This is a genomic window from Xanthomonas sacchari, from assembly GCF_040529065.1.
GTDB classification, from domain to species: Bacteria; Pseudomonadota; Gammaproteobacteria; order Xanthomonadales; family Xanthomonadaceae; genus Xanthomonas_A; species Xanthomonas_A sacchari.
Genome location: NZ_CP132343.1, coordinates 1078703 through 1309388, shown reverse-complemented (window position 1 = coordinate 1309388; position 230686 = coordinate 1078703). Strand labels below are relative to the sequence as shown.

The 230686-nt window shown below is 70.1% G+C and carries 185 protein-coding genes, 1 other RNA gene, 1 pseudogene and 1 riboswitch (2 of these 188 cut by a window edge); of the genes and pseudogenes, 79 read left to right on the top strand and 108 right to left on the bottom strand.

The window, feature by feature from the left end; all coding sequences use genetic code 11:
- Positions 1-817: the 3' portion of an HDOD domain-containing protein gene (locus tag RAB71_RS05585; RefSeq protein WP_010343377.1), read on the top strand. The gene continues 299 nt to the left of window position 1, outside the view; the window shows 817 of its 1116 coding nt (coding positions 300-1116); the start codon falls outside the window, past its left edge; its stop codon occupies positions 815-817.
- 607 nt (positions 818-1424) lie between these two features.
- On the opposite strand, the gene RAB71_RS05580 is transcribed toward RAB71_RS05585, so the two are convergent.
- The 7 genes from RAB71_RS05580 to ggt form a co-directional block, all read right to left on the bottom strand.
- Positions 1425-4280, bottom strand: a complete 2856-nt coding sequence (locus tag RAB71_RS05580) for a TonB-dependent receptor (protein ID WP_010343378.1) — start codon at positions 4278-4280, stop codon at positions 1425-1427.
- Positions 4281-4329: 49 nt separating this feature from the next.
- Positions 4330-5226: a helix-turn-helix transcriptional regulator gene (locus RAB71_RS05575; RefSeq protein ID WP_010343379.1), complete on the bottom strand. Its 897-nt coding sequence runs from the start codon at positions 5224-5226 to the stop codon at positions 4330-4332.
- A 120-nt stretch (positions 5227-5346) separates the two neighbouring features.
- A complete protein-coding gene (locus RAB71_RS05570) occupies positions 5347-7668 on the bottom strand; it encodes a winged helix-turn-helix domain-containing protein (protein ID WP_052470985.1) in 2322 nt (773 codons plus the stop codon).
- A 264-nt stretch (positions 7669-7932) separates the two neighbouring features.
- Complete coding sequence (locus tag RAB71_RS05565) at positions 7933-8598, bottom strand: ion channel (RefSeq protein ID WP_010343382.1); 666 nt, start codon at positions 8596-8598, stop codon at positions 7933-7935.
- A gap of 152 nt (positions 8599-8750) precedes the next feature.
- A complete protein-coding gene (thiC, locus tag RAB71_RS05560) occupies positions 8751-10628 on the bottom strand; it encodes a phosphomethylpyrimidine synthase ThiC (protein WP_010343383.1) in 1878 nt (625 codons plus the stop codon).
- Positions 10629-10739: 111 nt separating this feature from the next.
- Positions 10740-10839: riboswitch (TPP riboswitch) on the bottom strand.
- A 216-nt stretch (positions 10840-11055) separates the two neighbouring features.
- Positions 11056-12912 carry a methyl-accepting chemotaxis protein gene (locus tag RAB71_RS05555; RefSeq protein WP_010343384.1) on the bottom strand — a complete coding sequence of 619 codons (1857 nt, stop codon included), beginning with the start codon at positions 12910-12912 and terminating at the stop codon, positions 11056-11058.
- 250 nt (positions 12913-13162) lie between these two features.
- Complete coding sequence (gene ggt, locus RAB71_RS05550; RefSeq protein ID WP_010343385.1) at positions 13163-14884, bottom strand: gamma-glutamyltransferase; 1722 nt, start codon at positions 14882-14884, stop codon at positions 13163-13165.
- A gap of 489 nt (positions 14885-15373) precedes the next feature.
- On the opposite strand from ggt, the gene ilvC reads away from it, so the two are divergent.
- The 9 genes from ilvC (at position 15374) to leuB (ending at position 24541) form a co-directional block, all read left to right on the top strand.
- On the top strand, positions 15374-16381 hold the full coding sequence (gene ilvC / locus RAB71_RS05545) for a ketol-acid reductoisomerase (RefSeq protein WP_010343386.1): 1008 nt from the start codon (positions 15374-15376) through the stop codon (positions 16379-16381).
- Between the two features lie 43 nt (positions 16382-16424).
- Complete coding sequence (ilvG, locus tag RAB71_RS05540) at positions 16425-18146, top strand: acetolactate synthase 2 catalytic subunit (protein ID WP_010343387.1); 1722 nt, start codon at positions 16425-16427, stop codon at positions 18144-18146.
- Entirely contained in the window at positions 18130-18378 is a 249-nt protein-coding gene (locus RAB71_RS05535) for an ACT domain-containing protein (RefSeq protein ID WP_010343388.1), read from the top strand. Before ilvG ends, RAB71_RS05535 begins: the two co-directional genes overlap by 17 nt.
- A gap of 195 nt (positions 18379-18573) precedes the next feature.
- Complete coding sequence (locus tag RAB71_RS05530; RefSeq protein ID WP_041499993.1) at positions 18574-19677, top strand: threonine dehydratase; 1104 nt, start codon at positions 18574-18576, stop codon at positions 19675-19677.
- Positions 19674-21230, top strand: a complete 1557-nt coding sequence (locus tag RAB71_RS05525) for a 2-isopropylmalate synthase (protein ID WP_010344477.1) — start codon at positions 19674-19676, stop codon at positions 21228-21230. Before RAB71_RS05530 ends, RAB71_RS05525 begins: the two co-directional genes overlap by 4 nt.
- A gap of 84 nt (positions 21231-21314) precedes the next feature.
- Complete coding sequence (leuC, locus tag RAB71_RS05520) at positions 21315-22730, top strand: 3-isopropylmalate dehydratase large subunit (RefSeq protein ID WP_010344478.1); 1416 nt, start codon at positions 21315-21317, stop codon at positions 22728-22730.
- A complete protein-coding gene (locus tag RAB71_RS05515; protein WP_010344479.1) occupies positions 22730-22912 on the top strand; it encodes a hypothetical protein in 183 nt (60 codons plus the stop codon). The genes leuC and RAB71_RS05515 overlap by 1 nt, the downstream gene beginning before the upstream one ends.
- Positions 22912-23490, top strand: a complete 579-nt coding sequence (gene leuD / locus RAB71_RS05510; protein ID WP_010344480.1) for a 3-isopropylmalate dehydratase small subunit — start codon at positions 22912-22914, stop codon at positions 23488-23490. The genes RAB71_RS05515 and leuD overlap by 1 nt, the downstream gene beginning before the upstream one ends.
- Positions 23480-24541 (top strand): 3-isopropylmalate dehydrogenase, encoded by a 1062-nt coding sequence (gene leuB, locus RAB71_RS05505; RefSeq protein ID WP_010344481.1) that lies wholly within the window; start codon positions 23480-23482, stop codon positions 24539-24541. The genes leuD and leuB overlap by 11 nt, the downstream gene beginning before the upstream one ends.
- A gap of 177 nt (positions 24542-24718) precedes the next feature.
- Here the strand turns inward: leuB and RAB71_RS05500 are convergent, their stop codons facing one another.
- The 8 genes from RAB71_RS05500 to RAB71_RS05465 all read right to left on the bottom strand — a co-directional run bounded on the left by RAB71_RS05500 (position 24719) and on the right by RAB71_RS05465 (position 34220).
- Positions 24719-27658, bottom strand: coding sequence for a ligand-binding sensor domain-containing diguanylate cyclase (locus tag RAB71_RS05500; RefSeq protein ID WP_234006539.1), 2940 nt, complete (start codon positions 27656-27658; stop codon positions 24719-24721).
- Between the two features lie 180 nt (positions 27659-27838).
- Positions 27839-29236: an ATP-binding protein gene (locus RAB71_RS05495; protein ID WP_010344483.1), complete on the bottom strand. Its 1398-nt coding sequence runs from the start codon at positions 29234-29236 to the stop codon at positions 27839-27841.
- Entirely contained in the window at positions 29233-29910 is a 678-nt protein-coding gene (locus RAB71_RS05490) for a response regulator transcription factor (RefSeq protein ID WP_010344484.1), read from the bottom strand. Before RAB71_RS05490 ends, RAB71_RS05495 begins: the two co-directional genes overlap by 4 nt.
- 21 nt (positions 29911-29931) lie before the next feature.
- Positions 29932-30585, bottom strand: coding sequence for a tetratricopeptide repeat protein (locus tag RAB71_RS05485; RefSeq protein ID WP_010344485.1), 654 nt, complete (start codon positions 30583-30585; stop codon positions 29932-29934).
- Positions 30582-31400: an SDR family oxidoreductase gene (locus RAB71_RS05480; protein ID WP_010344486.1), complete on the bottom strand. Its 819-nt coding sequence runs from the start codon at positions 31398-31400 to the stop codon at positions 30582-30584. Before RAB71_RS05480 ends, RAB71_RS05485 begins: the two co-directional genes overlap by 4 nt.
- Entirely contained in the window at positions 31400-32077 is a 678-nt protein-coding gene (locus tag RAB71_RS05475; RefSeq protein ID WP_010344488.1) for a TenA family transcriptional regulator, read from the bottom strand. The genes RAB71_RS05480 and RAB71_RS05475 overlap by 1 nt, the downstream gene beginning before the upstream one ends.
- Positions 32074-33567, bottom strand: a complete 1494-nt coding sequence (locus RAB71_RS05470; protein WP_010344490.1) for an AMP-binding protein — start codon at positions 33565-33567, stop codon at positions 32074-32076. The genes RAB71_RS05475 and RAB71_RS05470 overlap by 4 nt, the downstream gene beginning before the upstream one ends.
- Positions 33564-34220, bottom strand: coding sequence for a thermostable hemolysin (locus tag RAB71_RS05465; protein WP_010344491.1), 657 nt, complete (start codon positions 34218-34220; stop codon positions 33564-33566). The genes RAB71_RS05470 and RAB71_RS05465 overlap by 4 nt, the downstream gene beginning before the upstream one ends.
- A 220-nt stretch (positions 34221-34440) precedes the next feature.
- Here RAB71_RS05465 and RAB71_RS05460 point away from each other — a divergent pair, with 220 nt between their 5' ends.
- The 3 genes from RAB71_RS05460 (at position 34441) to RAB71_RS05450 (ending at position 37274) form a co-directional block, all read left to right on the top strand.
- Positions 34441-35100: a TetR/AcrR family transcriptional regulator gene (locus tag RAB71_RS05460; RefSeq protein WP_029562330.1), complete on the top strand. Its 660-nt coding sequence runs from the start codon at positions 34441-34443 to the stop codon at positions 35098-35100.
- 134 nt (positions 35101-35234) lie between these two features.
- Entirely contained in the window at positions 35235-35894 is a 660-nt protein-coding gene (locus tag RAB71_RS05455) for a protein-L-isoaspartate O-methyltransferase (RefSeq protein WP_010344493.1), read from the top strand.
- 18 nt (positions 35895-35912) lie between these two features.
- Positions 35913-37274 (top strand): TolC family outer membrane protein, encoded by a 1362-nt coding sequence (locus tag RAB71_RS05450; RefSeq protein ID WP_010344494.1) that lies wholly within the window; start codon positions 35913-35915, stop codon positions 37272-37274.
- A gap of 447 nt (positions 37275-37721) precedes the next feature.
- Here the strand turns inward: RAB71_RS05450 and waaA are convergent, their stop codons facing one another.
- Complete coding sequence (waaA, locus tag RAB71_RS05445) at positions 37722-39041, bottom strand: lipid IV(A) 3-deoxy-D-manno-octulosonic acid transferase (RefSeq protein WP_010344495.1); 1320 nt, start codon at positions 39039-39041, stop codon at positions 37722-37724.
- Between the two features lie 103 nt (positions 39042-39144).
- Between waaA and RAB71_RS05440 the strand changes: the two genes are divergently transcribed.
- Complete coding sequence (locus tag RAB71_RS05440) at positions 39145-40092, top strand: LpxL/LpxP family Kdo(2)-lipid IV(A) lauroyl/palmitoleoyl acyltransferase (protein WP_010344496.1); 948 nt, start codon at positions 39145-39147, stop codon at positions 40090-40092.
- A 4-nt stretch (positions 40093-40096) separates the two neighbouring features.
- Here RAB71_RS05440 and RAB71_RS05435 read toward each other — a convergent pair whose 3' ends face one another.
- The 3 genes from RAB71_RS05435 to RAB71_RS05425 are packed head-to-tail and all read right to left on the bottom strand — an operon-like array spanning position 40097 to position 42753.
- Positions 40097-41452, bottom strand: a complete 1356-nt coding sequence (locus tag RAB71_RS05435) for an O-antigen ligase (protein ID WP_010344497.1) — start codon at positions 41450-41452, stop codon at positions 40097-40099.
- Positions 41433-42545: a glycosyltransferase gene (locus RAB71_RS05430; protein WP_104609506.1), complete on the bottom strand. Its 1113-nt coding sequence runs from the start codon at positions 42543-42545 to the stop codon at positions 41433-41435. Before RAB71_RS05430 ends, RAB71_RS05435 begins: the two co-directional genes overlap by 20 nt.
- A 10-nt stretch (positions 42546-42555) precedes the next feature.
- Entirely contained in the window at positions 42556-42753 is a 198-nt protein-coding gene (locus RAB71_RS05425) for a zinc-finger domain-containing protein (RefSeq protein ID WP_010344507.1), read from the bottom strand.
- A gap of 78 nt (positions 42754-42831) precedes the next feature.
- Between RAB71_RS05425 and RAB71_RS05420 the strand changes: the two genes are divergently transcribed.
- Positions 42832-43206, top strand: coding sequence for a helix-turn-helix domain-containing protein (locus tag RAB71_RS05420; RefSeq protein ID WP_234006538.1), 375 nt, complete (start codon positions 42832-42834; stop codon positions 43204-43206).
- Positions 43207-43618: 412 nt separating this feature from the next.
- Here RAB71_RS05420 and RAB71_RS05415 read toward each other — a convergent pair whose 3' ends face one another.
- The gene (locus tag RAB71_RS05415; RefSeq protein WP_010344510.1) at positions 43619-45904 is read right to left on the bottom strand and encodes an NADP-dependent malic enzyme; all 2286 of its coding nucleotides are present in this window, start codon (positions 45902-45904) and stop codon (positions 43619-43621) included.
- Between the two features lie 149 nt (positions 45905-46053).
- Complete coding sequence (locus tag RAB71_RS05410; protein WP_010344511.1) at positions 46054-47418, bottom strand: dicarboxylate/amino acid:cation symporter; 1365 nt, start codon at positions 47416-47418, stop codon at positions 46054-46056.
- A 444-nt stretch (positions 47419-47862) separates the two neighbouring features.
- Here RAB71_RS05410 and RAB71_RS05405 point away from each other — a divergent pair, with 444 nt between their 5' ends.
- Positions 47863-49035, top strand: coding sequence for an OprO/OprP family phosphate-selective porin (locus tag RAB71_RS05405; RefSeq protein ID WP_010344512.1), 1173 nt, complete (start codon positions 47863-47865; stop codon positions 49033-49035).
- A gap of 320 nt (positions 49036-49355) precedes the next feature.
- Complete coding sequence (locus RAB71_RS05400) at positions 49356-52001, top strand: PAS-domain containing protein (protein ID WP_010344513.1); 2646 nt, start codon at positions 49356-49358, stop codon at positions 51999-52001.
- 508 nt (positions 52002-52509) lie between these two features.
- Here the strand turns inward: RAB71_RS05400 and RAB71_RS05395 are convergent.
- Together RAB71_RS05395 and RAB71_RS05390 are read right to left on the bottom strand one after the other, a co-directional pair.
- On the bottom strand, positions 52510-52860 hold the full coding sequence (locus RAB71_RS05395; protein WP_010344517.1) for a DUF5713 family protein: 351 nt from the start codon (positions 52858-52860) through the stop codon (positions 52510-52512).
- 94 nt (positions 52861-52954) lie between these two features.
- The gene (locus tag RAB71_RS05390) at positions 52955-53593 is read right to left on the bottom strand and encodes a response regulator transcription factor (protein ID WP_010344518.1); all 639 of its coding nucleotides are present in this window, start codon (positions 53591-53593) and stop codon (positions 52955-52957) included.
- Between the two features lie 287 nt (positions 53594-53880).
- On the opposite strand from RAB71_RS05390, the gene RAB71_RS05385 reads away from it, so the two are divergent.
- Positions 53881-57015: a ligand-binding sensor domain-containing diguanylate cyclase gene (locus tag RAB71_RS05385; protein WP_010344519.1), complete on the top strand. Its 3135-nt coding sequence runs from the start codon at positions 53881-53883 to the stop codon at positions 57013-57015.
- A 16-nt stretch (positions 57016-57031) separates the two neighbouring features.
- Here RAB71_RS05385 and RAB71_RS05380 read toward each other — a convergent pair whose 3' ends face one another.
- From RAB71_RS05380 to RAB71_RS05370, 3 genes are read right to left on the bottom strand one after another with little or no spacing between them, the layout of a single operon-like run.
- The gene (locus RAB71_RS05380) at positions 57032-58114 is read right to left on the bottom strand and encodes an ABC transporter substrate-binding protein (protein ID WP_041499985.1); all 1083 of its coding nucleotides are present in this window, start codon (positions 58112-58114) and stop codon (positions 57032-57034) included.
- Positions 58111-59499 (bottom strand): sensor histidine kinase, encoded by a 1389-nt coding sequence (locus tag RAB71_RS05375; protein ID WP_010344521.1) that lies wholly within the window; start codon positions 59497-59499, stop codon positions 58111-58113. Before RAB71_RS05375 ends, RAB71_RS05380 begins: the two co-directional genes overlap by 4 nt.
- Positions 59492-60193 carry a response regulator transcription factor gene (locus RAB71_RS05370; RefSeq protein WP_010344522.1) on the bottom strand — a complete coding sequence of 234 codons (702 nt, stop codon included), beginning with the start codon at positions 60191-60193 and terminating at the stop codon, positions 59492-59494. Before RAB71_RS05370 ends, RAB71_RS05375 begins: the two co-directional genes overlap by 8 nt.
- Positions 60194-60415: 222 nt before the next feature.
- On the opposite strand from RAB71_RS05370, the gene RAB71_RS05365 reads away from it, so the two are divergent.
- The 4 genes from RAB71_RS05365 to RAB71_RS05350 all read left to right on the top strand — a co-directional run bounded on the left by RAB71_RS05365 (position 60416) and on the right by RAB71_RS05350 (position 65023).
- Entirely contained in the window at positions 60416-61606 is a 1191-nt protein-coding gene (locus RAB71_RS05365) for an OprO/OprP family phosphate-selective porin (protein WP_040902404.1), read from the top strand.
- A 131-nt stretch (positions 61607-61737) separates the two neighbouring features.
- On the top strand, positions 61738-63063 hold the full coding sequence (locus RAB71_RS05360; protein ID WP_010344525.1) for a CitMHS family transporter: 1326 nt from the start codon (positions 61738-61740) through the stop codon (positions 63061-63063).
- A gap of 111 nt (positions 63064-63174) precedes the next feature.
- The gene (gene phbB / locus RAB71_RS05355) at positions 63175-63915 is read left to right on the top strand and encodes an acetoacetyl-CoA reductase (protein ID WP_010344527.1); all 741 of its coding nucleotides are present in this window, start codon (positions 63175-63177) and stop codon (positions 63913-63915) included.
- 76 nt (positions 63916-63991) lie between these two features.
- Positions 63992-65023: a LacI family DNA-binding transcriptional regulator gene (locus RAB71_RS05350; protein ID WP_010344528.1), complete on the top strand. Its 1032-nt coding sequence runs from the start codon at positions 63992-63994 to the stop codon at positions 65021-65023.
- 128 nt (positions 65024-65151) lie between these two features.
- Here RAB71_RS05350 and RAB71_RS05345 read toward each other — a convergent pair whose 3' ends face one another.
- Positions 65152-66498, bottom strand: a complete 1347-nt coding sequence (locus RAB71_RS05345) for an MFS transporter (protein ID WP_029562333.1) — start codon at positions 66496-66498, stop codon at positions 65152-65154.
- A gap of 299 nt (positions 66499-66797) precedes the next feature.
- Here RAB71_RS05345 and RAB71_RS05340 point away from each other — a divergent pair, with 299 nt between their 5' ends.
- Both RAB71_RS05340 and RAB71_RS05335 read left to right on the top strand, forming a co-directional pair.
- A complete protein-coding gene (locus RAB71_RS05340) occupies positions 66798-69257 on the top strand; it encodes a TonB-dependent receptor domain-containing protein (RefSeq protein ID WP_010344531.1) in 2460 nt (819 codons plus the stop codon).
- 47 nt (positions 69258-69304) lie between these two features.
- Positions 69305-71224, top strand: a complete 1920-nt coding sequence (locus RAB71_RS05335; RefSeq protein ID WP_010344532.1) for an alpha-amylase family glycosyl hydrolase — start codon at positions 69305-69307, stop codon at positions 71222-71224.
- Between the two features lie 332 nt (positions 71225-71556).
- Here RAB71_RS05335 and RAB71_RS05330 read toward each other — a convergent pair whose 3' ends face one another.
- From RAB71_RS05330 to rsgA, 3 genes are all read right to left on the bottom strand, one after another.
- The gene (locus RAB71_RS05330) at positions 71557-72240 is read right to left on the bottom strand and encodes a type 1 glutamine amidotransferase domain-containing protein (protein ID WP_010344533.1); all 684 of its coding nucleotides are present in this window, start codon (positions 72238-72240) and stop codon (positions 71557-71559) included.
- Positions 72241-72340: 100 nt separating this feature from the next.
- Complete coding sequence (locus RAB71_RS05325) at positions 72341-73585, bottom strand: flavohemoglobin expression-modulating QEGLA motif protein (RefSeq protein WP_010344534.1); 1245 nt, start codon at positions 73583-73585, stop codon at positions 72341-72343.
- A gap of 8 nt (positions 73586-73593) precedes the next feature.
- Complete coding sequence (rsgA, locus tag RAB71_RS05320) at positions 73594-74706, bottom strand: ribosome small subunit-dependent GTPase A (protein WP_010344536.1); 1113 nt, start codon at positions 74704-74706, stop codon at positions 73594-73596.
- A 215-nt stretch (positions 74707-74921) separates the two neighbouring features.
- Between rsgA and RAB71_RS05315 the strand changes: the two genes are divergently transcribed.
- The 4 genes from RAB71_RS05315 to RAB71_RS05300 all read left to right on the top strand — a co-directional run bounded on the left by RAB71_RS05315 (position 74922) and on the right by RAB71_RS05300 (position 78074).
- Entirely contained in the window at positions 74922-76199 is a 1278-nt protein-coding gene (locus tag RAB71_RS05315; RefSeq protein ID WP_010344537.1) for a pyridoxal phosphate-dependent aminotransferase, read from the top strand.
- A 95-nt stretch (positions 76200-76294) separates the two neighbouring features.
- Positions 76295-76936 carry an SGNH/GDSL hydrolase family protein gene (locus tag RAB71_RS05310; RefSeq protein ID WP_010344538.1) on the top strand — a complete coding sequence of 214 codons (642 nt, stop codon included), beginning with the start codon at positions 76295-76297 and terminating at the stop codon, positions 76934-76936.
- Between the two features lie 57 nt (positions 76937-76993).
- The gene (locus RAB71_RS05305; RefSeq protein ID WP_010344539.1) at positions 76994-77665 is read left to right on the top strand and encodes a methyltransferase; all 672 of its coding nucleotides are present in this window, start codon (positions 76994-76996) and stop codon (positions 77663-77665) included.
- A 70-nt stretch (positions 77666-77735) separates the two neighbouring features.
- Complete coding sequence (locus RAB71_RS05300) at positions 77736-78074, top strand: hypothetical protein (protein WP_010344540.1); 339 nt, start codon at positions 77736-77738, stop codon at positions 78072-78074.
- A 79-nt stretch (positions 78075-78153) separates the two neighbouring features.
- On the opposite strand, the gene RAB71_RS05295 is transcribed toward RAB71_RS05300, so the two are convergent.
- The gene (locus tag RAB71_RS05295) at positions 78154-78945 is read right to left on the bottom strand and encodes a polysaccharide deacetylase family protein (protein WP_175300621.1); all 792 of its coding nucleotides are present in this window, start codon (positions 78943-78945) and stop codon (positions 78154-78156) included.
- 42 nt (positions 78946-78987) lie between these two features.
- Between RAB71_RS05295 and grxD the strand changes: the two genes are divergently transcribed.
- A complete protein-coding gene (gene grxD / locus RAB71_RS05290; protein WP_010344543.1) occupies positions 78988-79914 on the top strand; it encodes a Grx4 family monothiol glutaredoxin in 927 nt (308 codons plus the stop codon).
- Positions 79915-80401: 487 nt separating this feature from the next.
- On the opposite strand, the gene RAB71_RS05285 is transcribed toward grxD, so the two are convergent.
- Positions 80402-80947, bottom strand: coding sequence for a DUF924 family protein (locus tag RAB71_RS05285; protein WP_010344544.1), 546 nt, complete (start codon positions 80945-80947; stop codon positions 80402-80404).
- 164 nt (positions 80948-81111) lie between these two features.
- Between RAB71_RS05285 and RAB71_RS05280 the strand changes: the two genes are divergently transcribed.
- Together RAB71_RS05280 and RAB71_RS05275 are read left to right on the top strand one after the other, a co-directional pair.
- Positions 81112-82512, top strand: coding sequence for an amidohydrolase (locus RAB71_RS05280; protein WP_010344545.1), 1401 nt, complete (start codon positions 81112-81114; stop codon positions 82510-82512).
- Entirely contained in the window at positions 82509-83798 is a 1290-nt protein-coding gene (locus RAB71_RS05275) for an amidohydrolase family protein (RefSeq protein ID WP_010344546.1), read from the top strand. The genes RAB71_RS05280 and RAB71_RS05275 overlap by 4 nt, the downstream gene beginning before the upstream one ends.
- A 140-nt stretch (positions 83799-83938) precedes the next feature.
- On the opposite strand, the gene RAB71_RS05270 is transcribed toward RAB71_RS05275, so the two are convergent.
- Positions 83939-84772, bottom strand: a complete 834-nt coding sequence (locus RAB71_RS05270; RefSeq protein ID WP_010344547.1) for a cellulase — start codon at positions 84770-84772, stop codon at positions 83939-83941.
- Between the two features lie 315 nt (positions 84773-85087).
- On the opposite strand from RAB71_RS05270, the gene RAB71_RS05265 reads away from it, so the two are divergent.
- From RAB71_RS05265 to RAB71_RS05255, 3 genes are all read left to right on the top strand, one after another.
- Positions 85088-85717: a 2-hydroxychromene-2-carboxylate isomerase gene (locus RAB71_RS05265; RefSeq protein ID WP_010344548.1), complete on the top strand. Its 630-nt coding sequence runs from the start codon at positions 85088-85090 to the stop codon at positions 85715-85717.
- A gap of 47 nt (positions 85718-85764) precedes the next feature.
- On the top strand, positions 85765-86706 hold the full coding sequence (locus RAB71_RS05260) for a DegV family protein (protein WP_010344549.1): 942 nt from the start codon (positions 85765-85767) through the stop codon (positions 86704-86706).
- Positions 86707-86788: 82 nt separating this feature from the next.
- Positions 86789-87127 carry a hypothetical protein gene (locus tag RAB71_RS05255; RefSeq protein WP_029562334.1) on the top strand — a complete coding sequence of 113 codons (339 nt, stop codon included), beginning with the start codon at positions 86789-86791 and terminating at the stop codon, positions 87125-87127.
- Positions 87128-87187: 60 nt separating this feature from the next.
- Here RAB71_RS05255 and RAB71_RS05250 read toward each other — a convergent pair whose 3' ends face one another.
- The gene (locus RAB71_RS05250; protein WP_010344551.1) at positions 87188-88099 is read right to left on the bottom strand and encodes a DMT family transporter; all 912 of its coding nucleotides are present in this window, start codon (positions 88097-88099) and stop codon (positions 87188-87190) included.
- A complete protein-coding gene (locus tag RAB71_RS05245; RefSeq protein ID WP_010344552.1) occupies positions 88096-88887 on the bottom strand; it encodes a PhzF family phenazine biosynthesis protein in 792 nt (263 codons plus the stop codon). The genes RAB71_RS05250 and RAB71_RS05245 overlap by 4 nt, the downstream gene beginning before the upstream one ends.
- Before the next feature lie 106 nt (positions 88888-88993).
- On the opposite strand from RAB71_RS05245, the gene RAB71_RS05240 reads away from it, so the two are divergent.
- On the top strand, positions 88994-90406 hold the full coding sequence (locus RAB71_RS05240) for a PLP-dependent aminotransferase family protein (RefSeq protein ID WP_104609507.1): 1413 nt from the start codon (positions 88994-88996) through the stop codon (positions 90404-90406).
- 226 nt (positions 90407-90632) lie between these two features.
- Here RAB71_RS05240 and RAB71_RS05235 read toward each other — a convergent pair whose 3' ends face one another.
- The 5 genes from RAB71_RS05235 to RAB71_RS05215 all read right to left on the bottom strand — a co-directional run bounded on the left by RAB71_RS05235 (position 90633) and on the right by RAB71_RS05215 (position 94084).
- Entirely contained in the window at positions 90633-90761 is a 129-nt protein-coding gene (locus RAB71_RS05235; protein ID WP_267883967.1) for a hypothetical protein, read from the bottom strand.
- Positions 90762-91093: 332 nt separating this feature from the next.
- The gene (gene fghA / locus RAB71_RS05230; protein ID WP_010344555.1) at positions 91094-91924 is read right to left on the bottom strand and encodes an S-formylglutathione hydrolase; all 831 of its coding nucleotides are present in this window, start codon (positions 91922-91924) and stop codon (positions 91094-91096) included.
- 91 nt (positions 91925-92015) lie between these two features.
- The gene (gfa, locus tag RAB71_RS05225; protein WP_010344556.1) at positions 92016-92588 is read right to left on the bottom strand and encodes an S-(hydroxymethyl)glutathione synthase; all 573 of its coding nucleotides are present in this window, start codon (positions 92586-92588) and stop codon (positions 92016-92018) included.
- 70 nt (positions 92589-92658) lie between these two features.
- Positions 92659-93768 (bottom strand): S-(hydroxymethyl)glutathione dehydrogenase/class III alcohol dehydrogenase, encoded by a 1110-nt coding sequence (locus tag RAB71_RS05220; RefSeq protein ID WP_010344557.1) that lies wholly within the window; start codon positions 93766-93768, stop codon positions 92659-92661.
- Positions 93769-93808: 40 nt separating this feature from the next.
- Positions 93809-94084 (bottom strand): metal/formaldehyde-sensitive transcriptional repressor, encoded by a 276-nt coding sequence (locus RAB71_RS05215; RefSeq protein WP_010344558.1) that lies wholly within the window; start codon positions 94082-94084, stop codon positions 93809-93811.
- 308 nt (positions 94085-94392) lie between these two features.
- Here RAB71_RS05215 and RAB71_RS05210 point away from each other — a divergent pair, with 308 nt between their 5' ends.
- Both RAB71_RS05210 and RAB71_RS05205 read left to right on the top strand, forming a co-directional pair.
- The gene (locus RAB71_RS05210) at positions 94393-95109 is read left to right on the top strand and encodes a response regulator (RefSeq protein WP_029562335.1); all 717 of its coding nucleotides are present in this window, start codon (positions 94393-94395) and stop codon (positions 95107-95109) included.
- A complete protein-coding gene (locus tag RAB71_RS05205) occupies positions 95106-96614 on the top strand; it encodes an ATP-binding protein (RefSeq protein ID WP_010344560.1) in 1509 nt (502 codons plus the stop codon). Before RAB71_RS05210 ends, RAB71_RS05205 begins: the two co-directional genes overlap by 4 nt.
- Positions 96615-96650: 36 nt before the next feature.
- On the opposite strand, the gene RAB71_RS05200 is transcribed toward RAB71_RS05205, so the two are convergent.
- The 4 genes from RAB71_RS05200 to RAB71_RS05185 form a co-directional block, all read right to left on the bottom strand.
- Positions 96651-97037: a YbjQ family protein gene (locus RAB71_RS05200; RefSeq protein WP_010344561.1), complete on the bottom strand. Its 387-nt coding sequence runs from the start codon at positions 97035-97037 to the stop codon at positions 96651-96653.
- A gap of 496 nt (positions 97038-97533) precedes the next feature.
- Entirely contained in the window at positions 97534-98115 is a 582-nt protein-coding gene (locus tag RAB71_RS05195) for a hypothetical protein (RefSeq protein ID WP_010344562.1), read from the bottom strand.
- A gap of 220 nt (positions 98116-98335) precedes the next feature.
- Entirely contained in the window at positions 98336-98668 is a 333-nt protein-coding gene (locus RAB71_RS05190) for a hypothetical protein (protein WP_010344563.1), read from the bottom strand.
- A 34-nt stretch (positions 98669-98702) separates the two neighbouring features.
- A complete protein-coding gene (locus RAB71_RS05185) occupies positions 98703-100067 on the bottom strand; it encodes a glutamate--cysteine ligase (RefSeq protein ID WP_010344564.1) in 1365 nt (454 codons plus the stop codon).
- 219 nt (positions 100068-100286) lie between these two features.
- On the opposite strand from RAB71_RS05185, the gene RAB71_RS05180 reads away from it, so the two are divergent.
- The 5 genes from RAB71_RS05180 to RAB71_RS05160 all read left to right on the top strand — a co-directional run bounded on the left by RAB71_RS05180 (position 100287) and on the right by RAB71_RS05160 (position 103885).
- Positions 100287-100982 (top strand): VIT family protein, encoded by a 696-nt coding sequence (locus tag RAB71_RS05180; protein WP_010344565.1) that lies wholly within the window; start codon positions 100287-100289, stop codon positions 100980-100982.
- A gap of 146 nt (positions 100983-101128) precedes the next feature.
- Positions 101129-101551 carry a VOC family protein gene (locus tag RAB71_RS05175; protein WP_010344566.1) on the top strand — a complete coding sequence of 141 codons (423 nt, stop codon included), beginning with the start codon at positions 101129-101131 and terminating at the stop codon, positions 101549-101551.
- Between the two features lie 60 nt (positions 101552-101611).
- Positions 101612-101687: non-coding RNA, sX9 sRNA (locus RAB71_RS05170), on the top strand.
- A gap of 268 nt (positions 101688-101955) precedes the next feature.
- A complete protein-coding gene (locus RAB71_RS05165; protein ID WP_010344567.1) occupies positions 101956-102786 on the top strand; it encodes a helix-turn-helix domain-containing protein in 831 nt (276 codons plus the stop codon).
- Between the two features lie 106 nt (positions 102787-102892).
- Positions 102893-103885: an MBL fold metallo-hydrolase gene (locus RAB71_RS05160; RefSeq protein WP_010344569.1), complete on the top strand. Its 993-nt coding sequence runs from the start codon at positions 102893-102895 to the stop codon at positions 103883-103885.
- Between the two features lie 211 nt (positions 103886-104096).
- Here the strand turns inward: RAB71_RS05160 and yihA are convergent, their stop codons facing one another.
- Positions 104097-104720 (bottom strand): ribosome biogenesis GTP-binding protein YihA/YsxC, encoded by a 624-nt coding sequence (gene yihA / locus RAB71_RS05155; protein ID WP_010344572.1) that lies wholly within the window; start codon positions 104718-104720, stop codon positions 104097-104099.
- 129 nt (positions 104721-104849) lie between these two features.
- On the opposite strand from yihA, the gene RAB71_RS05150 reads away from it, so the two are divergent.
- From RAB71_RS05150 to RAB71_RS05135, 4 genes are all read left to right on the top strand, one after another.
- The gene (locus RAB71_RS05150; RefSeq protein WP_029562337.1) at positions 104850-105671 is read left to right on the top strand and encodes a c-type cytochrome; all 822 of its coding nucleotides are present in this window, start codon (positions 104850-104852) and stop codon (positions 105669-105671) included.
- Positions 105672-105757: 86 nt separating this feature from the next.
- Positions 105758-106399 (top strand): thiol:disulfide interchange protein DsbA/DsbL, encoded by a 642-nt coding sequence (locus RAB71_RS05145; RefSeq protein WP_010344574.1) that lies wholly within the window; start codon positions 105758-105760, stop codon positions 106397-106399.
- Between the two features lie 105 nt (positions 106400-106504).
- Complete coding sequence (locus RAB71_RS05140) at positions 106505-107353, top strand: thiol:disulfide interchange protein DsbA/DsbL (RefSeq protein WP_104609508.1); 849 nt, start codon at positions 106505-106507, stop codon at positions 107351-107353.
- A 25-nt stretch (positions 107354-107378) separates the two neighbouring features.
- Positions 107379-108146 carry an endonuclease/exonuclease/phosphatase family protein gene (locus RAB71_RS05135; protein WP_040902002.1) on the top strand — a complete coding sequence of 256 codons (768 nt, stop codon included), beginning with the start codon at positions 107379-107381 and terminating at the stop codon, positions 108144-108146.
- Positions 108147-108306: 160 nt separating this feature from the next.
- Here RAB71_RS05135 and RAB71_RS05130 read toward each other — a convergent pair whose 3' ends face one another.
- On the bottom strand, positions 108307-111195 hold the full coding sequence (locus tag RAB71_RS05130) for a TonB-dependent receptor (RefSeq protein WP_010343159.1): 2889 nt from the start codon (positions 111193-111195) through the stop codon (positions 108307-108309).
- A gap of 722 nt (positions 111196-111917) precedes the next feature.
- Between RAB71_RS05130 and RAB71_RS05125 the strand changes: the two genes are divergently transcribed.
- Positions 111918-113885 carry a transglycosylase SLT domain-containing protein gene (locus tag RAB71_RS05125; protein ID WP_010343158.1) on the top strand — a complete coding sequence of 656 codons (1968 nt, stop codon included), beginning with the start codon at positions 111918-111920 and terminating at the stop codon, positions 113883-113885.
- 131 nt (positions 113886-114016) lie between these two features.
- Entirely contained in the window at positions 114017-115261 is a 1245-nt protein-coding gene (locus RAB71_RS05120) for a multifunctional CCA addition/repair protein (protein WP_010343157.1), read from the top strand.
- A gap of 315 nt (positions 115262-115576) precedes the next feature.
- Here the strand turns inward: RAB71_RS05120 and RAB71_RS05115 are convergent, their stop codons facing one another.
- The 11 genes from RAB71_RS05115 to RAB71_RS05065 form a co-directional block, all read right to left on the bottom strand.
- Positions 115577-117532: a hypothetical protein gene (locus tag RAB71_RS05115; protein ID WP_146095606.1), complete on the bottom strand. Its 1956-nt coding sequence runs from the start codon at positions 117530-117532 to the stop codon at positions 115577-115579.
- A 520-nt stretch (positions 117533-118052) separates the two neighbouring features.
- Positions 118053-119198, bottom strand: a complete 1146-nt coding sequence (nagA, locus tag RAB71_RS05110) for an N-acetylglucosamine-6-phosphate deacetylase (protein ID WP_010343155.1) — start codon at positions 119196-119198, stop codon at positions 118053-118055.
- A complete protein-coding gene (locus RAB71_RS05105; protein WP_010343154.1) occupies positions 119198-120226 on the bottom strand; it encodes an SIS domain-containing protein in 1029 nt (342 codons plus the stop codon). The genes nagA and RAB71_RS05105 overlap by 1 nt, the downstream gene beginning before the upstream one ends.
- A gap of 8 nt (positions 120227-120234) precedes the next feature.
- Complete coding sequence (locus RAB71_RS05100; RefSeq protein ID WP_010343153.1) at positions 120235-121302, bottom strand: LacI family DNA-binding transcriptional regulator; 1068 nt, start codon at positions 121300-121302, stop codon at positions 120235-120237.
- A 38-nt stretch (positions 121303-121340) separates the two neighbouring features.
- Positions 121341-122606: a sugar MFS transporter gene (locus RAB71_RS05095; RefSeq protein WP_010343152.1), complete on the bottom strand. Its 1266-nt coding sequence runs from the start codon at positions 122604-122606 to the stop codon at positions 121341-121343.
- Positions 122607-122642: 36 nt separating this feature from the next.
- Positions 122643-123398, bottom strand: coding sequence for a GntR family transcriptional regulator (locus RAB71_RS05090; protein WP_010343151.1), 756 nt, complete (start codon positions 123396-123398; stop codon positions 122643-122645).
- Between the two features lie 71 nt (positions 123399-123469).
- Positions 123470-124624: an acyltransferase family protein gene (locus RAB71_RS05085; protein ID WP_010343150.1), complete on the bottom strand. Its 1155-nt coding sequence runs from the start codon at positions 124622-124624 to the stop codon at positions 123470-123472.
- On the bottom strand, positions 124621-126978 hold the full coding sequence (locus RAB71_RS05080; RefSeq protein WP_010343149.1) for an alpha-N-acetylglucosaminidase: 2358 nt from the start codon (positions 126976-126978) through the stop codon (positions 124621-124623). The genes RAB71_RS05085 and RAB71_RS05080 overlap by 4 nt, the downstream gene beginning before the upstream one ends.
- Positions 126979-126982: 4 nt before the next feature.
- The gene (gene galA / locus RAB71_RS05075; RefSeq protein ID WP_041500011.1) at positions 126983-129865 is read right to left on the bottom strand and encodes a beta-galactosidase GalA; all 2883 of its coding nucleotides are present in this window, start codon (positions 129863-129865) and stop codon (positions 126983-126985) included.
- A gap of 84 nt (positions 129866-129949) precedes the next feature.
- A complete protein-coding gene (locus RAB71_RS05070) occupies positions 129950-132649 on the bottom strand; it encodes a TonB-dependent receptor (protein ID WP_010343146.1) in 2700 nt (899 codons plus the stop codon).
- A gap of 425 nt (positions 132650-133074) precedes the next feature.
- Positions 133075-133344 (bottom strand): hypothetical protein, encoded by a 270-nt coding sequence (locus tag RAB71_RS05065; RefSeq protein WP_138985750.1) that lies wholly within the window; start codon positions 133342-133344, stop codon positions 133075-133077.
- A gap of 443 nt (positions 133345-133787) precedes the next feature.
- On the opposite strand from RAB71_RS05065, the gene RAB71_RS05060 reads away from it, so the two are divergent.
- A complete protein-coding gene (locus RAB71_RS05060; RefSeq protein ID WP_010343145.1) occupies positions 133788-136421 on the top strand; it encodes a TonB-dependent receptor in 2634 nt (877 codons plus the stop codon).
- 92 nt (positions 136422-136513) lie between these two features.
- On the opposite strand, the pseudogene RAB71_RS05055 reads toward RAB71_RS05060, so the two are convergent.
- The 3 genes and pseudogenes from RAB71_RS05055 to RAB71_RS05045 all read right to left on the bottom strand — a co-directional run.
- A pseudogene (locus tag RAB71_RS05055) lies at positions 136514-137119 on the bottom strand (expansin EXLX1 family cellulose-binding protein); the annotation flags it as partial.
- 264 nt (positions 137120-137383) lie between these two features.
- Positions 137384-137797, bottom strand: coding sequence for a membrane protein (locus RAB71_RS05050; protein WP_029562113.1), 414 nt, complete (start codon positions 137795-137797; stop codon positions 137384-137386).
- Positions 137785-138969: a class I SAM-dependent methyltransferase gene (locus tag RAB71_RS05045; RefSeq protein ID WP_010343142.1), complete on the bottom strand. Its 1185-nt coding sequence runs from the start codon at positions 138967-138969 to the stop codon at positions 137785-137787. Before RAB71_RS05045 ends, RAB71_RS05050 begins: the two co-directional genes overlap by 13 nt.
- A 54-nt stretch (positions 138970-139023) precedes the next feature.
- On the opposite strand from RAB71_RS05045, the gene RAB71_RS05040 reads away from it, so the two are divergent.
- Entirely contained in the window at positions 139024-139758 is a 735-nt protein-coding gene (locus tag RAB71_RS05040; RefSeq protein WP_010343141.1) for a pteridine reductase, read from the top strand.
- A 161-nt stretch (positions 139759-139919) separates the two neighbouring features.
- Here the strand turns inward: RAB71_RS05040 and folK are convergent, their stop codons facing one another.
- Positions 139920-140408: a 2-amino-4-hydroxy-6-hydroxymethyldihydropteridine diphosphokinase gene (gene folK, locus RAB71_RS05035; protein WP_010343140.1), complete on the bottom strand. Its 489-nt coding sequence runs from the start codon at positions 140406-140408 to the stop codon at positions 139920-139922.
- A 95-nt stretch (positions 140409-140503) separates the two neighbouring features.
- On the opposite strand from folK, the gene RAB71_RS05030 reads away from it, so the two are divergent.
- Positions 140504-141343 carry a proteasome-type protease gene (locus RAB71_RS05030; protein ID WP_010343139.1) on the top strand — a complete coding sequence of 280 codons (840 nt, stop codon included), beginning with the start codon at positions 140504-140506 and terminating at the stop codon, positions 141341-141343.
- 273 nt (positions 141344-141616) lie between these two features.
- Here the strand turns inward: RAB71_RS05030 and RAB71_RS05025 are convergent, their stop codons facing one another.
- From RAB71_RS05025 to RAB71_RS05005, 5 genes are all read right to left on the bottom strand, one after another.
- Positions 141617-143131 (bottom strand): hybrid sensor histidine kinase/response regulator, encoded by a 1515-nt coding sequence (locus tag RAB71_RS05025; protein WP_010343138.1) that lies wholly within the window; start codon positions 143129-143131, stop codon positions 141617-141619.
- Positions 143132-143137: 6 nt separating this feature from the next.
- Positions 143138-143578, bottom strand: a complete 441-nt coding sequence (locus RAB71_RS05020) for a response regulator (protein WP_010343137.1) — start codon at positions 143576-143578, stop codon at positions 143138-143140.
- On the bottom strand, positions 143575-145386 hold the full coding sequence (locus tag RAB71_RS05015) for an ATP-binding protein (protein ID WP_010343136.1): 1812 nt from the start codon (positions 145384-145386) through the stop codon (positions 143575-143577). Before RAB71_RS05015 ends, RAB71_RS05020 begins: the two co-directional genes overlap by 4 nt.
- A 199-nt stretch (positions 145387-145585) precedes the next feature.
- A complete protein-coding gene (locus RAB71_RS05010) occupies positions 145586-145930 on the bottom strand; it encodes a hypothetical protein (protein WP_010343135.1) in 345 nt (114 codons plus the stop codon).
- A gap of 187 nt (positions 145931-146117) precedes the next feature.
- Positions 146118-146534: a BON domain-containing protein gene (locus RAB71_RS05005; protein WP_010343134.1), complete on the bottom strand. Its 417-nt coding sequence runs from the start codon at positions 146532-146534 to the stop codon at positions 146118-146120.
- 143 nt (positions 146535-146677) lie between these two features.
- On the opposite strand from RAB71_RS05005, the gene RAB71_RS05000 reads away from it, so the two are divergent.
- Positions 146678-147718: an oxidoreductase gene (locus tag RAB71_RS05000; protein WP_010343133.1), complete on the top strand. Its 1041-nt coding sequence runs from the start codon at positions 146678-146680 to the stop codon at positions 147716-147718.
- A gap of 10 nt (positions 147719-147728) precedes the next feature.
- On the opposite strand, the gene gnd is transcribed toward RAB71_RS05000, so the two are convergent.
- A complete protein-coding gene (gene gnd / locus RAB71_RS04995) occupies positions 147729-148673 on the bottom strand; it encodes a phosphogluconate dehydrogenase (NAD(+)-dependent, decarboxylating) (RefSeq protein ID WP_029562112.1) in 945 nt (314 codons plus the stop codon).
- A 69-nt stretch (positions 148674-148742) separates the two neighbouring features.
- Complete coding sequence (locus RAB71_RS04990; protein ID WP_010343131.1) at positions 148743-150026, bottom strand: hypothetical protein; 1284 nt, start codon at positions 150024-150026, stop codon at positions 148743-148745.
- A 208-nt stretch (positions 150027-150234) separates the two neighbouring features.
- Between RAB71_RS04990 and RAB71_RS04985 the strand changes: the two genes are divergently transcribed.
- Entirely contained in the window at positions 150235-151125 is an 891-nt protein-coding gene (locus tag RAB71_RS04985; protein WP_010343130.1) for a TIGR01777 family oxidoreductase, read from the top strand.
- Positions 151126-151264: 139 nt separating this feature from the next.
- Here RAB71_RS04985 and RAB71_RS04980 read toward each other — a convergent pair whose 3' ends face one another.
- From RAB71_RS04980 to RAB71_RS04955, 6 genes are all read right to left on the bottom strand, one after another.
- The gene (locus tag RAB71_RS04980; RefSeq protein WP_010343129.1) at positions 151265-151633 is read right to left on the bottom strand and encodes a glycine zipper 2TM domain-containing protein; all 369 of its coding nucleotides are present in this window, start codon (positions 151631-151633) and stop codon (positions 151265-151267) included.
- Positions 151634-151764: 131 nt separating this feature from the next.
- On the bottom strand, positions 151765-152505 hold the full coding sequence (locus tag RAB71_RS04975; RefSeq protein WP_010343128.1) for a DUF2242 domain-containing protein: 741 nt from the start codon (positions 152503-152505) through the stop codon (positions 151765-151767).
- Between the two features lie 124 nt (positions 152506-152629).
- Complete coding sequence (locus RAB71_RS04970) at positions 152630-153679, bottom strand: DNA methyltransferase (RefSeq protein ID WP_010343127.1); 1050 nt, start codon at positions 153677-153679, stop codon at positions 152630-152632.
- Positions 153672-154778 (bottom strand): hypothetical protein, encoded by a 1107-nt coding sequence (locus tag RAB71_RS04965; RefSeq protein ID WP_041500007.1) that lies wholly within the window; start codon positions 154776-154778, stop codon positions 153672-153674. The genes RAB71_RS04970 and RAB71_RS04965 overlap by 8 nt, the downstream gene beginning before the upstream one ends.
- Positions 154779-154786: 8 nt before the next feature.
- On the bottom strand, positions 154787-156211 hold the full coding sequence (locus RAB71_RS04960; RefSeq protein WP_010343125.1) for a nicotinate phosphoribosyltransferase: 1425 nt from the start codon (positions 156209-156211) through the stop codon (positions 154787-154789).
- Positions 156212-156272: 61 nt separating this feature from the next.
- On the bottom strand, positions 156273-157328 hold the full coding sequence (locus RAB71_RS04955) for a bifunctional nicotinamide-nucleotide adenylyltransferase/Nudix hydroxylase (protein ID WP_010343124.1): 1056 nt from the start codon (positions 157326-157328) through the stop codon (positions 156273-156275).
- A 284-nt stretch (positions 157329-157612) separates the two neighbouring features.
- Between RAB71_RS04955 and RAB71_RS04950 the strand changes: the two genes are divergently transcribed.
- Positions 157613-158611, top strand: a complete 999-nt coding sequence (locus RAB71_RS04950) for an arabinogalactan endo-1,4-beta-galactosidase (protein ID WP_010343123.1) — start codon at positions 157613-157615, stop codon at positions 158609-158611.
- An 86-nt stretch (positions 158612-158697) separates the two neighbouring features.
- Positions 158698-159579, top strand: coding sequence for an endonuclease/exonuclease/phosphatase family protein (locus tag RAB71_RS04945; RefSeq protein WP_010343122.1), 882 nt, complete (start codon positions 158698-158700; stop codon positions 159577-159579).
- Positions 159580-159978: 399 nt separating this feature from the next.
- Here RAB71_RS04945 and RAB71_RS04940 read toward each other — a convergent pair whose 3' ends face one another.
- A complete protein-coding gene (locus RAB71_RS04940) occupies positions 159979-160887 on the bottom strand; it encodes a LysR substrate-binding domain-containing protein (protein WP_010343121.1) in 909 nt (302 codons plus the stop codon).
- Positions 160888-160973: 86 nt separating this feature from the next.
- On the opposite strand from RAB71_RS04940, the gene RAB71_RS04935 reads away from it, so the two are divergent.
- Positions 160974-161717 carry a sulfite exporter TauE/SafE family protein gene (locus RAB71_RS04935; protein ID WP_029562111.1) on the top strand — a complete coding sequence of 248 codons (744 nt, stop codon included), beginning with the start codon at positions 160974-160976 and terminating at the stop codon, positions 161715-161717.
- A 338-nt stretch (positions 161718-162055) separates the two neighbouring features.
- Here RAB71_RS04935 and RAB71_RS04930 read toward each other — a convergent pair whose 3' ends face one another.
- The 4 genes from RAB71_RS04930 to RAB71_RS04915 form a co-directional block, all read right to left on the bottom strand.
- Positions 162056-164233 carry a carboxy terminal-processing peptidase gene (locus RAB71_RS04930; RefSeq protein ID WP_010343119.1) on the bottom strand — a complete coding sequence of 726 codons (2178 nt, stop codon included), beginning with the start codon at positions 164231-164233 and terminating at the stop codon, positions 162056-162058.
- Positions 164234-164465: 232 nt separating this feature from the next.
- Positions 164466-165476, bottom strand: a complete 1011-nt coding sequence (gene lipA / locus RAB71_RS04925; RefSeq protein WP_010343118.1) for a lipoyl synthase — start codon at positions 165474-165476, stop codon at positions 164466-164468.
- A gap of 22 nt (positions 165477-165498) precedes the next feature.
- Positions 165499-166206 (bottom strand): lipoyl(octanoyl) transferase LipB, encoded by a 708-nt coding sequence (lipB, locus tag RAB71_RS04920; protein WP_029562110.1) that lies wholly within the window; start codon positions 166204-166206, stop codon positions 165499-165501.
- A complete protein-coding gene (locus RAB71_RS04915) occupies positions 166194-166472 on the bottom strand; it encodes a YbeD family protein (RefSeq protein ID WP_010343116.1) in 279 nt (92 codons plus the stop codon). The genes lipB and RAB71_RS04915 overlap by 13 nt, the downstream gene beginning before the upstream one ends.
- 332 nt (positions 166473-166804) lie before the next feature.
- On the opposite strand from RAB71_RS04915, the gene RAB71_RS04910 reads away from it, so the two are divergent.
- Positions 166805-167860, top strand: a complete 1056-nt coding sequence (locus tag RAB71_RS04910) for a lipid A deacylase LpxR family protein (protein WP_010343115.1) — start codon at positions 166805-166807, stop codon at positions 167858-167860.
- 220 nt (positions 167861-168080) lie between these two features.
- On the opposite strand, the gene RAB71_RS04905 is transcribed toward RAB71_RS04910, so the two are convergent.
- The 10 genes from RAB71_RS04905 to RAB71_RS04860 form a co-directional block, all read right to left on the bottom strand.
- The gene (locus RAB71_RS04905) at positions 168081-169292 is read right to left on the bottom strand and encodes a D-alanyl-D-alanine carboxypeptidase family protein (protein ID WP_010343114.1); all 1212 of its coding nucleotides are present in this window, start codon (positions 169290-169292) and stop codon (positions 168081-168083) included.
- 149 nt (positions 169293-169441) lie between these two features.
- Positions 169442-170923 (bottom strand): septal ring lytic transglycosylase RlpA family protein, encoded by a 1482-nt coding sequence (locus RAB71_RS04900; RefSeq protein ID WP_104609509.1) that lies wholly within the window; start codon positions 170921-170923, stop codon positions 169442-169444.
- Positions 170920-172056 carry a lytic murein transglycosylase B gene (gene mltB, locus RAB71_RS04895; protein ID WP_010343701.1) on the bottom strand — a complete coding sequence of 379 codons (1137 nt, stop codon included), beginning with the start codon at positions 172054-172056 and terminating at the stop codon, positions 170920-170922. Before mltB ends, RAB71_RS04900 begins: the two co-directional genes overlap by 4 nt.
- Positions 172057-172405: 349 nt before the next feature.
- Positions 172406-173830 (bottom strand): glycosyl hydrolase family 28 protein, encoded by a 1425-nt coding sequence (locus RAB71_RS04890; RefSeq protein WP_167397482.1) that lies wholly within the window; start codon positions 173828-173830, stop codon positions 172406-172408.
- 2 nt (positions 173831-173832) lie between these two features.
- The gene (locus RAB71_RS04885; RefSeq protein ID WP_082042402.1) at positions 173833-175173 is read right to left on the bottom strand and encodes a virulence factor family protein; all 1341 of its coding nucleotides are present in this window, start codon (positions 175171-175173) and stop codon (positions 173833-173835) included.
- 333 nt (positions 175174-175506) lie between these two features.
- Positions 175507-176613, bottom strand: a complete 1107-nt coding sequence (rodA, locus tag RAB71_RS04880) for a rod shape-determining protein RodA (protein ID WP_010343696.1) — start codon at positions 176611-176613, stop codon at positions 175507-175509.
- Positions 176610-178670 carry a penicillin-binding protein 2 gene (mrdA, locus tag RAB71_RS04875; RefSeq protein WP_010343695.1) on the bottom strand — a complete coding sequence of 687 codons (2061 nt, stop codon included), beginning with the start codon at positions 178668-178670 and terminating at the stop codon, positions 176610-176612. The genes rodA and mrdA overlap by 4 nt, the downstream gene beginning before the upstream one ends.
- Position 178671: 1 nt before the next feature.
- Positions 178672-179157 carry a rod shape-determining protein MreD gene (gene mreD / locus RAB71_RS04870; RefSeq protein ID WP_010343694.1) on the bottom strand — a complete coding sequence of 162 codons (486 nt, stop codon included), beginning with the start codon at positions 179155-179157 and terminating at the stop codon, positions 178672-178674.
- Complete coding sequence (mreC, locus tag RAB71_RS04865) at positions 179154-180260, bottom strand: rod shape-determining protein MreC (RefSeq protein WP_029562198.1); 1107 nt, start codon at positions 180258-180260, stop codon at positions 179154-179156. The genes mreD and mreC overlap by 4 nt, the downstream gene beginning before the upstream one ends.
- A gap of 170 nt (positions 180261-180430) precedes the next feature.
- Entirely contained in the window at positions 180431-181477 is a 1047-nt protein-coding gene (locus RAB71_RS04860) for a rod shape-determining protein (RefSeq protein ID WP_010343692.1), read from the bottom strand.
- A gap of 260 nt (positions 181478-181737) precedes the next feature.
- On the opposite strand from RAB71_RS04860, the gene RAB71_RS04855 reads away from it, so the two are divergent.
- Together RAB71_RS04855 and RAB71_RS04850 are read left to right on the top strand one after the other, a co-directional pair.
- Positions 181738-182670 carry a carbohydrate kinase family protein gene (locus tag RAB71_RS04855; RefSeq protein ID WP_010343691.1) on the top strand — a complete coding sequence of 311 codons (933 nt, stop codon included), beginning with the start codon at positions 181738-181740 and terminating at the stop codon, positions 182668-182670.
- Between the two features lie 252 nt (positions 182671-182922).
- Positions 182923-184905, top strand: coding sequence for a sigma-54-dependent Fis family transcriptional regulator (locus tag RAB71_RS04850; protein ID WP_010343690.1), 1983 nt, complete (start codon positions 182923-182925; stop codon positions 184903-184905).
- Between the two features lie 306 nt (positions 184906-185211).
- On the opposite strand, the gene RAB71_RS04845 is transcribed toward RAB71_RS04850, so the two are convergent.
- From RAB71_RS04845 to ubiE, 12 genes are all read right to left on the bottom strand, one after another.
- A complete protein-coding gene (locus tag RAB71_RS04845) occupies positions 185212-187608 on the bottom strand; it encodes a TonB-dependent receptor (protein WP_010343689.1) in 2397 nt (798 codons plus the stop codon).
- Positions 187609-187624: 16 nt separating this feature from the next.
- Positions 187625-188734: an S-(hydroxymethyl)glutathione dehydrogenase/class III alcohol dehydrogenase gene (locus RAB71_RS04840; RefSeq protein ID WP_010343688.1), complete on the bottom strand. Its 1110-nt coding sequence runs from the start codon at positions 188732-188734 to the stop codon at positions 187625-187627.
- Positions 188735-188787: 53 nt separating this feature from the next.
- A complete protein-coding gene (locus RAB71_RS04835) occupies positions 188788-189807 on the bottom strand; it encodes a beta-propeller fold lactonase family protein (protein WP_010343687.1) in 1020 nt (339 codons plus the stop codon).
- Complete coding sequence (locus RAB71_RS04830) at positions 189804-190340, bottom strand: c-type cytochrome (protein ID WP_316685603.1); 537 nt, start codon at positions 190338-190340, stop codon at positions 189804-189806. The genes RAB71_RS04835 and RAB71_RS04830 overlap by 4 nt, the downstream gene beginning before the upstream one ends.
- A gap of 125 nt (positions 190341-190465) precedes the next feature.
- Positions 190466-192172, bottom strand: a complete 1707-nt coding sequence (locus RAB71_RS04825; RefSeq protein ID WP_236614888.1) for a quinoprotein dehydrogenase-associated putative ABC transporter substrate-binding protein — start codon at positions 192170-192172, stop codon at positions 190466-190468.
- Between the two features lie 38 nt (positions 192173-192210).
- Positions 192211-194226 carry a methanol/ethanol family PQQ-dependent dehydrogenase gene (locus RAB71_RS04820; protein WP_104609512.1) on the bottom strand — a complete coding sequence of 672 codons (2016 nt, stop codon included), beginning with the start codon at positions 194224-194226 and terminating at the stop codon, positions 192211-192213.
- A gap of 344 nt (positions 194227-194570) precedes the next feature.
- On the bottom strand, positions 194571-195209 hold the full coding sequence (locus RAB71_RS04815; protein WP_010341919.1) for an HAD family hydrolase: 639 nt from the start codon (positions 195207-195209) through the stop codon (positions 194571-194573).
- A 5-nt stretch (positions 195210-195214) separates the two neighbouring features.
- Positions 195215-195934: a hypothetical protein gene (locus RAB71_RS04810; RefSeq protein ID WP_010341921.1), complete on the bottom strand. Its 720-nt coding sequence runs from the start codon at positions 195932-195934 to the stop codon at positions 195215-195217.
- Positions 195931-196914: an alpha/beta fold hydrolase gene (locus RAB71_RS04805; protein ID WP_010341923.1), complete on the bottom strand. Its 984-nt coding sequence runs from the start codon at positions 196912-196914 to the stop codon at positions 195931-195933. Before RAB71_RS04805 ends, RAB71_RS04810 begins: the two co-directional genes overlap by 4 nt.
- Before the next feature lie 33 nt (positions 196915-196947).
- On the bottom strand, positions 196948-197298 hold the full coding sequence (locus RAB71_RS04800; protein ID WP_010341924.1) for a cupin domain-containing protein: 351 nt from the start codon (positions 197296-197298) through the stop codon (positions 196948-196950).
- Positions 197299-197715: 417 nt separating this feature from the next.
- Positions 197716-199656 carry a M1 family metallopeptidase gene (locus RAB71_RS04795; protein WP_029561946.1) on the bottom strand — a complete coding sequence of 647 codons (1941 nt, stop codon included), beginning with the start codon at positions 199654-199656 and terminating at the stop codon, positions 197716-197718.
- A gap of 360 nt (positions 199657-200016) precedes the next feature.
- Positions 200017-200778 carry a bifunctional demethylmenaquinone methyltransferase/2-methoxy-6-polyprenyl-1,4-benzoquinol methylase UbiE gene (gene ubiE, locus RAB71_RS04790; RefSeq protein ID WP_010341926.1) on the bottom strand — a complete coding sequence of 254 codons (762 nt, stop codon included), beginning with the start codon at positions 200776-200778 and terminating at the stop codon, positions 200017-200019.
- 111 nt (positions 200779-200889) lie between these two features.
- Here ubiE and RAB71_RS04785 point away from each other — a divergent pair, with 111 nt between their 5' ends.
- The 3 genes from RAB71_RS04785 to RAB71_RS04775 all read left to right on the top strand — a co-directional run bounded on the left by RAB71_RS04785 (position 200890) and on the right by RAB71_RS04775 (position 204208).
- A complete protein-coding gene (locus RAB71_RS04785; RefSeq protein WP_010341927.1) occupies positions 200890-201345 on the top strand; it encodes a nucleoside deaminase in 456 nt (151 codons plus the stop codon).
- Positions 201346-201566: 221 nt separating this feature from the next.
- Positions 201567-202766 carry a DUF1624 domain-containing protein gene (locus RAB71_RS04780; RefSeq protein ID WP_010341929.1) on the top strand — a complete coding sequence of 400 codons (1200 nt, stop codon included), beginning with the start codon at positions 201567-201569 and terminating at the stop codon, positions 202764-202766.
- A gap of 77 nt (positions 202767-202843) precedes the next feature.
- Positions 202844-204208, top strand: a complete 1365-nt coding sequence (locus RAB71_RS04775) for a DUF2252 domain-containing protein (RefSeq protein WP_010341930.1) — start codon at positions 202844-202846, stop codon at positions 204206-204208.
- Positions 204209-204355: 147 nt separating this feature from the next.
- Here the strand turns inward: RAB71_RS04775 and RAB71_RS04770 are convergent, their stop codons facing one another.
- Together RAB71_RS04770 and RAB71_RS04765 are read right to left on the bottom strand one after the other, a co-directional pair.
- Complete coding sequence (locus RAB71_RS04770; RefSeq protein ID WP_010341931.1) at positions 204356-206671, bottom strand: DUF1631 domain-containing protein; 2316 nt, start codon at positions 206669-206671, stop codon at positions 204356-204358.
- Positions 206672-206885: 214 nt separating this feature from the next.
- Positions 206886-209117: a DUF1631 family protein gene (locus RAB71_RS04765; protein WP_029561947.1), complete on the bottom strand. Its 2232-nt coding sequence runs from the start codon at positions 209115-209117 to the stop codon at positions 206886-206888.
- A gap of 155 nt (positions 209118-209272) precedes the next feature.
- Between RAB71_RS04765 and RAB71_RS04760 the strand changes: the two genes are divergently transcribed.
- From RAB71_RS04760 to RAB71_RS04740, 5 genes are all read left to right on the top strand, one after another.
- The gene (locus tag RAB71_RS04760; RefSeq protein ID WP_010341933.1) at positions 209273-209848 is read left to right on the top strand and encodes a nitroreductase; all 576 of its coding nucleotides are present in this window, start codon (positions 209273-209275) and stop codon (positions 209846-209848) included.
- Entirely contained in the window at positions 209845-210768 is a 924-nt protein-coding gene (locus tag RAB71_RS04755; RefSeq protein WP_010341934.1) for a 5'-3' exonuclease H3TH domain-containing protein, read from the top strand. Before RAB71_RS04760 ends, RAB71_RS04755 begins: the two co-directional genes overlap by 4 nt.
- Positions 210769-210912: 144 nt before the next feature.
- Positions 210913-211464 (top strand): NUDIX hydrolase, encoded by a 552-nt coding sequence (locus tag RAB71_RS04750; protein WP_010341935.1) that lies wholly within the window; start codon positions 210913-210915, stop codon positions 211462-211464.
- Complete coding sequence (locus RAB71_RS04745) at positions 211457-212254, top strand: N-formylglutamate amidohydrolase (protein ID WP_010341936.1); 798 nt, start codon at positions 211457-211459, stop codon at positions 212252-212254. The genes RAB71_RS04750 and RAB71_RS04745 overlap by 8 nt, the downstream gene beginning before the upstream one ends.
- 303 nt (positions 212255-212557) lie before the next feature.
- On the top strand, positions 212558-213445 hold the full coding sequence (locus RAB71_RS04740; RefSeq protein ID WP_010341937.1) for a transglutaminase family protein: 888 nt from the start codon (positions 212558-212560) through the stop codon (positions 213443-213445).
- Between the two features lie 39 nt (positions 213446-213484).
- On the opposite strand, the gene pip is transcribed toward RAB71_RS04740, so the two are convergent.
- Both pip and prmC read right to left on the bottom strand, forming a co-directional pair.
- Complete coding sequence (pip, locus tag RAB71_RS04735) at positions 213485-214426, bottom strand: prolyl aminopeptidase (protein WP_010341938.1); 942 nt, start codon at positions 214424-214426, stop codon at positions 213485-213487.
- A gap of 193 nt (positions 214427-214619) precedes the next feature.
- Complete coding sequence (prmC, locus tag RAB71_RS04730) at positions 214620-215453, bottom strand: peptide chain release factor N(5)-glutamine methyltransferase (protein WP_010341940.1); 834 nt, start codon at positions 215451-215453, stop codon at positions 214620-214622.
- Positions 215454-215690: 237 nt separating this feature from the next.
- On the opposite strand from prmC, the gene ahpC reads away from it, so the two are divergent.
- The 7 genes from ahpC to RAB71_RS04695 all read left to right on the top strand — a co-directional run bounded on the left by ahpC (position 215691) and on the right by RAB71_RS04695 (position 222950).
- Entirely contained in the window at positions 215691-216257 is a 567-nt protein-coding gene (gene ahpC, locus RAB71_RS04725; RefSeq protein ID WP_010341941.1) for an alkyl hydroperoxide reductase subunit C, read from the top strand.
- Positions 216258-216417: 160 nt separating this feature from the next.
- On the top strand, positions 216418-218010 hold the full coding sequence (gene ahpF / locus RAB71_RS04720) for an alkyl hydroperoxide reductase subunit F (RefSeq protein ID WP_010341942.1): 1593 nt from the start codon (positions 216418-216420) through the stop codon (positions 218008-218010).
- Between the two features lie 151 nt (positions 218011-218161).
- On the top strand, positions 218162-219115 hold the full coding sequence (locus RAB71_RS04715) for a LysR substrate-binding domain-containing protein (RefSeq protein WP_010341943.1): 954 nt from the start codon (positions 218162-218164) through the stop codon (positions 219113-219115).
- Positions 219116-219228: 113 nt separating this feature from the next.
- On the top strand, positions 219229-219660 hold the full coding sequence (gene rnk / locus RAB71_RS04710; protein WP_010341944.1) for a nucleoside diphosphate kinase regulator: 432 nt from the start codon (positions 219229-219231) through the stop codon (positions 219658-219660).
- A gap of 46 nt (positions 219661-219706) precedes the next feature.
- Complete coding sequence (tal, locus tag RAB71_RS04705) at positions 219707-220675, top strand: transaldolase (protein WP_010341945.1); 969 nt, start codon at positions 219707-219709, stop codon at positions 220673-220675.
- A 286-nt stretch (positions 220676-220961) separates the two neighbouring features.
- Complete coding sequence (locus RAB71_RS04700) at positions 220962-221531, top strand: type 1 glutamine amidotransferase family protein (protein WP_010341946.1); 570 nt, start codon at positions 220962-220964, stop codon at positions 221529-221531.
- A gap of 189 nt (positions 221532-221720) precedes the next feature.
- Positions 221721-222950 carry a hypothetical protein gene (locus RAB71_RS04695; protein ID WP_010341947.1) on the top strand — a complete coding sequence of 410 codons (1230 nt, stop codon included), beginning with the start codon at positions 221721-221723 and terminating at the stop codon, positions 222948-222950.
- 89 nt (positions 222951-223039) lie between these two features.
- Here RAB71_RS04695 and msrA read toward each other — a convergent pair whose 3' ends face one another.
- Positions 223040-223690 (bottom strand): peptide-methionine (S)-S-oxide reductase MsrA, encoded by a 651-nt coding sequence (msrA, locus tag RAB71_RS04690; protein WP_010341948.1) that lies wholly within the window; start codon positions 223688-223690, stop codon positions 223040-223042.
- 100 nt (positions 223691-223790) lie between these two features.
- Positions 223791-224315, bottom strand: a complete 525-nt coding sequence (locus RAB71_RS04685) for an SgcJ/EcaC family oxidoreductase (protein WP_010341949.1) — start codon at positions 224313-224315, stop codon at positions 223791-223793.
- A gap of 127 nt (positions 224316-224442) precedes the next feature.
- Between RAB71_RS04685 and RAB71_RS04680 the strand changes: the two genes are divergently transcribed.
- From RAB71_RS04680 to RAB71_RS04670, 3 genes are read left to right on the top strand one after another with little or no spacing between them, the layout of a single operon-like run.
- Positions 224443-225144 carry a helix-turn-helix transcriptional regulator gene (locus RAB71_RS04680; RefSeq protein ID WP_104609513.1) on the top strand — a complete coding sequence of 234 codons (702 nt, stop codon included), beginning with the start codon at positions 224443-224445 and terminating at the stop codon, positions 225142-225144.
- Complete coding sequence (locus RAB71_RS04675) at positions 225141-227051, top strand: ATP-binding protein (RefSeq protein ID WP_010340672.1); 1911 nt, start codon at positions 225141-225143, stop codon at positions 227049-227051. Before RAB71_RS04680 ends, RAB71_RS04675 begins: the two co-directional genes overlap by 4 nt.
- Positions 227048-227521 carry a response regulator gene (locus RAB71_RS04670; RefSeq protein ID WP_010340671.1) on the top strand — a complete coding sequence of 158 codons (474 nt, stop codon included), beginning with the start codon at positions 227048-227050 and terminating at the stop codon, positions 227519-227521. Before RAB71_RS04675 ends, RAB71_RS04670 begins: the two co-directional genes overlap by 4 nt.
- A gap of 75 nt (positions 227522-227596) precedes the next feature.
- Here RAB71_RS04670 and RAB71_RS04665 read toward each other — a convergent pair whose 3' ends face one another.
- A complete protein-coding gene (locus RAB71_RS04665) occupies positions 227597-227824 on the bottom strand; it encodes a DUF2007 domain-containing protein (RefSeq protein WP_010340670.1) in 228 nt (75 codons plus the stop codon).
- Between the two features lie 256 nt (positions 227825-228080).
- Here RAB71_RS04665 and RAB71_RS04660 point away from each other — a divergent pair, with 256 nt between their 5' ends.
- Both RAB71_RS04660 and RAB71_RS04655 read left to right on the top strand, forming a co-directional pair.
- A complete protein-coding gene (locus tag RAB71_RS04660) occupies positions 228081-229835 on the top strand; it encodes a glutamine--tRNA ligase/YqeY domain fusion protein (protein ID WP_010340669.1) in 1755 nt (584 codons plus the stop codon).
- A gap of 431 nt (positions 229836-230266) precedes the next feature.
- Positions 230267-230686, top strand: the start of a protein-coding gene (locus RAB71_RS04655) for an IS110 family transposase (protein WP_043094910.1). It continues 552 nt past the right edge of the window; only the first 420 of its 972 coding nucleotides appear in the window; it begins with the start codon at positions 230267-230269; the stop codon falls past the right edge of the window.

Below are 230686 nucleotides of genomic sequence, written 5' to 3'. Positions count from 1 at the left end.
GTTCCTGCCGCTGCCGCTGTCGCCGGAGATGCTGCTGGAGGCGGTCACCAGTCTGGAAGAACTGCAGGAACTGCTGGGTAACCCGCGCCTGCGCTCCAGCATCGGCCGCATCGAGAAGCTGCCCTCGCCCCCGCATCTGTACCTGAGCCTGATGCACGCGCTGGAGCAGGACGAAGGCAGCAACGCCGCCGACCTGGCCAAGCTGGTCTCGGCCGACCCGGCGATCGCGGCCAAGGTGCTGCAGCTGTGCAACTCGGCGTTCTTCTCCAACGGCCGCACCATTTCCGACCTGCGCACCGCCGTGACCCGGCTGGGCACCGCCACCCTGCGCGACCTGGTCCTGGCCAGCGAAGTGTTCTCGGTGCAGGCGCTGTCCAACGCCGAGCGCAACGCGCTGCAGCAGCGCTCGCTGCTGGCGTCCAAGCTGGCCGCGAAGATGCTGCCGGCGTCCAGCGTCGAACTGGGCTCGACCGCGGCGCTGCTGGCCGACATCGGCCTGTTGCTGCCGGGCGTGCGCGACGAGCGCGAGCCGCCCGTCGATGCCGACGACGCCCGCCCGGGCCACGCCGAGGCCGGTGCCTACCTGCTCGGCCTGTGGGGCCTGCCGATGCCGATCATCGAGGCGGTGGCCTTCCATCGCCAGCCGCAGCGCTCCAGCACCCGCAGCTTCTGGGTCACCGGCGCGGTACACGTGGCGATGGCCCTGGCCAGCGGCTCGGAGGTGGACGAGGAGTACCTGTCCAAGACCGGCATGCTGAGCAAGCTGCCGACCTGGCGCGAACACGCCGAAAACCTGATGGGGCTGACCTCGGCCTGAGCCCGACCGTGGCGCGCGCGGCTTGCTGCCGCGTGCGCCGAATGGCGCTTGCACTTCGCTGGCGTCTTAGCTGCCGTTGGCACACCTCTTTCGGCGCCTCTCGCGCCGACATCGCGGCCAGCCAGTCGCTCGATCCACACGACGGTCCGCGCGCGCCCCTGCAGCGATGCGACGACTGCGCCATCCCGCATCGCGGCGAGAGCCGTTCCCTGCGAGCGCATAGTGGCCACAAGAGTAACCGCGTCAGGGCATTCCCCACGACGACGCGAAGCGCGCTGTCGTAGGAGCGGCTTCAGCCGCGACAGACATCCCGGCGCAGCCGGTCGCGGCTGAAGCCGCTCCTACGGCAAGGCAATTGCATTCGGCCACAGCGCGTTCCTGGACTGGCCCTGACGCTCGATCGCCGGCGCACGGCGCCAGTCACCTTGCGTCGCATCGCCACCGGTCGCCGGAGCAATAGCGACGGATGCAAGGAAGCGCCGGCCATGTCCCACGCCCCAGCTCGCCAACCGCCTGCCCGCCGCCCGGCACGCCACGTCACACGCGCCGCGCAGGCACAAAAAAGACGGGCCTTGCGGCCCGTCTTCGTGTTACGCGAACAGCTCGATCAGAAGCGCTGGGTGTACTTCATGTACACGTAGCGCCCGATGTCAAAGCCGCCGTAGTAGGCGAAGCTGCTGTCCGGGGCCGAGTACATCAGCGGACCGCGGTGGTCGAACACGTTGTTCGCACCGATGGCGATCGTCGCATCCCACGGCGCCTTCCAGTTGACCTGCAGGTCGTGGAAGGTGTTGGCACCGGTGTGACGCAGCGGATCGGATTCGCCGTTGGCGAAGTGGTCCGGCGCATCGCAGTAGTCCGTGGCCAGCGAGATGCAGCTTTCCTTCATGCCGGAGTAGTAGCGCAGGGTGTAGTTCACACCGAAGTCGCCCATCGTCCAGTTCACGCCCAGGTTGGAGCGCACGCGGAAGATGCCCGGCTCGCCCACGCGGCCGATGGTGATGTTGTCGCCCGCGGCGTTCTGGCCGGCTTCGTCGTACTTGCTGACGTAGCTGGTCTGCCAGTCGATCATGATCTTGCCGAACGCCATTTCCGGCAGACGGTAGCGGATGCCCAGATCGTAGCCTTCGGTCTCCATCTGGCCGAGGTTGGCCACGCCGTAGGTCATCGCCGAGATGTGGCCGTCGGCGGCGCGGGTCACGCCGGCGCAGCGCTCGGCATTGCCCAGCACGTAGCAGTCGCGCAGGATGCGGTCCACGCTATCGGCGATGATCATGTCCTTGATCTCGTAGCGGTACCAATCCAGCGAGATGTCCAGGCCCTGCACCCAGCGCGGGCTCCACACCAGACCGGCGGTCTTGCTGGTGGAGGTTTCCGGCTTCAGGTTCGGGTTGGAGCCGCTGATGAACTCGTCCGGGGTCTGGCACGGATAGGTGGTGCACGGCACGTAGCCCTGGCCCAGCTGGGTGTAGCCGACCGGCACGCCGGCCGCGGAACACGCCGCGTTGCCGTTGACGCTGTTCGGCGCGCCCACGCCGCACGGATCGACGTACGACTCGAAGCTGCTGCTCAGGCCGCCGTACAGATCGCTGATCGTCGGCGCGCGGAAGCCCTCGGCGTAGGTGCCGCGGACCAGCAGCTCGTCGATTGGCTTCCAGGTGAAGCCGAACTTGGAGTTCACCGTGTCGCCGAAGTTGCTGTAGTCCGAGTAGCGGCTGGCCAGGTTCAGGGTCAGCTGCTTGGCGAACGCCATGTCGGCCAGGATCGGCACGTTCAACTCGAGGTAGAACTCGTCCAGATCGTAGTTGCCGGAGGTGGTCTTGGCGCCCAGGCCGGTGCTCTCACCCGACTGCGCGAAGGCGTCCGGCGAGAAGCGGCCTTCTTCCTTGCGGTGCTCGTAGCCGACCGCAACGCCGAGGTCGCCCGCCGGCAGCGTCGCCAGGGTGCCGCTCAGGTTGGCGGTGTAGCTGGTGGTCTTGGTCAGGCCGGTGTCGGTGAAGTACGGGAACAGGAAGGCCTGGGTGTCCGGATCGGCCAGCGAGCCCGGGCCGGCCACGCCGTACGGCAGCAGCGGGTTCCACGGACGGCAGGCGCTCAGCGACACCGGCGCGGCGGCGGTGCCGCACTGGGCGACGCCGTTGGCGTTGATGAAGGACGAACCCAGCGCCTGGCGCGCGGCGATCAGGCTCATGTCGCCGTGACCGGTCTTGGTGCTCTCGTTGCGGTTCCACAGCGCACCGACGTCCCAGTCCCAGGTCTTGTCGGCGAACTCGAAGGAGCCGCTGATGGTCGGCGCGAAGCGCGTGGTCTTCAGCTTGCTCTCGGTGGTGCGCGGCACTTCCCACAGGCGGCGGCGGAAGTCGATGTCCTGGCCGATCGGGTTGAACGCACTGTCGGCGGCCAGCGGGGTGCCGAACGCGGCGGACTGGTACGGATAGCCGGCGATCTGCTGATCGGTGGTGCGCTCGTTGTAGAGCACGTCGGCGTTGAAGACGATGGAGTCGGTCAGGTCGTAGTTGGCGTTGGCGAACACCGACTTACGCTCGACGCCGGTCTGCACCATCATCTGCTGGTTGGAGTTGGCGCGCTCGGCGGCCGTCAGCGGATGGTAGTCGGCCGGGTTGTTCGGGTTGCCGCCCTGGTTCAGGGTCTGCCACACCGCCACGTCCGGATCCGAGCAATCCACGGTCAGCGGGTTGCACCAGCTGCCGTTCTGGCTGATCGGGCTCCAGCTGCTCGGGGTGGAGTTCGGGCCACGGCTGCCGTCGCGGCTGAACCAACGGTTCTTGGCGAACACCGGATCCTGCTTGGAGTACTCGGCGGTCAGCGCCACGCCACCGCGCTCGCCCTGGGTGCCGATGGTGAAGGAGTACTGCGAGGTCTTGCCGTCGCCTTCGCCGAACTGGCCGAACTCGGCGGAAACCTCGGCGCCGTCGAAGCGCTTGCGGGTGATGATGTTGACCACGCCGGCGATGGCGTCGGAACCGTAGATCGACGAGGCGCCGTCCTTCAGCACTTCGATGCGCTCGATGGCCGCCATCGGCACCTGGCTCAGGTCCTGCAGGCCGGAGGTGGTGGCGCCCAGGCGCTTGCCGTTCAGCAGCACCAGGGTGCGCTCGGCACCGAGGTTGCGCAGGTCGACGTAGTAGCCGCCGACGTTTTCGCCGGACGCCAGCGCGTCGGCGCGCGAGATGGCCGGGGAGCCGGCCGAGGTCAGGTTCTGCAGCACGTCGGCGACCGAGGTGTAGCCCTGGCGCTCCAGCGCCTGGCGGTCCAGGGTCAGGATCGGCTGCTGGGTTTCGACGTCGGCGCTGCGGATGCGCGAACCGGTGATTTCGATCCGGTCCAGCGTGGTGGTGGACGAGGCGGCGGCTTCTTGCGCGCCGGCAATCGCCGGCGTCAACGCGATCGCGATGCTGGCGGGCAGCAAGCCCAGCCGCACTGCGGGAGTGCGAAGGTTCATCAATCTCTCCAGGGTAACGTTAGGGGCGTGTTAAGACGCCCTCGGCACGTTACGTTCCGGTGAGCGCGGCTGCTTTGCCGCTGCCGCTCGCAGACTTTGCCGATTCTGGCGGCACGGGATTGCCGTGGCGATATTGCGAGGCCGAGACCCCGAAACGCGCACGGAACGCCCGCGCGAAGCTGCAGCAGTTGTCGAATCCGCTGGCGGCGGCCACCTCGCCGATCATCATCGTGGTGTCGCGCAGCAGGTCCGCCGCACGCTCCAGGCGCAGGCGCGCCGACAGCGCCTGCGGGCTTTCCTCGTACAGGGTCTGGAACGTCTTGGACAGGTACCAGCCGGAGAAGTTGGTCAGTTCCGCCAGCTCGCTGATCCGCACCACGCGGTCGCGATGGCCGTCCAGGTACAGCCGCGCGCGCTGCATGCGCCCGAACACCTGGCGCTTGCGCATCCGCGAGCGTCCCGGGCAGCGCTGCACGCGGCGCGACAACTCGCCCTGCATGGAAGCCAGGTGCAGCAGCACCGGCCGCATCGCCAAGGCATCGCCGGGCCGCGCCGCCGCCTGCCGCCACAGCCGCAAAGCGGTGCGCGTCTCGCGCAGCGACAATTCGCCGCGCCCTGCATACAAGGTCTCGTCGGCCATCCGCCCAAGGGCCTTGAGCGCCTCGCCGTCCAGGCTCAGGCCGATGCTCAGGCCGTCGCGGTCGGTCTGCAGCAGCGGCCGCGAGTCGCGCTCGAAGGCCAGCCACTGACCACGGCGCAGGGCGAAGCGCCCCTCCTTGGCCTCGATCCAGGCGCTGCCGCGCAGTTGCAGCCAGACCGTGAAGGCATTCGCCGACGCCTGCACGCTGGCCAGGCGCGCCGCGCCCAGGCAGGCCGGCCCGGCCGGCGCGTCGTCGGCGTCCAGCACCAGTTGTTGTCCATGATCGACCAGGAAAGATTGCCGCATCCGAGCACCCGTTTGACGTAAACCGGCGCGCAGTCTTTGCCGAATGTGGCGGCAGGTCAGGACGTCTTGGCGATAGTTGTCCGAAATCGCCACGATGCCCTTACGAACAACTTACGAAACCTATTTTTCCTTTCGGATCAGCCAGTTGTGCGAGATCGTCGAGAACCACTCGGGCTGCTCGCGCATGCGGATGAAGCCGATCTCGCTGCCATCCTCGACCGCCAGGGCCACATAGGCGTCGCCGCTGCGCGGGTCGATGCTGAAACCGTTGATCGCACTGAAGTGATCGCGGTCCAGACACACGCTGGCATCGCGGCCACCATCGATGCGCGCCATGCGGCTGGCGCATTCGCTGGTCTGGAACAGGTAATGCACGGCCCCGTCGGCGCCCACCGCCCAGCTGCGGTAGCGCCACAGCGAGGGCAGGCCGTCGTCCACGGCCCGCACGCTGGCCAGGTCCAGGCTGGCATCGGCGCGCCACAGGCCGCTGCGCGCGAGCCGGGTGAACAGGATCTGCCCGTTGGCCGGATCGATGCGGATCTGCGACACGTCCGGCAGGGTGGCCAGGGGCCGCCAGGGCACCGCACGCCGGTCGTACAGCTGCAGGCGGGTGCGGCCGTTCTCGCCCAGCAGCACCAGCAATTGCCCGGGCTCGGCGGTGTACAACGCCTGCAGCGGCTCGCCGGCCGGCACCGGCAGGGCCGCCACGCTGCCGGACTGCGGCCGGACCTCGTAGATCGCCGAGTGCCCCTGCGCGTCGCGGCCGCTGACCAGCAGCGCCTGGCTGTCGGCCGACCACGCCAACGGCTGCCGGGTCTCTGGCCGCACGCCCTCGATCAGCCGCAACGAGGCCGGCTGGGTCACGTCGCCCCACCACAGCGCGTAGCTGCCGTCGCGATCGGAGGTGAAGGCGAGTTGGCGCCCGTCGGGCGCGATGCTCGGCTGCCCGTCGCGGCCGGTGGAGGCGAACAGCCGCTGGCGTTCGCGCGGCACGTCCGTCGCCCGCGCCGGGATGCGGTACACGGCGAATTGCGGACGCCGGTGCACGAACGCCAGGCTGCCGCCATCGCGGGCCAATCGCGGCGCCTGCGCATCGCTCAGGCCCAGGTCGCGCAGGCGCTGGGTCTGGGTGTCCAGCCGATAAAGCCGGGTCTCGCCATCGACCCGGCGCCCGAACACGATGCCCTCCCCGTCGCGCGCCCAGTCCCAGCCGCGGATCTCGGCGAACTCATGGGTCAGCGGCTCGGCGATACCGCCGGCGGCCGGCACCCGCCACAGCCCGCCCATCTGCGGATTGCGCACGAAGGCGATCCATTTGCCGTCCGGCGAGTAGCGCGGCGCGTAATCGAAATCGCCGGCGCCCACCGGGTAGTCCAGCGCCGTCCAGCGCCCGCTGCCCAGGTCCAGCACGCGGATGCCGCGCGCGGCCTGGCGGCCGCCCAGGCTGCCGAAGATCAGGCCGCGGCCGTCCGGCGTCCAGTCGAAGCTGAGCAATTCGCTGTCGTCGCAGCGCGCGACCTCGCGGGCGGGCGCACGGCCGTCGGCCTGGACCAGCATGACCCGGCACTGCCGGTCCGCACCCAACCGGGCGAAGGCGATCTGCGTGCCATCGGGCGACCAGGTGGGCAGGCGGTCGGACGCGCCGCGGGCCGGCACCCCGAGCGAGCGCGGGGGGGTGCTGCCGGTGGCGCCGCTGGTCGGCTGGATGAGCAACTGCGTGCCGTCGCTGCCGTTGCTGCGTGCGGCATACGCCACTTGCGCACCATCCGGTGACAGCGCCGGCTCCAGCTTGAATCCGGACAGGGCCGTGATCAGCCGATATGGCCGGCTGGGGCTGCCCAGCACGCGCTCCTGCTCGGCGCTGTCGGCAGGCTCGGCCGCGGGGCGCGCAAACCACCACCAGAAGGCCAGGGCCAGGACCAGCATCGACGCCGCGCCCGCGGCGGCGGCCAGCCATGACGGCGGACGCCGCCGCGCCGCAGGGGCGATGGCGATGTCCGGGGCGACGGGGGCCGCCGTGTCCTCGGCGTGGTCCGTGTCCGGCGACGCAGCCGAAACCGCGCCGGCCTCGGCCTCGACATCGGGCAAGGCCTGCACCGGCGCCACCAGGCGGTAGCCGCTCTTGGCCAGGGTCTCGATGTACACCGGCGACTCGCCACGCACGCCGGCGGCGAAGGCCTTGCGCAGCTGGGTGATGGCCTGGGTCACCACGTCGTTGGTCGGCTGCGTGTCCGGCCAGACCTGCGCCAACAGCGCTTCGCGTTCCACCACCTGTCCCGGTTGCGCCAGCAGCACCCGCAACACGCCCATCGCCTTCGGCGTGAGCCGCTGCGGCCGGCGCGCGCGCGGTGCGTGCACTTCGCGCAACGACAGCAGCACCAGGCAATCGCCGACCTGCATCCGTTGCGGAAGCGTCGGTATGGCGGACGATGGAAACGACATGTTGGACAACAAGGAAAACGCCGTGACGGAAATGCCGCAGATGCGGCGGCAACGCGGCCACGCGTGGCCCCGCGGCGGGAGCCAACGAGCAAACTCGGCAAAACGAGGCAGCGGATGTCGCCAAGCGCGACATGTCACCGGATTCTACTCTAGTCATCGCCGCCGCCAACCGCGACGACGCATTCAGGCTCTCTCTCCGCCGACGAAATTCACATAATCGCTCCATGACTGCGCGCCCCTGGGCGCGCTTTTTTTACGCCACGTTCACGCTTTCATGTGGCGTGTGACGCTGAGCCCAATCAGCCGCGATACCACCAGGGCGATGTACATCACCCCTGCGAACTGTTCGAGCATCACCAGCGCCCGCGCGAACGGCTGCACCGGCACCACGTCGCTCAGGCCCACGCCGGAAAGCACGCTGAAGCTCAAGTACAGCAGTTCCATCCAGGTGCGTGGCGAGGACGCGTCCACGGCCGCGGTGAAGCTGCCCGGCCACCATTGCTGGCACACCGCGAAGACGAACGCGAAGGCCCAGGCCAGCAGCGTGAAGGTGGCACCGGCGGCATACAGTTCGTCGCGGGTGACCACATGGTCCTGCAGCATGTAGGCGATCAGGCTGCCGGCGGTATAGAAGTACAGCAGGCTTTCCAGCAGCTGCGCCCAGGCGGTCATCGCCGGATTGCCGAGCAGGGCCGCGGCGATCGACAGCGCCACCGACGGCAGCGCCAGGCAACAGGCGATCCACAGTGCCGTGGGTCCGCGGTTGACCACCCAGAGCGCCAGCGACAGCACCACGATGCCGAACGCACCGAACAGCGCGCGCCCGGCGGCCGTGTCCTCCATCCAGGGATACAGCAGCACGCCCAGCAACTGCACGCCGAGCAGCAGCGCGGACGGATGGCGACGCAGCGCGAACGCATAGCGCAGCATGGGACATTCCCTGTGGCGACCAGCGCGCATGATAGACGGGCGTGTGCATGGCGCCGTCGTCACGACCGAAGATGCCGGCCGCACCTGCCGTGCGAGCGCACGGCAGGCGTGGCGTTGGACCGACGCGTGTGCGCACGCGCCGACGCCACAAATCACTCGGCGCGGTACACCTGCGCGCCGGCCGCCAGGAACTGCGCCGATTTTTCCGCCATGCCGGCGTGCAGCGCGGCCTCCGCGTCGACCCCGTGTTCGGCGGCGTAGTCGCGCACGTCCTGGGTGATCTTCATCGAGCAGAAGTGCGGCCCGCACATCGAACAGAAGTGCGCCAGCTTGTGCGCGTCCTTGGGCAGGGTCTCGTCATGGAACTCGCGCGCCTTCTCCGGATCCAGGCCGAGATGGAACTGATCGTCCCAGCGGAACTCGAAGCGCGCCTTGGACAGGGCGTTGTCGCGCACCTGCGCACCCGGGTGGCCCTTGGCCAGGTCCGCGGCGTGCGCGGCGATCTTGTAGGCCATGATGCCGTCGCGCACGTCGGCGCGGTTGGGCAGGCCCAGATGCTCCTTCGGCGTGACGTAGCACAGCATCGCGGTGCCGAACCAGCCGATCATCGCCGCGCCGATCGCCGAGGTGATGTGGTCGTAGCCCGGGGCGATGTCGGTGGTCAGCGGCCCGAGCGTGTAGAACGGCGCCTCGCCGCACTCGCGCAGTTGCTTGTCCATGTTCTGCTTGATCAACTGCATCGGCACGTGGCCGGGGCCTTCGATCATGGTCTGCACGTCGTGCTTCCAGGCGACCTTGGTCAACTCGCCCAGCGTCTCCAGTTCGCCGAACTGGGCGGCGTCGTTGGCGTCGGCGATGCAGCCCGGGCGCAACCCGTCGCCCAGCGAGAAGGCCACGTCGTAGGCCTTCATGATCTCGCAGATTTCCTCGAAGTGGGTGTAGAGGAAGTTCTCGCGATGATGCGCCAGGCACCACTTGGCCAGGATCGAGCCGCCGCGCGAGACGATGCCGGTGACGCGTTTTGCGGTCAGCGGCACGTAGCGCAGCAGCACGCCGGCATGGATGGTGAAGTAGTCCACGCCTTGTTCGGCCTGCTCGATCAGGGTGTCGCGGAAGATCTCCCAGGTCAGTTCCTCGGCGCGGCCGTCCACTTTCTCCAGCGCCTGGTAGATCGGCACGGTGCCGATCGGCACCGGCGAATTGCGCACGATCCACTCGCGGGTCTCGTGGATGTGCTTGCCGGTGGACAGGTCCATCACCGTGTCCCCGCCCCAGCGGATCGCCCACACCAGTTTCTCCACTTCCTCGGCGATGCCGGAACTGACCGCGCTGTTGCCGATGTTGGCGTTGATCTTGGTCAGGAAGTTGCGGCCGATGATCATCGGCTCGCTTTCCGGATGGTTGATGTTGCACGGCAGGATGGCGCGGCCGCGGGCGATCTCGTCGCGCACGAACTCGGGCGTGATCTGCTGCGGGATCGCGGCGCCGAACGCCTCGCCGGGATGCTGCACGCGCAGTTGCGCATCGTGCAGGTCCTGCAGGCGCTGGTTCTCGCGGATCGCCACGAATTCCATTTCCGGGGTGACGATGCCGCGCCGCGCGTAATGCATCTGGGTGACGTTGGCGCCATCGCGGGCGCGCCGCGGCAGGCGCCGTGCGGGGAAGCGCACCGCCTGCAGGCGTGCATCGTCCTCGCGCGCCCGGCCGAACTGCGAACTGAGCCCGGCCAGCGCCACGCTGTCGCCGCGCTCGGCGATCCAGGCCGCGCGCAGCGGCGCCAGGCCGGCACCGAGATCGATCCGCGCCTGCGGGTCGGTGTAGGGCCCGGAGGTGTCGTAGACGGTGATGGGGGCGTTCTCCTCGCCGCCGAACACGGTGGGCGTGCGGGTCAGCGCGATCTCGCGCATCGGCACCTGCAGGTCGGCGCGCGAGCCCTGCACGAAGATCTTGCGCGAACCGGGGATCGGGCGGGTCACCGCCGCGGACAAGGTGTCGGTCTGCTGCTGCAGCGGGTTGGGTACGGCGTTCATCGGCGTTCGTCCTGGTTGGGTGACCCGCGGGGGAACGCGGGACGGGTGCGAGCGGACTCGCATCTCGGACGAAGCGGCGGCGCGGGCCCGCCACGGACGCGCACGCGCCACCAGCGGACTTGCGAAGCTTCCCTACGCCGGTATCAGCCGGATCAGGTTCGAAGGGACTGTCTCAACCGCGGCCTGCGCCGCGGTACCCCCGCTTCTGCGGCTATTAGACCCGTTTCCGCCGCCGGCCGCCAACCGGCGCGGGCTGAACGCCAGCACAGCCGCCGCGCCCATGTGTCAGCGCCGCGACACAGATTGCCGCCGGCGACAAACCGCGACCACGCGGCCGGCCTAGGCTGAACGCACAAGAATCCACGCTCTCTCTCTCATTGCCGCCGGCACCCCGGCGGCATTTTTTTGCCGGCGCGCGGGCGACGGCTCATTCCAGCATGTAGGCCACGCGCAGGCCGCCCCAGTGGCGTCCGCGCACATGCACCGGCACCGACAGGTCGAACAGGATCTGCCCGGTATCGCGCCGGTACACCTGCAGCAGATAGGGCGCGGTGTGGCGGCCGACGTTGCGGCCGACCCGGTCGGCGAAGATGCGCTTGGTGCGATTGCCGACCAGATCGCGCGCGCGGTCGCCGCTGAGCGGCTGGCTGAAGCGCAGATTGTGGGTCGGCACATAGCCGTCGACGTTGGCGCAGATCGCGAACACGATCCATGGATGCGCGGCCAGCAACGGCTCCTGCAGCGGCGGCAACAGTTCGTCGCACAACGCGTCGAACGCGGTGCGGTACTTGGGCGGGTCGATGCCGGGGATCGGCACGTACTCGGTGGAGAACAGCGCATCCTCGCCGATCCGTCCGCGCGCCAGTGCGGCCTCCAGGGCCAGGCCGATGCTGACCGCGGCCGCCTGCGCCAGATCGCGCACGCGCGCATGCCGTGGCTGCCGCATCGGATCGGCGGGCAGCCGGAACAGGTTCACGCAGTCGTGCAGGGTCTCGCTGCCGGCGGCCAGATCGGCGCTGCGCTGGAGCACCTGCGCGGCGTGCTGCAGATTGCTGCGGCTGAGCCCGACCACGTGCTCCACGGCGCGGCCGATGCCGCCGATCTCCCCGCTCTGCGTGGCGATGCGGCCGGCCACCGCCTCCATCGCCGTACTGGCGCGGCCGAGCAACTCGCCGATGCCGCCCAGCACCTGTTCGGTGCGCTGCGCCGAGGCGGCGCTATCCTGCAGCGCCGCACCGGTCTCGCCGATGATGCTGCGCACGTCGCGCGCCGCGGTGGCGGCGCGGTCGGCCAGTTGCCGGATCTCGGTGGCGACCACCGCGAACCCGCGCCCGGCCGGGCCGGCATGCACCGCTTCGATGCTGGCGTTGATCGAGAGGATATTGGTCTGGAACGCGACCGCATCGATCACCTCGATGACCTGGTTGGCGCGCGCCGAACGCCGCGCCAGCTCCTGCATCGCCTGGCCGAGGCTGTGCGCCGCTTCCACGCCCTGGCGGGCGCTGTCGTCGGCGCTGACCGCCACCGCGATCACCGCGCGCAGGTCGCGGTCCATCTCCTGCAGGCTCTGCAGCAACTGCCGGGTGGTGCCCAGCACGGTCTGCAGCGCATCCAGCTGGGTCTGGGACTGCCGCGCCAGTTCGTCGTTCTCGGCGACCACGTGCGGCACGTCGGCGGCGATCTGCAGCGACAACGCCACCGCCTGGCGGATCGCCTCGGCCAGGTTGCCGAAGCCGGCCGACAGGCGCCGCCCCGGCATCGCCTCGGTCTCCTGCGCCGACAGCGGCGTCTGCAGCCCCAGATCCAGATCGCAGCCGGTCAGCCGCTCGCCGACCCGATCCAGCAGCGCCTGCGCCACCGCCCCTTCCTGGATCCGCTGCGCCAGCGCCTGCAGCGCCGGGCTGGTCGCCCCCTGCGGCTGGCCCTCGCCGAGCAGCGCGACGTCGCGCAACAGTGCCGCGGTTTCCGGATGCGGCAGCGACAGCAGCCAGCCCTGGCCGCCACGATCGCGGTCGCGCTGGTAGCGCACGCGACGCGCGGGATCGCCCCCCGGCGCCTGCCAACTGCCTTCGCTGTCGACCAGGGCGGACAGCGGCAAGCCCCAGACCGCCTCGCTGGCGGCGCCAAGCAGCGTTTCGGCCGGGACGCCCAGCAGGTCCAGGGCGGCACGGTTGGCGGCACTCACGCGACCGTCGGGCTCCAGCCGCAACAGCGCGATCGGGGCATCCGGCAAACCGGCAACGGGCGCGGCGTCGGCATCGGGACTGCGTGAGAACAAGGCCATCGGCGTCTTCCTCGGTGCTGCGGCCATGGTATCGGGTCGCCCACCTGCCGTTGCAGCCGCCGCACGCGCAAACGGGATCGCCATCATGGGTCGGCGGCCAGGACGCCCGCCGCGGCATCACGCCGAGGTGGTCGCGCGGCGCACGATCGCCGCCTGGCGCGCGCGAACCGGACGTAGCGGCCGGATCGCGTTGTGTATGACGCCCTCGCTTTTGCGGGCCCCGAGCCCCGGGCCCAGTTGCGGCGTTTCCTCAATACCCGGCGGCCTGTCCGTCCTTGCGGCTCTCCGAGGCGCCGTAGTACACGCCGCTGTCCGGATCGCGCGCGATCGCCTGGTAGCCGCCATACGGGCCGTCGGCGAAGATCACCCGGTGACCCTTGCGCATCAGCGCGCGGATCGTGTCGTAGGAAAAGCCGGTCTCCAGGTTCAGCTCGCCGCCGTCGCGCATCGCGGTGGCCTGCCCGGTCGGCTCGGTGGAGCCATCGTGCTGGATCCGCGGCGCGTCGCCGGCCTCCTGCAGGTTCATGTGGAAATCGATCAGGTTCATCAGGATCTGCACGTGGCCCTGCGGCTGCATCGCCCCGCCCATCACGCCGAAGCTCAGCCACGGCTTGCCGTCCTTGGTCACGAACGCGGGGATGATGGTCTGGAACGGACGCTTGCCCGGCGCGTAGCCGTTGGGATGATCCTTCTGCAGCACGAACATCTCGCCGCGGTCCTGCAGGATGAAGCCCAGCCTCGGCGGCGCCATGCCGCTGCCCATGCCGCGGTAGTTGGACTGGATCAGCGACACCATCATGCCGTCGGCATCGGCCACGGTCAGGTAGATGGTGTCGCCCTCTTCCAGCTGCTTCGGCGTGCCCGGCTGCACCTGCTTCAGCGCGCGGTCCATCGAGATCAGCGCGCGCCGCTGCGCGGCGTAGTCCTTGGAGATCAGCCGCGCCAGCGGCGCCGGCTGGAACGCCGGGTCGGCATAGAACCGCGCGCGGTCGGCGAAGGCCAGCTTCTTGGCCTCGGTGAACAGGTGCACGTGTTCGGCCGAGCCGAACGGGATCCTGGAGAAGTCGTAGCCCTCCAGGATGTTGAGCATCTGCAGCGCGGCGATGCCCTGGCTGTTGGGCGGCAGTTCCCACACGTCGTAGCCGCGGTAGTTGGTGGACACCGGCTCGACCCATTCGCCGTGGTGGCTGGCCAGGTCCTCGTAGCGCAGGAAGCCGCCATTGGCCTTGAAGTAGGCATCGATGGTGCGCGCGATCGGCCCCTTGTAGAACGCGTCGCGGCCGCCGTCGGCGATCTGCTGCAGGGTGTTGGCCAGGTTCGGGTTCTTCCACAGCTCGCCCTTGCGCGGGGCGCGGCCGTCGATGGTGAACTGCTCCTTGAAGCCGGGGTACTGCGACAGCCGCGGCACCGAAAGGCCCCAGTAGTAGGCGATGGTCTCGGCCACCGGATGGCCGTCGCGGGCGTAGCGGATCGCAGGCGCCAGGTTCTGCGCCATCGTCCTGCGCCCGAAACGCTCATGCAGCGCGAACCAGCCGTCGACCGCGCCGGGCACCGACACCGGCAGCGGGCCGGTGGCCGGGATCTCCTTCAGCCCGCGGCGCTGGAACTCGGCCAGGGTCAGTGCCTTGGGCGAGCGGCCGGAGCCGTTGTAGCCGTACAGCTTCTGCGTCTTCGGATCCCAGACGATGGCGAACAGGTCGCCGCCGACGCCATTGCCGGTCGGCTCCATCAGCCCCAGCGCGGCGTTGGCGGCGATCGCCGCGTCCACCGCCGAACCGCCATCGCGCATCGTGTCCAGCGCGACCTGCGTGGCCAGCGGCTGCGAGGTGGCGGCCATCGCGTGCGGAGCGATCACTTCCGAGCGGGTGGCGAACGGCTGGCCGGTGATGCGGTCGGCGGCCTGCGCCGGCAGCGACGTGGCCAGCGCCAAGGCCAGCGCCAGGCGCGCCAGGGAAGGAAGCGAGACGGACATGCGCGGCTCTCCGGAAACAGGGACGCCCACCGTACCCGAGTGCGGCGGGCGGCGCCGCGCACGCGCGCACATCGCGCCATCGGCAATCGCCGGATTTCCGCGCAATTGGCGCCATTCGCCGCCCGCGCCGCCTCCGTTTCATGCGTAACCATGCAGTGCTGGCGCGGCTTTCGGCACATTCGTGCAGAAGGGCCCGCGACACAGTTGACAGTCGCGCAAAGCCCATGTTTATCTCGCTGCATGTTGCAACGCCACACCCGCCCGAAGCCGACCCACCAGCCCGCCGCATTGCGCGCGGACGCTGCCGCGCCGCTCCTCGTACTCGTGCTTATTACCTCGCCCACAAGTGCGGGACGAACCGGCGTGTAAGCGACAAGCAGCCAGGATTCGATCAGACCCCGCACCGGCAACGGCGCGGGGTTTTTCGTTTCAGTGACCACGAATGCAAGACCCCTCTCCACTCCAACACCGTTCAAGGACATCCGCCCCATGACCAGTTCCGCCCAGCCCACCACCAAGATCGCCATCGTCGGTTACGGCAGCCAGGGCCGCGCGCACGCGCTGAACCTGCGCGAGTCCGGCTTCGACGTCACCATCGGCCTGCGTGCCGGCGGCCCGACCGAAGCCAAGGCGCAGGCCGACGGCTTCGTGGTGAAGAGCCCCGCCGAGGCGGTCAAGGACGCCGACCTGGTCGCGGTGCTGACCCCGGACATGGTGCAGAAGAAGCTGTACGAGGAGGTGCTGGCGCCGAACATGAAGCAGGGCGCCTGCCTGCTGTTCGCGCATGGCCTGAACGTGCACTTCGACATGATCAAGCCGCGCGCCGACCTGGACGTGGTGCTGGTCGCGCCGAAGGGCCCGGGCGCGCTGGTGCGCCGCGAGTACGAGATCGGCCGCGGCGTGCCGTGCATCTGGGCGGTGTACCAGGACAAGAGCGGCAAGGCCGAGCAGTTCGCGCTGGAATACGCCGCCGGCCTGGGCGGCGCGCGCGCCAACCTGATCAAGACCACCTTCAAGGAAGAGACCGAGACCGATCTGTTCGGCGAGCAGGCGGTTCTGTGCGGCGGCGCCTCGTCGCTGGTGCAGGCCGGCTTCGAAGTGCTGGTGGAAGCCGGCTACCAGCCGGAAATCGCCTACTACGAAGTGCTGCACGAACTGAAGCTGATCGTCGACCTGTTCTACGAAGGCGGCATCACCCGCATGCTCGAGTTCGTCTCCGAGACCGCGCAGTACGGCGACTACGTCAGCGGCCCGCGGGTGATCGACGCGGCCACCAAGGAGCGCATGCGCGACGTGCTGACCGACATCCAGAACGGCACCTTCACCAAGAACTGGGTGGCCGAGTACGACGCCGGCCTGCCGAACTACAAGAAGTTCAAGCAGGCCGATCTGGACCACCCGATCGAAACGGTCGGCAAGCAGCTGCGCGCCAAGATGGTGTGGCTCAACGGCGACGCCGCTGCCGCACCGGCCGCCGGCGGCACCAAGGCCGCGTAACCCGCGGCTCCCCCACCCGCTTCCACCGAAAGGTCGCCACCGTATGAACTCCTCCGCTCACGGCACGCCCCGCAACGGCGCGCGCTGGCTGACGCAGGCCCTGGAAGCCGAAGGCGTGGACACGCTGTTCGGCTATCCGGGCGGCACCATCATGCCGTTCTACGACGCGCTGGTAGACAGCCAGCTCAAGCACATCCTGGTCCGCCACGAACAGGGCGCGGCGCTGGCCGCCAACGGCTACGCCCGCGCCAGCGGACGGGTCGGCGTGTGCGTCGCCACGTCCGGCCCGGGCGCGTCCAACCTGGTCACCGGCATTGCCGATGCGATGCTCGACTCGGTGCCGATGATCTGCCTGACCGGGCAGGTCGCCACGCCGCTGCTTGGCACCGACGCGTTCCAGGAACTGGACGTGTTCGGGCTGACCCTGCCGATCGTCAAGCACAGCTTCCTGGTGCGGCACGTGGACGACCTGCCGCAGGTGCTGCGCGACGCGTTCCGCATCGCCCGCGAGGGGCGGCCGGGGCCGGTGCTGATCGACCTGCCCAAGGACGTGCAACTGGCCGATGCCGCGCATCTGCCGGCGCACGTGCCGGCGGCGGTGCCGACCCCGCCGGCGCCGCAGGACGCGGTGCTGGCCGAGGCGCTGGCGGCGATCGCCGGCGCCGAGAAGCCGGTGATCTACGGCGGCGGCGGCATCGCCCTGGGCGATGCGGTGGACGCGTTCCGCCAGTTCGTCGAGGCCACCCGCATCCCCACCGTGCTGACCCTGCGCGGCCTGGGCGCATTGCCGCACGCGCACCCGCATTACCTGGGCATGCTCGGCATGCACGGCACCCGCGCCGCCAACATGGCGGTGCAGGAGTCGGACCTGCTGATCGTGGTCGGCGCGCGCTTCGACGACCGCGCCACCGGCAAGCTGGCCGAATTCGCGCCGTTCGCCCGGGTCATCCACCTGGACGCCGACGCCTGCGAGATCTCCAAGCTGCGCCAGGCCGATATCGCCGTGCCCGGCGACGTGGCGCAGTCGCTGCGCGCGCTGGCCGCGGCCACCAGCACCTGCGAACCGTGGCACGCACGCTGCGTCGCCCACCGCGAGAAGTTCGGCGCGCGCTACGACGCGCCCGGGCAGGACATCTACGCGCCCGGCCTGCTGAAGCGGCTGAGCGAACTGGCCCCGGCCGACACCGTGATCGCCTGCGACGTCGGCCAGCACCAGATGTGGGTCGCCCAGCACTGCCGCTTCAACCACCCGCGCAATCACCTGACCAGCGGCGCGCTGGGCACCATGGGCTTCGGCCTGCCGGCGGCGATGGGCGCGCAGTTCGCCTGCCCCGACCGCACCGTGGTGCTGGTCAGCGGCGACGGCAGCTTCATGATGAACGTGCAGGAGCTGGTCACCATCGCCCGCTGCAAGCTGCCGGTGAAGATCGTGCTGCTGGACAACAGTTCGCTGGGCATGGTGCGGCAGTGGCAGGAACTGTTCTTCGCCGAGCGCTACAGCGAGATCGACCTGTCCGACAACCCGGATTTCGCCGCGCTGGCGCAGGTGTTCGGCATCCCGGCCAAGCGCATCACCGCGCGCGGCCAGGTCGACGACGCGCTGGCCGAGCTGCTGGCGCAGCCGGGCCCGGCGCTGCTGCACGTGGCCATCGACGCACGCGCCAACGTGTGGCCGCTGGTGCCGCCGAACACCGCCAACAGCACCATGCTGGAAAGCAATCCCGCGACCCAGCGCCAGGAGACGACACATGCGTTACCAGCTTGACCTGGTGCTGAAACCGATCGACGGCGCCCTGCTGCGCGCGATCGGCATGGCCGAACGCCGCGGCTTCGCGCCGATCTCGATCAGCGGTGCGCCGGTGGCCGAGGACGCCGGCCGCTGGCACCTGCAACTGGTGGTGGACGGCAACCGTCCCGGCGAGACCCTGCGCCTGCAGATGGAGAAGGTCTACGACTGCGAATCGGTGCGCGTGACCGCGCTGGACGGCGTAGCGTGATGGCGCCGGGATTCGGGAGTGGGGAGTCGGGATTGGGCGCGCATCCCAACGTCCCGGCGTGCCTGGCGGTCCTGCCGCGCCAGCGCCGTGCTGCCATGCGGAGGCATCTTCTTCAACGGAGGTCGCTTCTTCTCTCCTGCGCCCAGGATTCCCGCTGCGCATCCCCACTCCCCACTCCCCGCTCCCGGCCCCACCATGTCTGACGCCGGCCGCCCTGCGCAGGAGCCGGATGTAGGCCACGTCGCCGTCAGCGTGGCCGACGTGCTGGCCGCGCAGGCGCGGCTGCGCCGTTATCTGTCGCCGACGCCGGTGCATTACGCCGAGCGCTTCGGCGTCTGGCTGAAACTGGAGAACCTGCAGCGCACTGGCTCCTACAAAGTGCGCGGCGCGCTCAACGCGCTGCTGGCCGGGCTGGAACGCGGCGACGAGCGCGCGGTGATCTGCGCCTCCGCCGGCAACCACGCGCAGGGCGTGGCCTGGGCCGCGCACCGCCTGGGCGTGCAGGCGATCACGGTGATGCCGCACGGCGCACCGCAGACCAAGATCGCAGGCGTCGCGCACTGGGGCGCCACCGTGCGCCAGCACGGCAACAGCTACGACGAGGCCTTCGCCTTCGCCCGCGAGCTGGCCGAGCAGAACGGCTACCGCTTCCTGTCCGCCTTCGACGACCCGGACGTGATCGCCGGCCAGGGCACCGTCGGCATCGAACTGGCCGCGCACGCCCCGGACGTGGTGATCGTGCCGATCGGCGGCGGCGGCCTGGCCTCCGGCGTGGCCCTGGCGCTGCGCTCGCAGGGCGTGCGCGTGGTCGGTGCCCAGGTCGAAGGCGTGGACTCGATGGCGCGGGCGATCCGCGGCGACGTCCGCGCCGTGGATCCGGTGCCCACCCTGGCCGACGGCGTCAAGGTTAAAATCCCCGGGTTCATCACCCGCCGGCTGTGCGCCAGCCTGCTCGACGATGTGGTGATCGTGCGCGAGGCGGAACTGCGCGAAACGCTGGTCCGCCTGGCGCTGGAGGAGCACGTCATCGCCGAGGGCGCCGGCGCGCTGGCCCTGGCGGCCGGGCGCCGCGTCGCCGGCAAGCGCAAGTGCGCGGTGGTGTCCGGTGGCAACATCGACGCCGGCGTGCTGGCGACGCTGCTGTCGGAGGTGCGCCCGCGCCCGCCGCGCAAGCCGCGCCGCCGCAGCGCCGAGCGACTTCGCAGCCAACGTCCCGCCCCGCCCGCCCCTGCCCGCATCGCGCCGTCCCCGCATCCCCATCCGCAAGCCACCGCCGCCGTAGAGGAACCCATCTGGTGAACACTTCCGTTTCTTCCCAGACCCCCCGCATCCGCATTTTCGACACCACCCTGCGCGACGGCGAGCAATCCCCCGGCTGCAGCATGACCCCGCCGCAGAAGCTGGTGATGGCGCGCGCCCTGGCCGAGCTGGGCGTGGACATCATCGAGACCGGCTTCCCGGCCAGCTCGCAGTCCGACCGCGAGGCGATGGCGCTGATCGGCCGCGAGCTGCGCACGCCGACCCTGGCGGTGCTGTCACGCTGCCTGGCCGCCGACATCGAGACCTCGGCGCGGGCGCTGGAAGCGGCGGCCAATCCGCGCCTGCACGTGTTCCTGTCGACCAGCCCGCTGCACCGCGAGCACAAGCTGCGCATGACCCGCGAGCAGGTCCTGGAGTCGGTGCGCAAGCACGTGGCGCTGGCGCGCCAGTACGTGGACGACGTGGAGTTCTCGGCCGAGGACGCCACCCGCACCGAGGAGGATTTCCTGGCCGAGGTCGCCAGCGTGGCGATCGCCGCCGGCGCCACCACCATCAACCTGCCCGACACCGTCGGCTTCACCACCCCGGAAGAGATCCGCGGCATGTTCGCGCGGATCATCGCCAACGTGCCCGGCGCCGACCGCGTGGTGTTCAGCACCCACTGCCACAACGACCTGGGCCTGGCCGTGGCCAACTCGCTGGCCGCGGTGGAAGGCGGCGCGCGGCAGGTGGAATGCACCATCAACGGCATCGGCGAGCGCGCCGGCAACTGCGCGCTGGAAGAGATCGCGATGGCGCTGAAGGTGCGCAACGCGTTCTACGAACTGGACACCGCGATCAACACGCCGCGCATCGTCGCCACCTCGCAGCTGCTGCAGCGCCTGGTCGGCATGCCGGTCCAGCGCAACAAGGCGATCGTCGGCGGCAACGCCTTCGCCCACGAGTCGGGCATCCACCAGCATGGCATGCTGCGTCACCGCGGCACCTACGAGATCATGCGCCCGGAAGACGTGGGCTGGGAGTCCTCGCAGATGGTGCTGGGCCGCCACAGCGGCCGCGCCGCGGTCGAGCAGCGCCTGCGTGCGCTGGGCTACGTGCTGGACGAGGCCGAACTGAACATCGCCTTCGACGCGTTCAAGGCGCTGTGCGAACAGCAGCGCGTGGTCAACGACGCCGACCTGCAGGCGATGATGCAGGACGCGCCGGAGAGCCAGGGCTACCGGCTGTCGTCGATGACCGTCAGCGACCGCGGCCAGCGCGCCAGCGCGCAGGTCGAGCTGTCCGACCCGGACGGCCAGCGGGTCAGCGAACGCGCCGAGGGCGACGGCCCGGTGGACGCGCTGTTCGCCGCGCTGTCGGCCGCCACCGGCGTGCAGCTGGTGCTGGACAGCTACCAGGTGCACAGCGTCGGCATCGGCGCCGATGCGCGCGGCGAGGCCAACCTCAGCGTGCGCCACGGCGAGGTCGAGTACGACGGCACCGGCACCAGCCGCGACATCATCGAGGCCAGCGCGCTGGCCTGGCTGGACGTGGCCAACCGCGTGCTGCGCCAGCGCCAGGCGGCGCCGGCCGCCGCCGACGCGATGGCCTGAGCGGCCACGCCGCGGTCATCGTCCTCGTGCACGCTCGCCTTCGCTCGCCCTCCCCGCCCAGCTTTCCTGCCAGGTAGTTCCGCAATGTCCGCCACTCCCCGCACCCTGTACGACAAGCTGTGGGACGCGCACGTCGTCGTCCCCGAAAGCGCCGCCGCCCCGGCGGTGCTGTACATCGATCTGCACCTGATCCACGAAGTGACCTCGCCGCAGGCGTTCACCGAACTCAAGACGCGCGGCCTGGCGCCGCGCCGGCCCGACCGCACCAAGGCGACGATGGACCATTCCACGCCGACCCTGCCGCGCGGCGCCGACGGCAAGCTGCCGTACTACACCCCGGCCTCCGAGGCGCAGGTGGACATGCTCGCGCGCAACTGCGCCGACTACGGCATCGAACTGTTCGACATGGGCTCGGACAACCGCGGCATCGTCCACGTGATCGCGCCGGAACAGGGCTTCACCCAGCCCGGCATGACCATCGTCTGCGGCGACAGCCACACCTCCACGCACGGCGCGTTCGGCGCGCTGGCGTTCGGCATCGGCACCAGCGAGGTCGGCCACGTGCTGGCCACGCAATGCCTGCTGCAGCGCAAGGCCAGGACCATGGCGATCACCGTCGACGGGCCGCTGGCGCCGGGCGTTGGCGCCAAGGACGTGATCCTGCACATCATCGGCGTCATCGGCGTCAACGGCGGCACCGGCCACGTGCTGGAATACCGCGGCTCCACCATCGAAGCGATGGACATGGAGCAGCGCATGACCCTGTGCAACATGTCGATCGAGGCCGGCGCGCGCGCCGGCATGGTCGCGCCGGACCAGGTCACCTTCGACTGGGTCGCCAACACCCCGCGCGGCCCCAAGGGCGCCGATTTCGACGCCGCCGTGCAGCGCTGGTCGCAGTTGCGCAGCGATCCCGGCGCGCGCTTCGACGTCGAGGTGCGCATCGATGCGCGCGACATCCGCCCGACCCTGACCTGGGGCACCCACCCCGGCACCGCGATCGCGGTGGACGTGCCGATCCCGGCCGCACAGGATCCGGCGGCGCAGAAGGGCCTGCACTACATGCACCTGGAAGCCGGGCACGCGCTGATCGGCACGCCGGTGGACGTGGTGTTCGTCGGTTCCTGCACCAACGGCCGGCTCAGCGACATGCGCGCCGTGGCGCAGGTGCTGCGCGGACGCAAGGTGGCGCCGCACGTGCGCATGCTGGTGGTGCCGGGTTCGGAGATCGTCAAGCGCCAGGCCGAGGCCGAGGGCATCCACGAGGTGGTGCGCGCGGCCGGCGCGGAATGGCGCGAGTCCGGCTGCTCGATGTGCATCGCCATGAACGGCGACCTGGTGGCGCCGGGACAGCTGGCGGTGAGTACCAGCAACCGCAATTTCGAGGGCCGCCAGGGCCCGGGCTCGCGCACCCTGCTGGCCTCGCCGCTGACCGCGGCCTGGGCGGCGGTGAACGGCAAGGTCAGCGATCCGCGCGCGCTGTTCGCGGAGGTCGCGTGATGGCGTCGCACATCGCCGCGTTCGCGGCCACGCTGACCTTCGTCGCCACCACCACCCGCGCTTTCGCGCATCGCCACCAGCCGCTGCTGCCGCCGCACGTGCCGCCCGTGGCGCTGCCGCCGCCCGTGGCCGACGCCGCGGCACCCGCCCTCGACTCCGTCGCTTCCCAGGAGACCCCGTGATGGCCGGCTTCGCCACCCTCACCTCGCGCAGCGTGGTGCTGCGCCAGACCAACATCGACACCGACCAGATCATCCCGGCGCGGTTCCTGTCCACCACCGAGCGCGCCGGCCTCGGCCGCCACGCCTTCAACGACTGGCGCTGGCAGGCCGACGGCACGCCGAACCCGGAGTTCGCCTTCAACCAGGCGCACAACGCCGGCCGCCAGATCCTGCTGGCCGGGCGCAACTTCGGCTGCGGCTCCTCGCGCGAGCATGCGCCGTGGGCGCTGACCGACCTGGGCCTGCGCGCCATCGTCAGCAGCGAGATCGCCGACATCTTCCGCAACAACAGCCTCAAGAACGGCCTGCTGCCGATCGTGCTGGCCGAGGACGACGTGCAGACGCTGATGCAGCGCCCGGACGACGAACTGACCGTGGACGTGGCCGCGCGCGAACTGCGCACGCCCGACGGCCGCGTCTACAGCTTCCCGCTCGACGCGTTCTCGCAAACCTGCCTGCTCGAAGGCGTGGACGAGATGGGCTATCTGCTGCTGCGCCAACCCGATATCGAACGCTACGAGGTCACCCATGCACGCTGACATCGTCGTCCTGCCCGGCGACGGCATCGGTCCGGAAGTCGCCACCGCCGCGATCGCGGTGCTGCGCGCCGTCGCCGCGCGCCACGGCCACGACTTCCAGTTCCACGAACACGACATCGGCGGCATCGCCATCGACCGTCACGGCGAGCCGCTGCCGGCGGCCACGCTGACCGCCTGCCAGGGCGCCGACGCGGTGCTGCTGGGTGCGGTCGGCGGACCGAAGTGGTCCGATCCCAACGCCAAGGTGCGCCCGGAGCAGGGCCTGCTGGCGATCCGCCGCGGCCTGGGCCTGTTCGCCAACCTGCGCCCGGTCAAACCGCACAAGGCGGCGCTGGACGCCTCGCCGATCAAGCCGCACCTGTTGCAGGGCGTGGACATCGTGGTGGTGCGCGAACTGACCGGCGGCATCTACTTCGGCGACAAGACCCGCAGCGCCAGCGACGCCAGCGACCTGTGCCGCTATACCGTCGCGGAGATCGAACGGGTGCTGCGCAGCGCGTTCCGCCTGGCCCGGCAGCGCCGCAACCACGTGGTCTCGGTGGACAAGGCCAATGTGCTGGAAACCTCGCGGCTGTGGCGCGACGTCGCCGCGCGCATCGGCCGCGAGGAATTCCCGGACGTGCGCCTGGAACACCAACTGGTCGATTCGATGGCCATGCACCTGCTGGCCAAGCCGCGCGAGTACGACGTGATCGTCACCGAGAACATGTTCGGCGACATCCTCACCGACGAAGCCTCGATGCTGGCCGGCTCGCTGGGGCTGCTGCCGTCGGCCTCGCTGGGCGACGGCCGCATCGGCCTGTACGAGCCGATCCACGGCTCGGCGCCGGACATCGCCGGCAAGGGCATCGCCAATCCCTACGCGACCATCCTCAGCGCGGCGCTGCTGCTGCGCCATTCGCTGGGCCTGGACGCCGAAGCGGTGGCGATCGAGCAGGCGGTGGATGCCGCGCTCGAGGCGCAGGCGTTCACCGCCGATCTCGCCGCGCCCGGCCAGGGCATCTCCACCGAGGCGGCCACGCAGGCAGTGTTGCAGCGCCTGCAGGGCTGATCCGCGCCGGCCACCGGCGCCGGCCGCCTCCCGCCCGCCGCGACGATGCGGCGGGTGCGGAACGCCCACTGGAATACCACTCTCTTCGCGGCGCCTACCTGGCGCCTGCGCGCGCTAACCCCACGCAACCTGCGTCGCCGCGCACCCGGCGCGCTGCGTCCATGTGGCGACAGCGCCCTAGCCGACCACCCGATCGCGGCCTTCGCGCTTGGCCTGGTACAGGAGCTTGTCGGCCTTCACCAGCAGGTCGCGGCGCGTGCGCAGGGCCGGCGACACGCAGGCGAAGCCGATGCTGGCGGTGAAGCGCACTGCGCGCCCGTCGTCGTCGTACAGCACCAGGTCGGCGATGCGCACGCGCAACGCATCCAGGCGCGCACGCGCCGGTTCCTGGTCCAGGCCGGGCAGCACCAGCAGGAACTCCTCGCCGCCATGGCGCGCGGCGAACGCCTGCTCGCCGAGGCTGGCGCGCAGCGCCTCGCCGACCCGGCGCAGCACCTCGTCGCCGATCTCGTGGCCGTGCGCGTCGTTGATCTTCTTGAAATGGTCGATGTCCAGCAGCGCCACGCACAGGGGCGTGCGCGTGCTCAGCGCCCGCTCCAGCGCCGCGTTGAGGTAGGGATCGCCGGTGCGCCGGTTGGGCAGGCCGGTCAGGGCATCGTGGCCGGCCTGGTAGGCGAGCTTGCGCACCAGATCCTCGCGTTCGAGGTTGGCCAGCTTCAAGGCCAGGTTCTTGGCCTTCAGCTCGTGGGTGCGCTCGGCGATGATGGTGTTGAGGCGACGCTGGCGGCGCCGGTAGCGATGGCTGCGGCCGCGATACCACCACAGGATCAGGCCGGTCGCGCACAGCGCCACCAGCACCACGAACGGCCAGCGCTCCCAGAACGGCGGCACCAACTGCAACTGCAGCGAGGCGCTGCCGATGCGCTCGCTGCGCGACCAGTCCAGCGGGCTGGTCATCGCCTGCACGTCCAGGCGATAGCTGCCCGACGGCAGGTTGGTGTAGACGGCCTCCTCGTTGCTGCCGGCATCGACCCACTGGCGGTCGAATCCCTGCAGGCGGTAGCGGTAGCGCACCTTGTCCGGCGAGCGGAAGCTGAGCCCGGCATAGCCGACCGCGAGCCGGGCGACGCCGCCGTGCAGGCGGTACTCGCCCCGCAGCGGCTGCGCCACGCCATCCACCTGCACGTGCGAGATCACCAGCGGCGGCGCACGCACGTCGCGCCGGCTCGGCAGCGCCGGATCGATCAGCCCCAGGCCGGCCGAGGTCGGGATCAGCAATATCCCGTCGCGGCTGCGCCAACCGGCCGGCGCGGTGCTGCCGTTACCCTGCACGCTGGGCATGCCGTCGCTGCGATCGACCACGTCCACCGCCAGGGTGCTGCGCTGGCCGGCGTCCAGTTCCGCCAGACGCGCACGCGCGATGCGCAGCACCCCGCGATTGCTGTTGGCCCACAGGTTGCCGTTGCCGTCGTCGAGCAACCGGAACAGCTTGTCGCGCGGCAGGCCGACGCTGTGGTCGTAGATGCGCCACTGCCCGCCGCGCAGCCGCAGCAGGCCGCGGTCGCTGGCGACCCACATCGTGCCGTCGGCATCTTCGAGGAAGTCGAAGGCGTTCTGCGCCGGGAAGCCGTGGCCGCTCGGCCGCGCCCGCAGCGTGCCGTCCGCGGCGAGCGTGGCGATGCCCTGGCTGGTGCCGATCCACAGCACGCCGGCGCGGTCGCGGTACAGCGCCTGCACCTGCCGCCCCGGCAAACCGTCGGCGCTGCCGTAGGCCCGCGTGCGATCGCCCTTGCGGTACAGCAGCCCCTCGTTGCCGCCGATCCACAGGCCGCCGTCGGCGTCGGCCAGCAGCGCGCGCACCATGCTCCGCGGCACGCCCGCGGCCACGCCCAGGCGCTGCCGGATGCTGCCGTCGGCCGACAGCAGCAGCACGCCCTGGTCGTAGGTGCCGACCCACATGCCGCCGTCGCGCGCGGCGGCCAGCGCCAGCACCGACGGATCGCGGCCCGCGCGCTCGCTCAATCGCACCGCATGGATGCGGCCGCCCTGCCAGCGGTCGAGACCGGCGGCATGGCCGATCCAGATCGCGCCATCGGCGTTCTGCTGGACCACGCGCACGTAGTCGCTGCCCAGCCCGTCCTGGCGGGTCAGGCCGCCGGCGTCGCCCTTGGCGACGCGGAACAGGCCTTCGGTACTGCCGGCCCAGACCAGGCCTTCGTGATCCTCGATCAGCGCCGGGCTGACCACGCCGGAAATCGACAGCACTTCGTCGCTGGCGCCGTTGCCGGCGCGCCGCAGCAGTTGTCCGCTGGACAGGCTCATCCACAGGTGGCCGTCGCGGTCCTGCAGCGCGGCATCGACGCGCTGGCCGCGCCGCAGCCATTGCAGGCTGTCATCGGCGCCGAGCCAGAACACGCCCTCGTCGCTGGCTGCCAGCAGGCCGCCGTGGCAGTCGGGGGCCAGGCGCCGGATCGACGCCGTGCGCATCGCCGCCGCCCCCCAGCGCTGCGCGCGCGTGCCATGCGCGGTCAGCCGGAACAGCCCTTGCGGCGTGCCCACCAGCACCGCGTCGCGGTAGCGCAGCAGCGCGGCAATGCGGGTCCTGCCCAACCCCGCGGCGGCGCCGGCATCGACCAGGTGGCCGTCGGCCTCGATCCGGAACAGGCCGTCCTCGCTGCCCACCCACAGCCCGCCATCGGCATCGCGCAGCATGGCGGTGACCCGCAGCCGTTGCGCGCGCGCATCGCCCAGATGCTCCCAACGCCCGGCGGCATAGCGGAACACGCCGTCGTAGGCGGTGCCGACCAGCATGCCGCCGTCGGCGTCGGCGAGCAGCGCGAACACCCCGGACAACTCCATGCCCGGCGTGTTCTGCCGATCGAAGACGGTGAAGGCGCGGCCGTCGAAACGCGCTACGCCCTCCCAGGTGCCGACCCAGATCATGCCGTCGCGGTCCTGCGCCAGCGCGTGCACCAGGTTGTGCGGCAACCCTTCTTGCATGGTCCAGCGCGCGATCACCGGGCGCTCGAGCACCGCGCGCTCGGTCAGCGGCGCGGCCGGTTCGGCGCGCGCGACGACACTGGCGCAGCACAACGCCAGCAACAGGCAAAGACCCACGCCCAGGCGGCGACACAGCGCGTACGCGCCGTCGCGAATATCGTGACGCCGATCCCCCTGTTCCATCCTTTCCGAATCACACCGGTAACGGCGCGCGGGTACCCCCCTGTGGGCAGATGGCTAATCTATCACCACCTGTTCGGCGCCGATGTCAGGGTGTTCCTGACGCCCAGGCTGGATTCACGGCGGCAGCGGCAGGGTCACGCAGACGCGCAGGCCGCCCAGGGCCGGGGAGGTGTCCAGGGTCACCTCGCCGCCGTGCGCGCTCACCACCTCGCGCACGATCGCCAGGCCCAGGCCGCTGCCCTCCACGCCGCTGCCCAGTTCGCGGTGGAAGCGCGCGAACACCCGCTCGCGCGCCTCGGCCGGGATGCCGGGGCCGGAATCCTCCACGCTGAAGCAGACCGCGTCGCGCCCGGCGCACAGCGCCACCTCGACCTGGCCCTGCGGCGGCGCGTAGCGCAACGCGTTGTCGATCAGGTTGCGCACCAGCGCCGACAGCGCCGCCTCGTTGGCCGGCAGCCGTGCCGGGTCGTTGCGGCGCAGGTGCAGGTGCTGGCCGCGGCGCGCTGCCAGGTCGTGCGCCTCCTCCACCTGCAGCGCCACCAGCGCGTCCAGCGCCAACGGCACCAGCGGCGCGGCGGCAGCCCCCGGCTCGACCCGGCTCAGGGTCAGCAACTGCGCGACCAGCCGCTCCACCCGGCGCACGCTGGCGTCCAGGTGCCGCTGCGAGTCGGCGCGCTCGTCGGCATCGCGGGCCTGCCGCAGGTTGTCGGCGTGCACCTTCAGCGCGGCGATCGGGGTGCGCAGCTCGTGCGCGGCGTCGGCGATGAAGCGGCGTTCGCGCTCCAGCGCGGTCTGCAGGCGCCGCATCAGCCCGTTGACCGCGGCGACCAGGCCGAGGATCTCGCGCGGCACGCCCCGCAGCGGCAGCGGCTCCAGCCGCTGCGGGTCGCGCTCGCCGATCTCTTGCGACACCCGGCTCAACGCGCCGCTGGCCCAGTTCACCAGCAGCCACACCAGCACCACCAGCACCGGCAGCGCCAGCAGCAGCGGCAAGGCCGTGCCCAGCGCGATGTCCTCTGCCAGCTCCTCGCGGATATCGGCCTGCTCGCCGGTCTGGAACCAGCGCCCGCCCGGCGAGCGCAGGCTGAAGGTGCGCCAGCGGTCGCCTTCCAGGGTCACGTCGGCGAAGCCGGCGCGCAGCGGCGCCAGTTGCCGGGTCGGCCCGCTGTCCGAGCGCAGCAGCAGATGGCCGTTGCCGTCGCGTACCTGGAACGCCAGCTTGCTTTCGTAGGCGTGCCCGGTGCGGAACGCCAGCGCCTCGCCCACGCCCTGCGCCTGGCCATGCCAGCCGCGGATCACGATGGCATCGCCGGCCGGCCCCAGCCGCGACAGATCGTCCAGCGGCTCGTCGACCAGGCTCATCAGTACCCGCGAGGACTGCACCAGCTTGGCGTCGAACATCTCGCCGGCCTCCTGCAGGCCGGCGCGGTAGCTCAGCAGCGCGGTCAGCGCGAACACCGGCACCACCACACCGAGCAGGCCGCCCAGCAAGCGTCGCCGCATCGAGCTCATGGCGCGGCCGTCGCGGCCTGGGTGTCGAGCGCGTAGCCGACCCCGCGCACGGTGCGGATCAGCGCCGGATCGAGCTTGCGCCGCAACTGGTGCACGTGCACGTCCACCGCGTTACTGGCCACGTCCTCGTCCCAGCCGTACAGCCGCTGCTGGATCGAATCGCGGGCGATGGCACGGCCGTGGCGCTCGGCCAACAGCCACAGCAGGGCGAACTCGCGTCGGGTCAGGTCCAGCGCACGGCCGCGCCAGCGCACCGCCAGGCGCTCCGGGTCCAGGTGCAGCGCACCGATCTCCAGCTGCGGCGTGGCGCGGCCGGCGCTGCGCCGCAGCAGCGCACGCGTGCGCGCCAGCAGTTCGGTGGTGTCGAAGGGCTTGCCGAGGTAATCGTCGGCGCCCACGTCCAGGCCCAGCGCGCGATCGGCCGGCCGTTCGCGCGCGCTGAGCACCAGGATCGGCACGTCGGCGCCGAGCTGGCGGGTGCGCCGGATCACCTCCAGCCCGTCCATCCGCGGCAGCCCCAGGTCCAGCAGCACCAGGTCGATCTCGCCATCGCCGATCGCGGCCAGCGCAGCGGCACCGTCCTGCACCCAGTCCACCGAATAGGCGGCGCGGCGCAACGCGGTGCGGATGCCTTCTCCCAGCGACAGATCGTCTTCCACCAGCAGGATGCGCATGGCCGCAGTGTGGGCGGCGGCTCAGCGGCTGGCAAGATGCGGCTCGACCTCGCGCAACGCCGCCTGGATCTGCTGGCGGCGGCCGTGGTCGGCCACCTCGCGCCCGGGCCGCGGCGGTGCCGCCAGGGCCTTGCGCAAGGCCGCGGCAGCGCCGCTCCAGTCCTTCTGTGCGCGCAGGAAATCGCCGTAGAAGTAGTTGGCGTCGATGCCGTCCGGATCGTACTGCAGGCCCTGCTGCAACAAGGTCCGCGCCTTGGCGTCGTCGCCGAAGCCGACCGGCCAGCCGGGCACCTGGTAGTACAGCGCGCCCAGGCTGGTGCAGCCGGCGCCGTTCAAGGCGGCCGGGTCCAGCGCCAGCGCCTGCTCGAAATCGCTGCGGGCGCGCTTGACCAGGGCGAGCGCGCCGAGTCCGCCGCGCTCGTTGGCCTCGCTGGACAGCACGATGCCCTCCCAGATCAGCGCCGCCGGATCCCGGGGCGACGCCTGCCGGGCCACGCCCGCCTGCGTGGCGAGGCGGGCGTAGGCCTGCAGGCGCTGCGGCTTCGGCGTCTGGTAGGCGACCTGCGCCCACTGGTCGCGCACCGCGGCCACCGCCGGGTTCAGTGGCGCGGCAGCGGCCGCCCCCAGCGGCAACAGCGCAAGCAACAATGACAGCGCACGCAGACGGACCTTCATCGGGCATCTCCAAATCGGGAAGGAGCGCGCGCGGCATGCCGGCGCACTACGGGCAACTGCGCTTTCAAACTGCGGTCCACCAGCCCCGGCAAGGCGCCGTTGAGGCGGGCGAAGAGCTTTTCCGGCCAGCCGATCTGCAGGCGCCGGTCGCCACGTTCGATCGCCTGACGCAGCGCGCGCGCCACCCGCTCGGGCGTATCGGCGCCGACCTTCAGCTCCTGGTTCATCGCATCCACCTGCGCGGTATTGAACGCGGTGCGGGTGGCGCGCGGCGCCAGGTACTGGAAACGCACATGGCTGTCGGCGTACTCCCGCGCCAGCGCCTCGAACAGGCCGCGCAGGCCGAACTTGCTGGCGCTGTAGCCGGCGAAACCGGGGAACCCCAGGCTGCCGAAGGTCGAGCCGACCGCCACCACCGTGGCCTGCGGCTGCGCCTGCAGCAACGGCAGCAGCGCGCGCACCAGCAACATCGGCGCCATCAGGTTGGTGTCCAGCAGTTGCCGCAGATCCTGCTCGGACTGCTCGGCGAACAGGCCGAAACCGCTCTGCGCATGCGCGATCAGCAGCAGCGACGGACGGATCGGCAAGGCCGCGGCGGCGCCGAGCAACTGCGCGCGCCCGGCCGGCGTGGACAGGTCCAGCGGCAGCGGCAGCACCCGCCCCTGCGGATGCCGGCCGGCGACCTGCGCCAGCCGCACCGGGTCGCGGCCGACCGCCAGCACGCAGGCGCCGGCGGCCACCAGTTCGTCGCACAGGGCGGCGCCGATGCCGCCGCTGGCGCCAGTGAGAATCACGCTGCGTCCGTTGAGATCCATCATGCGGCCTCCGCCATGGGCAGCGCCGGCTGTACGCGCAGGCTGCGGAAGATGTCGCCGTACAGGCCGTAGAAGCGCTTGGCCGCGTGCACCACGGCGCGCTGGTCGTCGGCGTCGTCGAGGCGGTCCATCAGGCCTTCGAAGAAGCCGGCATGCTCGATATCCAGGTCGCCGTGCGAGCGCAGGTAGCTGAAGGCGTTGCGCGGCAGGCCCAGCGAGGTCTCGATGCTCTCGGCCGCGCGCGTGGCCAGCGCCACGCTGGTGCCTTCCAGCACCAGCACCATGCCGAAGAAGCCCACCGGATTGCCGCGGGCGATGGTGTCGTAGGCGTAGGCCACCATCAGCTCGGTCGCCGCCGAGGGCATCGACGCCGCGGCCGCGGCACGGTCGGCGCCGCAGGCGGCCAGGTCGTCGAGGATCCACTCCTGGTGGCCCAGCTCTTCCTCGATGTACTCGGCCACCGCGCTGCGCAGCCACTCCAGCCGCGCCGGCAGGCGCGCGCCGCAGGCCATCAGCAACGGCACGGTGTGGCGCACGTGGTGATAGGCCTGGCCCAGGAAGGCGACGTAGTCGGCGCGGGCGATCTGCCCGGCCAGGGCGGTCTGGATGATCGGAATGGCGATCAGGTCGGCGCGTTCGGCCTGGGTCTCGGCGAGCAGCCGGGCATGGAAACTCATTGGAAGGCTCCTGGGGCGGGATCGGGTTCGAGTTCGGCGTAGCGCTGCGCCACGGCGTCGGCGTAGCGCTGCAGAATGGCGTCGCGGCGCGGGCGGCCGTTGCCGGTGAGCAGGCCGTCGGCGGCGCTGAACGGCGCGGCGGCGCGCACGAAGCCGGCGACGCGGGCGTAATCGGGCAGGCCGGCATTGACCTCGGCCAGCGCCCCTTGCAGCGCGGCGTCGTCTTCGCCGGCGCGGCGCGGCCACAGCACCGCCAGGTTGTGCGCGCGCGCCTCGCCGCACACCACCGCCTGCGCGATCAGCGGATGCTGCAGCAACTCGCTTTCCACCCACTCCGGCGAGACGTTGCGGCCGAACGCGGTGATGAACACATGCTTGCGGCGGCCGGTGATGTGCACGAAGCCATCGGCGTCGACATGGCCCAGGTCGCCGGTGGCGATCGGCCCCGGCGCCGGGCCGGGGGCGCCCAGGTAGCCCAGGCAACGCACGCCTTCGACCTGCAGTTCGCCATCGACCACCTGCACCCGCGCATGCGGCAGCGGCCGCCCGACGCTGCCCAGGCGCTGCGCCTCGGGCCGGTTCAAGGCCACCACCGAGGCGCACTCGGTCAGGCCGTAGCCTTCGAACACCGGCAACTGCAGCGCCGCCGCACGGCGCAACAGGCCCGGGCCGACGCGGCCACCGCCGACCGCCAGGTAGCGCAACGAGGCGGGCAGCGGCACGCCGCGCTCGGCGGCCATGACCAGCCCCAGCAGCAACTGCGGCACCAGGATCACGCTGTGCGGCTGGTAGCGGTGCAGGCAGGCGATCAGGGTCGGAATGTCCAGGCCGGCAGCGCCGCTGTAGCCGATCTCGGCCAGCGACGGCAGCGCGATCTGCGCGCCGGACAGCAGCGGCGCGTACAGGCCGCCGACGTTTTCCAGCAGCGTCGACAGCGGCATCAGGCACAGGTGCCGGCGCGGCGCCAGCGCCGAGGCCGCGTCGGCCAGCGAGCCGGCCACCTGCAGCAGCGCCTCGGCACTCAGGCACACCCCCTTGGGCTGGCCGGTGGTGCCGGAGGTGTAGGTGATGCAGCCGGTGCCCGCAGGCAGGGCCACCGGCGCTTGCGCCAGGCGCCGGCACGCCAGGCCCAGCTCCGGCAGGCGCAGCGCCTCGCCATCGAGACCGGCCAGCGCCGGACCCGGCGCCGCGATCAGCCCCTGCGCACCGCTGCTGGCCAGTGCGTACTGCACCTGCGCCGGACTGAAGAAGGTCGGCAGCGGCACGTGCACGCCGCCACCCAGGCGGATCGCCAGGTCCAGCAGCAGCCACTCGGGGCCGTTGTCCAGGCGGCTGGCGACGCAATGCAACCCATGCCCCTGCAGCGCATCGGCCAGGCGCCGGGCGCGCTCGAGCAGATCGCGCTCGGGCAGCGCCCCATCGGCGTAAAGCACGCGCGCGTCGCCGCCGCGCAAGCCGGCCAGCAGGTCGGCGACGCCGGGCGCGCTCACGGCGCCCCCGCCAGGCAGGCGCGGAAGGTCGGCAGCACGCCATGGCGTGGTTCCGCCTCACGCTGCAGGAAGGTATGCCCGGCGGCGATGTCGCCGAACATCAGCCGCGGCTGCGCCGCGTAGTAGTCGCCCCAGTCGCTGGGATCGTCGCGCAGGTCCTGGCCGCGCGCCTCGCCCAGCTCCACGGTCGCCAGATGCAGGCGGTCGAAAGCGTTGCGCAGTTGCCGGGTCGCCACGAACAGCACCCAGCGCAGGCCCGCGCCATGCAGGGTGCAGGTCAGTGCGCGGATCATCGCCCGCGCATCGCCGGCGTGCTCGGCGGCGAAATTGCCCACCTCCACCAGTTCGCTGCGCACCACCCGCCGCGGCATCCGCTCGGCGATCGCCAGCTCGGCCGGCTGCGCCAGGTACTGCTCGACGAACAGCGGCCCCTCGCTGGCGCAGCGCAGGCCCAGCGCGGCCTGCAGGCGCCCGTCGGCGCCGTGGTAGGCGAGCAGGTGCGGGAGGAAACCGCGCAGGACCGCGCCGTAGCGCTCGCGGTAGACACCGGCGATGAAGGCTTCGACCTGCGCGCGGTCGGGATGCAGGGCATCCACCAGCACGGGGTCGGCGAAGCGGAAACCGGAAGCGGCGGAGAGCGGGACAATGGCCATGGCGGCATCGTCGGGGCCGCCGATTAGGCGACCATGAGCCCGATGTTAGGCAAATGTAAGCCGCGCATAAGCAAAGCATTGGACGGCGGTGCCGCCGCGCCGCGACAGGCCGACCGGCGCCTGCCCTGCCCGGTCCACGACGCCGGCCGAACGCAGCGTCACAATAATGAACCAGCGGGTCTAGTATAAATATCGAACCGACTGGTCTAGTATTGCCACCATGGTCAGCAAATCGCCCGCCGCCGCCAAGCCCTCCTCCCGCCCCGCCGGACCCGGCCGCCCCAAGGACATGGGCAAACGCGCCGCGATCCTGGAAGCGGCCCGGGAGATGTTCACCGAACTGGGCTTCGGCGGGGTCAGCATGGACGGCATCGCCGCCCGCGCCGGCGTCTCCAAGCTCACCGTCTACAGCCACTACGGCGACAAGGAGACCCTGTTCGCCGAGGCGGTGCGCGCGCAATGCCAGGCGCTGCTGCCGGACGACCTGTTCGGGCACGCGCTCAAGGGCCCCCTGCGCACCCAGTTGCTGGACATCGGCCAGGCGTTCTTCGCCATGATCAGCAGCGAGGCGGCGATGGCCACCCACCGCATGATGCTGACCCCCGGCACCGGCGACGACCACGTCCGCGAGATGTTCTGGAATGCCGGCCCCAAGCGCACCCAGCAGGACCTGGCCAGGTTGCTGCAGGCCCACGTCGCCGCCGGCGAACTGGACATCGCCGACCTGGACCTGGCCGCCTCGCAGTTCTTCTGCCTGGTCAAGGGCGAGCTGCACTCGCTGATGATGTGCGGCCTGTGCCGCGACGCCAGCCAGGAGCGGGTCCGCGCCCATGTCGAGGCCAGCATCGACTTCTTCCTGCGTGCCTATGCGGTGCGCTAGCCCGGCCGCCCGGCCGTTCCCCGGCGCCGATGACTTCCGGCACTGCGCGCCGGGCCGTCCGGCGGCGATGCTGCGGCATACGCCCGGCCTCCGTGCCGGCTAAAATGCCCGGCCCTCCGCGTTGGATGCCCGAAATGACGATCGACTACTCCCAAGCCCGCGAAAAGATGGTGGAACAGCAGGTCCGTCCCTGGGACGTGCTGGACCTGCGCGTGCTCGACGTGCTGTCGCGGCTGCCGCGCGAGACCTTCGTGCCGCCGGCCCACCGCGCCGTGGCCTACGCCGACCTGGAAATTCCGCTGGGCCACGGCCAGTTCATGATGAAGCCGGTCATCGAAGGCCGCATGCTGCAGGCCCTGGACCTGCAGCCGGGCGAGGACGTGCTCGAGATCGGTACCGGCAGCGGCTTCGTCAGCGCCTGCCTGGGCGAGCTCGGCCGCGAAGTGGTCAGCCTTGAGATCGAGCCGGCCCTGGCCGCCGCCGCGCGCGCCAACCTGGACGCCGCCGGCCTGGGCAGCAACGTCCGCATCGAGACCGCCGACGCCTTCGCCTGGAACAGCGAGCGCCGCTTCGACGTGGTCTGCGTCACCGCCGCGGTCACCGAGATCCCGGCGCAGTTCCTGGCCTGGCTGCGTCCCGGCGGGCGCCTGTTCGCGATCCGCGGCCGCGCGCCGGTCATGGAAGCGGTACTGGTGCATGCCGAGGCCGGCGCGCCGCGCACGGAATCGCTGTTCGAAACCGACCTGGCGTACTACCTGCGAGGCGCAGCGCCAGTCCCCCAGTTCACATTCTGATCCATCAAGGAAGCCGCAATGATCCGCCGATCCCTCGTCCTGGCGCTGGCCGCCGCGCTGTTTCCGCTGGCCGCCAACGCCACGGACCTGCTGCAAGTCTACGAAATGGCCCGCAACAGCGACCCGCAGTTGGCCTCCGCGGAATCGACCCGGCTGTACGACAAGGAGGGCGAGGTGCAGGCGCGCGCCGCACTGCTGCCGCAGATCAACGGCAGCGCATCGCTGCAGCGCAGCCATAGCGAGATCGAGCGCGGCACCGGCGAACTGGCCGGCACCAGCAAGAGCCGCAGCTACGCCGTGCAGGGCCAGCAGACCCTGGTCAACTTCGCGCAGTTCTCCAACCTGCGCGCGCAGAAGGCGCGCAGCCTGGCCGCCGACTACACCCTGGATTCGGCCAACGACGACCTGATCGTGCGCACCTCGGCGGCCTACTTCAACGTGCTGGTGGCGATCGAGTCGCTGGTCGCCGCCGAGACCAACGAAGCCGCCGCCAAGAAGCAGTTCGACTACGCCGACAAGCGCCTGGAAGTGGGCCTGGCGCCGATCACCGACGTGCACGAAGCCCGCGCCGAGTACGACCAGGCCCGCGCCGACACGATCACCGCGCGCAACTCGCTGCAGGACCTGTACCAGGCGCTGACCGAGATCACCGGCCAGCCCGTGCGCGACCTGCGCGGCCTGCCGGAGGATTTCCGTCCGCAGCTGCCGGCCACCGGCGGCGACATCGACAGCCTGATCGCCTCGGCGCTGGACAAGAATCCGTCGCTGCGTTCCTACCAGTACCAGGTGCAGGCCGCCGAGGCCAGCGTCTCGGCCGCGCGCGCCGGGCACCTGCCGACGCTGAACCTGTCGGCCAGCGCCGGCCGCGATGCGACCTGGGGCGACGGCGTCTCCGGCAGCAATTCGCCGCGCGCCGACAGCAACACCATCGGCGTCACCCTGAGCATCCCGATCTTCGCCGGCGGCGCCACCCAGTCGGCGGTGCGCCAGGCGCTGGCGCAGCGCGACATCGCCCAGGACACCTACGAACTGCAGAAGCGTGCGCTCGACCGCAACACCCGCAACGCCTACCAGACGGTAGTGGCCGGGATCAGCGAGATCGAGGCGCGGCGCCTGGCGGTGGTCTCGGCGCAGGCCGCGTTCGACGCCTCGCAGGTCGGCCTGGAAGTAGGCACCCGCACCGTGCTGGACGTGGTGCAGAACCAGCGCACCCTGTACCAGGCGCAGCTGGCCTACGCGCAGGCGCGCTACAACTTCCTGCAGAACCGCCTGCTGCTGAGCCAGGCGCTCGGCTCGCTGGACGTGGCCGAGGTGCAGTCGATCAACGCGCTGCTGACCCAAAGCGCCGAATCCAAGCTCAACTCCACCAGCACACAGTAAGCGCGTTCGCGCGCGCATCCATCGAAACGGCGGGCCTTCGGGTCCGCCGTTTTGTTTTGGGGAGCCGCGGGCGGCGATGTTCCCCCCTGACGGTCGCGGCTGAAGCCGTTCCTACGAGTGCGCAGTCGCAATGCGACACGCGCCGTGCAGCGTCGCCCGCCATCTGGCAAAGCGAACGCCGTTCTGACCGCGACACGACAATCCGCCAGCCCCACTGTAGGAGGGACTTCAGTCCCGACGCGCTGCGCGATGGAAGGGGCGGAATAGGCGAACGGAGAGTGTCATGCGTCGCGACTGAAGTCGCTCCACACGGGTCTTTCTGAGATACGGGAAAGGAGGCTGGCGCAGAAACCGCAGGAGCGGCTTCAGCCGCGACACGCTTTACCAGGAACGCCCGTCGCGGCTGAAGCCGCTCCTACAGATGCGCATATCCCTGCGCGACGCGCATCAGTCCTCCGCACTCGCCTCGCCGGCCAACGGCGGCAGATGCGGCGCGATCAGTTGCAGGGTCCGTTGCAGCGCGCCGCGGCCGTTGGCGACCAGCGCGCAGCCGGCCTCGGCCATCTGCTTGCGCGCCTCCGCGTCGCCCAGCAGGGACTGCAGCGCCGCGCACACGGCGCCGGCATCCTCGCAGATGGCCACCGCACCGGCCTCGCGCATGCGCCGCGAGATTTCGGAGAAGTTGTGCAGGTGCGGGCCGGTGACCGACGGCGTGCCGACCGCCGCCGGCTCCAGCAGGTTGTGGCCGCCGATCGGCTGCAGGCTGCCGCCGACGAAGGCGACCTGCGCGCAGGCGTAGAAGCCCATCAACTCGCCCAGCGTGTCGATCACGAACACCGCATCGTCGGCACCCGGCCATTGCTGCTGGCGGCGCGTGGCCACGCGCCAGCCCTGGTCGCGCGCCAGCGCCTCGACCTTTGCGAAGCGTTCCGGATGCCGCGGCGCCCACAGCAGCAGCAGGTCCGGCCACTGCCGGCGCAGTTGCCGGTGCATCTCGATCACCGCCGCTTCCTCGCCGTCGTGGGTGCTGGCGGCGATCCACACCGGGCGCGCCGCCGGCACGCGCTCGCGGAACGCGGCGACGACCTCCGGCAGGTGCGCGGGCGCGGCGATGTCGAACTTCAGGTTGCCCAGCGCGCGCACCTGCTCGGCACGTGCGCCGAGCGCGACGAAGCGCTCGGCGTCCTCCTGCGACTGCGCCGCCACGCAGGTGACGGTGCGCAGCGCGCGCCCGATCAGCGGTCGCAGCACGCGGTAGCCGCGCAGCGAACGCGCCGACAGCCGCGCGTTGAGCACGTACACCGGAATGCCGCGGTCGCGGCAGCCGAACAGCATGTTCGGCCACAGTTCGGTTTCCAGGATCAGCGCCAGGCTCGGGCGGAAATGCTGCAGGAAGCGGCCGACGCTGCCGGGCACGTCGTAGGGCAGGTACACATGGTCCAGCGCGTCGCCCCACAGCGCGCGCACCCGCTCCGAGCCGGTCGGGGTAATGGTGGTGATCACCCAGCGGATGTCCGGGCGCTGCGCGCGCAGCGCATTGACCACCGGCGCGGCGACGTTGACCTCGCCCACCGAGACCGCGTGCAGCCACACCCGCGGGCGTCCGCGCGCCTGCGAGTACGAGGCGTAACGCTCGTCCCAGCGCTGGAAGTACTGGCGCACGCGGAAGCCGCGCCAGACCAGGTGATAGACGGTGACCGGCAGCAGCAGATAGAGCACGGCCGAGTACAGGCCGCGCAGCAGCCGCTCGATGAAATCGTTGCGCATCCGGACAGCATAGCCGGTTGCGCGCAGGCGGCGGCAGACGATCGCCATGCCCCCAGCAGTGCACGCCGACGCGGCCATGCGCGTGCCCGGCTAAACTTGGCGCATGTCTGCCGCCCCCACTCCGCCCGCGTCCGCGACCCAGGCCGCACCGCCGCCACGCTCGCCCCGCCACTGGCCCACCTGGCTGCTGCTCGGCCTGGCGGTGATTGCCGCACGCCTGCCGTGGCTGTTGCAGCGCGCACTGGGCCGCGGCATCGGCTGGCTGGCGCTGCGCCTGGCCGGCACCCGCCGCCATGCCGCCGAGGTGAACCTGAAATTATGCTTCCCGGAGCAGAGCGAGGCCTGGCGCGCGCGCCTGCTGCGCGACAGCTTCGACGCGCTGGGCGTGGGCGTGTTCGAATTCGCCCGCGCCTGGTGGGGCGGCATCGGCGCGATTCGCCGGCGCACCCGCATCGAGGGCCTGGAACACCTGCAGGCGCTGCAGGCGCAAGGCCGCGGCGTGCTGCTGGTGTCGGGTCACTTCATGACCCTGGAGATCTGCGGCCGCCTGCTGTGCGATCACGTGCCGCTGGCCGGCATGTACCGGCGCCACCGCAATCCGGTGTTCGAATGGGCGGTCAAGCGCGGCCGCCTGCGCTACGCCACCGCCATGTTCGCCAACGAGGACCTGCGCGGCAGCGTGCGCCACCTCAAGCGCGGCGGCTTCCTGTGGTACGCGCCGGACCAGGACATGCGCGGCAAGGACACGGTGTTCGTACCGTTCTTCGGCATGCCCGCGGCCACCATCACCGCCACCCACCAGCTGGCGCGGCTGACCGGTTGCGCGGTGGTGCCGTACTTCCACCGCCGCGAAGGCGCCGACTACATCCTGCGCATCGCGCCGCCGCTGGAAGACTTTCCGTCGGAAGACATGGTCGCCGACACCGCGCGGGTCAACGCCGCCATCGAGGCGATGGTGCGCGAGGCGCCGGCGCAGTATCTGTGGATCCACCGCCGCTTCAAGCGCCAGCCCGGCGGCCGCAGCGACTTCTACGAGCGCCAGCGCGGCTGAGCGCTCACCCCGGCGTCGCGGCGTCGGTGCGTTCGCCCGGTTCGGGGTCGTTCGCCAGCAGGGCACCGGCGTACAGGCCGATCAGCAGCATGGTCAGCGCGCCCCAGAACGACGAATAGAAGGCCAGGTGGGTGTTGAACGGGAACACCGTGATCAGCAGCGCCTGCATGGCCGGCCGCGCGCGTTCGCGCGCCTGCGCCGACGCGTAGCGCCACGCGCGCCACGCCTGCGCGGCACCGGCCAGCCACAGCAGCAGGCCGATCACACCGGTCTCGGCGAGCACCTCGAGCACGATCTGGTGGGCATGGAACGCCGGTTCGCGCCCCCATTCCCCGGCATGGCTCGGGTCCGGATCGCACCCGACGTAGGCCTCGCGGAAGCCGCGCACGCCGACGCCATTGATCGGGTGCTGGCGGATCATGCACCAGGCCGCCGTCCAGATCTGCGCACGCCCGGTCAGGGCGGCGTTGAGGTCGGCCGGATGCCCGCTGAGCGCGCGCGCGGTGCGCTCGAAGCGGTCATGCACCTGCGGCGACACCACGCCCAGCACCCCGGCGCCCAGCAGCGCGGCCACGCCCAGCGCCAGCAGCTTGCGCGCGCCGAGCAGGCGCCAGCCCGACAGCACCAGCAGCAGCGCATAGGTGACCCACGACGCGCGCGATCCGGCCAGCACCAGCACCACGCCCACCGCGCCCGCCGCAAGCAGCCAGCCCCAGGCGCCGCCGCGGCGCGCGGCCACCCACAGCAGGAACGGCGAGACGCTGGCCAGCACCTGGCCGAACTTCAGGTTGCACGGGCCGAACACGCCGCTGAGGCGATCGGCCAGGGCGATCTCCTGCGGCGTGCACAGGCCGTGGTGGCTGATCGCCCACTTCAGCTGGTCCATCGACCAGAACAGCGGGCTGGTGCCGCACAGTGCCTGCGCCAGCGCGTCCACGGTCCAGATCGCCGCGATCACCGCCAGGCCGTTGAAGGTGATGCGGCGCCCGCGCGGCGTCGCCACCGCCATCGCCACCAGCCACAGGAACGGCAGGAAGCGCAGGTCCACCGCCGATTCGCGCAGGGCCAGCGCCACGTCCACCGCGCCGAACGCCGACAGCGGCTGCGGCAGCCAGTAGGTGAGGAACAGCAGCGTGGTCAGGGCCCAGGCCGGACCGCTGAGCAGGCGCGCGCCGCCGCGGAAGCGGCTGTGCAGCAGCCGCGCCAGGGTGACCAGGGCGCCCAGCGCCAGCACGCCGGCGGCCAGGCCGGGCGCCGGCCACAGCGCGACGAACACCAGCACCCACACCGGCGCCCAGCGTTCGCGGACCTCGGGCAGGGCAGAAGCGGACAGGGAACCATCAGGGCCGGAGTTCGTCATAGATCGCCAGGGTGCTGCGCTGCATCGCCTGCAGCGTATAGGGAAGCGTGGCCGGCGGCGCCGGTGGTTGCGCCAGCAGCGCGCGCGCGGCGCCCTGCAGGGCCGTGGCGTCGAACGTCGCCACGGCGCCGGCGGGCTGCAGTTGCGCCAGCAGTTCGCCGACCCCGCCATGCGCCCAGCCCAGGACCGGCCGCCCGACCGCCAGCGCTTCGACCACGGTGCGGCCGAACGCCTCGGGCTTGCGCGAGAGTTGCAGCACCAGGTCGCTGGCGGCATAGGCCTCGGCGATGCGGGCGGTCGGCGGCGTGAACGCCACCGCGCCGGCGACGCCGAGCGATGCCGCCTCGGCCTCCAGCTCGCGCACATACGCGTCGCGCCCGGGCTCGCGCGCGCCGGGCAGCCACAGCCGCGCGTCGCTGCCCTCGCCGCGCAGCGCCGCCAGCAGGCGCAGGGCGTCGGCGTGGCCCTTCAGGCGGGTGCCGCGCCCCGGCAGCAACAGCAGCGGCCCATTGCCGGCCAGCGCCGGCGCCTGGCCAGCGGCCCAGGCCCGCGCCTGCGCGTCCGGCCAGGGACGGCGCGGGAACTGCACCGGATCGATGCCGCGCGGCACCACCCGCAGGCGCGCCGGATCGGTCTGTGGATAGTGCTGCAGCACGTAGGCGCGTACGGTCTCGGACACGCAGATGACCCGCTCGCCGCGGGTCATCACCGCGCTGTAGCGGCTGGGCGAGTTGAGCCCATGCACGGTGGTGACCAGGCGCGGGCGCTGCGCCGCCGGCATGCCCTGCAGCGCGCGCCAGCCCAGCCAGGCCGGCAGCCGCGAGCGCGCGTGCACGATGTCCGCTCGCTCGCGCGCGAACAGGCGCCGCAGCGCCGGCACATGGCGCAGGGTCAGCAGGGACTTGCGGCCGATGTCCAGGGCGATGTGCTCGGCGCCGGTGGCGGCCAGCGCCGGCAGCAGGCGGCCACCGGCCGACACGACCACGGCGCGATGCCCGGCGTCGACCAGGGCCTGGGCGATTTCCAGCGTGGACCGCTCGACGCCGCCGGACTCCAGCGCCGGCAGCAACTGCACCACGGTCAGGCGGTGCATCGAATCCGGGTCAGTCGACCAGCACAAAGACCGCGCCGCAGTACGGGCACTTGGCTTCCAGGCCCGGCTCGTCCTCGATCGGCAGGTAAACCCGCGGATGCGAGTTCCACAGCGCCATCTCCGGCGTCGGGCAGCTCAGCGGCAGGTCGGCGCGGCGCACCTCGTAGCGCGTCTGGGCATTGGCGGGCGCGGTGGCGGTATGGCTCATGGCGGTGGGGACACGGCGAAAAGGGACAGGCGATTCTAGCAGCCCGTCCCGGGCCAGGCGCGGGTCCCGGAGGCCGCGGTGGCAGCGATCGCCGGCCGTCCTTTCACGCGCCTTTCCGCTTCGCTTGATACGGAACCAACGCACCACTATGCTGGCATCACGCGGCGCCGACATGCCGCTTTGAGGTGTCTCGTGGATATAGGTGTGCGTTTGATGCAGGCGCGGCGAAATGCCGGTTTCACACTGCGCGAGCTTGCCGCCTTGTTGGGCGTGGCGCATAGCACGCTGGGTCATTGGGAGAACAACCGTTCGGTTCCCAATGCCCGGCATTTGCTGAAGATCGCCGAACTTACCGGCGTCGACGCATATGTGCTGCTGACCGGCAAGCCCTCCAAGCTGAACCAGACCGACGGCGACAGCTTGCCGCTGCCGGTGGGCAAGCGCATGGCCTGAACGAGGCGCGGCGCCACCGGCGCCGCCTTCGTGCCTGGCCTTCCTTCGCGCGGCCTTTGTGCCGGCCGCGCGCGCAGCGATGCGAATGGCACTGCGACATTTCGTGTCGCCCACGAATGAAAGCGTTTTCAGCCTCGACCTTTCGGTCCCTCCCCTAGCGCCCCCCTCGTCCGCACGGCCCGCAGCCGCGGCGATCGCGGCGTCGTGGCTGTTCTCCTCTCGCCCCATACTATTGCGCGCAACCAGCGCAGGCGGCTGCATGCGCGGAACGCCCGCGCGGCAGGTGCGATTCGCCTCCAATGCGAATGCGCACGCCAATGCGCCGCCGCATCAGCGGCAGCGCATCGGCACAGCGAAAGTGGGCGCAACCGGCAAACGCACGGCGCCGCCGTGTGCGGCGCCGGCGCGGCGCTTATTTCTCCGCGTCGCGTTGCTTGCGAATCTGCGCATCGACCGCAGCGATCGCGGTCATGTTCATCACCCGGCGCGAGGTGGCGCTGGTGGTGAGGATGTGCACCGGCTTGGAGATGCCCATCAGGATCGGGCCGATCGCCACGCCGTCGGTGAACACGCGCACCAGGTTGTAGGCGATGTTGGCCGCTTCCAGGTTGGGCAGCACGAACAGGTTGGCGCGGCCCTTCAGCGTGCTGTTGGGCATGATCTGCTTGCGCAGCGCCTCGTCCCACGCGGTATCGCCCTGCATCTCGCCGTCGATGTTGAGTTCCGGCTTGCGCTTGAGCAGCGCCTCGCGCACCTGGCGCATCTTCAGCGCGTCGCGCGAATCGTGGCTGCCGAAGTTGGAATGCGACAGCAGCGCAATATTCGGCTCGATGCCGAACAGCTTCAGGCGATAGGCGGCCTGCAGCGTGGCCTCGACGATCTGCTCCACGCTCGGGTCTTCCTGCACGTGGGTGTCGACGAAGAAGAACGCGCCCTGCTGGTTGATCACGCCGGTCATCGCCGATGTCGAGCTGACCCGCGGCTCGAGCGGAATCACGCTGCGCGCGTAGCCGAGCTTCTTGTGGAAGCGGCCGACCACGCCGGTGAGCAGCGCATCGGCTTCGCCGCGCGCGACCATCACCGCGGCAATCAGCGTCGGCCGCGAGCGCATCAACTCCTTGGCCGCGGTGACGGTGACGCCACGGCGCTCGGTCAGCGCGTGGTAGTACTGCCAGTAGTCGTTGAAGCGCGGATCGTCGTGGATGTTGGTGATCTCGAAATCCACGCCGGCAGTGATGCGCAGGCCCAGGCGCTGGATGCGCGCCTCGATCACGTCCGGGCGGCCGATCAGGATCGGGAACGCCAGGCCCTCGTCGATCACGCTCTGCACCGCGCGCAGCACCACTTCCTCTTCGCCCTCGGCGTACACCACGCGCTGCTTGTCGGCGCGGGCGCGGTCGTACACCGGCTTCATCATCAGGCTGGTGCGGTAGACGAACTGGCTGAGCTTGTCGCGGTAGGCGTCCATGTCGGCGATCGGCCGCGTGGCCACGCCCGAATCCATCGCCGCCTGCGCCACCGCCGAGGACAGTTCGACCAGCAGGCGCGGATCCAGCGGCCGCGGGATCAGGTAGTCGGGGCCGAAGCTCGGCGTCTCGCCGCCGTAGGCCGCGCCCAGGTCCGAGGCCTCGCGCCGCGCCATCGCGGCGATCGCCTTGACGCAGGCGACCTTCATCTCCTCGTTGATGCCGGTGGCGCCGACGTCGATGGCGCCACGGAACAGATAGGGGAAGCACAGCACGTTGTTGATCTGGTTCGGGTAGTCCGAACGGCCGGTGCCGATGATCGCGTCCGGGCGCACTGCCTTGGCCGCTTCGGGGGTGATCTCCGGATTGGGATTGGCCAGGGCGAAGATCACCGGCTGCGGCGCCATGGTCGCCACCATCTCCGGCTTGAGGATGCCCGCGGCCGACAGGCCGAGGAAGATGTCCGCGCCCTCGACGATCTCGGCCAGCGTGCGCTTGTCGGTGTCGCGCGCGTAGCGCGCCTTGTCCGGATCCAGGTCGGTGCGACCGGTGTGGATCACCCCGTCGCGGTCCAGGGCCAGGATGTTCTCCGGCTTCAGGCCCAGCGAGACCAGCATGTTGACGCAGGAGATGCCGGCCGCGCCCATGCCGGTGGTGGCCAGCTTGACCTCTTCGATCTTCTTGCCGGTGACCACCAGCGCGTTGAGCACGGCCGCGCCGACGATGATCGCGGTGCCGTGCTGGTCGTCGTGGAACACCGGGATGTTCATGCGCTCGCGCAGCTTGCGCTCGACGATGAAGCACTCCGGCGCCTTGATGTCTTCGAGGTTGATGCCGCCGAAGGTCGGCTCGAGGCTGGCGATGATGTCGACCAGCTTGTCCGGGTCGTTCTCGTTGATCTCGATGTCGAACACGTCGATGCCGGCGAACTTCTGGAACAGCACGCCCTTGCCTTCCATCACCGGCTTGGACGCCAGCGGGCCGATGTTGCCCAGGCCCAGCACCGCGGTGCCGTTGCTGATCACCGCCACCAGGTTGCCGCGCGCGGTCAGTTCGCTGGCCTGCTGCGGATCGGCGACGATGGCCTCGCAGGCGAAGGCCACGCCCGGCGAATAGGCCAGGGACAGGTCGCGCTGGGTCAGCATGGGCTTGGTCGCGGAGACCTTGATCTTGCCCGCCGGCTGTTGGCGGTGATAGTCGAGGGCGGCCTGTTTGAAATCGTCGTTTGACATCGAGGGCTTCTTTTGTCGAAAGGCGCGGAGGCCCGGAATTCTACCCCCAGCAGCAGGAGTGGTCCTGTCTGGCGGCTGTCGCCAGGGCCTTGAGTGCCGGGAAAAACGCAACGCGCCGGCAATGCCGGCGCGTCGTGCGGTGCAGCGGATCAGCGCGTGGCGAGCGGTTCGGCCGCCACCGCCGGCAACGGCACGGCCTCGCCGTCCAGGGCCAGGCGCAGGCGATCGCGATCCAGTGCGTTCTCCCAGCGCGAGACCACCACGGTAGCCACCGCATTGCCCATGAAGTTGGTCAGCGAGCGGCACTCGCTCATGAAGCGGTCCACGCCCAGGATCAGCGCCATGCCGGCCACCGGCACTTCCGGCACCACCGCCAGCGTCGCCGCCAGGGTGATGAAGCCGGCGCCGGTGACGCCGGCTGCGCCCTTGGAGCTGAGCATCGCCACCAGCAGCAGCGTGATCTGATGGCCGAGGGTGAGTTCGGTATTGGTGGCCTGGGCGATGAACAGCGCCGCCAGGGTCATGTAGATGTTGGTGCCGTCGAGGTTGAACGAGTAGCCGGTGGGCACCACCAGGCCGACCACCGACTTCTCGCAACCGGCGCGTTCCATCTTCTCCATCAGCGACGGCAGCGCGGATTCGGACGAGGAGGTGCCCAGCACCAGCAACAGTTCCGTCTTGAGGTAGCGGATCAGCTTGAAGATCGAGAAGCCGCACAGATACGCCACGGCGCCGAGGATCACCACCACGAACAGCAATGAGGTGACGTAAAACGAACCGACCAGCCAAGCCAGCTGCACCAGCGAGTGCAGGCCGTGCTCGCCGATGGTGTAGGCGATCGCGCCCAGCGCGCCGATCGGCGCGGCCTTCATCAGGATGTGCACCAGCTTGAACACCGGCGCGATCAGCGCCTCCAGCAGGTTCAGCACCGGCTTGCCGCGCTCGCCGACCAGGGCCAGCGACACGCCGAACAGCACGGCGACGAACAGCACCTGCAGGACGTTGGTACCGACCAGCTTGCCGTTGACCACCTGGTCGCCGGTGAACGCGCCGACCAGCGAGTTGGGGATGATGTCCATCAGGAAGCCGACCAGGGTCAGGTCGTGCGACTTCTGCACGTAGCTGGCGACCTTGCTCTGGTCCAGCGTGGCCAGATTCACGTTCATGCCCGCGCCGGGCTGCACCACGTGCGCGACGATCATGCCCACCACCAGCGCGAGGGTGGAGAAGAACAGGAAGTACACCATCGCCTTGCCGAACACCCGGCCGACCGTCTTCAGGTGGGTCATGCCGGCGATGCCGGTGACGATGGTCAGGAAGATCACCGGCGCGATGATCATCTTCACCAGCTTGATGAAGGCATCGGCCAGCGGCTTGAGCTGGGTGGCGAACTGCGGTTCCAGATGGCCGAGGACGGCACCGATGACGATGGCCACCAGCACCTGGACATAGGTGTGCCGGTAGAACGGCGCAGGCCGCGGCGCAGGCGTGGCCGGGGAAGTTGAGATGTGCATCGAAAGCGCTCCGGGACGGTCCGCCCACCCGACGCGGGTCGCGGAATGCTGCCTTTGTACGCGTCGCCAGCGTCTAAGCAGATAACCTATTGGTACTAGGCCCGGCGCCGCACCGTGTCGACGCGGTTACAGTGGCGCGGTAGGCTCATGGAAGGGCCAACGCAACGCCGCACGCAGACGCCGCCCCTCGCGGCCGATAGCGCGCCGTCGCCATCGCAGCGCGCGTCTTCAGGGGTAGACGCCGCCGCAGGACTGCAACATCGCCGTAAAGAACGGCCGGGCGCGTCCGCTATTGCATGCAGGGGGCATCACGTCCGGCACCGTGTCCGCATCGCGGCGGCATCGCCGTTCGCGTGCGGCCTGCCGCCGCACTGCCCGCGTCATCGCACCACCTGCCCGGCCGGGGACTGCCGTGCCTTCATTCCTTACCGAGACGACTCCATCATGCGCCACACTCTTCTTTTCGCCGCGCTGGGCCTGACCGCCGCCGCTCCCGCCTTCGCTGCCAACGGCTTCGACGACTGGCCGACCAAGGTCGCCTTCAACGACGGCACCGAACTGGCCGTGACCGGCAACTACGCCTACGACTGGAACAACTTCTCCAACGACGACGGCCGCCTGGAGGACGACAATACGTTCCGGCGCAAGGAATTCGGCGCCACGCTGAAGAAGAAGGGCGTGTACGACGCGATGGTGTACTTCGACTTCCAGTCCAAGCTGTGGCTGGACGTGTTCTTCCGCTTCGAGACCAAGGCCCTGTTCGGCGCCGACTACGGCAAGGTGCGCCTGGGCTACATCAAAGTGCCGGTGGGCCTGGAAGGCGTGACCAGCTCGCGTGCGGACAGCTTCATGGAAGTGGCGCTGCCGATGCAGGCGATCTACCAGGGCCGCCGGACCGGCGTGGAGTGGACCTTCGAGCGTCCGCAGTACCTGCTGCAGGCCGGCGCCTACGGCGGCAAGGATCTGCAGGGCGACAATCCCGGCACCACCCAGGCGGTGCGCGGCGTGTGGACCCCGTTCAAGGCCGACGGCGACGTGCTGCACCTGGGCCTGGCGTATTCGCAGGAGAATCCGCGCGGCTACCACAACGGCCTCGACGTGAGCTTCAGCCCGCGCGCGCGCTTCCGTGCGCGTCCGGAAGCCGGCTTGACCGACGTGCGCCTGATCGATTCGGGCACGCTGGTCGACGTCGACCAGGTGCGCCGCACCGGCCTTGAGGCGATCTGGATCAAGGGCCCGTTCTCGATGCAGGGCGAGGCGCTGCGCGCCGACGTGACCCGCGACAACGGCCGTCCCGACTACACCGCCGACGGCCAGTACGTGTTCGCCAGCTACGTGCTGACCGGCGAATCGCGGCCCTACAGCGCCGGCAACGTCGGCAACATCAAGCCGGCCAACGCCTACGGCGCGGTCGAACTGCTCGCGCGCTACAGCCGCCTGGACTTGGACGACGGCACGGTGCTCGGCGGCCGCCAGCACGACTGGACCCTGGGCGCCAACTGGTACCTGACCAGCCACTTCAAGTTCCAGGTCAACTACGTGCGCGCCGATGCCGAGCGCGCCGGCGTGCGCGTCAAGCCGAACTCGCTGGACCTGCGCGCCCAGGTCCAGTTCTGAGCCAACGCAGTCCGGTCGATCCGACGCGATCGGCCGGACTGCGGCCCGCTGCGCCGCGCGAAGGCGCTGCGTAGCGGGCTGCCGGCATGGCGCTCGGCGATGCCGACGACGCTTGGGTGATGTGCCCTGTCCACCCACGACGTGCCCGTTGCAGATCCGCGAGACGGCGTCGCCGACATCCACTGACGCGATCGGCGGCCAATCTGCCCGGGTCCTTCGCTTTCGCTTGGCGATCCACGGCACCAGCCATCGCCGCCGCGCACCGCAAACGCCAGCGCACCCTCTAAGCTGATGCGGTCCCGGCCGTCGCGTTCTTCCGCATGCCTTCGCTCCTGCGCCATCGTCGCCTGATCCTGCTGCTGGTCGTCATCGTCGGCGGCATGGTGCTGGCGATGCTGTCGGCGCAACACGTCGCCGAACAGCGCGCGCTGCGCGCCGAGAGCGTGCAGTTGCGCCAACAGCTGGAGCTGTATGCGCAGACCCTGCAGCAGCGCATCGACCGCTACCGCACCCTGCCGCAGGTGCTGGCGCTGGACCCGGAACTGCGCGACGCCCTCACCCACCCGCTGGACGCGGCCACGCAGCAGCAGTTGAACCTGAAGCTGGAACGCGCCAACGACGTCACCCGCTCCTCGACCCTGACCCTGATCGACGCCAACGGCGTGGCCCTGGCCGCCAGCAACTGGCGCCTGGCCAGCAGCAACGTCGGCGCCGACTACAGCTTTCGCCCCTACGTGAAGCAGGCCCTGGCGCAGGGCAAGGGCCGTTTCTACGGGATCGGCATGACCACCGGCGTGCCCGGCTACTTCCTCTCGCAGGCGATCCTCGACGCGCATGGACGCCCGCTCGGGGTGATCGTGATCAAGATCGAACTGGCCGCGCTGGAGCACGAATGGCTGCGCGTGCCCGATGTGGTACTGGTCAGCGATGGGCATGGCGTGGTGTTCCTGTCCAGCCGCGACGTGTGGCGCTACCGCCAGTTGCAGCCGCTCAGCGCGCGCGAGCGCGACGAACTGCTGGCGACCCGCCAGTACGCCCAGCAGACCCTGCTGCCGGCGAAGCGGCGGGTGCTGGAGACGCTGGACGACGGCGGCCAGGTAATGCGCATCGACATGCCGGCGCAGCCGGCGCCGCTGCTGTGGCAGAGCATGGCGCTGCCGGAGAGCGGCTGGCGCCTGCACCTGCTGCACGACGTCGGCGGCAGCCGCGCCGCCGGCCGTGCCGCCGCGCTGGCTGCGGCCGGCATCTGGCTGGCGCTGTCGTTCCTGGGCCTGCTGTTCCAGCAGCGCCAGCGCCTGGCGCGGCTGCGCCAGCGCAGCCGGCGCGAACTGGAAGCGCTGTTGCAGCAGCACGCGCAGGAACTGCGCACCGCCCAGGATGGCATCGTGCAGGCCGCGCAGCAGGCCGACACCGGCCTCAGCCGCAGCCTGGAGCACCTGCCGCAGGGCGTGGTGATCATCGACGCGCAGCTGCGCCTGGTGGCGTGGAATTCGCGCTATCTGGAGATCTTCCGCTTTCCGCCGGAGCTGATCCGGGTCGGCCGCCCGATCGAGGACGTGTTCCGCTACAACGCGCGTCGCGGCCTGCTCGGCCCCGGCCCGGTGGAAGCGGCGATCCAGCGCCGCCTGGACCACCTGCGCAGCGGCCGCCCGCACATGCGCGAAAGCGAGAAGGACGACGGCACGGTACTGGAGATCCGCGGCAATCCGCTGCCCGACGGCGGCTTCGTGACCAGCTACGCCGACATCACCAGCTACAAGAACGCCGCACGCGAACTGCGCTCGCTGGCCGACGCGCTGGAGCATCGCGTCGCCGAACGCACCCACGACCTGGCCGAGGCCAAGCGCGAGGCCGAGAACGCCAACCGCTACAAGACCCGCTTCGTGGCTTCGGCGGTGCACGACCTGCTGCAGCCGCTCAACGCCGCGCGCATGTTCGTCTCGGCACTGCGCGGCAAGCTGCACGACGCCGATGCGCGGCAGATCGCCGACCACGTCGACAACGCGCTGGCGGCGCAGGATGCGATCCTCAACAGCCTGCTGGACATCTCGCGACTGGAAGCGGGCACGCTGAAGACGCAGGTGCAGGACCTGGCGCTGGACCCGCTGCTGCAGACCCTGGCGCGCGAGTTCGGCATCGTCGCCGAAGGCCGCGGCCTGCGCCTGGACTACGTGCCGACCCGCGCCACCGTGCGCAGCGACGCGACCCTGCTGCGGCGCATCCTGCAGAACTTCCTGTCCAACGCGGTGCGCTACACCCCGCGCGGGCGCGTGCTGCTGGGCTGCCGGCGCGTCGGCACGCAGTTGCGCATCGAGGTCCACGACCAGGGGCCGGGCATTCCCGATGCGCTGCAACAGGAGATCTTCGAGGAGTTCCGCCGGCTCGGCGACGGCGTCGCCAACGACCGCGGCGCCGGCCTCGGCCTGGCGATCGTGGAGCGCATCGGCCGCCTGCTCGGCCACCGCATCGGCCTGCGCTCGCAGTTGGGCCGCGGCAGCGTGTTCTCGGTGACCGTGCCGCTGGGCGATGCCGCGGCCGCGCAACGCCAGGCGCCGGCGGCGATGGCCAGCGACAACGGCGACGATCCGATCCTGCACGGCTGCCGGGTCTGGTGCATCGACGACGACCCGCGGGTCTGCGAGGCCAGCCGCACCTTGCTGACACGCTGGGCCTGCCAGGTGGAACTGGCCGCCGGCCCGGACCAGGCGCTGGCCGCGGCGCAGCCGGCGCAGGCGCCGGAACTGGTGCTGCTGGACGTGCGCATGGGCGAGTGCGACGGCCCGACCCTGTTCGCGCAGTTGTGCACGCGCTGGCAGGCCGAGCCGCGCGCGATCCTGGTCACCGCCGAAGCCGATCCGGCGCTGCGCACCCTGGCGCAGGAGCGCGGCTGGGGCTTCCTGGCCAAGCCGGTCCGCGCGCCGGCCCTGCGCGCACTGATGACGCAGATGTTGCTGCGGCGTGGGTGAGGCGTGTTGTTGCAGGTTGGATTTCTGGCCGCCGTACCCTCATCCGCCCCTGCGGGGCACCTTCTCCCGGAGGGAGAAGGAAAGCGCTAGCCCCTCTCCCCCCGGGAGAGGGGTTGGGGTGAGGGTCCGGAGCGCGCAGCGCCACCCAAGATCTCATGCGCCTTTAGCGAACGGCCCTCGCCGCTGCCTGGTGACGGAGAAAACTCTAGCCGCCGTACCCTCATCCGCCCCTGTGGGGCACCTTCTCCCGAAGGGAGAAGGAAAGCGCTTAGCCCCTCTCCCCTCGGGAGAGGGGTTGGGGTGAGGGTACGGGGCGAGCAGCGCGGCCCAAGATCTCATGCGCCGTTAGCGAATGGCCCTCACCGCTGCCTGGTGACGGAGAAAACTCTAGCCGCCGTACCCTCATCCGCCCCTTCGGGGCACCTTCTCCCGAAGGGAGAAGGGAACGGCTAGCCCCTCTCCCCCAGGAGAGGGCTTGGGGTGAGGGTCCGGGCGCGCAGCGAGGCCTCTACCACTCGCGCGGCGCGATCAGCTCCTCGACGTCGGCGTCTTCGAAACCGTAGGCCTTGGCGATGTGCAGAAAATCCACGCCGATGTTCTCGCTTGCGGCGGTCTCGATCTCGCTGTCGTGGGCCTCGAACTCCAGCGCCAGCTTGTTGAATTCCTCGGTGGCAGCATGGGTCAGCCGGTACAGCGCCGGCAGGTCCGCCGGTGCCTGCGCCTCGATCGCCTCGCACAACCGCAGCAGGATCTTCTGCCCCTTGCCGACCAGCGACGGGGGGAAGTAGTCGTCGTCCAGCATCTCCTGCAGGAACGGATAGTGGGCGGTCTGCTCGTTGCGGAGGGTCGTGGTGGGCATGGTCCGGTGGTCTCCGCCCGCGGGGGGCGCGGGCATCGGCGCATAGCATCGCGTATCCGGGCGCCGCGGAAAACGCCCCCCGCGGCGATTCGGTTCAGGCCTCGCCTTCCGGCTCCAGCGCCTTCACCAGCACCGCGGCCTGGGTGCGGCTGTGGCATTCGAGCTTCTTCAGGATCGCGGTCACGTGGACCTTGACGGTGTTCTCGGCCAGGCCCAGCTCATAGGCGATCTGCTTGTTGAGCAGGCCATCGGCCAGGCACAGCAGCACCCGGAACTGCTGCGGGGTCAGTTGCGCCAGACGCGCGGCCAGTTGCGCGTCGGCCTCCGACCGTGCCGCGGTCAGCGGTGGAAACCAGGTGCCGCCGTCGAGCACCGCCGCCACCGCGATGCCGATGGTCTCGGCCGGCGAGGACTTGGGGATGAAGCCGGCCGCGCCGAACTGCTGCGCGCGGCGGATCACCCGCGGGTGATCGTTGGAGGAGATCACCACCACCGGCACGTCCGGGCGCTCGCCGCGCACGTGCAGCAGGGCCGAGAAGCCGCGCGCGCCGGGCATGGCCAGGTCCAGCAGGATCAGGTCGGCATCGGCCTGCGCGGCCAGCGCAGCGTCCAGGGTGGCGGCGCTGGCCGCTTCCACCACCTGGGCGCGCGGCAAGGCCTGGCGCAGCGCGTGCAGCACGGCGGCGCGGAACAGCGGGTGGTCGTCGGCGACCAGGATCGTCGGGGCATCCATGGGCGTGAGGCGGCTGGCATGACGCCGCGAGGCGTCGGGTGGGCGCGGACGGCGCGCAGGACACGCAGTGTACGTGTGGCGCGGAGGGATGCCGAGCGTGCGTCCGCGCCACCGGAGCGTTGCGCGCCATGACCGGCCTGCCGGATCTTGTCGGCAGCGCGCACCACGCGGCACAGCCCCGCACGCGCCGCGCCGGACAATCGCCCGGCATGCTGACCGCCAGTGGCAGCGGCAGGCCCCGACTGCCGCACATTCAAGACCGACACCACATTGGCCGATAACACGGCGTGATCGCCTCCCTCTCCAACCTGCTGGGTCGCCTGCCGCTGGCCGCGTCCTGCCTCACCCTGTGCCTGGCGCTCGCGCCTGCTGCCTCCGCGGCCGTCGCGGCCGACGACGACGCCCTGCCCAGCAGCCTGGAGCACTTCGGCCTGGACGAGGGTCTGTCGCAACTGTCGATCAACGCCTTGCAGAGCGACGACCAGGGCTTCCTGTGGGTCGGCACGCAGGAAGGCCTGAACCGCTTCGACGGGCATCTGTTCCGCGCCTACCGGCGCGAACTGGGCAGCGACAGCCGGCAGAGCCTGCTCAGCAGCAGCATCGACAGCATCGGCTTCGAGCCGCGCGGCACCCGCCTGTGGCTGGGCACCAACGACGCCGGCCTGGAAGTGATCGAACTGGCGACCTGGCAGCACCACCGCCTCGACACGAAGCAGGGCCTGTCGCACAACCGCATCACCCAGATCCTCATCGATCCGCAGGGCGGCGCGTGGCTGGGCACCGAACGCGGCCTGAACCGGGTCGAGGCCGACCTGCAGCGGGCACGGCCGCTGGGCGGCGATGCGCCGGTGGTGGGACTGGCCTGGATGCCGGACGGCACGCAGCCGGTGGCGCTGGACCGGCAATGCCGGCTGTGGCGGCTGAGCCGCGACGCACGCGAGGAGCTGCCGGCGCCGCGCGGGATCGACGAATGCGTGGGACTGCAGTCCGGGCCGGAAGGCCTGTGGCTGGCCTCGGCGCGCGGCGGGCTGTTCCAACTCGATCCGCGCGGTGCGGTGCTGGCGCACTGGACGCCGGCGCAGTTGTTCACCCACGGCAGCGACCTCAGCGCGCTGATCCGGCTGCACGACGGCCGCGTGCTGGTCGGCACCACCAACGCCACGGTGACGCAACTGGACAGCGTGCGCCATGTGCCGCAGCGGCTCAGCTTCGACCTGCCGCCGAACAGCGCCATCATCCGCTTCTACCAGGCGCCCGACGGCACCTGGTGGATCGGCACCTACACCGCCGGGCTGTACCGGGTACGGCCGTTGTCGGCGGTGATTCGCAACGACGAGGAGCGCGTCAGCGACACCCACGACTGGCCCAGCAGCAGCGTGCGCAGTATCTGGCGCGACGGCGAGCGCATGCTGATCGGCACCGACCAGGGCCTGCTGACCCGCGACAACAGCCGCGCCGCCTGGCATGTGGTGCCGGGGCTGGCCAGCCAGGCGATCCGCAGCATCGCCGCCGACCGCGACGGCTGGTGGCTGGGCACCCGCCAGGGCCTGTGGCGCCTGGACCGCAGCGGCGCGCTGCGACGCCTGGGCGGCCTGGCCGACGAGCACATCAACGATCTGCTGCTGGAAGGCGACACGCTGTGGGTGGCCACCCGCCGCGGCCTGAGCCGCGTGGTCGGCGGCCAGGTGCGCAACGATCCGCGCTGGGCGCCGCTGAACGGACACACCCTGACCCGGATCTACCGCGACAGCGAGGACACGCTGTGGATCGGCTGCAACGACTGCGGCGTGTGGCGCATGCGCAGCGGCCGTCCCGCCGAGCCCTACCGCCCGCGCGGCAGCACCCTGTACCCCTCGGTGTGGTCGCTGTACGAACACGACGGCGTGCTGTGGGTGGGCACCTTCTCCGGCGGGCTGTACCGCATCGACCTCAAGCGCGACGTGGCGCTGCGCTACAGCGACCGCGAGGGGCTCAGCAGCAACGTCATCTACACCATCCTGCCGGATCCGCAGGGGCGGCTGTGGCTGAGCACCAACAACGGCCTGAGCGTGCTCGACCCGCGCACCCGCATCGTGCAGAGCCTGGGCCGCCGCGACGGCCTGCAGAACCAGGAGTACAACAGCGGCCGCGGCTACCGCGACGCGCACGGGCTGCTGTACTTCGGCGGCACCCAGGGCGTGGACGTGGTCGATCCCACACGCCTGCCGCTGCGCAGCCCGCAGGCGCGCGCGGTGCTCACCGACCTGCGCATCCTCAATGCCGGCGAGGACCGCGAGGGCGGCGAGAACCAGACCGAGAGCGACGTGGTCTACGCGCAGCGCATCGCCCTGGACCACCGCGACAACGTGTTCACCATCGGCATGACCGCGATCGACTTCGCCGCGCCCGGCACCGCGCGCCTGCGCTACCGCGTCGACGGACTGCAGAAGGGCTGGGTGTACCCGCAGACCGCGCACAGCGACTTCTCGGTCAGCCACCTGCCGCCGGACCGCTATACGCTGGTGGTGGAAGCGGCCGGGCGCGACGGCCAGTTCGGCGCCGCGCGGCGACTGCAGATCGAGGTACTGCCGCCGCCGTGGCGGCATCCACTGGCCTACGCCGGCTACGTGCTGCTGGGGCTGGCGCTGCTCGGGCTGGTCTTGCATCGCGTGCGACGCACGGTCAACCGCGAGCGCGACATGGTGGAACTGTTGAACCTCACCGTGGCCGAGCGCACCCGCCAGCTCGAACGCGCCAACCAGCAACTGCTGCAGAGCAACGCGCGCCTGCAGGCGGCCACGCGCCTGGATCCGCTGACCCAGGTCGCCAACCGCCGCGAGCTGCAGGATTGGCTGGCGCGCGAATGCCCGGTCCTGCTGGCGGCGCTGGACGACGGCAGCAGCGCCGATGCGCTGTACTTCTTCATGATCGACGTGGACAACTTCAAGCGCATCAACGACGACTACGGCCACCAGGCCGGCGACGCGGCGCTGGTGCACTGCGCCGACCGCCTGCGCGGGCTGTGCGGCGAGCGCGACCTGCTGGTGCGCTGGGGCGGCGAGGAATTCCTGCTGGTCACGCGCCTGCCGCGCGAGGACGCTGCCAGCGCCCTGGCCGAACGCCTGCGCGCGGCGGTGGCGACGCAGGGCTTCGCCCTGGCCGAGCGCGAACTGACCCTGACCTGTTCGATCGGTTTCGCACCGTGGCCGTTCGTCGCCGCGTGGCCGGCGCTGGGCGACTGGGAACAGAGCGTGGGCCTGGCCGACCGCTGCCTCTACGCCGCCAAAGGCGCCGGCAAGGACGCCTGGGTGGGGCTGGCGCCGGGCGCGGCCCCGGACCGGCCGCGCCTGCACGCACTGCTGGCCGGCGGCGCGCCGGAAGAGCTGGGCGACAGCGTGCGCGTGCTGTGCTCGCCCGGGCGCCAGCCGCGCTTCGCGCGCTGAGCACCGGCGCCGCGGCTCAGCGCGGCGGCGCCTGCTGCATGCTGCTGCGCCAGGCGTCCAGGAACTGCCGCCGCTTCAGCGCATCCAGGTACACCAGCAGGCCCGGGCCCAGCGCGATCGGACGGAACGCCGCGGCGGCCGCCGGCCCACCCTGCGCGGCCGTGCCCGGCTGCGGCAGGATCGGCTGCAGCCGCGCCTCGCGCGACAGCACCTGCTGTCCGCGCGGCGACAGCAGGTAATCGAGGAAACGCCGCGCTTCGGCCGCATGCGGACTGTCGCGCGGGATCACCGCGGTGCGCAGCGCGACCAGGGTGTAGTCCTCCGGCTGCACGATCGCCAGCGGCGCGCCGGCGTCGATGCGCGCCTGCGCGTACGAACCCAGCACGTTGTAGGCCAGCAGCAGTTCGCCGCGCGCGACCTTGTCCAGCAGCACGCCGGTGCGCTCTTCCAGCACCACGTGGTTGTCGCCCATCGCCGCCAGCAGCGCCCCGGCCATGCTGCCGAGCTGGCTGTCCTGGGTCGCGAACAGATAGCCCACGCCGCTGCGTTCGACGTCGTAGGTGCCGATGCGCCCGCGCAGCGGCGATGCGGGCGCGCGCAGCAGTTCCAGCAGCCGGCGGCGGGTCCGCGGCACCTGCGCGGCCGGCAGCCGCGCGGTGTTGTAGACGATCGCCACCGGCTCGTAGCTGATGCCGAACACTTCGTGCCGCCATTGCGCCCAGGCCGGCAGCGCCTCGGTCTGCGGCGAGCGGTGCGCCAGCGCGTGGCCGTCGTTCACCAGCTTGGTCTGCAGGTCCATGCTGGCGCTGATCAGCAGATCGGCGCAGCGCGGACCCGGGCCCGGATGCAGGTAGCGCCTGTAGATATCGCCGGCGATCACGTCCTGGTACACCACCTCGGTGTGCGGATGCAGGCGTTGGTAGTCGCCGATCAATGCGGCGAACACCTCGATGTCGGTCGAGCCCTGAATGCACAGGTGCGCGGTGGCCGCGCCCTGCGCCGGGAAGCGGCGCACCTCGCCGGGCGCGGCCAGCGCGGTATTGGCGAGCAGCATGGTCAGCAGCAGCGGCAGACGGCGCAGCAGCACGGACAGGCTCATGGATGCAACCTCGGCAGATGCAGGCTGGCGATCAGGCCGCCGCCCACGCGGTTGGACAGGTCGATGCGCCCGCCATGCGCTTCGACCACGCGCTTGACGATCGCCAGGCCGAGCCCTGCACCGCCGGCGGCCGCGCCCTCGCCGCGCACGAAGCGCTCGAACACGCGCTCGGCCTCGGCCGCGGCGATGCCCGGGCCGTGGTCGGCCACGGTCACTACGCAGTCGCGCGCGCTGCAGGTCAGCGCCACCTGCAGCGCGCCGTCGCCGCCGTACTTGCAGGCGTTATCGATCAGGTTCTTGATCGCCTCGCGCAACAGCAGCGCATCGCCGCGCACCAATGCCGGCTCGCTGGCGACGGCCAGTTGCACGCGCGGCCGCGGCGCGGCCTGCGGCACGGCCTCGTGCAGCGCCTGGTGCAGCACCTCGGCCAGGTCGACGCTGGCGTAGCGCTGCAGGTTGGAGCGGTGGATCACGCTGGCGTCGCTGAGCAACTGGTTGAGCAGGCGGCTCATGTGGGTGGCGTTGCGCTCGATCGCCTCCAGGCTGCGGCGCATCTCGCGCGGGTCGTCCTCGTCCAGCGCCAGTTGCGCCTGCGCGCGCAGCGCCGCCAGCGGCGTGCGCATCTGGTGCGCGGCCTCGGCCATGAAGGCGCGCAAGGTTTCGTTGCTGCCGGCCAGGCGCGCCATGAAGCGGTTCAGCGCCGCCACCATCTGCTGCATCTCCTGCGGCGCGGTCGCGGCCACCGGCTTGAGCTCGGACGGCTCGCGCCGCGACAGCTCGCGCTCCAGCGTGCGCAGCGGCCGCAGCGCGCGCGACACACCCAGCCAGACCAGCGCCAACGCCAGCAGCGACAGCAATGCGATCGCCACCAGCGCGTGCAGCACCACGTCCTGCGCCAGCGCCTCGCGGGCGCGCCGGGTCTGCCCCACCTGTACCCACACCTGGTCCTGCGCCGCCGCCGAGGACACCCGCCGCGACACCACCGCAAAGCGCACCGGCTCGCCGCTGTAGACCGCATCGAACAAGCGCGGCGGCGCACTGGCGCGCGGCAGCGACGGCGCCGCCGGCAGGTCGTCGTAGCCGGTGATGGTGCGCCCGCGCGCATCGAACACGCGGTAGAACACCCGGTCCTCCGGCGCCATCGCCAGCAGGTCCAGCGCCGCGTACGGCAGGTCCACCTGCCACTGGCCGCCGGCCAGCGCCACCGAATCGACGATGGACAGCGCCGAGGACACCAGCAGGTGGTCGTAGGAGCGGTTGGCGGCGCGCTGGCCGTAATCGCGCGCCACGAAGAACAGCGCTACCGCGCCGAGCAGCGACAGCGCGCCCAGGTAGCGCAGCAGCGTGCGCCGAATCGACGGCGCCGGCAACGCGGCCTCAGCCATCGGCGTCCGCTGCCGCCGGATCCGGCGTCGCCGCCGCCTCCAGCTTGTAGCCGACGCCGCGCACGGTGACGATGCGCAACGGCGCGGCGGCCAGCTTCTTGCGCAGGCGCCCGACGTACAACTCGATCGCGTTCGGCCCGGCCTCGTCGTCGAAGCCGAACAGGCCGTTGCCGATCTCGTCCTTGCCCACGACCTGGCCGAGCCGGCCGATCAGGATCTCCAGCAGGCGGTACTCGCGGTTGGGCAGCTCGATCGGCGTGCCGTCCAGGCTGACGCTGTGCGCGGCGTTGTCGAAGGCGAAACCGCCGAGTTGCACCACCTCGCTGGCCTGGCCGCGGTTGCGCCGCAGCAGCACCCGGCAGCGCGCCTCGAACTCGCGGAAATCGAACGGCTTGCCCAGGTAATCATCTGCACCCACGTCCAGCGCCTGCACCCGGTCCTCGATGCCGTCGCGCGCGGTCAGCATCAGCACCGGCGTGGTATCGCCGCGCTCGCGCAGCCCGGCCAGCACGCGCAGCCCGTCCAGCCCCGGCAGGCCGATATCCAGCACCACCAGATCGAAGCGCTGGTAGCGCAGCACCCCGGCCGCACTCAAGCCATCGCGCTGCCAATCCACCGCATGCCCACTGCGGCGCATGCGCCGCACGATCGCATCGGCGAGATCGGCGTTGTCTTCTACCAGGAGCAGGCGCATTGGAGGCCGGGAATAGTGAATCGGGAATGGGGAATGGAAACAGCAACGGCAGAAGCCTAGCGCATCCGGGAACGCGCTTTTTCGATTCCCCATTCTCGATTCCCGATTCCCCACTGCCGACAGGTCGTTGACAGCTACGCCCGACTAGGCTGCGTCCATGCCGGTCCGCGGCCGTTGCTGGAGGGCCGATCCAATCGCTGCGACACGCACCTGGGAGGGGACGTGGAACTGAAGACTCTGACATTGGGCAGCGCCTGCGCGTTGCTGTGCCTGGCCGGATCGGCGCGCGCCGCCAGCGACGACGACGGCCCGGTGACCGCCGAGCTCGGTGGCCGCCTGCATTGGGATTTCGCCCACTTCGACAACGACAATCGCGGCACGCCCAATCCCGACGACACCGAGATCCGCCGGCTGTGGCTGGACGTGTCCGGCAAGTTCTTCGGCTTCGGCTACAAGGTCGAAGGCGATTTCGCCGGGCTGCAGGACGACTTCAACGGCAAGGGCATCGAGGCCAAGGACGTCTACATCACCCGTAAATTCGATGCCGGCACCCTCACCGTGGGCCAGTTCAAGCAGTACTTCACCCTCGACGACCGCACCGGCTCCAACTTCGGCCAGTTCCTGGAGCGCAGCGGCGCGGCCAGTACGCTGGCGCCGCTGTACCGCAAGGCGGTGTCATGGCAGGCCGCGGGCACCGACTACACCTGGGCCGCCAGCGTCTACAGCCTGCAGAGCATCGACGTCTCCAACGTCCGCGGCCACGCGTTCGGCGGCCGCGGCACGTGGGCGCCAGGCGCGCGCGACGGCGACGTGCTGCACCTGGGCCTGTCGCTGGCGCACGAGCACTACGACCATCCCGGCGCCGGCGGTGCGCCGGCGCTGAGTATCCGCCCGCGCCCGGCCGGACATCTGTCCGACGACAGCCGCATCACCCTCGCGCGCTTCGCCGACGGTCGCGATACCGACGTGGACAAGTGGTCGCTGGAATACGCGCAGGTGCGCGGGCCGTTGTCGTGGCAGGGCGAGTTCAGCGGCGGACTGTTCGACGACGGCGCGCAGCGTGCCGACGTGATGGCGGCCTACGGCTTCGTCAGCTGGTTCGCCACCGGCGAATCGCGCCGCTACGACAGCAAGACCGGGCGTTTCACCCGCATCAAGCAGGTCAACCACAAGTACGGCGCCTTCGAACTGGCGCTGCGCTACGACCGCATGTGGGGCGAGCAGCACCGTGACGGCCAGCCGGATCTGCTCGACGCCTCCACCGCGTCGTGGACGCTGGCCGGCAACTGGTACATCAAGCCGAACCTGCGGCTGATGCTCAACCTGATCGACAGCCGCAACCGCGATCACCTGGCCGGGACCACGCTCGACCATACCCGCGCGATTACCGGTCGTTTCCAGTACGACTTCTGAGTGCCGGGATTGGGGAATGGGGATTCGGGATTCGCAACGGCGGGATCGTGCGACGTGACGTCTGGTCGGCCTCTTCTCGGATCCCCGATGCGGGTTCCATCTTCTTTCATGCACTGCCCTGAGGAACTTCCATGCTGACCGCGCTCGGTTTCGGAATGGTCATTACCTTCATGTACCTGATCATGAGCAAGCGGCTGTCGCCGCTGGTCGCGCTGATCATCGTCCCGATCGTGTTCGCGCTGGCCGGCGGCTTCGGCACCGGCATCAACGAGATGATGCTGGAGGGGATCAAGAAGATCGCGCCCACCGGCGTCATGCTGATGTTCGCGATCCTGTACTTCGGGGTGATGATCGACGCCGGCCTGTTCGATCCGCTGGTCCGGCGCATCCTGCGCCTGGTCAAGGGCGACCCGATGAAGATCGTGGTCGGCACCGCGGTGCTGGCGCTGCTGATCTCGCTCGACGGCGACGGCTCCACCACCTACATGATCACCATTTCGGCGATGCTGCCGCTGTACCGGCGGCTGGGCATGAACGCGCTGAACATGACCTGCGTGACCATTCTCGCCGGCGGCGTGATGAACCTGACGCCGTGGGGCGGCCCCACCGCGCGCGCCGCCACCGCCCTGCACGTGGATCCGGCCGACGTGTTCGTGCCGCTGGTGCCGGCGATGGCGCTGGCGATCGCCGGCATCCTGGTGCTGGCCTGGTACCTGGGCATGAAGGAACGCCGCCGCCTCGGCGTGGTGACGCTGCCGGGCGATGCCTGGATGGACAGCAGCGTGGCCGATGACGGCGAGGCCCTGCCCACCGTGGAGGATGCCGAGGACATCAAGCGGCCGCGGCTGCTGTGGGTGAACCTGGCACTGACCCTGGCGCTGATGGCGGCGCTGGTGATCGGTGTGCTGCCGATGCCGGTGCTGTTCATGATCGGCTTCGCGCTGGCGCTGCTGATCAACTACCCGAACCTGGCCGAGCAGCGCCGCCGCCTGGTCAACCATGCCGGCAACGTGCTGTCGGTGGTGTCGCTGATCTTCGCCGCCGGCGTGTTCACCGGCATCCTCTCCAACACCGGCATGGTCGAGGCGATGTCGCGCAGCTTCCTGGCGGTGATCCCCGACGCCTGGGGCCCGTACCTGGCGGTGATCACCGCACTGGCGAGCATGCCCTTCACCTTCTTCATGTCCAACGACGCCTTCTACTTCGGCGTGCTGCCGATCCTGTCCGACGCCGCCAGCCACTACGGCATCACCCCGGTGGAAATGGCCCGCGCCTCGCTGGCCGGACAACCAGTGCACCTGCTCAGCCCACTGGTGCCGTCCACCTACCTGCTGGTCGGCCTGGCCAAGGTCGACTTCGCTGACCACCAACGCTTCACCCTGAAATGGGCGGTGCTGGTGTCGTTGGTGTTGATGGGCGGCGGGCTGTTGTTCGGTCTGTTTCCGCTGGCCAAGTGAGCGCCGCCCGGGATTGGGGATTGGGCATTGGGGATTCGTAGAAGCCACCGCCCGCGCGCCCGTCCAATCCCGATTCCCCATTCTCGATTCCCAACTCCGAAGGAGTTCAACGTGACCCTCAGAATCGCCTACGTCACCAGCGGCATGGGCAGCATCGGTACCGCGATCTGCCAGAAGCTGGCGCGCAACGGCCATACCGTGGTTGCCGGCTGCGGGCCGGACTCGCCGCGCAAGTCGGCGTGGCTGCGCGAGCAGCGCGAGCTCGGCTTCGACTTCATCGCCTCCGAGGGCAACGCCACCGACTGGGATTCGACGGTGGCCGCGTTCGCCAAGGTCAAGGCCGAGGTCGGCGAGATCGACGTGCTGGTCAACAACGCCGGCGGCAGCCGCGACATGCTGTTCCGGCAGATGGGCCGCGAGGACTGGCAGGCGGTGATCGCCAGCAATCTGCATGCGCTGTTCAACATCACCAAGCAGGTGGTGGACGGCATGACCGCGCGTGGCTGGGGCCGCATCGTCAACATCGGTGCGGTCAGCGCGCAGAAGGGTCAGATCGGGCAGATCAACTACGCCACCGCCAAGGCGGCGATGCAGGGCTTCAGCCGCGCGCTGGCGCAGGAAGTGGCCTCGCGCGGGGTCACCGTCAATACCGTCTCGCCCGGCTACATCGCCAGCGCGGCGATCAGCGGCTTCCCGCCGGACGTGCTCGACCGCCTGGCCAGCTCGGTGCCGCTGCGCCGGCTCGGCAAACCCGAGGAAGTGGCCGCGCTGTGCGCCTGGCTGGCCTCGGACGAGGCCGCCTACGTCACCGGCGCCGACTACGCGGTCAACGGCGGCCTGCACATGGCCTAGCCATGCGCAGCGCAGCGCCGCGACGCGCGCCTGGCATACACTGCCGGTTCCGCTTCGTCCGTCGCGCCCGCTCCGCATGTCCGACAAACCCGAATCCGGCGCGCCCGCCGCGCGCCTGCAGATGGCCGACATCGCGCGCATGGCCGGCGTCTCCGAATCCACGGTGTCGCGCGCGCTGGCCGACAATCCCGTGGTCGCCGAACGCACCCGCGCCTACATCAAGCAGCTCGCCCGCGACGCCGGCTACCGGGTCGATCCGGTGGCGCGCAGCCTGCGCTCGCGCCGCTCCAACATCGTCTGCGTGGCGGTGCCGCTGATGCACGCGCACGAGCAGCCGCTGTCGGACCCGTTCATGATGACCATGCTGGCGCTGCTGGCCGACGCGCTGACCGCGCGCGGCTACAGCATGCTGCTGTCCAAGCTGGACCAGCACCAGGACCACTGGGTCGAGGACCTGGCGCGCAACAGCCGCGCCGACGGCGTCATCATGCTCGGCCAGAGCCACGAGCACGCCTCGCTCGACGCCGCCGCGCGCGGCGGCCTGCCGATGCTGGTGTGGGGCAGCCGCATCGACGGCCAGGCCTATGCCAGCGTGGGCAGCGACAACCTGCGCGGCGGCGAACTGGCCACCGCGCACCTGATCGAGCATGGCCGCCGGCGCATCGCCTTCCTCGGCGACGAGCAGTTGCCCGAAGTGGCGCCGCGCTTCGCCGGCTACCGGCGCATGCTCGACGCGCATGGCCTGGCGTTCGACCCGCGGCTGCACGCGCGCAGCCACTTCCTCAGCGAGGACGCCTACCGCCTGACCCGCGCGATGCTGAAGAAGACCGACCCGCCGGATGCGGTGTTCGCCGCCTCCGACGTGATCGCCCTGGGCGCGATCCGCGCCCTGATCGAGGCCGGCCACCGCGTGCCGCAGGACATCGCCCTGGTCGGCTTCGACGACATCCCCCTGGCCGCCTACAGCCAGCCGCCGCTGACCACCGTGCGCCAGGACCTGGCCCAGGCCGCCACCCTGCTGGTGGACGGCGTACTGAACCTGATCGCCGGCACGCCGGTGGATTCGGTGGAGATGCCGGTGAGTCTGGTGGTGCGGGAGTCGGCTTGAAGGCTGGGAATGGGGAGTCGGGAATGGGGAATCGGAAAAGCGTTGGTCGCGCGCTGACGCTGCATCAGCTGGCCTAGGGTTCTACATTCGAATTAGGGAGTTGGGGAGATCGGTCAGCACGCAGAGTTTCAGCGCACGATGCCGCGCTTTTCCGATTCCCCATTCCCGGTTCCCCATTCCCGACGCTTCACCAACAACATCGCCACCGCCGCCGCCAGCATCAACACGCCGGCCAGGCGAATGACGTTGCGCGGATCGCCCTGCAGCAGGCTGTCGTAGTACAGCGGCAGGGTCACGATCTGGATCAGCATCGGCAGCACGATGAACAGGTTGAACAGGCCCATGTACACGCCGGTGCGTTCGGGCGGGATGCTGTTGGCCAGCATCAGGTAGGGATTGCCCATCATGCTGGCCCAGGCCAGGCCGATGCCGATCATCGGCAGCAGCAACAGCCAGCGGTCGTGGATCGACGGCAGCACGCACATGCCGACGCCGGCGGCGACCAGGCAGGCGGCGTGGGTGGCCTTGGGGCCGACGCGGCGCGCCACCGGCACCATCGCGAACGCGGCCAGGAACGCCACGAAGTTGTAGAAGCCGCCGATCTGCCCGTTGACCAGGCCGGCCTCGCGGAAGCCATGCGAGTCCGCCGCGGTGGTGCCGAACAGCGTGGTCGACAGCGACAGCACGATGTACTGCCAGTAGCAGAACATCGCATACCACTGGAACAGCATCACCGGGGCCATCTGCCGCATCGTCGGCGGCATCTGCCGCACCGCGTCGACGATCTCGCGCAACGTCGCCAGCGGCCCGACCGCGGCGCTGCGCAGGCGCTGCAATTCCGCCGCCGGCAGCACCGGCTCGCGCACGCTGCGCGCGGTGAGCAGGATCGAGGCGGCGGAGAATCCCGCACCGATCGCGAACGCGGCGATGGTGACGTAGGGAATGTGGTGGGCGTTGGCCGCGTCCTGGTTCATGCCCAGCCACACCAGCAACGGCGGGGTGACATAGGCCAGGGTCTGGCCGAGGCCGGTGAACGCGCTCTGGGTCAGGTAGCCCAGCGGCCGCTGCGGCGGCGCCAGCACGTCGCTGACCAGCGCGCGGTACGGCTCCATCGCCACGTTGTTGGCCGCATCCAGCATCCACAGCAGCGCCACCGCCATCCACAGCGCCACGCTGAAGGGCATGGTCAGCAGGCACAGGCTGCACACCAGCGCGCCCACCACCATGTACGGCATGCGCCGGCCCCAGCGGGTGACGGTGCGGTCGCTGAGTACGCCGACCACCGGTTGCAGCACCAGCCCGGTGATCGGGCCGGCCAGCCACAGGTAGGGAAGGTTGGCGTGGTCGGCGCCCAGGTAGTTGTAGATCGGGCTCATGTTGCTCTGCTGCAGCCCGAAGCTGTACTGCACGCCGAAGAAACCGGCGTTGAGCGCCAGCACGCGCGAGAGCGGAAGCAGGGGACGATCGGAACGCATGAGCATCGGCATCGGCCTGGGCGGGTCGGGCACGCGGGAGGCGGGCCGCAGCGGCGGAGCGGAGTGTCGCCGCGCTTGCAATCGTTTGTAACGCTGCGCTGCACCATGCAGAATGCTTTGATCTCCCAACGCTAAGGTTGGCGTAAGCGCCACTGGTGGATTTGCTGCACTGCAAATTGCAATCGATTGCGGACAGCCGTATCTGTACGCCGCCGCACCCACCGACCGCGCCGCGCCCTGCCCGTTCCGGCAGCGGCGCGCCGCCACCCACTGCACCACTCGCTTCGGGAGAGACAGCGATGCACCACCCTTCGATCCGCCTGCAGACCCTGGCCCTGGCCGTCGCCGCGGCGCTGTCCGCACCGGGCGCGCTCGCGCAACAGGCCACGCCCGCCGCTGCCGACGCCCCGGCGGCGCAGGGCGACGTGGTCAGCCTGGACTCGGTCTTCGTCACCGGCACCGCCACGCCCAAGAGCAAGCTCAAGTCCAGCGTCTCGGTCAGCACCGTCGGCGCCGAGGCGATCGAACAGTCGGCGCCGCGCAGCACCGCCGAGATCTTCCGCAACATCCCCGGCATCCGCTCCGAATCCAGCGGCGGCGAAGGCAACGCCAACATCGCCGTGCGCGGCCTGCCGGTCGCCTCCGGTGGCGCCAAGTTCCTGCAGTTGCAGGAAGACGGCCTGCCGGTGCTGGAATTCGGCGACATCGCCTTCGGCAATGCCGACATCTTCCTGCGCGCCGACTACAGCCTGGAGCGCATCGAGGCGATCCGCGGCGGCTCGGCGTCCACCTTCGCCAGCAACTCGCCCGGCGGCATCATCAACTTCATCAGCAAGACCGGCGACACCGCCGGCGGCAGCGTCGGCCTCACCCGCGGCCTGGGCGGCTACGACAACACCCGCCTGGACTTCGACTACGGCGCACCGTTCGCCGAGCACTGGCAGTTCAACGTCGGCGGTTTCTACCGGCGCGGCGACGGTGTACGCGACGCCGGCTACACCACCGACAAGGGCGGCCAGCTCAAGGCCAACCTGACCCGGCTGTTCGACAACGGCTACGTGCGCGTCTACGCCAAGTACCTCAACGACCGCGCCGCCGGCTACCTGCCGGTGCCCACGCGGGTCAGCGGCAGCGACGGGTCGCCGCACTTCGGCAGCATCGACGGTTTCGATCCCGGCACCGACACGCTGTACAGCCCGTACTTCCGCAGCAGCGCCACCCTCGATGGCGGCAACAAGCCGTCGCGGGTGGAACTGAGCGACGGCATGCATCCGCTGTCGCGCGCGTTCGGCGCCGAGGCGCAGTTCGACATCGGCGGTGGCTGGACCCTGACCGACAAGTTCCGCATCGCCGACACCTCCGGCCGCTTCGTTTCGCCGTTCCCCGCGCAGGTCGCCGATGCCGGCGCGCTGGCGGCGAGCATCGGCGGCGCCGGTGCCAGCCTGCGCTACGTCGACGGCCCGAACGCCGGCCAGGCCTACACCGGGCTGGCGCTGCGCACGCATCTGTTCAACGTGCACCTCAACGGCCTGGGCAACGCGGTCAACGACTTCAGCCTGGCGCGCGACTTCGGCAGCGGCGACGGCGGCAATCTCAACCTCAAGGCCGGCTGGTACACCTCGCGGCAGACCATCGACGTGGACTGGACCTGGAACTCCTACGTGCAGTCGCTGGGGCACCGTGCGCGGCTGCTGGACGTGGTCGCCGCCGACGGCAGCCTGCGCTCGCAGGACGGCCTGTACGCCTACGGCGTGCCGTACTGGGGGCTGGACAACACCCGCCACTACGACGTGCGCTACGACATCAACGCGCCGTACCTGGCGCTGAGCTGGGACCAGGGTCCGTTGAGCGTGGACGGCAGCCTGCGCTACGACATGGGCCGCGCGCGCGGCAACACCGTCGGCGGCGTACTGGCCAGCAATGTCGACGTGAACGGCGACGGCGTGATCGAGGCGCCGGAGCAAAGCGTAGCGACCATCGACTACGCCAACCCAAAGCCGGTGCGCTACGACTGGAACTACCTGTCGTATTCGTTCGGCGGCAATTATATGCTCAACGACGACCTGGCCGCGTTCGCGCGCTACAGCCGCGGCGCGCGCGCCAATGCCGACCGCCTGCTGTTCGGCGTGGTCCGCGACGACGGCTCGGTGTCCTCCAACGAGGCGGTGAACTTCGTCAAGCAGCTCGAAGGCGGCCTGAAGTGGCGCAGCGGCGGGCTGAGCCTGTTTGCCACCGCCTTCGCCGCGCGCACCCAGGAGCAGAACTACGAAGCCACCACCCAGCGCTTCTTCGACCGCACCTACAAGGCGCACGGCCTGGAACTCGAAGCCGCTTACCGCACTGGCGGCTTCAGCCTCAACGGCGGCCTGACCTGGACCGACGCCACCATCGACAAGGACCAGATCACCCCGGCCAACGCCGGCAACACCCCGCGTCGGCAGGCGCGCTTCGTCTGGCAGTTGACGCCGAGCTACCGCGGCGAGCGCTACCAGGTCGGGGTCAATGCGATCGGCACCAGCTCGGCCTACACCCAGGACAGCAACCAGCTGAAGATGCCCGGCTACACCCAGGTCAACCTGTTCGGCGATTACCGCATCACCGATGCGCTGACCGTCTCGCTCAACGTCAACAACCTGTTCAACACCTTCGGCCTGACCGAAGCGGAGGAAGCGTCGATCGCCGACGCGGCTTCCGGCGTGATCCGTGCGCGCTCGATCCCGGGCCGCACTTCCAGCATCAGCCTACGCTACGACTTCTGACGAGGACCGCACATCCGCGCCCCGCCCGGGGCGCGGCCAAGCCCCCCATGACCGCACCCGCTCCTTCCGCACTGTCCGCGCTCGCCCACACCCTGTGGCAGGCGCATCTGCATCCGGACGCCGCCGACGCAGTGCTGCCACGCCTGCAGCGCCACGGCGAACGCCTGCTCGCCCCATTGCATGCGCTGTACGGCGCGCATCCGGCGTTCGCGCAATGGTTGCCGCAGTGGCTGACGCAACTGGCGGCCACCGCCAATGCGCGGCCGCCGGCGCTGCGCCAGCTCGATGCCGAGCGCGCGCCCGACTGGTTCGCCACCCCGGCGATGCTCGGCTATAGCGCCTATGTCGACCGCTTCGCCGGCACCTTGCATGGCGTCGGCGAACGCGTGCCCTACCTGCAGGAACTGGGCGTGCGCTACCTGCACCTGCTGCCGTTCCTGCGCGCCCGCGCCGGCGACAACGATGGCGGCTTCGCGGTGAGCGATTACGGCCAGGTCGAGCCGCGGCTCGGCGACACCGCCGACCTGGCGGCACTGACCGCACGTCTGCGCGCGGCCTGCATCAGCCTGTGCGCCGACTTCGTGCTCAACCACACCGCCGACGATCACCCGTGGGCGCTGGCGGCCAAGCGCGGCGATGAGCGGCATCTGGATTACTACCACCACTTCTCCGACCGCAGCGCGCCGGACGCCTACGAGCGCACGCTGGGCCAGGTGTTCCCGCACACCGCGCCAGGCAACTTCACCTGGGTGGACGAGGCCGATGCCTGGCTGTGGACCACGTTCTATCCCTATCAATGGGACCTGGACTGGAGCAACCCGGCAGTGTTCGGCGAAATGGCGCTGGCGCTGCTGCATCTGGCCAACCTGGGCGTGGAGGTGTTTCGCCTGGATTCCACCGCCTACCTGTGGAAGCGCCCGGGCACCGACTGCATGAACCAGCCGGAGGCGCACACGATCCTGCAGGCGCTGCGCGCACTCACCGACATCCTGGCGCCGGCGGTGCTGCTGAAGGCCGAAGCGATCGTGCCGATGGCGCAGTTGCCGCCGTATTTCGGCGAAGGCGCCGCGCGCGGCCACGAATGCCATCTGGCCTACCACAGCACGCTGATGGCGGCCGGCTGGGTGGCGCTGGCCGAACAGCGTGGCGACATCGTGCAGGCCGCGATCGCGCACACGCCGGCGCTGCCGCCGGCCTGCGGCTGGCTCAGCTACGTGCGCTGCCACGACGACATCGGCTGGAACGTGCTTCAGCGCGAAGCCGCCGGTGGCGATGGCGTCGCGCCGTTCGCACTGGCGCGCATCGCCCAGTTCTACGCCGGCCGCACCGCGGACAGCTACGCGCGTGGCGAGGCCTTCCAGAGCAGTGGCGATGGCGTGCACGGCAGCAACGGCATGAGCGCGGCGCTGGTTGGCATCGCCGCGGCGCTGGCCGCCAGCGACAGCGACGCGCTGGAACTGGGCGTGCGCCGCCTGCTGCTGCTGTACGCGGTGGCGCTGGCGATGCCGGGCATCCCGCTGCTGTACATGGGCGACGAACTGGCGCTGGGCAACGACGAGGACTATCGCCACGACCCGCTACGCCAGCACGAAGGCCGTTGGCTGCACCGCCCGGTCATGGACTGGGCACGCGCGGCGCAACGCCACGACACCGACAGCCTGCCCGGCCAGGTCTACACCCGTCTGCGCGGGTTGATCGCCGCGCGTATCGACACCGCGGCACTGGCCGCCGACCAGCCACTGCGCGCGGTGCCACTGGGCAATCCCGCCCTGCTCGGGCTGGCGCGCGGCGAGGCGTTCGTGGCGGTGTACAACTTCAGTGCGGAGCCGGTTGCGGTGGAGGTCGCCGATGCGCTTGGAGCAGGCGACTGGCACGCCATCGCCGATGGCGGCAACGATCCGGCAACGCTGGTGCACTGGGATGGCATCCTGCCTGCATACGGCCTGCGCTGGTGGCGGCGCAACTGAGCCGAAAACAGCAGCGGCGCCGATCAGCGCCGCTGCGTTGCATCTGCGCTTGCGGGTGCGTGCAGTCGGGACTGAAGTCCCTCCCACAGGCGCACACCCTGGCTGGCCCGCAGCGGCACATCTAGGCCTTGTAGGAGCGGCTTCAGCCGCGACCGGCATCAGTGGGAACGCCCGTCGCGGCTGAAGCCGCTCCTACAGAGGACAAACGGCGGAGGCTACAAAAGTGGCACAAGGTTGCGCTTCAACCGCTACGTCATCACCCAGCGCAAACCAAAGCACCTCGCATACCGAAAATTGCAAGTCGCCTTGCCATCATCGCTACCAGTAAGCGCTCACTTCCCGCGCAGCAACCCCAACAACGCCTCGGCCGCCGCCTCGGACGAAGCCGGGTTCTGCCCGGTGACCAAACGGCCGTCCTCGACCACGTGCACGCCCCAATCAGCAACCTTGCTGTACTGGCCGCCCAGGCGCTGCAGTTCGTCCTCGACCAGGAACGGCACCACGTCGGTCAGGCCCACCGCGGCCTCTTCGCCGTTGGTGAAACCGGTGACGCGGCGGCCCTTCACCAGCGGCGCGCCATCGGCCGCGGTCACCCGGCGCAGCACGCCCGGCGCATGGCAGACGAAGCCGATCGGCTTGCCGGCGCGCGCGAACGCTTCGATCAGCGCGATGGAGTCGCGGTCTTCGGCCAGATCCCACAGCGGGCCGTGCCCGCCCGGGTAGAACAGCGCGTCGTAGTCGTCCACGCGCACCGACGCCAAGGTCTGCGTGCTCGCCAGTTGCTGCTGCGCCGCCGGGTCGTCCTTGAAGCGCCGGGTGGCTTCGGTCTGCGCGTCCGGCGCATCGCTCTTCGGGTCCAGCGGCGGTTGCCCGCCCTTTGGCGAAGCAAGGGTCAGTTCGGCGCCGGCGTCCTTGAACGTGTAGTACGGTGCGGCGAACTCTTCCAGCCAGAAGCCGGTCTTGTGGCCGGTGTCGCCGAGACGGTCGTGCGACGTCAGCACCATCAGGATCTTCATGCGGGTCTCCTCGTGAGGGGAAGCGGCCATGCGGGGCAGGCCGGGCGCCGCAGTATCGGCAGCCGCACATTCGCGGCGGGTGAGCGCGAGGTGGCGCCGTTCAGTCCACCTGATCCATGCGAATCCGGTTGGCGAACAGCGAGAACGCCAGCATCCCGGCCAGGCCGCTGGCGCGCGCCACCCAGGTCGGCAACCAGCGCGGCGGCGCCAGAACGTCGGACTCGAACAGCGGCGCGAACGCGGCCACGTCCTCCAGCGCCATCTTGCCGGCGAACAGCCAGCGACACAGCGGCAGCCGGTCGCGCTGCAGCGCCTGGCGGAAGAAGGTGTGCACCGACACCAGCCCGCGCAGGTACACGGTGTCCTTGGTGAAGGCGGCGCCGCCGGTGGTCGGCACGCCGCGGAACACGCGCTGCGCCGAGGAAAAGCTTTCCGCCGGCGATTGCCCGGCCGCATCGAAGTAGCGGAACACTTCGATGAAGTCGGCGCCGTCGCGGGCCAGCGCGATCGCCTCGATGCGCAGGCTGATCCGCTTCATCCGCTCGATGTCGATGCTGCCGGTGATCTGCTCGGCGAAGGTCGCCAGGCCTTCCTGGGTGGCGGTGGTGCGCGGCGAGGACAGCGCCAGGCTCGGCAGCTGCGCCTGTTGCCGGCCGTTGAGCGCGGTCAGCGAATGCACCAGCGCCTCGTGGTGGAACAGTTGCGCGCGGTCGTAGTCGCTGAAGTGCGCGCCGGAGCGCAGGCGGATGCGCTGCGCACCGGCGGCGGCCTTGGCCAGCAGGTCCGGATCCAGTTCCACCGTGATCACCCGCGTGCCGAAGAACTCGTCCAGGTCGCGCTGCAGCAGCAGGCGCAACGCGGTGGCCGACACCGGTACCTGTTCCTCGGCCGAGAACAACTCGCGGTCCAGTTCCTGGGCGATGCGGATGAAATGGCCGGCGGCCTCGCGGGTGGTGGGACCGTGGCCGGGCATCGGGTCGTCCGGCACGCCGAACAACTGCGCCGAGTACGTGCCCACCGCCGGCGTGCCGAGCGCTTCCAGCAGGGCGGCGGCCAGATCCCAGCTGTGCACCGACGCCTGCAGGTAGGCGCCGAGCGGATGCGTCGGATCGGCGGCCTCGGCGATCGCCGCCAGCTCGCGGCGGGTGTCGGCGAAATCCAGCCTGGGGTAGTCCACCTGCGGCAGTTGCGGCTGCCCGCGCGCCACGCTCTCCAGGAACGGCGCCTGCAGCGCCACCGGCCAGCTGGCCAGGGCCAGCAGGCGGATGCCGCGCACTGCCTTGACCAGCCGCGCGTCGAGCGCGGCGTGGTGGCGGATATCGGCCGGCAGCGCGCGCTTGGCCACGGCCAGCGTCAGCGGCGCAGGGTGCGCGGCGGCGGGCGCTTGCCGCCCGGCTTTCCGCCGCCGGGCTTGCCGCTGCGGCCGGCGGCCGCGTTCTGTGCCTGGCGCTGCGCCAGCTTGCCGGCGGCGCCGGCCACTTCGTCGCGCAGCTTCAGGTAGTTGGCCAGGCGCGCGGCATCGATCTCGCCACGCTCGATCGCCGCCTGCACCGCGCAGCCCGGCTCGGCCAGGTGCGCGCAATCGTTGAAGCGGCACTGCGCCGCCAGCGCCTCGATGTCGGCGAAGGCGCCCTCGGCCAGGTCTTCCTCGCCGGTGGGCTTGAGTTCGCGCATGCCCGGGGTGTCGATCAGGCAGGCGCCGGACGGCAGCGGCAGCAACGCGCGATGGGTGGTGGTGTGGCGGCCGCGCGAGTCGGTGGCGCGTACCGCTGCGGTGCGCATCTTCTGCACGCCGAGCAAGGTGTTGGTGAGGGTGGACTTGCCGGCGCCGGAGGAGCCGACCAGCACCGCGGTCTGCCCCGGCCCCAGCCACGGCCGCAGCGCGGCGACGCTGTCGGCCTCGCGCGCATTGACGGTCAACAGCGGGATCGACTGCGCCGCCAGTTCCTCCAGCACCGCCAGTGCGTCGTCGGCGTACTCGGTGAGGTCGGCCTTGGTCAGCACCACCACCGGCGCCGCACCGCCGCCGCCCACCAGCAGCAGATAGCGCTCGATCCGCCGCGGGTTGAAGTCCGCATCCAGGCCGCAGACGATGAACACCGTGTCGATGTTGGCCGCGATCACCTGCTGGTGGTAGTGCTCGCCGGCGGCGCCGCGCTTGATCGCGGTGCGCCGCGGCAGCAGCGCGACGATGCGCGTGTCCTCCAGCAATACCCAATCGCCGACCGCGGCGCGCTCATGGCTGGGAAAGCGCGGCCGCTGCCAGTCCGGCAGCGATTCGACCTTGAACCCGGTATCCACCGCGTCGGCGACCACGTAGCCGGTGCGGTGCTGCTCCACCACCCGCGCCGGCCGCGCCTGCGGATGCGCCTCGAACAGCGCGCGCCAGGCCGGCTCCTCGGGCATTCCGGGCCAGGGCCAGCCGATGGGGCGCAACGCGTCGAAGTCGATCGGGGAGGAGGTCATGCGCGGATTCTAGAGGGTGTGCCGGGCCCGGAGGTGAGCGCAGTCCGGCCGCGGGGGCGACGGGCGCGGGCATGCCTGGCGCCGCCGCCTCGCCCATCGCAGCGCCGAGCGCGGAGGCCGGCAGCCGTAGACGGCCCGCCACCACGCAGCCCCCGCCCCGCCGCGGTGTCACATTTCCGCTACCATGCAGGTCCCACGCCCCACCGGCCAATGCGATGCCCACCCTGCCGATCAAGCCGCTCGCGATCCGCGAACGCCTGTCCGAAGTCCGCTACGAGATCCGCGGCGAACTGGCACGGCGAGCCCGCGAGCTGGAGGCCCAGGGGCGCAAGCTGATCAAGCTCAACATCGGCAATCCCGGGGCGTTCGGCTTCCGTGCGCCCGAGCACCTGCAGCGCGCGATCGCCGACGACATGGGCCGCACCGATCCCTACACCCACCAGCAGGGCCTGCCGGAGGCACGCGAGGCGATCGCCGCGGCCTACGCCCGGCGCCAGCATCCGGACGCGCACCCGGACCGCATCTTCGTCGGCAACGGCGTCAGCGAGTTGATCGACCTGTCGCTGCGCGCGCTGCTCAACCCCGGCGACGAAGTGCTGGTGCCCTCACCCGACTACCCGCTGTGGTCGGCCGCCACCATCCTCAACGACGGCCGCCCGGTGTACTACCGCTGCGCGCCGGAGAACGGCTTCCAGCCCGACCCGGTGGAGATCGAGACGCTGGTGTCCTCGCGCACCCGCGCCATCGTGCTGATCAACCCGAACAACCCCAGTGGCGCCAGCTACTCGCGCGCGCTGCTGGAGAAGATCGTCGCCATCGCGGTCAAGCACAACCTGCTGCTGATGGTCGACGAGATCTACGACCAGGTGCTGTACGACGCCGCGGAGTTCGTGTCGGTGGCGCCGCTGGCCGGCGCGCATCCGTGCATCAGCTTCGGCGGCCTGAGCAAGGTGCACCGCGCCTGCGGCTGGCGCGTGGGCTGGGCGCTGCTGTCCGGCGATAGCGAGCGCGTCGGCGATTTCCGCAACGCCATGGACCTGCTGGGCGCGTTGCGCCTGTGCGCCAACGTGCCCGGCCAGTTCGCCATCGATGCCGCGGTCAACGGTCCGGACACGATCTCGCCGCTGTGCGCCCCCGGCGGCCGCCTGTACGAGACCCGCCGCGCGGTGATCGAAGCCTGCGCGGCCAGCGAGCACCTGTCGCTGGTGCAGCCGGCCGGCGCGCTGTACGCGTTCCCGGCCGTGGTCGGCGCCGCCGCGCGCGGCTTCGACGATCACGCTTTCGCCCTGGAACTGATGGAGCAGGAAGGCGTGCTGGTGGTGCCCGGCTCCAGCTTCAACGTGCCCTACCGGCACCATTTCCGCGTCACCCTGCTGCCGGAGGCGGCGACGATGCGCGAGGTGTTCGCGCGCATCGACCGCGTGCTGGCGCGCCGCGCCGAGGACGCCACCAAGGTGGTGCCGATGAAGCCGCGGGCGGCTGTGGGGCGGTGAGTGGGGAATGGGGAATGGGGAATGGGGAATGGCAAAGCGTGCGCCGTTGCTGGATCGCGTATCCCGGTGATCTGGCAGCTGCCGGTTCCGCATAGATGAGCAAAGGCAGTTTCGCCACGCCCGAGCACACACCGCTGCGTTACCTAGCGCTGGGCGATTCCTACACGATCGGCGAAGGCGTTGACGCCGACGGACGCTGGCCGATGCAGCTGGCGGCGGCGCTGCGCCGCGACGGCATCGCCCTGGCCGATCCGCAGATCGTCGCCACCACCGGCTGGACCACCGACGAACTGGATGCCGGCATCGACGCGGCCACGCCGCAGGGACCGTTCGACGTGGTGACGCTGCTGATCGGCGTCAACAACCAGTACCGCGGCTATCCGCTCGACGACTACCGCGCGCAGTTCGACGCGCTGCTGCAGCGTGCGATCGGTTTCGCCGACGCGCGGCCGCAGCGGGTGCTGGCGGTGTCGATCCCGGACTGGGGCGTGACCGCCTTCGCGCAGCCGCCCGCACACGATCCGGCGCACATCGCCGCGCAGATCGACGCCTTCAACGCCGCCGCGCAGGCCTGCTGCGCCGCGCGCGCGGTGCGCTTCGTCGACATCACCGCCTGCAGCCGCGACGGCGGCGGCGACGCGGCGATGCTGGCCGCCGACGGGCTGCATCCGTCGGCGGCGATGTACGCGCGCTGGACCGCAACGCTGTTGCCGGCGGCACGCGATGCGTTAGCCTAGCTGGCGTACGCCCGCTGCCAAGGACCGACATTGCGCGACGCCAGCACCACCCAGCCCATGACCCGCCCGCAGGCCCTGGCCATCGCCCGCGCCTTCCTGCCCACGCACCCGCTGGGCAATCGCTACGACTACTACTACACGCGCACCAAGCTGCGCACCGACCCGCTGTATCCCGGCGTGCTCGCCGCGCTGCGCGGCACCGATGCGCCGGTGCTGGACCTGGGCTGCGGGCTGGGCCTGCTCGCGCACGCGCTGCGTGCCGACGGCCAGCGCCAGCGCTACCACGGCGTGGACATCGACGCGGCCAAGATCCGCCGCGCCGGCGCTATCGCCGCGCGCAACGCGCTGCAGGACACGCATTTCGCGGTGGTCGACCTGGGCCAGTCCTGGCCCGAGCACCACGGCAGCGTCGCGATCCTGGACGTGCTGCAGTACCTGGACCGCGACATGCAGTCCAACCTGATCCGCAGCGTGGCGCGCATGCTCACACCGGGCGCCAAGCTGGTGATCCGCAGCGGCCTGGGCGATGCCAGCGGCCGCGGGCGCACCAGCCGCATCACCGACGTGCTGGCGCACCTGGCCGGCTGGATGCAGGAGCTGCCCAAGGCCTACCCCACCCGCGACAGCCTGCAGGCCCAACTCGACGCCGCCGGCCTGCGCGCCAGCTTCGCGCCGCTGTACGGCAACACGCCGTTCAACAACTGGCTGATCGTGGCGGAGCCGCGTTGAAGCGGGTGCAGGAAGGCCGCTTACCCAGCGGCCGCGCCGGCTGCGCCGACCCACACCCGGTTGGCCGCGCATGACCGCACCCGCGCCACGGCCACGCTCCGGCCTGGGCATCGCGTCCCTGGCGACCAGCCTGCTCAGCGCGTTGGTGCTGCTCGCGGCGCTGGTGCTCAGCACCTTCTTCGTGATCCCGACATTCGCCGCTGGCCCGCACGCGCCGATGTCGCTGCTGCTCGGCCTGCTGGCACTGTTCACCGCCATCGCGCAGGTCTGCGCCATCGCGCTGGGCGTCGGCAACTGCCTGCAGCCTGGCCGCAGCAAGCAGTACGGCATCCTCGGCCTGTCGTGCGCCCTGCTCACCCTCGGCGCGATGGCGGCGCTGATGGCCTACGGCATGACGCGGCCGGGCTGATTCAGGCGCCGAGCGAACCGATCGGCACCCGGCGTGCCGCGCGCATCGCACTGCCGCGACACGACGACGCACCTCCGAGTCAATCCGGCAGCACCGCCTGCAGCCCACGTGCCTGCAACGCCTGCAACACCCCCTCCACGATCGCAGGGTTGTGCCCGTGCGCCGCGCCCTCGTGCAGGAGCACGATGGCGCCGGGGCGCAGATCGCGGGCGATGCGCGCAACGGTGATGGCGGGGTCGCAGCGCACGCCATCGAAGCCGCGCGCGCTCCACGCCACCCGGGTCAGGCGATGCCGGCGCAACGGTGCGGCGACGAAAGGGTTGGTCATGCCCACCACCGAGCGGTACCAGCGCGGCGCAGTGCCGGCGATCGCGGCCAGGGTCTGCTGCGCCTGGCCGATTTCCTGCGCCATGCGCCGCGGTCCCAGCGCCCAGAACCACGCCTGCGGGTGATGCTGGCTGTGGTTGCCGATGCCGTGGCCGCGGCGCAGGATCTCGCGCACCAGTTGCGGGCGCGCGGCGGCGCGGGCGCCGACCAGGAAGAAGGTGGCCTTGGCCTGGTGGTGGTCGAGCAGGTCCAGGATCGCCGTGGTGTCGTCGGAGGGGCCGTCGTCGATGGTCAGCCACACCCGCGGCGTATCGCCGGGCAGGCGGTCCAGCACCGGCGCATACAGCCGCGCCCGCGGCAGGAACACCGGCAGCACCAGCGCCGCGTGCGACAGCAGCAGCGCCGGCAGGCCGACCTGCCAGCCGTACATCCACCACAACGCCGCCACCAGCGCCTGCGAGGCCAGCGCCCAGGGCAGCCAGCGGTACGGGTGGCGCGGGATGCGATGCAGCGTTTCCGGAACTGTCATGCCCCATGATGCCATGCGGCGTAGAATGACCGGTCCGACTCTGCGACGACTGCTGCCATGTCCCTCGACCCCGCCCTGCGCTCCCGTATCGAAACGCTGCTCAGCTCCAACCGCATCGTGCTGTTCATGAAAGGCCAGCCGGGCATGCCGCAGTGCGGGTTCTCCGCCAAGGCGGTGGGCGCGCTGAACGAGCTCGGCGTCGACTTCGCCCACGTCAACGTGCTGGCCGACCAGGACATCCGCGAGGGCATCAAGGTCTACGGCGACTGGCCGACCATCCCGCAGCTGTACGTGGACGGCGAACTGATCGGCGGCAGCGACATCATCCTGCAGATGGCCGGCAGCGGCGAGCTGAGCGAACTGCTCGGCGTGGCCGCGCCGGACCGCACCCCGCCGTCGATCACCATCACCGATGCCGCCGCCGAGATGCTGCGCGGCGCGCTGGCCGATGCCCCGGGCGCGAGCCTGGCGCTGGCGATCGACGCGCAGTTCCAGCCGAACTTCCAGCTGGCGCCGACCGATCCCAACGCGATCACCGCCGAATCCAACGGCCTGCGCGTGCAGTTCGACCTGGGCAGCGCGCGCCGCGCCGACGGCATCACCATCGACTGGGTGGACGACATCCGCGGCCGCGGCCTGGCGATCGACAATCCCAATGCGCCCAAGCCGGTGCAGGACCTCAGCCCGCGCGACGCCGACGACCAGGTGCGCGCCGGCAGCCTGCTCCTGGTGGACGTGCGCCCGCCGGAAGAGCGCGCGGTGGCGGCGGTCAACGTGCCGTTCCGCACCCTCGACGGCGAGCAGCGCTCGCAACTGGAAGCGCTGCCCAAGGACACCGCCCTGGCCTTCCTGTGCCACCGCGGCGGCCGCAGCGCGCAGGCCGCCGAGCACTTCCGTTCGCTGGGCTTCAGCAACGTGCACAACGTCGTCGGCGGCATCGACGCCTGGACCGACCAGGTCGACGGCAGCGTGCCAAAGTACTGAGTTACGCACCTTGTTGTTTGCGTCCAGTGCGGACGCGCCGAAAGGGCGATCGAACGATCGCCCTTTTTTTGTATCCGCGCGCTGTGATTGCCAAAACGCGCAAACGCGCAACCGCGTAGGAGCGGCTTCAGCCGCGACCGGGCCTTACCGGGAACGCCCGGTCGCGGCTGAAGCCGCTCCTACCCTGGGCACACCACCGCTTGGCGTCTTGCGCACCTGCTGACGGCAGCACCGAAGTCCGGCAATCCTTGTGGGAGGGACTTCAGTCCCGACTGCGATGAAGTCGAATGCGTCCGATGGTTTCGCTCGTCGCGGCTGAAGCCGCTCCCACAAGAAGCGCACTCCGTGTCGCCGGTGCGAGTTGCTGGCGGCCGCGCCAACTGCCTGGTGGCTCGCTGTGGGAGGGACTTCAGTCCCGACTGCAGTGACATCCGATGCGCCAGCGGCGTCGCTGGCATGACGCCATGATCGCGCAGCCCCCACTCCCTCACCCAGCGAACCCACCCGCATCCAGAAACGCCTGCTCCTCCGCCGTGGTCGTGCGCCCCAGCGCCGCATTGCGTTGCGGGAAGCGGCCGAAGCGCTGGATCACGTCCTCGTGCACCACCGCCCACTGCAGCGACTCCGCGTCGCCGAGCGCGCTGAACAGCTCCACCGCCTGGCGCTGCCGCGCCGCGTCCTCGGCATGCGTGTAGGGCAGGTAGAAGAACATCCGCAGTTCCGCATCGGCCTGCTGGTCGAAGCCGGCCGCCAGCGCCTGGTCGGCGTAGCGGCAGGCCAGGCCGTCGGTGGCGAAGGCGTGTGCGCTGCCGCGGAACACGTTGCGCGGCACCTGGTCGAGCAACAGCAGCAGCGCCAGCGCACCCTCGGCGTCGGCCAGCCAGTCGACGCGTTCGCCACGCGCGGCGGCATGGTGCGCCTCCAGCAGGTGCTGGCGGACATTGGCGTCGAAGGAGTCGTTGGCGGCGAACCAGCGTTCGCGGCCGGCGCTGCGCCAGAAGTCCACGACGGTGCGCGCGGGGGTGTCGGTCATCGCAGTTTCCATGGGCGGGAATCGGCCCTGGATAGCAGGTTCGGCGTCGCGATCCGGTGCAGCCGGGCGCGCCGATGCCGCACCCGCACTTGGCAAGCGCGCCGGCTCGGGCTAGCGTGCGGGCACGGCCGCAAGGGCCGCGTCCATCTTCCGGGGAAAATCCGATGCGTCATCTGTTGCTCGCCTGCCTGGGCGTGGCGTTGTGCGGCCCTGCCGCGGCCGCCTCGCGTTTCGTCGACGATCCCTATCCCAGCACCTACCGCGCGCTGCCGTCGGTGCCGGTGCTGATCGAACACGCCACCGTGCTCACCGGCACCGGCGAGCGCCTGGACGATGCCGACGTGCTGCTGCAGGACGGCCGCGTGCAGGCGGTCGGCCGTGCGCTGGCCGCGCCGGCCAACGCCACCCGCATCGACGGCCACGGCAAGTGGGTCACCCCCGGCATCATCGACGTGCACTCGCACCTGGGCGTCTACCCCAGCCCGGGCGTCAGCGCGCACAGCGACGGCAACGAGGCGACCGCGCCGGTGACCCCGAACGTGTGGGCGGAGCATTCGATCTGGCCGCAGGATCCCGGCTTCGGCACCGCGCTGGCCGGCGGCGTCACCGCGCTGCAGGTGCTGCCCGGCTCGGCCAACCTGGTCGGCGGCCGTGGCGTCACGTTGAAGAACGTGCCGGCCACCACCTACCAGGCGATGAAGTTCCCCGGCGCACCGTGGGGCCTGAAGATGGCCTGCGGCGAGAACCCCAAGCGGGTCTACGGCGAGAAGGGCGGCCCTTCCACGCGCATGGGCAACGTCGCCGGCTACCGCGCCGCCTTCATCGACGCCAGCGAATACCTGCGCAAGAACGCGCCCAAGCAGAAGAGCCCGCCCAAGCGCCACTGGTGGAGCCGCGGCAACGGCGACAACGACAGCAGCGGCGACAGCGGCGGCAAGCGCGACCTCAAGCTGGATACCCTGGCCGGCGCCATCAACGGCGACATCCGCGTGCATATCCACTGCTACCGCGCCGACGAGATGACCACCATGCTCGACCTGGCCAAGGAGTTCGGCTTCAAGATCGCCGCGTTCCACCATGGCGTGGAGGCCTACAAGATCGCCGACCGCCTGGCCCAGGAGAACGTCTGCGGCGCGCTGTGGGCCGACTGGTGGGGCTTCAAGATGGAGGCCTTCGACGGCATCCAGGAGAACATCGCCCTGGTCGACCGCCCCGCCAACGGCTGCGCGATCGTGCACTCGGATTCGGAGGAAGGCATCCAGCGGCTCAACCAGGAAGCGGCCAAGGCGATGGCCGCCGGCCGCCGCGCCGGCATGGAGATCCCGCCCGAACGCGCGATCCGCTGGCTGACCAGCAACCCGGCCAAGGCGCTGGGCATCGACAGGCAGACCGGTTCGCTGGAGCCGGGCAAGATGGCCGACGTGGTGCTGTGGAACGGCAACCCCTTCAGCTCATACGCCCTGGCCGACAAGGTCTACATCGACGGCGCGCAGGTCTACGACCGCGCCGACCGCCGCCTGCAACCGACCTCCGATTTCATGCTCGGCCAGGAGGCTGCCCGATGAGCCGCGCCCGACTCTCGTCCCCTCGCCTGGCGCAGCGCCTGGCGCTGGCCGCCTGCCTGCTGCTGGGCAGCGCGCCCGGGTTCGCCCAGGACGTGCTGATCCGCGGCGCCACCGTGCACACCGCCGGCGCCCGCGGCACCCTCGCCAATGCCGACGTACTGGTCCAGGGCGGCGTGATCCGCGCGGTCGGCCCCGGCCTGAGCGCGCCGGCCGGCGTCGCCGTGGTCGAGGCCAAGGGCCGGCCGCTGACCCCGGCGCTGTTCGGCGGCATCACCGAGATCGGCATCGAGGAGGTCTCCGGCGAGGCCTCCACCGTCGACAGCACGCTGACCCTGCCGCACGACCAGCCGATGCGTCCGGAGTTCGACGTCACCCTGGCCTACAACCCCGAATCGGTGCTGATCCCGGTCGCACGCGTGGAAGGCATCGGCTTCACCGCGCTCGGCGCCAACACCGGCGGCGCCTTCGTCGCCGGCCAGGGCGCGGTGATGCGCCTGGACGGCGGCGCCGACCCGATCGGCCCGCGCGCGCTGTACCTGCACCTGGGCAGCGATGCGCTGGAACTGAGCGGCAAGTCGCGCGCGGCGCAGTGGATGCTGCTCGACCAACTGGTCGCCGAAGCGCGCGGGCGCATGCCCGCCGACTCGCCGCACGCGCTGCTGACCCCGGCCGGACGCGCGGTGCTGGTGCGCTACCTCGCCGGCCAGGGCCGCATCGTGGTGACGGTGAACCGCGCGGCCGACATCCGCCAGCTGCTGCGTTGGGCACAGCGCGAGAAGGTGCGCATCGCCATCGCCGGCGGCGACGAGGGCTGGAAGCTGGCGCCGGAACTGGCGAAGGCGCAGGTGCCGGTGTTCGTCAACGCGCTGGACGACCTGCCGGCCAGCTTCGACCAGATCGGCGCCACCCTGGAGAACGCCGCACGCCTCAACGCCGCCGGCGTGGCGGTGAGCTTCACCCAGGGCGGCGACGGCGCGCACAACGCGCGCAAGCAGCGGCAACTGGCCGGCAACGCGGTCGCGCACGGGTTGCCGTGGGACGCCGCCCTGGCCGGCCTGACCCGGGTCCCGGCCGAGGCCTTCGGCGTGGGCGATCGCCTGGGCAGCATCGCCCCGGGCAAGCTCGCCGACCTGGTGCTGTGGGAAGGCGACCCGCTGGACGTGGCGCATTACGCCGAGCAGGTCTGGCTGGGTGGCCGCGCCATCCCGATGCGCTCGCGGCAGACCGAGCTGCGCGACCGCTACATGCAGCAGAGCGGCGCGCTGCCGAAGGCGTACATGCACTAAACCGCGTCGAGCACGCCGGGGCGGCATCGCACGGACGATGCCGTCCCGCCGGTGGCGACGCCACGCAACGCACAACGCGGCGCTGTGCAAGGCGCCGCCGCGCCGAGCCAGGCAGGAACGGCGGCGCCCGTGCGGCGCCGTCAGTTGGCGCCGATATTGGCCTGGATCCAGGCCCAGCCGTTGCCGCGCACCACCTCGAAACCGGCCTCGACCACGTGCAGGTACATCGCGTTGCTGAAGCGTCCGTCCTGCGCGCGGTGCGTATGCAGCCAGGTCAGGAACGGCTTGATGTCGATGTTGAGATTGCCGTTGCTCGGCAGGGTCGGCTGGCCCGCGGTGTTGTGCGGAATGAAGGTGTAGACGTAGTAGCCGGCGGCGCTGTTCATGCCTTCCCACAGATCGAAGGTGTAGCCGCCGGCGCTGATGACGTTGCTGGCAGTGAGGGTGCCGATCGGATACGAGTTGTGGCCGCCCCAGATCATCACCTCGGCCTGCGGAATCGCGCTGGAGGACACCGTGCTGTCCCAGCGGAAGAACAGGTCGTAGGCGAAGTCGCCGGCCAGGTTGCTGCCGCCGGACGAGTACGCGAAGGTCGCCGGCAACGAACGCAGCGCCGAGACCTGCCGCGGGAAGGTGCGGTCGGCGGTGGGATTGAAGCCGTAGTGCGAGCCGCGCAGGATCGCCGGATAGCCGTACAGGCTGGCGTTGGGGAAATTGAAGGTCACGGTCATGCTCGGCGTGCTGCCGCTGTGGAACGTACCCTGGATGACGTTGTTGGGATCGTTGAAGTTGTTCACCCACGCGTACTGGTTGCCGTACACCTGGTAGGGACCGGCCAGCGCCAGCGGCGCGACGGCGAACAGGGCGGCGGCGAACAGCGCGCGCAGGACGCGCGTCCGGCCGCGCCGCGGCCCGACGACGGTGGCGGGCAGGCGCGGCGAAGCGGCAGCGGAAACGGGAGCGGAAGCGTGCATGGCGGTCTCTCCTGGGCGTGCAGGGGCAGCGACACTGCTGCCGCGGCGGACGCTAGCAAGGCGCGCGCGCCGCGAGCTATGACAAGACCCGCGCGCGCCATGCGCCAACGCAATAGCGCTACCGCGATCCAGGCCGCGGGCGTGGGCCGCTTCACAGGTATCTCGCGCCGGCGAGATTTTCGCCAATGCATCGTCTACGCCGTGCTGTCCGCACCCGCACCAGGCGGCACCGACGTCCCGCACTGCAGCATGCGCTGGCAGGTCGCCGCGCGCGCAGCGCCGCGATAAGCTGATGGGTCATTGCGGAGAAGCACGATGACATTGCGCTGGTACTTCGATTTCATCTCGCCGTTTTCCTATCTGCACTGGCAGCAGGTGAAAACGCTTCCGGAGTTCGACCGGATCCAGCCGGTGCCGATCGTGTTCGGCGCGGTGCTGGCGCAGTTGCAGGCACGCGGGCCGGCCGAGGTGCCGCACAAGCGCGAGTTCACCTACCGCTTCGTGCAGTGGCAGGCGCAGCAGCAGGGCGTGCCGCTGCGTTTCCCGCCGGCGCACCCGTTCAACCCGCTGACCGCGCTGCGCCTGTGCGTCGCCGCCGGCACCACGCCGCAGGCCATCGACGCGATCTTCGACTGGCTGTGGCGCGACGGCCACGCCGGCGACGACGCCGCGGCGCTGGCGCCGCTCGGCCAGGCACTGGGCATCGCCGACGTGGCTGCGGCCACCGCCGATGCGCAGGTCAAGGCGCAGCTGCGCGCCAACACCGAGCAGGCGCTGGCGGCCGGCGTGTTCGGCGTGCCGACCCTGCAGATCGACGACACCCTGCTGTGGGGCAACGACGCGCACCCGCTGATGCGGGCGGTGCTGGCCGATCCGCAACTGCTGCAGCGCGGCGAGATGGCACGCCTGGCGACGCTGCCGGCCGCCGTGCAGCGGGGCGCCTGAGCGGCCGCCATGTGCATCGCCATTTCCCCGTACTGGAGCTTCAGCGGATGCGTATCGGCATCGTCGTAGATTCCGCCTGCGATCTGCCGCAGGACTACATCGCGCAACACGACCTGGTGGTCCTGCCGATCAGCGTGCGCCTCGGCGGCACCGTGCTGGCCGATCAGCGCGACGAAGCGGCGACCCTGGAATTCCTGCACGCGCAGGTCAGCGCGCACGGCGCCGAGGCCGAGACCGTGCCGTACAGCGTGGCGCAGATCCGCGAGCTGTTCCTGGGCAGGCTGGTCATCGACTACGACCACGTGTTCTGCCTGACCATCGCCAAGACCCGCAGCCCGATCCACGACCACGCGCAGCAGGCCGGCTTCGCCATCCTCAGCGACTACAAGCCGATCCGCCAGGCCGCCGGTCACGCCTCGCCGTTCGCGCTGCGGGTGATCGACACCCAGAACCTGTTCGCCGCGCAGGCGGTGGTCGCCGTCGAGGCGGTGCGCTTGCGCGCCGACGGCGCCGGCGTGCAGGCCATCCGCGAGCGGCTGGAGACGCTGGCCGAGCACACCCATGGCTACATGATCGCGCGCGACCTGTACTACCTGCGCAGCCGCGCGCGCAGCAAGGGTGACCGCAGCGTCGGCCTGCTCAGCGCCGCGCTCGGCTCGGCCCTGGACATCAAGCCGGTGCTGCACTGCCACCGCGGCGAGACCGCGCCGGTGGCCAAGCTCAAGGGCTTCGACCACGCCGTGCAGACCCTGTTCGGCCTGGCCGCCAAGCGCGTGGCTGCCGGGCTGATGACGCCCACGCTGTGCCTGAGCTACGGCGGCGAGCTGGCGGAACTGCGCGCCCTGCCCGGCTACGCGGCGCTGCGCCAGGCCTGCGACGGCCACGGCGTAGAGCTGCAGGAAAGCGTGATGAGCCTGACCGGCATGGTCAATGTCGGCAAGGGCGCGCTGGTGCTGGGCTTCGCCGGCGAGGCGTTGCGCTTCGGCTGATCCGTCCGCGGGCCGCGTCGACGGCGGCGCGGCGCCGGCTCTGCTAGGCTCCGCCGCTTCGTACTGCCCACAAGAGATGCCCATGGCCGTGACCTACTCGATCAGCCTGCCCGATCCCGCCCGTGCCCGCGGCAGCCAGCCGTCGCTGAGCTTCACCGCGCACGGCGCCGACGCCTTCGCCGAACAACTGCAGACCGCGCTGAGCGACCCGGCCTGGTTCGAGCGCTGGCGCGCGCTGCAGCCGGAGCCGGACGAGGTCGATCCGGCGCTGGGCGTGACCGATCCGGCAGCGCGGGTGACCGGCCGCCAGGACGATCTGCGCGTCGACCTGTCCGCCACCACCAGCATCCCCGGTGACATCCTCAAGCAGCGCCTGCGCCTGCTGGCCGGCAGCGGCTGGGAGCTGCGCGACGTGCGCTGAAACGCGCGCCCAGGCCACCGCACTGCGGTGGCCGACGCACTCACGCGGAGCCGCGTCGCACTACGACGCGGCCAACGCCCGGCGCGGCCAGGACCAGCGCAGATTGACCGCCAGCGTGCCCAGCACGATCAGCCCCAGGCCCAGCCACTGCACCGGCACCAGCCGGTGGCCGTACAGCAGGTAGTCCAGCAGCAGCGTCACCAGCGGGTAGACGAAGGCCACCACCGCGATCGCCGCCACGTGCAGGTGCCGGTAGGCGCTGTAGAACAGCACGTACACCACGCCGCTGTGGATCACCCCCAGGCCGACCAGCCAGAACCAGTGGCGGCCGGGATGCAGCGCGGCGCTGCTGGAGAAGCCGGCCAGCATCGCCGCCCCGACCCAGCACTGCACCGTCACCACCGCCAGCGGCCGCTCGCGGCTGATCCGCCGAGACATCAGCAACGAGGCGCCACACAGCAGCGCACCCAGCAGCGTCAACGCGATCCCGCCCAGGTAGCCGCGGTCGGCGCTGGACCACAGCCGCAGCGGATCGGCCGAACAGGCCACGCCGACGAAGGCCAGCAGCGTCCAACCCAGGTCGGCACGGCGGCTGCGCTCGCCCTGCAGCACCGCTGCCAGGATCAGCATGACGAACGGGAACACGTGGTAGACCATGGTCGCCACGCCGATCGACGAGCGCGCCATGCCGGCGAACAGCGCCACCCAGTTGAGCACCAGCAACACGCCGCTGAGCGCCGCGTCGCGCAGCAGCGCGCGCTCGCGCCACAGGCCGCGCAACTGCCCGCCGAGCAGGCCGCACACGGTCAGGAACAGCGCGCCGAACAGGCAGCGGTAGAACACCGCGGTCACCGGATCCTGGCCGCTCTCGTGCACGAACACGCCGACCGAGCCGATCAGCACCTCGGCCAGCAGCAACTGCCACAGTGCCCGCCGGGACGCGCCCGCGGATGTCGCGACGGCCGCGCTCATAGCGCGATGCTCCCGTGCAGGTACTGCACCGCCGCGCCGCGCACCTGCACGTGGTCCGGCAGCACCCGGCAGTCCAGTTCGCCGCCGCGCGCCGAGGCCTGCCACGCACGCAGGTCGCGCTTGCCCAGGCGCTGCGCCCACAGCGGCGCCAGCGCGGCGTGGATCGAGCCGGTCACCGGATCCTCGGCACCGCCGTTGGCCGGCCAGAAATAGCGCGAGACGAAATCGTGTTCGCGCCCGGGCGCAGTGACCGCGACATCGCGCGGCGCCAGCGCCAGCATCCGCGCCAGGTCCGGCACCACCGCGCGCACCTGGGCTTCGTCCGCGTACACGGCGATGTAGGCCTGGTCGTTGCGGTACGCCGCCTGCGGCGCGATCGACAACGCCTGCGCGAGCGCCTGCGGCACCGTCGCCAGCGCGGTCGGCGCCTGGTTCGGAAAGCGCAGGACGAAGCGCCCGTCGGCCTCGCGGTCCACCGCCAGTTCGCCGACCGCCGCGGCGCGGAACCGCAACGGCAGCGATGCCAGACCTTGGGTGGCCACGACAAACGCGCTGGCCAGGGTGGCATGGCCGCAGAACCCCACTTCGCGCAGCGGCGAGAACCAACGGATCGCGAACGCGCCGTCGGCCTCGCGCACGAAGAACGCGGTCTCCGACAGATTGTTCTCGCTGGCAATGGCCTGCATCAGCGCGTCCGGCAACCACGCCTGCAGCGGCACCACCGCGGCCGGGTTGCCGCGGAACCGCACCGTGGTGAAGGCATCGACGATGAACAGCGGCAGTTGCACGCGCGGCCTCGGGAATGGGGAAGGACGCGGCCAGTGTGCGCCGGGGTGGGCGACCAGCACAGAGTCAGATACGCTGCAAATCGACCGATACAGATGAGGCCGCCGCATGCGCCTGTACGAAGCCCTCGCCAGCCAGCTGCGCGAACAGATCGCGCAGGGCACGCTGCGTGCCGGCGAGCGCCTGCCGTCGATCCGGCAACTGGCCGCCGGCCACGGCATCAGCGCCGCCACCGCGGTGCAGGCCTGTCTGCAGTTGGAACGCGAAGGCCGGGTGCAGGCACGCCCGCGCTCGGGCTACTTCGTGCGCGCCGCGGTCACGCCGCAACCGGCCGGCGCAGGCGCCGCTACCCGGCGGCGCGCGCCGGGCGCGGTCGCCAATCCGGCGCTGCAGGGCGTGCTGGACATGCTCGCGCGTTCGGACCTGGTGCCGCTGCACACCGCCACACCGGCGGCGGCGCTGCTGCCCGGCGCGCCCCTGGCCAGCGCACTGGCGCGGCAGCTGCGCCGCCAGCGCAGCGCCGCGCTCGACTACGCGCCGCCGCAGGGCCATGCCGCGCTGCGCCGGCAGATCGCGCAGCGCTACGCGCATTGCGCCACCGCCGTCGCTGCCGACGAGGTGGTGGTGACCGCCGGCGCGATGGAAGCGATCAGCCTGGCCCTGCGCACCCTCACCGCGCCGGGCGACGTGGTGCTGGTCGAGACCCCGACCTACCACGGCATCCTGCAGGCGGTGGCGGCGCTGCGCCTGAAGGTGCTGGAAGTCCCGAACCGCCCGGGCCAGGGCATCGACGCCGCGCGTCTGGATGCGCTGCTGCAGCGCACGCCGGCGCGCGCCGCGGTGCTGGTGCCGAACTTCAATAATCCGCTCGGCAGTCTCACCCCCGATGCCGCCAAACGCGCCCTGCTGGACAGTTGCGCGCGCCACGGCACGGTGGTGATCGAGGACGACATCTACGGCGAGCTCGATTGGTCGGGGCAGCGTCCGCGGCCGCTGCGCCATTTCGACACCCACGGCAACGTGATCACCTGTGGCGCCTTCTCCAAGGTGCTGGCGCCCGGCCTGCGCGTGGGCTGGCTGCTCGGTGGCGCCTGGACCGACGCGCTGGTGCGCGCCAAGTACTTCTCCACCATCGGCGGCGCCAGCTTGCCGCAACTGGCCCTGGCCGACTACCTGCAGCGGCACGACCTGGAACGCCACCTGCGCAAGCTGCGCCGCACCCTGGCCGACAACGGCCAGCGCCTGCGCGAAGCGGTGCTGCGGCACTGGCCGGCCGGCACCCGCATCGGCGACCCGGCCGGCGGCCTGTCGCTGTGGCTGCAACTGGCCGACGGCGGCAGCGGCCAGGCCTTGTTCGAGGCCGCCCTCGCCGCCGGCATCGGCACCTCGCCCGGGCATCTGTTCTCCAGCCGCGGCGACTACACCGACCACCTGCGGCTGAGCTGCGGCCAGCCGTGGAGCGAGACCCTGGAACACGCCATGCGGCGGCTGGGCACGCTGGCGGCGCGGCTGCCGCGCTGAACGCGACGCCCGGCGCCATGCCGCTGCCCCGATGCGAAACCGTACTGCCAGCGTTTGCCTGACAGTCCATCGCACCATGCTGTCCTACCGGCACCGCGGGGCGATGCAGCGGATTGCAGGCGAGCGCTTGCCGATCCAGGCGATGCCGCTGCAGTACGGCGCGACCGCGTCAGCGCGTCCCGCGCAACGGCGTCGATGCGATCGCCGGCGGCCGGGACTGGCTGCGCTAGCGCGTGGCCGCGCCGATCGCCAACGCCACGCAGGCACCGAACACGGTGCAGGCCAGCATCGCCATCGCGCTGAGCGGGCTGCGCCAGCGCTGCCAGGGGAGCAGCAAGGTGCGACGGCAGGACATGGCGCGGCTCCGATCCAGTGACGTGGGGATGGCGAACACTGCGGAATCTAGCCAGCGCCCGTCTCAGCAGGCGCGAACGCGGTCGCACAACCGCACGCTGGCTGCCGCCGCCCCCACGTTTGTTTACGAGACCGGCCACACCGCCGACGTGATGGTCACGGCGCTGTCATGTGCAGGCCGGCGAGCCCACATCTGCGCCGCTCGCTTCCAGCCGCCCGCCACCGCACGGCAGCGACGTCAGCCAGGAGGGCACGGGTGCACCGGCACCGCCGCCAAGGCCGCGGTGCCCTGCCCGGCGGCCTGCGTCGCACGCGGCCGCCGGCAAACCGCGCTCAGTCCTGCAGGGCGCGCGCGTGGAAGGCGATGTGCTCGCCGATGAAGCTGCCGATGAAGTAGTAGCTGTGGTCGTAGCCGGGCTGCACGCGCAGGGTCAGCGGATAGCCGGCGGCGTCGGCGGCGGCCTGCAGCAGCTGCGGGCGCAACTGCTTGTCGAGGAACTCGTCGCCGCCGCCCTGGTCGACCAGCAGCGGCAGGCGCTCGCTGGCGCTGCCGATCAGCACGCTGGCGTCATATGCCTGCCAATGCGCGCGGTCCTCGCCCAGGTAGGCGGTGAAGGCCTTCTCGCCCCACGGCACCTGCGTGGGCGCCACGATCGGCGAGAACGCCGACACGCTGCGGTAGCGGCCGGGATTCTTCAGCGCGATCACCAGGGCGCCGTGGCCGCCCATCGAATGCCCGCTGATGGCGCGGCGGCCGTTGTGCGGGAACTGCGCCTCGATCAGCGCCGGCAGTTCCTGCACCACGTAGTCGTACATGCGGTAGTGCGCGGCCCACGGCGCCTGGGTGGCGTTGACGTAGAAGCCGGCGCCCTTGCCCAGGTCGTAGCCCTCGGCATCGGCGACGTTCTCGCCGCGCGGGCTGGTGTCGGGCGCGACCAGGATCACGCCGTGCTCGGCCGCATAGCGCTGCGCGCCGGCCTTGGTGATGAAGTTCTGCTCGGTGCAGGTGAGGCCGCTGAGCCAGTACAGCACCGGCAGCTTGCTGTGCTCGGCCTGCGGCGGCAGGTACACGGCGACCTGCATGCTGCAGCCGAGCACGGCCGAATCGTGGCGATAGACGTCCTGCCAGCCGCCGCAGCAGGCGTGGTGTTCGATGCGTTCCATGGGCAGTTCCGGGAAGAGGGCCTGCGACCGCGCGCGGCCGCAGGCGGAGATGCCGCGACGCGTCGACCGGCGACGCGCGCGGCAGCGGACTTCAGTGCAGCACGCCGTTCTTGCGCGCCACGTGGGTGGAGATCGCGTCCATCAGCGGCGGCGACAGGCAGTCGTACGGCTCCAGCTTCAGTTCGCGCAGGCGATTGCGTATCCCGTCCATCGCCTCCGGGCGCGTGCCGCTCTCGATGATCGAGGACACGAACGCGGCGAAGCCTGGCGCCGACCAGCCCTGCTGCGGCGACAGTTCCGTGTGCACGAAATCCAGGCCGTAGAAGGGATGCTCGGTGTTCTCGATGCGGCCGTACATGTGCACGCCGCAGCCGGTGCAGGCATGACGGCGGATGGTCGCGCTCTCGTCCACCACCTTGAGCTTCTCCTCGTGCGCGGTCACCTTGACCTTGTCGCGCGCCACCACCGCCACCACCGAGAAGGTCGCGCCCTTCGGCTTCCAGCACTTGGTACAGCCGCACGCATGGTTGTGCGCGGTCTGCGCCCCCACTTCCACCACCACCTTGTCGCTGGCGCAGTGGCATTCCAGGGTACCGCCCTGGAAATGCTCCGCGCCGGCACGCACGCCGGCATCCACCGACGGATGAATCGTCACAGTACTCATCTTGCCCCCTCCCGGGTTCGTTGCGTCGCTGCAATGCGCGGAAACGGCCGCGCGCCGGACTGACCTGCGGTCAGAAGTGGATGACGGTGCGGATCGACTTGCCCTCGTGCATCAGGTGGAAGGCTTCGTTGATCTCGTCCAGCGGCAGGGCGTGGGTGATGAACGGATCGAGGTCGATCTCGCCGTGCATCGCCTGCTCCACCATGCCCGGCAACTGGGTGCGGCCCTTGACCCCGCCGAAGGCGCTGCCGCGCCAGACGCGGCCGGTGACTAGCTGGAACGGGCGCGTGCTGATTTCCTGGCCGGCGCCGGCCACGCCGATGATGACGCTCTCGCCCCAGCCCTTGTGGCAGCACTCCAGCGCCGAGCGCATCACGTGCACGTTGCCGATGCATTCGAAACTGAAGTCCACGCCGCCATCGGTCAGCTCGACGATGACTTCCTGGATCGGCTTGCTGTAATCCTTGGGGTTGATGCAGTCGGTGGCGCCCATGCTGCGCGCCAGCTCGAACTTGCCCGGATTGGTGTCGATGGCCAGGATGCGGCCGGCCTTGGCCTGCACAGCGCCCTGGATCACCGCCAGGCCGATGCCGCCCAGGCCGAACACCGCCACGGTGTCGCCTTCCTTCACCTTGGCCGTGTTGTGCACCGCACCGATGCCGGTGGTGACGCCGCAGCCGAGCAGGCACACCTTCTCCAGCGGCGCCTCGGGATTGACCACCGCCAGCGAGATCTCCGGCACCACCGTGTACTCGCTGAAGGTGCTGCAGCCCATGTAGTGGTAGATCGGCTGGCCGTTGTAGGAGAAGCGGGTGGTGCCGTCGGGCATCAGGCCCTTGCCCTGAGTGGCGCGCACCGCCTGGCACAGGTTGGTCTTGCCGGACAGGCAGAACTTGCACTTGCGACACTCGGCCGTGTACAGCGGGATCACGTGGTCGCCAACCTTGACGCTGGTCACGCCCTCGCCCACCGCCTCGACGATGCCGCCGCCCTCGTGACCGAGCACCGCCGGGAAGATGCCTTCCGGGTCGTCGCCGGACAGCGTGAACGCGTCGGTATGGCACACGCCGGTGTGGGTGATGCGCACCAGCACCTCGCCCTGGCGCGGCGGTTCGACATCGATCTCCACGATCTGCAGCGGCTGGCCGGCTTCGAATGCAACGGCGGCTCGGGATTTCATGCGCTTTCTCCTGGCTGAGGAAATGGGTGTGGGGTGCGGATCACTTGAGATAGGAGCGGACCAGCATGCCCATCTCGCGCACGCGCGCGGCGCGCTGCGCGTCGGAGCTGGCGGGCTGGCCGAATTCTTCGCGGACGTGGGCTTCCATCACCTCCGACATCAGGCCGTTGACCGCACCGCGGATGGCGGCGATCTGCTGCAGCACGGCAGCGCACTCCGTCCCCTCTTCCAGCGCGCGTTCCAGCGCCTCGGTCTGGCCGCGCAGGCGGCGGATGCGGGCGAGGACGCGCTTCTTCTCGTGCGGGGTATGCGGCATGCGGCGAGGCCCAAGAACTATACTGGGGGATAGTATGCCGGCCGCCGGCAAAAGAAAACGGCCGCGTACGCCGCAACCCCGGCCCAGCCTGTGACAGACGCCCCGCCAACGCAGGTGCCGACGCATGGCAACGCGTGTCGGCACAGGACACGCGACGGCCATGATCCCGCTGCCGGCGCTGCCTATGATGGCCATGCGTTCAGGCGCGGGCCCCGGGTGCGGTGGCCTCGTCCCTGGGCGCCCCCAGTTCCAGGCAGCCGCGGCCACGTCTAGACTGGGCGACTCCCGTGTGGCGGCCCTTCAAGATCGTGGACATGAAATCCTTCATTCTGGTCGTCGACGACGATCCGGATCTGCGCCGACTCATCAGCGAGTTCCTGAGCGACCACGGCTACCAGGTGGACACCGCCGAGACCGTGGCGGACATGCGCCTGCGGATGGCCGAGCGCCAGCCGGACCTGGTGATCCTGGACGTGATGATGCCCGGCGAGGATGGCCTCAGCGCCGCCCGCCAGCTCGCCAGCGAGCGCGGCGCACCGGCGGTGATCATGCTCAGCGCGCTGGGCAGCGACACCGACCGCATCATCGGCCTGGAGGTCGGCGCCGACGACTACCTGGCCAAGCCATGCAATCCGCGCGAGCTGCTGGCGCGGGTGCGCGCCCTGCTGCGGCGCAGCCAGGCCACGACGCTGCCGCCGGAAGCGCGCGGCAACGTCTACGAGTTCGCCGGCTGGCGGCTGGACGTGATCCGCCGCGACCTGCGCGATCCCACCGGCATCTTCATCAACCTCTCCGACGGCGAGTTCGCGCTGCTGCGCACCTTCGTCGAGCACCCGCAGCGCGTGCTCAGCCGCGACCAGTTGCTCGACTACGCGCGCGGCCGCGACACCGAGGTCTACGACCGCGCCATCGACAGCCAGATCAGCCGCCTGCGCCGCAAGATCAACGAGCGCGTGCAGACCGAACTGATCCGCACCGTGCGCAACGAGGGCTACATGCTGCTGCCGAGCGTCGCCCGCCTGTGAGTGCGTCCACGCGCGCCCGCCGCGGCGTGCCGATCTTCGCCCGCGCCTTCCTGCTGCTGGTGGTGGCGCTGCTCACCGCGCAGCTGATCGGCATCGCCCTGGTGCTGCGCACGCCGGTCTACGAGATGCCGGTGCATCCGCCGGAGGTGATCGCCCTGCTCAGCACGCGCATGCCGGCCGGCACCCAGACCCTGAAGGTGCAGGACACCGCGCATGCGCCGCTGCCGGCGCGCGACCAGGTACGCGACCGCAATGCCGAACGGGTGATGGCGCACTGGCTGGACGTGCCGCCGGACCAAGTGCGTTTCTACCGCAACAGCGACGGCCGCCTGGAGCGCCTGCGCCTGCGCCTGGGCGAACACCCACCGCCGCCGCCGCACGCCGTCGCCGCCGACGACGATGCGTCCTCGCACGGGGCGATGCCGCCGCCGCACGGACAGGAACCGCCGCCGATGGAGCCACCGCCCGGCCCGGGCGAGCCACCGCGCGATGGCGCCTTCGGCGGGGCCATGCATGCATCGGGCTGGCGCGAGCGCGGCTTCGCCCCGGCGGTGCCGCTGCTGGATGGCTTCACCGCCGCACTGCGCCAGCCCGACGGGCGCTGGCGCAGCGTGATGTCGCCGCCGCGGCGGTTTTCCAACGAATTCAAGACCCAGGTGGTCATGCTGTTCCTGGCCGGCATGCTGGCGATGCTGCCGCTGGCCTGGTGGTTCTCGCGGGCGCTGTCGGCGCCGATCCGGCGCTTCGCCGAGGCGGCCGATCAGCTCGGCCGCAACCCCGACGCGCAACCGCTGCGGCGCAGCGGTCCCAGCGAGATCGTGCAGGCGGCCGATTCGTTCAACGCCATGCAGGCGCGCCTGAACCGGCTGATCAACGAGCGCACGCACATGGTCGCGGCGATCGCCCACGACCTGCGCACCCCGCTGGCGCGGCTGGCGTTCCGCCTGGAGACCCTGCATCCGCCGCTGCGCGAGAAGACCATGGCCGACATCGACGAGATGAAGGCGATGATCTCCGCGGCGCTGGACTTCATCCACAACGACAGCCGCCGCGGCAAGCGCTCGCCGCTGGATTTCCGCCTGCTGGTGGAAAGCGTGGTCGACGACGCCAGCGACACCGGCGCCGACGTGGTCCTGCTGCTCGGCGACGCCATCACCCTCGACGGTGACCCGCTGTCGCTGCGGCGCATGGTGATGAACCTGGTGGAGAACGCGCTGAAGTACGGCAAGCGCGCACGCCTGCAACTGCGTCACGAGGCCGGCGAGTGCGTGCTGTGGATCGACGACGATGGCCCCGGCATCGATCCGGCGCAGCGCGAAAAGCTGTTCCTGCCGTTCTTCCGCGGCGAGAACTCGCGCAACCGCGATACCGGCGGCATCGGCCTGGGCCTGTCGGTGGCGCACAGCATCGTGCTGGCGCATGGCGGCCAGATCGCCCTGGACAACCGCCCCGAGGGCGGCCTGCGGGTCAGCGTGCGGCTGCCCTGCCACGCGGTCGGCGGCTGAGCCGCCCCGCAGCAGGACCGCCGCACGCCGACCGGCTCAGTGCGGGTTCGGCTCGACGATCACGGCGGTGCCGTAGCACAGCACCTCGGTCAGGCCGGCCATCAGCTCGGTGGCATCGTAGCGCACCGCGACGATGGCATTGCCGCCCATTTGCCGCGCGTGCTGCAGCATGTCGCGGTAGGTTTCCAGGCGCGCCTGCTCGCACAATTGGGTGTAGATGGTGATATTGCCGCCGAAGATGGTCTGCAGCCCGCCCAGGAAGTTGCCGACGATGGAGCGCGAGCGCACGGTGATACCGCGCACGATGCCCAGATTGCGCACGATGCGGTAGCCGGGAAGCTCCAGCGCGGTGGTCACCATCGCATCGTTGAGCGGCGAGGCCGCCATCGCGCGTGGCGGCGAGGAATTGTACGGATCGGTCATGGATGCCCCCTGTGGCGCCGGCCCGTGGCTCCGCGGACCGCGGACCCGGCACGCGTGCGCCGGAACCGGCAGTGTTAGCACCGCAGGAAGAACGACGCAATCGCCAGGACCAGGCCGCCGATCCACAGCAGCAGCATCGCCACGACGCCGGCCAGGATGACCGCGACGCGTCGCCAGCGGCGCAGGCCGCGCGCGCCGTACTAGGTGCACGCACAACCCAGCGCCCAGCACCACACCGGTGACGATCACGGCCCACCCGAGCAGATCGATGAGCGGATCCTTCGGGCCAACGTCAGCCGGGCATTGGCTGGTCGCATGCGCGGATGCCATGCAGCCGAGCAACACGCTCAGAACGCCGGCCCTGCCGCCGCGGTGGCGCCCCACGCCGCTGCCCGCCTTCATGCAGGTCGCGGACCCGGCACGCACGCGACCAAGCGTGCGCAATGCGAAGGAGCTCGACATGCAACGGGGCTTCGCGGAACGCGCAAGATGCCGTTCAACGGATCGGCGGCATGGGGCTGCCGGCACCTGTCGATGAGGGTCGCCGAAACTCGGCCGTCACGGATCGCGACAGCAAGCGCGCGATGATCCAGCCATGCAAGGCGACGAAGGCCGCCGCGAAGACCACACCAATCGCGGACATGGCCCACAGCATCGGGCGCATGTCCGGCGCGCCCTGCAGCTGCGCAACAGCGAACTGCTTCTGCATGAACGCGATCATCTGCACCTGCACGACCGCGCCGCCCAGGTTCCATGCGATCACCAGCGACATGGCCGCGATGAAGCACCACCGCGCCCAATTCAACCGCCGCAGAAGCCCGATCGAACTCGCCAGGGTCCACGCCGAAAACAGCGCAGTTCCAAGAAACAACCAACGAAAGTTCGAAAAAATGAATGCGATCGTCGGCGGCATCCCTGGCGGAAGCCGGCGCACCGCATCGGCGAACTGCACATGATCGAACATGGCGAACACAACCAAGACCTGCATGATGCCGATCACCGTGCCGAAACCGGAGAGTGCGATGAAGATCGAGGCCAGGATGGTGACAAAATTCGACCGCGGTGGTGCCTGATGCATACGTCCCCCTGAAGACGAGTCGACAATAGTGCCGCCTGGCCGCTCCCCGCGCCATCGCCTGCAGCCACATCCGATCGCCGAACGCTCTAACCGCGTCGCGCCATGCGCATGCCTCGGCCACCGTGCTGGTACAGCCAGCGCGCCGGCACGACGCCGCAACAGGCGAAACGGCACTCAGCGGTACCGTCAGGCGGCGTCGCCCTCGGCGACGCGCATCGCCTCAACGTCGCTGCGCCAGCGCCGCGGCATGACGCCCCAGCAACAGCGGCAGGGCGGTCTTCCGCCAGAACACCAGGCTGACGTGGCCGGAGGACATGCCACCATGGCTGAGGCGCGGCACGAACACCGACACGACAGAGGCGTCGTCCAGCGCCGTGCCGACCAGGCGCGCGAAGGTATCGGCGAGCAGCGCCTCGCACTGCGCGGACGTCGCCGGCAGCGGCACGCCGGCCAGGGTCGACACCATCTCCTCCCACAGATACGGATCGCCACGGCAGCCCCATGTGGGCGGCTCGTCCTGGAACAGGCCTGCCATGTCCTCGATCGCGGTCATCGTCGTGCTGGCCCAGCGGCGCGCGGCGCGACGCTCAGTACGCGAACTCGCGGAACACGTGGTCGATGTCGCCCTGCCAGGCGCCGTGGTACAGCGCCAGCTTGCGCTCGGCCGCGGTCTCGCCGGCATGCAGGATTTCCACCAGCGGCTCGAGGAAGCGCGATTCGTCCTGGCCGTCGCGGTTCAGGCGCGCACGCCGGCGCAGGCCGTCCAGGGCGATCTTCACCGCCTCGGCGGCAAGGTCCTGCACGGTGCCATTGCGGAATGGCAGCTTCAGCGCCTGCTTCGGCACGCCGTCGCGCAGCGCGTGGCGTTCGACCAGGGTGAAGTCCTTGACCAAGTCCCAGGCCGCATCCAGTGCGGCATCGTCGTACAGCAGGCCGACCCAGAACGCCGACAGCGCGCACAGCCGGCCCCACGGGCCGGCGTCGGCGCCGCGCATTTCCAGGTACTTCTTCAGGCGCACTTCCGGGAACGCGGTGGTCATGTGGTCGGACCAGTCGCGCAGGGTCGGCAACGCGCCCGGCAAGGCCGGCAGCCTGCCCTGCAGGAAGTCGCGGAAGCTCTGTCCGCTGGCGTCCACGTAGGTGCCGTCGCGATAGGAGAAGTACATCGGCACGTCGAGCAGGTAGTCCACGTAGCGCTCGTAGCCGAAGCCGTCCTCGAACACGAAATCGAGCATGCCGGTGCGGTCGGCGTCGGTATCGGTCCAGATGTGCGAGCGGTAGCTCAGGTAGCCGTTGGGCGTGCCGTCGGCGAACGGCGAATCGGCGAACAGCGCGGTGGCGATCGGCTGCAGCGCCAGCGACACGCGGAACTTCTTGATCATGTCCGCTTCGCTGGCGTAATCCAGGTTGACCTGCACCGTGCAGGTGCGGGTCATCATGTCCAGGCCGAGCGAACCGACCTTGGGCATGTACGCCTGCATGATCTTGTAGCGGCCCTTGGGCATCCACGGCATCTCGTCGCGGCGCCACTTCGGCTGGAAGCCCATGCCGAGGAAGCCCAGACCCAGTTCGTCGGCGACCTGCTTGACCTCGTTGAGGTGGCTGCCCACTTCCACGCAGGTGTCGTGGATGGTCGGCAGCGGCGCGCCGGACAGTTCCAACTGGCCGGCCGGCTCCAGCGTCACCGAGGCGCCGTCGCGCAGCAGGGCGATGGTGTGCCCGGCTTCGCGCACCGGCTCCCAGCCGAAGCGGGTCAGGCCCAGCAACAGGGCCTCGATGCCGCGCTCGCCGTCGAAGGTCGGCGGCCGCAGGTCGTCCAGGCGGAAGCCGAACTTCTCGTGCTCGGTGCCGATGCGCCACTGCGCTTCGGGCTTCTCTCCAGAGGCGAGCACCTGCACCAGTTCGGCGCGGTCGGTGATCGGCGTCTCGGCAACGTGGCTGGGGCTCGACAAGGGCAGGACTCGCACGGCGGGTGAGGCGATGTGGGGCCGGGCCCGGCCATCGCAAGGCCCGCACTATAGCCTGCCGGGGGTGAGGCCCATATCGCTACCGGCGGCACTGCAGCATTCCACGGCCGCGCCGCCGCCGCGTCGAGAGTGAGACGCAGCAAGCGCCCGCGGCGCCGGCTTCGGTAGGCTGCGGACTCTCCCACCGCCCGCGGCAGGCAACGCATGCGCCCGACCCACTCCGAACGCCATCGCACCGACCGCGCCGGCTGGCTGCGCGCGGCCGTGCTCGGCGCCAACGACGGCATCCTGTCCGTGGCCGGCCTGGTGGTCGGCGTCGCCAGCAGCGGCGCGTCGTCGGCCACGGTGTTGACCACCGGCATCGCCGGCCTGGTCGCCGGCGCGATGTCGATGGCCGCCGGCGAATACGTGTCGGTGCAATCGCAGGCCGACACCGAGCGCGCCGACCTGGCGCTGGAGCGCCGCGAACTGCACGAGGATCCGCAGAGCGAACTGGAGGAACTGACCGCGATCTATCGCCAGCGTGGGCTCGATCCCGCCCTCGCCCGCCAGGTCGCCGAGCAGTTGACCGCGCACGATGCGCTGGGCGCGCACGCGCGCGACGAACTCGGCATCACCGAAAGCCTGCGCGCGCGCCCGCTGCAGGCGGCCGCGGCATCGGCGGCAGCATTCTGCAGCGGCGCGGCGCTGCCGATCGTGGCCGCCTGGCTGGCACCGGACGGCCAGCAACTGTGGGTGACCGGCGCGGCCACCCTCGTCGGCCTGTCGCTGACCGGCGCGCTGGCCGCGCGCGCCGGCGGCGCCTCGGGCCTGCGCGGCGCTGTGCGCGTGGTGTTCTGGGGCGCGGCGGCGATGCTCGCCAGCGGCGCGATCGGCCATGTATTCGGCGTGCACGTCTGAGCGGACGCACACCGTACTGGGTAACATCACCGGCATGGCCGACAACCCGTTTGCCCGAAATGCAGGGCAACCGCACGCCCGTCGTTCAAAACGGAACCTGACCTGGAGGACTGAAAATCAACACGGGCACCTTCGTCGTCGACCACATGGGATTTTCCGTTTCGTCGCTGGATGAGGCGATCGCGTTCTGGACTGAGGCCATGGGCTTCGAACTTGTCCGCACAGGCGAAATGGGCGACGATTTCCTGCGCGAGGTGACGGGGGTCGACGATCCGCGTTGCCGCATGGCGCTGGTGGTCTCGCCTGCCGGCTTTCCCATCGAACTGCTGGAATACTCGACAGCCCGCACATTGGGCAAGACACCCGCGAGCGCTGGCGCGATCGGCGCAGCCCATCTTGCCGTCACCGTGACGGACATCGACGTGGCGGTCGCCAGGATCCAGGCGCAGGGATGGCACTTGAAAGGATCTCCGCGACCGATCGAGGCAGGGCCACGCGCGGGAACCGTCGTTGTCTACGTCAGCGGGCCCGACGGGATCACCATCGAGCTCATGCAACCTCCAAGGTAAGCGTGGCTGACAAAACGACTGCGCAGTCGCCAGACCGGTGCGTGCAGCGCTCAAATCCTCATGTACCACTTGGACACCGCAGTTGCTGTGCGCCGCGCGCGCCCGCCTGGCGACTGCTGGCGCCGTTTTGTCAGCCACGTTGACGTCTCATCCGGCATGGTGTGGAGCGCTCCGGTTCTTGCGATCGCCGCTGGCTGAACGTGTCTGATGCACGTTGAGGCGATATGCGTCGGCTGTCAGCGGCGCAGACGACCAACCCGCGGGGAAGCGGCCTGTGGCGTGCCGAGACCGGCAGTTTGCGGGACCGGCGCCAGCGCAGTCATGGTGGCCCGGCCGCTGCGACGTAGCAGCTTGGCGCTTTGCTCTGAGCGCGCGCCGCGCTGCGCTGCGCTAGCATCACGGCCATGGCCGACACCACCTCTCCCGACGCCCTGCTGCTGGCGCGTCTTTCCAGCCTGGCCGACTGCACCCAGGCCGAGGGCTACGCCTGCATCAGCGCCCGCCGCGAACACGGCGCGCGCTCGGTGGAGATCCCGCGGCCGCAACTGGCGATCCTGCTGCAGGGCCGCAAGCAGGTGCACACCGCCACGCAGACCCTGGAGTTCGTGCCGGGCGACCTGTTCCTGGTGACGCGGCGCTGCCGCATCGATGTGGTCAACATCCCGGACCCGCACAGCGGCCTGTACCTGAGCGTGCTGGTGCCGCTGTGCGAGGAAGCGCTGAGCGCCGCCCGCGTGCTGTGGAACGAGCCGCTGCCCGCCGCCGGCGCGGAACTGGCGCGCCTGCGTGCCGAGACGTTCGGCGGCACCTTGCTGCAATGGCGGCAGGCGCTGCAGGACGGCCGCTATACCGAGGCGCGGCTGGCGCTGGCGGCCCTGGTGGTGGCGCTGTGCCGGCAAGGCCACGGCGGCCTGCTGCTGCCGCCGGCGCCAAGCGTGGCGGCGCAGGTGCGCGAGCTGATCGCCGCACAGCCGCAGCGCGGCTGGCGTTCGCGCGACATCGAAGACCACCTGGGACTGAGCGGTGCGACCCTGCGCCGGCACCTGGCCGGCGAAGGCACCTCCTTGCGCGAGCTGCTCGCCGATGCGCGCCTGGCGCATGCGATGCAGCTGCTGTACACCACACGCTGGCCGCTGAAGACGGTCGCCGCGCACGCCGGCTACCGCTCGGTGCGCAGCTTCAGCCAACGCTTCCAACAACGCTACGGCCTGGATCCGGCCAGCATCGGCAATTGAGCCACGTCGGCGTTGAGCGCCGCGCGCAGCGGAATGAGCGAATCGCGCAGCAGGACCGGCGCAGCATGCCGGTACCGCGGCGCCTGCCGCATTGCCAGGAAATCCCATGTCCGTGTTCCCGTTGCGCGCGCTGTGCGCGCTGGCCCTGACCGCCAGCGCGGCGCTGACGCTGCCGCCCATCGCCCATGCCGCCGCGCCGGAGAGCGCCGTTGCGCAGGTGCCAGGCGTCTATCGCCAGGCGGTCGGCCGCTTGCGCATCACCGCCCTGTTCGATGGCACCGTGGCGCTGCCGCGCGCGCAACTGGCGAACATCCCGCCAGAGGCGATCGCGCGCCTGCTCGACCACCGCTACGTGCCGGAGAACGACAAGGGCCTGCAGACCGCGGTCAACGCCTACCTGATCCAGGACGGCACGCACCTGACCCTGGTCGATACCGGCACCGCGACTTGTTTCGGCCCCGGACTCGGCCAGGTGCTGGCCAACCTGCGCGCGGCCGGCTATGCGCCCGAGCAGGTCGACGACGTGCTGCTGACCCATGCCCATCCCGATCACCTGTGCGGCCTGCTCGATGCGCAGGGCCAGCCGGCCTATCCCAAGGCGACGGTGTGGCTGAGCGCCGCCGACGCCGCGTACTGGCTGGATCCGGCCAGCGAGGCCGGAGCGCCGCAGATGCTGCGCTTCGCCTTCCCGCTGGCGCGCGCGGCGGTGGCGCCGTACCAGGCGGCGCAGCGGCTGCGCCGTTTCCACCCCGGCGACGCGTTGCCGGGCGGCACGGTGGCGCTGGACACCCACGGGCACACGCCCGGACACGTGTCGTACCGCTTCGACGGTGGTGCGGGGCAGCAATTGCTGGTGTGGGGCGACCTGGTGCACTACCACGCGGTGCAGTTCGCGCAACCGCAGGCCTCGTACGAGGCCGACAGCGACCGCGCCGCAGCGATCGCCGCACGCAAGCGCATGCTGGCGCAGGCCGCGGACCACGGCTGGTGGGTGGCCGGCGCGCACCTGCCGTTCCCGGGCCTGGGCCACGTGCGCCGCGAGGGCGAGGCGTTCGCCTGGGTGCCGGCGGAGTTTTCGCCGTTGTCGGCGGCGCCTTAGCCCGTACCCTCATCCGCCCCTTCGGGGCACCTTCTCCCGAGGGGAGAAGGAAAAGCTGCAAGCTCCTCTCCCACCGGGAGAGGGGTTGGGGTGAGGGTACGGCGCGAAGCGTCTCGCGAGTCTGAGCGCAGGAGGCTGCGCCCTTACCCTCATCCGCCCCTTCGGGGCACCTTCTCCCGAGGGGAGAAGGAAAAGGGCAGCGCCCCCACCCTCACTCCGCGGCGGTCGGCTCCGTCTCCAACCCCAGCCAGCCACCGACGATGCCACGCAACTCGTCCACGCCCTGGCGGCTCTCGCCGGAGAAGGCCTGCACGCTGACGGTGTCGCCGAACGCGCTGGCCAGCTCCTTGCGCACCTGCTGCAGCACCTGCGCCTGCTGGCCGCGGCCGAGCTTGTCGGCCTTGGTCAGCAACGCATGCGCCGGCAGGCCGCGCTGCACCGCATACCCGAGCATCTGCCGGTCGTAGTCCTTGAGCGGATGGCGAATGTCCATCACCACCACCAGCCCGCGCAGGGCCTCGCGCGTGCGGAAATAGGTGTCGATGAACTTCTGCCAGTGCGCCTGCAGTTCCTGCGGCACCTTGGCGTAGCCGTAGCCGGGCAGGTCCACCAGGTAGCGCTCGGGCTGGACCTGGAAGAACACCAGTTGCTGGGTGCGGCCGGGCGTCTTGGACACGCGGGCCAGGGCGTTCTGCCGGGTCAGCGCGTTCAGCGCGCTGGACTTGCCGGCGTTGGAGCGGCCGGCGAAGGCCACCTCCCAGCCGCCGTCGTCCGGCAACTGACGGGCATTGTGGGCGGACAACAGGTACTGGGCACGTTCGAGGATCAGCGACATCCGCCTAGGATCGCACGTCCGCGGCCCCGGGCGGGCTTCGTTGACCGCCGGGCCGCGGCATGCCGATAATCGCGCGAGTGCGGTCGCCGGCCCGGCAGCCGCGGGGTCGGGTCATACGGAGCTTCAGCAATGCGCCACGCTCGCGTTCTTGCCTTTGCCGGTCTAGCGGTTTCCGTCGCCGCCGCGGTCGCGTTCGCGCAGACCTCGGTGGTTCCCATTCCAGACCACGCCCCGGTGCGCACCACGCCGCTGGAGAGCGACGTCGGCAAGGCCGCCTGGGGCGACCTCAAGGCCGGCCAGGCCAAGGCCGCGGCCTGCGCCGCCTGCCACGGTGCCGACGGCAATCCCGCCATCGCCATGTATCCGCGCATCGCCGGCCAGATGGAGCGCTACAGCGCGCGGCAGATGGCACTGATCGCCCACGGCGAGCGCACCAGCGGCGCGGTCGCGGCGATGGTGCCGTTCGTGCAGCCGTTGAGCACGCAGGACATGCGCGACATCGGCGCCTACTTCGCCACGCAGAAGGCCGGCGCCGGCATCGCCGACGACGCGGTGATCGCCGACGGCCCGTACGCCGGCATGAAGTTCTACGAGGTCGGCCAGCAGCTGTATCGCGGCGGCGATGCGACCCGCGGCATCCCCGCGTGCATGGCCTGCCACGGCCCGGCCGGCGCCGGCAACCCTGGCCCCGCCTACCCGCACCTGGGCGGCCAGCACGCCGACTACGTGGCGCGGCGCCTGCAGGAGTACCAGGCCGGCACCACCCAGGAACGCGATCCGACGATGTTCAAGATCATGGCGCAGGTGGCCAAGCCGCTGACCGACCAGGAGATCAAGGCGCTGGGCAGCTACCTGCAGGGCCTGCACGACCGCGCCGACGACGCGGCCGCCGCACAGGCCGCACCGGCCGCGGCAACGCCACAGCAGCCGGCGCCCGCGCAACAATCCTGACCGCGCGCCGCCGCGGCGGCGCCGGCCCGTTTCCCCTTCGCGCCGGTCCCGACGACCGGCGTTCGTTTTTTGCCATTGGAGATCGCATGAATCATCTGCCCCGCCTGCTGTTGTGCCTGCTCGCCCTGCTGCCGTTGAGCGCCTGCGCGCAACCCAAGTCCGCCACCGCGGTGGAAGGCGAGGACTACACCCTGATCGCCGACCCCAAGCCGTTCGCGCCGCTGGCCGGCAAGATCGAGGTGGTGGAAGTGTTCGGCTACACCTGCCCGCATTGCGCGCACTTCGAGCCGCTGCTGGAGGAATGGGCCGGCAAGCAGGCCAAGGACGTGCGCCTGACCCTGGTGCCGGCGGCGTTCGGCGGCTACTGGGACAGCTTCGCCAGCGCTTTCTACGCCGCGCAGCAACTGGGCGTGCAGAGCCGCAGCCACCGCGCCATGTTCGAGGCCATCCACGACAAGCGCAGCGTGCCGGTGCAGAACGTCGCGCCGGAGGAACTGGCCACGTTCTATGCCGGCTTCGGAGTCAAGCCACAGGCCTTCATCGCCGCCTACCAGAGCCCGCAGGTCGCCGCGCAGGTGAAGGCGGCGCGCGATTTCGCCGTGCGCGCCGACATCGCCGGCACCCCGGCACTGATCGTCAACGGCAAGTACCTGGTCAAGGGCAAGAACTTCGAGGACATGCTGCGTATCGCCGACGCGCTGATCGCCCGCGAGCGCGCCGGCAAGTAATCGGCGCACGGCGCTTCATCCGCGCCATGGCATCATGACGGGGTGGCCGGACCGCGCTTGCGGCGCGTCCGGCGTTTTTCCCCCATCCTGCTGGAGATGTCGCCGATGAAGACCCGCTTCGCCCTGACCCTGATGGCCCTGCTGCCGATCCTGGTGGCATGCAAGGCCCAGGACGGCACTGCCGACACCGTCGCCCCTGCCTCCGGCACCGCCGCGGCCCCGGCTGCGCCCGCCGCCGGCACTGACGCCGCCGCGCCCGCCGAGACCCCGGCCGCGCCTGCGGCCACCACCGCCGATGCCGCCGCGCAGCCCGCCGCCACCGACGGCGACACCGCCGCCGCGGCCAAGCCGGTCGCCGCCAAGACCCCGAACGGTCCGGAGCCGGTCGCCGGCACCGACTACGTCGACATCGCCGGCGGCCAGCCGTTCCAGCCGACCAACGGCAAGATCGAGGTGGCCGAGATCTTCGGCTATGTCTGCCCGGCCTGCGCGCGCTTCCAGCCGCTGATCGGCCCGTGGAAGGCCGGCCTGCCGTCGGACGTGCGCTTCGTCTATGTGCCGGCGATGTTCGGCGGCACCTGGGACGACTACGCCCGCGCGTTCTACGCCGCCGAGGCGCTGGGCGTGCAGGAGAAGACCCACGAGGCGCTGTACAAGGCCATCCACGTCGACGAGACCCTGAAGGGCGAGCGCGGCCGCGACTCGGTGCAGGACATCGCCAACTTCTACGCCAAGTACGGCGTGGACCCGAAGCAGTTCGCCGACACCATGGGCAGCTTCGCGGTGGCCACCAAGACCAACCGTGCCAAGCAGTTCGCCACCCGCAGCGGCATCACCGGCACGCCGTCGCTGATCATCAACGGCAAGTACCTGGTCAAGGGCAAGAGCTACGACGACATGCTGCGCGTGGCCGATCACCTGATCGCGCGCGAGCGCGCGGCGATGGCCAAGTAAGCCGTCCGCCCCGGGCCGCACCGCCGTGACCGCTCCCGCCACCCGCACCCTGCGCGTGCTGACCGCCAACATCCAGGCCGGTTCCAGCACGCGCCGTTACAGCGACTACGTGACCCGCAGTTGGTCGCATGCGCTGCCGGCCGGGCGCAAGCGCAGCAGCCTGGACGCGATCGCGCAACTGGCCAGCGACCACGACATCGTCGGCCTGCAGGAGGCGGACCCCGGCAGCCTGCGCTCGGGCTTCACCAACCAGACCCACTACCTGGCCGAGCGCGCCGGCTTCAACTACTGGAGCCACCAGCCGAACCGGCGCGTGGGCGGCGTGGCGTCCAGCGCCAACGGCCTGCTCAGCCGGCTGGAGCCGGTGGAAGTGCAGGACCACGCCCTGCCCGGCCGGCTCGGCGGGCGCGGCGTGCTGCTGGCCAAGTTCGGCAACGGCGCCGACGGCCTGGCGGTGGCAGTGGCGCACTTGTCGCTGGGCGCCAATTCGCGCGCTGCGCAGTTGGCCTTCATCGCCGAGTTGCTGTCCGATCATCCCAACGCGGTGCTGATGGGCGACTTCAACTGCGTCGCCGACCGCCCGGAAATGCAGTTGCTCTACAAACGCACCCGGCTGCAACCGCCGGGCTGCGTGGTGCCGACCTTCCCGAGCTGGCGCCCGCAGCGCGCCATCGACCACATCCTGGTCAGCGACGGCCTACGCTGCAACGAACAGCGTGCGGTGCCTGCGGCGTTCTCCGACCACCTGGCGGTGGCCACCGAGATCGACGTGCCGCAGCACTTGTTGCGCTGAGGCAGCACGGTCGATTCTTATTAGCGCGTCGTCGCGGCTGAAGCCGCGAGGGGCATTCCCGGGAACGTCCGTCGCGGCTGAAGCCGCTCCTGCAGCTCGCATCGATACGCCCTGCGGGAGCGTACACACGCTCCCGCAGGGTGTCAGGCGTAGGCAGCGACTAGAACTTCAGATCCGCACGCACATACAGGTAACGCCCACCGGGAATCCCGTAGGTGGAGGCGTCGTAGCCGTTGAGCGAGCACGACAGGCAGATCGGCGGATCCTTGTCGAAGACGTTGTTGACGCCGCCGCTGAGGGTCAGGCCCTTGAGCCAGTCGAAGCGGTAGCCCACCTGCAGGTCGTGGTAGGTGATCGCGTCCAGCGTGTTGGTGCCGGCGACCGGATTGCTGCACACCGGGAACGCGACCGCGTCGCCGCATTGCTCGGTCAGCTCGGAGATGTGCCGCAGCGTCCACGACGCGTTCCAGCGCCCGCGCGACCAGTCCAGGCTCAGGTTGCTGGTCCACTCGGGAATCGAGCTGTCCACCACTTCCACGCCCGGGCGCTGCGGCTGCACCTGGCCGGCCGCGCCGGTGGCGACGTAGCGGGTGACGAAGGTGTTCTGCCAGCCGATCTTGAAGCGGCCGGCGGCGGTCTCCGGCGAGTTCCAGAACAGGTCCACGTCCCAGCCGTCGGTCTTGATCGAGCCGAGGTTGGTGAGCCGGTTGTTGAAGCCGTTGATGCCGCCGGTGGAGGCGCGGGTGATGCCGTCGCAGTAGGTCGGCGACAGCGTGTCCACGCACAGGTCGAGCTGGGTCTGCGCGTTGATCGCCTGGATCGCGCCGTCGATGTCGTGGCGGTAGAAGGTCACCTCCACGTCGAAGCGGTCCGACCACGGCACGTTGCTGGCGAACCAGGGACTCCACACGAAGCCGGCGCTGAAGCTGCGCGCCTTCTCCGGCTCCAGCGCGCGGTTGCCGCCGGTGGTCACCGAGATCTGCGAGTTGGCCTGCTGGTAGCCGGTCGGCACGCCGAGCGCGGCGCAGTTGCTGGCGCTGCCGCGCGGCGCGGTACCGCCCAGGCCGATCGAGCACGGGTCGGACAGGGTCAGGTCGGCGCGCGCGGCCGAGCCGTACAGTTCGCCGATGCTGGGCGCGCGGAAGCCTTCGGCGTAGCTGGCGCGCAGCACGAAGTCCGGCGCCACCTGCCAGCGCAGGCCGTACTTCGGGGTGAACTTGCCGCCGAAGGTGGAGTAGTCGGAATAGCGCCCGGCCAGGCTCAGATCCAGTTTGTCGCCCAGCGGCGAGTCGGCGAAGATCGGCACGCTCAGTTCGAGGTAGGCCTCCTTGACGTCGTAGCTGCCCTGCGTCGGCAGCGACGGCACACCGTTGTAGTGGCCGATCACGGTCAGCGGATCGGGGCGGTAGAAGCCCTCGTACTTGCGGTACTCCACGCCGGTGGCGAAGGACACCGCGCCGGCCGGCAGCCGGAACAGGTCGCTGCTGAGGTTGGCGGTGAACTGGGTCAGCTCGTTCTGGCTGCGGTCGTGCACCACCGGCTGGATCCAGCGCAGCATGTCCGGGGTGATGCTGCCGGCGCCGCCGAAGATGTTCAGCGGCACGCAGCCGGCCACCGCCGCGCACGCCGCCGGATCGCCCAGCGCCAGGTTGATGTTGTAGATGTTGTAGCTGCCGTAGTTGGTCTGCTCGGCCTTGTTCTTGCTGTAGGCGCCGTTGACGTCCCAGAACCAGGTGCGGTCGGCGCCCTCGAAGCTGCCGATGAAGCCGGTGCCGACGTACTGGGTGTCCACGCGCTGCTCGAACACGCGCGGCCCGCCTTCCACCGGGCGCCGCCCGATCATGATCAGGTTGCTGCCAGAATCCAGCGCGAAGCCAAACGGGTTGTACGGGTTGGCGGCGGAGATGACGATGTTGTCGGCCAGCGGATTGCCGGTGCCCGCATCGGGACCGAGGAAGATCGGCTCCGGCGCGGCCTGGTTGGTCGATTCGCGGCGGTTGCCGAGCAGCTTCAGGTACCACTGCACGTCGTCGTTGAAGAAAAAGCGGAACTGGCCGAACACGCCCTTGCGCTCGGACGGCGTCAGCAGCAGGTTGGACGCGGCGAAGTTGTAGCGGTCGGCGGTGGTGAAGCAGTGGTAATCGTCGCTGCGGGTGCAGCCGCCGGTGCCGTCGTAGCGCGGCGTGCCCACACCGCTGTTGGGCGTCAGGTTCTGCTCGGCGCCGGTATTGGGGTCGACGAAGATGAAGCGCCCGTTCGGCGTGGCCGAGCTGCCGAAGGTCAGGCCGGTGCCGGGAATCGGATACAGCGACTGCGCGCGGTCGCGCGCGTAGATCGGGTCCTGCTTGGTGTAGCTGGCGCCGAGGAACAGGCTGGTGCGCTCGGTGCTGTGGCCCCAGGCAAGGTCCACGCCCTTGCTGGCGCCATCGCCCTTGTCGTACTCGCCGTAGTTCAGGGTGACCTGGCCGCCTTCGAAATTGCGCCGGGTGATGATGTTGACCACACCGGCGATGGCATCGGAGCCGTACAGCGAGGACGCGCCGTCCTCCAGCACCTCGACGCGCTCAACGATGGCCAGCGGAATGGTGTTGAGGTCGGTGGCCGCACCCACGCCCGAGGCCGAGGACTCGTTGACCCAGCGCATGCCGTCGACCAGCACCAGCACGCGCTTGGCGCCGAGATGGCGCAGATCGACCTGCGCCGAACCGGCGCCGACGCCGCTGCCGTCCGGGGGGAAGCCGAAATTGCCGGAGGAATTGAACTTGGCGTTCAAGGCCGAGCCGGAGGCGGTGAGTTCCTGCAGCACATCGCCGATGGAGGTCAGGCCGGTGCGTTCGATGTCGGCGCGGCTCAGGGTCTGCACCGGCACCTGGCCCTCCACTTCGGCGCGGCGGATGCGGGTGCCGGTGACCTGCACGCTGTCGAGCGTGGTGGCGGTGCCGGGAGCGGCCGGGGGCGTCTGTTGCTGGGCGCCGGCGATGGCGGGGACACCGCCGAGCAGGACCAGGGATACCGCGAAGACCAAAGGATGGCGGTGCAGGAAATTCATCCGTCTCTCTCTCCAGAAAGGATGTGGGTCGGCCGCTGCGACCCCCTGCACCGCGACGGCGTGGAATTCTTTGTAAACAAATCGTAAACGGCCTGCAAGCGTCCGGCCGGCAAAGCGCGGGCCATCGCGACGACTGGTCGATCTGGTAGACACGAGGGCCGCGAGACGCAGCCAACTGGTGAGGTGCCGAAGCCCCTCTCCCTCGGGAGAGCGGTTGGGGTGAGGGTAAGGAGCGCGAAGCGCCCGCGCGATCTGGCGATGAGAGGCTTCGCCCGCACCCTCATCCGCCCCTGCGGGGCACCTTCTCCCAATGGGAGAAGGGAAAAGCCAAGCCCCTCTCCCACCGGGAGAGGGGTTGGGGTGAGGGTACGGCGCGAAGCGCCCGCGCGATCTGGCGATCAGAAGCTTCGCCCGTACCCTCATCCCGCCCCGCGTGGCACCTTCCCCCGCAAAAGGGGGCCATGGTCCCGATGGGAGAAGGGAAAAGCCAAGCCCCTCTCCCACCGGGAGAGGGGTTGGGGTGAGGGTACGGCGCGAAGCGACTCGCAGACTTCAGGCGTACGAAGCTGCACCCGCACCTCACCCGCCGTGCCGGAGCACAAAACGCAGGCCGGCGCGCGATACCGATCTGCAACGCTACAGGGCATCGCACTGACACGACGTGCCGCGGCTCCACCCGTCGTTGAAACGGCGATTCATCGGCGTTCGGTATAGTCCCGCGCATGATCCTGCGCACGTCTCTCCTGCTGTTCGCCGCCGCGTTGTGCGGCCCCGTTTCCGCCCTCGCCCAGTCCCTGGATGCGCAACGCCCGGCGATCCGCTCGGCGATCGACGATGCCGAACAGGGCCGCTTCGATCCGGTCCGCGCGGCCGCCTTCAAGCAGCATCCGCTGTACGGCTGGCTGGAGTACGCCAACCTGCGCCGCACCATCGACAAGGTGTCCGATGCGCAGGCGCAGGACTTCCTCAAGCGCTACGCGGGGCAGCCGGTGGCCGAGAGTTTCCGCGCGCTGTGGCTGCCGGCGCTGGCGCGGCGCGAGGACTGGCCGGCGCTGCTGGCGAACTGGAAACCCACCGAGAACCTCGGCCTGCGCTGCGCCCAGCTCAATGCGCGCCAGGCCACCGGCCGTGCCGACGCGCAATGGACGGACGAAGCGCAGGCGCTGTGGCGCAACGCCGGCAAGTCGCTGCCCGACGCCTGCGATCCGGTGTTCGCGGTGTTGCAGGCGCGCGGCGGCATGACCGATGCGCTGCGCTGGGCGCGCGTGGAAGCGGCGGCGGACGCGCAGCAGCCGGCGGTGATGCGCGCCGCCGCACGCGGCCTGCCCGCGGCCGACCTGGCCCTGGCCAACGACTACGCGGCGTTCCTGGACGCGGTGCACACGCGTGCGCTGAACTGGCCCAAGACCGAGCGCAGCCGCAAGGTGGCCGTGGACGGACTGCAGAAGCTGGCCAAGACCGACCCGGACGCGGCCGAGCGGCAACTGCCGCAATTCGCCCAGGCACTGCAGTTCAGCGAGGCGCAGCGTGGCGCGGTGCTGTACCAGATCGCGCTGTGGACGGTGGCCTCGTACGGGCCGGATTCGGCGCGCCGACTCAACGCCGTGCCCGAGTCCGCCTACGACGAACGCCTGCACGAGTGGCGCGCGCGCGAGGCGATGGCGCGCGGCGACTGGCCGGCGGCACTGGCGGCGATCCGCAAGATGCCGCCGGCGCAGCGCAGCGATTCGCGCTGGCAGTACTTCGAGGCGCGGCTGGCGGAGAAGACCGGCAATGCCGGCGAGGCGCAGCGGCTGTATCGCGCGGCGGCCAGCTCTGCGACCTTCCACGGCTTCCTGGCCGCCGACCGGCTCAAGCAGCCGTATGCGCTGTGCCCCTGGGAACCGAACGACAGCGCACAGGCGCAGGCAGCGGTGGCGCGCGATCCGGCACTGATCCGCGCACTGGAGCTGTTCAAGATCGACCGCGCCGGCTGGGCGGTGGCCGAGTGGAACGATGCGCTGAGCCGCTTCGACGACACCCAGCGGCGCCTGGCGGTGGAAGTAGCCAGCGCCAACGGCTGGTTCGACCGCGCGGTGTTCGGGCTCGGCAAGCGCCCGGAGGAACAGCGCCTGTACACGCTGCGCTTCCCGCTGCACCACGCCGACACCATCCGCCGCGAAGCCGGCAAGAATGCGATCGACCCGGCCTGGGTCGCCGCCGAGATCCGCGCCGAAAGCGTGTTCAACCCCAACGCGCGCTCCCCGGCCAATGCCATGGGCCTGATGCAGGTGGTGCCGGCCACCGGCGCCAGCGTCGCCCGCAGCCTCGGCCTGGCCGGCTACGGCGGCGCCGCCAGCCTGTACGACCCGGACACCAACATCGCCATCGGCACCGCCTACCTGCGCCAGTTGCTCAACACCTACGGCCTGCCCTACCTGACCATCGCCGCCTACAACGCCGGTCCAGGCCCGGCCGCACGCTGGCAGAGCCAGCGCCCGGGCCACGATGCCGACTTCTGGATCGAGACGGTCAGCTACAAGGAAACCCGCGAGTACGTGGCGCGCATCCTGGCCTTCAGCGTGATCTACGACTGGCGCCTCAACGGCGACGCCCTGCCGGTCACCGAACGCATGCTCGGCAAGCTGGACGCGCCGCGGAAGAAGTTTGTGTGTACGGCCGCCGATGCGGCGGCCGGGAATCGGGAATAGAGAATGGGGAATCGCAACGGCGCACCGCGCGCAACCGCGCCGAACATTGGGTCGACACGCCAGCGCGACATCAGGCGAAGGGAATCTGCTTTTACCATTCCCCATTCCCTATTCCCCATTCCCAGCCCCCAATGAACATCTACCTCGTCGGCGGCGCCGTGCGCGACGCCTTGCTCGGTCAACCGCCCGGCGACCGCGACTGGGTGGTGGTCGGCGCCAGCGCGCAGCAGATGCTGGAGCTGGGCTACAAGCAGGTGGGCCGCGATTTCCCGGTGTTCCTGCATCCGCGCAATGGCGAGGAATACGCGCTGGCGCGCACCGAGCGCAAGGCCGGGCGCGGTTACCACGGCTTCGTGGTGCAGGCCGATCCGTCGGTGACGCTGGAAGAGGATCTGCAGCGGCGCGACTTCACCATCAACGCCATCGCCCGCGACGAGGCCGATGGGCGTCTGGTCGATCCGTATGGCGGCGCGCGCGATCTCGAGCAGCGGGTGCTGCGCCATGTCGGCCCGGCCTTCGCCGAGGATCCGCTGCGGGTGCTGCGCGCGGCGCGGTTCATGGCGCGGCTGGCGCCCCTGGGATTCGTCGTCGCGCCCGAGACCATGGACCTGATGCGGGCGATGGCCGCCGGCGGCGAACTGGAAACGCTGGTACCCGAACGCGTCTGGCAGGAACTGCGGCGCAGCCTGGCCTCGGCGCAGCCCTCGGCATTCCTGCGCACGCTGCGCGAGGCCGATGCGCTGCGCTGGGTGCTGCCGGAGCTGGATGCGCTGTACGGGGTGCCGCAACGCGCCGAGTACCACCCCGAGGTCGACACCGGGCGCCACCAGGAGCTGGTCAGCGACATGGCCGCGCGGCTGGCGCCGGGCGACGCGCTGATCGGCTTCGCCGCGCTGACCCACGACCTGGGCAAGGCGCTGACGCCGCCGGAGGAATGGCCGCGCCACCTGATGCACGAACAACGCGGCCTGGCGCCGCTGCGCGCATTGTGCGAACGCCTCAAGGTGCCGCAGGAGCATCGGCAGCTGGCCGAGATCGCCTGCCGCGAGCATCTGAACGTGCATCGCCTGGCCGAGTTGCGCGACCGCACCGTGCACGAACTGCTGCAACGCTGCGACGGCTTCCGCAAGCCCGAACGCATCGCGCAGCTGGCCACGGTGTGCGAGGCCGACAAGCGCGGCCGCCTCGGCAGCGAGGATGCCGATTATCCGCAGGGCCCTGCGCTGCAGCGCCTGCATGCGGCGGCGCTGGCGGTGAACGCGCGCGACCTGGCCGCGCAGGGCCTGAGCGGCCCGCAGATCGGCGAGGCACTGGCCAAGGCGCGGATCGCGGCGATCGCTGCGGCGCGGCGGGAGCTGCAGGCCGACACGCCCTGATCGCTGCCACGCCGTGCTTGCTCAGGCACGCCGTAGGAGCGGTTCTTATCTCCTTCTTGGGAATCAGCCGCGACAGGTTTCTGGGGGATGGCCATCGCCACGGAAGCGAACATCCAGTACGAGTTGATGGCCCCACATGTAGGAGCGGCTTCAGCCGCGACCGGCGTGATCGGGAAGGTCTGTCGCGGCTGAAGCCGCTCCTACGGGGCCATGACGTGCCCGCTTGATCGTGGCAAGGGTAGGCATCATCCGTCACGACGCACCTCGACGAACGGCGCGGCGGCGGTGATCGCCACGCTGCTCGCCAGGCACGCGCTACGGCACCTGGATCGCCTCCCCGCTGGCCACGGCCACCGTGGCGATCTGCGATGCGGCATCGCGGCGGTCCACGTCGGCGATCGTCCCCAACAGCGTGCTGTTGTCCTGCATCTCCAAGGCGTCCCGATAGCGCGCGTTGGCCACATCGGTCAGTTGCAGGCCGAGTTCGCTGACGCGCAACTCCGCCGTGTCCACCACGCCGTCGAGCAGTTGCGCGCCCTGCAGCGCGATGCGTGCGGCGCGCGCGTTGGCGACATCGCCGAGATCGACCACGCCGGCGAATCCGTCCAGCGTCCCTGCCGCGTCGATCACCTCATCCATCAACTCGCCCTGCACGATCGACACGCGCTGGGCCAACGCCGATAGCGCGCCCCCCGCATTGCCGCTGCGCCGCACGCGCAGTTCCGCGCTGGCGTCGCGCGCATCGATCAGGTCCAGCAGTTCATCGACCAGCTCGCCCTCGACGATGTCCAGCGCCCGGACCCGGGCGTTGCCGGCATCGGCCATGTCCAGGCGCAACTGCGCGCGGGCGAGCGGGCCCTGCAGGTCGACCGCCTCGTCGATCAGTTCGCCATGGACGATGGCAAGGGCGTCGCCGGTGACGTTGCCGCTGTCGGCGAACGCCACGTCCAGCGCGCCACCATCGAAGGATGCAGCATCGATCGCCTCGTCGATCAGCTCGCCCTCCTCGATCCGCGCGGCCACGGCGTGCAGGTTGCCGGCATCCTCGAAGCGCACCGCCAATACCGCATCCTGTGTCGCCCCTACATCGATCGCTTCGTCGATCAGTTCGCCGTCCACGATCCGCGCTTCGGCAGCGACCGCATTGCCGCTGCGCAGCAGCGTCACCGCGACAGCGGACGCGAGCAGGTCGGCAGCGTCCAACGGCTCGTCGATCAGCCCGCCATCGCCGATGCGCAGCGCGCCCTCGATGCTGGCGTTGCCGGTATCCGTCAGGCGCAGGTCGATCGCCGCGTCCTGCACGTGCCCGGCGTCGACCAGTTCGTCGACCAGCACCGCATCCTGGATGTCCAGTGCGCGCGCATCGACATTGGCCACGTTGGCGAGTCCGATCGCGATCTGGCCGCCGTACCACGGCCCGGCGTGCACCACGTCATCCAGCAACTGGCCGGCAAACAGGCGGACCTCGTCCGCCGCCACAGTGGCCACCTCGTCCGCCTGCACGACGACGCGGCTGCCACGCAGCGGATGCGCGATCAGCGTGCCCTGCAAGCGGCCGCCGCCGATCGTCAGCAGGCCGCGATCTCCCAGCACCCGGTCGCTGCGCTCCGCCACGATTTCGAGACAGGCGCCGTCGGCGGACGCGACCGCTGCATCGCGGGGCGCGATCAACCGTTCGCTGAGGCTGCCGCCACCCAGGTGCAGATGGCTCTGCGCGGTCTGCAGGCTGACGTTGGCCGAGTCGCGCAGGCGCAGATCGATGCGTGCACCGTCCGCGATGGGGCCATCGACCAGTGTCCCGATCAGCGCGGCCTGCACCGGCCCCACCGGCGCATGCAAGCTGCCGTCGGCGGCGAGCGTGTCCTCGCCCAGGGTCAGCCGGCCGGCCAACGCCACGTTGGCGCTGTCCTGCACCAGGATCGCCAGCGTGGCGTCCACGCCGACGCGGTGGACCAGCGTCGGCAGCAACGACGGCTGCGCCTGCCACTGCGCATCCTGCACCGCCTGGTTGGCCTGTCCGCAGATCGCGATGGCCAGGGTCTCCCCTGCGGGCACATCGAGCGGCGTGGCGAACGCATGGGGCTGCCAGGGGCCAGCATTGCGGGCGATGAAGCGCCCGACCGCGGTCGGGCCGGCGCAAGCCACCGGCGCCGCCGGCCGCCGGCAAGCCGCCGGTGCCGTCGCCGCCCAGATTGGCCACGCCGTCGCCCACAGCAACAGGGCCACCGCGGCATGGGTACTCCCCACATTGCGCAGTGTCCGCGTATGCAACTGCCGCCGCTCGCTGGCTCGGCGCAACACATCGGAGCCGCCACTCCACTGCATGCGGCAAGCCACGACGACACGCGACATTCCAGCGAACCACTCTTCACCGCTGCCGCAAGAACGCGGCACCGTCCGTACGATGCGCATGACGATCTCCCCCTGTGGCGATCGCCCGCGATCCTAATGCATGCGGGTGAAAACACCGCGTGCGAGACAAAAGACTTTTCATCTTTTGCTCAACGGCATGCCCAGCGGGAATGGCGCCGCGGCTCGCCACGGCCTTGCCAACGTTCCCGCGCAGGCCACCACGCCTTCAAACGATTCGCATGGAGGTACCGGCTCACCGCGTACTGTGCATTCTACGTGCGTGCGCACCGCGATCCTCGGCGACGAAGACGTCGAAGACATCGCGCCTGTGGTGGGCCAAGGCGCTGGCCAGCTCGTGTTCGGGAACGCGCCGGACGCCCTTGGGGACGCGACACAAGCGCCGCGTCGCCGCCATCGCAGCGCGGCGCAGTACCGCCGCCTACTCCATCACGCCCGCGATCCAGGTATGCTGGACCTGCAACGCGTCGTCCAGCAGCACCAGGTCGGCTTGGTAACCGGGTGCGATGTGGCCGTAGCGGTGGTCCAGGCCCACGCACTGCGCGGGGTACAGCGAGGCCATGCGCGCGGCCTCTTCCAGCGGCACGTCCAGCCACTGCACGCTGTTGCGCACCGCGCTGGCCATGTCCAGCGCCGAGCCGGCCAGGGCGCCGGCGGCATTGCGCACCACGCCGTCGATGGCGGTGATGGTTTCGCCGTACAGGTCGAACGCGGGGCTGTCGGCGCCGACCATCGGCATCGCGTCGGTGACCAGGAACACGGTGCCGCGCGGCTTAGCCGCCAGCGCCACGCGCAGGCTGGCCGGATGCACGTGCACGCCGTCGACGATCACGCCACACCAGGCGTTGCGGTCTTCGAGTGCGGCGCCGACCACGCCGGGATCGCGCCCCTGCAACGGGGTCATGGCGTTGTACAGATGGGTGAAGCCGCAGATGCCGGCGTCCAGCCCGGCGCGGGTCTCTTCGTAGCTGGCGGCGGTGTGGCCGGCGAACACGCGCGCACCGGCCGCGGCCAGGGTGCGGATGCTGGCCGCCGGCACGCGCTCCGGTGCCAGGGTGATCAGGGTGACGCCGTTGTCCAGCGAGGTGACCATGGCCAGTTCGTCGGCGTCGGGCACGCGGAACTTGTCGGCGTTGTGGGTGCCCTTGCGCGCCGGCGCCAGGTAGGGTCCTTCCAGGTGGATGCCGAGCACGCCCGGCACGCCTTCGGCGATGGCCTGGCGCGTGGCGGCGATCGCCGCGCGCATCACCTCCACGTCGTCGCTGATCAGCGTCGGCAGGTAGCCGGTGGTGCCGTAGCGGCGATGGCCCTGGCCGATGCGGCGCAGCGCCTCGACGTCGGTGCGGTTGTTGAACAGCACCCCGCCGCCGCCGTTGACCTGCAGGTCGATGAAGCCCGGCAGCAGGCTGCCGCCGCCCAGGTCGTGCTGCACCGGCGCTGCCGCCACGCGCGGATCGGCGTCGTCGAGCAGAGCGAGGATGCGCCCGCCCTCCAGCAGCACGCTGACGCCGTCGAGGAATCCATCCTCGCCGAGCACGCGCGCATTGCGCAGCGCCACGGTGGTCATCAGACGGTCTCCGTCACTTTGTTCAGATGCGGCGGCAGGTCCGGGTTGTAGCCGCGGCGCAGCGCCAGGGCGTTGATCGCACGGTAGAAGCTCTGGATCGCCAGCAGCGGCGCACATGCCGGGTGCGGCGCGGCGACCAGCGGCAGGTCGCCGCCGGCGCTGGCCAGCCATACCTGTGCGCCGCGGCCGCGGAATTCCTCGGCCAGGCGCCGGGTGCCCTCGCCGGCCTCGTCCGGCTGGTCGAACGCCAGCACCGGGAAGCCCGGGCCGACCAGGGCCATCGGCCCGTGCTTCACTTCGGCCGAGCTGTAGGCCTCGGCATGCAGGCCGCAGGTCTCCTTGAACTTCAGCGCCGCTTCCTGCGCCGCCGCCAGGCCCAGGCCGCGGTCGAGCACGAACAGGTTGTGCGCCTCGACCAGGCCGTCGGTCAGCGAGCGCCAGTCGGCCTGCCAGGCCGCACGCAGCGCCTGCGGCAATTCCTGCAGGGCGCCCAGCAGCGCCGGGTCGTTCTTCCAGTGCGCACCGAGCTGCAGGATCGCCGCCAGCGAGGCCAGGTAACTCTTGGTCGCGGCCACGCTCTTCTCCGGGCCGGCGCCGAGCGGGATCACCGTGTCGGCCAGCTGCGCCAGCGGCGAATCCTCGACGTTGACCAGGGCCACCACGCGCGCGCCGGCGTCCTTGGCCGCCTGCGCGTTGCGCAGCAGGTCCGGGCTCTTGCCCGACTGCGAGATCACCAGGTACAGCGCGCCGCGCAACTGCAGCGGCGCTTCGTACACCGACCCCACCGACGGCGAGGCCGAGGCGGTGACCACGCCGAGCTGGGTCTCGAACAGGTACTTGGCGTAGGTGGCGGCGTGGTCGGAACTGCCGCGCGCGCAGGTCACCACGAACGGCGGCGGCGTGGCGCGCAACGACGCGGCGAGCGCGCTCACGGTGGCGTGGTTGCGTTCGAACTGCGCGGCGATGACCGCGGCGGCTTCCGCGGCTTCGCGGAACATCAGGGTGTCGGTTTCGGAGGGCAGCGCCATGGGCAGGGTCATGTGGGGTCAGGGGAGGAGGAACGGCGGGAATGCGGCTGCATGGGCGCGGTCGAGCCACGCACCACCAGTTGCGGCACGAAGCCCTGGTTGTGCACCGGCGCCGGATGGTCTTCGTAGGCATCGCTGCGCAGCTGGCTGATCAGCAGCCGCGCGGCGTGGCGGGCGATGTCTTCGGTGGCCTGCTTGGCGGTGGTCAGCGGCGGCCACGACTGGCGCGAGAACGGGCTGTCCTCGAAGCCGGCGATGGACAGGTCGTAGGGCACGTTCATGCCCGCCGACTTGGCCGCGGCCAGCACGCCGGCGGCGATCTCGTCGTTGGAGCCGAAGATCGCAGTCGGCGGCTCGCGCAGCGCCAGCAGGCGCCGCGCGCCGCGGAAGCCATCGTCGAAGGTGTAGTCGCCGGGGATCACCAGATGCTTGTCCAGGGTGATGCCGTAGTCCTTCAGCGCCGCCTCGTAGCCGGCGTAGCGCTCGCCGCTGGAGCGATGCGAGGTGCCGCCCCACAGGAAGCCGATGCGCTGGTGGCCGAGCTGGATCAGGTGCTCGGTGATCTCGTAGGCGGCGTCGCGATCGTCGACGTAGACGCAGGGGCCGTCCTGCGGATCCTCGGTGGCGGCGATGATGCGCACGGTCTTGATCCCGCGCGCGGCCAGCGCCGCGACCAGGTCGGCGCGCTCGGACATCGGCGCGGTCAGCACCAGCCCGGCCAGGCGCGAGCGCTGGGTCCACTCGGCCAGTTCCTCGGCGAGCATCGGCGCGGTGGAATCGCAGGGATGGATCTGCAGGCCGAAGCCGGTCTCGCGGCAGGCGGCGAGCACGCCGTTCTGCACGCCGATGATGTGGTACGGGTTGGGGTTGTCGTACACCAGCCCGATCACGAACGGCGTGCCGCTGCGCAGGTTGCGCGCCGACGGATCCGGCTCGTAGTCCAGCTCGGCGATGGCATGCAGCACGCGCGAGCGCGTGGCCTGCATCACCGACGGTTCGTTGTTGATGACCCGCGAGACGGTCTTCAGCGACACCCGCGCCCGTTCGGCGACGTCTTTGATGGTGGGTCTGCGCATTGGAATGAGTTTGCCGGGTTGGAGAAAAGCGCGTCAGCTCACCGCGCGCCCTGGCCGACGCGGTGACCGCGCAGCGCGAAGAACAAGATGTACAGGTAGCAGGCGATCATCAAGCCGGCGAAGACCACCTGGAAATCGAACGACTCCTTCAGATGGGCGAACAGCTGCGGCACCGCGGCGCCGCCCACGATGCCCATGATCAACAGCGCCGCGCCCTTCTCGGTGAACTTTCCCAGCCCCTTGATGGCCAGCGGGAAGATGGCCGGCCACATGATGGCGTTGGCGAATCCGAGCGCCGCCACGAACGCCACCGAGACATAACCGCCGGTCAACATCGCGCACAGCGAAAAGACGATGCCGAGGCATGCCGAGATGGACAGGTACTTCTCCTGCGATATGTACTTCGGAATCAGCACCAGGCCGACCAGGTAGCCCGCCAGCATGCAGGCCAGGGTGCCGATGGTGAAATACTTCGCGTAGTCGAGCGAGAGGCCGAGGCTGTTGCCGTAGATGCCGATCGCATCGCCCGCCATCACCTCGGCGCCGACGTACACGAAGATGCACAAGGCGCCCAGCCACACGTGCGGGAACGCGAAGATGCTGTCGCGGCTGCGTTCGTCGGCGGCCGACGCGTTGGCCTTCTCGGCGCTGATCTCGGGCAGAGGCGAAAACAGGATGGCCACGGAAAGCACGGCAAGCACGCCGGCGATCGCCATGTAGGGGCCGTGGATGCGGCCGGCGAACTCCTGCAACAGCAGTTCCTTCTGCGCCGGCAGCACCTGTTCGATCTGGGTCGAAAAATCCTCCATGCCGTGCAGGACCACCTTCGCCAGTCCATACGTGGCCAGCGCGCCCGCCACCTTGTTGCAGATGCCCATGAGCGCGATACGGCGCGCGGCGCCGTCGATCGGCCCGAGGATGCTGATGTACGGATTGACCGCGGTCTGCAGCAGGGCCAGGCCGCCGCCGATGATGAAGATGCCGCTCACCGCGCCCACGTAGGAACGGGCATTGGTGAACTGGCCGAAGATGGCCGCGCCGATCGCCAGGATCAGCAGGCTCAGCGCCAGACCCTTCTTCATCCCGGTCAGCTTCAGGATGAACGACGAAGGCAATGCCAGGCAGAAGTAGGAAATGTAGAACGCGCTCGGGATGAGGAACGCGAACGTGTCGCTGACATTGAAGGCGACCTTGGCGAACAGGATCAACGGCCCGTTGATCCAGGTAAAGAAGCCCATGATGAAGAACAACAGGCCGACGATGGCGATGGAAGCGTAGGGACTGGCGGGCCGTGCGGTGGTCATGGGCGGCGTGCTCCGGGAGGGCGCGGGGATCGGCGATCAGCGTCGCAGTTCGGCGACGAAGTCGTAGTAGTCGTTGTGGCAATAAGTGTCGGTCAGTTCGATCGCGCTGCCGTCGCGGGTGTAGCCGACCCGCACCACGTGCAGGATCGCCTCGCCTTCCTTCATGCCGAGATGGCCGGCCAGCCGCGCCGGCAGGTTGATCGCGCGGAAGTACTGCAGCGCCCGCACCACCGGGGTGCCGCGCTCGTCCAGGTAGCTGTAGAGCGAATCGGCGATGGCGTGCGGATCGGGCACCACGTGCTGCGGCAGCACCGCCTTCTCGTAGGCCATCACCCGGCCGTCGGCGCTGCGCAGGCGGGTCAGCGCCGCGACCACGGTGTCCGGCGACAGGCCCAGGCGCAGGATCTCCTCGCCGTGCGCCGGACGCGTGCGCCGCTCCAGCCAGCGCGTGCCCGGCTCCAGTCCCTTCATGCGCAGGGTTTCGCTGAAACTGGCCAGGCCGCTGAGCTGGTGCTGGATGTGCGAGGTGACGAAGGTACCGGCGCCCTGGCGACGCGACACCAGACCCTGCTCGACCAGCGCATCCACGGCCTGGCGCAGGGTCACCCGCGACACCTGCAGGTATTCGCACAGTTGCCGTTCGGCCGGCAGCGCCTCGCCCGGCTTCCACTGCCCGCCCTTGATCGCCTCCACCAGCTTGCTGGCCAGCTGCAGGTACAGCGGCGTCGGCGCGTCCGGGTCCACAGCCAGCGCGTGCAGGCGTGGATCGGCCTGCGGCTTGGGCTTGGTCATGGCGCGCTCTCCAGTCCGCATGAATTCGTTATGTCCAATATAGTACCAATTCGCGGTCCGTGCACGCCGGGTCACAGCCGCAGGTACAGCCTCCTGCGATCCATCCACCAGCCCACCAGCCAGCACAGCAACGTATAGGCCAACGCGCAGGCCAGGCTGCCCCACGGGCCGGGCAGCAGCCGCTGGAACACCTCCACGCCCAGCCACTGGTACAGGTCCATGCCGCTGCCACCGGCCGGGACCAGCCGCAGGCAGACCACGAACAGTTCGGAGAACAGGTAGATCGCCAGCGGGTTGCGCCCGAGCACGGTGAAGAAGCCGCTGCCGGCCTGCCAGCCGCGCACTTCGATCGCCCACAGCAGCGCGCCCAGCAGCCACAGGTCCAGGCCCACGGTCAGCAGCACGAACGAGCCGGTCCACAGTTTCTTGGCCAGCGGGAACCACGGCTGCCAGGCCAGCGCCAGCAGGACCAGCGCGCCGCCGGCCAGCCACAACCAGCGCACCGTGCGCGCCTGCTTGCCGACCCGGCGCACGTACAGGCCGGTCAGGTAGCCGGCGATGACGTTGACCGTGGCCGGCAAGGTGCCGAGCAGGCCCTCCGGATCGAACCCGCCGTCCTTGCGATACAGCTGCGCCGGATCCAGCAGCCACAGGTCCAGGCGCGTGCCGGCATTGCCGAGCTTGCTCAGCTCCGCGCCCGGCTGGCCCCACAGGTACAGCGCGCCCCAGTAGCCGAGCAGCAGCGCGACGCACATGCCCAGCAGGCCGCGCGGCGACAGCCAGCGGCACAGCAGTGCCGCCAGCGCGTAGCACAGCGCGATGCGCTGCAGCACGCCCGGCACCCGGGTCTGGTCGATCGCGGTGAGGCTCCAGTGGCCGTCCGCGCCCTGGTGCACAAACGGGAACCAGTACATCAGGAAGCCGAGCAGGAAGATCAGCGCGCTGCGCTTGCCGACCCGACGCAGGAACGCGCCGAGCGGCTGGCCGCGGTCCAGCGCGAAGCTCATCGCGTTGCCGACCGCGAACAGGAACGACGGGAACACCAGATCGGCGGCGGTGAAGCCGAACCACGGCGTATGCCGCAGTTGCACGAACGCATCGGCGCCGGCACCCGGCGTGTTGACCAGGATCATCAGGAAGATGGTCAGGCCGCGGAACACGTCCAGCGACAGGAAGCGTTCGCGCGGCGGCGCCGCGGCGGGAAGGCGGACGGACGCGGCGCTCATGGCGCATCCACCTGGTGCAGCAGCGTGCGCACCGCCGCGACCGGATCGGCCGGCGCGTGCCGCACGTAGGCGGTGTCGCGCGCCACCCAGTCCCGTTCCCAGGCGCGCAGCCGTTGCTGCAGTTGCGCCTCGTCCACGCTGCCGCCGGCGACCGCCGCCTCGCTCAGCATCTGCAGCGCCAGCGTCCAGCGCGGCAGGTAATAGTCCGCATACATGCCCTGCCAGGCCTTGGACGCGTAATCGCCCAGATTGCCCTCGCCGCCCCACACGCTGACCTGCGCCTTGGCGTCGCGCCGGTAGTAGGCCGCGTCCTGCGGGGTCGTCGCATAGCCAGCGGCGGCATCGAGCCAGCTCGACAGGGTGTCCTGCTGGCCGCCGACCAGGCTGTCGAGTTGCGTCACCGCCTCGCGCACGCGCGCAGTCGCCGCGTCGCCGGCCGCGACATCGCCGCGCCGGTAGGCGGCCACCGCCTGCTGCAACTGCACGTCCACGCGGCCGGTGGCGTAGTGGCGGGCGAAATCGACCAGGTCGTAGCGGTACAACGGCGCGTCGGCGTACTCCGGCGCCAGCGCCAGCAGTTGCTGCAGCGCGCGGCGCAATCGCGGCGGATCGCCGGGCGCACCTTCGAACTCGCCGATGTCCAGCGTCGGCCGCTTGAACAACAGGTAGGCGCCGGCGCGGCTGCGCCACCAGCGCGGCGTCCAGTAACGGGTCGACAGCACCGACGCCTGCAGGTCGTCCCAGGCCGCGCGCAAGGCCGGCGAGGTGTGCCCGTAGCGGGCGCGGGTGTAGTCGTCGAGCCAATCCTGCAACGGGCGCTGCTGCGCGCCCCAGGCCAATGCGTACATGTATTCGTAGACCACCGAGGTGGTGTGCAGCCCTTCCGGGAAGGCGCCGAAGCCGACCAGTTGCTGCTTGTCCTTGTCGGCGAGCAGCGCACGCAGGTCCTCGCGGTAGAACGCCAGGTCGCCGTACACCGGATTGCTGCCGCCGTAGTTGTGCACGTAGCCGTAGATCCACTGCTTGCCGTCGAACGCGTCGGACAGCTTCCAGGTGCCGGGGTAGCGATCGTTGCCGATATCCAGCACCAGCAACTTGTCGTTGGGCACCTCGCGCAGGAACGCGGCGATCGCCTGCGGCGTCCAGAAATGGCGGTCGGCACCGAACAGCCAGCCCTGCATCACCCACACCGCATCCGGGTTGGCGCGGTGGATCGAGGCGTACAGCGCGCGGCCGTACGCGGCCAGGCGTTTGTCGCGCTGCACCGGCGGCACCTCGGGCGGCTTGGTCTTGGCGGTGTTGGCGGTGCTGTCGCCGTAGCTGGCCAGGCGCGCGTCGCTGCCGTCGGCGGCGATCGGCGGCAACATCTCGTTGAACGCATCGGCCAGGTAGTAGGTGCCCTTGCCATAGGTGCGGTCGTAGAGCTGGATGAAGCGCTGCGCGATCTGCGCGAACAGCGGATCGGCCGGATCCAGCCAGTAGGTCTCGTGGAAGCCCTCCCAGGCGCGCATGCGGTAGATGCGCGCCTGCGGATGCGCCTGCGCGAAGGCCTTCGGCACGTAGCCGGCGAAGGCCGGCAGCACCGGTTTCATGCCCAGCGCGCGCATGCGCTGCAGGATGCGCAGCTGCAGTGCGTGCTTGTCCTCGATCCACTGCTGCGGCAGCGGCGCGTCGTAGCCTTCGATGTTGCCCATGCGCTGCCATGGCGCGAACGCCGGGCCGGAGAAGTACTGCGCCAGGTCCGCATCGGCGACGCCGAACTCACGCCACAGCGCCTGCCACACGTACTCCTGGCCTTCCATCGCCAGCGGCATGTCGATGCCGTGCAGCGCCATCCAGTCGATCTCGCGCTCCCAGCGCGGCCAGTCCCACCACGGCGTGGTGTAGCCGTAGGTGCAGACGTTGAGGTAGGCGCGGTGCGCGAACGGCGTAGCCACACGCGGCCCCTGGACGTCCGCGTAGGCCGCCGGCAGCGCCACGCGGCTGCCCTCCCAGCTCACCGACGCCGCACCGATCGACTGCAGATAGCTGTACGCGCCATGCGCCAGCGCCACCTCCGAGGACCCGGACACGCGCAGCGTGCCGGCCTCGGCGGCGATTTGATACCAGTCGTTGCCTCCGCCGCGCGGCTGCCGTTGCAGGCGCAACTCGGCGGCGCGCGGGCCGAGCGTGCGCAGCAGCACCTCGCGTGCGGTGCCGCCCTGCGTGTCCTGCGCGGGCGACGCGGACGCACCCGGCGCCAGTAGCGCACAGGCCAGCAGCACCAGCAGGGCATGCGCGCGCAGCGATATCGCCCGGACACGGCGCAGTCCGGCCTGGCCGCGCGGGAAGATCTGGCGGAAAGCATGGTTCATTGGCTCAATACTCCACTGTCGCGACATCGTCGAAGCCGAATGGCGCTCCGGCCTTCACCTGCATCACCACCGCCAGCACCCGTTCGCCAGACGCCGGCGACAGCCGCAGGGACACCGGCTGCCCCGCCGCCACACTGGCGACCCGCTGCCGGTCCAGATACACCTGCACCGCGCCGGTCGCGCGGCCGAGCCGCAAGCGGCCGCCGCGCTGCTGGATTCCGGCCCAGGGCGTGAACGCGGTCCGGTACAGCACGTAGCCGTCGCGCTCGGCGCGCATCTCCAGATTGCCCGGTTGGCAGAAACTCCAACTGTTGTTGTCGTTGGCCGCACGCGGCAGCGCCGGATCCGGCGGCGCGGCGAACGGCAGGGTGCGCCGCCAGCCGCCCACCACCATCGCCGTGGCGGCCGGCGGCAACGACAGCGGCGGCGTCGCCGCGTCCAGCGTGATATCTGCCTGCGCCGCACGCAGGCCAGGCGCGCTTGCCACGATGCGTAGCCGGCGGCGATCGCTGCCGGCCTCGACGATGGCCTGCGCCAGGCCGTTGAACAGCTGCACCTGCGGCACGTTGTCGGGCGCATGCCGGTTCGGGTCGCCGTTGCCGACGCCGAGCAGGCGCCCGCCTTCGACCTGCAGCGCGATCTGCGCATCGGCGAACGGCACATGGCGGCCCTGCGCATCCACTGCCTCCAGGGTGATCGGTTGCGCGTCGCGGCCGTCGCCGCGCATGCGCGTGCGGTCCGGGCTCAGCCGCAGCGCGACCGGCGCGCCGACCGTCTGCACCCGCTGCCGCGCGACCTCGCGCCCGTCGCGGTAGGCCACCGCTTCCAGCACGCCGGGCGCATACACGACCTGCCAGGTGTTCATCGCGATCCGGTCCACCGCCTGCCGCCCTTGCGAGCGGCCGTTGAGCCACAGTTCCACCTGCTGCGCGTTGCAGAACGCCATCACCTTGATCGATGCGCCCTCGCGGCCCGGCCAGTTCCAGTGCGGCAACAGCTGCAGCACCGGCGCCTCGTCGATCCATTGCGCCTGGCGCAGCCAGTAGGCGCCCTTGGGGAAGCCGCACAGGTCCATGATGCCGAAGAACGAGGACACCGATGGCCATTCGAATGGCGTCGGCTCGCCGCGATAGTCGAAGCCGGTCCAGACGAAGCCGCCGGCCAGGTAGGGCCGCTCGTCGATCAGCTTCCAGGACGCGCGATGGGTGTTGCCCCAGGGCGCGGCCATCGAGTCGTCCTCGGCGATGACGTGCGCGTCCATGTCGGTGAACCAGGCGCCGCGGGTCTGGAAGGCGCTGGTGTCCTCGCTGGACAGCAGCGGCGTGCGCGGCAGCGCCGCATGCACCCGGTCGTAGTTGAACTGGCGGTAGTTGAAGCCGACCACGTCCACCGCATGGGACGCGTTGCGTTCGGTCAGCATGCCGTCGTTCATCGCCGCGGTCACCGGGCGGCTGTCGTCGAGCGTGCGCACCAGCGCCACCGCGCGGCGCACCATTTCGTAGCCGGCGACGGTGCCCTGCATCGGCTCCTCGTTGAACACCGACCACAGGAACACGCACGCGCGGTTGCGGTCGCGGCGCACCAGCCAGCGCAGTTGCGCGGCGTAGTCGGGCGCCGGATTGAACACGCGGTTCTCGGCCATCACCAGCATGCCCAGGCGATCGCACACGTCGAGCAGTTCGCTCGCCACCGCGTGGTGCAGGCGGATCGCGTTGCAGCCCAGCGCCTTGAGCCGGCGGATGCGGAACTCCAGCAGGCTGTCCGGCACCGCCACGCCGACCCCGGCATGGTCCTGGTGCAGGCAGGCGCCCTTGATCTTGAGTGGACGCTCGTTGAGGAAGAAGCCCTGCTGCGCATCGAAGCGCAACGTGCGGAAGCCGATCGCGCACTCGCGGCGGTCGCGCTCGCGGCCCGCGCTGCGCAGCACCGCCGCGAGCCGGTACAGATGCGGCGCGGCCACGTCCCAACGCTGCGGCTGCTGTACCTGCAACACGACCTGGGCCTGCACCTGCGCCAGCGCGCCGGCCTGCAGCGCGGTACTGCCCTGCGCCACCACCGTGCCCTGCGCGTCGTACAGCGTCGCCTCCAGCAGCGCCGCATCGGCCTGTTCGCCGACGTTGGCGACGGTGACCGTCACCGGCAGCGTCCAGCGATCGTCTTCACCGGCGCGCGGCACCGCATGCACGCCGTCGCCAACGATATGCAGCGCATCGCGTACGGCCAGCCAGGTATGCCGGTAGAGCCCGGCGCCTTCGTACCACCATCCGTCCATCGCCTCGGCGTCCACGCGCACCGCGATGGTGTTGAGATCCTGCCCATAGCGCGCGATCGCGCTGATGTCGATCGCGATGCCGTCGTAGCCGCTCCAGCCGCGCGCCATCAGCAGGCCGTTGACCCACACCGTGGCGCGGCTGGCAATGCCGTCCAGACGCAGTTCCAGCGCCTTGCCACGCTGCGCCTCATCCAGCCGCAGGCTGCGCCGGTACCAGGCGATGCCGCGGCGGCGATAGCCCTGCGCCACGTTGGCGCTGGCCTCGATCGGTTGCTCGATGGCGAAATCGTGCGGCAGCCGCAGTTGCCGCCACTGGCTGTCGTCGAAATCGCCGGCGGCCGCGCCCCAGGCCTTGCCGGCCTTGGCGTTGTCGTAGCTGGCGTCCTGCCCGGTGATCGGCGGAAACGGGATGTCGCCCTCGTGGAAACGCCAGCCCTCGTCCAGGCAGAACAGGCCGGGATCGGCCGCCAGAGTCACCGTGGGTACGGCCGCCACGGCAGCCGTGCCACTGCTTGCGAGCCCGGCAGACGCTGCCGTGCCGGCCCGGCTCCCGCGCGGCAGCGCCAGCAGCAGGCCGGCGCCGGCGCTGCCGGCCAGGAAGGTTCTTCGTTGCATGCGCTTGTCCTCATCGGATCGACCGCCCGGCGCCACCGCGGCGCCGGGTCGGGTCGCGCTAGCCCGCAGGCGCCTGCGCCGCCCTCACAGGATGTCCCACTGCATCGACACGTAGAAGCTGCGGCCGGTGACCCCGGTCATCTGCCAGCGGCTGCTGATGTCCTTGTACGCCTCTTCCTTCTTGTTGGTCAGGTTGAGCGCGCCGAGCTGGAAGCTGAGTTTGTCGGTGGCCTGGTAGCCGAGCACCGCATCGACCTGGGTGCGCGCCTTCATGGTGTGGCCTTCGCGGGCGAAGAAGCTGTCGCTGCTGTCCTGCTCGTACTCGCTGCGATGGTTCAGCGACAGGCGCGCGGAGAACATCGCGTTCTCCCAGTAGCCGGTGGCGTTCCAGGTCTTCTCCGACAGGTTGCGGATCTTGAAGTCGGTGTCGCGCTGCGGGATCACCCGGGTGAAGTTGGCGGTCAGGCCGAAGCCCTGGATCGGCAGCCAGGCATCGAAGGATTGGGTCCAGCCCAGTTCGTAGCCCTTGATCTTGACCTTGCTCGGATCGTTGCGGGTGGCGGTGATCTCGTAGATGTTGCCGCTGCCGTCCACGCAGTCGCCGGCGCCGTTGGTGGACAGCGCCGTGCCGTTGAACGTGGCCGGGCAGACGATGCTGTTGAAGGTGCCGTTCTTGACGTTCTTCCAGAAGCCGGCCAGGGTCAGCCCGCCGCCCTGGCCGTAGTACCACTCCAGGCTGAGGTCGGCCTGGTCGGCAGTCAGCGCCTTCAGGTCGGTCTGGCCCAGCGCCACGTCGTAGGTGGTGGTGCCGCCGGTGTTGCTGCCGGAGGAGATGGTGGTGGCGATGGCGGTGTTGCTGTCCAGGATCGGCCGCACCAGCACCTTGCCGGCGGCAAAGCGCAGCAGCAGGTCCTCGCGCATGTCCAGCACCAGGTTCAGGCTCGGCAGCCAGTTGTGGTAGTCGTACGGGGCGCGCGCGGTGCCGACCACCTCGTTGGCATCCTCGCTGTATTGCGAGGCGGTGGTCAGGTAGGTATCGGTGGTGCGCTTGGTGCCCTCGTAGCGCACGCCGACGTTGCCGCGCAGGCGCATGCTGCCGACGTCGGTGTCGATCTTGGCCAGCGCGTAGGCGGAGAAGATGTCGTTGCGGATGTGGTAGCTGGCCTGCGGCGCGAACAGCACCGGCACGGTAATGCCGGAGGCCGCCAGGGCCCTGGCGTAGGCGTACACGTCCGGCGCCACCCAGTCGCTCTGCGAGGCCAGGTCGCCGTCGAGGAAGTTGCTGACGTTGGAACTGGCCGCCGACAATTCCGGGAACATGCCGTAGCCGGACACCGCGCCGGAGTTGATCAGGTACAGGAAGTCGCGACGCCAGACGTTGCGATCGAAGGTCTCGCGGCGGAACTTGGTGCCGACCTTGACCGCGTCCAGGACGCCGTTGCCGACGTAGCGCTCGGCATCGAACTGCAGCGACCATTCCTTGTTGCGCAGCGCGTTGATCGCACCGTTGGGGTATTCGTCGCGGACCAGGTTGGCCTTGTTCCAGGCGCTGGCGTCGGTGGCGTCGGCATCGGTGGTCAGCGAGATCGCGCCGGGATTGGACATGTCGAACAGCGTCGCGCTCGGCTTGCGGCCGAGGATCACCGCGCGCTCGTCCTCGTCGGTCTTGCCTTCGGTGTAGTTGGCCACGCCGCTGAAGGTCCACGCGTCGCCCTTCCAGCGCGCGTCCCAGGTCAGCAGTTGCGAGCTCAGGTCGTGGCGCTCGAGCTGGCGGTTGTTCTCCAGCCAGTAGTTGGACGCCGACACCTTGGTCGCGGTCAGGCCTTCGGTCTGCAGCACGGTCAGGTAGTTGCGGTCGAAGGAGTAGACCAACTGATTCATGTCGTTGTCGGTCTTGTCCTGCGAATACAGCGCGGTCAGGTTCATCTCCAGGCGGTCGTTGGGTTTCCACTGCAGCCCGGCGGTGAACATCTTGCGGTCGGTCTCGCGCTCGATCGAGCGATAGCGCGGACGGCGCGGGATGTAGAGGGTGCCGTCGCCGGTGTCCTGGGTGTACCAGCGGTCGATCCACAGGTAGTCGGCACGGTCGCGGAGCTTCTGGTAGCCGGCGTTGACGAACACGCCCAGTTCGCCGCCGTCGGCCAGATGGAACTGGTCGATGTAGGTCAGCACGCCCTTGGGCGTCGGCGCGCCGCCGGCGAATTCGGCGTACTGCTCCTTCGCCGAGAAGATCAGCTTGCGCTCCTTGTAGTCCAGCGGCTTGGTGGTCTCGATGTTGACGGTGCCGGACAGGCCGCCGGCATCCATGTCCGCCGACGGCGACTTGATCACCTCGATCGCCGCGGCCACCTCCGGCTGGATGATGTCGTAGCGGAAGCCATCGGTGAAATCGGCGCTCTTGATGGTCTGGCCGTTGATCGTGGTGGCCGAGTATTGCGGGCCCAGGCCGCGGATGCTGATGGTCGAGCCGCGCCCGTTGATGGTGGAGATCTGCACGCCGGGAATGCGCTGGATCGCCTCGGCGATGTTTTCGGCCGGGAACTTGCCGATGTCCTCCGACGAGATGCCGTCGGTCATGCGCGCATCCTCGCGCTTGTTGTCCAGCGCGGTGATCAGGCTCTTCTGGTAGGAACTGGTGACGGTCACCGTGTCGAGCTGGGAAATCGAATCGGACGCGGGCGCTTGCTGCGCCTGCACAGTGGCACTGAACAGGCCGAGCGCGATGGCGCTGGCGAGGACGGACAGGGGACAACAATGCGAACGGAAGCGGGCGACATGTGGCATTGGGCTATCCTGGTTGATGGCGATCGGCACGACGACGTCTGACATCCAAGGCGGCGATCGGCAGGCAGCACCCTCCATCGCGCCCGACGCGACGCGCAGGGCGAGGCCGTCCGTGCGGACGGAGTCGATGGAACGTTCTGGCTGTTTCCTGCGCCCTGTGTTGCGGGAGGCGCGTCCCCGTCCCTTCCCCGGAACGGGCGACTGCATGGTGCGACTGGACAGATCTGGCCCGAATTGGCAAGGACCAATTCCAGGCGCTTCGATTCTTATGGTCTTAGAAAAATTGTGTCAACGCCACGCCGCACGAAATCGAAGAATGACCCCTGGACTTGTAAGCTGAAGCCATTAAATCTCTTATATATCAATCGCTTAGATGAGAAAAATATTTCTCGCGCGGCGTTGTTCACGCATCGTTGTCACGATACCTATGCCGCACCAATTGTGACAACGAGACCAATTTTGTGCATCGCCGCATAAGCGCATTGCATTCTCATTTGTGCAGGCTGGCGAGCCGCGCTGAGCGCCCGCACAAGCAATTGATAAAAAAGGATTTTTATTTCAGCAGCGCATCCTTTCCGGGATCCACTGCCGATATTGAGCGACAAAACCAGAACCAGACAAATTTTTGCAACGAGACTTGACATCGTTGTCATAGGCTCGTAAGAATCGGCGCACACGGGGGTGTAGCCGCGCATTGCGGCGCGAAAGCGGGGCCAAGGGAGGCATGTGATCGCAATGATCCGTTCGCACGCGTCGCGTGTCGCACGCGGCACTTCGTGGCATGACCAAGCACAGCAGCTGCCGAGCGCGCATGCCGCGCCCAGTCCACTGCGGCTGTTGCTGCGCCGCACCGCGCTCGCAGCCCATTCCGATCGACCGCGATGGGCAGCCTCGCTGATCGCCGTCTCCGGTGACCGCCCTACCACCCTGCGCGCGCCAAGACCGGCCACGCATCCGCGTGCGCACCGCACCGGCAGCACCTGCCCTCCCGCGCAACGCGGGACGGCCTCCACGTTTCGCAACACCCGGCACTCCAGCCCGCATCCGCAGCACAGGCAGTAAGGCAACAGGCACCCCGGCGCGCGGCGTACCGTCCGCGCAATCGCGTTGATCCATTGAATGATGAGGGAGAGACATCATGCAATATCGCCATTCCGTCTTGTCCGCGGCCATCGCCGCCAGCGTCCTCGCCTTCGCCGCGCAGGCGCAGCAGGCCGATTCCGCCGCCACCGATCTGGACGCGGTCCAGGTGGTCGGCATCCGCGCCAGCCTGGAGAAGTCGCTGGACACCAAGCGCAACAACGTCACCGTGTCCGAGGCGATCACCGCCGAGGACATCGGCAAGTTCCCCAGCACCAACGTCGCCGAGGCGTTCGCGCAGATTCCCGGCGTCACCATCGACCGCCGCTTCGGCCAGGGCGAGCGGGTCAGCATCGACGGCACCGATCCCAGCCTCAACCTGTCGTTCCTGGACGGCCACCCGGTGGCCCAGGCGATCTGGCTGTATGGCGAGCAGCCCAATCGCGGCTTCGACTACACCCTGCTGTCGCCGCAGATCCTGGGCCGCGCGGAGATCGTCAAATCCTCCGAGGCGCGGCTGACCGAGGGCAGCCTCGGCGGCACCGTGCTGATGCATACCCGCCAGCCGCTGGACCTGAAGGCCAACGAGATCGCCGGCTCGGTGGGCTACAGCTACAGCCAACAGGCCAGCGAAGGCAAGCCGAACGCGTCGCTGCTGTACAGCTGGAAGAATCCGCAGGAGACCTTCGGCGTCGCGGTGTCCGCGCAGCACTACGAGGAACGCGTGGACCGCCAGGGGCTGGAGGTGTTCGGCTACGCCAAGGCCAGCACCTTCGCCAACGCCACCGGCGTGCCCGCCGATGCCGACGTGCCCAACTCGATCAACGCCGCCTGGTTCCAGCAGGACCGCAAGCGCGACAGCGCGGTGCTCAACCTGCAGCTCAAGCCCAGCGACGCGCTGGAGTTCAACCTCAGCGGCCTGTACATCAAGGAAGACTTCGACAACTACAACCAGTCGATGTACAGCTTCCTGACCTGGAATCCGGGCACCGTCGCCGCGGTCGATGCGCTGGGCGATGTGCGCAACGGCGTGGTCCGCAGCGGCCATTCCAGCGCCAACGCCAATGCGGGCGGCGGCACGGTGATCTACGACAACAACGTGCGCCAGTCGCAGGTGACCACCAAGGGCCTGGACCTGCGCGGTGCCTATCGCGGCGAACGCTGGACCCTGCGCGGCCAGCTCGGCCAGAGCAAGTCCGACAACGACGACCTGGCGCAGTACTTCATCGAACCGTTCTACAACGGCGGCTTCCGCTGGGATCTGGACCGCGGCATCCGCTTCGACGATCCCACCGCCGCGCGCAACCCGGCCAACTGGGGCTCGGCCGGCGGCTGGATCGGCAACAACGGCGTGTTCTCCACCCAGAGCAAGGACCGCTACGGCCAGCTCGACCTGGAGCTGCAGTTCGACGGCGTGTTCAACCAGTTGCTGGTCGGCGTGCGCCAGGGCAAGCACGACGAGGACTTCGCGCTCAACGTCTACGGCGGCGTCACCCCCGGCACGCTGGCCGACATCGGCACCATCGGCCTGACCGACATCCGCGGGTTCTATCCCGACCACGGCCAGCACGTGCAGGCCGGGCGCGGCAACGTGATCGACTGGATCCGCAACAGCCCGGTCGACTACGCCAACCCGGATCCGTCCAGCTACCTCAACAACACCTGGGCGCTGCAGCAGACCAACAACGCCGCCTACGTGCAGCTGAACTTCTCCAATGCCGGCCTGCGCGGCAACCTCGGCCTGCGCTACGTGGATTCCAAGACCGAAGGCAGCGGCTTCGTCTACAGCGGCACGCCGACGCTGCAGGACCTGGACAGCAAGTGGCAGACCCGCACGAAGACGGAGCACTTCCTGCTGCCGTCGCTGAATCTGGCCTACGACACCGAGAACGACTGGGTGTTCCGCTTCGGCGCCGGCAAGGTGATCGCCTGGGCGCCGTACAACCAGATGGTCAACAACACCTTCCTCAACGACACCACGCTCACCGGCAGCGGCGGCAATGCCGAGCTGTCGCCGTACGAATCGTGGAACTTCAACCTCTCGGCCGAGTACTACTTCGCGCCGCAGGCAGTGGTGGCGTGGTCGGTCTTCTACAAGAAGATCGACAACTACATCGACACCTCGGCCACCATCGAGCGCCAGTACAACGCGATCCGCGACACCTCGCCGCAGACCTGGGCGCAGATGCTCGGCAGCAACGGCTGCACCGCCGACGGCTACTGCGACTACAGCATCCAGCGCCCGCGCAATGCCGGCACCGGCAAGGTCAAGGGCTTCACCCTGGCCTACCAGCAGCCGTTCGGCGAGAGCGGCTTCGGCCTGTCGGCCAACTACACCTACGCCAGCGGCGAGAACAACAGCGGCAACCCGCTGCCCTACCAGTCGCGCAACAGCGTCGCCTTCAGCCCGTACTACGAGAAGGGCCCGTGGAACGCGCGGATCAGCCTGAACTGGCGCGACAGCTACCTGGCCGGCGGCTACGTCGCCGGCGCCGCGCCGGCCAGCGTCGACGACTACACCGACCTGGGCGCGAGCGTGGGCTATGCGATCAATGCGCAGTGGTCGCTGCAACTGGACGCGCAGAACCTGCTGGACGAGGAGTACCTGCAGTACCTGGGCGACAAGGACCACCCGGCCGGCCGCTACCACAACGGCCGCCGCTACATGGCGACGGTGCACTTCAAGTTCTGATTGTGCGGCCGCGCCGGCGCCGCGGCGTCATCGCCGCGACGCAGGCGCGCGCATACGAGTGGAAGCAGCGCCGGCGCATGTATGGACCCGATTCACTTCGGGAACTGCACGTGCCCGTCGGCGAAGTACACGCCCTTGTCGCCCTGGCTGGGCAGCGCGCCGAGGGTGTCGGTGACCACCTGGCCACGAATATCGGTCAGGCGGATCTCCAGCAATTGCGCGCCCATCTGTTCGCCGACGAAGTGGTTGTACGCGGTCTTGGGCAGGCTGACCCAGTCGCCGTTCTTCTTGTATTCGAACTTCACCACCGGATAGCGGTGGTTGCGCACCTGGATCGCCGCCCAGTATTGCGAGCTACCTTCCTTGATCCGGTACACCACGTTGCCGGTGACCGGCGCGGCCACCACCTGCCAGCGGATCGGGATGCGCCCGGCGCTGGTGTCGCCGATCGCGGCGAAGGCATTGGGCGACAGGTCCAGCCCGCAATCGGCGCCGTCCGGATACAGGTCGGTGACGTACACGGTGACCGTGCCGCGCGGCCCCTGCACCTGCAGATAGGCACCGGCCAGGGCCGCCTGGATTCCGCCGTAGTTGAGCTGATTGGGGTTCAACGCGGTGATCGTGGCGGCCGGGTCGATGGGATCCAGCAGCAGCGCCCCGCCGGAATAGCCGGAGCTGGTGTAGGTGGCGGTGCCACTGCACAGATCGTTCCAGGCGGCGCTGGCGGGCGCGGCGCTGAGCGCCAGGCACAGCGCGGCGCACAGGCCGGCGCCGCGCGCCGCACGGGTGGACTGTCGTGCTTGCATGCGTGTTCTCTCCTGCACGGACGCGCGGAGTCGCCGCGCGGCGACCGGGCGGGGTGCCCGGCGCCGGCACTCTAGGCGCAGCGCGCCTGTCGCGACTTGCGCGCGGCCGGGAAATCCGGCGTTTGGCCGACGGCGTAGACCGCGCCGCCGCCGCGCTCAACGACGGCGCAGGCTGCCGCGCTCCAGCCGCCACAGCAGATCGCGCCACGGCGTGGCCGCGGTGGCCATGCCGGCCGCCACGCCCAATGCATCGGCCAGGGCATCCAGCGGATCGGCCGAGCGCGTGGTGGTCCAGGCGCCCTGCGCGAATTCGATGCCCACGCCCAGCGTGAGCAGGCCCAGCGCCGCCCAGGTCCAGGCACGTGGCCCGGCATAGAGCTGCACGGCCGCGGCGGCCAGCAGCAGGTAGGCGATGAAGTGCTCGGCCTTGTCGCTGTCGGGCAGGTCCGACAACTGCGGCGGGTGCGGCATCATGCACACGTAGATCAGTACCACGATGCCCAGCCACCACAGCCCCAGCCACAGCCGGGGCCAGCGGAAGTCGCGCACTGCCGCCATCACAGCCGCCAGGTCAGGTCGCCGGACAGGAACGCCGGCGCCAGCGACACGTCGCGCTCGAAGCCCATCACCTGGAAGCGCTCGCCCATCTCGCTGGGCAGTGTCAACCGCTTCACCTGCTGGCGCAGGCGCAGCCGCGCGGCCTCGTCGCTGCGCGCCTCGGCCTCGGCCAGCAGCGCGTCCAGGCCGTTGCCGAGCAGGAAGCTGGCCTGGTTGCAGTAGCCGGCCAGGTCGAAGCCCGCCCCGGTGCCGGCCTCAGCCAGCGCGGTGAAGTCCACCGACGCGGTCAGGTCCTGCAGGCCCGGCCAGCGGTACGGATCGGCATGCGTGCGGTGCCGGTAGAACGCGCGCAGGGTGCCGTCGTCGCGCTCGGGCAGATAGAACTCGCGGCGCGGATAACCGTAATCCACGAACAGCATGGCGCCGCTGCGCAGGCCGCCGGCCACCGCCTGGATCCAGTACGGCAACTGCGGCAGCAGTTCTGAGCGGTAGCCGTCGGCGAACGGCGTCTGCAGATAACGCTCGAGGTGCCGCACCGCCGCCGCCAGCAGCGGATCGGCCGGCTGCTCGCCGCGGCGAAAGCGGCCCTCGCCGTCCAGCATCACGGTTTCCTCGAACACCTCGCCGTCGCGCAGCGCGAAGCGCGGCGTCGGCAGGGCGTCGATCACCTCGTTGGCGAACAGCACGCCGTTCCAGTCGTCGTCGAACGGCCGGTCCAGCCATTCCACCAGGTCGAACACCGGCGGAATCAACGTGCGCGCCAGGCGCTCGCGCTGGCGTTCGCGCAAATCGGCGCTGGGCTCCAGGATCGCGTAGCGCTCGGGCAGCGCATCCAGCGCAAGCAGGCGCTTGAGCATGACCTCGGCGAAGGCGCCGCTGCCGCCGCCCACTTCCAGCATGCGCGCCTGCGGCCCGAGTTGCTGCAGCACCGGCGCCAACGCATTGGACACGGTGGCGGCGAACAAGGGCCCCAGCTCCGGCGCGGTGACGAAATCGCCCTCTTCGCCGAACTTGCTGCTGCCGGCGCTGTAGTAGCCCAGACCGGGCGCGTACAGCGCCAGCTCCATGAAGCGCGAGAACGGAATGGCTCCGCCAGCGGCGGCGATCTCGGCGCGCATGTGCGCGGCCAGGCGATCGCTGTGGGCCAGCGCGGTGGCATCGGGCAAAGGAAGGTCAGTGGGCATGCGCTGCGCGATTGCGTGGACAATGCACAGCATAGCCGAGCATGGAACCCGTACATGACCCAGACCAAAGTCGCCCTGATCACCGGCAGCGCGCGGCGCATCGGCGCCGGCATCGCCCGGCGCCTGCACGCGGCCGGCTATGACGTCGCCCTGCATGCGCACACCTCGCAGGCCGAACTGCAGGCGCTGGCACAGGAACTGGAATCCCAGCGCGCCGGCAGCACGCTGACGCTGCAGGCCGACCTGCGCGACACCGCGCAGCTACCCGACCTGGTGGCGCAGTGCGTGGCTCGCTTCGGCCGGCTCGACGCGCTGGTCAACAACGCCTCCAACTTCTATCCCACGCCGCTGCACGAGGCCACACCAGCGCAATGGGACGACCTGTTCGCGGTCAACGCGCGCGCGCCGCTGTTCCTGGCGCAGGCCGCGGCCGCGCAGCTGCGTCAGCACGGCGGCGCGATCGTCAACATGACCGACGTGCACGCGGAAACGCCGCTGCGCGCGCATCCGCTGTACAGCGCAGCCAAGGCCGCCCTGGCGATGCTGACCCGCTCGCTGGCGCTGGAACTGGCACCGCAGGTGCGGGTCAACGCCATCGCCCCCGGCGCGATCCTGTGGCCCGACGCCGGCAAGGACGCCGCCGCACAACAAGCCCTGCTGGCACGCACCCCGCTGGCGCGCACCGGCCAGGTCGAGGAAATCGCCGACACCGTGCGCTGGCTGCTCGACGACGCCAGCTTCGTCACCGGGCAGACCGTGCGGGTGGATGGTGGGCGTGGGTTGATGTGAGGGGCCGGGATTCGGGATTCGGGATTGGGGATTCGCAAAAGCGGGTTGACGCGACCTGAGCGCGCCCGCTTGAACGTCGTTGCGCTTACCGCACTGGCGAATCCCGAATCCCTACATCCCGAATCCCTGCTTCACAGCGAATCCCGAATCCCCAATCCCGGCTACTCATCCAACTCGACCACCTCGAACGCCTTGCCATGCTCCGCATGCGCCTGCCATAGCGCGCCCAGGGTTTGGCCGCTGACCGGATCGACGAAATCGGCAGCGATGTCGGCCAGCGGCTTGAGCACGAAGGCGTGGCGCAGCTCGGGCCGCGGGATGCGCAGGTGGCCGGGGCCTTCGACGATGCGGTCGCCGTAGAACACCACGTCGATGTCCAGGGTACGGTCGCTGAAGCGCGGGCCGCTGCGGTCGCGGCCATGCGCGTCCTCCAGCGCATGCAGCAAGTCGTCCAGCGGCGCCAGCTCCCAGTCGGTCTGCAGCGCCACCGCGTTGTTCAGGAACGCCGGCCCGTCGAAGCCGACCGCCGCGGTGCGATAGGTCGGCGACACCGCGATCGCGCCGAACTGCCGGCGCAGCGCCGCGATCGCCGCGGCCAGGTGGTGATGCGGGCGCAGATTGCTGCCCAGGCTCAGAAGCACGGTGGTCATGCACTATTCGCGCATGCCGCGGCGCCGAGCGTCAACGGCTAGCCAGCCCGCGCCAGCCCGCATAGAATCCAGATGCACCCGGTTTCGGCATCGCCATGACATATTGCGTCGGCATCGAAGTGGACGAAGGCCTGGTCTTCGCCGCTGACACCCGCACCAACGCCTCGCTGGACGACGTCCGCGTGCACCGCAAGCTGCACGTGTTCGAGTACCCGGGCCAGGCGGTGTTCGCACTGATGTCAGCCGGCAACCTGGCGACCACCCAGCTGACCATTTCACGCCTGCAGCGCGACGCCGAGGATCCCGAGGCGCCGCGCAGCCTGCGCAGCTTCCGCCACCTGTTCGAGGTGGCCGAGTACGTCGGCGAGGTGCTGGCCTCCAGCCAGATCAAGCTCTCCGAGCAATCCCAGCACAGCGGCGTCAACGTGCAGTCGACGCTGATCCTGGGCGGGCAGATCGCCGGCGAACGGCCCGGGCTGTACATGATCTATCCGCTCGGCAACGCCATCGCCACCTCGCCGGAAACCCCGTACCTGCAGATCGGCGAATCCAAGTACGGCAAGCCGATCCTGGACCGCATCATCCGTTCGGAGATGCAACTGGAAGATGCCGCGCGCACCGCCCTGGTGTCGCTGGACTCGACCATCCGCTCCAACCTGTCGGTGGGCATGCCGATCGACCTGGCGCTGATCCGCCGCAACGACCTGCGCGTGACCGAGCGCATGCGCCTGGAAGCCGACACCCCGCTGTACGCCGAGATCCACGACACCTGGTCGCGCAAGCTGGAGAACGCCGTGCGCACCCTGCCGCGCTTCCCCTGGGAACCGGCCCTGGCCGCCGGCCACGACACCGAAGCCCGCGACGCCCTGCCGCCCCTGCCTCCCCGCCGCTCCCCCGCCCGCCGCGACCCGGAAGACCAGTCGGCGCAGCAGTGAAAGGCTGGGATTGGGGAATCGGGAATGGGGAATCGGAACAGCCAGAGCGCGGAGCTTGCGCTGAGACATGATGGCCGCTGAGGCGTCAATCCGTTGCCCTTGCGTTCCAAGCTGCACTTATCCGGTGAGCTTTGCCTCTCTCGGTGACTCCAGATAAACGAGTCACGTCATCGCGCAGATGGCGCTGGAGATACGGTCGCCATGCAGCAATGAGCATCGGCTTTGGCTTTTGCCTTTCCCATTCCCGATTCCCCCATCCCCATTCCCAGCACTTCAGCCGCTTTCGAGGGCATGCGCCACAGCCCGGAACACGCGCTGCATTTCCAGCGGCTTGCGCAGGACGTGCACGGCGATGTCGGCGGGGAAGTGGTCGCGCTCCAGGTTGGTGCCGGTGTCCTCGAGCACGATCGCCGGGCCCTGGTAGCCCAGGTCCTGCAACGCCAGCAGCAGGTGCACCGCCGAGAGCAGGATGATGTCGCTGTCGACGATCACCAGCTCCGGCAGGCCGTACTCCTCGACGTCGCGCAACGCCGCGGCGCCGTCCGAGGCCAGTTGCGGGCGATAGCCCTGGCTGGACAGCGCATTGCCGAGCAGCGACAGGCGCGTGGCCTCGCCGTCGACCAGCAGCACGCGCTGGCCCTTGCCCATCGGCAACGACAGCTCGGGCTCGGTCGATGGCGCCGGCGCGCGCTGCGGAATCAGCATTTCGAAACAGGTGCCCTGGCCCGGCGTGCTGTCCACGCCGATCCGGCCGCCGTAGCTTTCGACGATGCGCTTGCACGAGATCAGGCCCAGGCCGGTGCCGTCCGGCTTGGTAGTGAAGAAGGGGCTGAACAGCCGCGCCTGGGTCTCCGCGTCCATACCGATGCCGCTGTCGCGGACCAGGATGCGCACCTGCTCGCTGCCGTCGGCGCCGATCGCCGGCGCCGCCGAGAGGCTCAGCTGGCCGCCATCGGGCATCGCCTGGATCGCGTTGAGGCCGAGGTTGAGCAGGCACTGCTGCAGTTCGGTGTAGTTGGCCTCGATCGACAGCGCCGGATCGGCCACGTCCACCTGCAGCGTCACCCGCTCCGGCAGGCTGCTTCTGAGCAGCATCTGCACCGCCTGGAACAGTTCGGCGATGCGCACCCGCTCGCTCGGCGTGCGCGAACCGCGCACGAACGACAGCATCGACTCGGCCATCTCGTGGCCGCGCCGGCCGCACTCGGCGATGACGTCGGCCAGGTGCCGCAGTTGCGGATCGTCGCTGCGACCGACGATCAGTTCCGGCACGATCAGCAGCGGCTGCAGGATGTTGCGCAGGTCGTGGCTGAGGCCGGCGGCGAGCAGGGCCAGGCTCTCCAGCCGCTGCGCGCGCATCAGTTCGCGCTCCACCCGCTGCCGCTCGCGTTCGGTGCGGGCCTCGCGGATCGCCCGCGCCACTGCCGACGGCAGGCGGGTCGGGTTGTGCTTGATGATGTAGTCGTTGGCACCGTCGCGCAGCGCCTCCACCGCGGTCTCCTCGCCGATGGTGCCGGAGACGAAGATGAAGGGCACCGCGTTGCCGTCCTCGCGCACCACCCGCAGCGCCTCGTGCCCAGAGAACCCGGGCATGCTCAGGTCCGACAGCACGATGTCCGGCGCGAACTCGCCCAGCGCCTCGCGCAGGGTCGGCTCGCTTTCCACGCGGCGGAAGGTCGCCTCCAGGCCGGCGTCCAGCAACTGGTCGGACAGCAGCTCGGCATCCTCCGGCGAATCCTCGACCATGAGGATCCGGATCGGGCCAAGCCTGGGGCCGGTGGTGGGCATGCGCGCTTACTCTTTGTCCGGCGCCTGGTTGATCAGCGCCCAGAAGGTGCCCAGGGTCTTCACCGCGGTGAAGAACTGGTCCACGTCCACCGGCTTGACCACATACGCGTTCACGCCCAGGTCCCAGCTGCGGGCCAGGTCGCTTTCCTCGCGCGAGGACGACAGGATCACCACCGGCAGGCGCTTGAGCGATTCCTCGCTGCGCACCAGCTTGAGCACTTCCAGGCCGTCCATGCGCGGCATCTTGATGTCCAGCAGCAGCACCGCCGGTAGGCCTTCCTCGCGGTCGGCATAGGCGCCGCGGCGCAGCAGGTAGTCCATCGCCTCCACGCCGTCCTCGACGTGCACGATGGGATTGGCCAGACGCGCGTCGCGCAACGCATCCACCGCCATTTCGGCATCGGCGGGGCTGTCTTCGGCAAGCAGGATGGTGCGGATGGCGGTCATGCAATGAACTCGGTAGAGGACGCTTCGGGCGCCGGGGGCAAGACGAAATGGAAGGTGGCGCCCTGGTCGGGGGCGGACTCGGCCCAGATATGGCCGCCATGGCGGGCCAGCACGCGGCGCACGCTGGCCAGGCCGATGCCGGTACCGGAATACTCGCTGGCCTTGTGCAGGCGCTGGAACACGCCGAACAGCTTGGCCGCATAGGTCATGTCGAAGCCTGCGCCATTGTCGCGCACGCTGAAGTGATGGCTGCCGTCCGGCTGCACCTGGTAGCCGACCTCGATCTGCGCGACCTCGCGCTTGGCGCTGTACTTGACCGCATTGCCGAGCAGGTTCAGCCACAGCTGGCGCATCATGTTTTCGTCGGCGACCAGGATCGGCAACGGCGCGATGCTCCATTCGATGCGATGCCCGCTGTCGCCATGGTCGGACTGGTAGTTGGCGTCGAGCACCGAGCGCGTCTCCGCCACCAGCGACTGCATGTCCACCGCCTGCAGGCGCAGCGCACTGCGACCCAGGCGCGAGTACACCAGCAGGTCGTCGATCAGCGAGGCCATGCGCCGCGCCGAGGTGCCGATCACCTCCAGGTAGTGCCGGCTCTTCTCGTCGGCACCATCGCCCAGGTGCCGCACCAGCTTGTCGGCGAAGCCGGCCACGTGGCGCAGCGGCGCGCGCAGATCGTGCGAGACCGAGTAGCTGAACGCCTCCAGTTCGCGGTTGACCTCCGACACCTGCTCGACCTTGCCCTCCAGTTGCCGGTTCAGCTCCTGGATGCGCTGCTGGGCGCTCTTTTGCAGGGTGATGTCGCTGACCGTCATCAAGACCACTTCATCCTCGCTGTCCGGCAGCGGCATGCGCCGCGCATTCAGCAGCATGGTCCTTGGTACGCCGTCCGCGCCGAGTTGTTCGTGCTCGAAATCCCATAATTCGCGACCGCGCAGCAGCACGTCGGCCAGGCGCTGGGCGATGATCGGATCCTGCCAGACGCCGTCGCCGACATCGGTCAGCATCCTTGGCGGATCGGCCAGGTCCATGCCGTACAGTTCGGCGAAGGCGGTGTTGTGCATCAGCATGCGCTGCCCGTTGTCGAGCAGCACGATCGGCTCGCGCACGGTCTGCAGCACCGCCGCGGCGCGACCGTTGGCGCGCAACATGTCGCGCTCGGCGTCCAGGCGCCGGCCGATCTGCCGTTGCAGCAGCCAGATCACCAGGCCCAGCAGCAGCAGCTGCACCACCAGCGAGGTCCAACTGACAGCGGAGGCCAGCATGCGTCGCTCATCGGCGTCGGCGGTGCGCTCAACCAGCAGTTCGTCCTCGCGCCGTTGCAGTTCGTTGATCAGGCCACGCACCGGGTTGTCGGCGGTCATGTCCTGGATCAGGGCGCGGATCCGCTCCGGATCGCGGGTCTGCGCGATCCGCTCGGCGATCAGGCCGCGCCGTTCCAGCGTGCTCTGCAGGCGACCGACGCGGATCTGCTGGTCCGGGTTGTCGCGGGTCAGCTCGGCCAGGTGCGCAAGGGTCGGCTGCAGCGACTTGCGCGACTGCTGCATGCGCGCGGTCAGGATCGGCGACTGCACGCCATGCGACATCGCCATCGCCGCCGATTCCATGTCGCGCAGGTCCGCCTCCATCCCGTTCAGGGTGGCGGTCACTTCCTGGCTGTGCGCCACCCAGTCGGCCGCGCGCAGGGTGCTGGCATTCATCTGCCGCAGCAGCAGCGAGGGCAGGATGACGATCAGGACGACGGCCAAGGCCAGCAGCGGCAGGCGCCAGCGGTCCCAAGCATCGTGTTTGGCGATGGTCTGCATAGCGGATGCGTGAAAAGAAGGAACGGCTGCGGCCATCGCGGGCGCGCATTGTCGCCCATCTTCCCCGGCAGCAGATGAATTATTCAGCGGAAGCGCGACACCCCGATCGCGGCATCGGCAATGACTCTATCCCAGCGCGTGCGCACGATGAAACGGGCGGCATGTAGCCGCCCGCAGGAGGCCCCCGCACACACCGCGCTCAGGGTCGGCGCGCCGCGGGTGGGGCGGAACCGGCATTGGCGCCGACCAGGGTCCAGGCCGGCATGCCGGCGCGCACCAGCAGGAAATCGGCGTGGCTGTGCAGGCGCCGGCGCTCGGACAGGCTCAGGCCCTGGTCCAGCTCCTGCATCAGCACGGAGAACGCGGGCCAGAAGCCGGCGTCGTCATGAAAGGTGGTCAGCAGCATGCTCAACTGCGCCTCGAGCCTGCGCACGGCCGGCAGCAACAGCGACGGCTGGGCGCCACGGCTCGACAGCGCTGCGCCGAGCGCTTCGGCCGCCGCGGCCGCAGGGCTCGCGGCTGGGTGGGCTTGGGTCTCCAACATCGCGCGTGATCCGTTGACGAACATGAAGGGATGATGTCTGAACCGGTGTCAAAGCGACGCGAAATGCGATGCGCGTCTCCAATTTCTAGCTTCCAAAAAAAACGCACCCCGCAGGGTGCGTCGCAGGCCGGCTGTCGCGGGTGGGGCGCCTCGTCGCATCCCCACCCGCGGCCGCGGAGCGCAATGCTTACTTCTTGGCGGCGGCGCTGACCTTCAGGTCGGTCGCATCGACCTTCTTGACCCCGTCGATCTTCTTGGCGACCGCCACGGCCTTGTCCTTCTCCGCCTTGGTCGCGACCGCGCCCGAGAGCTTGACCGTGCCATTCACGGTATCGACCTTGACCTCGGTGCCCGACACGTTCTTGGTGGCCAGCAGATCGGCCTTCACCTTGGTGGTGATCCAGGTGTCGGTGACCGGCTCCTTGGAATCGTGGCGGCTGGCGTCGTGCGCGGTGGTGTCGTGCTGCATGGTGTCCTGCTGGCCCATGGTGCCGTGGTCCTTGGCGCTGGTGGCCTGACCGGCGGCGAACGCCTGGCCGGCGCCGAACGCGAAACCGGCCATCAGGGTGGCGCCGAGCAGGGTGCGTGCATTGATCGTCTTCATCGTGTCTTCCTCCGCTGAATGTGCGCGCAGTCTCCACCACGCCGTCGTACAGGCAGTGTGACCACGGAATCGCCGCAGCGTGAATGCGCAATGCGCGCGAGCAGCCGGGCGATACTGGATACCCATCGCCTCCGCCCGCGCCCATGTCCGACTTCAATCTCGCCCTGCTCGGCTTCGGCTACGTCGGCCGCACCTTCCATGCGCCGCTGATCGCACATACGCCCGGTCTGCACCTGCACACCGTGGTCTCGCGCCAGGCCGAGGCGATGCATGCGGCCTGGCCACAGGCGCACGTGGTCGCCGATGCGGCGCAGGCCTTCGCCGATCCGCGGATCGATGCGGTGGTGATCGCCACGCCCAACCAGACCCACGCGCCGTTGGCGTTGGCCGCCCTGACCCAGGGCAAGCACGTGCTGGTGGACAAGCCGTTCACCCTGGACGTGGCCGAGGCGCAGCAGGTGCTCGACCAGGCGCAACGCGTCGGCCGCATCGTCAGCGTGTTCCAGAACCGGCGCTGGGACGGCGACTTCCTCGGCGTGCGTGCCTTGCTGGAGGCCGGCACGCTCGGCGAGATCGCCGAGTTCCATTCCCACTTCGACCGCCATCGTCCGCAGGTGGTCGACCGCTGGCGCGAGCAGGCGCTCCCCGGCTCGGGGCTATGGTTCGACCTGGGGCCGCACCTGCTCGACCAGGCGCTGCAGCTGTTCGGGCCGCCGCAATCGCTGCAGGCCGACCTGGCGCTGCAGCGCCCCGGCGCGCAGACGGTGGATTACGTGCACGCAGTGCTGGGCTATCCGCGGCTGCGGGTGGTGTTGCATGCCGGCTCGCTGGTCGCCGCGAACGGCCTGCGCTTCGCGCTCCACGGCACCGCCGGCAGCTATCTCAAGCATGGACTGGACACGCAGGAAGCGCAGTTGCGCGCGGGCGTCGCGCCGGGCGCGCCCGGCTGGGGCGAGGATCCCCTGCCCGGCCAGTTGCGCCTGGTCGGCGCCGACGGCACGCACGCCGTGCAGACGCTGCCGGCGCACCGCGGCGATTACCGCGACTGCTACGCGGCGTTTCGCGAGGCGCTGGCTGGGCGTGCACCTGCGCCGGTGGATGCGGCGCAGGCGCTGGCAGTAATGCGCCTGCTGGAGGCGGGCGTGCACAGCGCCGCCTCCGGTTGCAGCGTCACGCTGGACTGAGCGCAGGGCCTCAGGCCGGGCGCGTGCCGCCCGGCGCGGGTGCGGCGCCGCCCTCGTGCTTGATCGCATGACCGCCGAACTGGTTGCGCATCGCCGCCAGCAACTTGTCGGCGAACGAATCGTCGTCGCGCGAGCGCAGCCGCTCCAGCAGCGAGAGGGTGATCACCGGCGCCGGCACGTCCAGGTCGATCGCCTCGGCCACGGTCCAGCGGCCTTCGCCGGAATCCTGGACGAACGGCGCGATGCCGGCCAGGGTCGGATTCTCGCCCAGCGCATCGGCGCACAGGTCCAGTAGCCACGAACGCACCACGCTGCCCTGGCGCCAGACCTCGGCCACCTGGTGCAGGTCCAGCGCGAACTCCTGCTTGCGCCCCATCAGCGCGAAGCCTTCGGCATAGGCCTGCATCATTCCGTACTCGATGCCGTTGTGGACCATCTTGGTGAAGTGGCCGGCGCCGCTGGGGCCGACGTGTCCCCACCCGGCATCGGTGGCCGGCGCCAGGGTCGCGAACACATCATGCAGGCGCTGCACCGCGGCGGTGTCGCCGCCGATCATCAGGCTGTAGCCCTCGCGCAGCCCCCACACGCCGCCGCTGGTGCCGCAGTCGACATAGGCGATGCCGTGCGCGGCGAGTTCGCCGGCGCGGCGCATCGAATCCTTGTAGTAGGAATTGCCGCCGTCGATCACCACGTCGCCCTCGCTCAGCAGCGGCAGCAGCGCCGCCAGGGTGTCGTCGACGACCTTGCCGGCGGGCACCATCAGCCACACCGCGCGCGGCGCCGGCAGCGCCGCGATCAGCGCGGCCATGCTGTCGACCGCTTCCACCCCGCGCTGCTGCGCCGAACTGCGCGCGGCCTCGCCCAGGTCGAAACCGACCACGCGATGCCCGCCGCGCACCAGCCGCTCGGCCATGTTGGCGCCCATCCGGCCCAAGCCTACAAGTCCCAGTTCCATGCGTCGTTCCCGGTTCGAAAAAAGGAGGGTTAGGGTCTCACGAAGCGGCGATGCCGACGTGACGCGCAGCTAAGGCGCCGGTACATCGGCACGCGCCGACCGCGACGCCTGTACGCAGTCGCGCAATTGCAGATCGCGCCAGCGCTGGTACAGGGTGGTGTGCAGGTTGTGCAGGGTCAGCTCGATCGCGAACGGGGTGCGCGGATTGCGATCCAGCAGCCGCACCACGTGATAACCGATCGGCTTGACGCCCTTGGGATGCACGTAGACCTGAAAGCCCCGGTAGAACGGATCGTCGAGCAAGGCGTCGAGTTGCGCGAGCACCGCCTGCTGCGCCGGATCCAAGCGTGCGCGCAGCGCCGGGTCGCGCGCGTACAGCAGGCGCTCGAAGCGCTCCCGCCCCGGACCGCGCAGCGCCTGCGCCAGTTCCCAGATGCGCCGGTTCTGCTCGTCGTAGTACACGAAGCCGCCGTGCGCGCGTAACGCTGTGGCGGCCTCGGCACTGACCGAGGCGACCACGAAGTTCTCCGCCTGGTTGTTGATGTCGTCCAGGTAGCGGCGCTCGAACACGTGCACGATGTAGCCGGGCGCACCGAGGAAGGCCGCACGGCCGCGCTGCGCGGTCCTGGCCGCCTTGCCGTCGGCGAAGAACTCGCCGGCATGCGCGCCGAGCAGGATGCTGTCGGTGTCGTGCAATGTCAGGAAGGTGCCGATCGACAGCTCGTCGGCACTGAACGCACGATCGAACGCGGCGTCGCCATACAGTTCGCGCTGCGTGGCCAGTTGCGCGATCTGCCGGCCGACGCCGCATTCCGAACGCACATGGCCGCTGTAGAACGCCTCGATCGCCTGCGCATTGCCGCTGGCCGGACGATAGCCGCGGCCGAAGCTGCGGAAGCGCTCCCAGCCCTGCGCCCGCGCGCCGCGTACGCCGAAGCCGATCCAGCCCAGTTGCAACGCCGAGAAGCGATAGCCGGGGTTGTCCTGCAGCCGCGCGACGGCGCGCGTGGTGGCCGCGCCCAGTTGCAGGAAATACCCGCACTGCGTCGCCGGCGTATCCAGCAAGGCACGCAGCGCGTGCTGCCGTTGCGCGTCGCTCCAGCCGGCGGGCAAGGCCGCCTGCAGATCGCCGTGCGCCTGCGCCTCGGCCAGCGAACCGCGTTCGCAGGGTGCGCCGGCCGCGATCTGCGGCTGCGCTGCGGCGGTGCTGCCGATGCGCCAGCCCAACTGCTCCAGCAGCGCGGCCAGGCAGGCCGCGCTGGCCTGGTCGGCCGGCGCCGGCGCGGCGGTGGCCGCGGCACTGGCGAGCAGCGCAGCCAGCAGCAGACCCACGCCGCGGCGCGGACGCGGCATGCGCGCGAATCGGGGTGGTCGGATCATGGAGCGGGCATCGCGAGCAGGAACATCCGTTAGTGGCGCGGCGCGGCGCCCGCGCAGCCTGACGGGTGGCCCGTGCAGGCGTCGCGAAACCGCCCAGCCGCACCGGCGGCGGCGGCATTCACTCTTCCGCCATGCCCGGCGCACCTACACTGCGGCTCCCTTGGCGCAAGCGATCCCCTGCATGCACGTGCTCGTTACCGGAGGCACCGGCTTCATCGGCCGCGCGTTGTGTGCTGCCCTGCTCGACGCCGGGCACAAGGTCAGCGTGCTCACCCGCGACCCGGCGCGCGCGGCGCGGCTGTTGCCGGCGGTGCAGGCACTGGACGACCTGCGGCGCGCCGCACCGGCCGATGCGGTGATCAACCTCGCCGGCGAACCGCTGACCGAGGGCCGCTGGAGCGCCACCCGCAAACGCCGCTTCCGCACCTCGCGCATCGGCACCACTCGCGCCCTGCTCGACTGGATGAGCGGACTCGACGCCGCGCGGCGCCCGGGTTGCCTGATCTCCGGCTCGGCGATCGGCTACTACGGCGATCGCGGCGACGAGGTCCTGGACGAAACCAGCACGCCCGGCGACGACTTTTCCGCCGAGCTGTGCCGCGACTGGGAAGCCGAAGCGTTACGCGCGCAGGACCTGGGCGTGCGCACCAGTCTGGTCCGCACCGGCGTGGTACTGGGCCGCGACGGTGGCGCGCTGGCGCGGATGCTGCTGCCGTTCCGCTTCGGCATGGGCGGACGCATAGGCGATGGCCGCCAGTGGATGAGCTGGATCCACCGCGACGATCAGGTCGGGCTGCTGCTGTGGCTGCTGCAGCACGGTGGCGAAGGCGCCTACGACGCCACCGCGCCGGCGCCGGTGACCAATGCCGCATTCGCGCAGCAACTTGCCGCCACCCTGCATCGTCCGGCGCTGCTGCCGATGCCGGCGACGGCGCTGCGCCTAGGCTTCGGCGAGATGGCCGAACTGCTGCTGGGCAGCCAGCGCGTGCTGCCCGCACGCGCACAGCGCGAGGGCTATGTGTTCCGCTATCCGCAGCTGGACGCAGCGCTGCGCGACCTGCTCGCCGATTGAGCTTCGGCGGCGCCGCATCGCGCGACCTCGCAACCAGCATCCAAAAGAAAACGCCCCGGCGGAGGCCTCCGCCGGGGCGTGCTGTATCACGTCGTCAGATCGGCGGCAGATGCCAACCGACACGGCGCAGTGGCGCGACTCAGTAGCGCTTGCAGACGGTCTCGACCACGCGATTGCCATTGGCCTGCTGACGCTGGCCCTGGATGTAACGGCCGGTGGCGCCACCGGCGACCGCGCCGCCGACCGTGGCCAGCTTGCGGCCATCGCCCTTGCCGATCTGGTTGCCGAGCAAGCCGCCGATCGCCGCACCCGCCAGGGTGCCGCCGATGCGGTCCGGGTCGGTGCTGTTCTTGCGCACCGCGACCTTCTTGCAGTGCACGCGGGTGCCGTCGCTGAAGCGGCGGCCATTGTCCTCGGGGCCGTAATGGCGCTGCGCTTCGGCGAGCGGCGCGGCGGCCGTGGCGATGGCGAGCACGGAAAGACACAAGGCGGATTTGAAAGTGTTCATGCTGATTGCTCCTGGGTGGCGGAGCCGATGCACAAGCACCGCGCTCTCGACGGGCGCCACCTTCTCACCGACTTCGCGAATGGTTCGTGAAGCGAAATCGGCCGCATTCAGCTTCTGCAGCAGCGCCTGAATCAGTCGGCGCCGCCGGGTTCGGTGCTTGTCGGTGCCGTCGTGGCCGGCGGCTGCGCTGCCGTGGTCGATGCGGGTGCCGGCTGCGGCGCGGGCACCGCGGCGGGCGTCGGTGATGGCTCGGTCGACGCGGCCGCTGCAGGTGCTGCCGGTGTCGGTGCTGGCGCAGCCATCGCCGCCGGCGCTGGCGGATGCGCAGGCGGCTCGGGTGCCGGCTTGCTCTTGGGCAGGTACTCGCTCATCAACTGGAAGAAGCGCTTGTAGAAGTCGCCGTCCTGCACGGTGCTGCTGGCGACCCGCACCATCGAGTCATCGCTGCTGCCGATCGGCAGCGACACCGAGCCGAGTACGCCGACACCGACGCTGGCCGAGGTCGGGCTCTTCTTCAGCGCATAGCGGTCCTGCAAGGCACTCACGAACACCCAGGATTCGTCCTGCCCGTGCGCCACGCAGGACACGCGCAGTTCCAGTTGCTCGTGCAACTCGTCGCTGGGCTGGAAGTTCTTGGTGCCTTCCACCGCGTCGGCGGTGGCCTTGGACACCACGTAGCCCTGGCTCAGCAGGGCGCGGCGCGCCGATTCGCAGGCCTGCGCCGGCTGCACCGGATAGTTGCGCGAATAGGTGTTGTCGGAGTTGAAGGTCTCTTTCACCAGGCCGTCCTGCTTGCGCGCGAAGCAGCCGCTCAGGCCGATCGCGATCAGCGCGAGCGCGGGAATGGCGAGAACCTTGGAGGTAGCGGACATAGGCCATTGACCGGAGAGAGGGAACCGCGGCAAAGGATAGCCGCAAGCGCGTCGGCGCGGCCTTGACGCCGCCGCGGCCGCTCATCCCGCGGTTAGCGAGATGCGCGGCCGGGCCGCCGCCGGGTCAGGCCGCGGCGGGTTCCAGCGCCAGGTCCACGCGCAGCAGGCCGCCGTCGCCGGCGCGGCGTTCGGCGCGCAGGTAATGATGGGCGTCGAGCAGTTGCAGGGTCGGCGGCGCCGCCAGCGGCTCGCCCCACAGGCTCAGCAGAAAGCCACGCGCGCGCAGCCAGTCGAGCAGCCGCAGCAGGCCGTCCAGGTCGCGCGGCAGCAGCAGGTCGGCGTCGCCGGGCAGACGCGGCGCCGCCGCCGGATCGGCCAGCCAGCGCGGATAGCTGCCGTACAACGCGAAGGCGAAACCGTCGGCGCGCAGGGCCGCCAGCAGTTGCGCCGTGCCCGCCAGGTCGATGCGCTGACGCCGGTGCTGGAAGATCAGCGCGTACTCGTGGCTGCGATCGTTGCGGGTGTCGCCGGGCGCCAGCGGCTGCGCCGTCTCGCGCGGGTAGCACAGCACGCGCTCGGGACAGGGCGCGAACAGGCTGCCCAGGATCCGCGCCAGGTCCCAGGCTTGCGGCACCGTGGCCTCGCCGAGTTGGACGTTCTCCACCATCGCGATGCAGAAGCCGTCCTCGCGCAGGTGGCGGCGCGCCCCATGGAACACCGCGCGCAAGCCGTGCAGGTAGCTTGCATAGTCGGCACTGGCGTAGAGCTGACCGGCCCCTGCCTCAACCGGCCAGGCACAGCCGAAGTACGGCACGTTGGTCAGGCACAGGTCCACCGGCGCGGACGGCGCGCAGTGCGGCAAGCCGCCGTCGAGCACCTCGGCGTGCAGGCCCAGCCGCTGCAGCCGTTCGCGCGCCAGCCGCGCACGTGCCGCGTCGATCTCCAGGCCGATGCCGTGGCGGCCTTCCAGTTCGGCCGCGAGCAGCGTGCTGCCGAAGCCGCAGAACGGATCCAGCACACGCGCGCCGGGCGCGCTGAAATGGCGCACGAACGGCCGCATCTGCCCGACCCAGCCGCAGTCGCGCGCACCCAGCGGATCGCGCTGGCGCAGGTCCTCCGGCAGCCGATGTTCCGGCGGATCCGGCGACGGCGTCCACCAGCTGCGGCTATCCATGCGGCGCCTGCCACAGCAGATCGCGGTCCGGCTGCCAGCCCGCGCATAGCCGCCCATCGGCGAAGAACACCAGCTTGTAGATGTCGCCGCTGTCGTGGCGCGCGTGCATCGCGCCATAGTCGGAGGTCTCGAACACCACCTCCATGCCGTCGGCGGTGGCCAGGCGCAGGTTCCAGAAGTAGTAGCCCTCGGTGATCTGCAGCGGCTGCAGCGCGCGCCACCATGGCGCGGCCATGCAGGCGCCGAGCACCTGCTCCACCGCGACCCGCGCCTGCGTCAGATAGCGCGCGGTGCCGCCGTCGCGGTAGCCGTCGCCGAGTCGGGAGAACTCGCGGAAGATCACCGTGCGCGCCCCGCAGGCGCGCGCCCACTCCAGGTAGGCGGCGACGCCGTCGGCATCGGCGATGCCGCCGTGCTGCAAGATGCACACCATGCGCAATGGCAGCGCTTCGGCGATGCGCTGCGCGGTGGCGACGAAGACGCCCGCATCGGCAATCGCTTCGCCATCGCGGAAGCGCATGATCGCGTCGTTGTGCGCCTGCTGCGGATGGTGCCGCGACAGTTCGATCCACGACAGACCGAAGCGCTGCAACGCGTGCAGCAGCGTCTCGCCGCGCCCGCGGGCAAAGCCGGCGCCATTGCTGTACAGCACCCGCTGCTCGACCAGCAGGCCCTCGCGCTCGGCCGTGCCCAGGGTCTGCAGCAGCTCCACGAACCAGTCTTCGTCGTCGGTCATTTCCAATCCCGACAGCGAATGCGACAGCGGCAGTCCGCGCAACTGCGCCAATGCCTGACGCAGTTGAGTGAAGTAGTCCGGCGGCGGCCGCAGGCTGGCCGCGGCGGTGCCGCCGGCCTGCGGCCGCAGGGTTTCCGAACAGAAGCGGCAGCGCGCCGAACACGGCCGCACCGACGCGTAAGGGGTGAAGGTGACCGGCTGCGCGACGCGGTAGTCGCGCGCGCCGATGCGCTGACGTCGCCAGCGCGACGCATCGGCGGCGGCCGGCACCCGCCATTCCAGGTGCGGGGTGCTGGCGCGCAGCGCGGCGAACAGCGGCGAGCCGCCGCTCAACGGCGGCGCGCTCGGCAGGGAGGCGTGCATGGTCCCTCCTACAGGCGCGCGGCGTTCGCGCGCTCGCGCACCTCGGCGAAGCTCCAGTCATGCAGCAGGCTGCCGTTCTCCCACACGGTGACCATCGCATCGTCGTAACCGGCAGGGCCGGCGACCGCTTCGGCCGACACCGCGTCTGGCGCCACCGGCTCGGTGCGGTAGCTGCCGTACTCGCGGTGGCGCAGCAGACGCATGCGCCCACGCTTGCTGAGCTTGCCCTTGTCGGTGACCGGATCCTTGTACACGTCGATCCAGCGGCCGTCGACGCGCGCGGCCGAGCACTTCAGCGCGAACTTCTGGGTGTCGCGATCGAGCCGCTGCAGCAACGCGCCGCCCATGCCGAAGGCCAGGTTGTCGGTGGCGTAGCAGGCGCTGGTGATGCGCTCGAGGATCGCGCGGATGCTGGTCGGATTGACCCCGTCGCCCTGGATCACTCGCACGTGGTTGAGCACTTTGTAGCCCTTGCCGTTGACGCTGTGGCCGAAGGCCTCGTCGAGCAGTTCCAGGCACTGGTGCACCACCGCTACCGGATCGCCGGAGTCCGGGCGGATCACCACGGTGGCGCCGGAGGCGATCACCTCCTCGCGCAGCGTGGTGCCCCAGTGCTCGCGGATCGCGTGGAAGATGTCGTAGCTGTCCGACACCACCGCGACCACGCCACCGGGCTTGCCGAACTGCTTGAGCATGTTGCGGTACGCATCGACCTCGCGCTCGCGGCCCCAACTGGTGATGGTGCTGTGCTCGGCGGCGGGGATCGAATAGCCGGCCATCGGCTCGTGGTAGTGCGCGCGCGCCAGCAACAGCCCGGACACGGTGTCGGTGCCGAGGAAGTTGACCAGGTGCGCCGCGCCGCCGATCGCCGCCGATTCCAGGCTGGACACGCCGCGCGCACCGAAATCGTGCAGCTTGAACGGCAACTGCCCGTCCGGATCGTCGCTGGTGCGCTCCAGGAACTGGCGGATGGTCTGCTTGGCGTGCCAGCTCACCGTGGCCACGGTCACCGGATACCAGATGCGCAGCAGCAGCGTCTCCAGGTACGACGGCACCCAGTAGGCCTGCGCGTCGGTTGACTCGATGGTCATCAGCGCGTTGTGGGTCGGCACCACGCTGCCCTCGGGCACGGCGCGGATGCGGATCGGCAACTGGCCGCCGAGGCGGTCGACGATGTCGCGCCAGCCCGCTTCGTTGAACGGCTCGCCGTGCGCGGCGAACAGGTCGCGCGCCTCGTCGATGTCGGCATGGGTGACGGGGCGACCCAGCGCCTCCTTGAGGATCGACTGCAGGCCGAAGAACACGGTGCGGTCGTAGACGCCGCCGCGCGATTCCACATAGAAGAACGTGGCGTCGGTGCCGGGCGGGTACTGCAGCCAGTGGCTGGCCTTGTAGCTGTCGGTGTTGAGCAGCAGGTTGTTCAGGCATTGCATGACGGAAGCTCCTTCGCGTCTGGGAAAGCCGGAGGTCTGTCCGCCGGCCGGGAAGGCCGCGTCAACCGCGGCCCAGGAAGAATTCGAGCAGATGCAGATGGTCTTCGAACAGTTTCGGGCCCATGCCCAGCACTTCGCTGACCGGCACCCAGCGCGCCTTGTCGGCGTCGTCGCCGCCGCGCACCTCGGGCAGTTCGCCGAACACGAACTCGAAGTGGAAGGCGTGGGTGATGGTGCGCCCGCGCAGGCTGCGTTCGGGGTGGTCGAACACGTGGCGGTTCTTCAGCGAGCCCTTGAGCACCGGCACCGGGATCTTCAGCCGGGTCTCCTCGCGCAGCTCGCGCAGGCAGGCGTCGAGGATGCTCTCGTGCTGGCCGACGAAGCCGCCCGGCAGCGCCCACAGGCCCTTGCCCGGTGCCGCGCGGCGGCGCACCAGCAGCACGTGTCCCGAATGCACCACCACCGCATCGGCGGTGACGAAGGTCGGCGGATACGGCGCCTCCTTCCAGGCGGCACGGTACTGCTCGATGAACTGGTATTCGGCGAGCAGTTCGGCGTACGACGGCGAGTTCTTGCGGAACGCCTCGAGCATGTCGAACACCGGCGCCGGCACGTTGCCGCGCAGCATCAGCAGCGCGCCGTGGAAATCGATGCTGCCGGCCTCGAACAGGTAACGGCGCAGTTCGGTCGCCGACAGCGTCTCGGTGTGCTGCACGTCGACCAGCGGCCACTGCGGGAACTCGCGCAGGTAATAGCTGCTGGCGTCCTTGTCCATGCCGATCAGGCCGATCCGCGCCTCGGCGCTGCCGCCGTCGCTGCGCACCGCCTCGGCCACCGTGGACTGCACCGCGGCGATCCACTGGCTTTCGTTGTACAGGTGATCGCGCAGCGGACGCAGGATCAAGCGCTCGCCGGCACCTTCCAGCGCGGCCTGGATCATCACGCTGCGCTCGGCAACGGTCCACGGATTGCGGATGGTGCGGGGAGTCTCGGCCGAACCGATCAGGAAGATGAGTTTCTGTCCACGCGCCAGGGCGTGGCGGGCAACGGCGGCGTGGCCGTTGTGGAAGGGCTCGAAGCGCCCGATGAACACCAGATAGTCGAACTCCATGAGCATCCCTCACGGTTGGGTGGATCGCCGCGGGTCTGTCCCTTGGCGTGGGCGAAATGCTACGCCGATGCCGCATCGCGTCAAGTGACGCACCGCGCAGATTCATCGGCCATCCAGACAGCGCGCGCGGACGCCGCGCCGGCGACGCTGCAGTGCAGCGCGCGTCGCCACAGCGATCGCGCTAGCCTCGTGCGCGCCGCGGTCACGGGGACTGCCCGGCACGTCGCGCCGGCCGCCGTTCGTGGCCGCGCGACGCCCTCCTTCCCTCCTCCCATCACTGCGAGAATCGCATGAACCGATCGAGCAAGCGCGTGTCCGCCTGGCTGCTGGTGTTGTTGCTCGCCTGTCTGTGTGCGCCGGCCATGGCGCAGACCTTCGCCAAAGGTGCCGATGTCAGTTGGATCGACCAGCAGGAGAGCAGCGGGCGCGTGTTCCGCAATGCCTCCGGCGCCACCACCGATTTCTTCTCGCTGCTCAAGGGCGCCGGCGTCAACGCGATCCGGCTGCGCGTGTGGGTCAATCCGCAGGGCGGCTGGAACGACGGCGCCGACACGCTGAACATGGCCAAGCGCGCGAAGGCGCAAGGCATGCGCATCATGATCGACTTCCACTACAGCGATAGCTGGGCCGACCCCGGCAAGCAGACCAAGCCGGCGGCCTGGAGCAACCACGACTTCGCGACCCTGGTGAAGGACGTGTACTCGCACACCAACGGCATCCTGTCCTACCTCAAGTCCAACGGCATCGACGTGAGCTGGGTGCAGGTGGGCAACGAGATCAACAGCGGCATGCTGTGGCCGGACGGCAAGACGCCCAACTTCGGCAACCTAGCGCAGCTGATCAACAGCGGCTACAACGCCAGCAAGTCGGTCTATCCCAACGCCAAGGTGATCGTGCACCTGGCCAATGGCTACGACAACGCGACCTTCCGCTGGTTCTTCGACAGTCTCAAGTCGGCCGGCGGCAAGTGGGACGTGGTCGGCATGTCGCACTACCCGTCCCCCAATGCCTGGCAGAGCGCCAACACCCAGATCGCCAGCAACATGCAGGACATGGTGGCGCGCTACGGGTCGGACGTGATCGTCAGCGAGGTCGGCATGGACTGGCAGCAGGCCGCCACCACCCGCGCGATGCTGGCCGATCTGCTCAGCAAGACCCGCGCGCTCGGCAGCCGCGGGCTGGGCGTGTTCTATTGGGAACCCGACGCCTATCCGGGCTGGCAGGGCTACACGATGGGCGCGGTCGACAACAACGGCAAACTCACCCAGGCGCTGTCGGCGTTCAACTGATCGCCGCTCGGCAGGCACGCCACGCGGTGGTCACCGACACCACCGCCGTGCCACCATCGCGTGCTCCGCTCCTGTCGAGATCTGCCATGTCGCTGTCGCTATCGTCCGCGCGCAAGCTCGCGCTTCCTCTGCTGCTGGTGCTGGGTGCGTGCATCGCGCCGGCGCAGGCGCGCACGCCCGCAACGCCCGCTGCGCCGGCCCCGCTCAAGGTGATGAGCTTCAATGTGCGCGTGCCGGTCGACACCGACGGCGACAAGCGCTGGGACGTGCGCCGCAGTGCGATGGCCGCGCTGATCCGCGCGCAGCATCCGGATGTGTTCGGCACCCAGGAACTGGTCGAGCGCCAGGCCGACTACCTGGCCGCGCAATTGCCGGAGTACCGCTGGTTCGGTCCCAGCCGCGACGGCAAGGACGACGGCGAACGCATGGGCGTGTTCTACGACAGCCGCAGGCTGAAGCTGGTGGACTCGGGACACTTCTGGCTGTCGGACACGCCGGAGGTGATGGGCAGCATCAGCTGGGGCCATCCGCTGCCGCGCATGGTCAACTGGGGCCTGTTCGAGCGCATCGACGATGGCCGGCGCTTCTACCTGTTCGACACCCATCTGCCCTATCGCGACGAGGACGAAGCGGCGCGCGCCAAGGGCGCGGCGCTGATCGTGTCGCGGCTGAAGGCACTGCCGGCGGACGTGCCGGTGGTGCTGACCGGCGACTTCAACACCGTGCCGGACTCGCCGACCTACCGCACCCTCACCGCCAGCCTGGCCGATGCACGCACGCAGGTGGCGCAGCCGCGAGGCCCGGAAGCGACCTTCCACGATTTCACCGGCCACCCGGACCGGCGCATCGACTGGATCCTCTCGCGCGGGCTCAAAGCGACGGACTACGCCACGCTCGATGCGCGACCGGAGGGTCACTGGCCGTCGGACCACTTCCCGGTGATCGCCACCTTCGCCTGGCCGCAGTGAGGCAAGGACGCCTGCGGCAGCGGCCGCGAGCGCGTGTGCGAGAGCAGTTCCCCATCGGAGGCTCGGGATCAGCTGCGACGAGGCGCTAGCGGTAAAGCCCGTCGCGGCTGAAGCCGCTCCTACGGGGCGGCGACGCAGCCGGCCGAGCCACCACCGCAGCGCGTGATGGAAACAATCCTTCCGTCGGAATATCCCCGCCGGAAAGCTTCCGGCTCCGGTAGCAGTCGCGACTGAAGTCCCTCCCACACGGCAGCATGCCGTAGGAGCGGCTTCAGCCGCGACGGCTTTACCGCAGGCCCGTCGTGGCTAATGCCGTTCGCACAAGGCAACGCTGCGATCCACCGCACCGCGACAACGCATGCCAGCGAAGGTGTGTACACGGCGCCTGCGTGTCGGCGCTCACGCTGACGGTGCGGTCTTGTCGGCATGCGCGCACAGCCAGTCCAACACCTGCTGAACCGGCGACGATGGCGCCGGTATCGGTCGCCACACGATCGACAACTGGCGCAACGCCCACGGCTCCTGCAGCGGCACCGCGACCAGTTGCGCGCGCACGCTGACCCGCTCCAGCGCCGCCTGCGGCAGGATCGCCACACCGGCGCCGCGCGCCAGCATCCGGCACAGCGGTTCGATGCCGTGCACCTGCGCGCGCAGACGCAACTGGCCACCGGCACGCGCGGCCTGGGTCCGCAGATGCTGCTGCAACGCGCTGTCCTCGGCCAGGCCGAGCAACTGCGCCAGCCATACCTCAGCGAACCGCAGCTGCGACGCCTGTGCCAGCGGGTGCGTGGCCGCCGCCACCAGCACCAGCCGGTCCTGTCGGAACGGGTGGGCCTGCAGGCCCTGCAGATCGGCGTGATCGGCGATCACCGCCAGGTCGGCGCGTTGCTCACGCAGCGCGTCGGCCGCGGCGACGCTGCCTTGCTCGCGCAGCGCCAGATCGATGCGCGGATGCGCCACCAGGAACTCGGCCAGCACCTCCGGCAACCACTCCGACAGCGCCGCGGTATTGGCCAGCAGGCGCACACTCGCCTGATGGCCGCCGGCGTATTCGCCCAGTTCGCTGCGCATCGCCTCGGCCTGGCGCAGCAACTGCCGCGCGTGCCGCAGCAGCGCGGTGCCGGCCGCGGTGAGGCCGACGCCGCGCGGGCCGCGCTCGAACACCGCGACGCCGAGCTGCGTCTCCAGCGCGCGGATGCGTGCACTGGCGGCGGCCAGCGACAATGCGGCGCGGTCGGCGCCGGCGGTGATGCTGCCGGCTTCGGCCACCGCCAGGAACAGCCGCAGATCGGTGAAATCCAGGTGCATCGGCGCTCCCGCCTTCGTCGTTGCCGAAGTCTGCCTGAAGCATTCGCGCATTGTCCGGCCGCCGCGGCACGCCGATGCTCGACGTCATGGACACGCTCGCCCCGCACCTGCTGCCGATCGCCCTGGTCTTCCTGCTGGCCGGCGGCGTCAAGGGCGTGGCCGGCATGGGCCTGCCGACGGTGGCGATGGGCCTGCTCGGGCTGTGGCTGACGCCGACCGAGGCGGCGGCGCTGCTGGCATTGCCGTCGCTGCTGACCAACCTGCAACAGGCCTGGGGCGCAGGCACGGGCGCGCTGCTGCGGCGGCTGTGGCCGCTGCTGGCCTGCATCGTCGCCGGCACCTGGTGCAGCGCCGGCATCCTCGCCGGTGCCGACCCGCGGCTGGCGCGCGCCGGCCTGGGCGCATTGCTGGCGCTGTACGCCGCGCTCGGCCTGAGCACGTGGCAAGGGCGCCTGTCGCCCTCGCAGGCGCGCTGGGCGGGACCGCCCGTGGGCCTGGCGACCGGATTGCTGACCGGCGCCACCGGCGTGTTCGTGTTGCCGGTGCTGCCCTACCTGGTGGCGCTGGCGCTGCCGCGGGACACGCTGATGCGCGCCCTCGGCAGTTGCTTCGCCGCGGCGACGCTTGCGCTGGCCGCGGCCCTGGTCGTGCACGGCGCCTTCCCCTCGCACGCGCTAGGTCCATCGCTACTGGCGCTGCTGCCCACGGCCATCGGCATGTGGCTGGGCGCACGGCTGCGCCAGCGCATCTCCGCCAAGACGTTCCGCCGCGTGTTCTTCCTGACCTTGCTGGGATTGGGCGTGCACCAGGTGTGGCAGGCGCTGGGCTGAAGATGTGGTTGCGGCGCTGTATCGCGCAGCGGCAGGAGCGGCTTCGGCCGCGATGGGGCCTTCCCGGGAATGCTGGGTCGCGGCTGAAGCCGCTCCTACGACGCCACGGCAAGGACGCGGCGGATCAAACGCCGCGTCCACGGTGCGTACCGATCCAGTAGACGGACTGCCGGCCCACGCAGCCCGTTAGTTCCTCCGCACCCATCGACACCGTGGACCGATCGACCGGCGCATGACGATGACGCATATCGGCTACCTGCAAAATCCGACCTGCAACAAAAAACGCGCCACCGCTGGGCGATGGCGCGTTCGTGTTCGGACGAAGGCGGCGTATGGGCTCAGTCGGCCCAGCGCCCCGGGCCGGTGGATTGCGGCAGCACCTGCACCGACAGCGGACGGTCCTTCTCCAGCAGGTTGACCGCATCGCTCAGGATCGAGGCCGATTCGCGCAGCAGCGGGTCTGGACGCTTGTCGACCAGCTTCTCGCGCGCGGCGTCCTTGACGATGTCGCGCTCGTTGCCGGTCAGGCCGTCGTCGCTGCTGTCGTCGGCCAGCGGGTCCAGCGGCAGGCCGAGCTGCTTGCGGATCTCCTGGCGCTGCTTGCGCTGCGCGTCCTGCTTCTCACGCTCGGCGCGGCGCTCGGCCTCGTTGAGCACCACGTACTTCTTCGCCGCCTCGTCGCGGAACTGGCGCACGTCCTCTTCCCACCACTGGAATTCCTTGTCGTTGGCGATGCGCGTGGTGTGCAGCGCCTCCAGCTTGGGCAGCAACGGCGCGAAATTGCCGTACTGGGTGTGCGGCACCGCGGCGATGCGGCTCCACGGCAGCGCATTGTCGTAGGTGCTCTCGCCGAACTCGGTGGCATCGACGCTGGCCGGGAAGGCGATGTCCGGCACCACACCCTTGTGCTGGGTGCTGCTGCCGCTGACGCGGAAGAACTGGGCGATGGTCAGCTTGACCTGGCCGAAGCGGTCGGTCTCGTTGGCCGGCCAGCGGTCAAGGTCGACGATGTTCTGCACCGTGCCCTTGCCGAAGCTGGTCTCGCCGATGATCAGACCGCGGCCGTAATCCTGGATGGCACCGGCGAAGATCTCTGACGCCGAGGCGGAACCACGGTTGATCAGCACCGCCAGCGGGCCGTCCCAGGCCACGGCCGGGTTCTGGTCGCTGTTGACGGTGACGCGGCCGCCGGATTCGCGCACCTGCACCACCGGGCCCTGCTCGATGAACAGGCCGGTCAACTCGATCGCTTCGTCCAGCGAACCGCCGCCGTTGTTGCGCAGGTCCAGCACCACGCCGTCGACCTTGTCGGTCTTGAACCCGGCCAGCAGCTTGGCCACGTCGCGGGTCGCCGAGGCATAGTCCTTGGCGTTGCGGCGGCGGCCTTCGAAGTCCTGGTAGAACGCCGGCAGCTTGATCACGCCGATGCGCCGCGCCGGCTCGCCGTCCTTCGCCGGCAGCTCGATGGTCTCGCCCTTGGCGGCCTGCTCGGCCAGGCGCACCTTCTGCCGGGTCAGCAGCACCTGGCGGTGCTTGCCGTCCACGCCGGCTTCGGCGGGGATGTACTCCAGGCGCACCTGGGTGTCCTTGTCGCCGCGGATCTTGGCGACCACATCATCGATGCGCCAGCCGATCACGTCCTCGACCGGACCGCTCTTGCCCTGGCCGACGCCCACGATGCGGTCGCCCGGCTTGAGCGTGCCGTCCAGCGCGGCCGGACCGCCCGGGATCACCTCGCGGATCACCACCAGGTCGTCCTGCTTCTGCAGCTGCGCGCCGATGCCTTCCAGCGACAGCGACATCTGCTGGTTGAAGTTCTCGGCGGTGCGCGGGGTGAAGTAGTCGGTGTGCGGATCGACCGTATTCGTGTAGGCGTTCATGAAGAACTGGAACACGTCCTCGCTCTTCAGTTCCTTCACCGAGTCGTCGAGGTTGGCATAGCGCTTATCGAGCGTCTTGCGGATGTCCTCCGGCTTCTTGCCGGCGAGCTTGAGCCGCAGCCAGTCGTTCATCACCGACTTGCGCCACAGCGCATCCAGCTCTTGGTCGTCCTTGGCCCACGGCGCGTTCTTCCGGTCGTACTCGAACTTCTCGTCGCCGTCGAAGTTGAAGTCCTGCTTGAGCAGCTTGCGCGCGTAGGCGATGCGCTCGTCCACCCGCTGCCGGTACACGGCGAAGATCTGGAACGCCGGTTCCAGCTGGCCCGAGGAAATGTTGGCACCGAGGTTGTTCTGGAAGCTCGCGAACTTGTCGATATCGGCCTGGGTGAAGAACTGCTTGCTGCCGTCCAGGGTCTCCAGGTACTTCTTGAAGACCTCCTTGGAAGTCGCCTCGTCGAGGGCGCGCGGCCGGTAGGCGTAGCGGCTGTCGGAGAGCAGGCCGTACACCAATTTGGCGGTGGTGGCCTGGTCGGCGGTGGCAGCAGCCGGCAGGGCGGGCGCATCGGTCCGGGCGAACAGCGCCAGCGGTGCGGTCAGCGCAAACGCCAGCAGGAAGGCGGAAGCTTTGAATTTCATCTGGGGACTCTCGGCACCAGGCCGTCAGGGGGGCAGCACATCGCGTGAGACAACACGACAGTGACGCAAGTTGCAGGCCGTGTCACCTGTTCATGAAGCAGACTAGCGGCGTGCCTGCGCAGAAGTGTGAACGCTGCCGGTGCGAGCCGCGCGGACGGTCGTCCTGCGGCGACGAACGCGCGTCGCCGCCGCGCACAGGCGCGATCGACGACGCGGCTCAGGAGGGGGCGATTCAGGCGGCGACGCCGGCGCCAGCGGCCTGGCGATCGGCGTGATAGGACGAACGCACCATCGGCCCGGAGGCGACGTGGCTGAAGCCCAGCGCGTTGCCGTACTCCTCCAGCGCCTTGTACTCGTCCGGCGTCCAGTAGCGCATCACCGGGTGGTGATGGGCGGTCGGCTGCAGGTACTGGCCGATGGTGACCATGTCCACGTCGTGCGCGCGCAGGTCGCGCAGGGTCGCCTGCACCTGCTCCAGGGTCTCGCCCAGGCCGAGCATGATGCCGGACTTGGTGGCGATCGCCGGATGCTGCGCCTTGAACTTCTTCAGCAGGGTCAGCGACCACTGGTAGTCGGCGCCGGGACGCACGTTCGGGTACAGGTCCGGCACGGTCTCGATGTTGTGGTTGAACACGTCCGGCGGATTGGTCGCCAGGATCTCCAGCGCGCGGTCCATGCGGCCCTTGCCGCGGAAGTCCGGGGTCAGGATCTCGATGCGGGTGTTCGGCGCGGCGACGCGGATGGCGCCGATGCAGTCGGCGAAATGCTGGGCGCCGCCGTCGCGCAGGTCGTCGCGGTCGACGCTGGTCACCACCACGTACTTCAGGCCCATGTCGGCCACGGTCTGCGCCAGGCTGGCCGGCTCGCCGGCATCCGGCGGCTTGGGCCGGCCGTGTGCGACATCGCAGAACGAGCAGCGGCGGGTGCAGACCTCGCCGAGGATCATGAAGGTGGCGGTGCCATGGCCGAAGCACTCGTGGATGTTCGGGCAGCTGGCCTCTTCGCAGACGGTGACCAGGCGGTTCTCGCGCAGCTTGGCCTTGAGGTTCTGCACCGCATTGCCGGAGGGAATGCGCACGCGGATCCACGAGGGTTTGCGCAGCACCGGCGCGTCGGCGAACTGCACCGGCGAGCGCGCGATCTTGTCGCCGCCCAACTGCTTGACACCGGTCTGCAGCGGCGCGGGCGCGCTGTCGCCGGAAAGGACCTGCAAGGGAATGGAGCGTGCGCTGGGCTGGGTCATGGCGTGGTCGGCGGGCAGGCGGTCAGGCCGCGTGCGTGAGCGAAAGATCGGGCAAGGCGTCGAGCGGCTGCAGGGTCAGCCCGAACTGGCGCGCCAGTTGGGCCAGCAGGACCGGGGTGACCGCCTGCATGCCGGAGGGACCGCCCAAGTCTAGCACCGCGGTCACCTGCAGGCCCTGGTAGCCGCAGGGATTGATCCGGTGGAACGGCTCCAGGTCCATCGCCACGTTGAACGACAGGCCATGGAAGGTGCAGCCGCGGCGCACGCGGATGCCGAGCGCGGCGACCTTGGCGCCGCCGACATAGACGCCCGGCGCGCCTTCGCGGCGCTCGCCGAGGATGTTCCATTCGTCGAGGGTGTCGATGATCGCCTGCTCGATCCGGCACACGTAGTCGCGCACGCCGATGTGCAGCCGGCGCAGGTCCAGCAGCGGGTACACCACCAACTGGCCGGGGCCGTGGTAGGTGACCTGGCCGCCGCGATCGACCTGCAGCACCGGGATGTCGCCGGGCGCCAGCACGTGTTCCGGCTTGCCGGCCTGGCCGAGGGTGAACACCGGCTCGTGTTCGACCACCCACAGTTCGTCGGGCGTCGCCTCGTCGCGCGCATCGGTGAAGCGCTGCATCGCCCGCCACACCGGCTCGTAGGGCTGGCGGCCGAGCTGGCGCACCCGGCACGGCGGCAGCGCGAGGGCCGGCGCCACTGGCGCGTCCCCGGCTACAGCGTCCACTTCACTTCCGGGTGCTCGCGCAGCGCCTGGTGCGCGGCGTCGTACTGGGCGCGGTCCACCGCACGGAAGGCGATGCGCACCGACACGTATTTGCCGTTGGACGAATGCTTCCAGCTGATGCGCTCCTCCATCACTTCCACGCCGGCGGCGGCGAGCAGGCGCGGCAGTTCGGCCTCCAGGCCGGTGTTGGCGGTGCCCATGGCGCTGAGTTCGAACACGCCGGGGAACTGGAAACCGTGATCGGGGTTATCGGAAGTGATGTCCATGCCCGCATTATCGGGCCGGCGCCGGGCAAACCCAAGGCCGCGCCGGGGTGGACGGCAGCGGGCCGGGCCTGCCAGCGGCATGCCAGGCACGGATTGGGAGCGGCCACGCTGCCTCGGCATGCGCCTACCTGCGCGGTCATTGCGCACCATTGCCTTCACGCGACAAGAGGGCGAATGGGACAGACAAACCCAAACGGACGAATTTGTCCGCTACGGCACTTTTGCCTATCCTTCACTGCACGGGCTGCGTTCATGGTCCGGGATGTCGCCGGTATCGACTGCCTGCAGGCGGACATCGCCGCTCACGCCTTTTCCGACCAGAGACGCCGCCCATGCCGTCGCCCCGCCCGCTTGTTCCGCTGGCCATCGCCCTGGCCTTCGCCTCGGCACCAGTCGCCGCCACCACGCAATGCCCACGCGACACCCTGGAAGCGACCGCACCCACGGTCAACGTCCGCGTCGACAACGACCTGTTCGGTGGCGCCGGCCAGGACCAGGGCTATACCAATGGGTTCGGCCTGATCATCGTCTCGCCGAACCTGCGCGACTACACCGACGACCCCTGCCTGCCGCGGCTGGCACGGGCGGCGAACCGCGCCCTGACCTGGCTGCAGCCGAACAGCGACTTCACCCAGCGCAACATGACCTTCGCGATCGGCCAGGCGTTGTTCACCCCCACCGACAAGACCCGCCGCGACCTGATCGAGGACGACCGTCCCTACGCCGGCCTGTTGCTGATGAACATCGGCTACAACGCGCGCAACGACGAGCGCCTGCGCACCACGCAACTCACCCTGGGCCTGGTCGGCCCGTCGGCGCAAGGCAAGCAGGTGCAGGATGCGGTGCACGACCTGTTGGGCGACGCCAAGTTCCAGGGCTGGGACAACCAGTTGCACGACGAGCCGGTGTTCCGCGTGCTGCACGAACGCCTGCGCCGCTGGTCCGGCGACGGCAGCCGCGACGGCTGGGGATGGGACGCGATCAGCCATTGGGGCGGTGCGCTCGGCACGCTGGACACCCACGCCAATGCCGGCATGGAACTGCGCCTGGGCTGGAAGCTGCCCGACGATTTCGGCAGTTCGCCGCTGCGCCCCGCCGGCGAGAACGTCGCCCCGCCGGCCGACAGCGTCGGCAGCGGCTGGTCGGCGCACCTGTTCGTGACCACCGATGGACGCTGGGTCTTGCGCGACATCACCCTGGACGGCAACACCTTCCGCGACAGCCACAGCGTGAAGAAGCGCCCCTTCGTCGGCGACGCCGGCATCGGCCTGGCGGTGATGCGCGGCAAATGGAAGTTCGCCCTCGCCCGCTACTGGCGCACCCGCGAGTTCGACCTGCAGCGGCAGACGCCGGTGTTTGGCAGCTTTACAGTGAGCAGGCGGCTTTAGCCGCCGGGATTTGGGATTTGGGATTCGGGATTCAAAGGTCTTCGCGCGCGGTGCCGTAGGAGCGGCTTCAGCCGCGACGCTTTATCGGTAAAGCGTCGCGGCTGAAGCCGCTCCTACGAAGAGCGAGAGGCAGCACGCACGCGCTGTCGCCACCAATCCCGAATCTCCACTCCCGAATCCCCAAGAAAAAAGCCGGCATCAGCCGGCTTTTTTCAAACACTCATTCCGATTCCCACCACATCCAGAAGCTGTCCCACAGGCGCTTGAAGAAGCCGGCCTCGTCGACCGCCTTCAGCGCCACCAGCGGGGCCTGCGCCACCACCTTGCCGTCCAGGCTCACCTTGACCGTGCCGATCTGCTGGCCCTGCTTGATCGGGGCCTCCAGGGTCTTGGGCACTTCGATCGCCGGCTTCAATTCGTTGTAGCGGCCGCGCGGCACGCTGACCAGCAGCGGCTGCGCCACGCCCAGCAGCACCTGCTTCTCGGTGCCCTTCCACACGCGCTGCTGCGCGACCTGCTTACCCGGCTCGTACAGGCTGTGCGTCTCGAAGAAGCGGAAGCCCCAGTTCAGCAGCGCCAGGCTGTCCTCGGCGCGCTGCTTCTCGGAACTGTCACCCATCACCACCGCGATCAGGCGCTGGTCGCCGCGCTTGGCCGAGCTGAGCAGGCAGTAGCCGGCCTCAGAGGTGTGGCCGGTCTTGATGCCGTCCACGCTCGGATCGCGCCACAGCAGCAGGTTGCGGTTCGGCTGGGTGATGTCGCCGACGCGGAATTCCTTGATCTTGTTGTACGCGTAGGTTTCCGGGTAGTCGCGCACCATCGCCCGGCCCAGCAGCGCCAGATCGTAGGCGGTGGTGTAGTGGCCGTCGGCCGACAGGCCGTGGGCGTTGACGAAGTGCGAGCCGGTCATGCCGATCTTCTTCGCATACTCGTTCATCAGCGAGGCGAAGGCTTCCTCGCTGCCGGCGGTATGTTCGGCCAGCGCGATCGCCGCGTCGTTGCCGGACTGGATCGCCATGCCCTTTTCCATGTCTTCCAGGCGCGCGGTCTTGTTGACCGGGAAGCCGCTGTAGCTGCCGTCGGTGCCGGCGCCGCCCTCGCGCCAGGCACGCTCGCTGAGCATGACCTGGTCGTCGCGGGTGATCTTGCCCAGCTTCAGTTCGGCCGCGATCACGTACGAGGTCATGACCTTGGTGATGCTGGCCGGAGCCACGCGCTCGTGCTCGTTCTCGCCGGCCAGCACCTGGCCGGTGGCGTAATCCATCAGCACCCAGGACTTGGAGACGGCCGGCTTGGGCGCGGGCGGGATCGCCACGGTGGCCGGAGCGGCGGCAGCGGCGGCCGGCGGCGCGGGAACCGGACCGGGCGTCTGCGCGGAAACCAGGCCGACGGCGAACGTGGCCACGGCAGCGACGGCGAAGCGGAATTTCATCTAAAACGACTCCTGGCGGGCCCGAAGGCCGATGGAAAACGCGACATTGTAGGCCGAGCCGACGCCCGGGCAGGCGCGGCGCGGGCACGCGCGCGAACCGGCGTTAAGCCATCGGCGCGATGCGGGCCCGCCATGGCAGGCCCGTGGCCTCAATCCTTGACGATCTGCGGCCGGCCGAAGCCCAGGCCGGCGATGCGCGTGGCCAGTTCCGCGGCGCGGCCATGGTCCTCGGCCGCCACCCGCAGCCGCCACAGGGTGCGGCCGCCGGAGACGATGTCGCTGATGCTGGCGCCGACGATGCCGGCCGAGGCCAGTTGCGACAGCGCGCGGTTGGCGTTCTCGCGGCTGGCGAAGCTGGCCACCTGCAGCAGGATGCCGAGCGGCCCGCGTGCGTTGTCGGCGTCGGCCCGCGGCTCGGCGCTGGCGACCGCTCTTGCCGGAGTCGCCGGCGTCGGCGTGGCCACGGCGACACTCGGCGCAGGCGCGGCAGGGGCGGCCGTGGGCGTGGCGGCTGCAGTGCCGCGGGATCCGCGCGCCGGGGTGCTCGCCGCGGCGACGCTGGGCGCCGGCGTGGTCGGCTTGCCGGTCGCCACGCGCACGCCACGCGACTTCATCCAGGCGTCGAAGCGGTCCGCATCGCCGACCCGGCCCGGCGCGTCCTGGACGCGATAGCGCCAACGCTCGCCTTCCGGCAGCGCCGCGGCTGTAGCGGTCGCCGCGGCGGCGGTAGGCGCGGCCACCGCAGCCACCGGCACGGCACGCGCCGGCGCGGTCGTGGCCCCGTTGCCGCTGGCCGTTCCGGCCGACGTCGCCGGCAGGGTCTTGACCAGATTATCCATGTCCGCCGCGCGCCGCACCGCCGCGGGATCGCGCGTGGCGGCTGCAGTGGACGCGCTGGCCAGCAGCGTCGCCGGGCGCCGGCCGGGAGTGCGCCGTGCCAGCAGGTCGCCGTTGTCGGCAGGGGTCAGGCCGCGCACTTCCACGCGGCCGGTGCCCTTGCCGGTGATGCCGAGCTTGACCGCCGCCGCGTAGCTCAGGTCGATCAGCCGGTCGTCGTGGAACGGGCCGCGGTCGTTGATCCGCACCACCACCGATTCGCCGTTGTCCAGGTTGGTGACCAGGGCGAAGCTGGGCAGCGGCAGGGTCTTGTGCGCGGCGGTGAACGCGTACATGTCGTAGACCTCGCGGTTGGAGGTCAGGCGGCCATGGAACTTGCTGCCGTAGTACGAGGCGGTCCCGCGCTCGACGTAGCTGTGCGGGTCGTCGATGACCACGTACTCGCGGCCCAGCACCATGTACGGGGAGCGGTTGCCGATCGCCGAGCGCGGTTCGTCGGTGACCAGCGGCTCGGGAATGCAGGCGACGTTGGGCACGTAGTCCGGGGTGCTGTCGCGCACGCCGGGCGCGTACAGGCCGCCGGCGGTGTAGTTGCCGCGCTTAGACGGGTCTTCCTTCGCCGGCGCGTAGGGCGAGGTCGAGGGGCAGCCGGTGGCGACATGCGCCGGGCCCTTGCCCTCGACCCGGATGCCGGGTCCGGCGCCGCCGGCGGTCTTCTTCGGGGCGCTGCTGCAGGCGGCCAGCGCCAGCACAGCGACGACGGGAGCGATCCGGAGCAGCGCGTTCGGGTTCATGCCGGTGGTAACTCCTTGCCGGCGATGGCCTGGGACAGTTGGTAGACGGCCATCGCGTACATCTTGGAATTGTTGTAGCGGGTGATCGCGTAGTAGTTCTGGAAGCCCAGCCAGTACTGCTTGCCGGCGCTGCCGTCGAGGGTGATCGGCGTGGCGGTGCCCGCCGTCGCCGGCACCGGCGCGGTCGGCGTGTAGCCGCGCGCGGCCAGGTCGGCCAGGGTGTAGGTCGGCGTCCAGTCGGTCGGATTGAATTCCTCCGCACCCGGACGCAGCGTCGCCGGCACCGCGACCAGTCCGTCGCGCACCCAGCCGCCCTTCTTCACGAAGTAGTTGGCGATCGACGAGAACGCGTCGTCGTAGTCGGTGAACAGGTTGCGCTTGCCATCGCCATCGCCGTCGACCGCGAACTGGCGGTAGCTGGAGGGCATGAACTGGCCCAGGCCCATCGCGCCGGCGTAGCTGCCGATCAGGCCGGTGATGTCCAGGTTCTCCTCGCGGGCAAGCGCGAACAACTGGCCGAGTTCATCGCGGAAGAACAGCTCGCGGCGCACCTCGCGCTCGAGCTTGGCCGGGTCGCCGCTGCGCGGGTAGCGGAACGCCAGGGTGTACAGCGCGTCCAGTACGCGGTAGGAGCCGGCGTTCTTGCCGTAGCTGGTCTCCACGCCAATGATCGCCACGATGGTCTCGGCCGGCACGCCGGTGCGCGCCTGCACCCGCTGCAATTCGTCGCGGTGCGTGGCCAGGAACGCGCGACCGCCGTCGATGCGCGCCTGGCTGATGAACATCGGCCGGTATTCGCTCCACGGCTTGACCCGCTCGGCCGGGCGCGACATCGCCGCGACGATCGCATCCTTGAACTGTGCCTGCGCCAGCGTCGCCTCAATCTGCGCCGGATCGATGCCGTACTTGGCCGCGGTGTCGCGGACGAAGTTGGCGCGGGCGACCTCGAACGGCACCGGGGTCAAATCCACCGGCGGCGCCTGCACCGCCTCGGGTGCGGCTTCGACCGGCGGGGCCGGGCGTGGGGCCGGCGGCGGCGCGCTGGCCTGCGGCGGCGACGGCGGCGCCTTGGGCTGGGTCGCGCATGCGACCAGGCCAAGCGTGAGCAGGCAAATCAGCGAGCGTCGGATCATGCCGGCAGACTAACAGATTCAAGATGAATTTCTACCAATAACGCCATGAAACAAAAGAACTTTGCCGCAGGTCAAGTGCACCTGCAGCATTCTCTTCCAGCGTGCTCCCGCACGTCCCGCGACGTTTGCCGCCGATGGAGCGTGAAATGGCGCCGGGCGTGCCTCCGCGGCAGCGCAAGGCCTTGGATCTGATGCCGCTCTCGGAACGCCGCGCGGCACCCGGCGCAGCGGACCACGCGCAACATCGGCACGCACCGCCCTGCCCGCGCATCGCCCCTGCCAGCGCCTTGCACAAAACAGCCTGGACTGCCGCGAGGGATGGAGGGCGACGGGCTTGCCGCGCAGCGGGTTAAAGCGCCGGAAACACCGGCGCGCTGGCGCAGGCGGGGACCGAACCAGCCAGCGTGGTCGCATAGGTGGAGGCGGCGCTGCTGTCCTGGCTCAACTGCAGGTTGGACTGGTCCACGCCGATGCGCGCGTTGCTGGCATGCAAGGCGGTGACGTCGGCCTCCACGTGCGCGAGCACCAGGTCGAGCGGCGTCGCGGCGCTGTCGCCCTGCACGGTGCTGCCCTTGCCGGCAGGCGTGTCCTGCGCGCGCAGTCCGTCGACCACGATGCCGGCGAAGGTCGGCACGCTGCCGCTGCGACTTCCGCCGTGGTCGTGACCATAGCGCGGCGTGATCACCAGCGGTCTGGCCACGCCGAACAGGCAGGTGTTGCGGTAGAGCACGTCGCGCACCGGGCCACCCTTGGCCGGGCCGGTCTTGATGCGCAGGCCGTTGTTGTCGGTGGCGACGATGCCGCCGGCGTCGTGGCCGACCAGGCGGTTGCCGTCCACCAGCACGTTGTCGACGCCGTACATCACCTCGCTGCCGATGGAGATGCCGTGGGTGCCGTAGAAGCGCGAATCGCGCACGGTGATGTCGGCCGAACGCGCGGCGCTGGTCTTGATCGCGATGCCGTCGTCGCCGGCCATCACGTCGTTGTCGGCCAGGGTCGCGTTGCGCACGCTGTCCAGATCCAGGCCGTCGGTGTTGGGGCTGTTGGCCGGTGCCCTGACCCGCACGCCCCACACGGTGACGCCGTCGCCGCCATGCACGAACAGATGGAAGTACGGCGCGTCGATCAGGTTGACGTGGTAGAGCTGCAGATCGGCGACGTCCTGCGCGCGGATCAGGTCGGGGGCGTTCTGGGTCAGGCCGGCGGCCTTGGCGCCGCGCGCGAACTGCCACCAGCTGTCGCTGCCGCCGAGCATCGGCAGGTCGCCGCGGCCGTCGATGCTGCCCTGGTGGCCGGCGGCGTCGCGCACGCCCATCACCCCCAGGGCGCGCCCGTGCAGGGTGATCAACGCGCGGCAGCTGCCACTGCGGTCCGCGGCCTGGCCGCAGGCGCTGCGGCCGGGGACCTGATAGTCGGCGGGCAGGCGCGAGGCGAACAGGGTCACGCCGCTATCGATGACCAGCGTGGTGTTGCTGCGGATCGTCAATGGCCCGCTGAGGAAGGCGGTACCGCTGCCGGCGCGCAGCAGCACCGCGCCGTGCGCGCCGTCGGCGCAGCGGTCGAGCGCGGCCTGGATGCGTGCGGTGTCCGGCGCGCGGCGCTCCAGCGCGTCGGCGAAGCGGCGTTGCTGCGCCTGTAGGCTCGCATCCAGCGTCGTGCACACCGGCGGCAGGCGCGGTTCGACGACGCGGCGGGCATCGCCGGTCGCGGCGGCGCTGGCGAACGCCGCGGCGGCGAGCAAGCCGCCGCTCACCAGCGCAACGCGCAGGCGCAGGCTCATTGCCGCAGCGCGGCGTGCGACGGCGGCAGCGCGGCGGCGGGCGATGCCGTGGCCGCGGCAGGACGCGGCGCGCGCAGTTCGGCCACGGGCAGGCGCGCGTCGGCGGACAGCTGCTGCCAGCGGTCGTCGACGATCGTCGCCAGCCCCGCCGGGTGTTGGTCGAAATGGTGACCTCCGTGCAACACCACCACCTCCGCGCCGCGCGCACGCAATTGCGGGCAGAGCGTATCGGTTTCCTTGTCGCCGTACACGCACAGCAACTGCGCCGGGGCGATACGCGCCACTTCCGGCTGCACCGGCAAGGCATCGTCGGCGTCGCCGAGATTGAACCAGCCGCGCACGCGGATCTGGAAATCGGCCTTGTGCTCCAGGCCCAGCAAGGCCACCAGGCCGACCTGCTCGCGCTGCGCCGGCGGCAGCCGGTTGACCATGAACGGCAACGTGGTGGCGCCGAAGGAATAGCCGACCAGCAGGATCTTTTGCGGATGCCAGCGCTGCTGGTAATAGGCGATGACCCGGCTCAGGTCGGCGCTGGCCCGCGCCGGCGGCTTGGCCCGCCAGAAGTAGCGCAGACTGTCCCAGCCGACCACGGCGATGCCGCGGCGCTGCAGGGCCTCGGCCATGCCCTTGTCGATGTCGCGCCAGCCGCCGTCGCCGGACAGCACGATGGCCAGCGGCGCGCCCGGGATGCTCGACGGCAGTTCGGTCAGCGGCAGGTCGTCCAGCGCACCGCCGCGGCCGCGCGCATGCAGGTGTGCGGCGACACGCGACGCCAGCGCGGCATCCACGCCGCCATCGGCCGGCGCCGCCACGGTGTCGACGAAGCCCTGCGCCGGGGTGGCGGCGGCGGTGCCGGCGCAGACCTCGGTGGGTGCCGGCGCCACACCGATGGCGCCGCCCAGGGTCGCGGTCGGCGCGGCCCCGACGATGCGCTCGGCGAGGGTCGCGGCGGTGCCGGTGCCGGCCAGCACCGGCAGGTAATAGCTGTCGCCGTGCAACTGTCGCTGCAGCCGCCGGCTCAACTGCTCGGCGTCGTGCCAGGCCTTGTCGCAGCCGTGGCCGCCACGCCGCAGGTGCTTGAGATAGCGTTGGCCGTCGACCACCGCGACCAGCGCGCCGCTGGCGGCGATGCGCTGCGCGGCGGCCTGCCGCTGCGCCGGGCTGCCGCTGGCGAGCAGGATCACCAGGCCCTGCGGCGTGCCCTGCGGATGCACGAGGGTCGCGCGGCCGTAGCCGCGGGCATGCAGCGCCCCCGGCGGAAAGTAATAGCGCAGCAGTGCGTAGCCGCTCAGGCCCAGCACCACGCTCGTCAACAGCAACACACGCAGGAATTTCATCAAGACGCATCCAGCCCGGCAGTGCCGGGCATCGGGACAACCACGGGACGCGAGGAAACGGCGTTGCGGCGAACGCACGCGGACGCGCAGGCCTGAGCCCGGGTCGGCGGACGTGCTGCGCGTGGCTCCTCGACGACGGTGGGCTGGGATGGATGCGCGGGGTCGCACCTGCCTACCCGGAACGTTCCTGCGCGCGTGCGGGCCGGGGGGAGCGGCGCGCGTCACGTGGCATCGACGCGAATTGTGGCACGCGTGACACGCGCTGCCATCCTGCAGTCATCTGCCTGCAAGGGAGCGGTTAAGCCAGCGCGCGGCAGCGGCCGTGCGGCTCGCTCAGTAACCGTGCACCGGACGGTGCGCCTTCACCGCCATCACCAGGCCCAGTCCGGCCAGCAGCGACACCGCCGAGGTGCCGCCGTAGCTCATCAGCGGCATCGGCACGCCGACCACCGGCAGCAGCCCGGAGATCATGCCGCCGTTGACCAGCACGTAGACGAAGAACGCCAGGCCGGTGGCGCCGGCCAACAGCCGCGAGAAGGTGTCGCGCGCCTGCGAGGCGATCCACAGGCAACGCCCGATCACGATCAGGTACAGGGTCAGCACGGTGGCCACGCCGATCCAGCCGAACTCCTCGCTGAGCACGGAGAAGGCGAAGTCGGTGGTCTGCTCGGGAATGAAGTTCAGGTGCGACTGCGAGCCCAGGCCCCAGCCCTTGCCGTGCAGGCCGCCGGAGCCGATCGCGATCTTGGACTGGATGATGTTCCAGCCGGCGCCGAGCGCGTCGTTCTCCGGGTTGAGGAACATCATGATGCGGTCCTTCTGGTAGGGCCGCAGCAGCCACAGCCACGCCACCGGCGCGGCCGCGGCGACGCCGCCGACGGCGATGCCCACCCACCACCACGGCAGGCCGGCCAGCAGCAGCACGAAGCCGCCGCTGGCGGCGATCAGCACGCCGGTGCCGAAGTCCGGCTGCAGCATGATCAAGGCGGTGGGAATGCCGATGATGACCGCGCTGACCAGCACCGTGGGGATGCGCGGCGGCAGCGGCATGCGATGCAGGTACCAGGCCACCATCATCGGCATGCTGATCTTCAGCAGTTCGGCCGGCTGCAGGTAGAACACCTTCAGGTCCAGCCACTGCCGCCCGTACTTGCCGGTGCCCAGCACGAATACCGCCAGCAGCGGCAGCATCGACAGCGCGTAGATCAGCGGGGTCCAGGCGCGCAGGCGCAGCGCCGACACCCGCGACAGGCTCCACATCGCCGCCGCACCGATGGCGAAGCGCGCCCCCTGCGCCATGACGAGGTGCATGCCGCCGGCGCTCTTGAGCACCGCCAGCCCCATCGCCATCAGCGCGCCCAGCGCCAGGCACAGCGGCCAGTCCAGGGTGCGGGTGAAGCGGCCGCCGATGTCGACCAGCCAGCGCAGGAAATCCTTCATCGCTCGTCCGGAATCTCGTCGGGGATCGCCGGCGCCGCGGACTGCAGCGGCACCACCGCCGCATCCACCTCGGCCTGGCCGATCAGCACCGGGCGTTCGCCGGCGGCCAGGGCGACCGCATCGGCGGAGGCGCGCGAGCCCGGATCCTCGGCGTAGTACAGGTGGCTGCCGAAGGCGGTGGCGCCGCGCAGGCTGTCCAGCGGCTCGACGCCGGGCGGCAGCCGGCCGAGCAGCCAGGCATCGAAGATCTTGCGCGCGATCGGCGCGGCGGTACTGGCGCCGTAGCCGCCGCCTTCCACCGCGATCGCCAGAGCGATGGTCGGCCGCTCGGCGGGCGCGAAGCCCTCGAACAGCGAGCGGTGGCGCAGGTGCATCGGCAGGCTGCGCGGATCGACCGCGGCCAGCCCCTTGCGGCTGACCACCTGCGCGGTACCGGTCTTGCCGGCCATCTGGTACGGCGCACCGACGGTGATGGCATAGCCGCTGCCGCCCGGACGCATGGTGTCCATCATGCCCTCGCGCACCGCCTGCAGGTTGCTGGGGTTGTCGCTGATCGGCTTGCTCGGCTCCGGCTGCACCGGCGCCCACGGCTGGTCGAAGGCCTGGCGCGTGGCCATCACCAGGTGCGGCGTGCGCAGTTGCCCGTCGGCGATGCCGGCGACCCCGCGCACCAGTTGCAGCGGCGTCACCTTCCAGTCGCCCTGGCCGATGGCGATGTTGACCGTGTCGCCCGGGTACCAGGCTTCCTTGCGGCTCTTGGCCTTGTAGGCCGGCGACGGCACGATGCCGCCGGTCTCGCCGACCAGGTCGATGCCGGTGGGCACGCCGAAGCCGTAGCGGGTCATGTACTGGTCGACCTTGGTGATGCCCATGTCGATGGCCAGCTTGTAGTAGTAGGTGTTCACCGACTGCGCGATGGACTTGCGCAGGTCGGTCCAGCCGTGGCCGCCGCGGTGCGAGTCGCCCCAGCCGCGGCTGACCCCGGGCAGGTAGAACATGCCGGTGGAGAGGATCTTGTCCTCCGGGCGGCGGGTGCCGCTGTCCAGGCCGGCCAGGCCCATGAACGGCTTGATGGTGGAGCCGGGCGCGACGCCGCCCAGCACCAGGCGGTTGAACTGCGGCCGCGACGGGTCGCTGTTGAGCGCCTGGAAATCGGCGTGGGAGATGCCGTTGACGAACAGGTTGGGGTCGTAGGACGGCAGGCTGACCATGGCCAGGATCTCGCCGGTACGCGGATCGATGGCGATGGCCGAGCCCTGGTAGTCGCCGAAGGCGGCGACCATGGCGCGCTGCAGGTCGGCGTCGATGGACAGGCGCAGGTCGGCGCCGGACTGCGCCGGCACCCGGCCGACGGTGCGGATCGCGCGGCCCTGCACGTTGGTCTCGACCTGCTCGTAGCCGACCTTGCCGCGCAGTTCCTCTTCGTAATAGCGCTCCAGCCCGGACTTGCCGATGTGGGTCAGCGCGGCGTTGCCCTCGCCCAGCGCCTCCAGGTCCTTCTCGTCGATGCGGCCGACGTAGCCGATGATGTGCGCGAACAGGTCGCCGTAGGGGTAGTGCCGGGTCAGGTAGGGTTCCAGCTCCACGCCCGGGAAGCGCCAGCGGTCCACCGCGAAACGCGCCCGCTCCTCCTCGCTGACGCGCAGCTTCAGGGTGATCGGGCGGAAGCTGCGGCTGGCCTTGCGCGCGGCCTGGAAACGTTCGATGTCTTCCGGCGACAGCGCGATGACCTTGCCCAGCTCGGCCAGCAGCGCGTCCATGTCGGCGACCTTGTCCGGGGTCACGTCGAGCCGGAACGCGGGCACGTTCTCGGCCAGCAGGCGGCCGTTGCGGTCGTAGATCATGCCGCGCCCGGGCACCACCGGCCGCGGCTTGATGCGGTTGGCGTCGGAGCGGGTGGCGTAGACGTCGTGGTCCAACACCTGCAGCTTGAAGTACCAGCCGCCCAGGCCCAGCAATGCCACCAGCACGCCAAGGAAGCCCAGCGCCGCGCGGCGCCGGAACTGCTCGGCCTCGGCGTGCGGGTTCTTCTGCGCGCGGCGCGGATGCAGGGCCATGCTACTTGCTCCGCCGGCCCAGCCGCAGCGCGTCCAGCAGCACGAACAGCGGCGGCCACAGCGCCATGCCCAGCAGCGGCGCCCACCAGTAGTTCCACGGCAGCGTCGGCTCGCCGACCGCCAGGTGCACCGCCGCAGCGACGATGCGGTCGTTGACCAGCAGGCCGCCGATCGCCAGCGCCTGCTGCGACATCGGGAAGAAGCGGATGCGCGCGCGGAAGCGCTGCAGGATGAAGCTCAGGATCACCAGGCGCAGCGCCTGCTCGCCCAGCACCCCGCCGTACAGAAGATCGGCCAGCACCCCGACCGCGAAGGCGAAGCCCAGCCCGACCTTGTCCGGGGTCTCGATCACCCAATACGCCACCACCAGCGCCAGCCAGTACGGCCGCAACGGCTGCACCACCAGCGGCAACGGCATCAACCCCAGCAACAGCGCCACGATCACGCTGACCGGAAGCACCCAGCCTTTGCTGCGCAGGCGGCTCATTGGCCCGTCTCCTTTGGAGCCGGGCGGGAATCGGGATTCGGGAATCGGGAATCGGATGTCGTGCGTGCCGGCTTGGTCGGCGGCGGCGTGGTCGCGTTACCGGACGGGTGCGCGTTTGGCGATGTCGGGGCGGCGGCTCCGGTTGCGGGGGCTTGCGTCACGCCCTGCGCTGGCTTGCCGCCACCGCTTTGCGCTGCTCCAGCCACGGACGAGGCGCCTTCCGCTGCCGCGGACGCCGGCTTCGCCAATTCCCGATTCCCGATTCCCCATTCCCGGCTCTTCAGCAACAACACATCCCGCCCCCGGTCCAGCTTCGCCGCTGGCTTCAGTTCGCCGACCAGGAAGGCGTGGGTGTCGTCCGGGCGCAGGGCGGAGATGGTGCCGACCGGGAAGCCGGCCGGGAAGCGGCCGCCCAGGCCGGAGGTGACGATCTCGTCGCCCACTTCGACGCCGGCGCTGAGGGGGATGTCGCGCAGTTCCAGGCTGCCGCCGCGGCCATAGACGATCAGGCGCACGCCGTTGCGCGCCACCGTCACCGGCACCGCGTGGTCGGGGTCGGTCAGCAGCAGCACGGTGGAGTGCAGCGGGGTCACCGCGATCACCTGGCCCATCAGGCCGCCGGCGTCGATCACCGCCTGGCCGACGTGCACGCCGTCGCGGCTGCCGGCGTCGAGCACCAGCCGCTGTCGGGTCGGGTCCAGGTCGATGTCCAGGATCGGCGCCAGTTGTACGTCCAGGCCGCGGCGCTCGGCCACGCCCAGCAGTTCGCGCAGCTGCGCGTTGTCCAGCGCCGCGGTTTGCAGCCGGGTCAGGCGCGCCTTGGCGATCAGCAGCTCGTTGCGCAGCGCGCGGTTTTCCTTGACCAGTTGCGCGTGGCTGGCCGCGTTCTCCTGCACCTGGGTGCCCAGCCGCCCGGGCAGGCCGGCCAGCGCCCAGATCGGCTGCACCAGCACCGTGGCCTGGCTGCGCAGGCGGGCCAGCCAGTCGGCCTGCGCGTCGAGCACGATCAGCACCAGCGCCAGCGCCAAGTAGGCCAACAGGCGCGGCGTGCTGGCGGATTCGCCGGGGCGGGCGGTGACGGGAGGACCGGCGTAAGGAGGCACGGGCTAAAGCCGGGAATGGGGAATCGGGAATGGGGAATCGAACAACAACGGCGCGCTCCCGGCTCGATCGGGCCGGGGCGCGGATACGGCGGTGAACGCGGGCACTGGGGCATCGGTGCGGATGGGGCATTCGATTCCCCATTCCCCATTCCCGATTCCCAGCCTCACCATCACTCCGGCGCGAAGAACTCGTTGCCGTGCATGTCCACCAGTTCCAGCGCACGGCCGCCGCCGCGGGCCACGCAGGTCAGCGGATCGTCGGCGACCTGCACGTGCAGGCCGGTTTCCTCGGAGATCAGCCGGTCCAGGTCGCGCAGCAGCGCGCCGCCGCCGGTCAGCACGATGCCGCGCTCGGCGACGTCGGCGCACAGTTCCGGCGGGGTCTGCTCCAGGGCGAGCTTGACCGCCGAGACGATGCCCGACAGCGGCTCGTGCAGCGCTTCCAGCACTTCGTTGGAGTTGATCTTGATCATCTTCGGCACGCCCTCGGCGAGGTTGCGGCCGGAGATCTCCATCTCCTGCACCACCGCCTGCGGGTAGGCGCAGCCGATTTCCAGCTTGATCCGCTCGGCCGTGGCCTCGCCGATCAGCATGCCGTGGTTGCGGCGCACGTAGTTGGTGATCGACTCGTCGAAGCGGTCGCCGCCGATGCGCACCGACTGCGAATAGACGATGCCGTTCAGCGAAATGACCGCGACCTCGGTGGTGCCGCCGCCGATGTCGATGACCATCGAGCCGCGCGCCTCGGTGACCGGCATGCCGGCGCCGATCGCCGCGGCCATCGGTTCCTCGATCAGGTACACGTCGCGGGCACCGGCCTCCTCGGCCGATTCCTTGATCGCGCGGCGCTCGACCTGGGTGGAGCCGGCCGGCACGCACACCAGCACGCGCGGGCTGGGACGCAGGAAGCGCGACTTGTGCACCTTCTTGATGAAGTGCTTCAGCATCGCCTCGGTGTAGGTGAAGTCGGCGATGACGCCGTCCTTCATCGGGCGGATGGTGGTGATGTGGCCCGGCGTGCGGCCGAGCATCTGCTTGGCCTCGGCGCCGACCGCGGCCACCGAGCGGGTGCCGCCGATCGCCCGGTCCTGGCGCACCGCGACCACCGACGGTTCGTTCAGCACGATGCCCTGGCCACGCACGTAGATGAGGGTGTTGGCCGTGCCCAGATCGATGGACAGGTCGTTGGAGAACATGCCGCGGAGTTTCTTGAACATCGGGGGATTGGGTCCTGGGGCGCGCGCCGTCGCCAGAATGGCGAAAAAATGGGCAGAAAACGAAGTCCGCTAGCCTAGCAATCCGCCTGGGTGCGGGCAAGGAAAATTCTCGCTAAAACCACGCGTTGCGTGGTATCGGCGGGACCGCGATGGATCGTGGTTCTGGCCCTGCCGGGCCGCAGCCGTTACCCTTTGCGCCGCGGCGACCCCGCCCCTCGCCCGCCTGAATGCGGGCTCATTCCTCCGCCAAGGCCTGCCCGATGTCTGCACTGATCTGTGGTTCTCTCGCTTACGACACCATCATGGTGTTCCCGGACCAGTTCAAGAACCACATCCTGCCGGACAAGGTGCATATCCTGAACGTGTCGTTCCTGGTGCCGCGGATGCGCCGCGAGTTCGGCGGCTGCGCCGGCAACATCGCCTACAACCTGCACCTGCTGGGCGGCCACCCGATCCCGATGGGCACCGTGGGCCAGGACTTCGGCCCATATCGCGAGCATTTCCAGGCGCTGGGCATCGACCTGTCGCGGGTCAAGGTGATCGAGGAGCTGTTCACCCCGCAGGCGTTCATCACCACCGACCACGACAACAACCAGATCACCGCCTTCCACCCCGGGGCGATGATGCGCAGCTACGAGAACCACGTGAAGGACGTGCCGGGCGTGACCCTGGGCCTGGTCGGCCCGGACGGGCGCGAGGGCATGATCCAGAACGCCGAGGAGTTCAGCGCCGGCGGCGTGCCGTTCATCTTCGACCCCGGCCAGGCCATGCCGCTGTTCAACGGCCCCGAACTGCGCCAGTTCATCGAGCAGGCCGACTACGTGGTGGTCAACGACTACGAGTCCAACCTGCTGCAGGAGCGCACCGGCTGGGACGAGAAGGACATCGTCTCGCGCGTGCAGGCCTACATCACCACCCAGGGCCCGAAGGGCGCGCTGGTGCACACCCCCGAGAAGACCTACGACATCCCGCCGGCGCACGAGCGCCGCGTGGTCGACCCCACCGGCTGCGGCGACGCCTTCCGCGCCGGCCTGATCTTCGGCATCCAGCGCGGCTGCGACTGGCTGACCATCGGCCGCATGGGCAACCTGATGGGCGCCCTGAAGGTCGAGCACCCAGGCACCCAGAACCAGCGCTTCGACTTCGACGAATTCAACGACCAGTTCAAGCAGCAGTTCGGCTATGCGTTGTAAGGCTGGGAGTGGGGAATCGGAAATGGGGGATCGTAAAAGCTGGCCCCTGGCGCCTTGAGTCCACGAAGAACCGCGCGATCGCGCGGTTTTTTCGTTTGGCCTAAGCGGAAAGAAGCCGCCCCAGCCAAGCCGCTCTAGCCATTCCCCATTCCCGATTCCCCACTCCCGCCTTTGCTGCACTGCGGGTTGAGCGCGGGTCCGGTTTGTGCGTCACTTGCCCCAGGGGCCCCCTGGGGGGACGAGAGCGCGCCCATGTCCGAGTCGACTGTCGCCAGCCTCGCGCAAGCCAAGGTCGTCGCAGCATCCGCCGCCGAGGCCGACTGTGCGCCGCTGGCGCGCATGCGCCATTTCCGCCAGATCGAGTCCCTGCCGCCGGTCCTGGCGCGCTCGTGGCGGCGCTGCCTCGACGAGTACGGCCTGGACCCGGACACCCATCCCTCGCCGATGATCCACGACGACGGCGAGCTGCGCGAGCGCCAGCAGCGGCTGGAGGCGTTGCTGCGCATCGCCAAGGTGGAGATGGAAAATCTCTACGAACAGATCGCCGGCGGCAGCTACGCCGTGGTGTTCGCCGACACCGAGGCCACGGTGCTGCACAGCGTGCAGGATCCAGCGCTGCTGCGTGCATTCCGCGAGACCGGGCTGTTCTGCGGCGCCAGCTGGGCCGAGCGCTACCAGGGCACCAACGGCATCGGCACCTGCGCGGTGGAGGGCAGCGCGCTCAGCGTGCACCGCGGCGAACACTACCTGGAGCGGCACCTGCCGTTGTCCTGCAGCGGCGCACCGATCCTGGATCCGCAAGGCAATCTGCTGGCGGTGCTGGACGCCTCCACGCCCGACGCGCGCGATACCAAACTGGTGCAATGCCATACCGGCGCGCTGGTGCGCATGTCGGCGGCGCAGATCGCCCGCGCATACTTCCTGGAACAGTACCGGCATGCCTGGATCCTGCGCTTCCACAGCCGCCCGGAGTTCGCCGGGCTGCTGCACGAAGCGCTGATCGCCGTGGGCAGCGATGGCCGCGTGCTCGCGGTCAACGAGGCGACGCTGGAACAGCTCGGCAAGCCCGACCGTTCCCCGCTGGTCGGGCGCGACATCGCCAAGGTGATGCAGCTGGATTTCGACACACTGGAGCAGCGCGCGCGCAACGACGCCAGCACGCTGTGGTCGATCCGCTGCGCCTGCCACGGCCGCCGCTTCTTCGCCCTGGCGCAGCCGCCACGCGCACGTACCCCCGCCAGCCGTGCCCGCGCCGGCGGCGCGGATGGCCAGGCCACGCGCGCAAACGACCATGTCGGCTCCGATCCGCGCATGCTGCACAACCTGGACAACGCGCTGAAGCTGGCCAAGCACCGCGTGTCGATCCTGCTGTGCGGCGCCACCGGCACCGGCAAGGAGGAGTTCGCCAAGGCGGTGCACCGCAGCTCGCCCTGGGCCGACCGGCCGTTCGTGGCGGTGAACTGCGCGGCGATTCCCGAAGCGCTGATCGAGAGCGAGCTGTTCGGCTACGCGCGCGGCGCCTTCACCGATGCCGCGCGCGAGGGGCGTCACGGCAAGCTGCTGCAGGCCAGCGGCGGCACCCTGTTCCTGGACGAGATCGGCGACATGCCGCTGCCGCTGCAGACGCGCCTGCTGCGCGTGCTGGAGGAACAGAGCGTGACGCCGCTGGGCAGCGACCGCGCAGTGCCGCTGGAACTGCACGTGATCAGCGCCAGCCACCGCGATCTGGCGCAGATGGTCGGCAGCGGTGGCTTCCGCGAGGACCTGTACTACCGCCTCAACGGTGTGGTGCTGCACCTGCCGCCGCTGCGCGAGCGCAGCGACAAGGCCGAGCTGATCCGCACCCTGCTGCGCGAGGAGAGCGGCGAGCAGCCGGTGCGCATCAGCGAGGACGCCCTGCACAAGCTGCTCAGCTATGCCTGGCCCGGCAATCTGCGGCAGCTGCGCAACGTGCTGCGCACCGCGGCGGTGCTGTGCGCCGACGGCGTCATCCGCATCCCCAACCTGCCGCAGGAGATCGTCGACGCCGACAGCGGGCCGTGCCTGCTCGGCGACGATGCGCATGCCGGCGACGGCGTGCCCGGCCGCGTCGCCCTGGACAGCGCCGAGCGCAGCGTGCTGCAGCAGCAGCTCGAGCGCCACCGCTGGAACGTCAGCCGCACCGCCGATGCGCTGGGCATCAGCCGCAATACCCTGTATCGCAAGCTGCGCAAGCATGGGTTGGCGACGGTGTGAGGTGAGGCGACATCGCTCGTTGCAACGCTTGTTGCGCGCGGCCACTGAAGTTTCACCCGTCGTGTTTTGCTAGGCAGGGATGGTGTTCGTGCTGCAGCGAGCTCGCGTCCCAACCGCTGATGCGCCTGGAGGATGCTTGGCTTCGACGTCGCGGCTGAAGCCGCTCCTACAGGAATCGCTGCGCCGGTGGCGGCGCGCTACCTCCGTAGGAGCGGCTTCAGCCGCGACAGTCGCCGGAGCCGATCGGCTTCCGGCCGCATGGACCAGGCGGATCGCGCGAAGCCGATCAATACCGCGCGACGCCCACTAGAACCGCCAGCGCAGACCGACCTGGTACTGCCGCGGGGCGCCGGGCGCGACAAAGCGCGACGGGCCGTCCTCGACCGCGGCGTCCTGCGGCCGCGCCAGCGCTCCGCCCGGAAACAGGTCCTCGGCGATGGCCGCATACGTCTCGTAGCGACGGTCGAACACGTTGTTGACCCGCAGGTACAACGACAAGCCCTCGGCGAGTTCCCAGGTGCCGTGCAGGTCGAGCAAGGCATAGCCCCCGGTGGACAGGTCGTGCCGCGCTGGCGCCTCGCCCTCTTCCGGATCCTCGACCAGACCGTCCTCGTTGCCGCTGGCCACGCGCCGCGACACCGCGCGCAGGTCCGCGCCCAGCGCCAGCTGCGCCAGCGCCTGCCATTCCACGCCCAGCTTCAGCGTGTTGCGCGGCAGGCCGGCGATGCGCGTGCCCGGGCGCAGCGTCACGGTGCGCTCGCCCGAGAGCAATTCGCCGGCGCTGCGGTAGGTGGCGTCCAGATAGCTGTAGCCGGCGAACCAGCGCAGCGCGCCGTGGCTGCCGCGGTAGCTGAGATCGGCGCCCTGGTAGCGGGTGCGGTCGACGTTGTCGAAGTAGCCCTGCTGGGAATTGGGCGCACGCAGGAACAGGATGTCGTCGCGATTGTCGGCGCGATACAGCGACGCGTTCAGCGTCTGCGCCGGCGACGGGTTCCAGCGAAGGCCGAGCTCGTAGGTGCGCGAGACGATCTGCTCCAGGCGCGGATCGGCCTGCAGCCCGGTCGGCAGCCGGCACGGTTGCTCCGGGTCGGCGCAGCCGAGTTCGATCGCGGTCGGCGCGCGGCTGTTCTGCGAGGCCGAGGCGAACGCGGTGAAGCCGCCGCCCAGGCGCTGGGTGATGCCCAGCGACGGATTGGCCTTGGCGAACACGAAGCGCTCGCGCGGTAGAACGCCGTCGTCGGCGGTGGACAGAGTGTTGGCGACAGCGACGCGGTTCCAGCGCAGCGCAGCGCTGACATGCGTGCCCTCGCTCACTTCCCAGGTATCGGCGGCGAACAGGCCCAGGGTGCTGCTGCGGCCGTCGACGCCGGAGAAGAACTCCCGGTCCTCGTCCGGATCGGCGACCACCGAGCGATCGTCCTGCACGAACGCCTCCTGTTCGTACTGGCGGTAGCGCACGCGGTTGCGGTCGTAGGTGGCACCGATGCTCAGCGCGTGCGCGCCGGCCTGGCGGCTGAGGTTCAGCGCCACGCCCTCGGCGTGCTGGCGCATCTGCGTGGTGTTGAGCACGCCGCTGTGCAGAGCGTCGGCATCGACGCGCGAGACCGTGCAGCCGGCATCCAGCGGGGTACCGTCGGTGGCGTAGCCGTCGGCGCAGTCGTCGACGAATTCCTCGTAGTCGTCGTTGATGTCGCCGTTGACGGTGTCGCGGCGCCCCTGTCGGTAGTAGGCCAGCAGATGCAGCGCGGTGCGTTCGTCGAAGCGGTGATCGAACTGCCCGGTGAGCAGGGTATTGCGGTTGCGGGTCAGGTCCGGCGAGGTGTAGACCGCGGCGCGGTCGGCCTCGTACAGCCCCGGCTCGGTGCCCTCGTCGGTGTAGCGATAGCTCGGCAGCAGGCCATTGCCGACCAGGCGGCTGCGCCCGTGCAGCAGCGACACGTCCCAGTCGGTGCTGTCGCCCTGCCGGCCGAACTTGCCGAACACGGTGCCCAGGCGGCCGGCGGAGGCGTCGCGCCAGCCGTTCTCGTCGAAGCCGGTGACCGCGACGAAGGCATGCAGGCCGTCGCGTCCGGCGTAGCCGTAGGACGCATCCAGGCGCTTGCGCGCGCCGCTGCCTACCGACAGGTCGGCGCGCAGGCCCGGCGCGGTGAGGCCGGACTGGGTGGTGAAGGCCAGCGCGCCACCGAGCGTATTGGGACCGAACAGCGGGTTGGAGCCCGGCATCAGCGCGACGCTGCGGATCGCCGCCTCCGGCATCATGTCCCAGCTGACGATGTCGGCGAACGGCTCGTTCATGCGCACGCCGTCCAGGTACACCGACACGCCCTGCGAGGCGCCGGGCAGCGCCGAGGCGCGGAAGCCGCGGAAGGTCAGATCGGTCTGGAACGGACTGCCCTGCACCTCGTTGGTGTCCACGCCGTTCATCTCGCGCAGCAGGAAATCGGTGAGGTTGCCGGCCTGGCTGCGCGCGATGTCGTCGGCATTGGCGGTCTGCACCGTGTACGGCAGCAGGTCGGCATCGATCAGCGTGCCGGGAATGGGCGTGGCGGTGACCTCGACCCGATCCAGCGCGGTGATCTGCGCATCGTCGGCGTTGACCGTGGTCTGCGCGCGCGCCGGTGCGGCGAGCAGGCCGATGGCGGTGGCGACGGCCAGCGCGAGCAGGCTCGCCGACGGGGTGCTGGGTTCTGGGGTATAGGGCATGCCGGTTCCTTGAGGCTCAGTAGAGAACGATCGATTTGATGCCGCGGCCGGCGCGCATCGCCTCGAAACCGCGGTTGATGTGGTCCAGCGGCAGGGTTTCGCTGATCAGTTCGTCGATGCGGATCTCCCCGGCAAGGTAGCGCTCGGCATAGGCCGGCAGTTCGCTGCGGCCCTTGACCCCGCCGAAGGCGCTGCCGCGCCAGGCGCGGCCGGTGACCAGTTGCAGCGGCCGCGTGCTGATCTCCTGCGCGCTCGGCGCCACGCCGAGGATGATGCTTTCGCCCCAGCCCTTGTGGCAGCACTCCAGCGCCGCGCGCATCGCGCGCACGTCACCGACGCAGGCGAAGCTGTGGTCGGCGCCGCCGTCGGTGAGATCGACGATGACCTGCTGCACCGGCGCGCCGAAATCCTTCGGATCCAGGCAATCGGTGGCGCCCAGCGCGCGCGCCAGCGGGAACTTGTCGCGGTTGATGTCGACCACGATGATGCGTTCGGCGCGCGCCATCACCGCGCCCTGCACCACCGACAGGCCGATGCCGCCCAACCCGAACACGGCCACGCTCTCGCCCGGAAGCACCCGCGCGGTATTGAGCACCGCGCCGATGCCGGTGGTGACGGTGCAGCCGAGCAGGCAGGCCTTGTCCAGCGGCGCGGCCGGATGGATCCTGGCCACCGCGATCTCCGGCAGCACGGTGTACTCGGCGAAGGTGCTGGTGCCCATGTAGTGCAGCAGCGGGCGCCCGTGCAGCGAGAAGCGGCTGCTGCCGTCGGGCATCAGCCCGCGGTCCTGGCTGCTGCGGATCGCCTGGCACAGGTTGGTGCGGTTGGAACGGCAGTACTTGCACACGCCGCATTCGGGCATGTACAGCGGGATCACGTGATCGCCCGGGCGCACGCTGGTGACGCCGACACCGACCTCCTCGACCACGCCGGCGCCTTCCTGGCCCAGGATCACCGGAAAGGCCGCCTCGGCGTCGATGCCGGACAAGGCGATGTCGTCGCCATGGCAGATGCCGCTGGCGACCATGCGCACCAGCACCTCGCCGGCCTTGGGCGGCTGCAGATCCACTTCCTCGATGGCCAGCGGCTGGTTCGCCGCCCAGGCGACCGCGGCTCGCGTCTTCATTCCGGCTCTCCCCGCCTCCCGTCGCGGCGCCCGAAAGCGCCGCTCGCCTCACCTCACTGCGCCACGACCACACCCCATGGCATCTCGCCCACCGCGATCTGCTTGATCTCCTTCATCGCCGCCGTGTCGATGACACTGACGCTGTTGGACCGGCCATTGGCCACGTACAGCTTCTTGCCGTCGGGACTCAGCGCCGGATTCCAAGGCCGTTGCCCGACCGGGATCTCCGCCAGCACCCGGCGCGCGGCCGGGTCGATCACGCTGACCGTGCCTGCACCGTTGGAGGCATACACGCGGCTGCCGTCGCGGGCGATGGCGATGCCGGCGGTGCGCTGCCCGGCCGGGATGCTGGCCACGCGCTTGCGCGCCGCCAGGTCGATCACGTCGACCACGTTGGCCGCTTCCTGCGCCACGTACGCCGTCTTGCCGTCCGGCGCGAACGCCATGCCGCGCGGATGCCCGCTGGTGGCGATCACGCCGGTGGACGTGCCGGCCTTCAGGTCGATCACGTCCAGGTCGTTGGAGCCTTCGTTGCTGGTCAGCAGCAGCGCGCCGTCCGGGGTGTAGACGCAGTGCTCCGGCGCCTGCCCGCGGGTGGCGATGTGCGCGCCGATGGTGAAGCCGGCCGGGTCGATCAGCATCACCTGGTTCTGCCCTTCCACGCACACCGCCAGCTGGCGGCCATCCGGCGAAGCGGCCACGCCTTCGGCGTTCTCGCCGATGTCGACGCTGCGCAGCACGCGGTCCTGCACGGTGTCCAGGTCCAGCAGGCGATGGCCCTGCGCGTCGATGACGTAAAGATGTCCGGGCGGACCCGGCACCACCTGCTGCAGGCGCTTGCCGAGCTGGCCCTGCGCCGACAGTGTCCGCACCACGCGGTCGCTGCCGGTATCGATCACCGAGATGGTGCCGCTGCGCTGGTTCGGGACGTAGGCCAGCGCCGCGGTAGCGGCCGCCGATGCCGGCGCAGCCTTCGCGGCGTCGGCCCCTGCGGCTGGCGCAGGGGCACGCTGGCAGGCCGCGGCGCACAGCGACAGCGCGACAACCGCGGCCAGTCGCAACGCGTTGCTCATTGCGTGGCGCCCGCGGTCTTGTTGATGGAATGGATGAAGGCCAGCAGCTTCTCGGTATCGCCCGGCTTGAGCACCGGACCGAACGGCGGCATCTGCCCGACCACCTTCTCGTGGCCGATGCGGGTCTTGCCGTGCGCGGCCATGCCGGCAGTGCCTTCGGTGATCAGCGCGCGCAAGGTGTCGTCGTCGCTGCCGTAGACCCAGATGTCGTTGGTCAGCGGCGGGCACATTCCGCCGCCACCGGTGCCGCCGTGGCAGGCGGTGCAGCCGGCGGAGTTGAAGATTGCCTTGCCTTCGGCGATCAGTTCCGGGGTGACCTTGACCGGCGGCCCCTTCGGAATCGGCGTGACCGCCGCAGCGGGTGCAGGTGCAGGTGCAGGCGCCGCGGCAGCGGGCGCGGCAGGCGCGGCCGGTGCAGGCGCAGGCGCAGGCGCTGCGGCAGGCGCGGCCGGGGCCGGCGCGGCCGCGGGCGCAGGCGGCGTCTCCTGCTTGCCGCAGGCGGCCAGCAACAGGAACGCGGTGAACAGGGACATGGGCAGCAGCACGGAGACGGCGCGACGGCGGACGGAAGCAGGACGCATGGGGACAACACCTTTGCGGAGTGCACGATGGGAAGAGCAGGCCGCGCGGGCGGCATGTGCGGGACGACAGGAAGCGGTCATTGCGTGCGTCGGTGCTGGGCCTCCGTCAACAGGTGGGCGAGTTCGGCATTGCCGCGTTGCTGGGCCAGCGCCGCGGGCGTCTTGCCGTCGGCGTCGCGCGCATCGGCGCTGGCGCCGGCGGCGAGCAGACGCCGGGCGCTGTCCTCGCGACCGGCGGCGGCAGCCAGCATCAAGGGAGTGACGCCGGCGCGGTTCGCGCGGTCGGGCTCGGCGCCGCGCTTGAGCAGCAGGTCGAGGATCTTCGGCTCGTTGCGCGCCACCGCGAACATCACCGGGGTGAAGCCGGCCGGATTGGCGTGGCGCACGCTGGCGCCGGCGTCGAGCAGCGCCTGCACCACGTCGGCATCGGCGTAGGAGATGGCCAGGTCCAGCGGCGTCCAGCCGTCGGCGGACACCGCCTCGACCTTGGCACGATGCGCCAGCAACTGCGCGACACTCTTGCCATCGTTGGACCAGGCCGCCTTCATCAATGGCGTCCAGCCATTGCTGTCGCGGTTTTCGACCTTGGCGCCGGCGGCCAGCAGTTCGCCGACCAGCAGCGGCGCCTGATTGCGGATCGCCTGCTGCAGCGGCGGCTCGCCGAGCTGGTTGGGCGTGTCGGCGCTGGCGCCATGGCGCAGCAGCCAGGCCACGCGCACGCCATCGCCGGCGTCCAGCGCGTGCGCCAGTTCCTCATTGGGATCGGCACCGCCGGCGATGCGCAGCTGCAATTGCGCCAGCATGTCCGAGGAGGCCTGCGCGCTCGGCGTGTCGTCCTGGTCGTCGGGCACCGCATAGGGACCGTGCGAGCGCAGGTCGCCGGCGACGATGCAATCGGCACAGGCCACCAGCGGCACGTGGTAGTCGCGCAGGATCGCGTCGATCTTGCCGGCGCTGCGCTGCATCGCCGCGTTCAGCGCATCGCGCAGGTCCGCGTTCTTGCGCGACACCGCCCACGCCATCGAATACTCCAGCACCTCGTTGTCGATGACGTTCAGCGGCACCACGCCGAGGCCGCCGCGCGCGGCGTAGTAGCCGGCCACCGGCCCCCAGGATTCGGCGGCATCGAGCTTGCCGGCGGCGACCTGCTCGGCGAGCTTGCCGGGATGCTCCTGCGGTGCGCTGGCCGAGTCGTAGAACAGGTATTGCACCTCGCCCTGCACGCCATGGTCGAACAGCGCCTGCCGCGCCGGCGAACTCTGGAACACGCCGACCTTGAGTTTTTTCAGCGCCGGATCGTCCAGCGACGCCGGGCGCACATCCAGGCCCTTGCGCGTGACCAGCACATAGGTGGAGCGATACAGCGGGCGCGTGGGCAGGCCCATTTCGAAATCGCTGTTCATGTCCATCAGCACGTCGCAGCGCCCGGCGTTGATCGTGCTGCGCGCCAGGCCGCGCTGGTAGTAGCTGCGCCACTCGTACTCCAGACGCCGGCCCATCTCCGCGGCCACCACCTGGGCGATCTTGTTCTGGAAGCCCTCGCCTGCACGATCGGACAACGGCATGTTGCCTGGATCGGCGCAGACCCGCAGCACCGGCGCATCGGCCGGCAGCGTCGTGGCTGGCGCGGCGGAGGCCGGCGCCGCAGCGGCGGGCGGGGCAGCAGAAGCGCGAGCCGTCGCGGACGACGGCTCGCGCGTGCAGCCTGCGGCGACGAGTCCGAGGCTGCACAACAGCAACACGGCGCGCGCGCCCGCAGGCAGGCGCCGCGAGACGGGCGCCATACGGCCCCCGCTCGCACCCTGGACGCGGCGCCGCCGGCTCATCGCGCCGTCTTGGCGGCGACCGCCGCGCTGCCGCCGCCCGCGGCCGCGGTGGCGGTCGTGGTAGGCGTGACGGTCTTGCCGGCGCCGTCGATGCGGAAGGTATGCACCATGCCGCCCAACGGAATCTTGTCGAAGCCATTGCTGAAGGCCAGGCCCGCGGCACCCAATGCGCCGTACGGATCGCCCGGGTCCAGGCCGGCGGCGACCGGCAGGCCGATCCAGCCGCCGATGCCCGAGAACACCGCCACGTACTGGTGGCCGTTGGCCTTGTAGGCGATCGGGTTGCCGATGATGCCCGAGGGCAGCTTGGTCTCCCACAGCTTCTTGCCGGTGTCCTTGTCCACCGCGCGGAACCAGCCGTCCAGCGTGCCGTAGAACACCAGCCCGCCATCGGTGACCAGGGTGCCGCTCCACACCGGGAACTTCTCCTTGATCTCCCACTTGGACTTGCCTTCGACCACGTCGAACGCCTTGACGATGCCCAGCGCGCCGGGCTCGTTCGGCTTCATCAGCACGTTGGCGAACACGTACGGCAGGCCCATCATGGTGTTGCCGCGCTCCTGCGGGTCCAGCTCCATGTGCCAGTTGTTGGTGCCGCAGAAGAACACCGCCGAGTTGGCCGGATCCACCGAGCACGGCTGCTGGTCCTTGCCGCCCATCGCCGACGGGAACGCCTCGACCTTGCGGCCGCGCTCCAGCGGCGAATGCGCCGCGACCTTGACCGGGCGCCCGGTCTTCATGTCGATGCGCTCGGCCCAGTTGGCCGGCACGAACTTGTTGGCGCGCAGCAGGGTGCCGTCGCGGCGGTCGAGCACGTAGGCAAAGCCGTTGCGGTCGAACTGCACCACCGAGGGCACCTGCTTGCCGTCGATGGTCAGGTCGACCAGGATCGGCTCGTTGATGCCGTCGTAGTCCCACTGGTCGAACGGGGTCTTCTGGTAGCCCCATACCGCCTCGCCGGTGTCGATCTTGCGCGCGAACAGGGTCATCGACCACTTGTTGTCGTACTCGCCGGTGTCGCACTCCTTCTGCGTGGTCTTGCCGCAGCGGTACGACGGACTCCACAGGCCGGGATTGCCGGTGCCGTAGTAGACCAGCTTGAGTTTCGGGTCGTAGCTGTACCAGCCCCACGCCGCGCCGCCGCCGCGCTTCCAGCCTTCGTCGGGATAGGTCTTCTGGCCGAGGTCGCCGAGCTGGCCATGCTGCGGATTGGCCTTGTTGAAGTCCGGGCCGAGGCAGATGTCCTTGTCGGTGCCGGTGGCCTCGCAGGACCAGGCCTGCTTGCCGTCGGCCAGCGCGTAGGCGGCGACACGCCCGCGCACGCCGAACTCGTTGCCGCTGATGCCGGCCACCACCTTGCCGTCGGCGATGATCGGGGCCATGGTGATGGTCTCGCCCTTCTCCGGATAGGCGAGCTTCTGCTTCCACACTTCCTTGCCGGTCTTGGCATCGAGCGCGATCACGTCGCCGCTGAGGCTGCCGAACACCACCTTGCCGTCGGCATAGGAGGCGCCGCGGTTGACCGTGTCGCAGCAGGCCACCGCCACCGCGCGCTCGTCCTGCTGCGGGGTGTACTTCCACAGCACCTTGCCGTTGTCTTCCTGCGACAGGTCGATCGCGAACACGTTGTTCGGATAGGCGCTGACCATGTACATGGTGCTGCCGATCACCAGCGGCTGGCCTTCGTGGCCGCGGGTGGCGTCGGTCTTCATCTCCCACGACATCTTCAGGTTCTTGACGTTGTCGCGATTGATCTCGGCCAGCGGACTGTGCCGGTTCAGGCCGAAGTCGCGACCGATGCCACCCCAGTTGTCGGGGTTGGCGGCATTGGTGGCGAACTCGCTGTCGGTGTCGGCAACCGCGGCCGGCGCAGTGGCCGGCGGTTGCTGTGCGGCGGCCGCCGGTGCGGCTGGGGCCGGGGCCTCTTCCTGCTTCTTGCAACCCGCCAGCGCCAACGCAGTGGCCAGCGCGAGCAATGTACAAGCCTGGGTACGACGTGAATGACTGTGCATCGTTCTACTCCCCTCGTTGAAGAGCCGCGACAGCTGCACCTGGGTCGGCGTGTGCCACGGAACCTGAAGCGTGGGTGTATGCGAGCAACGTCCATGCCATCGCAGCGCTGCGATGCAACATCCCTTGACGTGCGGATCACGACGCCATGCACCGACCTGAAGGCGTCCATCCAGGCGTCCGCGGGCGTCTCGAGAACGTGACACTTTGTGCCACGCCGATGCATCGCCCATGGCGCAGTGTGAGCACGCGCCTCGGTGGCACACCCTGCGCCGTCCAGGCCCGTGCGTGGAGGCACGGCAGGGGAAGTGAGGCGGCGGCAGCCGTCAGCCGCCGCGGCGCGCGGTCAGTGCGGCTGCGGCCCGGCGCCGTCCTGCCACCATGCCAGCAGCGCGGCGCAATCGGCGAAATGCAGGTCGGCCAGCGCCGGCCAGGGGTTGTCCGGATGCAACAGCACGGTCGTCGCACCGGCGTGGCGCCCGCACTGCAGGTCGTAGGCGTGATCGCCGACCATCGCCAGCGCCTGCGGGGCCACGCCCCAGTGCTCGGCCAATTGCAGCAGGCCACCGGGATGCGGCTTGGGCGGGGCCTCGTCGCGACCGAGGATGGTCACTTCCTCGAACAGATCGTCGACCTCGATCTCCTCCAGGGTCAGTTGCGCCAGCTCGCGCGCGTTGCGGGTCAGCACCGCCAGCCGACAATCGGCCGCACGCAGGGTGCGCAGCAGCGCCGGCGCGCCATTGGCCGCGGTGGCCTCCTGGGCCAGCACGCGCTCGTGCTCCAGCAGCCAGGCGTGCTTGCTGGCGCGCTGCGCGTCCGGCAACGCCGCCAGGTGCTGCAGGATGTCGGCCTGCGGCGGGATCTGCAGTTCGCGGCGGATCAGCGCGAAATCGTGCACGGCGCGGGTCAGCGTGCCGTCCATGTCGAACACCCAGTGGCGGACCTGGCGCAGGGCTTCGGCTGGCGGCGGCGTGGCGGCGTGCATCGCGCTCAATCCCAGCCCGGCATCTGCGTGCCGTCCAGGCCGCCGGTCTCGAACACCGCGGTGCGGGTGCCGCCGGCCTTCACCGGGAAGGTGATCTGCAGCACCGTGGTCTTGCGCGCCAGCTTCCACAGCGCCTTGTCGTCGCTGATGAACATGGCGATGGCTTCGTCGGTCTTGGGCCGCCAGGCCGCCGCCGCGTGTGGCGGCGCGTCGTCGGCCTTCAGTTCCACCTTGCAGCCGCCGGCGCAGCGGAAATCGCCGGACTGCAGCACCAGGTAGGCGCTGCGCTTCCATTCCGGGTGGTCGCGGAATACCAGTTGCACCGGCTTGGGCCCGCTGCCGTCCACATCGACCTTGTCGCGGCTGTACAGCATCGCCGAGCGCTGCACGCCCTTGCCGGCCGGCACCTGCGAGTACTGCCAGGCCGCCTGCATGCGCCGCAGCTCGCGCGCCGCCTCGCCCTTGGCCTTGACCTCGGCATAGCCGGGCTGGATGCGTTCGGCCGCATCCGACCCGGGATACTGCTGCAGCAGCGCCGCACCATGGATCCGCGCCAGATCCCAGTTGCCGGACTTCACCGCGGCGTCGTACTGTTTGGCCAGATCGTCGGCCGCCTGCGCCTTGGCCTGCGCTTCGGCCGCGGCCTGCGCCTTGCGCTCGGCCTCGTGATCGCCGCAAGCGGCCAGGGCAACGGCGCACAGCGCGCCGAGCAGGATGCGTTTCATCGTGGGGTTCCTCGTTGGATCAGGGCGTCGATGGCCTGCGCGACCTCGGCGGGCTTTTCGACGATGGACATGTGGCCGCTGCCGTCCAGCAGCACCTGGATCGCCTGCGGCAGGCGTTGCGCGTACAGCGCCAGCGCGCTGGCGTCGATCACCGCGTCCTGCACACAGTTCAGCAGCAGCGCCGGCTGGCGAATGTGCGCGGCCTCCTCGAACGGCAGGAACGCTTCCTCGCCGCGGCCGATGCGCGCCAGTACCTGCTGCTCGAACGCGGCCTCGCGGCGGCGCCAGGCCACCACCGCCGGCACCGCCCAGCGCGGGATGTGCGGCTTGGCACGCTCGAGCAGGAACACGGTGTCGATGTAGCGCTGCAGCGATGCGGCATCGTGCACCGCGAACGGATTGTGCCCGTCCAGCACCGCCTGGCCGAAGACGTTGTCGGCGAAGCGCACGCCGGCGGCGTTGAACAGGCCGACCCGGTCGAACACGGCGGGATGGCGCGCCGCGGCCAGCGCGGCGATGCCGCCGCCCATCGAATGCCCCAGCAGCACGCATTCGCTGCCCGCACGGCGTGCGCACTGCGCGGCGAACGCGGCCACGCGCTCGGCTTGCGCGACGAAACCGTAGTCCTGCCCGGCGATGCGCTGGCTCTCGGCCCAGCCGGGCAGATCCGGGATCACCAGGTGATAGCGCGTGCCCAGCGCGCGCACCAGCGGCAGCCAGTTCTCCTTGCTGCCGGTGAAGCCGTGCACCAGCAGCAGGGTCGGCGCGGCGGGATCGGCCGCGGCGCGCACCAGATAGGTCCAGCTGTGTCCGGCGACCTGGGCCTGACGCCGCTGCAGCCCGCTGCCGCGGCGCTGGCGCAGGCTCTCCAGGCGGACCAGCAGGAAAGGATCGCGCAGCACCAGCACCACGCCGATCAGCAGCGCCACCACCAGTAGCACGCCGGCCAGCACCAGCCAGGCCATCGTCAGCACCAGCATGGCGACACCGGAAGGCGGAGACGGATCATGCGCTCACACCACCACGTCGGCTTCGCCGAGATGGATGGCCAGCCACACGGTCGGCTGCCCGGGATCGGTGAAGGTCACCCAATGCGGCGTATCGGCCGGGATGAACAGATGATCGCCCGGCACCAGCGCGACCTCGCGTTCGCACAGCGCCACCCGCGCGCTGCCGCGCAACAGCAGCACCCATTCGTCGTGCGCCTGCACATAGGGCGTGTCCTGCGGCGTGGTCTGCCCATGCGAGACGATGCGCTCGACGCGGCAACCGGAGCGCCGCAGCAGCTCGGTGAAGATTTCGCCACCGCGCGCATCGGGCAGGGCGGCCAGCAGGGAACCGGACAGTGGATGCGCGTCGCTCATCTCAGCAGCGCCTCGGCACGCGCAGGTGATTCCGCTCGCATCGGCATCGGCACTGTCCTGCCGTGGCGATGGCGCTTGCAGCGGAGAGCAGGGAGGCGGTGGCGAACGGGGTCATGCGCGCATGGACCGGGGACCATCGGGACTGCCGAGGATATCGCGAATGCGTGGCAACGGGTCGCTGCGCGCGAACGGCGGCATGTGTGGAATTCGTTAACGCCGCTCTGGGCAGACGCGCGTCGTGCAGGACGCGCAAGCGATGCCGCGCATGAGCATCTGGCGCAACGTGCGCGCAGCGAACTGCTGCAGCGATCGCCGCTTTCGCATGGCGCGCCCGCCGCATCATGCAGGCCTCGCAAACGCACACGGCGCCGGGATCGCTCCCGGCGCCGTGTGCGCGGTCTGCAGCGGTGGCGTGCGTCAGTGCGCGGCGCTACCGGCCTTGGCCTTGTCCAGCATCTCCTGCACCGACACCGTGGTGATCGGGTGGTAGCCGGGCTTGGCCTTGGCGAACACCTCCTCGGCGAAGGCCAGGCCGTCCGGCGTCTTCACCAGTTCGGCGTAGATCGGCAGGATCAGCTTGCGGCGGCCGACGCGGGCGATGAACTCGCCGGCGGCCGGGCGCGCGTCCAGGTAGCCGCTGCGGATCGCCAGCGGATACCAGCGCATGGCGATCTCGCCGTTGGCGGTGCCGGTGAAGTGATAGGCGTCGTCGAGCTGCTTGAGCTGCGCCGGGGTGAGCTTGTCGCCCAGGCCGCTGAGGAAGCGCGTCCATTCCTGGGTGCTCCACGCATCGGTCACCTGCTTGCCCGGCAGCGTGCCGCTGCCGCTCCAGGCGATGCGCGCGGTGTCGACCATGGCGAAGTTGCGCGAACGCGCCTTCTGCGCGAACGCCGGAATGCCCGGCTCGTCCAGCCACGCATGCAGCTCCTGCGCGGTCACCGCGTTCGGCTTCTTCGACAGCAGGTGGGTCTTCAGATACTCGACGAACTGGTCGGTGTTGGCGCTCTGGAACGCGTGGTCGTCGAACCAGCCGCGCAGGAACGGATCGAAGGTGTCGCGACCGAAGCGCTGCTCCAGGAACTGCAGGAACCATGCGCCCTTGACGTAGGCGACCTGGCTCAGCGCCTCGTCCGGATCGCGCTCGGTCAGCGCCGGCAGCGCCAGCGCCTGGTCGGCCGGGCTCATGCCCTTCAGTTCGGCCAGCAGATCGGTCTGGTCGATCTCGCGCTCCATCTCCGCCGCTTCCGGGCCATACAGCGCCTCGGTGATGCGCGCCTGCACGTAGGTGGTGAAGCCTTCGTTGAGCCAGATGTCCTTCCAACTGGCGTTGGTCACCAGGTTGCCGGACCAGCTATGCGCCAGTTCGTGCGCGATCAGCGACACCAGCGACTTGTCGCCGACGATCACCGTCGGGGTGGCGAAGGTCAGGCGCGGATTCTCCATGCCGCCGAACGGGAACGACGGCGGCAGCACCAGCATGTCGTAGCGGCCCCAGCGGTACGGGCCGTACAGCGTCTCGGCGGCCACGATCATCTTCTCGGTGTCCTCGAACTCCTTGGCTGCCTTGTCGACCATCGCCGGCTCGGCCCACACGCCCGAGCGCGCCGAGATCGGCTTGAACACCAGGTCGCCGGCGGCGATCGCCAACAGGTAGGACGGGATCGGCTGCGGCATCTTGAAGCGGTAGTCGCCGTTGCGCACCGCCTTGGGATCGTTGTCGGCGCTCATCAGCACCATCACGTCCGGACGCGAGACCACGTGCGCGCTGTAGGTGAACCGCACGCTCGGCGTGTCCTGCAGCGGCACCCACGAACGCGCGTGGATGGCCTGCGACTGGCTGAACATGAAGGGCAGCTTCTTGCCCTCGGTCATCGACGGCTCCAGCCACTGCAGGCCCGAGGCGGTCGGTGCGGTGTGGTAGGTGATGCTGATCGTCTGCGGCTGGGTCGGCGCCTCGATGGTCAGCTTGCTGCCGTAGATCTTGTCGGCCGGTGCCAGCGCGTACTGCAGCGGCGCCTGCTGGCCCTTGCCGTCGTCGGCCTGCACCTTCTCGATGGTCAGGTCGCGCGTATCCAGCACCAGTTGCTTGGCGCTCTTGTCCTTCCAGTCCAGCGTGTAGGTGGCGGTGCCGCCGATCTGCTTGCTGTCGAAATCCAGCTTCAGATCCAGCGCCAGATCCTTGATCACGACCTTGGACGGCTCGGCGTAGGAGGTCTCGTCGTGACTGCGGTCGGCCGGCTTGGCCGCGGCGGGCGCCGGCTTGGCGGCAGGTGCGGCCGCATCGGGCGCAGGTGCTTCACGGGAACACCCGGACGCGACCATCGCGGCCAGGGACAACAACAGGAACGGGGAACGCATGGCGGACAGCACCGATTCGGGAAAACCCGAAGTTTACCGGAAGGCCGGGATTGGGGATTCGGGAGTGGGGATTCGCAACGGCAGTGCGGCGCACACTGCCGGACCGCGCGTCGGGACTGAAGTCCCTCCCACAAGGAAGGCACAAGCACCGCGATCGGTCAGCAACCGATCGCCTGCTCTTGCGATTCCCCAATCCCGATTCCCCAATCCGGGCTTTCTGCGACGGATGCTTGCGTCGGCATCGTCGGACCGCGCGTCGGGACTGAAGTCCCTCCCACAAGGACGGCACAGGCCCGCGATCGGTCAGCAACCGATCGCCCGCTCTTACGAATCCCGAATCCCGACTCCCGAATCCCGGCTCTAAACCTTATAGCCCGAATGGATCGCCACGATCCCACCGGTGAGATTCTTGTAGTGGCTGCGGGCGAAGCCGGCCTCTTCCATCATCCCCTTCAGCGCGTCCTGCGGCGGATGCTTGCGGATACTCTCGGCCAGGTACTGATAGCTGTCGGCGTCCCTGGCGAACAGCTTGCCCAGGCGCGGCAACACCTTGAACGAATGGAAGTCGTACAGCGGCTTGAACCAGTCAGCGGTGACTTCGGAGAACTCCAGCACCCGCGCCTGGCCGCCGACCTTGAGCACGCGGTACATCTCGCGCAGCGCCGCGTCCTTGTCGGTGACGTTGCGCAGGCCGAAGGCAATGGTCACCAGGTCGAAGCTCTGGTCCGGGAACGGCAGCGCCTCGGCGTTGCACTGCACATAGTCCAGGCCCGCGACCAGGCCGCGGTTGGTGAGGCGGTCGCGGCCCACCGAGAGCATGCCGGCGTTGATGTCGCCCAGCACGATCTCACCGTCGGCGCCGACCCGGTCCTTCAGCAGCGCGGCGATGTCGCCGGTGCCGCCGGCCAGGTCGAGCACGCGGTCGCCCGGCTTGACCTGCGCGGTGGCGACGAAATAGCGCTTCCAGACCCGATGGATGCCCATGCTCATCAGGTCGTTCATCAGGTCGTAGTTGCCGGCGACCGAGGTGAAGACCTCGCCGACCAGCTTCTGCTTGTCCTTGGCGGCGACGTCGCGGAAGCCGAAATGGGTGGTACCGGTCTTGTAGGGGGATTCGCTCATGCCGGGATTATCGCACTGCCGGCCGCCGCGTGCCGGTGAAGCGCCGCCCGGGATGACAGCCGCCGGCCGCCTGGGCCAGACTGCCGGCCACTCCCTTCCCCCGGCCCTGCCATGCTGACCACGCCCGACTACCGCGCCCTGCTCGACACCGCCATCGCCGAAGCCCGCCAGGGCCTGGCCGAGGGCGGCATCCCGATCGGCGCTGCCCTGTACCACCGCGACGGCCGCCTGCTCGGCTGCGGCCACAACCGCCGCGTGCAGGAAGGCGACCCGTCCGTGCACGGCGAGACCGACGCCTTCCGCAAGGCCGGCCGCCAGCGCCGCTACAAGGACACCATCATGGTCACCACCCTGGCGCCGTGCTGGTACTGCAGCGGCCTGGTGCGGCAGTTCAACATCGGCACGGTGGTGGTCGGCGAATCGGTGACCTTCCAGGGCGGCATCGACTGGCTGCGCGAGAGCGGCGTGGAGGTCATCGACCTGCACAGCCAGGAATGCATCGACCTGCTCGGCGGCTTCATCGCCGCGCACCCGGACGTGTGGAACGAGGACATCGGCGAGGACTGAGCCTTGCGCCGCCGCGCCGGTGCAGGCGCGGCGGCCTGACGACGCGATCCGCGGACAGGTGCCCGCGTCGCCAAGGGGTGCGCCCCCTCGCCCTGCCTGCGGGCGCCGTCGGCTCGACGGGCCATCGCTTCGCGTGACCACCCCGGTCGCGACGGCGCACGCGGCCGGCGCCCGATGCGCAAGTGTTATATTGTTTCAATATTCGACACTCGCCGTCACGCATGCCACCCGCTGCTTCCGTTTCCGCCGCGCCCGCATCCTTCGCCCTGCCCGCCGCTGCCACGGCCAACGCACGCCTGGCCTCGATCGACCTGCTGCGCGGCACGGTGATGCTGCTGATGCTGCTCGACCACGTGCGCGAGACCTTCTACCTGCACCATCCGGTCGGCGACCCGATGCAGGTGGAAGGCACCGCGCCGGCGTTGTTCGTCGCGCGCACCCTGGCCCACCTGTGCGCGCCGGTGTTCGTGTTCCTGACCGGCCTGTCGGCGTGGCTGTCTGCGTCCAGGCAGGCCGACGGGCGCGCGGCGGCCGCCCGTTTCCTGCTCAAGCGCGGCCTGTTCCTGATCGTGCTGGAGCTGACCCTGGTCAACCTGGCCTGGAGCGGCGCCTTCCCGCCGCAGGCGCTGTACCTGCAGGTGATCTGGGCGATCGGCCTGAGCATGCTCGCGCTGGCCGCGTTGCTGTGGCTGCCGCGGCCGGCGCTGGCCCTGCTGGGCGCGGCGCTGGTTGCCGGCCATCACCTGCTGGACGCCGTGCAGGTGCAGGGCGACGGCCCGCTCGCGGCCGCCTGGGCGGTGCTGCACGACCGGCGCTGGCTGGAACTGGGCGATCTGCGCCTGCGCACCTCGTATCCGGTGCTGCCGTGGATCGGGGTGATCGCGCTCGGCTACGCCGCCGGCCCCTGGTACGGCGTTGCCGCCGACCCGGCGCAACGCCAGCAGCGCCTGCTGGCCTGGGGGCTGGGCGCGCTGGCCGGCTTCCACCTGCTGCGCTGGCACAACGGCTACGGCGATGCGCCCTGGCAGGCGCAGGACGACCTCGCGCATACCGCGATGAGCTTCTTCAACGTCACCAAGTACCCGCCTTCGCTGCAGTTCCTGCTGCTGACCCTGGGCGTGGGCCTGCTGTTGCTGCGCCTGTACGAACACCCCGCCGTGGCGCGCAGGCTGGCGCCACTGGCGGCGATCGGCGCGGCGCCGATGTTCTTCTACCTGCTGCATCTATACGTGCTCAAGCTCGCCTACCTGGCCGCGCTGGCGCTGTGGGGCGCCAACCACGGCGCCGTCTTCGGCGTGGACAGCGTGGCCGCGCTGTGGGCGATCGCCGCGGCGCTGGGGCTGGCCCTGTACTGGCCCACCGCCGCGTTCGCGCGGCTCAAGGCGCGGCGCCGCGACCAGGCCTGGCTGCGCTACTTCTAGGAGCGATGGGCGGTTCATCTGCGTGCAATGCGGGCGTGCTCGACTGCCGCTTCCCTCGTCCGCCCTGGAGACCCGCGATGTCCACCCGCCTGCCGCAGTTGCTGCTGATCGGCCTGACCCTTGCCGCATGCGCCAGTGGCGCGACGGCGGCGAGCAAGCGCAACGCCTGGGTGGTGCAGCAGATCCACGACTACAACCATCCCTACGCCGCGCAGCGTGCCGAGCTGGACACCAAGATGGCGACCATGGCCACCAGCGCCTACGCCTTCTACCGCGGCACCGACCACATCTTCTACCAGGACATGACGACCCTGCCGGAATCGCTGTGGACCTCGCCGCAGACCGGCTACACCTGGCTCGGCGGCGACACCCACCTCGGCAACTTTGATGCGGCGCGCGACAGCAGCGGCAAGGCGGTGTTCAAGGTCGCCGACTTCGACGAAGGCCACCTCGGCCAGTACGTGTGGGACCTACGCCGGCTGGCCGCGAGCATGGTCCTGGCCGGCCGCGACAACGGCCTGTCCGACAGCGACATCGGCGACGCCATCGACACCATGGTCGGCGCCTACCTGGACAAGATCGCCGACTTCCGCGGCAGCGACGCCGAAGCGAGCTTCCAGCTGAGCAAGCGCAACACCAGTGGCGCGGTGGCCAAGATCATCGACAGCGCCGACGGCAAGAGCCGCAGCAGCCTGCTGTCCAAGTACACGGTGGTCAGCGGCGGCAAGCGCCAGTTCCAGGACCTGGACAACCTGGTCGCGGTGGACACCGGCACCGCCTCGGCGGTGGCCGCGGCGATGAACGGCTACATCGGCTCGATCGCCGCGTCCAAGCGCTATGCGTCCAGCTACTACACCATCAAGGACGTGCGCCAGAAGCTGGGTTCGGGCACCGGCAGCCTCGGCCGCCTGCGCCTGTACGTGCTGATCGAAGGCCCGAGCACGTCGACCAGCGACGACGTGATCCTGGAGTGGAAGCAGGAAGCGGCCAGCGTGGTCGCGGTGGCGGCGCCGTCGCAGATGCCGGCCTCCACCTACGACAACAACGAAGGCGCGCGGGTGGCGCGCACCGCCAAGGCGCAGACCATCGACGCCGACGTGCTGGTCGGCTACGCCAGCGTCAACGGCACCCCGTTCTACGTGCACGAGAAGTCGCCGTTCCAGCAGGACCTGGATCCGACCGCGCTGGACAGCGCCGGCAAGCTCGCCACCGCCGCCACCTACCTGGGCCAGGCCCTGGCCTCGGCGCACGCCCTGGCCGACCAGGACTACGACCCGAACGTGGTGCCCTACAGCATCGACAAGCAGATCGACCAGGCGGCCACCAGCAAGAGCGGGCTGAAATCGGAACTGCGCCAGTTCGCGTTCGACTACGCCGCGCAGGTGCAGTTGGATTGGCAGTCGTTCGTGGCCGCATACAAGGCGGGCACGCCGTTGTATTGAGTTCGCCGCTGCATGCGGTCGACCGTGACATCTGTTGTGTTGGCGACCGCCACTGGCCGCCGATGACGCGCTTGCGCTGCCACCGCAACGCCTAGGAGAGAAGCGGCGCCACGCCGTCGCAGCGCAGGCCGACGGCGCCAGCGCGCCTCAGTGCAAGGTCGGGCTGTGCGGGTCCAGCCGGTCGATGACGCCCTGCATGGCGCTGTCGAAGGCGCCGTCGTCCACGTGCGCGCGCAGCCGGCCCAGCCGCACCATCACCGCCAGTTCTTCCGGCGAGGCCACGCAGAAGCGCACGCCGCGCCGGTTGACGAACAGCAGGCGCGACGAGATCGGGCTCACCCACGACAGCTTGCCGGCCTGCATCTTGCCGTCGCGGTCGACGAAATCCAGCCAGGTGCCGATCGGCATCGCGCGGAAGCGGTCAGCATCGGCGTTGTCGAAATCGTCCATGGTCTGTGGCGGCGCCACCTCCACCGGTTGCGCCTCCTGCACCGGCGGTTGCGGCAGCGCCACCTGCGGCAGTTCCGGCAGCGGCCGCTCCAGTTCCGGACGCAGTTCGGCCACCGCCTGCAGCGTGTCGTGCAGCGCATCGATCGCCGCCGTGGCCGCCTCGGCATGAAGGCCGACGCTGGCGAAGACCCGCTGCAGCGCGCCCTGCCAGGCCTGCAGCCAGGGCTTGCCGACGATGTGCCGCTGCGCCTCGGCGGCTTCCTCGAGCAGGCCGTCGGCCAGCGCCAGCGCATCGCGCACGCCGGGGCCGCCCTCGCCTTCGCGCAGCATCGCCATGGTCAGGTGGTGCTGCCACGGCTGGTGCAGGAAATCCTGCAGCGCCTGCGGCAACTGCCGGCCCTGCAGGCGCAGCTGCAGTTCGGCCTCGGCGCGCTGCCGCGCCAGTTCCAGCTTCTCCTGGCCGCGCTGGGTCTCGGCGGCGCGGCGCTCGGCGATCTCGATGCGGCGGCGGTGCTGCACCAGGAAATCGCGGAATTCCTCTTCCAGGGTCAGGAAGATCGCCAGGTTCTCGTTGAACTCGGCCACCAGCCGGTCGATGATCTCCTCGACCTTGCCCATCAGCACGCGCTCGGCCTGGCTCTCGCCGGTGTTGCCCTCGCAGGCCTCGGCCAGCGAGTTGAGCAGGCGCCGCGCCGGATGGGTCTTCTGCACGAACATGCGCCGGTCCAGCAGCGCGACCTTGACGAACGGCACCACCAGCCGGCCGATCAATTCGCGCGAGCGGCCTTCCAGGTCGCGCTCGTCGAGCATCACGTCGAACAGCATGCCGACCAGGTCGATCGCATCCTCGTCGACCGGATCCAGCCGTGCATGCGCCGGGTCCACGCCGAACTGGGTGGCGTTGGACAGCACCTCGCTCTTGAGCCGCTGCGCCAGCGACTCGCTGTCGTCGCCGATCGCCGCGCGCAGGGTGGCGCTGGGCGTGGCCTGCAGCAGCGACAGCACCGACATCATCTCGCGCTGGCTCAGCGGCCGTTGCTGGCCCACCGCCGCGGTCGCCGCGGAGGTGGCGCTCTCGCGCGCGTTGCGAGTCTGCTGCAGCAGTTCGTGCAGCGCCTCCAGCAACACGCCCTGGCTGCCGCCGGGCAGGCGCGCTTCGGGATCCTCGTAGCGCTCGCCGGCCTGCAGGCTGCCGCGGCGCTCGGCCCACCGGTTGACGAAGCGGTTGGCCCAGGCCGGCGCGTAGTGTTCCTCGTCCTCGCCCAGCTCGGCGCCGATGCCGGCATCGGCCGCAGCGCCGGTGTCGCGCAGCGGGCGCTGCTCCGGCGGCGGCGCGCGGCGCGGCGGCGGCGTGCGTGGCCGCGAGATCTCCGGCATCACCCCGGCCTGGGCGAGGCTGTCGTCCAGGTCCTGGTAGAGCTTGCCGACCCCGGCGGTGAAGTCGCGCTCGCACAGCTTGATCAGCACCAGCCGCACTTCCGGGGCCAGGTCGCTGGTGGAGAAGGCGGCATGCACGGCCACGCCGATGTGTTCGGGGCCGATCGGGTTGGTGTCCGCATCCAGTTCCAGGCCGCCGGCGATCCAGCCCAGGCGCCGGTCGATGCGGGTCAGCACCGGCTTCCACTCGCGCAGCAGCACGCTGGCCAGGTTGCGCACCGCCAGCCGCGATTCCAGTTCGTGTTCGGAGATCAGGCTCAGGCCCTGCCCATAGCCGGCCAGGGCGACTTCGGCCGACAACGGCGCGCCGGCCTCCAGCGCCTCCCAGGCGGTATGCAGTTGCGCGCGGAAGCGCGCGGCGATCTCGTCGCGGCGGCGCCGCAACTCGCGCATCCCGTCCAGGAACAGCAGCTGCGACGCACCCGCGCTCTCGGCGCGGTCGAACAGCACGTCGTCGAAGTGCGCCAGCGCCTCGGCGAAAGCCTGGCCCAGCACCGGCAGCATGCCCTCGCGCGCCTGCGTCAACAGGCGCGGGTCACGCGCCGGGTGTGCGTGCGGGCTGGGGCTGAAACTCATGCGCGACGGCTCCGCGCCATGGACGGCGCCAGATGGAGGAATGGTGGAGGACAAACAGACGCGGCCCCTGTTTCCGCTCCTGCATGGTAGGCAAGGTAGCTGAATATCGACCGTGACGGGCTACGCATTTCTCGCTCCAGAACGTGACCCCGAGCAGAATCGTAGCGGTCGGCAGCGTAACCGCGCGTGCAGTGCGGCCTGAATGCGCAACCGCTCAGGCCGCGACCGCCACCCGTTCCAGGCGGTCGACCACGCCCTGCATGGCACTGTAGAACGCATCGTCGTCGCGATGCAGGCGCAGCCTGTCCAGCCGCGCCATCACCGCCAGCGCCTCGGCCGAGGCGACGCACAGCCGCCCGCCACGACGGTTGACGAACAGCAGGCGCGCCGAGATCGGGCTCACCCAGGTCAGCTTGCCGGGTTGCACGCGGCCCTCGCGGTCGACGAAGTCCAGCCAGGTCCCCAACGGCAGGTTGCGGAAGTAATCGGCGGTGATGTGGTCGAAATCGGTGGCCTGGGCCGGTTCCGGCAGGGCCGGCACGGTCTCGGCGGCGGGCGGCTCGGGCACGTCCACGCCCGCCGCGGGCAGCGCGGCCTGCAGCGGCCGCGCGTGCGCCAGGTCGTCCAGCGCCATGTGCAGGGCCTGCCAGGCGGCTTCGGCCGCCGCGGCGTCCAGGCCGACGCTGGTCCACAGCCGGGTCAGCTCGGCATGCTGCGGCTGCAGCCACCCTTCAGCCGGTGCCGCGCCGGACTGGGCCTGGCGGCACTGCGCCAGCACCGCATCGCCCAGCGCCAGCGCCGCGGCGAGCGCGCTGCCCTGGCCGTCGTCGCGCAAGGCCGACTGCTGCACGTACTGACACCAGGACTGGCGCAGGAACGCCTCGATGGGCAGCGGCAGGGCCAGGTCGTCGCCGGCCTGCTGCAGCAGTTCGTGCAGGGCCTGCGCGGCGCGCTGCCGGGCAACCTCGCGGCGTTCCTCGGCCCGCTGCAGTTCGGCCGCGCGGCGCTCGGCAATCTCCACCCGGCGCCGGTACTGCTCGTAGGCGCTGCCGAACTCGGCCTCCAGCGCCAGGAACACCGCCAGGTGCTCGTCGAAATCGCGCACCACCCGTTCGACCGCCGCCTGCGCCTGCGCCAGCAGCGCCTGCTCCGGGCCGGTGCTGCCGGCATTGCCGTCGCAGGCGTCGGCCAGCAGGTTGAGCAGGCGCCGCGCCGGATGCCCGTCGCGCACGAACAGGCGGCCGTCGATCAGCGCCACCTTGGCCATCGGCACCAGCATCTGCCCCAGCAGTTCGCGCTGCGCCGGCTGCAGCACGCATTCCTCGAGCATCACGTCGAACAGCAGGCCGACCAGATCCAGGGTGTCGGCATCGGCCGGGTCCAGGCAGGTGCTGGCCGGGTCCAGGCCGAGCGAGGCGCCGACCCCGGCGATCTGCCGGCGCAAGCCCTGCGCCAGCGGGCCGCCGTGTTCGCAGACCGCGGCGAATCCGGCCAATGGCATGGTCTGCAGCAGCGACAGCACCGACAGCACCTCGCGCGGCGACAGGCAGCGCCGGCCGTCGCCCGGGCCCGCCTCCGGCTGCGCCTCGTGCAGCAGCGCGCGCAACGCCGGCGGCAGTACTTCCTGCTCGTTGCGTGCATGCGCGTCCAGCGCGCGCGCGGCACGGCGCTGTGCCGCCGACAAAGGCGCGGCGGTGTCCCAGTTCTCGAAGAAGCGGCTGATCCAGTCCGGCGCCGCCTCGTCATCGCTCGCGCCCAGGCGCGGGATGGCACGGCGGCGCGGACGCCCGCTGGGCAGCGCGCGGGCGCGCGCGACCTCGTTCAGGCGCTGCTCCAGTTGCGCATACAGCTCGCCGACGCGCTCCTGCAGTTCCTGCTCGCAGATCTTGACGATCGCCAGTTGCACCTGCGGCGCCAGCACCAGCCCGTGCAGCGCCGCGTACACCGCCGCGCCCACGTGCTCGGGGCCGAACGGGTTGTTGTCGGCATCGATGCGCTGGCCGCCGGCGATGAAGCCGAGGAACCGGTTCAGCCGCATCAGCTCCGGCCGCCAGCGGTGCTGGATCGCGCCGGCCAGGTTGCGCACCGCCAGGCGCACGTCCAGTTCCTGTTCCGAGACCAGGCTCAGGTCGCCGCGCTCGCGCGCCAGGCTGCGCTCCACCGACAGCGGGCGCCCGGCTTCCACTGCCTGCCAGGCCTGGGCCAGATGCGCGCGGAAACGCGCGGCGATCGGCTCGCGCTGCTGGCGCAACAGCTGGATCGCCTCGAAATAGTCGTTCTGCGCCGGCCCGGCGCGCTCGGCCATGCGGAACAGCGCCTCGGCAAGCACGTCCAACACCTCGCCGAACGCGCCGGCGAGCGGAACCGACACCACGTCACGGACCTGCTCGAGCAGATCCGCGTTGCGGCTGGGCGACAACTCTTCAGCGTATTCAGCAAGGGTCATGGCAGTGTGATACGCAGGCGGCAGTGAGACCGACGTCAATTCGGAAGCTAGCGGCAGATCAGCAACGCAACGTGATTGTCCGTGTAACTGCGGCATCCGCTGCCGCCTGCGAGCGCCCGACTATAATTCCGCGCCCGCCCCACGGAATCGAGACTATGCGCACAATTCATTCGCTGCAAGCGCTGGATGCGCGCCGTTCAGTGCCATCCAAGCAGCTGGGCGAGCCGGGACCGGACGCGGAGACGCTGCTGGCGATGCTGCAGTCTGCAGTGCGTGTCCCCGATCACGGAAAGCTGGTGCCGTTCCGCTTCCTGCGCATCGCCGGCCCGGCGCGCCAGGCGTTGGGCGACATCCTCGCCGCGCGCACCCTGCAGCGCGATCCCGGCGCGGCACCGGCGGCGGTGGAGAAGGACCGCGAACGCTTCGCCCACGCGCCGCTGGTGATCGCGGTCATCGCGCGCCTGCAGCGCGGGCACAAGGTGCCGGAGATCGAACAGTGGATGACCGCCGGATCGGTGTGCTTCGCGCTGCTGCAGGCGGCGCAGGCCTACGGCTTCGGCGCGCAGTGGCTGACCGGCTGGATGGCGTATGACGAAACGGTGACCGCGCGACTGGGCCTGGCCGAGCACGAGCATGTCGCCGGCTTCATCCACATCGGCACCGCCCGCCTCGACGTGCCGGAGCGCGAGCGGCCGGACCCACGCGCGCTGCTCAGCGACTGGACGCCGTGAACGCAGGCCTGCCCGTGTCGCGGCCGCTGTACCTGGTCGATGCCAGCCTGTACGTGTTCCGCGCCTGGCATTCGATTCCCGACGAGTTCCAGGACGCGCAGGGCTGGCCGACCAATGCGGTACACGGCTTCGCCCGCTTCCTGCTCGACCTGCTCGAGCGCGAGCGACCGCAGCACATCGTGATCGCCTTCGACGAAGCGCTGGACAGCTGCTTCCGGCATCGGCTGTACACCGCCTACAAGGCCAACCGCGCGCCGGCACCGGACGCGCTGCGCCGCCAGTTCGCGCACTGCAAGGCGCTCTGCGCGGCCCTCGGCCTGGGCGTGCTGGCGCACCACGACTACGAGGCCGACGACCTGATCGGCAGCGCCCTGCACAGCGCCCGCGGCAACGGCTTCCACGGCGTGATCGTCTCCGCCGACAAGGACCTGTCGCAGTTGCTGCTGGAGTTCGACGAACAATGGGACTACGGCCGCGGCCAGCGCTGGGGCGCGGCCGGAGTCAAGGCGCGGCACGGCGTGCATGCGCACCAGATCGCCGACTACCTGGCGCTGACCGGCGATGCGATCGACAACATCCCAGGAGTCACCGGCATCGGCGCCAAGTCGGCGGCGATCCTGCTGGCGCACTTCGGCGACCTGGACACGCTGCTGGCACGGGTCGACGAAGTGGCATTCCTGCGCCTGCGCGGCGCCGCGCAGATGGCCGTGCGCCTGCGCGAGCAGCGCGAACACGCGCTGCTGTGGCGGCAACTGACCACCATCGCCCTGGACGCGCCGCTGCACACCGCCACCACGGATTTCGCCCGCGGCGCGGCCGATGCCGACATGCTGCACGGCCTGTGCGAGGCGCTGCGCTTCGGGCCGCTGACCCGACGCCGGCTGCTGCAGGCGGCGGGCCTGGAGTTCGTAGCCGGCTGAGCGCCGGCCTCGCGTCGCGCCCACCCACCGCTGGCCGCAGGGCACGCATCAAAAAAACACAGCGCACGCTCTACACTGCACCGCATCGCCGGACCGCGCCGCGCGCGACCGCGCCTTCTTCCTCCGCCATCTTGCGAGCTGCCCATGCCCCGCCACGATTCCCCGCCCCGCGTCGTCTACGAAGGCAAATACCAGCGCATGGTCGTGCGCGGCACCTGGGAGTATTCCGAACGGGTGCATGCCGGTGGCCTGGCCGCGATCATCGTGGCGGTCACGCCGGACGACGAAGTGCTGTTCGTCGAACAGTTCCGCGTGCCGCTGCAGGCGCGCACCATCGAGATGCCGGCCGGCCTGGTCGGCGACATCGATGCCGGCGAATCGATCGAAGTGTCGGCGGTGCGCGAACTGGAAGAGGAGACCGGCTGGACCGCCGACCACGCCGAAGTGCTGCTGATCGGCCCGACCTCGGCCGGCGCCAGCAACGAGAAGATCGCCTTCGTCCGTGCCACCGGCCTGCGCAAGGTCGGCAACGGCGGCGGCGACGCCAGCGAGGACATCACTGTGCATACGGTACCGCGCGCCCGTGCCGCCGCGTGGCTGGTGCAGAAGATGGGCGAAGGCTACGCACTGGACGCGAAGCTCTGGGCCGGCCTGTGGATGATCGAACACGAGCTCGACGGGACGCCGCGTGGCTGAGGCACCCCGTTCCGATCTGCCACCGCTGCTGGGCGCCGACGACCCGGCGGTATTCACCATCCACCGCGCGCACGGCGCTTCGCCGTTCGTGCTGCTGGCCGACCACGCCGGCCAGGCGGTCCCGCATGCGCTGCACGGTCTCGGCCTGGCGCAGGCGGACCTGGACCGGCACATCGGCTGGGACATCGGCATCGCCGGTACCACCCGCGCGCTGTCGGCGCTGCTCGACGCCTGGGCGATCGAACAGACCTATTCGCGACTGCTGATCGACTGCAATCGCCCGCTGGCCTCGCCGACGCTGATTCCGCCGGTCAGCGACCACACCGTGGTGCCGGGCAATGCCGGGCTCACGGCGGCGCAGCGGCAGCAGCGCATCGACGCCGTGCATGCGCCCTACCACGCGCGCATCGCCGCCGAACTGGACGCACGCCGCGCCGCCGCGCGCCCCACCCTGCTGGTGATGATGCACAGCTTCACCCCGGTGATGGACGGCGTGCCGCGGCCCTGGCATGTCGGCGTGCTCTACCACCGCGACACCCGTTTCGCCCACGCGCTACTGCAGGCGCTGCGCGAGGAAGACGACCTGCTGGTCGGCGACAACGCGCCGTACGCGGTCAGCGACAGCAGCGACTACGCGGTGCCCGTGCACGGCGAAGGCCGCGGCCTGCCGCACGTGGAACTGGAGATCCGCCAGGACCTGATCGCCGACGCCGCCGGCCAGCAGGCCTGGGCGCAGCGCCTGGCGCGGATCTTCAGCGCGCTGCAGCCGCCGTTGCTGGCGCTTGGCTGAGTACAAGACGTCGGCGAGAGATGTGGCTTTTGCCGCGTCCCTCCGTCGAAGACGACCGACCACCGCGCCCACGCGCTGCCGCAAGGCGCTCCCGGTGCGGCGGTCCTTGGCGTAGCACCCACGTCGCGCCGCGGTTTCGCCCCCCCCCGTCGCCAATGCGTCGGTTCGACATACACTGAGCCCCCTCCTCCGCTCAGCATGCTGAAGCGGCGAGCGCCCGCCTTCACACCAAGCTGAGCGCGGCCTGCGCACGCTGGGCTTGGACCGGTCCGCGCCGGCAACCCGCCCCGCACCGGACACCCCATGCTCATCCGCCTCGGCTACGAGATCCGCTACCGTTTCGCGCAGGCGACGCCGATGCTGGCGATGCTGGACATCCACGACAGCCGCCACGACGACATCGTCGCCGCCACCGCCCTGCACAGCATGCCGGCAGTGCCGCTGCACACCTATCGCGACGGCTTCGGCAACCGCTGCACGCGCCTGCAGGCACCCGCCGGCGCACTGACCCTGCGTGCCGACGCGGTGGTGCGCGACAGCGGGCTGCCGGACCAGTATCGCTACGACGCCGCGCAGACCCCGGTGGAGCAGTTGCCCGACGATACCCTGGTGTATCTGCTCGGCAGCCGCTACTGCGAGACCGACCTGCTCAGCGGCATGGCCTGGGAGCTGTTCGGCGGCACGCCGCCCGGCTGGGCACGGGTGCAGGCGATCTGCGACTACGTGCATGCGCGCATCGCCTTCGGCTACGTCCATGCTTGCGCGACCAAGAGCGCGGCGCAGGCACTGCAGGAAGGGCGCGGCGTGTGCCGCGACTTCGCGCATGCGGCCATCGCGCTGTGCCGCTGCATGAACATTCCGGCCCGCTACTGCACCGGCTACCTCGGCGATATCGGCGTCCCCGCCTCGGACGCGCCGATGGATTTTTCCGGCTGGTTCGAGGCCTTCCTCGACGGGCACTGGTACACCTTCGATGCGCGCCACAACCTGCCGCGCATCGGCCGCGTGCTGATCGCGCGCGGCCGCGACGCCGCCGACGTGGCGATCAGCACCACCTTCGGCGACAACGTCCTGGAATCGTTCGTGGTGTGGACCGAAGAGACCACGCAAGCGCAACTCGACCCACGGCCGGCACCGCCAGGTGCAGCCGCGGCGGCCGACTACGCGCCTGGCAACGTGCTGGCCTGCTGAGCCGCAGACCGGGCGCGCCGCGCAGGCGCCCCCGCGAACTCAGGCGAAGCCGTCGGTGGCGCGCACCAGCGCGTCGACGTTCTCGGCCTCGAAGGCCGAATGGCCGGACGCCGGCGTGATCTGCAGCGTCGCCTTCGGCCAGGCCTTGGCCAGGTCCCAGGCGTTGGCCAGCGGGCAGACCACGTCGTAGCGGCCGTGCACGATCACCCCGGGGATGTCGGCGATGCGGTGCGCGTCGCGCAGTAACTGGTCCTCGACCTCGAAGAAGCCGCCGTTGACGAAGTAGTGGTTCTCGATGCGCGCGAACGCCAGCGCGAAGTGCGGGTCTTCGTGGCTGTCGACGAAATCGGCATCCACGTGCAGGAAGCTGGTGGCCCCCTCCCACACGCTCCAGGCCTTGGCCGCGGCCAGGCGGGTGGCCTCGTCGTCGCTGGTCAGGCGCCGGTGGAAGGCCGAGATCAGGTCGGCGCGCTCCACCGGCGGGATAGCGGCGACATAATGTTCCCACGCATCCGGGAACAAGCGGCTGGCGCCTTCCTGGTAGAACCACTCCAATTCCCAGCGGCGCAGCATGAAGATGCCGCGCAGCACCAGTTCGGTGACGCGCTGCGGATGCGTCTGCGCGTAGGCCAGCGCCAGGGTCGAGCCCCAGCTGCCGCCGAACACCTGCCAGCGGTCGATGCCCAGGTGCGTGCGCAGCCGCTCGATGTCGGCGACCAGGTCCCAGGTGGTGTTGTCGACCAGGTCGGCATGCGGCGTGGAACGGCCGGAACCGCGCTGGTCGAACAGCACGATGCGGTACTTGGCCGGATCGTGGAAGCGGCGCATCTTGGCGTTGCAGCCGCCGCCCGGACCGCCATGCAGCAGCACCACCGGCTTGCCGTGCGGATTGCCGCACTGTTCGTAGGACAGGGTATGCCGTGCGTCCACCGGCAACATGCCGCTGTCGAACGGCTCGATCTCGGGATACAGCGTGCGCATGGCGCCTCCTGCAGGGAAACCCCCGATTCTACCCAGCGCGTGGCCTGGACTCGCAGACGAATGCACCGCGCTCGCTTGGCGCCTGGGGCGAATCGACGCGGCTGCTCGGCACAGCGCGGGTCGCTTCCCTGCACGGCGCGCATCGCGTGCCCGCCATCGACAACGGCCGCGTGCGTCTTGCCAGGCCTATCGCTCAACCAGCCAGCCACTGCCCCAGCGTGACCCGATCGCGCGCTTCAAGGTCCTGCTGGGTTGCCACCTGCGCGAAGCCGGCCGCGTCCAGCAGTGCGCGCACCGCCGCGCCCTGGTCCCAGCCGTGTTCCAGCAGCAGCCAGCCACCGGGCAGCAGATGCGCCGGCGCAGCGGCGACGATCCGGCGCAGATCGTCCAGCCCGTCCGGGCCGGATGCCAGCGCGCTGGCCGGTTCGTAGCGCAGGTCGCCCTGCTGCAGGTGCGGATCGCCATCGGCGATGTACGGCGGGTTGCTGGCGATCAGGTCGAAGCGCTGGCCGGCCAGCGGCGCCAGCCAGGCACCGTGGACGAAGGCGACGTTGCCCAGGCCGTGCGCGTGCGCGTTGGCCCGCGCGACCGCCAGGGCGGCTGTACTGAGGTCGGTGGCCGTCACCTGCGCCTGCGGGCGCTCGCTGGCCAGGGCCAGGGCGATGGCACCGCTGCCGGTGCCGAGGTCGGCGACACGCCGGCCCGGCGCCCCATCCAGCCGCTCCAGCGCCAGTTCCACCAGCCGCTCGGTATCCGCGCGCGGGATCAGCGTGGCCGGCCCGACCGCCAGGTCCAGGGTCCAGAAGCCGCGCCGGCCGGTCAGGTAGGCCACCGGCTCGCCCTGCGCACGCCGCGCCAGCAAGGCCTGGAACCCGGCGACCACATCGCCGGGCAGCGGCTCGCGGGCGTGCGCGAACAGCCAGGCACGGTCGCGTTGCAGCGCGTGCAGCAGCAGCGCTTCGGCATCGCCGCGCTCGACCTGGGTACAGGCCGCGCGCAGCAGGGACTCGGGGGTAGGCGCATTCATCGCTGTCACGATGACGCAGCGAGCCTGGAAAAGCCAACGTGGTAGAAGGACACCACGCCTACGCGCCATGGGCGGCTGGCGCCATCGCGCGGCAGCGCAGCAAAGAGCCAGGCTTGGAAATCGATAGAGGAAACCTATCTATTCAATTCCATCAATCGATTTGAGGGATCTATCGGCGCCCCCTATCATGAGCCTCGTTCCATCCCCCGACCCCTATTGCAACCACGAGGAAACTCCATGTCGTCTTTGATCAACACCCAGGTCCAGCCGTTCAAGGCCAACGCCTACCGCAACGGCGAATTCATCGAAGTCACCGACGCGGACCTGAAGGGCAAGTGGTCGGTGCTGATCTTCATGCCGGCCGCCTTCACCTTCAACTGCCCGACCGAAGTGGAAGACGCCGCCGAGCATTACGCCGAGTTCCAGAAGATCGGCGCCGAGGTCTACATCGTCACCACCGACACCCATTTCTCGCACAAGGTGTGGCACGAAACCTCCCCGGCGGTGGGCAAGGCCCAGTTCCCGCTGGTCGGCGACCCGACCCACCAGCTGACCCGCGCCTTCGGCGTGCACATCGAGGAAGAAGGCCTGGCCCTGCGCGGCACCTTCGTGATCAACCCGGAAGGCGTGATCAAGACCCTCGAGATCCACGACAACGCGATCGCCCGCGACGTGACCGAGACCCTGCGCAAGCTCAAGGCCGCGCAGTTCGTCGCTTCGCACCCGGGCGAGGTGTGCCCGGCCAAGTGGAAGGAAGGCGAGAAGACCCTGAAGCCGTCGCTGGACCTGGTCGGCAAAATCTAAACCGCCCGCGCTCCCATCTCCGCCTTGCGGCGGGGGTGGGGGTGAACCGCAGCCGGCATCGCGCGCCGGCGCCGGCTGCGGTTCATCCCTCCTCCCCTCTTCGGCGCGCTGCTCCGGCAGCACGCCTCCCCCTCGCTTTGCCCAACGTCAGGAGTCCGCCATGTTGGATGCCGATCTGAAAACCCAGTTGAAGGCTTACCTGGAGCGGGTCGTCCGGCCCATCCACATCACCGCGTCGGTGGACGATGGCGCCAAGTCGCGCGAGATGCTCGACCTGCTCGAGGACCTGGTGCTGCTGTCGGACAAGATCACCCTGGACGTGCACCGCGACAGCGGCGAGCGCACCCCGTCGTTCGCGCTGAACAGCCCGGGCCACGATATCCACCTGCGCTTCGCCGGCCTGCCGATGGGCCACGAATTCACCTCGCTGGTGCTGGCGCTGCTACAGGTCGGCGGCCACCCGTCCAAGGCCACCGCCGAGTTGATCGAGCAGGTGCGCAACCTGCCCGGCGAGTACCGCTTCGAAACCTATTTCTCGCTGTCCTGCCAGAACTGCCCGGACGTGGTGCAGGCGCTGAACCTGGCCGCGGTGCTGAATCCGAACATCCAGCACGTGGCGATCGACGGCGCGCTGTTCCAGGACGAGGTCGAGTCGCGGCAGATCATGTCGGTGCCCACCGTCTACCTCAACGGCGAAGTCTTCGACCAGGGCCGCATGACCCTGGAGCAGATCGTGGCCAAGCTCGACACCGGCGCGGCCAAGCGCGATGCGGCGGCGATCGCGGCCAAGGCGCCGTTCGACGTGCTGGTGGTCGGCGGCGGCCCGGCCGGCGCGGCGGCGGCGATCTACGCCGCGCGCAAGGGCATCCGCACCGGTGTGGCGGCCGAGCGCTTCGGCGGCCAGGTGCTGGACACCATGGCGATCGAGAACTTCATTTCCGTGCAGGAGACCGAAGGCCCGAAGATGGCCGCGGCGCTGGAGCAGCACGTGCGCCAGTACGACGTGGACATCATGAACCTGCAGCGCGCCGAGCAGCTGGTGCCGGCCGGCGCCGACGGTCTGGTCGAGGTCAAGCTGGCCAACGGCGCGTCGCTGAAGAGCCGCACGGTGATCCTGTCCACCGGCGCGCGCTGGCGGCAGATGAACGTGCCCGGCGAAGACCAGTACCGCAACAAGGGCGTTGCCTACTGCCCGCACTGTGACGGCCCGCTGTTCAAGGGCAAGCGTGTGGCGGTGATCGGCGGCGGCAACTCCGGCGTGGAAGCGGCGATCGACCTGGCCGGCATCGTCAGCCACGTCACCCTGGTCGAGTTCGACAGCAAGCTGCGCGCCGACGAAGTCCTGCAGCGCAAGCTGCGCAGCCTGGGCAACGTCGACATCCTGGTCAACGCGCAGAGCACCGAGGTGCTGGGCGACGGCCAGAAGGTCACCGGCCTGGTCTACAAGGACCGCGTCGGCGGCGATGTGCATCGCGTGGCGCTGGAAGGCATCTTCGTGCAGATCGGGCTGCTGCCGAACACCGAATGGCTGCAGGGCACGGTGGCGCTGTCGCCGCGTGGCGAGATCGTGGTCGACGACCGTGGCCAGACCTCGCTGCCGGGCGTGTTCGCCGCCGGCGATGCGACCACGGTGCCGTACAAGCAGATCATCATCGCCATGGGCGAAGGCTCCAAGGCGGCGCTGAGCGCCTTCGACCACCTGATCCGCCACAGCGCCCCAGTCGCCAGCGGCAGCGTCGCCGAAGCCGCCTGATCGGCCCCGGTCCCGCGCCGCACTGCCGGCGCGGGACCACGGCACGCGGCCTGCGCCGCGCACGCCCATCTGTCTCGCCGCCATCTGCGCCAGACGCTCTATGCTGTGACCCTGCGACACCTCCCGCCGCTGCGTCCCGAGGAACCCGTCGATGAACCTGCGTGATCTGAAATACCTGGTGGCGCTGGCCGATCACAAGCATTTCGGGCGCGCCGCCGCGGCCTGCTTCGTCAGCCAGCCGACGCTGTCCACGCAGATCAAGAAACTCGAGGACGAACTGGGCGTGCCGCTGGTCGAGCGCGCTCCGCGCAAGGTCATGCTGACCCCGGCCGGGCGCGAGGCGGCCAGCCGCGCGCGCGGCATCGTCGCCGAAATCGAGCAGATGAAGGAGGCGGCGCGGCGCAGCCAGGATCCGGAAGCCGGCACCGTGCGCCTGGGCATCTTCCCCACGCTCGGCCCGTACCTGCTGCCGCACGTGATCCCGCGCATCCGCGAGCGCTTCCCGCAGCTGGAACTGCTGCTGATCGAAGAGAAGAGCGACGTGCTGCTGACCCGCCTGCGCGAAGGCCGGCTGGACGCCGCACTGCTGGCGCTGCCGCTGCACGACGAGCAGTTGCACGCCGAATTCCTGTTCGAGGAACCGTTCGTGCTGGCGGTGCCCGAGCAGCATCCGCTGGCGCGGCGGCCGACCCCGCTGACCCTGGAGGAACTGCACGCGCAACGCCTGCTGCTGCTCGAGGATGGGCATTGCCTGCGCGACCAGGCGCTGGACGTGTGCCATCTGTCCGGTGCGCTGGAAAAGGCCGAGTTCCAGGCCACCAGCCTGGAGACGCTGCGACAGATGGTCGCGGCCAACGTCGGCGTGACCCTGTTGCCGCTGCTGGCGGTGCAGCCGCCGGTGGCCAACCCGCCGAACCTGCGGCTGTTGGCGTTTGCGCCCGAGGGCGGACCGAGCCGGCGCATCGCCATGCTGTGGCGGCGCAGTTCGGCGATGGGCGCGTTCCTGCAGCAACTGGCGCACCTGTTCGGCGCGCTCCCCGAAGACCTGTTCACGCTGCCGGCGCAGGCGCCGCTGCCGAGCCAGGCGCCGCGCCAGGTGGCCTGAGCGGGGCAGACCCGGCCACGGCGTCGCATCGGCGCCGGCTTGCTTGCACAATGGCAACAGGGGGCGGCACGGTGCCGCCCCCGTGCGTTGTGCCATCCAACCGGAGCCTGTCCATGACCTCGCAACACCACAGCGGCCTGCCGCCCTCGTTGATCCTCTCCAGCCGCGATTTCGCGCGTCTGGAAGCCCTGCTCGATTCCCCTGCCTTGCAGCAGCACCCGGCCGCGCTCGCGCTGGGCGCAGAACTCGACCGCGCCACCGTCGTGGCGCCGGAGCAACTTCCTCCCGGCATCGTCGCCATGCATTCGCGTGTGGAATGCGAAGACGAACTGCACGGCGAACGCCACCAGCTGACCCTGGTCTATCCGCACGAAGCCGATGCCGCGCATGCGCGCATCTCGGTGCTGGCTCCGGTCGGCAGCGCCCTGCTCGGCCTGGCCGTGGGCCAGTCGATCGACTGGCAGGCGCCCGGCGGACGCCCGCTGCGCCTGCGCGTGACCGCGGTGCAGCGCGCCGACGACGACAACGCGCGCGCAGCGCGTTAACGTGCGCGGCCCTATCCTTGTTCCCACTCGTTTCCGAGAGATACCGATGACCTCTTCCGCCCCCTCCAAGCTCGCCCAGTTGCGCGAGTTGTCCGTGGTCGTGGCCGATACCGGCGACTACGACGCGATCAAGCGGCTCAAGCCGGTGGACTGCACCACCAACCCGACCCTGGTGAAGAAGGCGCTGGACCTGCCGGTCTATGCCGACCTGATCGACGAGGCGCTGGCCTGGGCGCGTAGCCAGGACGGCGACCACGCCGCCCTGGTCGACGAGATCGCCGACCGCCTGACCATCGGCGTCGGCGCCAAGCTCAGCGCGCTGGTGCCCGGCCGCGTGTCCACCGAAGTGGATGCCGACCTGGCCCACGACACCCCCGCCACCATCGCCAAGGCGCACAAGTTCATTGCCATGTATGCCGAGCGCGGCATCCCCAAGGACCGCATCCTGATCAAGGTCGCCGCGACCTGGGAAGGCATCGAGGCCGCGCGGCAGCTGCAGAAGGACGGCATCGACTGCAACCTGACGCTGATTTTCAACCGCACTCAGGCCCTGGCCTGCGCCGAGGCCGGCGTGTTCCTGATCTCGCCATTCGTCGGCCGCATCCTCGACTGGTACGTGGCCAAGGGCCAGACCCCGGCGACCATCGACGAAGACCCGGGCGTGCAGTTCGTGCGCGGCGTGTACGACGAGTTCAAGCGCCGCGGTTCGCAAACCGTGGTCATGGGCGCCTCGTTCCGCTCCACCGCGCAGATCGAGGCGCTGGCCGGCTGCGACCGCCTGACCATCTCGCCGGACCTGCTGGAGAAGCTCGACGCCGACCACGGCCCGCTGCCGCGCAAGCTCTCGCCCGGCCAGGCCGACGGCGCCAAGATCGAGCCGATCGACGCCAAGCGCTTCGCCGCCGACCTGGCCGCCGATCCGATGGCCACCGAGAAGCTGGCCGGCGGTATCGACACCTTCGCCAAGGATCTGCAGACCCTGCGCGACACGATCCGGCACAAGCTGGTCGGCTGAGTGTTGCCTGCACCCCAAGCGCGGTGATGCTGCGCTTGGGGGGCGGGAATAGGGAAACGGGAATGGGGAATCGGGAAAAGCGAGTCCCCGTTTTTCTGCTGTCTCCCGATCGATTCGATGACGTCTGCACGCGGTTGCACCGCGCGAGCGCGAAGGCGCACGCCCTACGAACGCCGAAAACAGACATAGGTGCGGCGCATATCACCTGCGGCGCTTTCGGCACCGCGTTGGCGCGGACGCAACTTTTCCCGGGCTATGCTGCGCGCCCGAGTGCAGAGGCAAGGCAATGGCAACGATCGCAGTGGTGATGGTGGACGGCGTGGCGGACTGGGAGATCGGCACCATCCTGCCGGCGGCGCGGGCCTGGTTCGGCGACACGATCCAGATCGCCAGCATCGACGGCAAGCCCATCACCTCGATCGGCGGACTCGACCTGCACCCCACCCACGCGCTGTCGGACCTGGCGCCGCTGGACGCCGACCTGTGGCTGCTGCCCGGCAGCGACCGCTGGCAGGCCGGCGAAATTCCCGGGCTGAGCGCATTGCTGCAGCAACGCCTGGAAGCCGGCCGCGGCGTGGCGGCGATCTGCGGCGCGACCCTGGCGCTGGCCTACGCCGGCCTGCTCGATAGCCGTCCGCATACCAGCAACTCAGAAGCCTTCCTGCGCGAGCACGCCGGCGTCTATGCCGGCAGCGCGCACTACCAGGAACGCCGCGCGGTCAGCGCCGGCGGCCTGATCACCGCACCGGGCACCAGCCCGGTCAGCTTCGCCGAGGAATGCCTGCGTCTGCTGCACCCCGAACGCGAGGAGCAGATCGCGCAGATGCGGCAGATGTTCGCGGCCGAGTTCGTCTAGCGCGACCAGTGCCACCTGTCATACAGACGGCGGCGGCACGCCATGACTACACTTGTCGCCATACCCTGCAATCCGCCATCGGCGGCTTCGCGCGGCGTCGCGGTCGATCCGCGGCGGGCGTGACGTAACGGCGTCACGCACACTCGCGCAGCGGCAGGGTGCTTCCATGGCTTGGACAGGAGAGAGTGCATGCGCGGATGGATGGCGCGTTGTCTGGTTTCGCTGACGCTGGCTGCCGCCAGTGCCACCGGCATGGCCGCCACGCCGGCACCGACCCGGGTCGCGATCCTGGGCGTCGAACATGCGGCGCAACTGGTCTCCGAGCGCGACCAGCCGGGCGTGCTTGCCGCATTCCTGGAGCAGCTCGCGCCGGATGCGATCTGTCTCGAGCGCCCGCCGGAGCAAGCGGCGCGCGGCGACTATTACGAATACACCTACGAGGTGCAGGGCGTGATCCTGCCGTACGCCGCGGCGCATCCGGTCGCCCTGTGTCCGATCGACTGGATGCCGCCGGTGGAGGACGCCAGGCTCGGCTTCGGCGTGGACCTGGACACCCCGCTGGAACTGCGCCGCGAGCAGGGTTTCCAGGGTTTCCTGTCGTTCCCCGACAAGGCCGCCCTGCAGCGCGACTTCTTCGCGGCGGATGCGGCCGAAAACGTGGCCGCGGCGCAGAAGTGGGCGCAGACGCCGGCGCCCCGTGCCGACCAGGACCTGCCGCGGCGCCTGTACCTGTACCGCACCTTCCTGCAGGCCCAGCGCATCCGCGCCGCAGCGCTGGCGCACCCGGGCAAGACCGTGCTGGTCGTGGTCGGCTATTTCCACAAGCCGGACCTGGAAGCGATCCTCGCGCACGATCCGGCGATCGCGTTGGTCAAGCCCTCGACGCTGGGGCGCCCGGCGGCGGACGCGGTCGAGCGCGCCACCACCGCGACGCAGCGCGCCGCGATCCTCGCCTTCAACCTGCTCGGCACCCAGGCCGACACCGGCAACGTCGATTGGGCGTGGATGGGCCGCGTCCTGGATGCCTACGCGGCCGACGCGCCAGCCGCCGAAACGGCGCTGTTGCAGACGCGCCTGGCGCTGCTGAGCGGCCGCATTGCACCGGCCGAGGCACAGCGGCGCTACACACGGCTCGCCGGGGACACCCCGGTCGAACTGGCGTTCGGCTGGACCGGCGTGCAGGACCGCACGCGGGTGGATTCGTTCTTCGATCCCTTCGGCAACCTGACGGTGCGCCAGCGCGCGACGCTGGAACTGGCGCGGACCGACTACGCGCTCAGCCGCAGCCGTGACGGCGACGCGGCGATCGAACGGCTAAAGGCCGAGCTGTCGCCACGCAAGGCGCTGCAACTGTCCGGCTATGCGGCGCGGCTGCGGCCAGCCGCCGCGAACACGCGCGATCCGCGTGCCGCGAAGTAACGGGCTCGCGCCAAGACGTCACCCGCGGTCGCTATGCCCCCCCCCGATGGCGACAGCATCCTGCGCACACCATGCGCAGATGCGCTCGCTCAGGCCTCCAGCCCGATCGGACAACTCACCCCGGTGCCGCCCAGGCCGCAGTAGCCACCCGGGTTCTTGGCCAGATACTGCTGGTGCTCGTCCTCGGCGTAGTAGAACGGCGGCGCCGGGAAGCGGATTTCGGTGGTGATGGGGCCGTAGCCGGCGGCGTCCAGGCGCTGCTGGTAGGCATCGCGGCTGGCCAGCGCGGCCTCGTATTGCGCCTGGGTGGTGCAGTAGATCGCCGAGCGGTACTGGGTGCCGGTGTCGTTGCCCTGGCGCATGCCCTGGGTCGGGTCGTGGCTTTCCCAGAAGGTCTGCAGCAACTGCTCGAAGCGCACGGCCTGCGGGTCGAACGCCACCAGCACCGCCTCGGTGTGGCCGGTCTGGCCCGAGCACACTTCGCGATAGGTGGCGTTGGGCGTCTCGCCGCCGGCGTAGCCGACCGCGGTGCTGAACACGCCTGGCAGCGACCAGAACTTGCGTTCGGCGCCCCAGAAGCAGCCCAGGCCGAACTGCACCTGCTCCAGGCCGACGAAGGCGTCGCGCAACGGATGGCCGTTGACGAAGTGGCGGTTGTGCAGCGGCAGCGGCTGCGCGTGTCCCGGCAGGCTCTCGCCCGGGCGCGGCAGGCGCTGCTTGAAGGCACCGATTCCCAACATGGCACGGACTCCTGGCAACGACGGCGATGTCATGTGGATGGCGCTGCCGGAGTCCGCTTTCAAGTGCGCCCGACCACCGCCGCGGCACCAGGCACGACGCTCACTTCGCGGCGGCGCTGGCCGTCGCGGCGGCGACCGGCTCCGGCATCGCCGAGCTGTGGTGGTTGATGATCAGCCAGCGCCCGTCGCGCTTTTCGTACACGAAGGTGTAGCGCGCCTGCACCTGGCGGGTGCTGCCGTCGGGATTGTTCAGGGTGAAAGTGTAGACGCCCGCGTCGACCGCACTGTCGTCGTCGAGCAGCCGCACCTGGCGGTAGTTGATGGCGCCGCGCGGCTTGGCGGCGAGGAAGTGGCTGAAGTAGTCCTCGATCTCGGCGCGGCTGGCGCGCACCTGGTTGGACACCGTGGGCAGCAGCACGCCGTCGCGGGCGTACAGGTCGGCCACACGCTGCGGATTGCCGGTGGCCAGCGCCGCGTTCCAGCGGTCGAACAGGCCGGCGATCTCGCGTTCGGCGCTGCTGGCCGGCGTCGCCGGCTGGCCGTCGTAGTGCATCGCCGGCGCGGCCAGCGCGGTGGAGGTGGTGGTGGTCAGGCCCAGTGCCAGGGCGAACAGGATGCGACGCATGGGAAGTCTCCGTGTGCTGAGGGGATGCCGTCTCGGGGCGAAGCGAGTATTGGCAGCGGCGGCTTGCGCAACATCCGCCGGGCGGCATATCCTCGAATATGCCGTTCGGCATACCGGAGACGCGCCCGTGCACCCTCCCTCCAATGCAGGCCAGTGGCGTGAGGCACTGCGCCGCGACGCTGCCGACGCGGCGCGCTGGCAGGCGGTCGCCGCCGCCGCGGCGGCGCTGCGCGAGGCCGGCGATGCCGCGCGGGCCGCCGGGCACGCGCTCGTGCCGGCTAGCGCACTAGTGGCGGCCCCGCACGCCGCGGTGCTGGCGGTGCGCGGCGCCCGCTGCCTGGTGCTGGCCAGCCAGGGCGATGCGTTGCCGCCGGGCGCCAGCGTCGCTGTCGAGGCGCCGGCGCATGCGTGGCGCCTGCGCGGCGATGCCGCCAACGAGGCCGGCGAACTGTGCCTGCCGATCGCCGCGCTGGGCGTGCCGCTGGGTACGCTGTGCCTGGGCTGGGACACGCGCACCGTGCCGGCGCCGGAAGACGTGCAGGCCCTGTCCGCGATCGCCGCGCTGCTGGCACCGCTGGCGGCCGAACCGCCGCGTGCGCCGCGGCGGCGCAAACCTGCGCAGGCCGACCGCCTGGCCGTGCTCAGCGCGCGCGAGCGGCAGGTGCTGGCGCTGCTGTCGCGCGGCCTCACCAATGCCGCGCTCGGCGCCGAACTGGGCATCAGCGCCGGCACCGCCAAGGTCCACGTCGAGCGCATCCTGCACAAGCTGCAGGTGGCCGACCGCACCCAGGCCGCAGTGGTCGCGGTGCAGGCGGGGGTGGCGCTGTGAGGGCGCTGGCGCGGCGCTGGAACGACTGGCCGCTGACCCGCAAGAGCCTGGCGCTGGTGGCGCTGCCGCTGTTGCTGCTGGTGGCGGCGCTGGTGGCGATCTACAGCGTGGAGCGGCAGAACATCGCCGCCGAGAACGACGTGCGCCGCACCCTGCAGTTGCTCAGCGACCTGCATGAAGCGCATGCGCTGCTGGCCGAGACCGCCGCCGGCGTGCGCGGCTACCGGCTGGTGCGTCAGGACGCGTTCCTGACCCCGTACCGTGACGCCGAGCCGCGGCTCAAGACCGTGGTGCAGCGCCTGTCGCAACGCATCACAGATCCGCGCCAGGCGCAGCGCTTCGCCCGCATCCAGCCGCTGTTCGAGGAGAAGATGCAGGGCTGGCGGCGGCTGCTGGCGCCGGACCTGAGCCGCGAGGAAGAGATCCGCCAGTTGCGCGAGGGCAAGGTCACCCTCGACATCCTGCGCGCGGAATTGCGCGAGCTGCGCAACTACGAGACTGCGCAGCTGCAAGTGCGTACCGCCAAGGCGCAGGCGCTGCGCCAGCGCAACCTGTTGATCACCCTGTGCGCGGCGATGCTGGGCGGGCTCGGCGCGGTGCTGGCGGTGGCCTGGTTCGCCTCGTCGCTGTCGCGGCGCCTGCGCCAGCTCTCGGCCAATGCCGACCGCCTCGGCGACGGCCGGCCGCTGGCGCCGCAGCCGCCGGCCGGCGACGAACTGGGCCAGGTCGCGCAACGCCTGCAGCAGGCCAGCACCCTGCTCGCTGCGCGCGCCGAGGAAGCGCAGTCGGCGCGCCGCGAGGCCGAGAGCGCCAACCGCGCCAAGACCGAATTCCTCTCGCGCAGCAGCCACGAACTGCGCACCCCGCTCAACGCCATCCTCGGCTATGCGCAGGTGCTGGAGATGGACCTGCCGGGCTCGGCGCAGCGCGACCACCTGCAGCACATCCTCGGCGCCGGCCGGCACCTGCTGGGGCTGATCACCGAACTGCTGGACATCGCCCGCATCGAGGCCGACCAGCTCGACCTGAGCCCAGGCCCGGTGCCGGTGCGCACCGCGCTGGAAGAGGCGCTGGGGCTGGTCGCGCCGGAGGCGCAGGCGCGCAGCATCGTGCTGCGGCCACCGGAGTTACCGCCGGAGTGGACCGTGCGCGCCGATCCGCAGCGGCTGCGTCAGGTGCTGATCAACCTGCTGTCCAACGCGATCAAGTTCAACCGTCCGGGTGGCGCGGTGTGGGTGAGCGCGGTGCCGGAAGGCCAGTCCCTGGCGCTGACCGTGCACGACCAGGGCCACGGCCTGACGCCGGCGCAGGTGCAACGCTTGTTCACTCCGTTCGAGCGGCTCGGCGCCGAGCGCTCGGCGATCGAGGGCACCGGCCTGGGCCTGGCGCTGAGCAAGCGCCTGACCGAGGCGATGGGCGGGCGCATCGCCGTGGACAGCGACCCGGACGGATCGCGCTTCACCATCGCGCTGCCGCTGGACCGCCCACAGGCGGCGGCACTGCCGGACCCGGCCGTGGCGACGACGACGGCGGGCGGGGGACAGCGCCAGTTGTTGAGCGTGGAGGACAACCCCTCCAACCAGGCGCTGATCCGCACCCTGGTCGAACGCCGCCCGCACTGGCGCCTGCACGAGGCTGCGAGCCTGGCCCAGGCGCACGCGCATCTGCAGCAGGCCACGCCGGACCTGATCCTGCTCGACCTGCACCTGAGCGACGGCAACGGCGAGGACCTGCTGCAGGCGCTGCGCGCGCAGCCGCACACCGCGGCGATCCCGGTGGTGGTGGTCAGTGCCGATGCCACCGCGACCACGCTGGCGCGCGTGCAGGGCGAGCCCGTGCGCGCCTACCTGACCAAGCCGCTGGACGTGGCCGACTTCTTCTCCGTTCTGGACCGACACCTCGCATGACCCGCAACGATGTCCTCGCCGCGCGCATCCTGATCGTCGACGACGAACCGGCCAACGTCCGCCTGCTGGAGGAACTGCTGCAGCGCGAAGGCTTCCGCCAGGTGGTGGCGACCACCGACCCGCAGCGGGTGCTGGGGCTGGTCGCCGCATTCGCGCCGGACCTGATCCTGCTCGACCTGATGATGCCGGAGCTGGACGGCTACGCGATCCTGGAGCAACTGGCGCGGCTGGCCGGCCCGTCCAGCTTCCTGCCGGTGATCGTGCTCACCGCCGACCCCAGCCGCAGCGCCCGCCACCGCGCCCTCGGCCTGGGCGCCAAGGATTTCCTGACCAAGCCGCTGGACACCTTCGAAGTGGCCCTGCGGGTCTGGAACGTGGCCGAGACCGTGGTGCTGTTCAAGCGCCTGCGTGCGCTGGCCGTGGCCGATGCCGCGCCGCCGGGCTGGTCGACGGCCGGGATTGGGGATTAGGGATTGGGGATTCGCAAAGGCGGCACCCCGCTTTTGCCAATCCCCAATCCCGACTCCCCAATCCCCGCCCCCAACCTACATCGCCCGCGTCACCTGGCCGCCCAGGCCCAATGCCGTCAGCACTTCCTGGGCCTTTTCCAGCAGTTCGTCGGCCACGCAGACCTGGACCACGCCGAACGGCAACTCGCCGGCGCCGCCGAGCAGGGCCTCGCCGAACACGAAGGCGGTGATGCCGGCATCCTCCAGCGCGTGCTTGGCCAGGTGCGCATCGATCAGGTGCTGGGCGCGGTAGGCGATCTGCATGGTCGGCCCCTCAGCCGTGAGCCGCGGACCCAGGCATGGCCTGGAGCGAAGACAGGCAAAACAGGCCCGTACACGGGTACGCCGACCGAGAAGGACGCATGACGCCAAGGGCAAGACGGAACGCCGGCATGCGGGCTTCTCTCGGGTGAATTGCTCCGCAGCCTACGCGCCAGGACGGCCGCCGACCAGCCCGACCAAGCTAAAGCAGCGCTTTACTTACTATAAACTTGCGCTTTACTTAGTCTCCGACGCGCGCATGTCCGACACCCCCGCCACCGACGCCTCCGCCCCGGCCGAGAAGAAAGACTTCATCCGCCAGATCGTCCGCGAGGACCTGGCCAGCGGCAAGCACACGGCCATCCGCACCCGCTTCCCGCCCGAGCCCAACGGCTATCTGCACATCGGCCACGCCAAGGCGATCTGCCTGGACTTCGGCATCGCCGCCGAGTTCGGCGGGCGCTGCAACCTGCGCTTCGACGACACCAACCCGGCCAAGGAAGATCCCGAATTCGTCGCCGCGATCCAGGACGACGTGCGCTGGCTGGGCTTCGACTGGGCCGAACTGCGCCACGCCTCGGACTATTTCGAGGTGTACTACCTGGCCGCCGAGAAACTGATCCGCGACGGCCACGCCTTCGTCTGCGACCTCTCCGCCGAGCAGGTGCGCGAGTACCGCGGCACCCTCACCGAGCCGGGCCGCGACTCGCCGTACCGCACCCGCAGCGTCGAGGAGAACCTGGACCTGTTCCGGCGCATGCGCGCCGGCGAGTTCCCGGACGGTGCGCGCACCCTGCGCGCCAAGATCGACATGAGCAGCGGCAACATCAACCTGCGCGACCCGGCGCTGTACCGGATCAAACACGTCGAGCACCAGAACACCGGCAACGCCTGGCCGATCTACCCGATGTACGACTTCGCGCATTCGCTGGGCGATGCGGTGGAAGGCATCACCCACTCGCTGTGCACGCTGGAGTTCGAAGACCACCGCCCGCTGTACGACTGGTGCGTGGACAAGGTCGACCTGGCCGGCCACCCGGAACTGCTGCAGCCGCTGCTGGACAAGGGCCTGCCGCGCGAGGCGGCCAAGCCGCGGCAGATCGAGTTCTCGCGGCTCAACATCAACTACACGGTGATGAGCAAGCGCAAGCTGACCCAACTCGTCGCCGAGGGCCTGGTGGACGGCTGGGACGACCCGCGCATGTACACCCTGCAGGGCCTGCGCCGCCGCGGCTACACGCCGGCCGCGCTGCGCCTGCTGGTCGACCGCGTCGGCATCAGCAAGCAGAACTCGGTGATCGACTTCTCGGTGCTGGAAGGCTGCCTGCGCGAAGACCTGGACGCGCACGCCGCGCGACGCATGGCGGTGATCGAGCCGCTGAAGCTGGTGCTGAGCAACCTGCCCGAAGGCCACAGCGAGACGTTGACCTTCTCCAATCATCCCAAGGACGAGGGCTTCGGCACGCGCGAGGTGCCGTTCTCGCGCGAGCTGTGGATCGAGCGCGAGGACTTCGCCGAAGTCCCGCCCAAGGGCTGGAAGCGGCTGGTGCCGGGCGGCGAAGTGCGCCTGCGCGGCGCCGGCATCGCCCGCGTCGACGAAGTGATCAAGAACGACGCCGGCGAAATCATGGAACTGCGCGGCTGGCTCGACCCGGAATCGCGCCCGGGCATGGAAGGCGCCAACCGCAAGGTCAAGGGCACCATCCACTGGGTCAGCGCCGCGCACGCAGTGGAGGCGGAGATCCGCCTGTACGACCGCCTGTTCTCGGTGGAGAAGCCCGACGACGAGTCCGACGGCAAGACCTACCGCGATTACCTCAATCCCGAATCCAAGCGCAGCGTGCGCGGCTACGTCGAACCCGCCGCCGCCCAGGCCGCGCCGGAGCAGGCGTTCCAGTTCGAGCGCACCGGCTATTTCGTCGCCGACCGCTACGACCACCGCGCCGATGCGCCGGTGTTCAACCGCAGCGTGACGTTGCGCGATACATGGAGCGGTGGCCAGGGCGGCGCCTGACGCAATGCGCGTGCGGTCCTCGCGGCCGCACGCGCAGCGCCCCCATAGGCCAGCGCCGGCCGATATCGGCGCCTGGTCTCCGCACCGCAGCATCGCTGGTACACCGCGATGAAACGCTCGAAGCGTCCGTAGGAGCGGCTTCAGCCGCGACGGGCAGGAGCCCAGGGTCGCGGCTGAAGCCGCTCCTTGTATCTGGACATGTCGCCCCTAGACAGGCGTCATGTCTTCCGACTGATCATCGGAGGAGGTGTGGGAGGTCCAGTCGCTCCTAAAGCTTCGAGCTTGCATCGTAGATCGGCTCCGCCCTCCACATGCTGGCCTTTGTGTGTCCGAACGGTATCCAGAGTCCGCCCCCGGGCGTGAACTCGCATCGACAAGGCAGGACCGGGCCCAGCGCCGATCATGACCCTGACACGATGGAGGAATCGCGTATGTCTCCCGTCATCGGCATCGACGTCGCCAAACGCAGTTTCGATGTGGCCATCGATCTGACCAATGGCAAGCACCGTACCAAGGCCAAGTTGTCCAACGACGCCAAGGGCTTCCAGGCTCTGCAGGCATGGCTGCAGACGCATGCGCAGCCCGATAGCTGGATCGCCATGGAGGCCACCGGCACCTACCACCAGGCGCTGGCCGAGTTCCTCCACGCACGCGGCTATCGGGTGTGCGTGCTCAACCCGGCGCAGACGGCCGCGTACGCACGCAGCCAGCTTAGCCGGGTCAAGACCGATCGCAGCGATGCCAAGCTGATCGCCAGTTATGCCCTGCGTCACCGCGAGCAGTTGCGCCGTTGGCACCCTGATCCGCCGGCGCTCAAGCAGCTCAAAGCGCTGGTGCGCCGGCGCCAGGAT

Excerpts from the sequence above, each read along its gene's own strand:
- RAB71_RS05580 (WP_010343378.1), bottom strand. The coding sequence starts at position 4,280 with ATGAACCTTCGCACTCCCGCAGTGCGGCTGGGCTTGCTGCCCGCCAGC.
- RAB71_RS05575 (WP_010343379.1), bottom strand. The coding sequence starts at position 5,226 with ATGCGGCAATCTTTCCTGGTCGATCATGGACAACAACTGGTGCTGGAC.
- RAB71_RS05570 (WP_052470985.1), bottom strand. The coding sequence starts at position 7,668 with ATGTCGTTTCCATCGTCCGCCATACCGACGCTTCCGCAACGGATGCAG.
- RAB71_RS05565 (WP_010343382.1), bottom strand. The coding sequence starts at position 8,598 with ATGCTGCGCTATGCGTTCGCGCTGCGTCGCCATCCGTCCGCGCTGCTG.
- thiC (WP_010343383.1), bottom strand. The coding sequence starts at position 10,628 with ATGAACGCCGTACCCAACCCGCTGCAGCAGCAGACCGACACCTTGTCC.
- RAB71_RS05555 (WP_010343384.1), bottom strand. The coding sequence starts at position 12,912 with ATGGCCTTGTTCTCACGCAGTCCCGATGCCGACGCCGCGCCCGTTGCC.
- ggt (WP_010343385.1), bottom strand. The coding sequence starts at position 14,884 with ATGTCCGTCTCGCTTCCTTCCCTGGCGCGCCTGGCGCTGGCCTTGGCG.
- ilvC (WP_010343386.1), top strand. The coding sequence starts at position 15,374 with ATGACCAGTTCCGCCCAGCCCACCACCAAGATCGCCATCGTCGGTTAC.
- ilvG (WP_010343387.1), top strand. The coding sequence starts at position 16,425 with ATGAACTCCTCCGCTCACGGCACGCCCCGCAACGGCGCGCGCTGGCTG.
- RAB71_RS05535 (WP_010343388.1), top strand. The coding sequence starts at position 18,130 with ATGCGTTACCAGCTTGACCTGGTGCTGAAACCGATCGACGGCGCCCTG.
- RAB71_RS05530 (WP_041499993.1), top strand. The coding sequence starts at position 18,574 with ATGTCTGACGCCGGCCGCCCTGCGCAGGAGCCGGATGTAGGCCACGTC.
- leuC (WP_010344478.1), top strand. The coding sequence starts at position 21,315 with ATGTCCGCCACTCCCCGCACCCTGTACGACAAGCTGTGGGACGCGCAC.
- RAB71_RS05515 (WP_010344479.1), top strand. The coding sequence starts at position 22,730 with ATGGCGTCGCACATCGCCGCGTTCGCGGCCACGCTGACCTTCGTCGCC.
- leuD (WP_010344480.1), top strand. The coding sequence starts at position 22,912 with ATGGCCGGCTTCGCCACCCTCACCTCGCGCAGCGTGGTGCTGCGCCAG.
- leuB (WP_010344481.1), top strand. The coding sequence starts at position 23,480 with ATGCACGCTGACATCGTCGTCCTGCCCGGCGACGGCATCGGTCCGGAA.
- RAB71_RS05495 (WP_010344483.1), bottom strand. The coding sequence starts at position 29,236 with ATGAGCTCGATGCGGCGACGCTTGCTGGGCGGCCTGCTCGGTGTGGTG.
- RAB71_RS05490 (WP_010344484.1), bottom strand. The coding sequence starts at position 29,910 with ATGCGCATCCTGCTGGTGGAAGACGATCTGTCGCTGGGAGAAGGCATC.
- RAB71_RS05485 (WP_010344485.1), bottom strand. The coding sequence starts at position 30,585 with ATGAAGGTCCGTCTGCGTGCGCTGTCATTGTTGCTTGCGCTGTTGCCG.
- RAB71_RS05480 (WP_010344486.1), bottom strand. The coding sequence starts at position 31,400 with ATGGATCTCAACGGACGCAGCGTGATTCTCACTGGCGCCAGCGGCGGC.
- RAB71_RS05475 (WP_010344488.1), bottom strand. The coding sequence starts at position 32,077 with ATGAGTTTCCATGCCCGGCTGCTCGCCGAGACCCAGGCCGAACGCGCC.
- RAB71_RS05465 (WP_010344491.1), bottom strand. The coding sequence starts at position 34,220 with ATGGCCATTGTCCCGCTCTCCGCCGCTTCCGGTTTCCGCTTCGCCGAC.
- RAB71_RS05460 (WP_029562330.1), top strand. The coding sequence starts at position 34,441 with ATGGTCAGCAAATCGCCCGCCGCCGCCAAGCCCTCCTCCCGCCCCGCC.
- RAB71_RS05455 (WP_010344493.1), top strand. The coding sequence starts at position 35,235 with ATGACGATCGACTACTCCCAAGCCCGCGAAAAGATGGTGGAACAGCAG.
- RAB71_RS05450 (WP_010344494.1), top strand. The coding sequence starts at position 35,913 with ATGATCCGCCGATCCCTCGTCCTGGCGCTGGCCGCCGCGCTGTTTCCG.
- waaA (WP_010344495.1), bottom strand. The coding sequence starts at position 39,041 with ATGCGCAACGATTTCATCGAGCGGCTGCTGCGCGGCCTGTACTCGGCC.
- RAB71_RS05440 (WP_010344496.1), top strand. The coding sequence starts at position 39,145 with ATGTCTGCCGCCCCCACTCCGCCCGCGTCCGCGACCCAGGCCGCACCG.
- RAB71_RS05435 (WP_010344497.1), bottom strand. The coding sequence starts at position 41,452 with ATGACGAACTCCGGCCCTGATGGTTCCCTGTCCGCTTCTGCCCTGCCC.
- RAB71_RS05430 (WP_104609506.1), bottom strand. The coding sequence starts at position 42,545 with ATGCACCGCCTGACCGTGGTGCAGTTGCTGCCGGCGCTGGAGTCCGGC.
- RAB71_RS05425 (WP_010344507.1), bottom strand. The coding sequence starts at position 42,753 with ATGAGCCATACCGCCACCGCGCCCGCCAATGCCCAGACGCGCTACGAG.
- RAB71_RS05415 (WP_010344510.1), bottom strand. The coding sequence starts at position 45,904 with ATGTCAAACGACGATTTCAAACAGGCCGCCCTCGACTATCACCGCCAA.
- RAB71_RS05410 (WP_010344511.1), bottom strand. The coding sequence starts at position 47,418 with ATGCACATCTCAACTTCCCCGGCCACGCCTGCGCCGCGGCCTGCGCCG.
- RAB71_RS05405 (WP_010344512.1), top strand. The coding sequence starts at position 47,863 with ATGCGCCACACTCTTCTTTTCGCCGCGCTGGGCCTGACCGCCGCCGCT.
- RAB71_RS05400 (WP_010344513.1), top strand. The coding sequence starts at position 49,356 with ATGCCTTCGCTCCTGCGCCATCGTCGCCTGATCCTGCTGCTGGTCGTC.
- RAB71_RS05395 (WP_010344517.1), bottom strand. The coding sequence starts at position 52,860 with ATGCCCACCACGACCCTCCGCAACGAGCAGACCGCCCACTATCCGTTC.
- RAB71_RS05390 (WP_010344518.1), bottom strand. The coding sequence starts at position 53,593 with ATGGATGCCCCGACGATCCTGGTCGCCGACGACCACCCGCTGTTCCGC.
- RAB71_RS05380 (WP_041499985.1), bottom strand. The coding sequence starts at position 58,114 with ATGAGCCTGTCCGTGCTGCTGCGCCGTCTGCCGCTGCTGCTGACCATG.
- RAB71_RS05375 (WP_010344521.1), bottom strand. The coding sequence starts at position 59,499 with ATGGCTGAGGCCGCGTTGCCGGCGCCGTCGATTCGGCGCACGCTGCTG.
- RAB71_RS05370 (WP_010344522.1), bottom strand. The coding sequence starts at position 60,193 with ATGCGCCTGCTCCTGGTAGAAGACAACGCCGATCTCGCCGATGCGATC.
- RAB71_RS05360 (WP_010344525.1), top strand. The coding sequence starts at position 61,738 with ATGCTGACCGCGCTCGGTTTCGGAATGGTCATTACCTTCATGTACCTG.
- RAB71_RS05350 (WP_010344528.1), top strand. The coding sequence starts at position 63,992 with ATGTCCGACAAACCCGAATCCGGCGCGCCCGCCGCGCGCCTGCAGATG.
- RAB71_RS05345 (WP_029562333.1), bottom strand. The coding sequence starts at position 66,498 with ATGCGTTCCGATCGTCCCCTGCTTCCGCTCTCGCGCGTGCTGGCGCTC.
- RAB71_RS05340 (WP_010344531.1), top strand. The coding sequence starts at position 66,798 with ATGCACCACCCTTCGATCCGCCTGCAGACCCTGGCCCTGGCCGTCGCC.
- RAB71_RS05335 (WP_010344532.1), top strand. The coding sequence starts at position 69,305 with ATGACCGCACCCGCTCCTTCCGCACTGTCCGCGCTCGCCCACACCCTG.
- RAB71_RS05330 (WP_010344533.1), bottom strand. The coding sequence starts at position 72,240 with ATGAAGATCCTGATGGTGCTGACGTCGCACGACCGTCTCGGCGACACC.
- rsgA (WP_010344536.1), bottom strand. The coding sequence starts at position 74,706 with ATGACCTCCTCCCCGATCGACTTCGACGCGTTGCGCCCCATCGGCTGG.
- RAB71_RS05315 (WP_010344537.1), top strand. The coding sequence starts at position 74,922 with ATGCCCACCCTGCCGATCAAGCCGCTCGCGATCCGCGAACGCCTGTCC.
- RAB71_RS05310 (WP_010344538.1), top strand. The coding sequence starts at position 76,295 with ATGAGCAAAGGCAGTTTCGCCACGCCCGAGCACACACCGCTGCGTTAC.
- RAB71_RS05305 (WP_010344539.1), top strand. The coding sequence starts at position 76,994 with ATGACCCGCCCGCAGGCCCTGGCCATCGCCCGCGCCTTCCTGCCCACG.
- RAB71_RS05300 (WP_010344540.1), top strand. The coding sequence starts at position 77,736 with ATGACCGCACCCGCGCCACGGCCACGCTCCGGCCTGGGCATCGCGTCC.
- RAB71_RS05295 (WP_175300621.1), bottom strand. The coding sequence starts at position 78,945 with ATGGCATCATGGGGCATGACAGTTCCGGAAACGCTGCATCGCATCCCG.
- grxD (WP_010344543.1), top strand. The coding sequence starts at position 78,988 with ATGTCCCTCGACCCCGCCCTGCGCTCCCGTATCGAAACGCTGCTCAGC.
- RAB71_RS05285 (WP_010344544.1), bottom strand. The coding sequence starts at position 80,947 with ATGACCGACACCCCCGCGCGCACCGTCGTGGACTTCTGGCGCAGCGCC.
- RAB71_RS05280 (WP_010344545.1), top strand. The coding sequence starts at position 81,112 with ATGCGTCATCTGTTGCTCGCCTGCCTGGGCGTGGCGTTGTGCGGCCCT.
- RAB71_RS05275 (WP_010344546.1), top strand. The coding sequence starts at position 82,509 with ATGAGCCGCGCCCGACTCTCGTCCCCTCGCCTGGCGCAGCGCCTGGCG.
- RAB71_RS05270 (WP_010344547.1), bottom strand. The coding sequence starts at position 84,772 with ATGCACGCTTCCGCTCCCGTTTCCGCTGCCGCTTCGCCGCGCCTGCCC.
- RAB71_RS05265 (WP_010344548.1), top strand. The coding sequence starts at position 85,088 with ATGACATTGCGCTGGTACTTCGATTTCATCTCGCCGTTTTCCTATCTG.
- RAB71_RS05260 (WP_010344549.1), top strand. The coding sequence starts at position 85,765 with ATGCGTATCGGCATCGTCGTAGATTCCGCCTGCGATCTGCCGCAGGAC.
- RAB71_RS05255 (WP_029562334.1), top strand. The coding sequence starts at position 86,789 with ATGGCCGTGACCTACTCGATCAGCCTGCCCGATCCCGCCCGTGCCCGC.
- RAB71_RS05250 (WP_010344551.1), bottom strand. The coding sequence starts at position 88,099 with ATGAGCGCGGCCGTCGCGACATCCGCGGGCGCGTCCCGGCGGGCACTG.
- RAB71_RS05240 (WP_104609507.1), top strand. The coding sequence starts at position 88,994 with ATGCGCCTGTACGAAGCCCTCGCCAGCCAGCTGCGCGAACAGATCGCG.
- RAB71_RS05235 (WP_267883967.1), bottom strand. The coding sequence starts at position 90,761 with ATGTCCTGCCGTCGCACCTTGCTGCTCCCCTGGCAGCGCTGGCGCAGC.
- fghA (WP_010344555.1), bottom strand. The coding sequence starts at position 91,924 with ATGGAACGCATCGAACACCACGCCTGCTGCGGCGGCTGGCAGGACGTC.
- gfa (WP_010344556.1), bottom strand. The coding sequence starts at position 92,588 with ATGAGTACTGTGACGATTCATCCGTCGGTGGATGCCGGCGTGCGTGCC.
- RAB71_RS05220 (WP_010344557.1), bottom strand. The coding sequence starts at position 93,768 with ATGAAATCCCGAGCCGCCGTTGCATTCGAAGCCGGCCAGCCGCTGCAG.
- RAB71_RS05215 (WP_010344558.1), bottom strand. The coding sequence starts at position 94,084 with ATGCCGCATACCCCGCACGAGAAGAAGCGCGTCCTCGCCCGCATCCGC.
- RAB71_RS05200 (WP_010344561.1), bottom strand. The coding sequence starts at position 97,037 with ATGACCGATCCGTACAATTCCTCGCCGCCACGCGCGATGGCGGCCTCG.
- RAB71_RS05195 (WP_010344562.1), bottom strand. The coding sequence starts at position 98,115 with ATGCATCAGGCACCACCGCGGTCGAATTTTGTCACCATCCTGGCCTCG.
- RAB71_RS05190 (WP_010344563.1), bottom strand. The coding sequence starts at position 98,668 with ATGACCGCGATCGAGGACATGGCAGGCCTGTTCCAGGACGAGCCGCCC.
- RAB71_RS05180 (WP_010344565.1), top strand. The coding sequence starts at position 100,287 with ATGCGCCCGACCCACTCCGAACGCCATCGCACCGACCGCGCCGGCTGG.
- RAB71_RS05175 (WP_010344566.1), top strand. The coding sequence starts at position 101,129 with ATGGGATTTTCCGTTTCGTCGCTGGATGAGGCGATCGCGTTCTGGACT.
- RAB71_RS05165 (WP_010344567.1), top strand. The coding sequence starts at position 101,956 with ATGGCCGACACCACCTCTCCCGACGCCCTGCTGCTGGCGCGTCTTTCC.
- RAB71_RS05160 (WP_010344569.1), top strand. The coding sequence starts at position 102,893 with ATGTCCGTGTTCCCGTTGCGCGCGCTGTGCGCGCTGGCCCTGACCGCC.
- yihA (WP_010344572.1), bottom strand. The coding sequence starts at position 104,720 with ATGTCGCTGATCCTCGAACGTGCCCAGTACCTGTTGTCCGCCCACAAT.
- RAB71_RS05150 (WP_029562337.1), top strand. The coding sequence starts at position 104,850 with ATGCGCCACGCTCGCGTTCTTGCCTTTGCCGGTCTAGCGGTTTCCGTC.
- RAB71_RS05145 (WP_010344574.1), top strand. The coding sequence starts at position 105,758 with ATGAATCATCTGCCCCGCCTGCTGTTGTGCCTGCTCGCCCTGCTGCCG.
- RAB71_RS05140 (WP_104609508.1), top strand. The coding sequence starts at position 106,505 with ATGAAGACCCGCTTCGCCCTGACCCTGATGGCCCTGCTGCCGATCCTG.
- RAB71_RS05130 (WP_010343159.1), bottom strand. The coding sequence starts at position 111,195 with ATGAATTTCCTGCACCGCCATCCTTTGGTCTTCGCGGTATCCCTGGTC.
- RAB71_RS05125 (WP_010343158.1), top strand. The coding sequence starts at position 111,918 with ATGATCCTGCGCACGTCTCTCCTGCTGTTCGCCGCCGCGTTGTGCGGC.
- RAB71_RS05120 (WP_010343157.1), top strand. The coding sequence starts at position 114,017 with ATGAACATCTACCTCGTCGGCGGCGCCGTGCGCGACGCCTTGCTCGGT.
- nagA (WP_010343155.1), bottom strand. The coding sequence starts at position 119,198 with ATGACCACCGTGGCGCTGCGCAATGCGCGCGTGCTCGGCGAGGATGGA.
- RAB71_RS05105 (WP_010343154.1), bottom strand. The coding sequence starts at position 120,226 with ATGGCGCTGCCCTCCGAAACCGACACCCTGATGTTCCGCGAAGCCGCG.
- RAB71_RS05100 (WP_010343153.1), bottom strand. The coding sequence starts at position 121,302 with ATGCGCAGACCCACCATCAAAGACGTCGCCGAACGGGCGCGGGTGTCG.
- RAB71_RS05095 (WP_010343152.1), bottom strand. The coding sequence starts at position 122,606 with ATGACCACCGCACGGCCCGCCAGTCCCTACGCTTCCATCGCCATCGTC.
- RAB71_RS05090 (WP_010343151.1), bottom strand. The coding sequence starts at position 123,398 with ATGACCAAGCCCAAGCCGCAGGCCGATCCACGCCTGCACGCGCTGGCT.
- RAB71_RS05085 (WP_010343150.1), bottom strand. The coding sequence starts at position 124,624 with ATGAGCGCCGCGTCCGTCCGCCTTCCCGCCGCGGCGCCGCCGCGCGAA.
- RAB71_RS05080 (WP_010343149.1), bottom strand. The coding sequence starts at position 126,978 with ATGAACCATGCTTTCCGCCAGATCTTCCCGCGCGGCCAGGCCGGACTG.
- galA (WP_041500011.1), bottom strand. The coding sequence starts at position 129,865 with ATGCAACGAAGAACCTTCCTGGCCGGCAGCGCCGGCGCCGGCCTGCTG.
- RAB71_RS05070 (WP_010343146.1), bottom strand. The coding sequence starts at position 132,649 with ATGCCACATGTCGCCCGCTTCCGTTCGCATTGTTGTCCCCTGTCCGTC.
- RAB71_RS05065 (WP_138985750.1), bottom strand. The coding sequence starts at position 133,344 with ATGCGCGGCTACACCCCCGTGTGCGCCGATTCTTACGAGCCTATGACA.
- RAB71_RS05060 (WP_010343145.1), top strand. The coding sequence starts at position 133,788 with ATGCAATATCGCCATTCCGTCTTGTCCGCGGCCATCGCCGCCAGCGTC.
- RAB71_RS05045 (WP_010343142.1), bottom strand. The coding sequence starts at position 138,969 with ATGCCCACTGACCTTCCTTTGCCCGATGCCACCGCGCTGGCCCACAGC.
- RAB71_RS05040 (WP_010343141.1), top strand. The coding sequence starts at position 139,024 with ATGACCCAGACCAAAGTCGCCCTGATCACCGGCAGCGCGCGGCGCATC.
- folK (WP_010343140.1), bottom strand. The coding sequence starts at position 140,408 with ATGACCACCGTGCTTCTGAGCCTGGGCAGCAATCTGCGCCCGCATCAC.
- RAB71_RS05030 (WP_010343139.1), top strand. The coding sequence starts at position 140,504 with ATGACATATTGCGTCGGCATCGAAGTGGACGAAGGCCTGGTCTTCGCC.
- RAB71_RS05025 (WP_010343138.1), bottom strand. The coding sequence starts at position 143,131 with ATGCCCACCACCGGCCCCAGGCTTGGCCCGATCCGGATCCTCATGGTC.
- RAB71_RS05020 (WP_010343137.1), bottom strand. The coding sequence starts at position 143,578 with ATGACCGCCATCCGCACCATCCTGCTTGCCGAAGACAGCCCCGCCGAT.
- RAB71_RS05015 (WP_010343136.1), bottom strand. The coding sequence starts at position 145,386 with ATGCAGACCATCGCCAAACACGATGCTTGGGACCGCTGGCGCCTGCCG.
- RAB71_RS05010 (WP_010343135.1), bottom strand. The coding sequence starts at position 145,930 with ATGTTGGAGACCCAAGCCCACCCAGCCGCGAGCCCTGCGGCCGCGGCG.
- RAB71_RS05005 (WP_010343134.1), bottom strand. The coding sequence starts at position 146,534 with ATGAAGACGATCAATGCACGCACCCTGCTCGGCGCCACCCTGATGGCC.
- RAB71_RS05000 (WP_010343133.1), top strand. The coding sequence starts at position 146,678 with ATGTCCGACTTCAATCTCGCCCTGCTCGGCTTCGGCTACGTCGGCCGC.
- gnd (WP_029562112.1), bottom strand. The coding sequence starts at position 148,673 with ATGGAACTGGGACTTGTAGGCTTGGGCCGGATGGGCGCCAACATGGCC.
- RAB71_RS04990 (WP_010343131.1), bottom strand. The coding sequence starts at position 150,026 with ATGCCGCGTCCGCGCCGCGGCGTGGGTCTGCTGCTGGCTGCGCTGCTC.
- RAB71_RS04985 (WP_010343130.1), top strand. The coding sequence starts at position 150,235 with ATGCACGTGCTCGTTACCGGAGGCACCGGCTTCATCGGCCGCGCGTTG.
- RAB71_RS04980 (WP_010343129.1), bottom strand. The coding sequence starts at position 151,633 with ATGAACACTTTCAAATCCGCCTTGTGTCTTTCCGTGCTCGCCATCGCC.
- RAB71_RS04975 (WP_010343128.1), bottom strand. The coding sequence starts at position 152,505 with ATGTCCGCTACCTCCAAGGTTCTCGCCATTCCCGCGCTCGCGCTGATC.
- RAB71_RS04970 (WP_010343127.1), bottom strand. The coding sequence starts at position 153,679 with ATGGATAGCCGCAGCTGGTGGACGCCGTCGCCGGATCCGCCGGAACAT.
- RAB71_RS04965 (WP_041500007.1), bottom strand. The coding sequence starts at position 154,778 with ATGCACGCCTCCCTGCCGAGCGCGCCGCCGTTGAGCGGCGGCTCGCCG.
- RAB71_RS04960 (WP_010343125.1), bottom strand. The coding sequence starts at position 156,211 with ATGCAATGCCTGAACAACCTGCTGCTCAACACCGACAGCTACAAGGCC.
- RAB71_RS04955 (WP_010343124.1), bottom strand. The coding sequence starts at position 157,328 with ATGCTCATGGAGTTCGACTATCTGGTGTTCATCGGGCGCTTCGAGCCC.
- RAB71_RS04950 (WP_010343123.1), top strand. The coding sequence starts at position 157,613 with ATGAACCGATCGAGCAAGCGCGTGTCCGCCTGGCTGCTGGTGTTGTTG.
- RAB71_RS04945 (WP_010343122.1), top strand. The coding sequence starts at position 158,698 with ATGTCGCTGTCGCTATCGTCCGCGCGCAAGCTCGCGCTTCCTCTGCTG.
- RAB71_RS04940 (WP_010343121.1), bottom strand. The coding sequence starts at position 160,887 with ATGCACCTGGATTTCACCGATCTGCGGCTGTTCCTGGCGGTGGCCGAA.
- RAB71_RS04935 (WP_029562111.1), top strand. The coding sequence starts at position 160,974 with ATGGACACGCTCGCCCCGCACCTGCTGCCGATCGCCCTGGTCTTCCTG.
- RAB71_RS04930 (WP_010343119.1), bottom strand. The coding sequence starts at position 164,233 with ATGAAATTCAAAGCTTCCGCCTTCCTGCTGGCGTTTGCGCTGACCGCA.
- lipA (WP_010343118.1), bottom strand. The coding sequence starts at position 165,476 with ATGACCCAGCCCAGCGCACGCTCCATTCCCTTGCAGGTCCTTTCCGGC.
- RAB71_RS04915 (WP_010343116.1), bottom strand. The coding sequence starts at position 166,472 with ATGGACATCACTTCCGATAACCCCGATCACGGTTTCCAGTTCCCCGGC.
- RAB71_RS04910 (WP_010343115.1), top strand. The coding sequence starts at position 166,805 with ATGCCGTCGCCCCGCCCGCTTGTTCCGCTGGCCATCGCCCTGGCCTTC.
- RAB71_RS04905 (WP_010343114.1), bottom strand. The coding sequence starts at position 169,292 with ATGAAATTCCGCTTCGCCGTCGCTGCCGTGGCCACGTTCGCCGTCGGC.
- RAB71_RS04900 (WP_104609509.1), bottom strand. The coding sequence starts at position 170,923 with ATGAACCCGAACGCGCTGCTCCGGATCGCTCCCGTCGTCGCTGTGCTG.
- mltB (WP_010343701.1), bottom strand. The coding sequence starts at position 172,056 with ATGATCCGACGCTCGCTGATTTGCCTGCTCACGCTTGGCCTGGTCGCA.
- RAB71_RS04885 (WP_082042402.1), bottom strand. The coding sequence starts at position 175,173 with ATGAAATTCCTGCGTGTGTTGCTGTTGACGAGCGTGGTGCTGGGCCTG.
- rodA (WP_010343696.1), bottom strand. The coding sequence starts at position 176,613 with ATGAAGGATTTCCTGCGCTGGCTGGTCGACATCGGCGGCCGCTTCACC.
- mrdA (WP_010343695.1), bottom strand. The coding sequence starts at position 178,670 with ATGGCCCTGCATCCGCGCCGCGCGCAGAAGAACCCGCACGCCGAGGCC.
- mreD (WP_010343694.1), bottom strand. The coding sequence starts at position 179,157 with ATGAGCCGCCTGCGCAGCAAAGGCTGGGTGCTTCCGGTCAGCGTGATC.
- RAB71_RS04860 (WP_010343692.1), bottom strand. The coding sequence starts at position 181,477 with ATGTTCAAGAAACTCCGCGGCATGTTCTCCAACGACCTGTCCATCGAT.
- RAB71_RS04855 (WP_010343691.1), top strand. The coding sequence starts at position 181,738 with ATGTCTGCACTGATCTGTGGTTCTCTCGCTTACGACACCATCATGGTG.
- RAB71_RS04850 (WP_010343690.1), top strand. The coding sequence starts at position 182,923 with ATGTCCGAGTCGACTGTCGCCAGCCTCGCGCAAGCCAAGGTCGTCGCA.
- RAB71_RS04845 (WP_010343689.1), bottom strand. The coding sequence starts at position 187,608 with ATGCCCTATACCCCAGAACCCAGCACCCCGTCGGCGAGCCTGCTCGCG.
- RAB71_RS04840 (WP_010343688.1), bottom strand. The coding sequence starts at position 188,734 with ATGAAGACGCGAGCCGCGGTCGCCTGGGCGGCGAACCAGCCGCTGGCC.
- RAB71_RS04835 (WP_010343687.1), bottom strand. The coding sequence starts at position 189,807 with ATGAGCAACGCGTTGCGACTGGCCGCGGTTGTCGCGCTGTCGCTGTGC.
- RAB71_RS04830 (WP_316685603.1), bottom strand. The coding sequence starts at position 190,340 with ATGTCCCTGTTCACCGCGTTCCTGTTGCTGGCCGCCTGCGGCAAGCAG.
- RAB71_RS04825 (WP_236614888.1), bottom strand. The coding sequence starts at position 192,172 with ATGGCGCCCGTCTCGCGGCGCCTGCCTGCGGGCGCGCGCGCCGTGTTG.
- RAB71_RS04820 (WP_104609512.1), bottom strand. The coding sequence starts at position 194,226 with ATGCACAGTCATTCACGTCGTACCCAGGCTTGTACATTGCTCGCGCTG.
- RAB71_RS04815 (WP_010341919.1), bottom strand. The coding sequence starts at position 195,209 with ATGCACGCCGCCACGCCGCCGCCAGCCGAAGCCCTGCGCCAGGTCCGC.
- RAB71_RS04810 (WP_010341921.1), bottom strand. The coding sequence starts at position 195,934 with ATGAAACGCATCCTGCTCGGCGCGCTGTGCGCCGTTGCCCTGGCCGCT.
- RAB71_RS04805 (WP_010341923.1), bottom strand. The coding sequence starts at position 196,914 with ATGCTGGTGCTGACGATGGCCTGGCTGGTGCTGGCCGGCGTGCTACTG.
- RAB71_RS04800 (WP_010341924.1), bottom strand. The coding sequence starts at position 197,298 with ATGAGCGACGCGCATCCACTGTCCGGTTCCCTGCTGGCCGCCCTGCCC.
- RAB71_RS04795 (WP_029561946.1), bottom strand. The coding sequence starts at position 199,656 with ATGCGTTCCCCGTTCCTGTTGTTGTCCCTGGCCGCGATGGTCGCGTCC.
- ubiE (WP_010341926.1), bottom strand. The coding sequence starts at position 200,778 with ATGAGCGAATCCCCCTACAAGACCGGTACCACCCATTTCGGCTTCCGC.
- RAB71_RS04785 (WP_010341927.1), top strand. The coding sequence starts at position 200,890 with ATGCTGACCACGCCCGACTACCGCGCCCTGCTCGACACCGCCATCGCC.
- RAB71_RS04780 (WP_010341929.1), top strand. The coding sequence starts at position 201,567 with ATGCCACCCGCTGCTTCCGTTTCCGCCGCGCCCGCATCCTTCGCCCTG.
- RAB71_RS04775 (WP_010341930.1), top strand. The coding sequence starts at position 202,844 with ATGTCCACCCGCCTGCCGCAGTTGCTGCTGATCGGCCTGACCCTTGCC.
- RAB71_RS04770 (WP_010341931.1), bottom strand. The coding sequence starts at position 206,671 with ATGAGTTTCAGCCCCAGCCCGCACGCACACCCGGCGCGTGACCCGCGC.
- RAB71_RS04765 (WP_029561947.1), bottom strand. The coding sequence starts at position 209,117 with ATGACCCTTGCTGAATACGCTGAAGAGTTGTCGCCCAGCCGCAACGCG.
- RAB71_RS04760 (WP_010341933.1), top strand. The coding sequence starts at position 209,273 with ATGCGCACAATTCATTCGCTGCAAGCGCTGGATGCGCGCCGTTCAGTG.
- RAB71_RS04750 (WP_010341935.1), top strand. The coding sequence starts at position 210,913 with ATGCCCCGCCACGATTCCCCGCCCCGCGTCGTCTACGAAGGCAAATAC.
- RAB71_RS04740 (WP_010341937.1), top strand. The coding sequence starts at position 212,558 with ATGCTCATCCGCCTCGGCTACGAGATCCGCTACCGTTTCGCGCAGGCG.
- pip (WP_010341938.1), bottom strand. The coding sequence starts at position 214,426 with ATGCGCACGCTGTATCCCGAGATCGAGCCGTTCGACAGCGGCATGTTG.
- prmC (WP_010341940.1), bottom strand. The coding sequence starts at position 215,453 with ATGAATGCGCCTACCCCCGAGTCCCTGCTGCGCGCGGCCTGTACCCAG.
- ahpC (WP_010341941.1), top strand. The coding sequence starts at position 215,691 with ATGTCGTCTTTGATCAACACCCAGGTCCAGCCGTTCAAGGCCAACGCC.
- ahpF (WP_010341942.1), top strand. The coding sequence starts at position 216,418 with ATGTTGGATGCCGATCTGAAAACCCAGTTGAAGGCTTACCTGGAGCGG.
- RAB71_RS04715 (WP_010341943.1), top strand. The coding sequence starts at position 218,162 with ATGAACCTGCGTGATCTGAAATACCTGGTGGCGCTGGCCGATCACAAG.
- rnk (WP_010341944.1), top strand. The coding sequence starts at position 219,229 with ATGACCTCGCAACACCACAGCGGCCTGCCGCCCTCGTTGATCCTCTCC.
- tal (WP_010341945.1), top strand. The coding sequence starts at position 219,707 with ATGACCTCTTCCGCCCCCTCCAAGCTCGCCCAGTTGCGCGAGTTGTCC.
- RAB71_RS04700 (WP_010341946.1), top strand. The coding sequence starts at position 220,962 with ATGGCAACGATCGCAGTGGTGATGGTGGACGGCGTGGCGGACTGGGAG.
- RAB71_RS04695 (WP_010341947.1), top strand. The coding sequence starts at position 221,721 with ATGCGCGGATGGATGGCGCGTTGTCTGGTTTCGCTGACGCTGGCTGCC.
- msrA (WP_010341948.1), bottom strand. The coding sequence starts at position 223,690 with ATGTTGGGAATCGGTGCCTTCAAGCAGCGCCTGCCGCGCCCGGGCGAG.
- RAB71_RS04685 (WP_010341949.1), bottom strand. The coding sequence starts at position 224,315 with ATGCGTCGCATCCTGTTCGCCCTGGCACTGGGCCTGACCACCACCACC.
- RAB71_RS04670 (WP_010340671.1), top strand. The coding sequence starts at position 227,048 with ATGACCCGCAACGATGTCCTCGCCGCGCGCATCCTGATCGTCGACGAC.
- RAB71_RS04665 (WP_010340670.1), bottom strand. The coding sequence starts at position 227,824 with ATGCAGATCGCCTACCGCGCCCAGCACCTGATCGATGCGCACCTGGCC.
- RAB71_RS04660 (WP_010340669.1), top strand. The coding sequence starts at position 228,081 with ATGTCCGACACCCCCGCCACCGACGCCTCCGCCCCGGCCGAGAAGAAA.